Annotated in this window: 212 protein-coding genes, 1 tRNA gene and 5 pseudogenes (2 of these 218 only partly in view); 130 read left to right on the forward strand and 88 right to left on the reverse strand. The window is 73.1% G+C overall.

What is annotated here, in order from left to right:
- From ACN267_RS30175 to sodN, 3 genes are all read right to left on the reverse strand, one after another.
- A protein-coding gene (locus ACN267_RS30175; RefSeq protein WP_145921526.1) for an ATP-binding protein crosses the window boundary here: on the reverse strand, positions 1-269 show its 5' portion. 139 nt of this gene lie to the left of the window's left edge; 269 of the gene's 408 nt are visible here — the first part of the coding sequence; the start codon lies at positions 267-269; its stop codon lies beyond the left edge, outside the window.
- Complete coding sequence (locus ACN267_RS30180; protein ID WP_374759999.1) at positions 266-757, reverse strand: GNAT family N-acetyltransferase; 492 nt, start codon at positions 755-757, stop codon at positions 266-268. The genes ACN267_RS30175 and ACN267_RS30180 overlap by 4 nt, the downstream gene beginning before the upstream one ends.
- Before the next feature lie 65 nt (positions 758-822).
- Positions 823-1227, reverse strand: a complete 405-nt coding sequence (gene sodN / locus ACN267_RS30185; protein WP_088645999.1) for a superoxide dismutase, Ni — start codon at positions 1225-1227, stop codon at positions 823-825.
- Between the two features lie 84 nt (positions 1228-1311).
- Here sodN and ACN267_RS30190 point away from each other — a divergent pair, with 84 nt between their 5' ends.
- The 3 genes from ACN267_RS30190 (at position 1312) to ACN267_RS30200 (ending at position 4015) form a co-directional block, all read left to right on the forward strand.
- The gene (locus tag ACN267_RS30190) at positions 1312-1662 is read left to right on the forward strand and encodes a S24/S26 family peptidase (protein WP_372445956.1); all 351 of its coding nucleotides are present in this window, start codon (positions 1312-1314) and stop codon (positions 1660-1662) included.
- A gap of 147 nt (positions 1663-1809) precedes the next feature.
- Positions 1810-2988 carry an NAD(P)-dependent malic enzyme gene (locus ACN267_RS30195; RefSeq protein ID WP_421490174.1) on the forward strand — a complete coding sequence of 393 codons (1179 nt, stop codon included), beginning with the start codon at positions 1810-1812 and terminating at the stop codon, positions 2986-2988.
- A gap of 64 nt (positions 2989-3052) precedes the next feature.
- On the forward strand, positions 3053-4015 hold the full coding sequence (locus ACN267_RS30200; protein ID WP_204957930.1) for a zinc-binding dehydrogenase: 963 nt from the start codon (positions 3053-3055) through the stop codon (positions 4013-4015).
- 8 nt (positions 4016-4023) lie between these two features.
- Here ACN267_RS30200 and ACN267_RS30205 read toward each other — a convergent pair whose 3' ends face one another.
- From ACN267_RS30205 to pta, 4 genes are all read right to left on the reverse strand, one after another.
- On the reverse strand, positions 4024-5001 hold the full coding sequence (locus ACN267_RS30205; RefSeq protein ID WP_421490175.1) for an alpha/beta hydrolase family protein: 978 nt from the start codon (positions 4999-5001) through the stop codon (positions 4024-4026).
- A 39-nt stretch (positions 5002-5040) separates the two neighbouring features.
- Positions 5041-5943: an alpha/beta hydrolase family protein gene (locus ACN267_RS30210; protein WP_421490176.1), complete on the reverse strand. Its 903-nt coding sequence runs from the start codon at positions 5941-5943 to the stop codon at positions 5041-5043.
- Positions 5944-6031: 88 nt separating this feature from the next.
- Positions 6032-7153, reverse strand: coding sequence for an acetate/propionate family kinase (locus tag ACN267_RS30215; protein WP_421490177.1), 1122 nt, complete (start codon positions 7151-7153; stop codon positions 6032-6034).
- The gene (gene pta / locus ACN267_RS30220; RefSeq protein WP_204957934.1) at positions 7150-9225 is read right to left on the reverse strand and encodes a phosphate acetyltransferase; all 2076 of its coding nucleotides are present in this window, start codon (positions 9223-9225) and stop codon (positions 7150-7152) included. The genes ACN267_RS30215 and pta overlap by 4 nt, the downstream gene beginning before the upstream one ends.
- 249 nt (positions 9226-9474) lie before the next feature.
- On the opposite strand from pta, the gene ACN267_RS30225 reads away from it, so the two are divergent.
- A complete protein-coding gene (locus tag ACN267_RS30225) occupies positions 9475-10080 on the forward strand; it encodes a hypothetical protein (RefSeq protein ID WP_421490178.1) in 606 nt (201 codons plus the stop codon).
- Complete coding sequence (locus ACN267_RS30230) at positions 10073-12283, forward strand: bifunctional polysaccharide deacetylase/glycosyltransferase family 2 protein (RefSeq protein WP_204957936.1); 2211 nt, start codon at positions 10073-10075, stop codon at positions 12281-12283. Before ACN267_RS30225 ends, ACN267_RS30230 begins: the two co-directional genes overlap by 8 nt.
- Positions 12284-12334: 51 nt before the next feature.
- On the opposite strand, the gene ACN267_RS30235 is transcribed toward ACN267_RS30230, so the two are convergent.
- From ACN267_RS30235 to ACN267_RS30255, 5 genes are all read right to left on the reverse strand, one after another.
- Entirely contained in the window at positions 12335-12514 is a 180-nt protein-coding gene (locus ACN267_RS30235) for a DUF6104 family protein (RefSeq protein ID WP_088645992.1), read from the reverse strand.
- Positions 12515-12592: 78 nt separating this feature from the next.
- A complete protein-coding gene (locus ACN267_RS30240; protein ID WP_421490179.1) occupies positions 12593-16396 on the reverse strand; it encodes a multifunctional oxoglutarate decarboxylase/oxoglutarate dehydrogenase thiamine pyrophosphate-binding subunit/dihydrolipoyllysine-residue succinyltransferase subunit in 3804 nt (1267 codons plus the stop codon).
- 300 nt (positions 16397-16696) lie between these two features.
- Complete coding sequence (locus tag ACN267_RS30245) at positions 16697-17521, reverse strand: ABC transporter permease (protein WP_281894258.1); 825 nt, start codon at positions 17519-17521, stop codon at positions 16697-16699.
- Positions 17518-18450: an ABC transporter ATP-binding protein gene (locus ACN267_RS30250; protein WP_204957939.1), complete on the reverse strand. Its 933-nt coding sequence runs from the start codon at positions 18448-18450 to the stop codon at positions 17518-17520. The genes ACN267_RS30245 and ACN267_RS30250 overlap by 4 nt, the downstream gene beginning before the upstream one ends.
- 150 nt (positions 18451-18600) lie before the next feature.
- A complete protein-coding gene (locus tag ACN267_RS30255; RefSeq protein ID WP_421490180.1) occupies positions 18601-19266 on the reverse strand; it encodes a hypothetical protein in 666 nt (221 codons plus the stop codon).
- Positions 19267-19465: 199 nt separating this feature from the next.
- Here ACN267_RS30255 and ACN267_RS30260 point away from each other — a divergent pair, with 199 nt between their 5' ends.
- The 9 genes and pseudogenes from ACN267_RS30260 (at position 19466) to ACN267_RS30300 (ending at position 28305) form a co-directional block, all read left to right on the forward strand.
- Entirely contained in the window at positions 19466-20245 is a 780-nt protein-coding gene (locus ACN267_RS30260) for a GNAT family N-acetyltransferase (protein WP_281894265.1), read from the forward strand.
- Positions 20242-21195, forward strand: a complete 954-nt coding sequence (locus tag ACN267_RS30265; RefSeq protein ID WP_421490181.1) for a lysophospholipid acyltransferase family protein — start codon at positions 20242-20244, stop codon at positions 21193-21195. Before ACN267_RS30260 ends, ACN267_RS30265 begins: the two co-directional genes overlap by 4 nt.
- Before the next feature lie 306 nt (positions 21196-21501).
- Positions 21502-22332: a DUF4097 family beta strand repeat-containing protein gene (locus tag ACN267_RS30270; RefSeq protein WP_204957943.1), complete on the forward strand. Its 831-nt coding sequence runs from the start codon at positions 21502-21504 to the stop codon at positions 22330-22332.
- The gene (locus ACN267_RS30275) at positions 22329-22946 is read left to right on the forward strand and encodes a PadR family transcriptional regulator (protein ID WP_204957944.1); all 618 of its coding nucleotides are present in this window, start codon (positions 22329-22331) and stop codon (positions 22944-22946) included. The genes ACN267_RS30270 and ACN267_RS30275 overlap by 4 nt, the downstream gene beginning before the upstream one ends.
- A gap of 109 nt (positions 22947-23055) precedes the next feature.
- Entirely contained in the window at positions 23056-23757 is a 702-nt protein-coding gene (locus ACN267_RS30280) for a response regulator transcription factor (protein WP_204957945.1), read from the forward strand.
- Positions 23754-23919, forward strand: a pseudogene (locus tag ACN267_RS30285) (two-component sensor histidine kinase); the annotation flags it as partial. The gene ACN267_RS30280 and the pseudogene ACN267_RS30285, both read left to right, overlap by 4 nt.
- A gap of 137 nt (positions 23920-24056) precedes the next feature.
- Positions 24057-25307 (forward strand): annotated as a pseudogene (locus ACN267_RS30290) (sensor histidine kinase); the annotation flags it as partial.
- An 84-nt stretch (positions 25308-25391) separates the two neighbouring features.
- Positions 25392-27005: a S1C family serine protease gene (locus ACN267_RS30295; protein ID WP_281894277.1), complete on the forward strand. Its 1614-nt coding sequence runs from the start codon at positions 25392-25394 to the stop codon at positions 27003-27005.
- A gap of 190 nt (positions 27006-27195) precedes the next feature.
- Positions 27196-28305 carry a glycosyltransferase family 4 protein gene (locus ACN267_RS30300; RefSeq protein ID WP_372445961.1) on the forward strand — a complete coding sequence of 370 codons (1110 nt, stop codon included), beginning with the start codon at positions 27196-27198 and terminating at the stop codon, positions 28303-28305.
- 28 nt (positions 28306-28333) lie between these two features.
- Here the strand turns inward: ACN267_RS30300 and ACN267_RS30305 are convergent, their stop codons facing one another.
- Positions 28334-30016 carry a serine/threonine-protein kinase gene (locus ACN267_RS30305; RefSeq protein WP_281894280.1) on the reverse strand — a complete coding sequence of 561 codons (1683 nt, stop codon included), beginning with the start codon at positions 30014-30016 and terminating at the stop codon, positions 28334-28336.
- A 194-nt stretch (positions 30017-30210) separates the two neighbouring features.
- On the opposite strand from ACN267_RS30305, the gene ACN267_RS30310 reads away from it, so the two are divergent.
- From ACN267_RS30310 to ACN267_RS30330, 5 genes are all read left to right on the forward strand, one after another.
- Positions 30211-31041 (forward strand): patatin-like phospholipase family protein, encoded by an 831-nt coding sequence (locus ACN267_RS30310; protein WP_088645980.1) that lies wholly within the window; start codon positions 30211-30213, stop codon positions 31039-31041.
- The gene (locus tag ACN267_RS30315; RefSeq protein WP_204957949.1) at positions 31041-32060 is read left to right on the forward strand and encodes a 1-acyl-sn-glycerol-3-phosphate acyltransferase; all 1020 of its coding nucleotides are present in this window, start codon (positions 31041-31043) and stop codon (positions 32058-32060) included. Before ACN267_RS30310 ends, ACN267_RS30315 begins: the two co-directional genes overlap by 1 nt.
- Before the next feature lie 52 nt (positions 32061-32112).
- The gene (gene cutA, locus ACN267_RS30320; protein ID WP_204957950.1) at positions 32113-32433 is read left to right on the forward strand and encodes a divalent-cation tolerance protein CutA; all 321 of its coding nucleotides are present in this window, start codon (positions 32113-32115) and stop codon (positions 32431-32433) included.
- Between the two features lie 48 nt (positions 32434-32481).
- A complete protein-coding gene (locus tag ACN267_RS30325; protein WP_421490182.1) occupies positions 32482-36471 on the forward strand; it encodes an SCO7613 C-terminal domain-containing membrane protein in 3990 nt (1329 codons plus the stop codon).
- Positions 36472-36585: 114 nt separating this feature from the next.
- Positions 36586-37737: an FHA domain-containing protein gene (locus ACN267_RS30330; RefSeq protein WP_204957952.1), complete on the forward strand. Its 1152-nt coding sequence runs from the start codon at positions 36586-36588 to the stop codon at positions 37735-37737.
- A gap of 94 nt (positions 37738-37831) precedes the next feature.
- Here ACN267_RS30330 and rocD read toward each other — a convergent pair whose 3' ends face one another.
- From rocD to ACN267_RS30345, 3 genes are all read right to left on the reverse strand, one after another.
- Positions 37832-39046 carry an ornithine--oxo-acid transaminase gene (gene rocD / locus ACN267_RS30335; RefSeq protein WP_421490183.1) on the reverse strand — a complete coding sequence of 405 codons (1215 nt, stop codon included), beginning with the start codon at positions 39044-39046 and terminating at the stop codon, positions 37832-37834.
- Positions 39043-39858 carry a dimethylargininase gene (gene ddaH / locus ACN267_RS30340; protein ID WP_204958212.1) on the reverse strand — a complete coding sequence of 272 codons (816 nt, stop codon included), beginning with the start codon at positions 39856-39858 and terminating at the stop codon, positions 39043-39045. Before ddaH ends, rocD begins: the two co-directional genes overlap by 4 nt.
- Positions 39859-40212: 354 nt before the next feature.
- Positions 40213-41043, reverse strand: a complete 831-nt coding sequence (locus tag ACN267_RS30345) for a thrombospondin (RefSeq protein WP_421490184.1) — start codon at positions 41041-41043, stop codon at positions 40213-40215.
- A 219-nt stretch (positions 41044-41262) separates the two neighbouring features.
- On the opposite strand from ACN267_RS30345, the gene ACN267_RS30350 reads away from it, so the two are divergent.
- Positions 41263-42069: an Fpg/Nei family DNA glycosylase gene (locus ACN267_RS30350; protein WP_421490185.1), complete on the forward strand. Its 807-nt coding sequence runs from the start codon at positions 41263-41265 to the stop codon at positions 42067-42069.
- A 76-nt stretch (positions 42070-42145) separates the two neighbouring features.
- Here the strand turns inward: ACN267_RS30350 and ACN267_RS30355 are convergent, their stop codons facing one another.
- The 4 genes from ACN267_RS30355 to ACN267_RS30370 form a co-directional block, all read right to left on the reverse strand.
- A complete protein-coding gene (locus ACN267_RS30355) occupies positions 42146-43012 on the reverse strand; it encodes an aminoglycoside phosphotransferase family protein (protein ID WP_421490186.1) in 867 nt (288 codons plus the stop codon).
- A 129-nt stretch (positions 43013-43141) separates the two neighbouring features.
- Complete coding sequence (locus ACN267_RS30360; protein ID WP_281894618.1) at positions 43142-44089, reverse strand: hypothetical protein; 948 nt, start codon at positions 44087-44089, stop codon at positions 43142-43144.
- Positions 44090-44298: 209 nt separating this feature from the next.
- Entirely contained in the window at positions 44299-45669 is a 1371-nt protein-coding gene (locus ACN267_RS30365) for an FAD-dependent oxidoreductase (protein ID WP_281894621.1), read from the reverse strand.
- A gap of 129 nt (positions 45670-45798) precedes the next feature.
- The gene (locus ACN267_RS30370) at positions 45799-46938 is read right to left on the reverse strand and encodes a carboxylate-amine ligase (protein WP_281894624.1); all 1140 of its coding nucleotides are present in this window, start codon (positions 46936-46938) and stop codon (positions 45799-45801) included.
- A gap of 203 nt (positions 46939-47141) precedes the next feature.
- Between ACN267_RS30370 and lysX the strand changes: the two genes are divergently transcribed.
- The 7 genes from lysX (at position 47142) to ACN267_RS30405 (ending at position 56495) form a co-directional block, all read left to right on the forward strand.
- The gene (lysX, locus tag ACN267_RS30375) at positions 47142-50504 is read left to right on the forward strand and encodes a bifunctional lysylphosphatidylglycerol synthetase/lysine--tRNA ligase LysX (protein ID WP_421490187.1); all 3363 of its coding nucleotides are present in this window, start codon (positions 47142-47144) and stop codon (positions 50502-50504) included.
- Positions 50501-51202 (forward strand): DUF998 domain-containing protein, encoded by a 702-nt coding sequence (locus ACN267_RS30380; RefSeq protein ID WP_281894628.1) that lies wholly within the window; start codon positions 50501-50503, stop codon positions 51200-51202. The genes lysX and ACN267_RS30380 overlap by 4 nt, the downstream gene beginning before the upstream one ends.
- Positions 51199-52029 (forward strand): alpha/beta hydrolase, encoded by an 831-nt coding sequence (locus tag ACN267_RS30385; RefSeq protein WP_421490188.1) that lies wholly within the window; start codon positions 51199-51201, stop codon positions 52027-52029. Before ACN267_RS30380 ends, ACN267_RS30385 begins: the two co-directional genes overlap by 4 nt.
- A 10-nt stretch (positions 52030-52039) precedes the next feature.
- Positions 52040-52348 carry a DUF6412 domain-containing protein gene (locus ACN267_RS30390; protein ID WP_307821117.1) on the forward strand — a complete coding sequence of 103 codons (309 nt, stop codon included), beginning with the start codon at positions 52040-52042 and terminating at the stop codon, positions 52346-52348.
- Between the two features lie 127 nt (positions 52349-52475).
- On the forward strand, positions 52476-53207 hold the full coding sequence (locus ACN267_RS30395) for a YidC/Oxa1 family membrane protein insertase (RefSeq protein ID WP_421490189.1): 732 nt from the start codon (positions 52476-52478) through the stop codon (positions 53205-53207).
- 76 nt (positions 53208-53283) lie between these two features.
- Positions 53284-54720: a carbohydrate-binding protein gene (locus ACN267_RS30400; protein WP_421490190.1), complete on the forward strand. Its 1437-nt coding sequence runs from the start codon at positions 53284-53286 to the stop codon at positions 54718-54720.
- 212 nt (positions 54721-54932) lie between these two features.
- Positions 54933-56495, forward strand: coding sequence for a cellulose binding domain-containing protein (locus ACN267_RS30405; RefSeq protein ID WP_421490191.1), 1563 nt, complete (start codon positions 54933-54935; stop codon positions 56493-56495).
- Positions 56496-56563: 68 nt separating this feature from the next.
- Here ACN267_RS30405 and ACN267_RS30410 read toward each other — a convergent pair whose 3' ends face one another.
- Both ACN267_RS30410 and ACN267_RS30415 read right to left on the reverse strand, forming a co-directional pair.
- Positions 56564-57235: a DedA family protein gene (locus tag ACN267_RS30410; protein WP_281894639.1), complete on the reverse strand. Its 672-nt coding sequence runs from the start codon at positions 57233-57235 to the stop codon at positions 56564-56566.
- Between the two features lie 158 nt (positions 57236-57393).
- Positions 57394-58008 carry a DUF1349 domain-containing protein gene (locus ACN267_RS30415; protein WP_421490192.1) on the reverse strand — a complete coding sequence of 205 codons (615 nt, stop codon included), beginning with the start codon at positions 58006-58008 and terminating at the stop codon, positions 57394-57396.
- An 82-nt stretch (positions 58009-58090) separates the two neighbouring features.
- On the opposite strand from ACN267_RS30415, the gene ACN267_RS30420 reads away from it, so the two are divergent.
- Positions 58091-59743, forward strand: a complete 1653-nt coding sequence (locus ACN267_RS30420) for an alpha-amylase family protein (RefSeq protein WP_204957973.1) — start codon at positions 58091-58093, stop codon at positions 59741-59743.
- Between the two features lie 92 nt (positions 59744-59835).
- Positions 59836-60594 carry a 3-oxoacyl-ACP reductase FabG gene (gene fabG / locus ACN267_RS30425; RefSeq protein WP_421490193.1) on the forward strand — a complete coding sequence of 253 codons (759 nt, stop codon included), beginning with the start codon at positions 59836-59838 and terminating at the stop codon, positions 60592-60594.
- On the opposite strand, the pseudogene ACN267_RS30430 reads toward fabG, so the two are convergent.
- Both ACN267_RS30430 and ACN267_RS30435 read right to left on the reverse strand, forming a co-directional pair.
- A pseudogene (locus ACN267_RS30430) lies at positions 60567-61060 on the reverse strand (hypothetical protein). The gene fabG and the pseudogene ACN267_RS30430 overlap by 28 nt on opposite strands.
- Entirely contained in the window at positions 61053-61457 is a 405-nt protein-coding gene (locus ACN267_RS30435) for a hypothetical protein (protein ID WP_204957976.1), read from the reverse strand. The pseudogene ACN267_RS30430 and the gene ACN267_RS30435 overlap by 8 nt, the downstream one beginning before the upstream one ends.
- A gap of 249 nt (positions 61458-61706) precedes the next feature.
- On the opposite strand from ACN267_RS30435, the gene ACN267_RS30440 reads away from it, so the two are divergent.
- Both ACN267_RS30440 and erm read left to right on the forward strand, forming a co-directional pair.
- Complete coding sequence (locus ACN267_RS30440; protein WP_421490526.1) at positions 61707-62612, forward strand: Gfo/Idh/MocA family protein; 906 nt, start codon at positions 61707-61709, stop codon at positions 62610-62612.
- A 546-nt stretch (positions 62613-63158) separates the two neighbouring features.
- Entirely contained in the window at positions 63159-63989 is an 831-nt protein-coding gene (gene erm, locus ACN267_RS30445; RefSeq protein WP_204957977.1) for an ErmE/ErmH/ErmO/ErmR family 23S rRNA (adenine(2058)-N(6))-methyltransferase, read from the forward strand.
- A 32-nt stretch (positions 63990-64021) separates the two neighbouring features.
- Here the strand turns inward: erm and ACN267_RS30450 are convergent, their stop codons facing one another.
- A complete protein-coding gene (locus ACN267_RS30450; RefSeq protein ID WP_204958215.1) occupies positions 64022-64213 on the reverse strand; it encodes a DUF2795 domain-containing protein in 192 nt (63 codons plus the stop codon).
- Positions 64214-64303: 90 nt separating this feature from the next.
- Here ACN267_RS30450 and ACN267_RS30455 point away from each other — a divergent pair, with 90 nt between their 5' ends.
- Entirely contained in the window at positions 64304-65560 is a 1257-nt protein-coding gene (locus ACN267_RS30455; RefSeq protein WP_204957978.1) for an erythromycin esterase family protein, read from the forward strand.
- A 92-nt stretch (positions 65561-65652) separates the two neighbouring features.
- Here ACN267_RS30455 and ACN267_RS30460 read toward each other — a convergent pair whose 3' ends face one another.
- From ACN267_RS30460 to ACN267_RS30470, 3 genes are all read right to left on the reverse strand, one after another.
- Complete coding sequence (locus ACN267_RS30460) at positions 65653-67845, reverse strand: MMPL family transporter (RefSeq protein WP_204957979.1); 2193 nt, start codon at positions 67843-67845, stop codon at positions 65653-65655.
- A 13-nt stretch (positions 67846-67858) separates the two neighbouring features.
- A complete protein-coding gene (locus tag ACN267_RS30465; protein WP_204957980.1) occupies positions 67859-68446 on the reverse strand; it encodes a TetR/AcrR family transcriptional regulator in 588 nt (195 codons plus the stop codon).
- Positions 68447-68531: 85 nt separating this feature from the next.
- On the reverse strand, positions 68532-68864 hold the full coding sequence (locus ACN267_RS30470) for a winged helix-turn-helix transcriptional regulator (RefSeq protein ID WP_239485203.1): 333 nt from the start codon (positions 68862-68864) through the stop codon (positions 68532-68534).
- 200 nt (positions 68865-69064) lie between these two features.
- Between ACN267_RS30470 and ligD the strand changes: the two genes are divergently transcribed.
- Complete coding sequence (ligD, locus tag ACN267_RS30475) at positions 69065-70024, forward strand: non-homologous end-joining DNA ligase (protein WP_421490194.1); 960 nt, start codon at positions 69065-69067, stop codon at positions 70022-70024.
- Positions 70025-70232: 208 nt separating this feature from the next.
- Here the strand turns inward: ligD and ACN267_RS30480 are convergent.
- The 4 genes from ACN267_RS30480 to ACN267_RS30495 all read right to left on the reverse strand — a co-directional run bounded on the left by ACN267_RS30480 (position 70233) and on the right by ACN267_RS30495 (position 72791).
- Positions 70233-70307 (reverse strand) — tRNA-Arg (locus tag ACN267_RS30480).
- Positions 70308-70416: 109 nt separating this feature from the next.
- On the reverse strand, positions 70417-71112 hold the full coding sequence (locus tag ACN267_RS30485) for a winged helix-turn-helix domain-containing protein (protein ID WP_204957983.1): 696 nt from the start codon (positions 71110-71112) through the stop codon (positions 70417-70419).
- Positions 71113-71296: 184 nt separating this feature from the next.
- Positions 71297-71962 carry a DUF305 domain-containing protein gene (locus tag ACN267_RS30490; protein ID WP_204957984.1) on the reverse strand — a complete coding sequence of 222 codons (666 nt, stop codon included), beginning with the start codon at positions 71960-71962 and terminating at the stop codon, positions 71297-71299.
- Positions 71963-71972: 10 nt separating this feature from the next.
- The gene (locus tag ACN267_RS30495) at positions 71973-72791 is read right to left on the reverse strand and encodes a DUF3105 domain-containing protein (RefSeq protein WP_204957985.1); all 819 of its coding nucleotides are present in this window, start codon (positions 72789-72791) and stop codon (positions 71973-71975) included.
- Between the two features lie 98 nt (positions 72792-72889).
- Between ACN267_RS30495 and argS the strand changes: the two genes are divergently transcribed.
- From argS to ACN267_RS30530, 7 genes are all read left to right on the forward strand, one after another.
- Entirely contained in the window at positions 72890-74554 is a 1665-nt protein-coding gene (argS, locus tag ACN267_RS30500) for an arginine--tRNA ligase (protein ID WP_421490195.1), read from the forward strand.
- A gap of 5 nt (positions 74555-74559) precedes the next feature.
- A complete protein-coding gene (gene lysA / locus ACN267_RS30505) occupies positions 74560-75945 on the forward strand; it encodes a diaminopimelate decarboxylase (RefSeq protein WP_421490196.1) in 1386 nt (461 codons plus the stop codon).
- Between the two features lie 8 nt (positions 75946-75953).
- Positions 75954-77267, forward strand: a complete 1314-nt coding sequence (locus ACN267_RS30510; RefSeq protein ID WP_204958216.1) for a homoserine dehydrogenase — start codon at positions 75954-75956, stop codon at positions 77265-77267.
- A 114-nt stretch (positions 77268-77381) separates the two neighbouring features.
- The gene (thrC, locus tag ACN267_RS30515) at positions 77382-78431 is read left to right on the forward strand and encodes a threonine synthase (RefSeq protein WP_204957988.1); all 1050 of its coding nucleotides are present in this window, start codon (positions 77382-77384) and stop codon (positions 78429-78431) included.
- 136 nt (positions 78432-78567) lie between these two features.
- Positions 78568-81840: an efflux RND transporter permease subunit gene (locus tag ACN267_RS30520; RefSeq protein ID WP_421490197.1), complete on the forward strand. Its 3273-nt coding sequence runs from the start codon at positions 78568-78570 to the stop codon at positions 81838-81840.
- Between the two features lie 204 nt (positions 81841-82044).
- Positions 82045-82890, forward strand: coding sequence for a polysaccharide deacetylase family protein (locus tag ACN267_RS30525; protein WP_281902880.1), 846 nt, complete (start codon positions 82045-82047; stop codon positions 82888-82890).
- A gap of 11 nt (positions 82891-82901) precedes the next feature.
- Positions 82902-84146, forward strand: coding sequence for an MFS transporter (locus ACN267_RS30530; protein WP_421490198.1), 1245 nt, complete (start codon positions 82902-82904; stop codon positions 84144-84146).
- Between the two features lie 51 nt (positions 84147-84197).
- On the opposite strand, the gene ACN267_RS30535 is transcribed toward ACN267_RS30530, so the two are convergent.
- Positions 84198-84737 carry a hypothetical protein gene (locus ACN267_RS30535; protein ID WP_421490199.1) on the reverse strand — a complete coding sequence of 180 codons (540 nt, stop codon included), beginning with the start codon at positions 84735-84737 and terminating at the stop codon, positions 84198-84200.
- A gap of 108 nt (positions 84738-84845) precedes the next feature.
- On the opposite strand from ACN267_RS30535, the gene thrB reads away from it, so the two are divergent.
- The 4 genes from thrB (at position 84846) to prfA (ending at position 90134) form a co-directional block, all read left to right on the forward strand.
- On the forward strand, positions 84846-85790 hold the full coding sequence (gene thrB / locus ACN267_RS30540; RefSeq protein WP_421490200.1) for a homoserine kinase: 945 nt from the start codon (positions 84846-84848) through the stop codon (positions 85788-85790).
- A gap of 294 nt (positions 85791-86084) precedes the next feature.
- The gene (gene rho, locus ACN267_RS30545) at positions 86085-88196 is read left to right on the forward strand and encodes a transcription termination factor Rho (protein WP_421490201.1); all 2112 of its coding nucleotides are present in this window, start codon (positions 86085-86087) and stop codon (positions 88194-88196) included.
- A gap of 504 nt (positions 88197-88700) precedes the next feature.
- Positions 88701-88925: a 50S ribosomal protein L31 gene (rpmE, locus tag ACN267_RS30550; protein ID WP_088642795.1), complete on the forward strand. Its 225-nt coding sequence runs from the start codon at positions 88701-88703 to the stop codon at positions 88923-88925.
- Positions 88926-89045: 120 nt separating this feature from the next.
- Positions 89046-90134 carry a peptide chain release factor 1 gene (prfA, locus tag ACN267_RS30555; protein ID WP_421490202.1) on the forward strand — a complete coding sequence of 363 codons (1089 nt, stop codon included), beginning with the start codon at positions 89046-89048 and terminating at the stop codon, positions 90132-90134.
- A gap of 86 nt (positions 90135-90220) precedes the next feature.
- Here the strand turns inward: prfA and ACN267_RS30560 are convergent, their stop codons facing one another.
- Positions 90221-91771 (reverse strand): GGDEF domain-containing protein, encoded by a 1551-nt coding sequence (locus ACN267_RS30560; RefSeq protein WP_204957995.1) that lies wholly within the window; start codon positions 91769-91771, stop codon positions 90221-90223.
- A gap of 75 nt (positions 91772-91846) precedes the next feature.
- Between ACN267_RS30560 and prmC the strand changes: the two genes are divergently transcribed.
- From prmC to ACN267_RS30580, 4 genes are all read left to right on the forward strand, one after another.
- Positions 91847-92794 (forward strand): peptide chain release factor N(5)-glutamine methyltransferase, encoded by a 948-nt coding sequence (gene prmC / locus ACN267_RS30565; protein WP_281894679.1) that lies wholly within the window; start codon positions 91847-91849, stop codon positions 92792-92794.
- Positions 92794-93441 (forward strand): L-threonylcarbamoyladenylate synthase, encoded by a 648-nt coding sequence (locus tag ACN267_RS30570; RefSeq protein ID WP_204958218.1) that lies wholly within the window; start codon positions 92794-92796, stop codon positions 93439-93441. The genes prmC and ACN267_RS30570 overlap by 1 nt, the downstream gene beginning before the upstream one ends.
- The gene (locus ACN267_RS30575) at positions 93442-94053 is read left to right on the forward strand and encodes a phosphotyrosine protein phosphatase (protein WP_281894683.1); all 612 of its coding nucleotides are present in this window, start codon (positions 93442-93444) and stop codon (positions 94051-94053) included.
- A gap of 189 nt (positions 94054-94242) precedes the next feature.
- Positions 94243-96360 carry a transglycosylase domain-containing protein gene (locus ACN267_RS30580; protein ID WP_421490203.1) on the forward strand — a complete coding sequence of 706 codons (2118 nt, stop codon included), beginning with the start codon at positions 94243-94245 and terminating at the stop codon, positions 96358-96360.
- 183 nt (positions 96361-96543) lie between these two features.
- On the opposite strand, the gene ACN267_RS30585 is transcribed toward ACN267_RS30580, so the two are convergent.
- Positions 96544-98001, reverse strand: a complete 1458-nt coding sequence (locus ACN267_RS30585; RefSeq protein WP_421490204.1) for an SDR family oxidoreductase — start codon at positions 97999-98001, stop codon at positions 96544-96546.
- Between the two features lie 123 nt (positions 98002-98124).
- On the opposite strand from ACN267_RS30585, the gene ACN267_RS30590 reads away from it, so the two are divergent.
- The 12 genes from ACN267_RS30590 to ACN267_RS30645 all read left to right on the forward strand — a co-directional run bounded on the left by ACN267_RS30590 (position 98125) and on the right by ACN267_RS30645 (position 107961).
- Positions 98125-98547 carry a hypothetical protein gene (locus ACN267_RS30590; RefSeq protein WP_421490205.1) on the forward strand — a complete coding sequence of 141 codons (423 nt, stop codon included), beginning with the start codon at positions 98125-98127 and terminating at the stop codon, positions 98545-98547.
- Between the two features lie 182 nt (positions 98548-98729).
- Entirely contained in the window at positions 98730-98966 is a 237-nt protein-coding gene (locus tag ACN267_RS30595; RefSeq protein ID WP_204926928.1) for an AtpZ/AtpI family protein, read from the forward strand.
- A gap of 11 nt (positions 98967-98977) precedes the next feature.
- Positions 98978-99775 carry a F0F1 ATP synthase subunit A gene (atpB, locus tag ACN267_RS30600; protein WP_204958001.1) on the forward strand — a complete coding sequence of 266 codons (798 nt, stop codon included), beginning with the start codon at positions 98978-98980 and terminating at the stop codon, positions 99773-99775.
- A 132-nt stretch (positions 99776-99907) separates the two neighbouring features.
- Entirely contained in the window at positions 99908-100141 is a 234-nt protein-coding gene (locus ACN267_RS30605) for an ATP synthase subunit C (RefSeq protein ID WP_067312849.1), read from the forward strand.
- A 29-nt stretch (positions 100142-100170) separates the two neighbouring features.
- The gene (locus tag ACN267_RS30610) at positions 100171-100710 is read left to right on the forward strand and encodes a F0F1 ATP synthase subunit B (RefSeq protein WP_088642785.1); all 540 of its coding nucleotides are present in this window, start codon (positions 100171-100173) and stop codon (positions 100708-100710) included.
- Positions 100710-101531 (forward strand): F0F1 ATP synthase subunit delta, encoded by an 822-nt coding sequence (locus tag ACN267_RS30615; protein ID WP_204958002.1) that lies wholly within the window; start codon positions 100710-100712, stop codon positions 101529-101531. Before ACN267_RS30610 ends, ACN267_RS30615 begins: the two co-directional genes overlap by 1 nt.
- Before the next feature lie 88 nt (positions 101532-101619).
- Positions 101620-103263 (forward strand): F0F1 ATP synthase subunit alpha, encoded by a 1644-nt coding sequence (atpA, locus tag ACN267_RS30620; protein ID WP_204958003.1) that lies wholly within the window; start codon positions 101620-101622, stop codon positions 103261-103263.
- Between the two features lie 9 nt (positions 103264-103272).
- The gene (locus ACN267_RS30625; RefSeq protein ID WP_088642782.1) at positions 103273-104202 is read left to right on the forward strand and encodes a F0F1 ATP synthase subunit gamma; all 930 of its coding nucleotides are present in this window, start codon (positions 103273-103275) and stop codon (positions 104200-104202) included.
- Entirely contained in the window at positions 104202-105659 is a 1458-nt protein-coding gene (gene atpD / locus ACN267_RS30630; protein ID WP_204958005.1) for a F0F1 ATP synthase subunit beta, read from the forward strand. The genes ACN267_RS30625 and atpD overlap by 1 nt, the downstream gene beginning before the upstream one ends.
- A 237-nt stretch (positions 105660-105896) precedes the next feature.
- Positions 105897-107078 (forward strand): LCP family protein, encoded by a 1182-nt coding sequence (locus tag ACN267_RS30635; protein WP_204958219.1) that lies wholly within the window; start codon positions 105897-105899, stop codon positions 107076-107078.
- Positions 107079-107214: 136 nt separating this feature from the next.
- Positions 107215-107493, forward strand: coding sequence for a F0F1 ATP synthase subunit epsilon (locus ACN267_RS30640; protein WP_067312863.1), 279 nt, complete (start codon positions 107215-107217; stop codon positions 107491-107493).
- A gap of 12 nt (positions 107494-107505) precedes the next feature.
- Positions 107506-107961, forward strand: coding sequence for a DUF2550 domain-containing protein (locus ACN267_RS30645; RefSeq protein WP_088642779.1), 456 nt, complete (start codon positions 107506-107508; stop codon positions 107959-107961).
- A 37-nt stretch (positions 107962-107998) separates the two neighbouring features.
- On the opposite strand, the gene ACN267_RS30650 is transcribed toward ACN267_RS30645, so the two are convergent.
- The gene (locus ACN267_RS30650) at positions 107999-108424 is read right to left on the reverse strand and encodes a VOC family protein (protein WP_421490206.1); all 426 of its coding nucleotides are present in this window, start codon (positions 108422-108424) and stop codon (positions 107999-108001) included.
- Positions 108400-108972, reverse strand: a complete 573-nt coding sequence (locus ACN267_RS30655; protein WP_421490207.1) for a cob(I)yrinic acid a,c-diamide adenosyltransferase — start codon at positions 108970-108972, stop codon at positions 108400-108402. Before ACN267_RS30655 ends, ACN267_RS30650 begins: the two co-directional genes overlap by 25 nt.
- Here ACN267_RS30655 and murA point away from each other — a divergent pair.
- Both murA and ACN267_RS30665 read left to right on the forward strand, forming a co-directional pair.
- A complete protein-coding gene (gene murA / locus ACN267_RS30660; RefSeq protein ID WP_421490208.1) occupies positions 108971-110410 on the forward strand; it encodes a UDP-N-acetylglucosamine 1-carboxyvinyltransferase in 1440 nt (479 codons plus the stop codon). The two genes, ACN267_RS30655 and murA, sit on opposite strands and share 2 nt — an antisense overlap.
- Before the next feature lie 108 nt (positions 110411-110518).
- Positions 110519-111367, forward strand: coding sequence for a 3-hydroxyacyl-CoA dehydrogenase family protein (locus ACN267_RS30665; RefSeq protein WP_204958009.1), 849 nt, complete (start codon positions 110519-110521; stop codon positions 111365-111367).
- An 83-nt stretch (positions 111368-111450) separates the two neighbouring features.
- On the opposite strand, the gene ACN267_RS30670 is transcribed toward ACN267_RS30665, so the two are convergent.
- From ACN267_RS30670 to ACN267_RS30680, 3 genes are all read right to left on the reverse strand, one after another.
- Positions 111451-112293: an ABC transporter permease gene (locus ACN267_RS30670; RefSeq protein WP_204958010.1), complete on the reverse strand. Its 843-nt coding sequence runs from the start codon at positions 112291-112293 to the stop codon at positions 111451-111453.
- Complete coding sequence (locus tag ACN267_RS30675; RefSeq protein ID WP_421490209.1) at positions 112293-113195, reverse strand: ABC transporter ATP-binding protein; 903 nt, start codon at positions 113193-113195, stop codon at positions 112293-112295. The genes ACN267_RS30670 and ACN267_RS30675 overlap by 1 nt, the downstream gene beginning before the upstream one ends.
- 417 nt (positions 113196-113612) lie before the next feature.
- On the reverse strand, positions 113613-113909 hold the full coding sequence (locus tag ACN267_RS30680) for a DUF1540 domain-containing protein (protein ID WP_204958012.1): 297 nt from the start codon (positions 113907-113909) through the stop codon (positions 113613-113615).
- Positions 113910-114656: 747 nt separating this feature from the next.
- On the opposite strand from ACN267_RS30680, the gene ACN267_RS30685 reads away from it, so the two are divergent.
- A complete protein-coding gene (locus ACN267_RS30685) occupies positions 114657-115247 on the forward strand; it encodes a hypothetical protein (protein ID WP_421490210.1) in 591 nt (196 codons plus the stop codon).
- A 67-nt stretch (positions 115248-115314) separates the two neighbouring features.
- On the opposite strand, the gene ACN267_RS30690 is transcribed toward ACN267_RS30685, so the two are convergent.
- A complete protein-coding gene (locus tag ACN267_RS30690; protein WP_204958220.1) occupies positions 115315-115932 on the reverse strand; it encodes a DUF4126 domain-containing protein in 618 nt (205 codons plus the stop codon).
- 71 nt (positions 115933-116003) lie between these two features.
- Between ACN267_RS30690 and nucS the strand changes: the two genes are divergently transcribed.
- Positions 116004-116663, forward strand: coding sequence for an endonuclease NucS (gene nucS, locus ACN267_RS30695; protein ID WP_204958014.1), 660 nt, complete (start codon positions 116004-116006; stop codon positions 116661-116663).
- A 34-nt stretch (positions 116664-116697) separates the two neighbouring features.
- On the opposite strand, the gene ACN267_RS30700 is transcribed toward nucS, so the two are convergent.
- Positions 116698-118197, reverse strand: coding sequence for an aldehyde dehydrogenase family protein (locus tag ACN267_RS30700; RefSeq protein ID WP_204958015.1), 1500 nt, complete (start codon positions 118195-118197; stop codon positions 116698-116700).
- A gap of 192 nt (positions 118198-118389) precedes the next feature.
- Between ACN267_RS30700 and ACN267_RS30705 the strand changes: the two genes are divergently transcribed.
- From ACN267_RS30705 to ACN267_RS30720, 4 genes are all read left to right on the forward strand, one after another.
- Positions 118390-118857 carry an FHA domain-containing protein gene (locus tag ACN267_RS30705; RefSeq protein WP_204958016.1) on the forward strand — a complete coding sequence of 156 codons (468 nt, stop codon included), beginning with the start codon at positions 118390-118392 and terminating at the stop codon, positions 118855-118857.
- A gap of 98 nt (positions 118858-118955) precedes the next feature.
- Positions 118956-120710: a 3-hydroxyacyl-CoA dehydrogenase family protein gene (locus tag ACN267_RS30710; protein ID WP_204958017.1), complete on the forward strand. Its 1755-nt coding sequence runs from the start codon at positions 118956-118958 to the stop codon at positions 120708-120710.
- 58 nt (positions 120711-120768) lie between these two features.
- Positions 120769-121095 (forward strand): hypothetical protein, encoded by a 327-nt coding sequence (locus ACN267_RS30715; RefSeq protein WP_281894711.1) that lies wholly within the window; start codon positions 120769-120771, stop codon positions 121093-121095.
- Between the two features lie 154 nt (positions 121096-121249).
- Positions 121250-122050, forward strand: coding sequence for an alpha/beta hydrolase (locus ACN267_RS30720; protein WP_421490211.1), 801 nt, complete (start codon positions 121250-121252; stop codon positions 122048-122050).
- Between the two features lie 16 nt (positions 122051-122066).
- Here the strand turns inward: ACN267_RS30720 and ACN267_RS30725 are convergent, their stop codons facing one another.
- The 4 genes from ACN267_RS30725 to mce form a co-directional block, all read right to left on the reverse strand.
- A complete protein-coding gene (locus tag ACN267_RS30725) occupies positions 122067-123155 on the reverse strand; it encodes an AI-2E family transporter (RefSeq protein ID WP_204958222.1) in 1089 nt (362 codons plus the stop codon).
- 389 nt (positions 123156-123544) lie between these two features.
- Positions 123545-125752 (reverse strand): hypothetical protein, encoded by a 2208-nt coding sequence (locus ACN267_RS30730; RefSeq protein WP_421490212.1) that lies wholly within the window; start codon positions 125750-125752, stop codon positions 123545-123547.
- Between the two features lie 177 nt (positions 125753-125929).
- Positions 125930-127195 (reverse strand): DivIVA domain-containing protein, encoded by a 1266-nt coding sequence (locus ACN267_RS30735; RefSeq protein WP_088642764.1) that lies wholly within the window; start codon positions 127193-127195, stop codon positions 125930-125932.
- Positions 127196-127575: 380 nt separating this feature from the next.
- A complete protein-coding gene (gene mce, locus ACN267_RS30740) occupies positions 127576-128052 on the reverse strand; it encodes a methylmalonyl-CoA epimerase (protein WP_204958020.1) in 477 nt (158 codons plus the stop codon).
- Positions 128053-128115: 63 nt separating this feature from the next.
- On the opposite strand from mce, the gene ACN267_RS30745 reads away from it, so the two are divergent.
- The 3 genes from ACN267_RS30745 (at position 128116) to ACN267_RS30755 (ending at position 130841) form a co-directional block, all read left to right on the forward strand.
- Positions 128116-129309 (forward strand): acetyl-CoA C-acetyltransferase, encoded by a 1194-nt coding sequence (locus ACN267_RS30745; protein ID WP_421490213.1) that lies wholly within the window; start codon positions 128116-128118, stop codon positions 129307-129309.
- Between the two features lie 173 nt (positions 129310-129482).
- Positions 129483-130418: a methylmalonyl Co-A mutase-associated GTPase MeaB gene (gene meaB, locus ACN267_RS30750; protein WP_239485213.1), complete on the forward strand. Its 936-nt coding sequence runs from the start codon at positions 129483-129485 to the stop codon at positions 130416-130418.
- 165 nt (positions 130419-130583) lie between these two features.
- Positions 130584-130841 carry a hypothetical protein gene (locus ACN267_RS30755; protein ID WP_204958023.1) on the forward strand — a complete coding sequence of 86 codons (258 nt, stop codon included), beginning with the start codon at positions 130584-130586 and terminating at the stop codon, positions 130839-130841.
- A gap of 60 nt (positions 130842-130901) precedes the next feature.
- Here ACN267_RS30755 and ACN267_RS30760 read toward each other — a convergent pair whose 3' ends face one another.
- Together ACN267_RS30760 and ACN267_RS30765 are read right to left on the reverse strand one after the other, a co-directional pair.
- The gene (locus ACN267_RS30760) at positions 130902-131486 is read right to left on the reverse strand and encodes a TetR/AcrR family transcriptional regulator (RefSeq protein ID WP_421490214.1); all 585 of its coding nucleotides are present in this window, start codon (positions 131484-131486) and stop codon (positions 130902-130904) included.
- A 37-nt stretch (positions 131487-131523) separates the two neighbouring features.
- Positions 131524-131766 (reverse strand): hypothetical protein, encoded by a 243-nt coding sequence (locus ACN267_RS30765; protein WP_421490215.1) that lies wholly within the window; start codon positions 131764-131766, stop codon positions 131524-131526.
- Positions 131767-131969: 203 nt separating this feature from the next.
- Between ACN267_RS30765 and ACN267_RS30770 the strand changes: the two genes are divergently transcribed.
- From ACN267_RS30770 to ACN267_RS30780, 3 genes and pseudogenes are all read left to right on the forward strand, one after another.
- Positions 131970-133658: an acyl-CoA mutase large subunit family protein gene (locus ACN267_RS30770; RefSeq protein WP_421490216.1), complete on the forward strand. Its 1689-nt coding sequence runs from the start codon at positions 131970-131972 to the stop codon at positions 133656-133658.
- 232 nt (positions 133659-133890) lie between these two features.
- A complete protein-coding gene (locus tag ACN267_RS30775; protein ID WP_204958026.1) occupies positions 133891-134814 on the forward strand; it encodes a tetratricopeptide repeat protein in 924 nt (307 codons plus the stop codon).
- A 65-nt stretch (positions 134815-134879) separates the two neighbouring features.
- A pseudogene (locus tag ACN267_RS30780) lies at positions 134880-135815 on the forward strand (arginase family protein); the annotation flags it as partial.
- 239 nt (positions 135816-136054) lie between these two features.
- Here the strand turns inward: ACN267_RS30780 and ACN267_RS30785 are convergent.
- A complete protein-coding gene (locus ACN267_RS30785; protein WP_421490217.1) occupies positions 136055-138016 on the reverse strand; it encodes a penicillin-binding transpeptidase domain-containing protein in 1962 nt (653 codons plus the stop codon).
- 363 nt (positions 138017-138379) lie between these two features.
- Between ACN267_RS30785 and ACN267_RS30790 the strand changes: the two genes are divergently transcribed.
- Complete coding sequence (locus ACN267_RS30790; RefSeq protein WP_421490218.1) at positions 138380-143446, forward strand: NAD-glutamate dehydrogenase; 5067 nt, start codon at positions 138380-138382, stop codon at positions 143444-143446.
- A gap of 73 nt (positions 143447-143519) precedes the next feature.
- On the opposite strand, the gene ACN267_RS30795 is transcribed toward ACN267_RS30790, so the two are convergent.
- Together ACN267_RS30795 and ACN267_RS30800 are read right to left on the reverse strand one after the other, a co-directional pair.
- Positions 143520-144257 carry a class F sortase gene (locus ACN267_RS30795; RefSeq protein ID WP_421490219.1) on the reverse strand — a complete coding sequence of 246 codons (738 nt, stop codon included), beginning with the start codon at positions 144255-144257 and terminating at the stop codon, positions 143520-143522.
- Positions 144244-145290 carry a hypothetical protein gene (locus ACN267_RS30800; RefSeq protein ID WP_421490220.1) on the reverse strand — a complete coding sequence of 349 codons (1047 nt, stop codon included), beginning with the start codon at positions 145288-145290 and terminating at the stop codon, positions 144244-144246. Before ACN267_RS30800 ends, ACN267_RS30795 begins: the two co-directional genes overlap by 14 nt.
- A gap of 547 nt (positions 145291-145837) precedes the next feature.
- Between ACN267_RS30800 and ACN267_RS30805 the strand changes: the two genes are divergently transcribed.
- Positions 145838-147640, forward strand: coding sequence for a glycoside hydrolase family 6 protein (locus ACN267_RS30805; RefSeq protein WP_421490221.1), 1803 nt, complete (start codon positions 145838-145840; stop codon positions 147638-147640).
- Between the two features lie 120 nt (positions 147641-147760).
- On the opposite strand, the gene ACN267_RS30810 is transcribed toward ACN267_RS30805, so the two are convergent.
- From ACN267_RS30810 to ACN267_RS30830, 5 genes are all read right to left on the reverse strand, one after another.
- Complete coding sequence (locus ACN267_RS30810) at positions 147761-148135, reverse strand: hypothetical protein (protein ID WP_421490222.1); 375 nt, start codon at positions 148133-148135, stop codon at positions 147761-147763.
- Positions 148136-148206: 71 nt separating this feature from the next.
- A complete protein-coding gene (locus ACN267_RS30815; RefSeq protein ID WP_145921429.1) occupies positions 148207-148512 on the reverse strand; it encodes a hypothetical protein in 306 nt (101 codons plus the stop codon).
- Between the two features lie 31 nt (positions 148513-148543).
- Positions 148544-150202 carry a sodium:solute symporter family protein gene (locus ACN267_RS30820; protein WP_421490223.1) on the reverse strand — a complete coding sequence of 553 codons (1659 nt, stop codon included), beginning with the start codon at positions 150200-150202 and terminating at the stop codon, positions 148544-148546.
- Between the two features lie 199 nt (positions 150203-150401).
- Entirely contained in the window at positions 150402-151310 is a 909-nt protein-coding gene (locus ACN267_RS30825; RefSeq protein ID WP_204958035.1) for a hypothetical protein, read from the reverse strand.
- A gap of 12 nt (positions 151311-151322) precedes the next feature.
- Positions 151323-151916, reverse strand: a complete 594-nt coding sequence (locus tag ACN267_RS30830) for a hypothetical protein (protein ID WP_204958036.1) — start codon at positions 151914-151916, stop codon at positions 151323-151325.
- Between the two features lie 410 nt (positions 151917-152326).
- Here ACN267_RS30830 and ACN267_RS30835 point away from each other — a divergent pair, with 410 nt between their 5' ends.
- From ACN267_RS30835 to ACN267_RS30865, 7 genes are all read left to right on the forward strand, one after another.
- On the forward strand, positions 152327-154669 hold the full coding sequence (locus ACN267_RS30835) for a nitrate- and nitrite sensing domain-containing protein (RefSeq protein WP_421490224.1): 2343 nt from the start codon (positions 152327-152329) through the stop codon (positions 154667-154669).
- Positions 154669-155088 carry a roadblock/LC7 domain-containing protein gene (locus ACN267_RS30840; protein WP_145921424.1) on the forward strand — a complete coding sequence of 140 codons (420 nt, stop codon included), beginning with the start codon at positions 154669-154671 and terminating at the stop codon, positions 155086-155088. The genes ACN267_RS30835 and ACN267_RS30840 overlap by 1 nt, the downstream gene beginning before the upstream one ends.
- Positions 155078-155467, forward strand: a complete 390-nt coding sequence (locus tag ACN267_RS30845; protein WP_145921423.1) for a DUF742 domain-containing protein — start codon at positions 155078-155080, stop codon at positions 155465-155467. The genes ACN267_RS30840 and ACN267_RS30845 overlap by 11 nt, the downstream gene beginning before the upstream one ends.
- Positions 155448-156050 (forward strand): GTP-binding protein, encoded by a 603-nt coding sequence (locus tag ACN267_RS30850; RefSeq protein WP_204958038.1) that lies wholly within the window; start codon positions 155448-155450, stop codon positions 156048-156050. Before ACN267_RS30845 ends, ACN267_RS30850 begins: the two co-directional genes overlap by 20 nt.
- A gap of 110 nt (positions 156051-156160) precedes the next feature.
- Entirely contained in the window at positions 156161-157192 is a 1032-nt protein-coding gene (locus ACN267_RS30855; RefSeq protein ID WP_204958039.1) for a lactonase family protein, read from the forward strand.
- Between the two features lie 165 nt (positions 157193-157357).
- Positions 157358-159100 (forward strand): VWA domain-containing protein, encoded by a 1743-nt coding sequence (locus tag ACN267_RS30860; protein WP_204958040.1) that lies wholly within the window; start codon positions 157358-157360, stop codon positions 159098-159100.
- 219 nt (positions 159101-159319) lie between these two features.
- Positions 159320-160807 carry a sugar transferase gene (locus ACN267_RS30865; protein WP_204958041.1) on the forward strand — a complete coding sequence of 496 codons (1488 nt, stop codon included), beginning with the start codon at positions 159320-159322 and terminating at the stop codon, positions 160805-160807.
- 39 nt (positions 160808-160846) lie between these two features.
- Here the strand turns inward: ACN267_RS30865 and ACN267_RS30870 are convergent, their stop codons facing one another.
- Positions 160847-161980: a PP2C family protein-serine/threonine phosphatase gene (locus ACN267_RS30870; RefSeq protein ID WP_281894762.1), complete on the reverse strand. Its 1134-nt coding sequence runs from the start codon at positions 161978-161980 to the stop codon at positions 160847-160849.
- A gap of 94 nt (positions 161981-162074) precedes the next feature.
- Between ACN267_RS30870 and ACN267_RS30875 the strand changes: the two genes are divergently transcribed.
- A complete protein-coding gene (locus ACN267_RS30875) occupies positions 162075-162584 on the forward strand; it encodes a MarR family winged helix-turn-helix transcriptional regulator (RefSeq protein ID WP_204958223.1) in 510 nt (169 codons plus the stop codon).
- A gap of 11 nt (positions 162585-162595) precedes the next feature.
- Here the strand turns inward: ACN267_RS30875 and ACN267_RS30880 are convergent, their stop codons facing one another.
- The 3 genes from ACN267_RS30880 to ACN267_RS30890 all read right to left on the reverse strand — a co-directional run bounded on the left by ACN267_RS30880 (position 162596) and on the right by ACN267_RS30890 (position 166703).
- Positions 162596-163639 (reverse strand): cobalamin B12-binding domain-containing protein, encoded by a 1044-nt coding sequence (locus ACN267_RS30880; protein WP_421490225.1) that lies wholly within the window; start codon positions 163637-163639, stop codon positions 162596-162598.
- Positions 163636-165312, reverse strand: a complete 1677-nt coding sequence (locus ACN267_RS30885; protein WP_421490226.1) for a SpoIIE family protein phosphatase — start codon at positions 165310-165312, stop codon at positions 163636-163638. Before ACN267_RS30885 ends, ACN267_RS30880 begins: the two co-directional genes overlap by 4 nt.
- A 128-nt stretch (positions 165313-165440) precedes the next feature.
- Positions 165441-166703 (reverse strand): ROK family protein, encoded by a 1263-nt coding sequence (locus ACN267_RS30890; RefSeq protein WP_421490227.1) that lies wholly within the window; start codon positions 166701-166703, stop codon positions 165441-165443.
- Positions 166704-166776: 73 nt separating this feature from the next.
- Here ACN267_RS30890 and xylA point away from each other — a divergent pair, with 73 nt between their 5' ends.
- From xylA to ACN267_RS30905, 3 genes are all read left to right on the forward strand, one after another.
- Positions 166777-167964: a xylose isomerase gene (gene xylA, locus ACN267_RS30895; protein WP_421490228.1), complete on the forward strand. Its 1188-nt coding sequence runs from the start codon at positions 166777-166779 to the stop codon at positions 167962-167964.
- Positions 167965-167975: 11 nt separating this feature from the next.
- Positions 167976-169457: a xylulokinase gene (gene xylB / locus ACN267_RS30900; protein WP_421490229.1), complete on the forward strand. Its 1482-nt coding sequence runs from the start codon at positions 167976-167978 to the stop codon at positions 169455-169457.
- A 136-nt stretch (positions 169458-169593) separates the two neighbouring features.
- Positions 169594-171006 carry an MFS transporter gene (locus ACN267_RS30905; RefSeq protein ID WP_204958047.1) on the forward strand — a complete coding sequence of 471 codons (1413 nt, stop codon included), beginning with the start codon at positions 169594-169596 and terminating at the stop codon, positions 171004-171006.
- 694 nt (positions 171007-171700) lie between these two features.
- Here the strand turns inward: ACN267_RS30905 and ACN267_RS30910 are convergent.
- The 5 genes from ACN267_RS30910 to ACN267_RS30930 all read right to left on the reverse strand — a co-directional run bounded on the left by ACN267_RS30910 (position 171701) and on the right by ACN267_RS30930 (position 178019).
- Complete coding sequence (locus tag ACN267_RS30910) at positions 171701-173374, reverse strand: alpha-amylase family glycosyl hydrolase (RefSeq protein ID WP_421490527.1); 1674 nt, start codon at positions 173372-173374, stop codon at positions 171701-171703.
- A 47-nt stretch (positions 173375-173421) separates the two neighbouring features.
- The gene (locus ACN267_RS30915; protein WP_204958049.1) at positions 173422-174516 is read right to left on the reverse strand and encodes a LacI family DNA-binding transcriptional regulator; all 1095 of its coding nucleotides are present in this window, start codon (positions 174514-174516) and stop codon (positions 173422-173424) included.
- 69 nt (positions 174517-174585) lie between these two features.
- On the reverse strand, positions 174586-175551 hold the full coding sequence (locus ACN267_RS30920) for a carbohydrate ABC transporter permease (RefSeq protein ID WP_204958050.1): 966 nt from the start codon (positions 175549-175551) through the stop codon (positions 174586-174588).
- Position 175552: 1 nt separating this feature from the next.
- Positions 175553-176602 carry a carbohydrate ABC transporter permease gene (locus tag ACN267_RS30925; RefSeq protein ID WP_204958051.1) on the reverse strand — a complete coding sequence of 350 codons (1050 nt, stop codon included), beginning with the start codon at positions 176600-176602 and terminating at the stop codon, positions 175553-175555.
- 76 nt (positions 176603-176678) lie between these two features.
- A complete protein-coding gene (locus ACN267_RS30930) occupies positions 176679-178019 on the reverse strand; it encodes an ABC transporter substrate-binding protein (protein WP_421490230.1) in 1341 nt (446 codons plus the stop codon).
- A gap of 276 nt (positions 178020-178295) precedes the next feature.
- Here ACN267_RS30930 and ACN267_RS30935 point away from each other — a divergent pair, with 276 nt between their 5' ends.
- Positions 178296-179066, forward strand: coding sequence for a M23 family metallopeptidase (locus tag ACN267_RS30935; RefSeq protein WP_204958053.1), 771 nt, complete (start codon positions 178296-178298; stop codon positions 179064-179066).
- Positions 179067-179102: 36 nt separating this feature from the next.
- Here the strand turns inward: ACN267_RS30935 and ACN267_RS30940 are convergent, their stop codons facing one another.
- The 5 genes from ACN267_RS30940 to ACN267_RS30960 all read right to left on the reverse strand — a co-directional run bounded on the left by ACN267_RS30940 (position 179103) and on the right by ACN267_RS30960 (position 181534).
- A complete protein-coding gene (locus tag ACN267_RS30940; protein WP_421490231.1) occupies positions 179103-179597 on the reverse strand; it encodes a TspO/MBR family protein in 495 nt (164 codons plus the stop codon).
- Positions 179598-179743: 146 nt separating this feature from the next.
- Positions 179744-179887, reverse strand: a complete 144-nt coding sequence (locus ACN267_RS30945; RefSeq protein ID WP_007464364.1) for a GPGG-motif small membrane protein — start codon at positions 179885-179887, stop codon at positions 179744-179746.
- A gap of 42 nt (positions 179888-179929) precedes the next feature.
- On the reverse strand, positions 179930-180655 hold the full coding sequence (locus ACN267_RS30950; RefSeq protein ID WP_204958055.1) for a metallophosphoesterase family protein: 726 nt from the start codon (positions 180653-180655) through the stop codon (positions 179930-179932).
- Between the two features lie 10 nt (positions 180656-180665).
- Positions 180666-180932, reverse strand: a complete 267-nt coding sequence (locus ACN267_RS30955) for a hypothetical protein (RefSeq protein WP_204958056.1) — start codon at positions 180930-180932, stop codon at positions 180666-180668.
- Positions 180929-181534, reverse strand: coding sequence for a nucleotidyltransferase (locus ACN267_RS30960; RefSeq protein WP_204958057.1), 606 nt, complete (start codon positions 181532-181534; stop codon positions 180929-180931). Before ACN267_RS30960 ends, ACN267_RS30955 begins: the two co-directional genes overlap by 4 nt.
- 157 nt (positions 181535-181691) lie before the next feature.
- On the opposite strand from ACN267_RS30960, the gene ACN267_RS30965 reads away from it, so the two are divergent.
- The 4 genes from ACN267_RS30965 to ACN267_RS30980 all read left to right on the forward strand — a co-directional run bounded on the left by ACN267_RS30965 (position 181692) and on the right by ACN267_RS30980 (position 185905).
- Positions 181692-182432, forward strand: coding sequence for a dTMP kinase (locus ACN267_RS30965; RefSeq protein ID WP_421490232.1), 741 nt, complete (start codon positions 181692-181694; stop codon positions 182430-182432).
- Between the two features lie 148 nt (positions 182433-182580).
- On the forward strand, positions 182581-183495 hold the full coding sequence (locus ACN267_RS30970; protein WP_421490233.1) for a MurR/RpiR family transcriptional regulator: 915 nt from the start codon (positions 182581-182583) through the stop codon (positions 183493-183495).
- Between the two features lie 71 nt (positions 183496-183566).
- Complete coding sequence (murQ, locus tag ACN267_RS30975) at positions 183567-184466, forward strand: N-acetylmuramic acid 6-phosphate etherase (protein WP_204958224.1); 900 nt, start codon at positions 183567-183569, stop codon at positions 184464-184466.
- 449 nt (positions 184467-184915) lie between these two features.
- Positions 184916-185905: a sigma-70 family RNA polymerase sigma factor gene (locus ACN267_RS30980; RefSeq protein ID WP_204958060.1), complete on the forward strand. Its 990-nt coding sequence runs from the start codon at positions 184916-184918 to the stop codon at positions 185903-185905.
- A gap of 71 nt (positions 185906-185976) precedes the next feature.
- On the opposite strand, the gene ACN267_RS30985 is transcribed toward ACN267_RS30980, so the two are convergent.
- Complete coding sequence (locus ACN267_RS30985; RefSeq protein ID WP_204958061.1) at positions 185977-186960, reverse strand: C40 family peptidase; 984 nt, start codon at positions 186958-186960, stop codon at positions 185977-185979.
- A gap of 480 nt (positions 186961-187440) precedes the next feature.
- Between ACN267_RS30985 and ACN267_RS30990 the strand changes: the two genes are divergently transcribed.
- The gene (locus tag ACN267_RS30990) at positions 187441-187956 is read left to right on the forward strand and encodes a DUF6232 family protein (protein ID WP_281894806.1); all 516 of its coding nucleotides are present in this window, start codon (positions 187441-187443) and stop codon (positions 187954-187956) included.
- Between the two features lie 96 nt (positions 187957-188052).
- Here ACN267_RS30990 and ACN267_RS30995 read toward each other — a convergent pair whose 3' ends face one another.
- A complete protein-coding gene (locus ACN267_RS30995) occupies positions 188053-188382 on the reverse strand; it encodes a DUF3817 domain-containing protein (RefSeq protein WP_281894808.1) in 330 nt (109 codons plus the stop codon).
- Positions 188383-188406: 24 nt separating this feature from the next.
- Positions 188407-188826, reverse strand: coding sequence for a hypothetical protein (locus ACN267_RS31000; RefSeq protein WP_204958064.1), 420 nt, complete (start codon positions 188824-188826; stop codon positions 188407-188409).
- 139 nt (positions 188827-188965) lie between these two features.
- On the opposite strand from ACN267_RS31000, the gene ACN267_RS31005 reads away from it, so the two are divergent.
- The 3 genes from ACN267_RS31005 to ACN267_RS31015 all read left to right on the forward strand — a co-directional run bounded on the left by ACN267_RS31005 (position 188966) and on the right by ACN267_RS31015 (position 190204).
- Positions 188966-189283, forward strand: a complete 318-nt coding sequence (locus ACN267_RS31005) for a DUF6158 family protein (protein ID WP_204958065.1) — start codon at positions 188966-188968, stop codon at positions 189281-189283.
- Complete coding sequence (locus ACN267_RS31010; RefSeq protein WP_204958066.1) at positions 189283-189600, forward strand: hypothetical protein; 318 nt, start codon at positions 189283-189285, stop codon at positions 189598-189600. Before ACN267_RS31005 ends, ACN267_RS31010 begins: the two co-directional genes overlap by 1 nt.
- Positions 189601-189661: 61 nt before the next feature.
- Positions 189662-190204, forward strand: coding sequence for a DUF1360 domain-containing protein (locus tag ACN267_RS31015; RefSeq protein ID WP_204958067.1), 543 nt, complete (start codon positions 189662-189664; stop codon positions 190202-190204).
- A gap of 67 nt (positions 190205-190271) precedes the next feature.
- On the opposite strand, the gene ACN267_RS31020 is transcribed toward ACN267_RS31015, so the two are convergent.
- From ACN267_RS31020 to ACN267_RS31030, 3 genes are read right to left on the reverse strand one after another with little or no spacing between them, the layout of a single operon-like run.
- Positions 190272-190481, reverse strand: a complete 210-nt coding sequence (locus tag ACN267_RS31020; protein ID WP_204958068.1) for a hypothetical protein — start codon at positions 190479-190481, stop codon at positions 190272-190274.
- 28 nt (positions 190482-190509) lie between these two features.
- On the reverse strand, positions 190510-190752 hold the full coding sequence (locus ACN267_RS31025) for a hypothetical protein (RefSeq protein WP_281894815.1): 243 nt from the start codon (positions 190750-190752) through the stop codon (positions 190510-190512).
- Between the two features lie 37 nt (positions 190753-190789).
- Positions 190790-191893, reverse strand: a complete 1104-nt coding sequence (locus ACN267_RS31030) for a 3-deoxy-7-phosphoheptulonate synthase (protein ID WP_204958069.1) — start codon at positions 191891-191893, stop codon at positions 190790-190792.
- 314 nt (positions 191894-192207) lie between these two features.
- Here ACN267_RS31030 and ACN267_RS31035 point away from each other — a divergent pair, with 314 nt between their 5' ends.
- The 11 genes from ACN267_RS31035 (at position 192208) to ACN267_RS31085 (ending at position 202473) form a co-directional block, all read left to right on the forward strand.
- A complete protein-coding gene (locus ACN267_RS31035; RefSeq protein WP_281894818.1) occupies positions 192208-193362 on the forward strand; it encodes an alkaline phosphatase PhoX in 1155 nt (384 codons plus the stop codon).
- A gap of 68 nt (positions 193363-193430) precedes the next feature.
- Positions 193431-193646, forward strand: a complete 216-nt coding sequence (locus ACN267_RS31040) for a hypothetical protein (RefSeq protein WP_204958071.1) — start codon at positions 193431-193433, stop codon at positions 193644-193646.
- 78 nt (positions 193647-193724) lie between these two features.
- Entirely contained in the window at positions 193725-195017 is a 1293-nt protein-coding gene (locus tag ACN267_RS31045) for a M16 family metallopeptidase (RefSeq protein ID WP_421490234.1), read from the forward strand.
- Positions 195014-196360 carry a M16 family metallopeptidase gene (locus ACN267_RS31050; protein ID WP_204958073.1) on the forward strand — a complete coding sequence of 449 codons (1347 nt, stop codon included), beginning with the start codon at positions 195014-195016 and terminating at the stop codon, positions 196358-196360. Before ACN267_RS31045 ends, ACN267_RS31050 begins: the two co-directional genes overlap by 4 nt.
- Positions 196361-196609: 249 nt before the next feature.
- Complete coding sequence (locus ACN267_RS31055) at positions 196610-197635, forward strand: aspartate-semialdehyde dehydrogenase (RefSeq protein WP_421490235.1); 1026 nt, start codon at positions 196610-196612, stop codon at positions 197633-197635.
- A gap of 64 nt (positions 197636-197699) precedes the next feature.
- Positions 197700-198116, forward strand: a complete 417-nt coding sequence (locus tag ACN267_RS31060; protein WP_204958075.1) for a CBS domain-containing protein — start codon at positions 197700-197702, stop codon at positions 198114-198116.
- 181 nt (positions 198117-198297) lie between these two features.
- On the forward strand, positions 198298-198669 hold the full coding sequence (locus ACN267_RS31065) for an SCP2 sterol-binding domain-containing protein (RefSeq protein ID WP_204958076.1): 372 nt from the start codon (positions 198298-198300) through the stop codon (positions 198667-198669).
- Complete coding sequence (locus ACN267_RS31070; protein ID WP_281894830.1) at positions 198669-200729, forward strand: glycogen debranching N-terminal domain-containing protein; 2061 nt, start codon at positions 198669-198671, stop codon at positions 200727-200729. Before ACN267_RS31065 ends, ACN267_RS31070 begins: the two co-directional genes overlap by 1 nt.
- 22 nt (positions 200730-200751) lie before the next feature.
- Positions 200752-201501, forward strand: coding sequence for a lysophospholipid acyltransferase family protein (locus ACN267_RS31075; RefSeq protein ID WP_204958078.1), 750 nt, complete (start codon positions 200752-200754; stop codon positions 201499-201501).
- A 481-nt stretch (positions 201502-201982) separates the two neighbouring features.
- Positions 201983-202135 carry a hypothetical protein gene (locus tag ACN267_RS31080; RefSeq protein WP_421490236.1) on the forward strand — a complete coding sequence of 51 codons (153 nt, stop codon included), beginning with the start codon at positions 201983-201985 and terminating at the stop codon, positions 202133-202135.
- A gap of 14 nt (positions 202136-202149) precedes the next feature.
- Positions 202150-202473 (forward strand): hypothetical protein, encoded by a 324-nt coding sequence (locus ACN267_RS31085; protein ID WP_421490237.1) that lies wholly within the window; start codon positions 202150-202152, stop codon positions 202471-202473.
- 395 nt (positions 202474-202868) lie between these two features.
- Here ACN267_RS31085 and ACN267_RS31090 read toward each other — a convergent pair whose 3' ends face one another.
- From ACN267_RS31090 to ACN267_RS31125, 8 genes are all read right to left on the reverse strand, one after another.
- Positions 202869-203594: a hypothetical protein gene (locus tag ACN267_RS31090; RefSeq protein ID WP_204958080.1), complete on the reverse strand. Its 726-nt coding sequence runs from the start codon at positions 203592-203594 to the stop codon at positions 202869-202871.
- 76 nt (positions 203595-203670) lie between these two features.
- Entirely contained in the window at positions 203671-204387 is a 717-nt protein-coding gene (locus ACN267_RS31095) for a response regulator (protein ID WP_281894835.1), read from the reverse strand.
- Complete coding sequence (locus tag ACN267_RS31100; RefSeq protein ID WP_421490238.1) at positions 204357-205625, reverse strand: hypothetical protein; 1269 nt, start codon at positions 205623-205625, stop codon at positions 204357-204359. Before ACN267_RS31100 ends, ACN267_RS31095 begins: the two co-directional genes overlap by 31 nt.
- A complete protein-coding gene (locus tag ACN267_RS31105; protein ID WP_421490239.1) occupies positions 205615-206808 on the reverse strand; it encodes a sensor histidine kinase in 1194 nt (397 codons plus the stop codon). Before ACN267_RS31105 ends, ACN267_RS31100 begins: the two co-directional genes overlap by 11 nt.
- Before the next feature lie 155 nt (positions 206809-206963).
- Complete coding sequence (locus tag ACN267_RS31110; protein ID WP_421490240.1) at positions 206964-207812, reverse strand: alpha/beta fold hydrolase; 849 nt, start codon at positions 207810-207812, stop codon at positions 206964-206966.
- Positions 207809-208348: a DUF4240 domain-containing protein gene (locus ACN267_RS31115; protein ID WP_204958084.1), complete on the reverse strand. Its 540-nt coding sequence runs from the start codon at positions 208346-208348 to the stop codon at positions 207809-207811. Before ACN267_RS31115 ends, ACN267_RS31110 begins: the two co-directional genes overlap by 4 nt.
- Before the next feature lie 102 nt (positions 208349-208450).
- The gene (locus ACN267_RS31120) at positions 208451-208648 is read right to left on the reverse strand and encodes a DUF397 domain-containing protein (RefSeq protein WP_421490241.1); all 198 of its coding nucleotides are present in this window, start codon (positions 208646-208648) and stop codon (positions 208451-208453) included.
- Positions 208645-209529, reverse strand: a complete 885-nt coding sequence (locus ACN267_RS31125; RefSeq protein WP_421490242.1) for a helix-turn-helix domain-containing protein — start codon at positions 209527-209529, stop codon at positions 208645-208647. The genes ACN267_RS31120 and ACN267_RS31125 overlap by 4 nt, the downstream gene beginning before the upstream one ends.
- A 298-nt stretch (positions 209530-209827) precedes the next feature.
- Between ACN267_RS31125 and ACN267_RS31130 the strand changes: the two genes are divergently transcribed.
- Both ACN267_RS31130 and ACN267_RS31135 read left to right on the forward strand, forming a co-directional pair.
- Positions 209828-210004 (forward strand): hypothetical protein, encoded by a 177-nt coding sequence (locus tag ACN267_RS31130; RefSeq protein ID WP_204958087.1) that lies wholly within the window; start codon positions 209828-209830, stop codon positions 210002-210004.
- Positions 210005-210012: 8 nt separating this feature from the next.
- A pseudogene (locus ACN267_RS31135) lies at positions 210013-210255 on the forward strand (hypothetical protein); the annotation flags it as partial.
- 183 nt (positions 210256-210438) lie between these two features.
- Here ACN267_RS31135 and ACN267_RS31140 read toward each other — a convergent pair.
- Positions 210439-211392, reverse strand: a complete 954-nt coding sequence (locus ACN267_RS31140) for a ketopantoate reductase family protein (protein WP_421490243.1) — start codon at positions 211390-211392, stop codon at positions 210439-210441.
- 78 nt (positions 211393-211470) lie between these two features.
- On the opposite strand from ACN267_RS31140, the gene ACN267_RS31145 reads away from it, so the two are divergent.
- Positions 211471-212040, forward strand: a complete 570-nt coding sequence (locus ACN267_RS31145; protein ID WP_281894851.1) for a TetR/AcrR family transcriptional regulator — start codon at positions 211471-211473, stop codon at positions 212038-212040.
- A gap of 103 nt (positions 212041-212143) precedes the next feature.
- On the opposite strand, the gene ACN267_RS31150 is transcribed toward ACN267_RS31145, so the two are convergent.
- Together ACN267_RS31150 and ACN267_RS31155 are read right to left on the reverse strand one after the other, a co-directional pair.
- A complete protein-coding gene (locus tag ACN267_RS31150; protein ID WP_204958089.1) occupies positions 212144-213565 on the reverse strand; it encodes a hypothetical protein in 1422 nt (473 codons plus the stop codon).
- Between the two features lie 150 nt (positions 213566-213715).
- Positions 213716-215434, reverse strand: coding sequence for an ArnT family glycosyltransferase (locus ACN267_RS31155; protein WP_421490244.1), 1719 nt, complete (start codon positions 215432-215434; stop codon positions 213716-213718).
- 318 nt (positions 215435-215752) lie between these two features.
- On the opposite strand from ACN267_RS31155, the gene ACN267_RS31160 reads away from it, so the two are divergent.
- Entirely contained in the window at positions 215753-217126 is a 1374-nt protein-coding gene (locus tag ACN267_RS31160; RefSeq protein ID WP_421490245.1) for a tyrosine-type recombinase/integrase, read from the forward strand.
- Here the strand turns inward: ACN267_RS31160 and ACN267_RS31165 are convergent.
- A complete protein-coding gene (locus ACN267_RS31165) occupies positions 217123-217503 on the reverse strand; it encodes a helix-turn-helix domain-containing protein (RefSeq protein ID WP_421490246.1) in 381 nt (126 codons plus the stop codon). The genes ACN267_RS31160 and ACN267_RS31165 overlap by 4 nt on opposite strands.
- A 171-nt stretch (positions 217504-217674) precedes the next feature.
- Here ACN267_RS31165 and ACN267_RS31170 point away from each other — a divergent pair, with 171 nt between their 5' ends.
- The 19 genes from ACN267_RS31170 to ACN267_RS31260 all read left to right on the forward strand — a co-directional run.
- Positions 217675-217875, forward strand: a complete 201-nt coding sequence (locus ACN267_RS31170) for a helix-turn-helix domain-containing protein (protein WP_421490247.1) — start codon at positions 217675-217677, stop codon at positions 217873-217875.
- A complete protein-coding gene (locus ACN267_RS31175) occupies positions 217872-218144 on the forward strand; it encodes a hypothetical protein (RefSeq protein WP_421490248.1) in 273 nt (90 codons plus the stop codon). Before ACN267_RS31170 ends, ACN267_RS31175 begins: the two co-directional genes overlap by 4 nt.
- Before the next feature lie 74 nt (positions 218145-218218).
- Complete coding sequence (locus ACN267_RS31180; RefSeq protein ID WP_421490249.1) at positions 218219-218980, forward strand: hypothetical protein; 762 nt, start codon at positions 218219-218221, stop codon at positions 218978-218980.
- Entirely contained in the window at positions 218977-219369 is a 393-nt protein-coding gene (locus ACN267_RS31185) for a hypothetical protein (RefSeq protein ID WP_421490250.1), read from the forward strand. The genes ACN267_RS31180 and ACN267_RS31185 overlap by 4 nt, the downstream gene beginning before the upstream one ends.
- Positions 219369-219725, forward strand: a complete 357-nt coding sequence (locus tag ACN267_RS31190) for a DUF4326 domain-containing protein (RefSeq protein WP_421490251.1) — start codon at positions 219369-219371, stop codon at positions 219723-219725. Before ACN267_RS31185 ends, ACN267_RS31190 begins: the two co-directional genes overlap by 1 nt.
- Entirely contained in the window at positions 219725-220054 is a 330-nt protein-coding gene (locus ACN267_RS31195) for a hypothetical protein (protein WP_421490252.1), read from the forward strand. Before ACN267_RS31190 ends, ACN267_RS31195 begins: the two co-directional genes overlap by 1 nt.
- Positions 220051-220782, forward strand: a complete 732-nt coding sequence (locus ACN267_RS31200; protein WP_421490253.1) for a hypothetical protein — start codon at positions 220051-220053, stop codon at positions 220780-220782. Before ACN267_RS31195 ends, ACN267_RS31200 begins: the two co-directional genes overlap by 4 nt.
- On the forward strand, positions 220779-221150 hold the full coding sequence (locus ACN267_RS31205; protein ID WP_421490254.1) for a hypothetical protein: 372 nt from the start codon (positions 220779-220781) through the stop codon (positions 221148-221150). Before ACN267_RS31200 ends, ACN267_RS31205 begins: the two co-directional genes overlap by 4 nt.
- Positions 221147-221425 (forward strand): hypothetical protein, encoded by a 279-nt coding sequence (locus tag ACN267_RS31210; protein ID WP_421490255.1) that lies wholly within the window; start codon positions 221147-221149, stop codon positions 221423-221425. The genes ACN267_RS31205 and ACN267_RS31210 overlap by 4 nt, the downstream gene beginning before the upstream one ends.
- The gene (locus tag ACN267_RS31215) at positions 221422-222390 is read left to right on the forward strand and encodes a YqaJ viral recombinase family protein (RefSeq protein WP_421490256.1); all 969 of its coding nucleotides are present in this window, start codon (positions 221422-221424) and stop codon (positions 222388-222390) included. The genes ACN267_RS31210 and ACN267_RS31215 overlap by 4 nt, the downstream gene beginning before the upstream one ends.
- Positions 222387-223190 carry a recombinase RecT gene (locus tag ACN267_RS31220; RefSeq protein ID WP_421490257.1) on the forward strand — a complete coding sequence of 268 codons (804 nt, stop codon included), beginning with the start codon at positions 222387-222389 and terminating at the stop codon, positions 223188-223190. Before ACN267_RS31215 ends, ACN267_RS31220 begins: the two co-directional genes overlap by 4 nt.
- A gap of 3 nt (positions 223191-223193) precedes the next feature.
- Positions 223194-224093 (forward strand): hypothetical protein, encoded by a 900-nt coding sequence (locus ACN267_RS31225; RefSeq protein ID WP_421490258.1) that lies wholly within the window; start codon positions 223194-223196, stop codon positions 224091-224093.
- Between the two features lie 101 nt (positions 224094-224194).
- Complete coding sequence (locus tag ACN267_RS31230) at positions 224195-224551, forward strand: hypothetical protein (RefSeq protein ID WP_421490259.1); 357 nt, start codon at positions 224195-224197, stop codon at positions 224549-224551.
- Positions 224548-225870, forward strand: coding sequence for an AAA family ATPase (locus ACN267_RS31235; RefSeq protein WP_421490260.1), 1323 nt, complete (start codon positions 224548-224550; stop codon positions 225868-225870). Before ACN267_RS31230 ends, ACN267_RS31235 begins: the two co-directional genes overlap by 4 nt.
- A 339-nt stretch (positions 225871-226209) precedes the next feature.
- Positions 226210-226803 carry a hypothetical protein gene (locus tag ACN267_RS31240; RefSeq protein WP_421490261.1) on the forward strand — a complete coding sequence of 198 codons (594 nt, stop codon included), beginning with the start codon at positions 226210-226212 and terminating at the stop codon, positions 226801-226803.
- Between the two features lie 11 nt (positions 226804-226814).
- Complete coding sequence (locus tag ACN267_RS31245; RefSeq protein WP_421490262.1) at positions 226815-227198, forward strand: hypothetical protein; 384 nt, start codon at positions 226815-226817, stop codon at positions 227196-227198.
- 8 nt (positions 227199-227206) lie between these two features.
- Positions 227207-228043, forward strand: a complete 837-nt coding sequence (locus tag ACN267_RS31250) for a DNA adenine methylase (protein WP_421490263.1) — start codon at positions 227207-227209, stop codon at positions 228041-228043.
- A gap of 10 nt (positions 228044-228053) precedes the next feature.
- Positions 228054-229358: a hypothetical protein gene (locus ACN267_RS31255; RefSeq protein WP_421490264.1), complete on the forward strand. Its 1305-nt coding sequence runs from the start codon at positions 228054-228056 to the stop codon at positions 229356-229358.
- Between the two features lie 3 nt (positions 229359-229361).
- On the forward strand, positions 229362-229398 hold the 5' end (the start) of the coding sequence (locus tag ACN267_RS31260) for a hypothetical protein (protein ID WP_421490265.1). 308 nt of this gene lie beyond the right edge of the window; only the first 37 of its 345 coding nucleotides appear in the window; its start codon is at positions 229362-229364; the stop codon falls past the right edge of the window.

Genomic DNA, 229398 nt, shown 5'->3' on the forward strand with positions numbered 1-229398 from the left:
GTCGGCACCGTCACCTCGACGGTCAGCGCGTCCTCGGTGACCGAGAACCGGCACTCCAACTCGGCGTCGCGGGTGGCGATGGCGAGCAGCATCGCGCACGCCTCGTCGACCGCGATGCGAAGGTCCTCGATCTCGTCGAGCGCGAACTGGAGACGGGCCGCGAGCCCCGCCGTCGCGGTGCGCAGCACGCCCAGGTAGCCGCCGTCGGCGGGCACGGTGAGGTGCACGACGTCGTCGTCGGTCGCTGGCTGGCCGGTCAGTTGAGTCACGCCTCATCCCCCCGGTCCGGGACTCTACCCGGCCCGGCGGACACCCGCGTGGCCGACGTCACCCCTTCGGCGGCGAGACCGTGCAGGGCCGCCCCGTCGAGCCGGTAGGGCACCCACTCGGTCATCGGCTCGGCCCCGATCGAGGCGTAGAACCGGGCGGCCGGATTCCAGTCGAGCATCCACCACTCCAGCCGCCGGTAGCCGCGTTCCACGCAGATCCCGGCGAGGGTGGCGAGCAGCGCCCGGCCGGTGCCGGTGCCCCGGTACGCGGGGCGGACGTACAGGTCCTCCAGGTAGATGCCGTGCACACCGGCCCAGGTGGAGAAGTTGAGGAACCACAGCGCGAAGCCGACCGGCTGGTCGTCGTCGTCCACCGCGACGTGCCCGAACAGCGCCGGGGCCGGCCCGAACAGGGCGGTGTCGAGCTGTGCCGGGGTCAGCCCGCACCGATCGGCGGCCTGCTCGTAGTCGGCCAACTCGTGCACCATGGCGACGACGGCCGGCACGTCTGCGGGACGCGCCGGCCGGATCGTCGGTGCCGTGACGGGCAGGCTCACGCCTGCTTGGTCTCCCAGAAGATCTTGGAGATCTCGTCGATCTTCTGGAGCAGCTCGTCGGCCTTGGCCGGGTCGGTCGCCCCCTTGGCGCCGGCCGCACCGGCCGCCTTGGTGGCCTCGTTGAACAGCTGGTGCAGGTGCGGGTACTTCTCGAAGTGCGGCGGCTTGAAGTAGTCGGTCCAGAGCACCCACAGGTGGTGCTTGACCAGGTCGGCGCGCTGCTCCTTGATCAGGATCGCCCGGGTGCGGAACTCGGGGTCCGTGTTCGCCTGGTACTTCTCGCAGATCATTTTGACCGACTCGGCCTCGATCCGGGCCTGCGCCGGGTCGTACACGCCGCACGGCAGGTCACAGTGTGCGCTGGCGGTCACACGTGGCGAAAGGATGCGGGGAAGTCGCATCAGGTTCCTCCATGGGATGTTTGCGATGATCCGAGCCGACATTACTCCTGAGGACGTCCCCGGCAGGGGCGGAGGGGAAACCTTGTGACGGTCGGCGGCTCCGGTCCCATCCTTTGGTCGGGTGCCCCGTTCACCGCCGTCGGCGTGGCCGGGCCCTCGATGTCACCCACCCTGCGCCACGGCGACGCGCTGCTGGTCCGCCGGGGCGGCCGGCCGGTCCGCCCCGGCGACGTGGTGGTGGCGGTGTTCCGCAGCCGACCGGACCTGTTGGTGGTCAAGCGCGCCGTGCGCCCGCAGGACGGCGGGTGGTGGCTGCACGGCGACAACGCGCTGGTCACCGACGACTCCCGGACGTACGGGGTGGCCGACGTGCTGGGCCGGGTGGTGTTCCGCTACTGGCCCCGCCCCGGTCGGCTGGCCGCCGCACCGATATGACCCTCCTCACAACCCGGTACCGGTGGCCTGACTATGCTCGGGGGGTGCCCGGGTGACCCCCGTACCGCGTACCGCGTGTCGCCGCTCCGCCTCACCTCGCGCCCTCGCGCCGGCCGCTCCGTCTGCTCGACAGATCCTGGAGTCACCATGTCTGCGTCCACCGTGGATCCCGCTGATCCCGTCTTCCGACTGCACCTCGGCGGCAAGCTCGCCGTCGCCCCGACCGTCCCGCTGACCAGCCGCGAGGACCTCTCGCTGGCGTACACCCCGGGGGTGGCCCGGGTGTGCGAGGCGATCGCCGCCGACCCCGCCCTGGTCGACGACTACACCTGGGTGTCGCACACCGTCGCCGTCGTCACCGACGGCTCCGCCGTGCTCGGCCTCGGCAACATCGGCCCGCGCGCGGCGCTGCCCGTGATGGAGGGCAAGGCGGTGCTGTTCAAGCAGTTCGCCGGCGTCGACGCGGTGCCGGTCTGTCTGGACACCCAGGACGTCGACGAGATCGTGGCGACGGTCCGGGCCCTCGCCCCCTCGTTCGGCGGGATCAACCTGGAGGACATCAGCGCCCCGCGCTGCTTCGAGGTGGAACGGCGACTCGACGAGGCGCTGCCCATCCCGGTCTTCCACGACGACCAGCACGGCACCGCGATCGTGGTGCTGGCCGCGTTGCGCAACGCGGCCAGCCTGCTGCACCGCAAGCTCGGCGACCTGCGGGTGACGGTCAGCGGGGCCGGCGCGGCCGGGGTCGCGGTCACCCACATGCTCGTCGCCGGGGGAGTCGACCCCGGACAGGTGGTGGTCTGCGACTCGAAGGGCATCATCGGCCGGCACCGCACCGACCTGACCGGCACCAAGGCGCACCTCGCGGAGACCACCAACGCGCAGGGGCGGCGCGGTGACGTCACCGAGGCGTTGCGCGGCGCGGACGTGCTGATCGGCGTCTCCGGCGGGCGGATCCCCGAGGCGGCGGTCGCCGGGATGGCCCCGGGCGGCATCGTCTTCGCGCTGGCCAACCCCACCCCCGAGGTGGACCCGGAGGTCGCCGCCCGGCACGTGGCGGTGGTGGCCACCGGGCGCAGCGACTACCCCAACCAGATCAACAACGTGCTCGCCTTCCCCGGGGTGTTCCGGGGCGCGCTGGACGCCCGGGCCACCCGGATCACCGACGGGATGAAGGTGGCCGCCGCCGACGCGATCGCCGGGGTGGTCGCCGGGTCGCTCAGCCCGGACGCCATCGTGCCGTCCCCGCTCGACCCCCGGGTCGCCCCGGCGGTGGCCGAGGCGGTGGCCCAGGCGGCCCGGCACGACGGCGTCGCCCGCGCCTGAGCGGGTGGGAAGGGTCCGGGTCGGCCGGCCCGGACCCTTCTTGAACGATCGTTCCGCTGTTACGGTGCGGATCATGCGTGCCGCCTATGCCTCCCGGTTCGACGCCGACAATCCGCTCGCCGCGCTCGCCGTCGGCGATCGTCCCGAGCCCGCCCACCTCGACGACGACTGGGTGACGGTGCAGGTGCGGGCCAGCTCGCTCAACCACCACGACCTGTGGTCGCTGCGCGGGGTGGGGCTCGCCGACGGGCAACTGCCGATGATTCTCGGCTGCGACGCGGCCGGCACCGACCCGGACGGCAACGAGGTGGTCATCTACCCGGTGCTGCCCACCCCCGGCGACCCGCGCGGCGTCTCCATCCTCTCCGAGCACTACCAGGGCACCCTGGCCGAGCGGGTGGCCGTACCCCGGATGAACCTGCTGCCGCTGCCGACCGGCCTGTCGGCGACCGACGCGGCCTGCCTGCCGACCGCCTGGCTCACCGCCTGGCGGATGCTCACCACCCGGGGCCGGATCGCCGACGGCGAGGCGGTGCTGGTGCAGGGGGCCGGCGGCGGGGTCGCCACCGCCGCCGTCGCGCTCGGCCTGGCACTGGGCAAGCGGGTGTACGCCACCAGCCGCGACGCCGCCAAGCGGGACCGCATCGCCGCGCTGGGGGCGACCGCGCTGGAACCCGGTGCCCGGCTGCCGGAGCGGGTCGACGTGGTGATCGAGACGGTGGGCGCGGCCACCTTCGACCACTCGTTGAAGTCGGCCGCCCCGATGGCCCGGATCGTGGTCGCCGGCGCGACCTCGGGTCACCTGCCGCCGGTCAACCTGCGCCGGGTCTTCGCCATGCAGCTGGAGATCCTCGGCACCTCGATGGGCACCCCGGACGAGCTGACCGAGCTGCTCGCGTTCTGCGCCGAGCACGAGGTGCGCCCGGTGGTGGACAGCGTGGTCCCGTTCAGCCGGGTGGCCGACGCCTTCGCCCGGCTGCACTCCGGCGAGGTCTTCGGCAAGGTCGTGGTCGACCACACCGCCTGACCCGTGGCTCAGAGGCGGTCGTCGAGGGTGGCGACGTCGCCCCGGGTGGCCGAGGCGGGCAGCCGGTCCCGGGCCGCCGCGTCGCCGTAGAGCGTCCAGCGGAGGAACTCGATGGTGGTGTCGGAGACCACCCCCAGGGCGGTGTCGTCACCGAGCAGGACCCGGCCGTGGTCGCCCCGGGTCAGGCTGAGCATCGCCTTGGGCCACGGCACCGCGTCGTAGACGGCCTTGCCGGCGGCGTAGTCGACCACCTCGTCGGCCCGGCCGTGCACGAAGAGCTGCGGGGCGGCGGTCCCCGCGAAGGCGGTGCCCACGCCCAGCCCCGTCCCGGCGAGGACCACCCCGGCGCGCAGCCGCTCGTCCCGGCCGGTGGTGAACAGGCCGATGGTGGTCACCCCGCCGGCCGAGTGCCCGGCCGCGGCCACCCGGTCGGTGGCCAGCCGGCCGCGCAGCGGATCACCCGCCTTCGCGTCCAGCGCCAGCACCTTGTCCAGCACGTACGACACGTCGGCGGGCTGGTTGAGCACGTCCAGGACGCTGCCGTCGGTGCCCTTGCCGGTGTGCGGGAACATCGGCGCGGCCACCACGAAACCGGCCGCCGCCCAGCGGGTGGTCAGCGCCCGGTAGTCGGTGGGGCGCCCGTCGAGGCCGTGGCTGAACGCCACCACCGGGAAGCGTCCGGCCGCCACGGTGGCGTCGCGCTGCGCCGCCCCACCGGAGCTGCCCCGGGCCGGGTACCACAGGGTCACCGGCAGCGGGCGGTCGCCGCCCCGGTTCAGCGCGAGCTGCCGTACGCCTACCGCGAACGCCTGCGTCGGCGCGGTCCCGGCGGGCACGCGCGGTGCCGGCGTGGCGGCCCCCGGCGTGCTCGCCTGCGGCGTCGGTGCCGGGGCGGCGGGGCGCTCGGGCGCAGCCGCCGAGCAGCCGACGAGGCCGGCGGTGAGCAGGGCGACGGTCAGCAGGGCCGGGACACGACGACGGAACATGAGAACGATTGTGCCCGCCCGTCGCGGTGGCCCGGGCGGCTACGGCCCGGCGGCGGCCAACCGGTCGTCGAGGGTGGTGACCCCGGGGCGGGTGGCGTCGGCACGCAGCCGGCGGCCGGCCTCCCGGTCGTCGTAGAGGGTCCAGCGGAGGAAGTCGGTGACGGTGGCGAACACCTGGTCGAAGCCCGGCCGGCCCGGGGTGAGGTATTCGCCGTGCCCCTGGCCGAGCACGCTGAGGAACGCCTTCGGACCGGACGCCCGCCGGTAGCCGGCCCGGCCGACGGTCAGCGGCACCACCGGGTCGGCGGTGCCGTGCACGAACAGCAGCGGGGCGGCCGGTCCGGCGAACGCGCCGGCCAACCCGCCTCCGGCGATGATCACGCCGGAGCGCAGCCGGGCCGGGTGCCCGGAGGTGAACATGCCGGCGGTGGTGAAGCCGCCCGCCGAGTGCCCGGTCGCCGCGAACCGGCCGACGTCCAGGTGCCCGGCGAGCGGGTCACCGGCGCGGGCGTCCAGGCGGACCAGGTGCCTGATCACCCGCCAGCCGTCGGCGGGCTGGTTGCGGACGTCGGCGCGGCTGAACCGGGCCGCCCGCCGGTTGGTGTGCGGGTAGGTCGGCGCGGCCACCACGAAACCGGCGGCGGCCCACCGGACGGCCAGCGCGGCGTGCAGCTCGGGAAGGCTGAACAGGCCGTGGCTGTGCAGCACCACCGGGAACCGGCCCGGGGCGACCCGGCCCCGCTCGGCCGGGTACCAGATCGTCACCGGCAGCGGGCGCGGCCCGGTCGGGTCGACGGTGAGCGTGCGCACCGCGACCGGCAGGGCCTGCGCCGGGGCGGGCCGGGCCGGCGTCGGTGGCGGTGCGTCGGTGGCGGCGGTGGCCGGGGCACAACCGGCGAGCAGCGCGGCCAGCACCACGGCGCACAGCCACCTCACCCCCATGAGTGCACGGTAGGTGGTCGGCGGCCCGGTCCGACCCGGCCGTCCGGACGACGCCGGCCGCCACCCCGGTCGGTGCGCCCTCCACCGCTCAGCGGGCGTCGGCCAGCACGGCCCGGGTCTGCCTGGCGATCTCCCGTTCCTCGTCGGTGCCGATCACGCAGACGCTGACCGCCGCACCGGCCGGGGAGATCACCCGGTCACCGGTGCCGGCGTTGCGCTCCGGGTCGACGGTGATGCCGAGCCGGTCCAGCCCGGCCAGGGCGGCGGCCCGCACCTCGGGGGAGTGCTCGCCCACCCCGGCGGTGAAGGTGATCGCATCCGCCCCGCCGAGCAGCGCGTGGTACGCCCCGACGTAGCCGGTGATCCGCCGGCAGTAGACGTCGAAGGCGAGCACAGCGGCGGGATCCCCGGCGGCCCGGCGGGACTGCACCTCCCGCATGTCGTTGGCCCCGGTCAGCCCGAGCAGGCCGCTGCGGTGGTTGAGCAGGTCGTCGATCTCGTCGACGCCCATCCCACCCTCGCGGCGCAGGTGGAAGATGACGGTCGGGTCGAGGTCGCCGCTGCGGGTGCCCATCACCAGCCCCTCCAGCGGCGACATCCCCATCGAGGTGGCGACGCTGCGTCCGCCGTCCACCGCGCAGGCGCTCGCCCCGTTGCCCAGGTGCAGGCTGATCGTGCGCAGCCGGTCGTACGGCCGGTCGAGCAGCTCGGCGGTGCGCCGCGACACGTACGCGTGCGAGGTGCCGTGGAAGCCGTACCGGCGGATGTCGTGCCGGCGGGCGGTGTCCAGGTCGATGGCGTACGTGGCGGCGGACTCGGGCAGGGTGTGGTGGAAGGCGGTGTCGAAGACCGCCACCTGGGCGACGTCCGGCAGCAGTTCCCGGGTGACCGCGATGCCGGCCAGGTTGGCCGGGTTGTGCAGCGGTGCCAGCGGCACCAGCTCCCCGATCGCGGCGACGACCGCGTCGTCGATCCGCACCGGTGCGCTGAACCGTCGGCCGCCGTGCACCACCCGGTGCCCCACCGCCGTCAGCCCGGTCAGGTCGAGCCGGCCGAGGACGTCCCGGACGGCGGTGGCGTGGTCGGGCGGACCGCCACCCGGCTCGCCGACCCGCTCCACGGTGCCGGAGTCGACGCTCGACTCCCCGGCGTAGAGCCGGTACTTCACCGACGACGACCCGCAGTTGAGCACCAGCACCCGGTCGGTCACGACCCCTCCTCCGACGATCCGGCCGCCTGGATGGCGGTGATCGCCACCGTGTTGACGATGTCGGCGACCTTCGCACCCCGGGACAGGTCGTTGACCGGTCGGCGCAGGCCCTGCATCACCGGGCCGACGGCCACCGCCCCCGCCGACCGCTGCACCGCCTTGTACGTGTTGTTGCCGGTGTTGAGGTCCGGGAAGATGAACACGGTGGCCCGGCCGGCGACCGTGCTGCTCGGCAGCTTCGTCGCCGCGACCTGCGGGTCGATCGCCGCGTCGTACTGGATCGGCCCCTCGACCAGCAGGTCGGGCCGGCGCTCGCGGACCAGCCTGGTGGCGGCGGCGACCTTCTCCACGTCGGCGCCCGCGCCGGAGTCCCCGGTCGAGTAGGACAGCATCGCCACCCGGGGTTCGATGCCGAACCGGGCCGCCGTGTCGGCCGAGGAGATGGCGATGTCGGCGAGCTGGGCGGCGTCCGGGTCGGGGTTGACCGCGCAGTCGCCGTAGACCAGCACCCGGTCGGCGAGCAGCATGAAGAACACGCTCGACGCCACCGAGACGCCCGGCACGGTACGGATGATCTCGAAGGCGGGGCGGATGGTGGCGGCCGTGGTGTGGGTGGCCCCGGAGACCATCCCGTCGGCGTGTCCGGTGGCCACCATCATGGTGCCGAAGTAGTTGGGTTGGGCCACGATGTCGTGCGCCAGCTCGACGGTGACGCCCCGGTGGGCGCGCAGCTTCGCGTACCGGGTGGCGAACTCGTCCCGCCAGGCGCTGCCGGCCGGGTCGACCACCTCCGCGCCGCCCAGGTCGATGCCCAGCTCGCGGGTGCGGCGGGCCACCTCGTCGGGGCGGCCGAGCAGGGTCAGTTCGGCCACCCCCCGGCGGAGCAGGATCTCGGTGGCCCGCAGGATGCGCTCGTCGGTGCCCTCGGGCAGCACCAGCCGGCGGCGGTCGGCGCGGGCCCGGTCGATCAGGTCGTACTCGAACATCAGCGGGGTGACCCGCTCGGAGCGGCTGACCCGCAGCCGGCGGGCCAGGTCGACGGTGTCGACGTGGCCCTCGAACGCGCCGAGCGCGGCCTCCACCTTGCGCGGGTTGGCCGGGCCGGGCCGGCCCTCGATGTGGCTGGACGCCTCGACCGTGTCGTAGCTGTCGCTGGTCACCGAGAGCACGGCGAAGCCGGTGTTGAGCCGTTCGACCAGGCGCATCGCCCGGGGGTCGGGCTGTTCGCCGAGGGTGAGCACCACCCCGGCGAGCGAGACCTGCCCGGCGACGTGCGCGGTGGCCGCCGCGACCAGCAGGTCGGCCCGGTCACCCGGGGTGATCACCAGGGCCCCCTCGGTGAGGTGGTCGAGCAGGGTCGGCACGTGCGCCGCGCCGACCACGTAGTCGAGCACGTCCCGGCCGAGGGCGGCGTCGTCGCCGGCCAGCAGGGTGGCGTCGAGCGCCGCCGCCACCTCGGCCACCGTCGGCGCGGACACGCTCGGCACCTCCGGGATGGCGTACGCGGGGACCGGCAGCTCGGGCAGGGTCAGCGCCCCGGTCACCCGGTTGGCGATCACCGCCAGCACCGTCGCGCCCAGGTCGGCCAGATCGTGGTACGCCCCCCGCGCGGCCGCCGTGACCGCCTCCGGCTGCTGCCCGAAGCCGTCCACCACGGGCACCACCACGCTGCCGAACTCGGTGGCCAACCGGGCGTTGAACGCCAGTTCGCGGGGCCCGGCGGTGTCCCCGCCGTCGGCGAAGTCGCTGCCCACCACGATCACCGCCGGGCAGCGCCGTTCCACCGCCCGGTAGCGCTCGACGATCCGGGAGATCAGCTCCTCGCGCCGGCCGTCGGCGACCAGGGCCGCGGCCTCGGCGTACGTCGCGCCGGTCAGGTCGGCCCCGGGCAGGTCGATCCGGTAGCGGTCGTGCAGCAGGGCGAGGATCGGGTCGGGGCCGGCGTCGGAGACCAGCGGCCGGAACACGCCGATCCGTTCGACCTGCCGGGAGAGGAGTTCCGCGAGGCCGAGGGCGATGGTCGACTTACCCCCGCCGGACCCCACGCTGGTCAGGTAGACGCTGCGGGCCACGGCACCACCCTAGGAGATCACGTCGCGTCCCGCCCGGGACCTTCGCCCTGAACCGTCGCCGGCAGGTGCCCGCCGGTGCGACCCGAGTCTCATTCGTGGGACGAGCTGGAAGCTGAGTGATCCTCGTGCCTAAACTCGCATCCCATGACTGGCGACCGCCTGAGCAGGAGAAATGCGCCTCCCGAGGGATCGAAGACCGTGGGCGCGCTCGGTGTTCGGTCGGCTGCCGATCCACATTGTATCGATGGCGTGACGGTAGTCGATGGGCCGACCGTGGTGCTCGACCGCACCGCCGGCCCGACCGACGACCCCACCGCGTTGATCGCCGCCGTGCCCCCGCCCGTCCCCGTCTTCGTCGACCCCAGCGGCCGACGCCACTCCCGGCTGCGCTGGCTCGCGTACGCCCTGGGGGCGGTGGTCCTGATCTACTCCGGGCTGGTCGGGGTCAGCTTCGCCGGCGGCATCGCCCCGCACTCGGTGCTCCCCTTCGTCGACGAGGTCGCGCAGCCCGAGCGGTCCGCACCGCCGACCCGGACGGCCACCACCATCCCGGCCGCCCCCACCCCGACCACGGGCGTCGTGGCACCGACCGTCGCCCCCCGGTCACCCCGGGGGAGCGGGCCGGCCGTCGCCCCGGTCACCCCGTCCGCCACCGGCGGCAGCGCCAGCACTTCGCCGTCGCCGAGCGCCAGCCGGTCGCCGAGCCGCAGCCCGGCCACCGCCACGGCGTCGCCCCGGCCGACCCGGTCGACGCCGCCGGCCACGACGCCGAACCCGCCGACGCCCACCGACGAGCCGCCCGTCCTGCCCGATCCGCTCCCCGGCGACGCCGAGGGCGTCCGCGTCGATGGTTGAGCCGGCCGGCCCGACCACCCGCCGGCGTGTCCCCGGGCCGACCCGTCGCCGCGCACCCGGCCCGACCCGGCGGCGTCGGCCGGTGCCGCAGCCGAGCGGAATCCTGCTGGGCACGGTGCTCGCGCTGCTGGCCGGTGTGCTGCTGGTCGGCGCGTACGCCAACGCCTCCTTCGCCCCGGACCGCCGGGACAGCGTCGCCGGGCAGCGGGAGGTGCCCACCTCGGTGGTGACCGGCGGACCGATCATCAGCGCCAGCAGCGAGCTGGTCCGCTCCTACCGGCTGCCACCGCGCACCATCGCGCTGACCTTCGACGACGGCCCGGACCCGGTCTGGACCCGCGAGGTGCTCAAGGTCCTGGACGCCCACCAGGTCAAGGGCACGTTCTTCGTGCTCGGCTCGCAGGTCGCCCGGCACCCCGAGGTGGCCCGCGAGCTGACCGCCGGTGGACACCAGCTCGGCGTGCACACCTTCACCCACCCCGACCTCGCCGAGCTGCCGTCGTGGCGGCAACGCCTGGAGTACGCCCAGACCCAGCTCGCCGTGGCCGGTGCCACCGGGATGCGGACCTCGCTGGTGCGCTTCCCGTACTCGTCGCACCCGGGCGCGATCGACAACCGGGACTGGCCGGTGGTCACCGCCGCCGGTGACCTGGGCTACCTGACCTTCCTCAACGACACCGACAGCCAGGACTGGTCGCTGCCCGGAGTGGACCGGATCGTCGAGAACGCCGCCCCCGACGGGGACACCGGTGCGGTCACCCTCTGGCACGACGCCGGCGGTGACCGGTCACAGACCGTCGCGGCCCTTGACCGGTTCATCCCGATGATGAAGGAACGGGGGTACCGGTTCGTCACCGCGACCGAGGGCCTGAACCTCGCCTTCGCCGCCGCCGGGGTCGACCACCGGATGGACGCCGACACCCCCGCCGGCACCGGGGAACGGTGGCGCGGCCGGATGCTGATCTGGGCGGTCCAGGGCGCCGACAGCACGCTCACCGTGTTCGGTGTGCTCTTCGTCGTCGTCGGCGTGCTCACCGTGGGTCGTACCCTGGTGTTGTTCGTGCTGGCCGGGCGGCACGCCCGACGGCGGCGGGCCAGGGACTGGAGTTGGGGCCCGCCGGTCACCGACCCGGTCTCGGTGATCGTCCCGGCGTACAACGAGAAGGAGGGGATCGCCGCGGCGGTCCGCTCGCTGGCCGGCGGCGACCATCCCGGCGGGATCGAGGTGATCGTCGTCGACGACGGCTCCACCGACGGCACCGCCGACATCGTCGACGCGCTCGGCCTGCCCAACGTGCGGGTGGTGCGCAAACCCAACGGCGGCAAGCCCAGCGCCCTGAACACCGGCCTGGCGCTGGCCCGGCACGACCTGATCGTGATGGTCGACGGGGACACCGTCTTCGAGCCCGACGCCGTCCGCCGGCTGGTGCAGCCCTTCGCCGACCCGCGGGTCGGCGCGGTGGCCGGCAACGTCAAGGTCGGCAACCGGCGCAGCCTGATCGCCAAGTGGCAGCACATCGAGTACGTCATCGGGTTCAACCTCGACCGGCGGCTCTACGAGACGCTGCGCTGCATGTCCACCGTGCCGGGCGCGATCGGCGGGTTCCGGCGGGAGGCGCTGCGCTACGCCGGGGGGATGACCGACGACACCCTGGCCGAGGACACCGACATCACCATCGCCCTGGGCCGGGCCGGCTGGAAGGTGGTCTACGAGGAGACCGCCCGCGCCTGGACGGAGGCCCCGGCGACCATGGGACAGCTCTGGAAACAGCGCTACCGGTGGAGCTACGGCACCATGCAGGCGATGTGGAAGCACCGGCGCTCGGTGCTCGACCGGGGCGCGTCCGGCCGGTTCACCAGGCGCTGCCTGTTCTTCCTCAGCCTCTTCGGGGTGCTGCTGCCGCTGCTCGCACCGGTGATCGACCTGCTGGCCCTGTACGGCCTGTTCTTCCTCGACCGCCGGGCCACGGCGGTCGCCTGGCTGGTCATGCTCGGCGTACAGACCCTCACCGCCGTGGTGGCGTTCCGGCTGGACCGGGAGAAGCTCGGCGTGCTGTGGGTGCTGCCCCTGCAACAGTTCGTCTACCGGCAGTTGATGTACCTGGTGATGGTGCAGGCGGTGGTCACCGCGTTGACCGGCGGCCGACTGGGCTGGCAGAAGCTGCGGCGTACCGGCCTGGAACCGGCGGTGCGCAACCGCTGACCGCCCCCGGGGTGCGGGACGGCCGTGCGGGTACGCGTCCACCGCCCCCGATCAGTCCTCGTCGAGGTCGTCGAGGCGGGCCAGCCAGGTGGCGAACCGCTCGACGGGCGTCTCGAACTCGGGGTTGAGGTCGACGAAGTCGCGCAGCCGCTCGCCCAGCCACTCCAGGGTGACCTGCTCGTCGCCGCGCCGCTGTACCAGTTCCTCGATGCCACGATCGGTGAAGTACACCGGGTTCCTCGTTCCTTGCTGACGGGCCCGGCCCGCCCCCTGACAGGGGGCGGGCCGGATGGGTCGTGACGGGTCGGGTCAGGGGCGGGGAAGGGCCGCGTCGATCAGCGCGGTCTGCTCCACCTCGTGCATCTTGGCCGAGCCGACCGCCGGTGCGGCGGCGGCGGGGCGGGAGATGCGGCGCAGCCGGACGTCGGCCAGGTGCTCCAGCAGGTTGAGCGCGACGAAGCTCCACGCCCCCTGGTTGGCCGGCTCCTCCTGCACCCAGGCGAAGTCCTCCGCGTTCGGGTACGCCGCCAGCGCGTCCCGGATCTCCTGCACCGGCAGCGGGTAGAGCTGCTCGATCCGGACGATCGCGGTGTCGGTGACGCCGCGTTCCTGCCGGGCGGAGAAGAGGTCGTAGTAGACCTTGCCCGAGCAGAGCAGCACCCGCTTGACCTGCTCCGGGGCCGGTGCGGCGGTGTCGGCCAGCACCGGGGCGAAGGTGCCGGTGGTGAAGTCCTCCACCGGGCTGACGCAGAGCTTGTGCCGCAGCAGCGACTTCGGCGTGAACACCACCAGCGGCTTGCGCTTGGGCGACAGGGCCTGGCGGCGCAGCAGGTGGAAGTAGTTCGCCGGGGTGGTCGGGATGGCCACCCGCATGTTGTCCTCGGCGCACATCTGCAGGAACCGCTCCGGGCGGCCGGAGGTGTGGTCCGGGCCCTGCCCCTCGTGCCCGTGCGGCAGCAGCAGGGTGACCGCGGAACGCTGGCCCCACTTCACCTCGCCGGAGGAGATGAACTCGTCGATCACCGACTGGGCGCCGTTGACGAAGTCGCCGAACTGGGCCTCCCAGGCGACCAGCGCGTTGACGTTCTCCACCGAGTAGCCGTACTCGAAGCCCATCGCGGCGTACTCGCTCAGCAGCGAGTCGTGCACGAAGAACCGGGACCGCTCGCCGTCGGCGGTGAGCGACTTGAGCGGCAGGTGGTCCTCGCCGGTCTTGGCGTCGACGATCGAGGCGTGCCGCTGGACGAAGGTGCCCCGGCGGGAGTCCTGGCCGGCGAGCCGGACGGTGATCCCGTCGTGCAGCAGCGCACCGAACGCGATGATCTCGCCGTACCCCCAGTCGATGTTGCCCTCGACGGACATCTTGGCCCGCCGGTCGAGCAACTGCTGGATCCGCTTGTGCGGGGTGAAGCCCTCGGGCAGGTTGACGTGCGCCTCGCCGATGGCCTTGATCACGGCGGCGTCCGTGGCGGTCTGCACCTGCGGCTCCGGCTCCTCCGCGCGGCTGGGCCGGCCGGCCTGGCGCGGGGTGGTGGCGGCGTCCCGGGTGGCCTTGAAGACCCGCTCCAGCTGCGCCTGGTAGTCGCGCAGCAGCTCCTCGGCGTCCTCGACGGTGATGTCGCCCCGGCCGATCAGCTCCTCGGTGTAGAGCTTGCGGACCGACCGCTTCGAGTCGATGATCTTGTACATCTGGGGGTTGGACATCGACGGGTCGTCGCCCTCGTTGTGCCCGCGCCGCCGGTAGCAGACCATGTCGATCACGACGTCCTTGTTGAACGCCTGCCGGTACTCGAAGGCCAGCCGGGCCACCCGGACCACGGTCTCCGGGTCGTCGCCGTTGACGTGGAAGATCGGTGCCTGGATCATCCGGGCCACGTCGGTGCTGTAGAGGCTGGAACGGCTGTACTCCGGGGCGGTGGTGAACCCGACCTGGTTGTTGACCACCACGTGCACGGTGCCGCCGGTGCGGTAACCGCGCAGCTGGGACAGGTTGAGCGTCTCGGCGACGACCCCCTGGCCGGCGAACGCGGCGTCACCGTGCACCGCCAGCGGCAGCACGGTGTAACCCTCCAGCTTGAGGTCGATCCGGTCCTGCTTGGCCCGGACGATGCCCTCCAGCACCGGGTCCACCGCCTCCAGGTGCGACGGGTTGGCCACCACCGACACCTTGACCGAGTGGTCGCCGTCCGGGGTGGTGAACTTGCCGTTCTGGCCCAGGTGGTACTTCACGTCGCCGGAGCCCTGGGTGGACCGCGGGTCGAGGTGCCCCTCGAACTCCGAGAAGATCTTCTCGTACGGCTTGCCGACGATGTTGGCCAGCACGTTGAGCCGGCCCCGGTGCGCCATGCCGATGACGACCTCGTCCAGCCCGTCCTCGGCGGACGCCTCCAGCACCTCGCCGAGCAGCGGGATCAGCGACTCGCCGCCCTCCAGCGAGAACCGCTTCTGGCCGACGTACTTGGTCTGCAGGAAGGTCTCGAACGCCTCGGCGGCGTTGAGCCGGTTGAGCACGTGCTTCTGCTCGTCGGCGGCCGGCTTCTCGTAGCGGCGCTCGATCCGCTCCTGGATCCAGCGGCGCTCCTCCGGGTCCTGGATGTGCATGTACTCGATGCCGAGCCGACGGCAGTACGAGTCACGCAGCACGCCGAGGATCTCGCGCAGCTTCATCCGCTGCTTGCCGGCGAAGCCGTTGACCGGGAAGGTGCGGTCGAGGTCCCACAGGGTCAGCCCGTGCTGGAGGACGTCCAGGTCGGGGTGCTTGCGGATGGTGAACTCCAGCGGGTCGGTGTCGGCCATCAGGTGGCCCCGGACCCGGTAGGCGTGGATCAGCTCGTGCACCCGCGCGGTCTTGTTGATCTGGCCTTCGGAGTCGACGGCCACGTCCCGCACCCAGCGCACCGGCTCGTACGGGATGCGCAGCGAGGTGAAGATCTCGTCGTAGAAGCCGCGCTCACCGAGCATCAGCTCGTGCATCACCTTGAGGAACTCGCCGGACTGCGCGCCCTGGATGATCCGGTGGTCGTACGTGCTGGTCAGCGTGATGATCTTGCTGACCGCCAGTTCGGCCAGGGTGGCCTCGCTCATCCCCTGGTACGGCGCGGGGTACTCCATCGCGCCGACCCCGATGATCGCGCTCTGCCCCTGCATCAGCCGGGGGATCGAGTGCACCGTGCCGATGCCGCCGGGGTTGGTCAGCGAGATCGTCGTGCCGGAGTGGTCCTCCATGGTCAGCTCGTTGCGGCGGGCCCGCCGGACCACGTCCTCGTACGCCTGCCAGAACTGCCTGAAGTCCATCTGCTCGCAGCCCTTGATGGACGGCACCACCAGGTTGCGGGTGCCGTCGGGCTTGGTCAGGTCGATGGCGATGCCCAGGTTGACGTGCTCCGGGCGGACCATCGCCGGCTTGCCGTCGACCTCGGCGTACGAGTTGTTCAGCTCCGGGTGCTCGACCACGGCCCGGACCAGCGCGTACCCGATCAGGTGGGTGAAGCTGACCTTGCCGCCGCGCCCCCGGGCGAGGTGGTTGTTGATCACGATGCGGTTGTCGACCAGCAGCTTGGCCGGGACCGCGCGCACGCTGGTGGCGGTCGGCACGGACAGCGAGGCGTCCATGTTCTGCACGATCCGGGCGGCGACCCCGCGCAGCGGCGTGGTGCCGGCGGCGCTGGCCGTCGGCGCCTTCGTCGCGGCGGCCTTCTCGGCGGCCGCCGGCTTCGTGGCGGACCTGGTGGCGGGCTTCGCGGTGGCCGGCTTCGCCGCGGTGGCCGACTTGGCGCTGGTCGCCGGCTTCGCGGTGGTCGCCGACCTGGTGACGGTGGCCGGCTTCGTGGCGGGCGGCTCGGCGTCGGTCGTCGTCGCCTTCGCGGTGGACCCGGTCGCGGCGGGGGCGGCCGGCTCCTGCTGCCCGGCCCGGTCCGGCGTCGCGGCCCTGCCGTCAGCCGGGCGCGGGGTCGCCGTGCCGGGCGTGGGTCGGTAGTCGGCGAAGAAGTCGTGCCAGGCCGAGTCGACGCTCGACGGGTCGGCGAGGTAGCGCTGGTACATCTCCTCGACGATCCACTCGTTCGGGCCGAAACCCGCCAGTGGGTTCTCCTGCGAAGTCTGCTGGGTCGACACGGCCGGTAATCGCCTCTTTCACGCGGGTTTGTGTGTCACGCGGTGTCCGCCGTCGTCCGTACGTACGCGTGGACGGGAGACGGCTCCCAGGCTACGCCGTGCAAATACGATAGGCATTTCCACCTCCAAGGGGTGGGCGGTTTCACAGAAGATGTCGAAAGTCAATCAGCTCTTCGTGTTCCGCCGACTCCGTACCGGAGCGGGTGCCGGCGGAGCGTCGCCCCGGCCGGACCGCCCGGGAACGACGCCGGCCCGGCGCGACGGGTCGTCGCGCCGGGCCGGGCCGGAGAACCGGTCGGGTCAGGAGATGTCCCGTCGCCGCATGGTGAGCGTGCCGATCGCGCCGGCCACCACCGCGTAGCCGATGAGGACCACCGCACCCGCCCAGCGCGGCGGGTTGCCCGGGATCTCGGTACCGCTGACCATCAGCGACGACGCCAGCGAGGGCACCAGCACCTGGAGGTCGTTGATCCAGTCACCCCAGCGGGCGGCCAGGATGTTGATCGCGATGGCCGCGCCGACCGCCCCGCCCAGGTAGAGCAGGATGCCGGTGACCGTGGCGCCGATCTGGCTGCGGATCAGCACCCCGATCCCGACGCCGAGCACCGACCAGAGCAGGTACGCCAGGCCGTTGAGCGCGGTGGCCCGCCAGACCGCGCCGTTGCCGAGCTGCGAGCCCAGGTCGACGCTGTTCATCACCAGTGCCCCGAAGGCCAGGTTGAACACGGTGGTGACCAGCCAGAACAGCACGGCCAGCACGGCTGCAGCGGCCAGCTTGGCCAGCATCACCGCCGTGCGGTGCGGCACGGTGAGGAAGGTCGTGGTGACCGTCTGGTGGAAGAACTCGCTGGTCACCACGATGATGCCGAGCAGCATCACGATCATCAGACCGAAGAACTGGCCGTTGGTGTAGACGTTGGCGGCCAGGCTGTCCACCGACTGCACGGCCTGGATCTGGTCGGCCTGGTCGGCCGGCACGTCGCCGAAGTTGTTGTTGGCCAGCGCGTCGGTCTGCAACCAGTTGATCAGGGCGGTGAGCGCCCACAGCGGCACCGTGATCAGCCCGAAGATCCACCAGGTGCTGGTGGTACGGATCTTCAACAGCTCGGATCGGACCAGGTTCATCGGATGCCCGCCTTCCCGGCCGTCAGCTCCAGGAACACCCGTTCCAGGTCGGGTCGTTCCGGGGTCAGTTCGTGCAGCTCGACCTTGGCGGCCAGCGCGACCCGCCCGATCACCGGCGCGTCCACCCCGCTGACCAGCAGGACGCCGTGCTCGTCGGTCTCCACCGTCGCCGACTGCTCACGCAGCGCCACGGTCAGCTCCTCGGCCTGCGGGGTGCGCACCCGTACCCGGCCGCCCTGCGCCATCGAGCCGAGCACCTGCTCCACCGGCCCCTGCCGGATCAGCTTGCCCGCCGCGATGATCACCACGTCGTCGGCGAGGAGTTGCATCTCGGACAGCAGGTGGCTGGAGACCAGCACGGTACGCCCCTCGTGGGCCAGCCCCTTGAGGAAGCCACGCATCCAGCGGATGCCCTCCGGGTCCAGACCGTTGGCCGGCTCGTCGAGGATCAGCACCTGGGGGTTGCCGAGCATCGCGGCGGCGATGCCGAGCCGCTGCTTCATGCCCAGCGAGTAGCCCTTGAACTTGCGCTTCGCCGCCGGGGTGAGCCCGACCAGGGCCAGCGCCTCGTCGGCCCGGCTGCGGGGCAGGCCGGCCGCCGCACAGATCACCCGCAGATGGTTGATGCCGGTGCGGCCCTTGTGCGCGCTTGACGCCTCCAGCACCGCGCCCACGTGCCGCAGCGGGTCGGTCAGGTCGGCGTACCGCCGGCCGCCGATGGTCGCCGTGCCACCGCTCGGGGTGACCAGGTTCAGCAGCATCCGCAGGGTGGTCGTCTTGCCTGCCCCGTTCGGGCCGAGGAAGCCGGTCACCCGACCGGACTCGACCGAGAAGGACAGGTTGTCGACGGCCCGTACGTTCTTGTACTGCTTGGTCAAACCGGACACGACGATCTGGCCGGTGCTGGGGCTCCACTGCCCGTCGGACATCGTTCTCCTCCCGTGCGGCGGCGCGCGGGGCACCGCGATCTGCGACGCCGTTGCGGAATGCGCCGCTGCCAGCCTTGCTGGTCAGGTCAAGCTACGCCATCAGTCCCGGTCGGTAGGTCATGCTCCGACTCAGGCAGGAGCGGGTCGTCCTCAGGGACGAGGCTCGGCAGGCAGCGCGACCCAGGTGGCGTGGGCCCGGGCCAGCAGCCCACCGACGCCGTCGTAGAGGCTGGTACGCACCACCGCCAGGCGTCCCTCGACGGTGTCCACCGCCCCGGTGACCACGTACTCCCCGCCCGGCTCGGGCAGCGCGTCCAGCGTGACGGCGAGCCGGCCCAGCACGTACGGCCGGCCCGGGGCGATCACCGCCCAGCCCCCGGGACAGTCCAGCGCCGCCCACACCGTCGGCGCGGTCACCCGCGCGGGCGTCCGCCACGGCGCGGCGGTCCGGCCGTCGGGCAGCCGCCCGGGGTGGATCCGCAGGCCGTCCGGGTGGTCCGGGCCGCAGACGTAGCAGCCGGGAAAGGGGTGGTCCACCAGCCCCGGGTAGCCCGCCGAGGCGGCCCGTGCGGTCGCCGGATCCACCGGGGGCACCGGGGCGGGCGGGGTGCCGGCCGGGCGTACCTCGGCGACCAGCCGGCCGTCGGGGTCGAGCACGTCGCCGTCGGCGAGGGTGAGCGGGGTGTCCAGCGGCGGCGGACGACGCAACGTCACCTCGACCGGACCGTCCACGCCGTACGCCCCGGCGAAGATCCCCGCGCTCCAGCCGCCGTTGCCCGTGCCGGCCGGCCCCTGGTACCGCGCTTCGATGATCATCGCCCCTCCGCCGGTCGTCGGCCCGGACCGACCACCGGGCGCCCGCAGGCAGCCTCGCACGCGCCGGCCATGCCACCAACCGCCCCGCCGGCCCCGTAGGCCACCCCGGTCACACCGGGCCCGGTCCCGCCGGCAGGCGTTCACCGGATCGACACCCGTCCCCGGGAGCCCGGCAACCCGGGGCACCTACACAGGTCCCATGGCTGTTCTGCATGCCGCTGGCGCACCCCTGACGACCAGTGGATACACCCTGCTGATCGCCGACGACCCGACCCAGGTCGCGGCCGCGCAACGCCTGCGCCACGAGGTGTTCGCCACCGAACTCGGCGCGACCCTGCGCCCGGGTGCCGCCGGGCTGGACACCGACGACCTCGACGTGCACTGCGACCACCTGATCGTCCGCGAGGAGCGCACCGGCGCGGTGGTCGGCACCTACCGGCTGCTGCCCCCCGGACGCACCGACCGCCGGTACGCCGCCGGCGAGTTCGACCTGACCCCGCTCGACCCGCTGCGCGACCTGCTGGTCGAGACCGGTCGTTCCTGCGTGCACCCGGAGCACCGCACCGGCGCGGTGCTCAACCTGATGTGGGCGGGACTGACCCGCTACCTGCACCTGCGCGGGGTGAACTGGCTGGGCGGCTGCGCCTCGGTGCCGGTCGGCGACGGGGGTCGCGCCGTCGCCGAGACATGGGCGCTGGGCCGGGCGGGGCACCTCGCACCCCCGCTGATGCGGGTCCGCCCGCTGCGGCCGTGGTTCGCCGAGCCGGGCGCGGTGGCACCGGAGTCGGCCACCGGGGACCCCGCCGGGCGGGCGCTGATCCCTCCGCTGGTCCGCGGCTACCTGCGGCTCGGCGCGTGGATCGCCGGGGAACCGGCGTACGACCCGGACTTCCGCTGTGCCGACTTCTACCTGCTGTTCTCGTTGGACCGGATGAACCCGCGCTACCGCCGGCACTTCCTGGGCGGGCAGGCCCGGTGAGCGCCGAGTTGTGGCGACCGACCGCCGGCTGCGGGCCGGACTGCCTGCCGGGGGAGGGGCGGGCCGGGGCGTCGCCGGTGCGGCAGGTGGCCCGGCTGCTGGGCGTACTCGGGATGCTGCTGGCCGGGGCCGGCATGGCCGTACTGCTGCCGGTGCTGCCGGCGGCGCGGCGGGCGGCGGTGCTGCGGGCCTGGGCCCGGCGGACCGCCGGGGTGCTCGGGGTACGGCTGGTGGTGCGTGGGCGGCTGCCCCGACGACGGGCGCTGCTGGTCGCCAACCATGTCTCCTGGCTGGACGTGCTCGCGGTGCTGGCGGTCGCGCCGGCCCGGCTGCTGGCCAAGCGGGAGGTGCGGAACTGGCCGGTGCTGGGGCTGCTGGCGCGCGCCGGTGGCGCGGTCTTCGTCGACCGGTCGCGGCCCCGGGACCTGCCGGGCACGGTGGCCCGGCTCGCGGCCACCCTGCGCGCCGGTCACCCGGTCGCGGTCTTTCCCGAGGGTACGACCTGGTGCGGCGTCGTCCCGCCGGCCGACTGTCGGCCCCGGCGGGGCTTCCGGCCGGCGGTCTTCCAGGCGGCGGTCGACGCCGGCGCCCCCGTCGTGCCGGTGCGGATCAGTTACCGCTCTGCTGCCACCGGGGCGACGACGACCACCGCCGCCTTCCTCGGCGACGAGACGCTGTGGCGCTCGGTACGCCGGGTGCTGGCCGCCCGCGACCTGGTCGTCGATGTCGCGGTGACCGCCGCCCTGCACCCGGTCCCCGGCGCGGACCGCCGGGTGCTGGCCCGTGCCGCCGAGTCGGCAGTGCACCTGCTGCCGCCCCGCCCGGTCGTCAGCCGTCCCACCCTGGCTGCCGTCGGCCCGGTGGCTGTGCCCGGCCCGGTGGCTGTGCCCGGCCCGGTGGCCGTGCCCGGCCCGGTGGCCGCCGGGGCGGGGCTCGGCCTGGCCGCCTGAGGGACCGCCGGAGGCGGCCCTTCCCACTCCGTTACGCGAGGTGACCCCGACGGATCTACTTACCGAGGGAGGAAGGTATGACGCTGTGGCATAAATATGACGGACAGGAATACCCGTCGCCGGAGTGAAGCTCTCCCGCCGACTCCGGATCAGGCTGCCCGCAGAAACACGCAAGGGACCACCCGGCAGCGTGTCGGGAGGTCCCTTCGGCGGGTCGCGACAGTCTTGTTCTATCGCGATGTATCGCGTTATGCTTCCTCCGTGCAGTGGCGCGGCCGTCGGCCGTGGCCCCCGGAGGGAGACGTCATGGCCAGCTGGAAGCTCGACAGACCACAACGGATCGCCGTCGAGGGCCCGGTCACCCGGCTCGACGTACGTCTGATCACCGGGCGGCTCAACGTGGTCGGCACCGACGGCCCGGCCCGGGTCGACGTCACCCGGGTCAGCAGCCGGCCGGTCATCGTCGAGCACCGCGACGGCGTCCTGCGGATCGGGCACGAGCGGCCACCCCGCCGGCCCGGGTTCCTCTGGTGGCTCGGTCAGCTCGGCCGCCGGTTCCGGGCCGAGGTCTCCATCGCCGTCCCCACCGGGACCCTGGCCGACCTGCACCTGGTCGACGGCACGCTGGTCGCCTCCGGGCTGTCCCACGACACCACGGTGGACGTCACCTCCGGGCAGATCACCCTGATGGGCCTGGCCGGGCGCACCGACGCGCGGATCGTCTCCGGCCCGGTCGAGGCGCTCGGCGTCACCGGCGACCTCCTGCTGAACACGGTCTCCGGCGAGGTGACCCTCGCCGACAGCGCGGCCGGCCGGGTGCACGCCACCACCGTCTCCGGAGCGATCACCTGCGACCTGGACAATCCCCGGCACAGCGACATCCGGCTCACCACCATCTCCGGGCCGATCACCGTACGGGTCCGCGAGGACAGCGACCTCGCCGTCCACCTGCACACCACCTCGGGCCGGATCACCAGCGGTTTCCCCCAGGTCAGTGGCGGGGTCGGCGTCGGACCGGTCAAGGACAGCCACGGAGTGCTCGGCGCGGGCGCGGGTAAGCTCTGGGTGTCCGCGACCTCCGGCAGCATCGCGCTGCTCGCCCGGCCGGTGGACGCCGACCAGGAGGAGCTGCCGTGACCGCCGTGTTCAGTCACGGGCGGCTGCGGCTCTACCTGCTCCGGCTACTCGACGACGGCCCCAAGCACGGCTACGAGCTGATCCGGCTGCTGGAGGAGCGCTTCCTCGGCCTGTACGCCCCCAGCGCCGGCACCATCTACCCCCGGCTGCAACGGCTGGAGGCCGACGGGCTGGTCACCCACACCGCCGCCGGTGGCCGCAAGGTCTACGAGATCACCGAGGGGGGCCGGGCCGAGCTGCGGCAGCGTGCCGACGAGCTGACCGCCCTGGAATCCGACATCTCGGCCTCGGTGCAGGATCTCTCCGCGCTGGCCGGGGAGATCCAGACCGAGGTACGCGGCTCGGTGCGTGACCTCAAACGGGAGCTGCGCGAGGCCACCCGGCAGACCCGGCAGACCCGCTGGGACCGTCCGGCCGCCTCCGGCCCGCCCGGCCCGGCGACCCCCACCACCGGCGGCCCGCCCCTGCTGGCCGAGTTCGACAAGCGGCTGGCCGAGTTCACCGTCGAGGTCGGGGCCCTGGTCCGGGCCGGCCGGCTCAGCGACACCCAGCTGCGCACGGCGATCCGGGTGCTCGACGGCGCGTTGGACGGGTTGCGTCGGCTGCTGCGGTGACGGCCACCGCCGGGCACCGACCGCCACCCCGGCCGGCGTGGACGGCTTCACAGGTTTTTTGCAGGAACCGTCCAGCGCCGGCGCAGCGACGTCACGGATGATGGCCAGCATGGCCGCTACCCAGACCGAGGCGCGACTGCTCGTCGTCGAGGACGACCCCAACATCCTCGAACTGCTCTCCGCCAGCCTCCGCTTCGCGGGGTTCGACGTGGCGACCGCCACCAGTGGCAGCGCGGCCCTGAACGCGGCCAAGGACCACCGTCCCGACCTGGTGGTGCTCGACGTGATGCTGCCCGACCTGGACGGCTTCGAGGTCATCCGGATGCTCCGCGAGGGCGGCACGCGTACCCCGGTGGTGTTCCTGACCGCCCGGGACGCCACCGACGACAAGATCCGTGGGCTCACCCTGGGCGGCGACGACTACGTCACCAAGCCGTTCAGCCTGGAGGAGCTGACCGCCCGGATCCGGGCGGTGCTGCGGCGTACGGCCACCGGCGAGCACGCCCCCTCCCGGCTCACCTTCGCCGACCTGGAGCTGGACGAGGAGACCCACGAGGTGCACCGGGCCGGCCAGCGGGTGCAGCTCTCGCCGACCGAGTTCAAGCTGCTGCGGTACCTGATGCTCAACGCCAACCGGGTGCTGTCCAAGGCGCAGATCCTCGACCACGTGTGGAACTACGACTTCCGGGGCGACGACAACATCGTCGAGTCCTACATCTCCTACCTGCGCCGCAAGGTCGACAACACCCAGCCCCGTCTGATCCACACCCTGCGCGGCGTGGGCTACGTCCTGCGCAAGCCGGCGGCGTGAGCCCGCTCGACGAGGCGAAGGGACGGATCCGGAGCGTTCCGCTACGGGTCAAGCTGGTCGCGGCGGTACTCACCCTGGTCGCCGTCGCCCTCGTGGTGATCAGCTCGCTCACCACGTACTTCCTGCGGGAGTACCTGATCGGGCAGGTCGACGGCGAGTTGCAGTCGGCCAGCGTCCAGGTCGGCCGGGCGCTGCCGGACCTGGAGAGCGGACGGGTCAAGGCCGCGCTGCCCACCGACTACGTCGTCGCGCTCGCCGACGAGGACACCTCCCGGTTCATCGGGTACGACCCGGCGCTCGAACCGGACGACCTTCCTCCGGTCCCGGCTGACCTACCCGGTTTCCGGGCCGACGAGGGCGAACCGTTCACGGTCCGGTCCCAGGACGGCCGGGAACGGTGGCGGATGCTCTACCGGGAACTCTCCGACGGCCGGGTGCTCGCCGTCGGGCAGCACCTCACCGACGTCGACCTGGCCGTCAAGCGGTTGATCTGGATAGACATGCTGGTCGGCGGGGCGGTGCTGATCCTGCTCGCCTCGATCGGCGCGGCCATCGTGCGGACCAGCCTGAAACCGCTGGTGGAGATCGAACGGACGGCCGCCGCGATCGCCGGTGGTGACCTGACCCGCCGGGTGCCCGACCCCGAGGAGGGGCAGGAGTGCGCCACCTCCGAGCTGGGCCGGCTCTCCCGGGCGTTGAACGCGATGCTGGCCCAGATCGAGGCCGCCTTCACCGCCCGCGCCGCCTCGGAGATGGCGGCCCGTACGGCCGAGGCCGGCGCCCGGGACGCGGCGCACGCCGCGCTGGCGTCCGAGGCCCGCGCCCGGCGGTCGGAGGAGCGGATGCGGCAGTTCGTCGCGGACGCCTCGCACGAACTGCGTACCCCGCTGACCACCATCCGGGGCTTCGCCGAGCTGTACCGGCAGGGCGCGGCCCGCGCCCCCGAGCAGACCGCCGACCTGCTGCGCCGCATCGAGGACGAGGCGGCCCGGATGGGGCTGCTGGTGGAGGATCTGCTGCTGCTCGCCCGGCTGGACCGGGAACGCCCGCTGTCGCTGGCCCCGGTGGAGCTGCCGGTGCTCGCCTCCGAGGCGGTCGAGGCGGCCCGGGTGGTCGCCCCCGAACGGCACATCGAGCTGGAGATCACCCCGAACTCGGGCCCGCTGGTGGTGTACGCCGACGACGCCCGCCTGCGTCAGGTGATCGGCAACCTGATGACCAACGCGTTGACGCACACCCCGCCGGAGGCGTCGGTGACCCTGCGGTTGTGTTCCGAGGACGGGAACACGGCAGTGGTGGAAGTGGTGGACACCGGGCCGGGACTCGCCCCGGAGCAGGCCGAACGGGTCTTCGAGCGGTTCTACCGCGCCGACGCGGCCCGGACCCGCCGGGCCAGCGGGATCACCAGCACCGGACTGGGCCTGGCCATCGTCGCGGCACTGGTCACCGCCCACCAGGGCACCGTCGAGGTGGACGAGACCCCGGGCGGCGGGGCCACCTTCCGGGTCCGGCTGCCCCTGCTGCCCGTGGTCGACGGCGACCCGGAGTAACCCTCACCGACCCCGTGGTGACTTTCAGAAAACTTCCAGGCGGGTTCCAGGTGGGTGACAGTGCGACGGGGAAAACTAGGGGGCATGACCGAGTTCGAGACCGACCCGCAGCGTCGGCCGGCTTCCTCCGACGCCGAGCCGTCGCACCCCTCCGCCGAGCCGTCCCGCGCCACGCGCGGCGAGTCCGACACCCCCAACACCCCCGGTCAGGCCGCCGGCACCGCGGGGGAGCCGGCCGGCACGGCCAACCCCGGACCGGCGTACGCGCCGCCCGCGTCGCCGTACGCGCCGCCCGCCGCCGGGTATCCGCAGTCCTCCCCGTACCCGTCCGGTGGCGGCGACCAGGCGTACCGGCCCGGCTATTCCGGGTCCTCCGGCTACCCGGGCCACGCCCCGGCGGGGCAGTACCCGTCGGCCGGCTACCAGCCCGGCCAGCAGCAGTCCGGGTGGGCCGGTGGCTACCCCGGCCAGCACCGTCCCGGCCAGCCGGGTGCGGCCACCCCGTCGGCCGGCTACCCCGGTCAGCCAGGTGTCGGCTACGGTCAGCCCGGCGCGGGCCAGCCGTCCGCCGGCTACCCGGGGCAGGGCGGTCCGCAGCACCCCGGCCAGCCGACCCCGTGGACGCCCACCCCGGCGCCCCAGGCCGGCAAGGTGGCCAAGTTCGTCGGAGCCGGGGTGGCGGTCTTCGCGCTGATGCTCGGCTCCGGCGTGGCCGGTGGCGCGCTCGCCCTGGCGGTCGACGGCGACCGGGGCGGCATCACCCGCAACTACTCGGCCGCGCCGGTGATCAACAGCGCCGACCTGCCGAAGATCGCGGCGTCGGTGCAGGACAGCGTGGTCTCGATCATCACCGACAATGGTGAGGGGTCGGGTGTGATCCTCAGCGCCGACGGCTTCGTGCTGACCAACAACCACGTGGTCGCGTCCGCCTCCGGCAAGACCGTCCGGGTGGTTTTCGCCAACGGCAAGTCCGCCCCCGCCGAGATCCGCGGCACCGACCCGAAGACCGACCTCGCGGTGGTCCAGACCAGCGGCCTGGACAACCTCAAGGCGGCGAAGTTCGGCGACAGCGACGCCATGCAGGTGGGCGACCAGGTGCTCGCCCTGGGCAGCCCGCTCGGCCTGCAGGGTTCGGTGACCGCCGGCATCCTCAGCGCCCGCGACCGCACCATCCAGGCCGGCAGCGGCGACGGCCCGCAGCAGTCGCCGCAGGGCGGCGCCAGCTCGATCTCCGGCCTGCTCCAGACCGACGCCCCGATCAACCCGGGTAACTCCGGCGGCGCGCTGGTCAACACCCGGGGCGAGGTGATCGGCATCAACACCGCCATCGCCACCGCCGGGCAGGGCAGCACCGGCAACATCGGGGTCGGCTTCGCCATCCCGAGCAACAAGGCCAAGGACGTCGCCGAGAAGCTCCAGCGCGGCGAGAAGATCAGCCACCCGTCCCTGGGGGTCAGCGTCAACGCGGCCGAGGACGGCGGGGCGCTGGTGGCCGCCGTCACCGGGGGCAGCGCCGCCGAGAAGGCCGGCATCCAGCGCGGCGACGTGATCACCAAGTTCGGCGACACGGTGATCAACGACTCCAACGATCTGGTCGGTGCGGTGCAGGCCGGCAAGGTCGGCGACCGGGTCCAGGTGACCTACAAGCGAAATGGTGCCGAGGCGACTGCAACCGTGACGCTCGCCGAGACGTCGTAACCAGATACCTGCCTCCTCCGGGCGGCGGGCGGCGGAGCCAAGGGGGTTGGCTCCACCGCCCGCCGCCGCACGCGCCCCGGACGGGCCCCACCCGGCCGGGGCGCGTTTGCGTGTCCGGCCAGGGGGAAATCGCCGCCGATCCCGCCGGACACGCCTGCCGGACCGGGACAACGGGGGAGGATTCGTGGCAGTGACCCACCGTCCGTCGGAACGTCCGCCGTCCGGGCCGCCACTGCGGGTCGCGATGCTCGTGCCACCCTGGCTGTCGGTGCCCCCACCGGGGTACGGCGGGCTGGAGCAGGTGGTGCACGGGCTGGTGGACGCGCTGGTCGGGCACGGCCACCGGGTGACCCTCTTCGGGGCCGGCCGGCAGCACGGCACCACCGCCGACTTCGTCTCCACGATCGACGAGTTGCAGTACGACCGGCTGGGTGAGTCGTTGCCGGAGCTGGCCCACCTGGCCCGGATCAACAGGCTGGTCTCCGCCGCCGACTTCGACGTCATCCACGACCACACCACGATCGGGCCGCTGGTGGCCGGCCGCCGCGCGGTGCCCACCGTGGCCACCGTGCACGGCAACCCGGTCGGCGAGTACGGGGCGGTGCTCGGCGACACCGACCACGGGGTGGGCCTGGTGGCCATCTCGCACGCCCAACGGCGGGCCAACCCCACCCTGCCCTGGGTGGGTACGGTGCACAACGCGCTGGACAGCCGGGACGTGCCGGTCAAGCGGGCGCCCGGCCGGGGTCCGGTGCTCTGGCTGGCCCGGTTCAGCCCGGACAAGGGCCCCGACACGGCGATCCGGGCCTGCCGGGCGGCCGGCCTCCCGCTCACCCTGGCCGGCAAGTGCAACGAGCCCGCCGAACGCCGGTACTTCGCCGAGGTGGTCCAGCCGATGCTCGGCCACGACGTCGACGTGGTGATGAACGCCGACCGGGAGGCGACGCTGCGGCTGCTGGTCGACGCCCGCTGCCTGATCATGCCGATCCAGTGGGAGGAGCCGTTCGGCATGGTGATGGTGGAGGCCATGGCGACCGGCACGCCGGTGGTGGCGCTGCGCCGGGGCGCGGTGCCCGAGGTGGTGGTGGACGGGGTGACCGGGCTGGTCCGCGACCACGCCCGGGAGTTGCCGGCGGCCCTGCGCGAGGTGGTCCGGCTCGACCCGGCGGCCTGCACCGCGCACGTGGCCGAGCACTTCTCCACCGGGCGGATGGCCCTCGGCTACGAGGCGGTCTACCGGTCCGTCGCGTTCGGCACCGCCCCGACCGTGCGCCGGCCCGTCGGGCTGCGTACCCGCTGACGGGCGCGCGACCCGACGGCGCGCAGGCTCAGACGGTGGTCGCGGCCAGGTCCCGCACGGCGGCGTCGAGCTGCCGGCCGTACGCCTGGGTGATGCCCCCCTCGTCGACGCGGCGGGTGACCTTCTCGCGGAGCGCGGTCACCTGCGCCGGCACGTCGGAGCTGCCCGCGGCGGCCGACCGGGTCAGGTTCGCCAGCACATTGCGCAGGTCCAGACCGACGTCCTCGCGGACCTCGCCGGTGCGGACCCCGTCGTCGATCAGCCGGCGCAGCCGGTCGGCGGCCTCGGTCAAGCCGCCGCCGCCCTGGCCCCCGTCCGGGGTGGTGGCCGGCGGACGCGACGGTGCGGGTGCGGTGGTGGCCCGTCGGGGCGCCGGTGGCGGGGTGGGGTCCGCCGCCGGTTGGGTACGCGACGGTGTCGGTTCGCCCGCCGGGGTCTCGGTCCGCCCGGCCACCGGCGGGGAGTGGGTGCCGGGTTCCAGCAGCGGGGCGAGCAGAAGGACCGCCGCCGCGGTCAGCACCACCAGCACCCCCACCGCCACCAGCGGGCGGCGCGACGGCGGCAGCAGCTCCGGTTCGGCGGCCGCGTCACCCGGACCGCCCGGGCCCGCGTGCCGGGCGTCCGGGGTACCGGTGCCCGTCGTCGCCCCGGCCCCGGCCGCACCACCGACCGCGGCCCGGCCGGCCGGCGCGCTGCCGTCACCGGGGCCCGCCGATCCGGCACCGCCCGCCGCTGCCGCACCGATGCCTGTTGCCGCGCCGGCGGCGGCCAGGCCGGTCCCGGCGACCGGCGCGGTGGGCCGGTCGCCCGGGGCGTCGGCCCCGGCGACGGCGGGCAGGGTGACCGTCGGGGAGAGCATCGTGGCGGCCTGCGGATCACCCGGCAGCAACTGGTCGCGCAGGGCGGTGGCGACCTGGTGCGCGGTCGGCCGTTCCTGCGGATCCCGGGCCAGGCAGCGCAGACAGACATCGACCACCACCGGGGGCAGCCCCGGTACGCCGTCCAGCACCGGCGGCCGCTCGTCGGCGATCGCCGCGGCGAGCTGCTCCCAGGTCTCCGCCAGGTACGGCGGCTGCCCGGTCAGCGTCTCGTAGAGCAGCACGCCGAGGGAGTAGACGTCGGTCGACGGCTGGGCCGGCGCACCGTCCAACCGTTCCGGCGCGACGTACGCCGGGGTGCCGAAGGTGCCGCCGTCCTCGTCGTCGTCGGGGGTGCCGACCTGGGTGGCGATGCCGAAGTCGAGCACCTTCGCGCCGACCCGGGTCATCATCACGTTCGCCGGGGTGATGTCCCGGTGCACGATGCCGAGCCGGTGCGCCGCCGCCAGCGCCTCGGCCACCTGGGCACCGATCTCGACCGCCTCCGGCCAGGGCAACGGCCCCTCGCTCAGCCGGTGCTCCAACTCCTCGCCGGTGAGCAGCTCCATCACCACGAACGAGGTGATCTCGCCGTCCGGGGCGAGCGCCTCGCCGTAGTCGTGCACCGCGGTCACGTGCGGGTGGACCAGCTGGGCGGCCGAGCGTGCCTCCTCGCGCACCATGTCCCGGAACCGGGCGTCGGCGGCCAGCGACGGCGCGAGCACCTTGACCGCGACGACCCGGTCGAGCACCTCGTCGCGGGCCCGCCAGATCACCGACATCCCGCCGGCCCCGATCCTGTCGAGGAGCCGGTACCTGCGGGCCAGCAACCTACCGGCGTTCAGGGCTGCCATCAGTGTTCGCACCTGCCTGGGGTTCGGGGTGGTGTCAGGTTGCGGGAATGTGTCCCCCCTGTCAACGGTTGTCCAGTTGCCCGATGACCCTCCGCAGTGGTGTGTTCGCCCACCGCCACCGGTGCCGGGGCACGTGCGGCGGTGACCAGCGGCTGCGCCACGGTCACGGGCGGTGGCGTGCCAGGATGAACGGCATGAGTGGCGGTCCGGTGGCGTTCGTGCTCGGCGGCGGGGGAGTGCTCGGCGCGGTCGAGGTGGGGATGCTGCGTGCCCTGTTCCGGGCCCGGATCCGCCCCGACGTCGTGCTCGGCACCTCGATCGGCGCGGTCAACGGCGCGCTGGTCGCCGCCGACCCGTCCGAGGCGGTCACCGACCGGTTGGTCCGGCTCTGGGCCTCCCCGGAGGCGAGCGAGGTCTACGGCGACTCGGTCGCCCGGCAACTACGCCGGTTCGCCGCCCGTACCCACCTGCACTCGCCCCGGCCGCTGCGCAAGCTGCTGGAGGGGGAGTTGGGCGCGGACACCACCTTCGCCGACCTGAAGGTGCCGTTCCGCTGCTGCGCGGCCAACATCGAGCGGGCCGCCGAACACTGGTTCCACACCGGACCCCTGGTGTCGGCGGTGCTCGCCTCCGCCTCCGTGCCGGGGCTGCTGCCGCCGGCGCAGATCGACGGCCAGCACTACATAGACGGCGGGATCGTCAACTCGATCCCGATCGGCGAGGCGGTCGCCGTCGGCGCGACGCAGATCTTCGTCCTCCAGGTGGGGCGGATCGAACGGGAGCTGACGCCGCCCCGCCGGCCGTGGGAGATCGCCCAGGTCGCGTTCGAGATCGCCCGCCGGCACCGGTTCGCCCGGGAGATGGCCGCCCTGCCCGAGGGGGTACGGGTGCACGTGCTGCCGACCGGCGGGCTGGAACCGCGCGACGACAGCCCGTGGGCGTACCGGGACATGGCGGCGGTGGGGCGGCGGATCAGCCGCGCCTACACCGCCTCCCGGCACTATCTGGCGAGCCTGGACCGCTGATGCCGCTGCCCCCTCGGTGGGTACGCCGGCTGCTGTTCGCGCCCGGGGTGATCCTGCTCGCGGTCACGGTGCTGACCACGGTGCCGGTCTGGGCGCTGCTCGCGCTGGCCGCGTCGCCGTTCGTGCCGGGTCGGCTGCGTCCGCTGCGGCTGCTCTGGATCGGCTGCGTCTACCTGGTCTGGGACGCCGCCGCGCTGGTCGCCCTCTTCGTGCTCTGGCTGGCCTGCGGGTTCGGCAGGTGGAAGCGCACGCCTGCCTTCCAGCGGGCGCACTACGTGCTCGCCGGCTGGTTCCTGCGGGTGCTGTTCTGGCAGGCCCGGTGGACGCTGCGGCTGAGCATCGACGTGGTCGGCACCGACCCGGACACCGCCCTGCCGGGCCGGCCGGAACTGGTGCTCTGCCGGCACGCCGGCCCGGGTGACTCGTTCATCCTGATCCACTCCCTGGTCAACTGGTTCCAGCGGGAGCCCCGGATCGTGCTCAAGGAGGCGCTCCAGTGGGATCCGGCGATCGACGTGCTGCTCAACCGCCTGCCCAACCGGTTCATTGCCGCCGATGACGGAAAGGGGTCGGCGGTCCGGCAGATCGGTCACCTGGCCACCGGACTGGACGACGACGACGCCTTCGTGATCTTCCCGGAGGGCGGCAACTTCACCCCCGGCCGGCGGCTGCGGGCCATCGCCAAGCTGCGCGCGCTCGGTCTGGAACGGATGGCGGTCCGCGCCGAGCGGATGCAGCACGTGCTCGCCCCGCAGCCAGGCGGGGTGCTCGCCGCCCTGGACGCCGCCCCGGAGGCCGGCGTGATCTTCGTGGCGCACACCGGTCTGGACCGGATGCTGACCGTCGCCGACGTGTGGCGCGAACTGCCGATGGACAAACGAATCGTGATGCGGTTCTGGTCCGTGCCGCCAGAGGACGTCCCGACCGGCCGGCAGGAGCGGATCGACTGGCTGTTCGACTGGTGGGACCGGATCGACAGGTGGATCGCCGACAACCGGGACGGCGTGACGGCGGGGTGAACGCACCGTGACGGTCGACAGGTTCACCGCCATTCCCGCGTAGGGTGCGCAGGTGGACCAGATCTGCGTGGTGACGACGGTGGTGGACTCGCGCTCCGCCGCGGACCTGATGGCGGCCGCCGCGGTGGCCGGGCGACTGGCCGCCTGCGCCCAGGTCGGCGGTCAGGTCGACAGCACGTACTGGTGGCGGGCCGGGGTGGAGACCAGCACCGAATGGTCGGTGCAGTTCAAGACCGCCCCCGACCGGGCCGTGGCGCTGGTCGCCCAGATCCGGGCCAGCCATCCGTACGAGGTGCCCGAGATCCTGGTCACCCAGGCCCAGTGCGGCGACCCGGCGTACGCCGCCTGGGTGAACGAGAACACCCGTACCTAGGTACGGGCACTCTGGCCTCCGGTTGCGGCCCACCGGCAGGATGGCCGGGTGCAGAACACCGGTTACCCCTGCCCCCGCTGCGGAGCACCCGCCGAGCTGACCCGTGGGTGCGCCGGCTGCGGGCTCGGGCCGTACCCGCCCGCCGCCGAGGTGGTCCGGTTGGACCGGGAGATCGCCGCCCTCGGCCGGGAGGTCGAGCAGGCCCGGCAGGCGTACCAGGGGCTCGGCTCCCGGCTGCTCGCGACGCAGCGTCGACGGGCGGAGTTGGCGGCCCGTATCCGACGGGAGATCCCCGCGCCGGTCCCGGTCGGCGCGGCGGTCCACCCACCCGCGCCGGCCGCGCCTCCCGCCGCGCCGGCCGCCCGTCCCGCCGTGCCGGCCGCCCGTCCCGCCGTGCCGGCCGCCCGTCCCGCCGCGCCGGCCGGTCCGGTCGCGCCGCCGGTGCGCCCGGGGACGCCGGTACCCCCTGGCGCGTTCGCCGGTCCGGTGCCGCCGGCCGGGCCGGACGTTCCGGTTCGCCCGGAGACGTCCACCAGGACCATCCAGTGGCTGCTGTTCGTCCTTGGTGGCCTGCTGCTCGGCACCGCGGCGGTGGTCTTCACCGCCGTCGCCTGGGCCACCGTGGGGGTGGCCGGCCGGGCGCTGATCCTGGCCGCGTTCACCGCGCTCGCCCTGGCGGTGCCGCTGGTGGCGAAGTGGCGTGGCCTGCGCGGCACCGCCGAGACGTTCGCCGCCGTCGGTCTGCTGTTGGTGATCCTCGACGGGTACGCCGCCTGGTCGGTGAACCTGCTCGGCAGCGCCGACTGGCCGGGCACCCGCTACGCCGCCCTGGTCGCCGGCGTCAGCGCCGGGATCGCCGCCGGGTACGCCCTGCTCAGCCGGCTCACCGTGCCGTGGTTCGCGGCGCTGCTCGTGGTCCAGCCGGTGCTGCCGCTCACGGTGGCGCAGTCCCGTCCGGGGGCGACCGGCTGGACGCTGACCTTTCTCGGGGTGGCGCTGCTCGACCTCGCGGTGGTGGTCGTGCTGCGCCGCCGCTCCCCGGCCCCGGCCGGGCCTGATCCCGCCGCTGCGGTTCCGGCCGCAGCGGCGTCACCCGCAGCGGCCGTGGCCGTCGCGGGTCCGGGGGGAGGGGTGGTGGTGCCCGCCGGGGGGTCGGGCACCACCACCGCCCCGGCGGACGGGGGTCCGGCGGCCGGCGGGGGGCCGGTCGCCGGGCCGTCCGGTGCCGTGTTCGCCGGACTGCTGCTCGGCTGGCTCGGCTTCGGTGCCACGTCGACCGTCGCCGCGAGCTGCGCCCTGGTGCCGTTGGCGCTGGGCCGTGCCGCCGGTCTGCCGCTGCTCGCCGGCCTGCCGTTGCTCCTCGTCGGCCTGGTCCTGGCCGGTGCGGCCCGGGTCGCCGCAGCAGCGGTGTTCCGGCAGATCACCGTCGGGCTGCTGGTGCCGCTGCTGGCCGTCGCGGTGCTGCGGCCGGTCGCGGAACTGCGGGCCGGGTTCCTGCTGCTCGCCGTCGGCCTGGTGGCCGCCGCCCTGGCCGGTGCCGTCCGGCTGCTGCCGCTTCGGCACCGTACCGGCCCCCGGGTCGGCGCACTCTTGGTCGCGGGCGGCGCGGCCCAGGTCGTCGTGCTGGCCACCGGTGCCGTGGCGGCGCTCGCGGTGGACCGGTCACTGCCCGCCTGGCAGGGCGCCGCCGCCGGGCCCGATCTCGCCTGGGGCTGGCAGTTGCCGCTCGTCGTCCTGCTCACCGCCGGTGCCGTCCTCCTGCTGCTGCCGAGGGCGGCCCGCCCGGTGACCGTACTGCTGGCGGTGGTGGTCACGGCTGCGGCACTGCCGGCGGTGACGGTCACCCCGTGGCCGGCCACCCTCGCCGTCGACCTGGTCGTCGGGGCGGCGCTGCTGCCGGTCGCGGTGCTGCGCGGCCGGCGCGCCCCGACCGTGCTGGTCGGCGCGGCGGGGGCCGCGGTGCTGCTCGGGCACGGCCTGCTGGTGGCCTCGGCCGCCCCGGTCGGGATGCTGGTGGCGCTCGGGGTGGTGCTGGTCGCCGGGCTGGCGGTGGCGCTGCCCGGCCGCCCGGCGAGCGACGTCGCGGGCCGGGTCGCCGGGATCGCGCTGACGGTCGCGCTGCTCACCGTGCCGGCCGGCGCTTCGGTCGCGCTGCGGGCCGCCGGGGCACCACCCTGGTGGCAACTGCGGGCCGGATTCGCCGCCGCCGTGCTGCTGCTGGTCCCGCTGCTCGCCCTGCGTCGCCGCCGCCCCGACCTCGACGGGTACGCCGGCACCGCGCTCGCCCTGGCGCTCGCCGCCGTGGTCGCGCCGACCGTCGTACCCGGTGGGGAGCCGCTCGCGCTCTATGCGGCGCTCGCGGTCGTCGCGCTGGTGCCGGCCGACCGGCGGACCGCGTTGGTCACTCCCGGCCGGATGGTCGGTGCGGTGCTGGCCGGCCTGGCGCTGGTCGCCGCCGCGCCGGTGACCCTGGCCGCGCTCGTCGCCCCCTACGGCGGGCCGGTGCGGCCCTGGTCGGGAGTGCCGACCGGGGACGGTCCGCTCGGTGCCCCCACGGTCGGGGCGGCGCTGCTGGTCCTGGCCGGTACGGCCGCGCTGGTCGTCCGCCGGCACACCGGTGATCGGTCCGGGGCGGCCGTCGCCGCGCTGCCGTTCGGGGCGGCGGCGCTGCCCGTGCTGCTGATCGGCGTGGCCGCCCCCTGGCCGGCGGTGCCGGCGGCGGTGCTGCTCGTCGGGGTGGCCGCCCTGCTCACCGCCACGCTCACCGGCCCGACCCGGCCCACCGCCCCGGGCGCGGCCGCCCCTGGCATGGCGGCCCCGGGCGGGGGCGCTTCGGGCGTGGCCGCCCCGGGCATGGCCGTGCCGGGTGTGGCCGCCCCGGGCGTGGCCGTGCCGGGCGTGGCCGCCCCGGGCGTGGCCGTGCCGGGCGTGGCCGCCCCGGGCGTGGCCGCCCCGGGCGTGGCCGTTTCGGGCGGGGGCGTTTCGGACGGGGGCGTTCCCCACGGGGCCGCCCCGGCAGTTCCCGGGGCCGCACCGACACCGGCCCACCGGGGTGGCCGGGCGCTCCTGGTGCCGGTGACCACCCCGATCGGTCTGCTGTGGACGGTCGCCGGCCTGGTCGGGCTGCTCGCCACCCGGGCCGGCACGCTGGCCGGGCTCGCCCTGCTGGTGGTCGCGGCGGCGGTGGTCGGCGCGATCGGCAGGCGGGCCGAGATACGGCTGCTGGGCTTCCTGACCGCCGTCGCGGCGGCCACCGGGTTCGCGCTCACCGCGCCGCTGGCCGCCGACCTGCCGCTGCGTACCGCCGGCTTCCCGGTGCTCGGGGTGGCGGTGGCGGTGCTCCTCGGCGCACCCGCGCTGGCCCGGCGCGGCTCGTTCACCGTACGGGCGCTGGAGGTTGCCGCGCAGGCGGTGGCCGTGCTCGCCCTGCTGCTCACCGTCGGCGCGATCCGGTACGCGGCGGTGATCTGCGTACTCTGGGGGGCCGCCGCCGCACTGCGGGTGCTGTACCCGGGCCAGTCGGCCGGCCGGCGGTGGGCGTTCGGGGCGGTGGCCGGCGGCAGTGAACTGCTCGGGGCGTGGCTGCTGCTGATCAGCGGCGAGGTGGTGCTGCTGGAGGCGTACACCCTGCCGGCGGCCGGGTTGACCCTGGTGGCCGGCCTGCTCGCGCTGCGTACCCGACCCGGGTTGACCAGCTGGCTCGCCCTCGGCCCCGGGCTCGCCGCGGCTCTGCTGCCCAGCCTGGTGTCGGTGCTGGTGGCCGCCGACCCGCAGCCGTGGCGACGGCTGCTGCTGGGCGGTGCCGCCCTGGCCGTGGTGCTGGTCGGCGCGGTCCGCCGCTGGCAGGCGCCGGTGGTGCTCGGCGGGGGTGCCCTCGTCCTGCTCGCGCTGCACGAACTGGTCCGGGGCTGGGACCTGCTGCCCCGCTGGATCTACCTGGCCGTCGGCGGGCTGGCGTTGATCACCCTCGCCGCCACCTACGAGCGGCGTCGGCGCGACGTGGCCCGGCTGCGCGCGGCGGTGGGCCGGATGGGCTGACCCGGGCACCGGTAGGGTCGTGCCAGGGCAGCGCCTGTTCACCCCGGCGGGCAGGTGCCGACCGGGCCCGGTGGTGGCGGCCCGGCCGATCGACGACATCCTCCGGAGCGCGCGATGAGATTCGAGATCAGCAAGGTGCTGGACGCCATCGAGGGGCGGGTCTGCACCGATCCGTCCCTGGCCCGAGCCGTACTCGACCTGGCCGAGGTGATCCGCTACCAGGATCTCGACGGTGGCCGCCCGGCCAGCCTGCTGCGGCTCGGCATGGTGATCGACGCGCTCTCCCGCGAGCTGGCCGAGGACAGTGTCCCGGTCTACGCGATCGTGCACCGGGCGCTGCTCTCCGACGCCGACCTCACCTCGAACGAACGGATGGTGGTCCGCCGCTGGGCCGACGACGGCCTGGTCGAGGTGCTCGACAACCCGGGTGACCGGATGCTGGAGGTGGCCGACCTGCTCGGTCTGCCGGTGGTCAGCCGGGTCCGCTTCGACGGCCTGCGCGGCCGGTTCCCGTGGCTGGTGGAACAGCCGGGGCGGGTCGTCGCCCCGGTGCCCGGCGCGGGCGGCCCGGCGTTCGTCGCACACGTCGGCGGCGGGCACACCCCGGTCGAGGGCGACCGGTCCCCGGTCGGCGGGCAACTGCTGGCCCGTAGGTGGCGCTGCCCGGAGCCGGGCTGCGCGCTGTTCGGCGGCGGTGGGGGCGGTGGGGCGTTCGCCGACCTGGCCCGGGTGGACCGCGCCCCGGCCGGTCAGCCGCCGCCGGCCCTGCGCCACGGCGTGCCGACCTGCCCCCGGCACGGTGCCCGGCTCTCCGACGCCGGGCCGCGCCCGCGCAGCGAGGTGCTGGCGATCCGGATCGGTGGCCTGATCCGCCGCCGTTTCGTCCTCACCGAGGACGAGCCGGTGACGGTCGGCCGGGCCCCCGAGGAGACCGGGGGCGTGATGCTCGGGCAGTGGCTCAACGACGAGGCGCGGCGCTGGATCAGCCGGGCGCACGTCCGGTTCGAGCTGCGCGTCGGCGAGGTCATCGTCACCGACGTCAGCACCAACGGCTCCGGCATCCGGCCGAACGGCTCGATGACCGAGGCCGACCGCGTCCCGCTGGCCCCGAAGCAGTCCCGGGTGCTCGGCGGCGCGGACATGGTGGAGCTGTACCCGGGGGTGCAGGTGGGCCGGGCCCGGGAACTGCCCACCGGTGCGGCGTTCACCCCGACGTCGGTGATGGCCGAGGCACCCACCATGGCGATGCGGCTGCCGCGCAACTGAGCGGTGGTCGCCCGGACCGGCCGGTCACCGGCTCACCGCGACCGGCGGCCGGCACGGCGGGCGTCGACCCCGACGCCCGCCGTCCCCACGAGGCTCAGCCGGCCAGCACCGCCGCGACCTGTGCCACCGCGTGGTCGATCTCGTCGGAGGTGATCACCAGCGGCGGGGCCAGCCGGATGGTCGAACCGTGGGTGTCCTTGGCCAGCACGCCCCGCTCCATCAGCCGCTCGCACGCCTGCCGCCCGGTCATCAGCGCCGGGTCGATGTCGACACCCGCCCACAGCCCGCGCACCCGTACCGCCACCAGCCCGCTGCCGAGCAGACCCTTCAGCCCGGCGCGCAGCCGCTCGCCCAGCTCGGCGGAGCGGTGCTGGAACTCGCCGGTGGCCAGCAGCCGGACCACCTCGGTGGCGACCGCGCAGGCGAGCGGGTTGCCGCCGAAGGTCGAGCCGTGCTGGCCCGGCCGGAGCACCCCGAGCACGTCGGCGTCCGCGGCGACCGCGGAGACCGGCACGATGCCGCCGCCGAGCGCCTTGCCCAGCAGGTACATGTCCGGTACGACGCCCTCGTGGTCGCAGGCGAAGGTGCGCCCGGTCCGGCCCAGGCCGGACTGGATCTCGTCGGCGATGAACAGCACGTTCCGGTCGGTGCAGACCCGGCGTACGCCAGGCAGGTAGCCCTCCGGCGGCAGGACCACGCCCTGCTCGCCCTGGATCGGCTCCAGCAGCACGGCGACGGTGTTCTCGTCGATCGCCGCCTCCAGCGCCGCCAGGTCGCCGTAGGGCACCACGGTGAACCCGGGCGTGTACGGCCCGAAGTCGGCGCGGGCGTCGTCGTCGGTGGAGAAGCTGACGATGGTGGTCGTCCGGCCGTGGAAGTTCCCGTCGGCGACGATGATGTTCGCCTGCCCGGGGGTGACCTTCTTGACCTGGTAGCCCCACTTGCGGGCCACCTTGATGCCGGTCTCCACCGCCTCCGCACCGGTGTTCATCGGCAGCACCAGGTCCTTGCCGCAGAGCGCGGCCAACTCCCGGCAGAAGTCGGCGAACTGGTCGTGGATGAACGCCCGGCTGGTGAGGGTGAGCCGGTCGAGCTGCTCGTGGGCGGCCCGGACCAGGGTCGGGTGCCGGTGGCCGAAGTTCAGCGCCGAATAGCCGGCCAGGCAGTCCAGGTAGCGGCGACCGTCCACGTCGGTGAGCCAGGCGCCCTCGGCCGACGAGATCACCACCGGCAGCGGGTGGTAGTTGTGCGCGGTGTACCGCTCCGCGTCCCGCACGGCGGACGGGGTCCGCAGCATGTCCTCGATCACTGGCTCGCCTTTCCCTGACGGAGTCGCAACGTGCAGCACTTCGGTCCGCCGCCGGCCTTGCGCAGCTCGGACAGGTCGACACCGATGGTCTGGTAGCCCCGGTCGCGCAGCTGCGCGGCCAGCCCGGTGGCCTGTGCGGGGAGCACCACGTGCCGGCCGTCGCCGACCGCGTTGAGGCCGAGCACCTCCGCGTCGGCCATGGTGGCGTGGACCGCGTCCGGGAAGAGTCGGCGCAGCACCGCCCGGCTGCCGGGGGAGAACGCCTCCGGCAGGTACGCCACGGTCCGCTCGTCGAGGACGGTCAGCGCGGTGTCCAGGTGGTAGAAGCGCGGGTCGACCAGTTGCAGGGTGACCACGGGGTAGCCGAAGACCTCCTGCAACTGGGCGTGCGAGGGGTGCGCGGTGCGGAACCCGGTGCCGGCGAGCAGGTGGTCGCCGACCAGCAGCACGTCGCCCTCGCCCTCGTTGACGTGCTTCGGGTCGTACACCTCGAAGCCGGCGGCCTCGAACCAGGCCCGGTAGGCGGGGGCCTCGTCGGCGCGCTGCGGGTCGCGGAACTGCACGGCCATCGCCCGGTCGCCGATGACCGTGCCACCGTTGGCGGCGAAGACCATGTCCGGCAGGCCGGGGACCGGGTCGATCAGCTCGACGGTGTGGCCGAGGTCGAGGTAGGTGCGGCGCAGCTGCTCCCACTGCCGGACCGCCAGGGCGGTGTCGACCGGCGCGGTCGGATCCATCCACGGGTTGATGGCGTAGTCGACGGCGAAGTACGTCGGCCGGCACATCAGGAAGCGCTGGCTGGTGGCGTCCATCGTCATTGTCCTGCTCCCGGGGTCGGGCGCGCCCGGCCTCCGTGGCCCACGGGCTGGCGCCGTGGCTCAACGGTATGCGGCCCGGCCGTACGACAACCACCGCCGAACCGTGCGTCCGGCGGTGGTTCGTTGCGTTTGACCCGACCGCGACGGCGATCCGTTGCGTGAGGGCGAACCGCGAAGGGGCCGCCACCCCGGCGGGAGGTGACGGCCCCTGTGCGCATCGGTGGCGGCGAACCGCTGCCCCCGAACGAGTGGGTGCCCGGCTGGTGAACCACCAGACTGGTCGGGCGGTGCCGGCGAGCCGGCTGGTCCAACATCGCCGGCGAACCGCCGGCGAGATCAAATGTGCCCTCAGAACCGGTCCACAAACTGTGAGTCAAGCCACTCCCGGAACCGGGCCACCCAGTCGCCGTCGGTGGTCGGCCAGTCGAACTGGCCGGTGAAGGCGAGCACGCCCAGCACCACCGCGGTCAGGCCGACCAGCACGCCGAGCAACGCGTCAGTGGTGCCGGCCACGTGCCGACGCCGGGTCGCGACCAGGCCCAGCACCGCGAAGACCGCGCCGAGCGCGCCGAGGGCGATGCCGTACCCGGCCAGGGTGCCGGTGAGCACGAACGCCGCACCCACCACCGAGACGATCAGGCCGAGGGTGGCGAGCAGGCTGGTCCTCGGCTTCGGTCCGGCCACCACCGGCGGCTCCGGGCGGGCCCCGTCGGTGGTCACCCGGTCCCGGTCGGCGGGGCGGGTGTCGGCGGGCGGGGTCGGCGCGACGGGCGTCCGGTCCCGGTCGACCGGCCGGTCCGGCACCGGACGCGGCGCGGGGTCGGGGACCCGCATCGGGTCGGTCGGCGTGCGCGGCTCGTCGTCGACGGTCGTCGACCGGGCGGCGGCGGCGCTGCGGGTGCCGTCGACGGCGCTGCGGGCGGTCGCTGCCCGCGCCAGCGCGGCGCGCTCCGCCGCCCGCTGCTCCGCGTCGCCGTCGGTGGCAGCCCGGCCCTCGGCGGTGCGCCGCGGCAGGTCGGCATCGCGCTGGCCGTCGGCGGTCGGCGACCCGCTGCGGTACGTCGTCCGGTCGCCGTCCCGGTCCGTCACCACCGGCTGGCCGTCGCGCGCGTCGACCACCCCGTCGCCGTTGCTGTCCTGCGCCGTACGACGCCGCAGGAGCGAAGGAACGTTCACCACCACACCTCCTTGTCGATGCGTGCAGCCTCGGAAGGGTCGGTGGCCGCCACGCGGGAACGACCGGTATGTACCCCGTGCGTCGATCGACCACACGCCGACCGTCGGGGGGTGCGTGCTTGGCGGGGGCGGTGTGAGCCCGGTGGTCGGCTGGCCGGAGAGCTCGACCGCCCATCCGGCCCGAGCTCGGCGCTCCACGACGCCTGACTACCCTTGGTACCCGTGCCAGAGGGACACACCATCCACCGCCTCGCGACCCGGCACGCCGAGTTGTTCGCCGGCGACAAGGTCACCGCCAGCAGCCCACAGGGCCGCTTCACCGAGGGCGCCGCGCTGATCTCCGGCAGCGTCCTGGACGGCACCGAGGCGTACGGCAAGCACCTGCTGCACCACTACGCCGACGAGCGCACCCTGCACGTCCACCTGGGCCTGTACGGCAGGTTCACCGACGGGGACGGCGAGCCGCCCGTACCGGTGGGGCAGGTCCGGTTGCGGCTGGCCAGCGACCGGCACTGGCTGGAGCTGCGCGGACCCACCGCCTGTGACCTGCTCACCCCGCCCGAGGTGGCGGCGCTGCGCGACCGGCTCGGCCCGGACCCGCTGCGCGCCGACGCCGACCCCGACCGCGCGTACGCCCGGATCGGGCGCAGCCCGACCCCGCTGGCCGCGCTGCTGCTCGACCAGTCGGTGGTGGCCGGCACCGGGCTGATCTTCGTGACCGAGGCGCTGTTCCGGGCCGGCCTGCGGCCGACGCTGCCCGGCCGGCAGCTCACCCCGGCCGGCTGGACGGCGCTCTGGGCCGACCTGGTGGCGCTGATGACCAGGGCGGTGGGCAGCGGCCGGATCGACACCGTCCGCGACGCCCACCTGCCCGAGGCGATGGGCCGCCCCGCCCGGGTCGACCGGCACGGCGGCGAGGTGTACGTCTACCGCCGCGCCGGCGCGCCCTGCCACGTCTGCGGCGGCCCGGTCAGCCGGGGCGAGCTGGCCGGCCGCAACCTCTACTGGTGCCCCACCTGCCAACGCTGAGCGTGGGTGGGCCCTGCCCACCGGCCGGTACCGCCACCTGCCGCACTTGCCCGCCCGGCCGTGCCGGCGGGGGCACCTACGCGCCGTCGACCAGCCAGCGGGCCACCTCGACCTGGTTGGGGAAGACCGTGTCGCCGTCCAGGCTCCAGGCCAGGCAGTGCGCGACCGTCCAGCCGGCCACCCGGTCCCGGTCCAGGCCGAGCGCACCGGTGACCCGATCCAGCCGACGCCGTACCGCCGCCGGGGAGTGTCCCAGCTCGACGCCGCGCACGATCGGCACCACCGCGAACTCCCGCTCACCCAGCAGCGGCTTCGGGTCGATCACCAGCCACGGTTCGCGGGTGGCCCGCAGCACGTTGCCGGCGTGCAGGTCCTGATTGACCAGCACCTGCTCGCCCTGGGTGTCGACCAGCCGGTCGAGCTGGTCGAGCGCCGCGTCGACCAGCCGCCGTCCGTACGGCCGGCCGGCCCGTTCCCACTGCTCGGGCAGCCGGTGCCGCCAGCCCGTCGCCTCCTCGGCGAGCGGGATGAACGGCCCGGCCGGCCGCCGCCACAGCCGGGGCAGCAGGCCGGCCACCACGTCCACCGCCTCGTCGGCGGGCACCTCGTGCAGGGGTGAACCGGGCCGGCACCGCTCCACCAGCAGCGCCCGCCGCTGCGGGTCGTGGGCGAGCAGCCGGACCGCCGCCTCGCCGTCCCAGTGCGCCAACGCGTCGGCCTCGTGCCGGCTGTCCGGGGCCGGATACTGCAACTTCAGCACCGCCGGGGTGCCGTCGGGCAGGTCGGCGGGCATCGCCAGCGAGGCGAACGCGTACGGGAAGGGCGGCCCGAGCCGCAGCGACCACTGCCGCGCGCACTCGTCCCGCCACCGGGGCAGGGTGGCCAGCCACTCCCGCCCCTCCGGCGTCTGCCGCACCCACGACAACCCGGCCGGAATCTCCACCGCCCCATTGTGGCGACCGTGGAGAGTTGTTGCTGCCCTGGCGACAACAACTCTCCACACAGAACGCGACGACCGGATGCGCCGGGGCCGCGTACCGCCGGGCGGCAAGGCAGGGGGCGGCGGGGCTGGTCAGGGGTGCCAGCCGGCGGCGGTGAGGGCGGCGCGGAGCTGGGCCGCCACCTCGTCGGGGCGGTGGCGGACGTCGAACGCGGTGAACCGCAGGATCCGGTCCCCGGAGATCCACACCCCGTTCTGCCGGCGCAGGTCCGCCGCCCACTGCCGGACGTCCATGTGGTGTGCCCCGTCGACCTCGACGTGCAGCCCCCACCGCCGCCAGTAGGCGTCCAGGTAGCGGGTCCGCCCGTCGGCGTCGAGTCGCCGTTCCTGCAACTCGGGCCGGGGCAGCCCGTACCGGCGACAGAGCCGGACCAGGTCGATCTCGGACAGCGCCTCCGCGCCGCCGGCCAGGTCGGCGACGGTGTGCCGGATCAGAGTCGACCGGCGCAGGCGGGGCAGCCGACGGGACACCGCGTCGAGTTCCCCGGGGGTGACCCGGCGCTGCTGGCAGCCGGCCGCCAGCACCGCCTGGGCGTCGTCGTCGCTGCGCATCCACTGAGCCGCGTCGATCAGCGAGCGGGCCATCGTGGTGCGGTCCGGCCGCCCCCGTTGCCGGTCCTCGTCGCCCAGGTGCCGGGTCCGTCGTACCCGCACCGCCGGCATGCCGAGCGGCAGCCGGCGCAGCAGGTCGGGGGCCTGCCGTTGGTACGGGATCAGCACGTCCACCGCCTCGTGCCGCCAGCGTCCGCGCAGGCCCCCCGCCTGGGCCGCCGCGAGACCGGCCAGGACGGCGTCGGCACCGGCGGCCAGCACCGCCACCCAGCGTGCCTGGTCGACGGTCACCGGGCCGCCGCCGGCCCGCAGGATGCCCCGGCACACCCGCTCCCACCGGCCGGTGGCCAGCAGGTGGCGGACCCGGGAAGGGGTGAGTTCGGCGGTGGCCTGCGCCCAGCTCACCACCCCGGCCTGCGTGAAGAGCAGCCAGTCGAGGGCGGCATCGTCGTCGCCGGGCATCCGCATCCGACGAGCAGACCATGCTTTGTGGAGAGTTGTTGTCGCCCCAGCGACAACAACTCTCCACAAAGGGACGCGTGCCGACGCACCGTCACGCGATGGTGCGGCGTGCGGCGCGCGGTGGAGCGGTACGGCGCGCCTTGCGCGGCGGTGCGGCGCAGAGCGGGGCGGGGTGGCGCGGGTGGTCGGTGGGGGTGGGCGGTAGGCGGTGCGGGTCAGCGGCCGAGGGCGTCGACGGCCTTGCGGGCGGCGATCAGCACCGGGTCCCACACCGGCGCGTACGGCGGGGCGTAGCCGAGGTCGAGGGCGGTCATCTCGTCCACCGTCATCTCGTTCCACAGCGCCACGGCCAGCGCGTCGATCCGTTTCGCCGCCTCGGAACGGCCGACGATCTGCGCGCCGAGCAGCCGACCGGTGGGCCGTTCGGCGATCAGCTTGACCGTCATCGACTGGGCCCCCGGGTAGTAGCCGGCCCGGTTGGTCGACTCGGCGATCACCGAGACGAACTCGAACCCGGCCGCCGTGGCGTCCCGCTCCCGCAGCCCGGTACGCCCCACCTCCAGGTCGCACACCTTCGTCACGGCGGTGCCGATCACCCCGGGGAAGGTGGCGTACCCGCCGCCGATGTTGATCCCGGCGACCCGGCCCTGCTTGTTGGCGTGGGTGCCGAGCGGGATGTGCACCGACATGCCGGTGACCCGGTGCAGGGTCTCCACGCAGTCGCCGGCCGCCCAGACGCCGGGCACCCCGGCCACCCGCATCCGCCGGTCCACCCGTACCCCGCCGGACGCGCCCAGCGGGAGGCCGGCGGCGGCGGCGAGCGCGGTGTTGGGGCGTACGCCCAGGCCGAGGACCACGACGTCGGCCGGCACCGGGCCGGCGGAGGTGACCACCGCGGACACCCGCCCGTCGCGCTGCTCGACCCCGCTGACCGTGACACCGGTACGGATCTCGACGCCCAGCCCGCGCATCGCCTCGGCGACCAGGCCGGCCATGTCCTCGTCGACGGTGGCCATCGGCTGCTCGGCCCGTTCGACCAGGGTGACGGCGAGCCCGCGTTGGATCAGCGCCTCGGCCATCTCCACCCCGATGTAGCCGCCGCCGACCACCACCGCCCGGGTCGGCGTCGGGTCGGCGTCCAGCCATTCCCGCAGCGCCGCCGCGTCGTCCAGGGTCTGGATGCCGAAGATGCCGTCGACGTCGTCGCCCGCCCAGTCGGGCTGGTTGGGCACCGAGCCGGTGGCGTACATCAGGGTGTCGAAGCGTTCGCGGACCTCGCCGCCGTCGTCGAGCCGGCGGGCGGTGACCTCGCGGCGGTCGAGGTCGATGCCGGTGACCTCGGTGCGCAGCCGTACGTCGATGGCGAAGTCGTCCCGGAAGGTGGCCGGGTCGCGGGCGATCAACGCGTCCCGCTCCTGCACCAGCCCACTGATCCAGTACGGGATGCCGCACGCCGAGTACGACGTGAAGTGTCCCCGCTCGAACGCCACGATCTCCAGGTCGTCGACGCCCCGGCGGCGACGGGCCTGGGACGCCGCCGCCATCCCGGCGGCGTCCCCACCGACCACGATCAGCCGCTCCGTCACGACGCCCAGTCTTCCACGCGCCGGCCGCCCCCGGGCCGGCCAGCGGCAGGCCGGGCGGCGGCGGCCCGGCGGGTGGCGGCCCGGCGGGTGGCCCGCCGGCCGTCGACCGGCCGGCCGGCGTCGGGCCGGTCAGCCACGGGTCTGCCGGGCGACCTCGGCGACCACGTCCTCCAGCCGGCCCGAGCGGGCGAACACGGCCCGCTGCCGGGCCGCCCCGGTGCCGTGCCGGCGCAGCGTGGCCAGCAGTTCGGTCACCTCGGCCAGGTCGTCGTGCGCCGCAAGCGCCGGGCGGACCCGTTCGACCAGCCGGTCGACCAGCTCCCACGCCGGGCGCAGTTCGCCGTTGGCCAGGTCGACGCCGTCGCCCTCCAACCCGTCGTGGGCGGCCCGCCAGTGCGCGGCGACCAGCAGGTGGTGGTCGGTGTTCACCGGTGGGCGGCCCGCCGCCACGTCGTCCATGGCGGTGGCGACCAGCGCCCGCACCAGCCCCGCCACCAGCACCGCGTCGTCCACCGACGGGCAGACGTCACCGATGCGGACCTCCACCGTCGGGTACTTCGCCGACAGCCGGGCGTACCAGTAGAGCATCCCCTCGTCGAGCATCACCCCGCTGGCGATCAACTGCCTGATCAGCCGCTCGTAGTGCTCGTACGACTCCAGGTAGGGGGTGGGCGCGACCGACGGCCAGCGTTCCCACTCGACGGACCGCCAACTCGCGTAGCCGGTGTCGACCCCCTCGGAGAAGGGCGAGTTGGTGGTCATCGCGTGCAGCACCGGCAGCCACGGCCGGATGTGGTTGAGCACCTGCACGCCGGTGTCCGGGTCGGGCACGCCCACGTGCACGTGCATGCCGTTGTTGCCGGGGCCGGGCACCAGCAGCCGGAACCGGTCGATCATCCGGTCGAAGCGGGGCTTGTCCACCACCGGCGGCACCGGTCCCGCCACCGGCCCGGTGCCGATCGCCAGCACCCGGACGCCGGCCCGCTCGGCGGCGTCGGCCAGCGCGCCGCGCAGCACGCCCAGCGAGTGCCGGATCGAGCCCAGGTCCAACCCGGGCGGGCTGCCGATCTCGATCTGGCTGGTCTGGAACTCCCGCTCCACCTGCCCGCGCAGTTCGGCCGGCACCTGCTCCATGACCAGGTCGACGGCGGGCACCGCGGCACCGGTGTGCGGATCGACCAGGAGGAACTCCTCCTCCACGCCCACCGTGAGCCGGTCGGGCCCGGTCCGCTCCGGAGCCACCGCCCCGGCCGCCACCCCACTGGTCATCGCCATCACCGTCCGTCCCGTCCCGCCGCGGCGGGAGCGCCGCGGTGCTGTCCGCCCATTACCCGCGGTGTCCGGCGGAGAAAACGCGACACGGCGCGTCATCGCGCCGGATGCTTACCATGACCCGGTCCCGCCGACCGGTGCCGTGCCGCACCCCCGCCCCGACCTGGAGCGGGTCGGGGCGGGAGCGTGAGGGAGGCCAGGTGACCCCGACGACGACGCCCCGGGTGACGCCCCCGACCCCGGCGCGGCGGCCCGGCCGTCCGGCCCGGCCACCCGGGCGGGACTGGCGGCGGCAGGTGCCCCGGACGTTCGCGGCGCTGCTGTGGTTCATCGCCGCGATCTGCGCGCTGGCGGCGGTCAGCAGCGCGGCCAACGCCGAGTTCCAGCCGATCCGGACCACCATCGACACGCTGCTGGTGCCGGCCCCGGCCAACCTGGCGTACGCGGTGTTCCTCGGCACCCTCGCCGCGGCGGTGCTGCGCCACAAGCGGCTGGCGTACTGGGTGCTGGTCGTCTACTTCATCCTCAGCCTGGTCGTCGGCGTGCTGACCGGCCTGCTGCTGGTGACCGTCGGCGCGGACCAGCTCACCGACGACGCCGGCCGACGGCTGTTCAGCCTGGTCGAGACCGTCGGCGTCTGGGTGGGCATCGGCTTCGCCGCCGTCGCGCTGGCGCTGCTGCGGGCCGCCCGGCGGGAGTTCTACGCCCGGGTGCGCAGCGGCAGCACCCGACGCGCCCTCGGGGTGTTCTTCGGCCTCGCCACGGCGGCCGTCGGGCTGGGCTACCTGCTGCTCACCGCCGTGCCCGGCAGCCTGCACAGCTGGCTGGACCGGGTCGGGTACGCCATCGAGAAGGTCTTCGGCGGCGCGATCACCCTGGACGTCACCCGGCAGGGTCAGGCCCCCGGCTGGGTCAACCTGCTGCTCGGCGGGATGGGCGCGGTCGCCTTCCTGGCCGGCCTGTTCACCCTGCTGCGCTCCCAGCGCGCCGCCGCCGTGCTGCACCCCGACGAGGAGCAGCGGATCCGGGGACTGCTGGCCCGCTACGGCGACCAGGACTCGCTCGGCTACTTCGCCACCCGGCGGGACAAGGCGGCGATCTTCTCGGCCAGCGGGAAGGCGGCGCTGACCTACCGGGTGGTCAACGGGGTGAGCCTGGCCAGCGGCGACCCGGTCGGCGACCCGGAGGCGTGGGGCCCGGCCATCACCGCCTGGCTGGACCAGGCCCGGGAGTACGCCTGGACCCCGGCGGTGATGGGGGCCAGCGAGGCCGGCGCGCGCGCCTACCACCGGCACGGGCTGAAGGTGCTGCAACTGGGTGACGAGGCGATCCTGCTGGCCCGGGAGTTCGACCTGGGCGGGCGGGACATGCGCCCGGTCCGGCAGGCGGTGCACCGGGTCGAGCGGGCCGGTTACACCGCCGGGGTACGCCGGCACGCCGACATCCCGCCGGACGAACTGGCCGCCCTCGCCGCGCTGGCCACCCGCTGGCGGGACACCGAACACGAACGCGGCTTCTCGATGGCGCTGGGCCGGCTCGGCGACCCGGCCGACGGCGACTGCGTGCTGGTCGAGGCCCGCGACGACACCGGCCGGGTACGGGCGCTGCTGTCGCTGAGCCCGTGGGGTGGCAACGGGCTGTCGCTGGACCTGATGCGTCGGGACCGCACCGCCGAGAACGGGGTCACCGAGTTCATGGTGGCCTCGCTGCTCGGCACGGCCCCCCGGCTGGGCGTCGAACGGGTGTCGTTGAACTTCGCCGTGTTCCGGTCGGTGTTCGAACAGGGCGCCCGGATCGGCGCCGGCCCGGTGATCCGGCTGTGGCGGCGTACGCTGCTGTTCTTCTCCCGCTGGTGGCAGTTGGAGTCGCTGTACCTGTCCAACGCCAAGTACCAGCCGCACTGGACGCCCCGCTACCTGTGCTTCGGCGAGCGGCGGGAGTTGGCCCGGGTCGGGTTGGCCGCCGCCGTCGCGGAGGGCTTCGTCGCGTTGCCCGGCGGCCGGCCGTCCCCGCTGCACGGGGCACCTCCGGCCGGTGGCGGGGTGGGGTTCGTGCCACCGGACGCGGCCACCGTGCACGCGGTCAGCCCGGAGCCGGCGCACGGGCAGCAGCCCGAGCAGGTGCGGGTCCGGCGGGCGAAGCTGGACCGGCTGCGGGCGCAGGGCGTCGATCCGTACCCGGTGGGGTGGCCGCGTACCGACGGGTGCGCGGCGGTGCGGGCCCGGCACGCCGGGCTGGCCCCGGACACCGGTACCGGGGAGACCGTCGCGGTGGCCGGGCGGGTGCTGCTGGTCCGCGACCACGGCCGGATCTGCTTCGTCACCGTCCGCGACGGCAGCGGCGACCTGCAACTGGTGCTGGAGAAGGAGCTGGACCGGTGGCGGGCGACCGTCGACATCGGCGACCACGTCGGCGCGACCGGCGAGGTGTACGCCACCCGGCGCGGCGAGGTGTCGGTCCGGGTGGCCGACTGGCGGCTCACCGCCAAGTGCCTGCGCCCGCTGCCCGACAAGCACCACGGCCTGGCCGACCCGGAGGCGCGGGTCCGCCGCCGCTACCTGGACCTGGCGACCAGCCCGCAGGCCCGGGACCTGCTGCGCGCCCGCAGCGCCACCCTGACCAGTCTGCGGCGGACCCTGGTGGAGCGGGACTTCCTGGAGGTGGAGACGCCGATCCTGCAACGGGTGCACGGGGGCGCCAACGCCCGCCCGTTCGTCACCCACAGCAACGCCTACGACCTGCGGTTGACCCTGCGGATCGCCCCCGAGCTGTATCTCAAGCGGCTCGCCGTGGGCGGCGTCGAGCGGGTGTACGAGCTGGGCCGGGTGTTCCGCAACGAGGGCGTCGACTTCAGCCACAACCCGGAGTTCACCGTGCTGGAGGCGTACCAGGCGTACGCCGACTACCACGACATGCGGGAGCTGGCCCGGGAGCTGATCGTCGCGGCGGCGGTGGCGGTGCACGGTGCTCCGCTGGCCCGTCGACCGGGCACCGGTGAGCTGGTCGACATCGGCGGGCCGTGGCCGGTGCGTACGGTGCACGAGGCGGTCTCCGAGGCGCTGGGCGAGGAGGTGACCGTCGACACCGACGCCGCCACCCTGCGCCGTCGCGCCGACGCGGCCCGGGTGCCGTACGACCCGGGGTGGCAGCGCGCCGAGCTGCTGCTGGAGCTGTACGAGCGGCTGGTCGAGGCGCGTACCGACGTGCCCACGTTCTACCTGGACTTCCCCACCGAGGTCTCCCCGTTGACCCGCCAGCACCGGGCCGATCCCCGGCTGGCCGAACGGTGGGACCTGGTGGCGTTCGGGATGGAGCTGGGCACCGCGTACTCGGAGCTGGTCGACCCGACCGAGCAGCGGCGGCGGTTGACCGCCCAGTCGCTCAAGGCGGCGGGCGGTGACCCGGAGGCGATGGAGCTGGACGAGGACTTCCTCACCGCGCTGGAGTACGCGATGCCGCCGACCGGTGGCCTGGGGTTGGGGGTCGACCGGTTGGTGATGCTGCTGACCGGCAGGTCCATCCGGGAGACGCTGCCGTTCCCGATGGTCCGCGAGTCGTCGTGACCCGCCCGCACCGTGATCCGGACCCGGCGGCCCGTGGGGGCGGCGGAAAACGGGCCGCCCGGACCGGGGCGGCGGTGGCGTTGGTGGCGGCGGCGGTCTGTTACGCCTCCTGGCTGCTCGCCCCGGTGCTCAACCCGGGGCTGCGGCCGGTGCGGAGTTACCTCAGCGAGCTGGCCGCCCGTGACCAGCCGTACCACCTGGTCTTCCAGCTCGGCGACGTGACGACCGGGCTCTGCGCGACGGCGGCCGGGTTGCTGCTGGCCCGGGTGGCCCGGGAGGTGCCCCGGCCGGCCTGGTGGGGGTTGCTGGTGTTCGGTGTGGCCACCGCCGTCGACGGCGGGTGGACCTCGATGGACTGTGCCCCCTCGATCGATGACCGCTGCGCCCGGCTGGAGGAGCTGGGCGAGCTGTCCTGGCGGCACCAGGCGCACACGGTCACCTCCTCGGTGGCGGTGGCCGGCGCACTGCTCAGCGCGGTGGCGGTCCTCGCCGTGCTGCGCGGTCCGGCCCGCCGCCGGGCGGGGCTTTCGGTGGCGGTGGTGCTGGCGGTCGGCACGGTCGGCACGCTGGTCGCCACCCTGCACCCCGAGTGGGGGCTGGGCCTGTGGCAGCGGGTCCAGCTCGCCGGCCTGTCCGGCTGGCTGCTGCTCACCGCCGCCGTCGCCCGGTGGGGCCCGGGCCCGGAGCGTCAGCGGTGACCGGCCCGCCCACCCCCGACCCGGGGTCGCGGGCCGGCGGGCCGGGGGTGCTGCTCTGCCCGGGGCTGGGGGAGGGGGCGGCGACCTGGGACCGGCTGGTCCCGCCGCTGACCGCCGCCGGCTACCTGGTGCGCCGGCTGGACCGGCCGGACGACGCCCGGGTGCCCACCCTCACCGCCGAACTGGCCCGCCTCGACGCGGCGGTGACCGGGCTGGACCGGCCGGTGCTGGTGGCGCACTCGGCGGCGGCGTTGCCCGCCGAGGCGTACGCCAGGCGGTATCCGGGGCGGCTCGCCGGGCTGGTGCTGGTGGACCCGAGCCTGGTGGACCCGGCCGGGGCGGCCCGGTGGCGGTGGTGGTCGGCGTGGACGGCCGGCACGGTGGCGGCCGGGGCGTCGGTGTTGGCCGGGGCGCTCGACCGGTCCGGTCTGGCCCGCCGGTACGGCCCGGGTGCCTGGCGTCGGGCGGTGCGCCGGATGAGCGTCCGCCCGCCCGACCCGGCCGCTGCGGCGGCGTACGGCCGCGGATCGGTGCTGGTCGGGGCGTTGGTGCAGGTGATGGCGCACCCGGCGGTGGCGGCGGAGCTGATGGCGTTGCGGGCGGTGACGGCGGCGCCGACGCTGCCGGTGCGGGTGTTGACCGCGCTCGGCGACGTGCCCACCCCGGCCGGTCGGACGGCGTGGCGGGCCGGACACGCGGCGCTGGCGGCGAGCTTCCCCGCCGGCCGGCAGGAGGTGTTCCGGGACGCCCGGCACCTGCTGCACGTGGACCGGCCGCAGACGGTGGTCGAGGCCGTCGCGGCGGTCCGACGTGACAGCGGGTCCTAGGCTGGCGGGCGTGTCGGGGCTGCGGGTGGTGACGGGTCTGTGGGCGTACGCGCTCGTCGGGCTGACCCTGCTCGCGGATCGGCCGGGTGACCTGCTGGCGGGTGCGGCGGTGGTGGCCGCGTTGCTGCTCGTCACCCTGCTGACCACCCGTTCCCGGCCGGCCTCCGGCCCCGGCACGGGGCGGCGGGCGGCCGGGTTACGCGACCGGGCCCGGCGTCGACGCGTACCCCGGCAGGTCGATCCGGACGCGGCGGGCCGACCCCGCCCCCGGGCACCCGGGGGTTCCCTCCCGGTCGGGTGGTCACCGGTCGCGGGCTGATCCCGCGCGCCGCAGGCCCCGACCGGTTCCGTCGTCATCCGTCCCACGGTGGACCGCCCCGACCGCCCTGACCGGCGGCCGGTCGCCGTCCCGTGCGGACCTCCGGAATCGGACCGAGGGGTTCCCCATGCTCGCCTTCTCACCTGTGCACGACGCGGCTGCCGCCGCGGGTTCCGCCGTCGGCTGGCTCGCCGGGCTGCTGACGCCGCTGGCCGGCGGGGCCGCCACCGCCGCCGCCATCGTTGTTTTCACCATCGCCGTCAGGCTGTTGATCTCACCGCTCACCGTCGCCCAGGTCCGTGCGGAGCGGCGTCGCGCGGCGCTCGCCCCGCAGCTGCGCCAGCTCCGGCAGCGGTACGCGGGCGATCCGGCGACGTTGCAGGCGGAGATGTTCGCGCTCTACCGCGCGGCCGGGGCGTCGCCGGTGGCGGGGTGCCTGCCGGCGCTGCTCCAGGCACCGTTCTTCCTGGTCATGTACCGGCTGTTCGGCACCGGGGACGGTGCGGTCGGGCTGCTCGACGCGCGGCTGGCCGGGGTGCCGCTGGGCTGGCACCTGGGCGACGGGCTGACCCCGTCGGTGCTGCTGGTCTTCGGGGTGCTGCTGGCGGCCCTGGCCGGTCTGGCCACGGTGCTGTCCCGGCGGGCGGCGGCGTCGGCCGCCGTCCCGGCCGACCAGCCGGGGGCGGCGCTGCTGGCCCGGGTGCTGCCGCTGCTGCCGTACGGCACGGTGCTGCTGGCGCTGGTGGTGCCGTTGGCGGCGGTGCTCTACCTGGTCACCACGACCGCGTGGACGGTGGCCGAGCACGTGCTGCTGCGTCGACCGCAACCCGTGCCGGTCGAAGCCATCGACGAGCGTTGACAACTGGTGGGGCGGGAGCGTAGAAAACCGCTCAGAGAGCGCTCTCTTGCTCCCGTCCCCCCAGAGAGGCATTCCGATGAACGCTGTCCCGGCGGCTCCGGTCGCCCCCACCGCCCCGCGCCGGCCCCGCCGCCGGCTCGCCCTGGCGGTCACGCTCGCCGCTGCCACCGCGCTGACCGGCGTCTCGGTCGCCGCCCAGGCCGCCGTCCCGACGCCGCCGTCGGGGTGGAGCCTGATGTGGAGCGACGACTTCACCGGCGCGGCCGGCACCCTGCCGTCCTCGGCCAACTGGATCGTCGACACCGGCACCAGCTACCCGGGTGGCCCGGCCAACTGGGGCACCGGCGAGATCCAGACGTACACCGGCAGCACCGCCAACCTGGCCCACGACGGGTCCGGCAACCTGCGGATCACCCCGCTGCGCGACTCCGGTGGCCGGTGGACCTCGGCCCGGATCGAGACGGTCCGCACCGACTTCAAGCCCCCGTCGGGCGGGGTGCTGGCGATCGAGGGGCGGATCCAGATGCCCAACGTCACCGGCGCCCAGGCGGCCGGCTACTGGCCGGCGTTCTGGGCACTCGGCGCGCCCTACCGGGGCAACTACCAGAACTGGCCGGGCATCGGCGAGATCGACGTGATGGAGAACGTCAACGGGCTCAACCAGGTCTGGGGCGCGCTGCACTGCGGGGTCGCCCCCGGCGGCCCGTGCAACGAGTTCAGCGGGCTGGGCGCGACCCGGGTCTGCCCCGGCAGCGCCTGCCAGGCCGCCTTCCACACCTACCGCACCGAGTGGGACACCTCGGTCAGCCCGCAGCAACTGCGCTGGTACGTCGACGGCCAGCTGTTCCACACCGTCACCCAGACCCAGGTCGGGGCCACCTACTGGGCGCAGATGACCGGCCACGGCGGTTACTTCCTGCTGCTCAACGTGGCGATGGGCGGCTCCTTCCCGGACGGGGTGGCCGGTGCCGTCACGCCGACCGGCTCGACCGTCTCCGGCCGGCCGATGCTGGTCGACTACGTGGCGGTCTACCGCCGGGGCGGTGGCTCCACCCCGACGCCGACCCCCACCACGCCGGCCCCGACCACGCCGCCGCCGTCGGGCACCGTGGACGCCTACTCGACGATCCAGGCCGAGGGGTTCTCCGGGCAGAACGGGGTGGCCGTCGAGACCTGTGCCGAGGGCGGGCAGAACATCGCCGCGCTGCGCAACGGTGACTGGGCCCGCTACGACAACGTGGACTTCGGCAGCAGCGGCCCGCGCGACTTCCTGGCCCGGGTGGCCTCCGGCGCGGCGGGCGGGGTGAGCGGCCTGGTCGAGGTGCGGGTGGACAGCCCGACCGCCACCCCGATCGGCAGCTTCGCCGTGGCCAACACCGGCGGCTGGCAGAGCTGGCGGTCGGTGCCGGGCAACGTGTCGGCGGTGACCGGGCGGCACACCGTCTACCTCACCTTCAGCAGTGGTCAGTCGGCCGACTTCGTCAACGTCAACTGGTTCACCTTCCGCCGCTGAGCGGTCCGCGCGGGGGTCCGTGCCGGTGTGGCGCGGGCCCCGCGTCGGTGAGCTCTGGACATTAACAGTTAAGAGTCCTAATAATAGGCGCGGACGTGGACGACGGTGGATGTCGTCCCGGCGGTCCCACCCCCGGACCGCGTCCACCGGCCCGCGTACCGGACCGGTCACCCCCCTTGACGCCCCCACCCCCGGTCCACTGGAGGCCACCCGTGAGACTCCGCTCCCCCCGCGCGGCCACCCTTGCCGTCGCACTCGCCGCCGCCCTGGTCACCGGCACGCTCGTGGCCCCGCCGGCCGCGTCCGCCGCCACCGCCGCCTTCGTCCGCACCGCCAGCTGGGGCAGCGGATACGAGGCCAAGTTCACCGTCACCAACGACACCTCGACCGCGATCAGCTCGTGGACCGTCGTGTTCGACCTGCCCTCGGGCAGCACCGTCGGCTCGTTCTGGGACGCCCGGCTGAGCAGCTCCGGCCAGCGCGTCACCGCCCTCAACCAGAGCTGGAACGGCAGCCTCGCGCCGGGTGCCAGCACCACCTTCGGCTTCGTCGTCGCCGGCACCGGCGACCCGACCAACTGCACGGTCAACGGCGCGTCCTGCACCGGCGGCGGCCCCGGCAACCCGACCGGCCCGGCCACCCCGGGCGGACTACGGGTCACCGGCACGACCGCGTCGTCGGCCACGCTGGCCTGGAACGCCGTCTCCGGCACGGTCACCGGCTACCGGATCTACGAGGGCGGCACGGTGAAGGCCACCGTCGCCGGCACCTCGACCACCGTCTCCGGGCTGGCCGCCTGCTCCACCCACAGCTGGACCGTCACCGCGTACAACGCGGCCGGCGAGTCGGCGAAGTCGGCAGCGGTGTCGGCCACCACCACCGGCTGCACCGGCGGTAACGGCACTATGGCCGCCGCCCCCTACCTCTACCCGGGCTGGGGTGACCCGCCCGCGCCGGCGACGGTGATGGGGGCGACCGGGGTGAAGTGGTTCACCATCGCGTTCGTGCTCTCCGGCGGTGGCTGCACCCCGGCCTGGGACGGCTCCGGGCCGCTCACCGGGGGCGCGCACGCCAACACCATCGCCGCGATCCGGGCGGCCGGCGGCGACGTCATCCCGTCGTTCGGCGGCTGGAGCGGCAACAAGCTCGGCCCGAACTGCGCGTCCGCCAGCGCCCTCGCCGGGGCGTACCAGCAGGTGATCAACGCGTACGGCCTGAAGGCGATCGACATCGACATCGAGAACAGCGACGAGTTCGAGAACGAGGTGGTGCAGGACCGCATCCTCGGCGCGCTGAAGATCGTCAAGCAGAACAATCCGGGGATCAAGACGATCATCACCTTCGGCACCTCGACCACCGGGCCGTCGTACTACGGCACCCGGCTGATCAACCAGGCCGCCGCGCTCGGCGCGAACATCGACACGTTCACGATCATGCCGTTCGACTTCGGTGGCGGGGCGAACATGTACCAGAACAGCGTCAACGCCGCCGAAGGGCTGAAGGCCACCCTGAAGTCGGCGTTCGGCTGGTCCGACGCCACCGCGTACGCCCACATGGGCATCAGCGGTATGAACGGCCTGTCCGACCAGCGGGAGCTGACCTCGCCGGCCACCTGGACGCAGCTGCGGGACTGGGCCAAGGCCCGGGGGCTGTCCCGGTTCACCTTCTGGTCGGTCAACCGGGACCGGGCCTGCCCGGACGGGGGAGTGGTCGCCAACTGCTCCGGCATCAGCCAGGGCACCTGGGAGTTCACCTCGATCACCGCGAGGTTCTGAGCACCGCCCGGTGGGGCCGGCCGCTCCGGCGGCCCCACCGGGCGAACCGGGCCGGCGCGGTGACCCGGTCAGCGGTCGGTGCTCACCGACTGCCTGTCGTTGCGGTCGCGCCGGGCGCGGATCTTCTTGCCGGCCCAGCTCACGACCATGACGGCGAAGACCGCGAAGATGGCGTAGTTGAACCAGTCGCTGTACTTCTCCACGTCCTGCCAGCGCGAGCCCAACGTGTAGCCGAGGCCGACGACCAGCGCGTTCCACACCCCGCTGCCCAGCGTGGTGAGCAGCACGAACTCGCCCATCGGCATCCGGTTCGCGCCGGCCGGGACGGAGACCAGGCTGCGCACCACCGGCACCAGCCGGCCGATCAGCACCGCCCACCGGCCGTGCCGCTCGAACCAGTGGTCGGCCTTCTCCAGGTCGTCCCGGTCGACCAGCGGGATACGGTCCAGCCAGTGCTTGAGCCGTTCCTCGCCGATCGCCGCGCCGAGCCAGTAGAGCACCAGCGCGCCGACCAGCGAACCGACGGTCGCGGCGAGGATGATCACCACCAGGCTGAACCGGCCCTCGGCGGCGAGGTAGCCGGCCATCGCCAGCACGATCTCGCTCGGGATCGGCGGGATGATGCTCTCCAGCGCCACCAGGAAGGCGACCCCGACCGCGCCGAGGGAGTCGATGACGCCCGCCACCCATCCGGTCAGCCCGGTGAACTGGTTCGGGTCGACGTTCTCGGCGAGAGCCATGGGCGTCCTTCCAGCAGGCCGGCGGGATCGGACAGTGGTACCCAGCCGACCGCCACTTACACCCTGCGGGTGAGTGAGCCCACCCCGTCCGCGCCCGGCCGGGCGCTGCGACCTGCGCCGTCGTGCCGACCGGGCGGCCCCGCCGGCTGAGCCGGGGCTCAGTCGCAGGGGTGCAGTTCCCGGTCCGCCGGCCCCTGCCGCCAGCCGGTGAACCGGACGGTCAGCCCGCCCCGGGTGGGCGCGCAGCAGAACGGCCCGGCCAACGCCACCGCGTCCGGGTCGAGCGGGGCGAGCCGGACCAGCCGCCACGGCCCGTCGGCGACCCGGGCCCGGACCGTCAGCGCGTCGCCGTCGCGGCTCGCCCGTACGGTCACCTCCCGGCCCTGCCAGTCCGGCACCGGGGCCACCGACCAGTCGGAGAACTCCCTGGTCACCACCGCGCCCACCTGCGGCAGGCCGTCGCTGACCTCCACCCCGGCCTTGATCCAGTTCCGCTCGTCCACCCGCACCAGCACGCCGGCCTGGTCGAACTGCTCCGTGTAGTCGAGCAGGAAGTCCACCTCGACCGCGCCACCGGCCGGCAGCGGGGCGAGCAGTGCCGGCCCGTCGTCGTGGACGAAGCCGTAGCCGGTGTGCCGCCACAGGTCGCTGTTGGCGGCCGGCTCCACCAGCAGCGCGCCGTCGTCGGTCCGGTCCACCCGTACCGGTGGGTGCAGCCACCGGCCCTCGTCCCAGTCGAGCGTGCGGGAGCCGTCCGTCGGATGCGCAGCCATGCCCGGACCGTACCCCCGCAGGGTCGGGGTCGGAACGGGGCTCGCGTTTGCGGCGGCGGCGCACCGGAGACATTAGGCCGGCATGGGTGACAGGTGGTATTCCGAGGCCGTCGTCTACTGCCTCGACGTCGACACGTACGCGGACTCCGACGGTGACGGGGTCGGTGACTTCCGGGGCCTGATCGGCCGGCTCGACTACCTGGCGCGGCTGGGGGTGACCTGCCTCTGGCTCAACCCGATCCATCCCTCGCCCAACCAGGACGACGGATACGACGCGACCGACTTCTACAACGTCGACCCGCGGCTGGGGACCCTCGGTGACTTCGCCGAGCTGCTGCACCAGGCGCAGAACCGGGGCATCCGGGTCATCATCGACCTGGTGGTCAACCACACCTCCGACCAGCACCCGTGGTTCCAGTCCGCCCGGTCCTCGCCCGACTCGCCGTACCGTGACTGGTACGTCTGGGCCGACCACGAGCCGGCGGACCGGCACCAGGGCATGGTGTTCCCTGGTGAGCAGCACGAGACGTGGAGCTACGACCGGACCGCCAAGGCGTGGTACTACCACCGCTTCTACAAGTTCCAGCCGGACCTGAACATCGAGAACCCCAAGGTCCGCGCCGAGATCAAGAAGATCACCTCGTTCTGGCTCCAGCTCGGCGTCTCCGGGTTCCGGATGGACGCGGTGCCGTTCATCATCGAGCGGACCGAGCCGGGGAACCCGGACGCGCCCAAGGACTTCGACTTCCTCACCGACCTGCGGCAGCACGTGCAGTGGCGGCGCGGCGACGCGGTGCTGCTGGCCGAGGCGAACGTCGAGCCGGACCAGCTCCCGGTCTACTTCGGCGACGGCAGCGGCTCGGGCAACCGCATCCACATGCTCTTCGACTTCATGCTCAACGGCCGGCTGATGCTCGCCCTCGCCCGGGAGGACCCGGAGACGATCATCGACGCGCTGCGCGACACCCCGAAGCTGCCCACCGGCGGCCAGTGGGCCACCTTCCTGCGCAACCACGACGAGATCGACCTGTCCCGGCTCACTTCCGACCAGCGCAACGACGTGCTGGCGAAGTTCGGCCCGGACGAGAACATGCAGCTCTACGGCCGGGGCATCAGGCGGCGGCTCGCCCCGATGCTCGGCAACGACAGGCGGCACATCGAGCTGGCGTACGCGCTCCAGTTCTCGTTGCGCGGCACGCCGGTGCTGCGCTACGGCGAGGAGATCGGGATGGGGGAGAACCTCGCGCTGGACGGGCGGGACGCGATCCGTACCCCGATGCAGTGGTCGTACAAGGAGAACGGCGGCTTCTCCACGGCGGACCCGGAGAAGCTGATCCGCCCGGTGATCGACCAGGGTGACTTCGGCTACCAGCAGGTCAACGTCACCGCCCAGCGGCGCGACTCGACGTCGCTGCTGGCCTGGTTCGAGCGGATGATCCGGACGCTGCGGGAGGCCCCGGAGATCGGCTCCGGCTCGACCACGCACATCGACGTGCCGATGCCGGCCGGGGTGCTCGCGCACCGCGCCGACGGCCCCACCGGCACCATGGTCTTCCTGCACAACCTCGGCACCGAGGACGTGGAGGTGGACCTGAGCAGCGTGGCCCCCGAGGCGGACCTGCCGATAGACGTCCTGACCGACCGGGGTTACGGCGACGTGGGCAAGCTGGACAGCCTGAAGCTGGGCGGGCACGGCTACCGCTGGATCCGGCTCTGCCGTTCCACCACCTACTGACCGGCAGGCCCGTCGGCGTCCCGGCCGGGACGCCGACGGGCGTCGGGGCGGGTAGGCTCCTCGGTCGAGCCAGAAGTTACCGGGAGGTAGTCATGTCGGAGGAGTCCCGCGTCGCCATCGTCACCGGAGCCGCGCGCGGCATCGGCGCGGCCACCGCCCGTCGGCTGGCCGCCGACGGCATGGCCGTGGCCGTGGTCGACATCGACCAGGCGGCGACCGGGCCGACCGTGGAGGCGATCACCGCCGCCGGTGGCCGGGCCCTCGGCGTCGGCGCGGACGTCGCCGACCGGGACCAGGTCGAGGCCGCCGTCGAGCGGGTCGCCACCGAACTGGGCGGGCCGACCGTGCTGGTCAACAACGCCGGGGTGTTGCGGGACAACCTGCTGTTCAAGATGACCGACGCCGACTGGGACACCGTGCTGGGGGTGCACCTGCGCGGCGCGTTCCTGTTCAGCCAGGCCGCCCAGCGGCACATGGTCGAGCAGAAGTACGGCCGGATCGTCAACCTCTCCAGCACCTCCGCGCTGGGCAACCGGGGCCAGGCCAACTACGCGGCAGCCAAGGCCGGCCTCCAGGGCTTCACCAAGACCCTCGCGATCGAGCTGGGGCCGTTCGGGGTGACGGTCAACGCGGTCGCCCCCGGCTTCATCGTCACCGACATGACCGCCGCCACCGCCGCCCGGATGAAGGTCGACTTCGACGACCTCCAGAAGCAAGCCGCCGCCGAGATCCCGGTCCGCCGTCCGGGCCGCCCGGAGGACGTCGCGCACACCATCTCGTTCCTGGTCAGCGAGGGCGCGTCGTTCGTCTCCGGCCAGGTCATCTACGTCGCGGGCGGCCCGAAGGACTGACCGGGGCCGGTGCGCCCGCGCCGGGAGCCGACGTCAGGCGTCCGCGTCAGGCGTCGGCGGCGTCGCGGGTGCGCCACAGCCAGAGCAGGCCCAGCACGGGCAGCACCAGCGGAATGTAGCCGTACCCGCTGCCGAAGCCGGACCAGACCGTCTCGTCGGGGAACAGTTCGGGGTCGACCAGGCTGAGCACCCCGACGCCGACCACCCCGACCAGCTCCACCGAGCAGCAGGCCAGCGCGACCCGGCGGCCGGCGTGCCCGGCACGGGCCAGCCCGACCGCCGCCACGATGTAGATCAGCGCGGCCACCGCCGAGAGCAGGTACGCCACCGGCGCCTCGTCGAACTTCGTGGCGATCTGGAGCCCCGCCCGGGAGGTGGCGGCGATGGCGAACAGGATGTAGACGGCGATCAGCAGCCGCCCCGGCCCCGCGTTGGTGGCGCGTCGCGCCGTCGGTGTGTCAGCCACCGACGACCTCCCAGGTCTGTTGCAGCCGGACCACGACCACCGGCAGGACCAGGCAGACGGCGCAGACGATCGCCGACCCCCACCTGGTCGGTTCCATCCGGGCCAGCACCCAGGCCAGCGGGGGCAGGCAGACCAGCGTCACCAGGTAGCCGAAGAACGCGCCCGGCTCGCCCGGCCGCTCACCCCCGGTGACGGCGACCAGGGCCAGCACGGTCAGCGCGAGCAGCGCCACCTCCAGCAGGCCCAGGCCGACGGACTGCACCAGGTCCGGCGGCCGGTGCCGGACCGCCGCCACCAGCGCCCACAGCGCGAGTACGAGCGACAGCCCGATCGTCACGGTGGCGAGCACCCCGTCCACCGGCGAACCGGCCGACGCCGCGCCGGTCATCGCCGCCATCCGATCGGTGTCTCGGTCACCGGCACAGCCTACTAACCGGCGTAGTAATCGCCGTCGTCCCGGTCCCCGTCCCGAATGCCCCGGTCCCGGTCCGGCGAACCGGTCCCACCGGAGTGGGCGGTGTAGCCGGCCGGTCGCCACGCGGACTCCGGCGCTCCCGGCCCGGTGCCGGCTGCGTGGCCCGGCCGGGGCGGCTAGCGTGGGTGACGGCCACGGTGTCGCGTGGCCCGACGAGACCGGGGGTACCTCGTGCTGCGGTTCGGCCTGTTCGGCACCGGTCACTGGGCGGCACAGACGCACGGCGCGGGGCTTGATGCGCATCCCCGCGCCGAGCTGGTGGGGGTCTGGGGACGCGACCCGGAGAAGGCCGCCGCGCTGGCCACCCGGCACGGCGTCCCGGCCTTCGACGACGTCGACGCGCTGCTCGACGCCTGCGACGCGGTGGCCGTGGCACTGCCCCCGGACGTGCAGGCCGGGATCGCCGTCCGGGCTGCCTCCGCCGGCCGGCACCTGCTGTTGGACAAGCCCCTGGCGCTGACCCTCACCGACGCCGACCGGTTGGTCGCAGCGGTGCGGGCCGCCGGGGTGGCCTCGGTGGTCTTCTTCACCCAGCGGTTCCACCCGAACGTCGACGGCTTCCTCACCGCCGCCGCCGCAGCCGGCGGCTGGCAACACGCCCGCGCCACCCTGTTCGCCTCGATCTACCAGCCCGGCAGCCCGTACGCCGGCTCCTCCTGGCGGCGGGAGCAGGGGGCGCTGTGGGACATCGGACCGCACGCGCTCTCGATCGTGGTGCCGGTGCTCGGCCGGGTCACCCGGGTCGCCGCGTTGGACGGCCCCGGTGGGATGGTGCACCTGCTGCTCACCCACGACGGCGGTGCGACGAGTGCGCTGTCGCTGACCCTGGATGCGCCGCCGGCTGCGCTGACCCGGGACGTCGTCCTCTACGGCGACGACGGTGTCGAGGCCGTACCGCCGGGCGACGGCAACGCGCTGACCGCATTCGGTACGGCCGTCGACCAACTGCTGGGGCAGGTCGACTCGGGTGACCGGGACCACCTGTGTGACGTCCGGTTCGGCCGGGAGGTGGTGGCGGTCCTGGCGGCTGCGGAGACCGCCCGCGCCGAGGCCCGTACGGTCGACCTCCAGCCCTGAGCCCCGCCCCTTGCCGCTCCCCGGTCAGGCCGGTCGGTGGTCAGGTGGGGCATCGGCCGGCGTGTCGGTGACGGGTTCGAGGTGACCATGGGTCACCGGTCGCCGACATCGGTGCTCGCTCGCCGACGGAACGGCTGGTCCCGACCGGCTCACCCCTCCAGATGTGCGGGCCACGCGAGGGCTGGCCGGATCGGCGGCCGGCGGGGTCGTGGTGGAAGGCCGGAAAACGCGTTGCGCACCGTGGGGTGTGCGCTAGCGTGGCCGCCATGTGTATGCACGCCCTGATCACCGTGGCCGTCACGTCGGCCGCGCGGGGCCCCCTCCTGGTGGCCCGCCCGCGAGTCCGGCGTCCGGCCCTGGCCGGCCGGGACGCCCACCGCGCCTGACCCGAAGCACCACCCGGCCTGCCACCGGCTGCGCTCTCTTCGCGTCGCGTCCCCGCCGATCTCTCCAGGGCCGTCCGAGTCCCGATCCACTCGGACAGGCCCGGCAGTGTGCTGTGCCTGTCCGTACCGTCGCCGAGCGGCGACAGACAGGACGAGCCCCGTGGCGCCCCGCCCCGACCGCACCACCGCACGCGACCGGTCCCGTCGCGTACTGTCGCAGAACTTCCTCGCCGACCCGGCCGCCGTGGCCCGGATGGTCCGGGCGGCCCGCACCGGCCCGGACGACCTGCTGCTGGAGGTGGGCGCCGGGCGTGGCCAGCTGACCCGGCCGCTGGCGCAGCGGTGTGGCCGGCTGATCGCCTACGAGGTCGACCCGGGCGTCGTCCCCGCCCTGGCGGCGGTGTGCGCGACGCTGCCGCACGTACAGCACCGGCAGGCCGACTTCCTGACCGCCGCGCCACCCGACGAGCCGTTCGCCGTCGTCGGCAACGTTCCCTGGTCGCTGACGGCGGCGGTGGTCCGCTGGTGTCTCGCCGCGCCCCGGTTGCGCGCGGCCACCCTGCTCACCCAGTGGGAGTACGCCCGCAAGCGGACCGGCGACCTCGGCCGGTGGAGCCGGCTGACCGTGCTGACCTGGCCGGAGTACCACTGGCGGCTGTCCGGCCGGGTGGCCCGGACCGCGTTCCGCCCGGTGCCCGGCGTCGACGGGGGCATCCTGCGGATCGAACGCCGGCCGGCGGCGTTGCTGGACCCGGCCGGACTGCCCGCGTACCGGAAGATGGTGGAGCTGGGGTTCGGCGGGGCGGGCGGGTCGCTCGCGGCCTCGCTGCGCGCGGCGCATCCGGGCCGGCGGGTCGACGGCGCGCTGCGGGCGGCGCGGCTCGACCCGGCGACCCCGGTCGGGTTGGTCTGGCCGGAGCAGTGGCTGGTGCTGTTCCGGTTGCTGCACGCCCCGACGGCACCGCGGCACGCCGGTGGTCGCCGGTGGTGACCGACCGGGGCGGGGGTGGGCCGGGCGGCGGCTCAGGCGAGGGTGCCGAGGGCCTCGTTCAGCTCGGCCGGGTCGTCGAACTGCCCGGCGGGCAGCGCCCGCAGCATCTGGAGCAGCTCGGTGCTGGCACCGTTCTCCTGACCCCAGCGGATGAGGTCCTCACGGGAGACCGGGTAGTCGAGCCCGGCCAGGTACTCCTGCAACTGCATCCCGGTGACGGTCATGCCGCCGGCTACCCGTTCCACCCGCCGACACACCGGCCGCCGCGCACCGGACGGCGGTTTGTCCGCCGACCCTGCCGGGTAGCCCCGCCCATGCTGGTACAGCGGCTCGGTACGCCGAGCGACTTCGACCCGCTGCTGGAGCGCGCCCGGAACGCCCGGGTGGTGATGATCGGCGAGGCGACGCACGGCAGTTACGACTACTACCGGTTGCGTGAACAGCTCACCCGACGCCTCATCGCCGAGCAGGGGTTCGACTTCGTGGCGGTGGAGGGGGACTGGCCGGACTGCGACCGGGTGCACCGGTCGGTGGTGGGCGCGCCCGGCGGCGCGCAGGACCCGCGTACCGCGCTGGGCCGGTTCACCCGCTGGCCGACCTGGATGTGGGCCAACGCCGAGGTGGACCGGTTCTGCCACTGGCTGCGGGCGTGGAACCTGGAGCGTCCGGAGCGGGACCGGACCGGTTTCCACGGGCTCGACGTCTACAGCCTGTGGGAGTCCATGCAGGCCATCTTCGACTACCTCGGCGAGGAGGACCCGAAGTCGATGGAGGCGGCGCAGGACGCGTACCGGTGCTTCGAGCCGTACGGGCGGCGGGTCGAGGAGTACGGCGCGGCCAGCCGGTTCGTCTCGGCGCGCTGCGAGGAGGAGGTGATCCGGCTGCTGTCGCGTACCCGGGCACACGTCGCCTCGGACGGCCCGGACGCGTTCGCGGCCTGGCAGAACGCGGAGGTGGTGGCCGGCGCGGAGCGGTACTACCGGGCGATGGTGCACGGCGGTCCGGATTCCTGGAACGTGCGTGACATCCACATGGCCGACACCCTGGACCGGCTGCTCACCCGGTACGGCCCGGGGTCACGGGGGATCGTCTGGGCGCACAACACCCACATCGGGGACGCCCGCGCCACCGACATGGCCGGCGACGGGATGGTCAACATCGGTCAGCTCGCCCGGGAACGCCTCGGCCGGGACGCGGTGACGCTGATCGGCTTCGGCGGCTACCGGGGCACCGTGGTCGCCGCTCCGCACTGGGGTTCACCGGCCGAGGTGATGACGGTGCCGCCGGCCCGGGAGGGCTCGGTGGAGTGGCGCCTGCACGGGTTGCTGCCGGAGCGGGCGGTGCTCGTCTTCGGTGGCCCCGACCAGCCCGACTGGGTCACCGGCACCGTCGAGCACCGGGCCATCGGGGTGGTCTACGACCCGACCTTCGAACGCTGGGGCAACTACGTGCCGACCCGGCTGGCCGACCGCTACGACGCCCTCATCTGGTGCGACCACACCACCGCCCTGCACCCCCTCCCCACCCACCCCACCGTAGGCGAACTGGAAACCTACCCCACCGGCCTCTGACCCCACTCCTGTGTGGATCATGGAGTTGTGGTGCCGGACGAAAGGGGCGAAAGCCCCCCGGTCGGGCACCACAACTCCATGATCGGCAGGGGTCAGGCGTTGACCGGGTGTTTGTCGAGGTGGGCGCGGAGGTTTTCGCCTTCGATGTCGACGTTGGGGAGGGACCGGTCGAGCCAGCGGGGGAGCCACCACGCCCGGTTGTTCAGCAGGGACATCACGGCGGGGACGATGGTCATCCGGACCACGAAGGCGTCGATGGCGACACCGACGGCGAGCGCGAAGCCCATCGACTTGATCACCGGGTCGTCGAGGAAGACGAAGCCGCCGAAGACCGAGATCATGATCAGCGCGGCGGCGGTGACCACCCGCGCCCCGTGCCCCATCCCGTTGATGGTGGCCTGCCGGGCCGTGTCGCCGTGCACGAAGTCCTCCCGCATCCGGGAGACCAGGAAGACCTCGTAGTCCATGGCCAGGCCGAACAGGATGCCGATCAGCAGGATCGGCAGGAAACTGATCAGCGGGGCCGGGCTGTCCAGGCCGACCAGACTGGCGAGGTGGCCCTGCTGGAACACCGCGACGGTGATGCCGAAGGTGGCGGCCACCGTGAGTAGGAAGCCCAGCGCGGCCTTCACCGGCACCAGGATCGACCGGAAGACCAGCATCAGCAGCAGGATCGACAGCCCCACCACGAGCAGCAGGTAGACCGGCATCGCGTCGGACAGCTTCTCGGACACGTCGATGCCGATCGCGGTCACGCCGGTCAGCAGCACCTCGGCGTTGCCGATCGAACCCACCCGGTCCCGGATGTCGTGGACCAACGTCTCGGTGGCCGCGTCGGTCGGCCCGCTCTTCGGGATCACCCCGATCAGCGCCGTGCGGCCTGACGGGTCGAGCTGCGGCGGGGCCACCGCCAGCACCCCTTCCGTACGCTGGACCAGCGCGGCGACCTGCGGCACGGCGGCTGCGGTGTCCTGTGGCGAGTCCGCGGTGACCACCACGACGAGGCGGCCGGTGAAGCCCGGACCGAAGCCCTCCCGGATCAGGTCGGCGCTGGTGCGGGCCGGGCTGCCCACCGGGGCGGTGCTGGCGTCCGGCAGGGCGATCCGCATGTCCTGGGCGGGCAGGGCGAGCAGCCCGAGACCGAGCAGGCCGACCAGGATCACCGGGATGCGCAGCCGGGTCACCCACTGCGCCCAGCGGAACCCGAAGCCGGAGCGGTCCTCGGCGGTCGGCACGGCGTCGACGGCCTCGGTGGCCCCGGCCGGCGGAGCGTTGCGCAGCTTGCGGGGCAGCACCCGGCGGCCGGCGAACCCGAGCAGCGCCGGGGCGAGGGTGATCGCCACCAGCACCGCCACGCTGACCGTGCCGGCGGCGGCGAGACCCATCACGGTGAGGAACGGGATGCCGACCACGGCGAGGCCGGCGAGCGCGATGACCACGGTGGCGCCGGCGAAGAGCACGGCGGAACCGGCGGTGCCGACGGCCCGGCCGACCGCCTCCTCCGGGGTGAGCCCTTCGAGCAGGTGCTGCCGGTGCCGTGAGGTGATGAACAGCGAGTAGTCGATGCCGACCGCCAGGCCGAGCATCAGGGCCAGGATGGGCGCGGTGCTGGTCAGCTCGACCACGCTGCTGAGCGCGAACAGGCCGGCCATGCCGACCCCGACGCCGATCAGCGCGTTCAGCATGGTCATCCCGGCCGCGACCAGCGAACCGAACGTGATGATCAGGACGATCGCGGCGACGAGCACACCCAGCGCCTCGGTCGAACCGACCTCCGGCTCGGAGTTGAGCACCTCACCGCCGGGGGCGATCTGCCACCCCTGCGCCTCGGCCTGCGCGCCGACCTTCTCGTACGCCGTCCGCTGGTCGTCGGTGACGTCGTCCGCGCCGGTGGCGAACTGCACCTGGATCAGCGCGTAGCGGCCGTCGGGGGTGATCGCCTGGGACTGGTACGGGTCGACCGCGCCGACCACGCCGGGCAGGGTGGCCGCCTCCTGGACGACCCCCTTCACCACGGCCTGCCCGTCGGGGGTGGTCAACTGGCCGTCGGCCGGTGCCTTCACCGCGATGGTGCCGGTGGCGCCGCTGGCTGCCGGGAACCGCTCGGCGAGCAGGTCCAACGCCTGCTGCGACTCGGTGCCGGGCATGGTGAAGTTACTGGCCGTCGGGCCCCTCAGGGTGGCGGCGGCGATGCCGAGGCCGACGAGTACGACGAGCCAGACGGCGATGACGAGTCGCCGGCGGCGCAACGATGCCCGGCCTAGCCGGTACAGCAGGGTCGCCATCAGATCCTTGTCCTCAATCCTGGTGTTGGTGGTCGAGAGGTGGCCGTGGTGGCGGCGGTGTGGGGGTGACGAGCACCCGCTGGGCGACGGCCAGCAGGGCGGGGCGCAGCTCCTCGTCGGGGATGTCGGCGAACGCGCCGCACCCCTCGGCGATGCCGGCGAGCAGCACCAGCGCGGCGACCCGCGCGTCCTGCCCGCCGTCGGGGCCGGTCATCGCCTCGATCAGTCGCTCGGAGATGCGCTGGATGTGGGCGAAGGCCGGTTGGGCGAGCAGTTCCGGGAACTCCCCGCGCAGCAGCGCGATCTCACCCCGGAACCGCACCGCGAGGTCGACGAAGCCCTCCGCCGCCACGCGTTGCGCCGCCGCGCCGGTCAGCGCCGAGATCCGCTCGTCCAGCTCGCAGAGGGCCGCGATGGGTCCCGCCATCAGCTCGGCGAGCAGGGCCTCCTTGCCGGCGAAGTGGTAGAGCACCGCCGCCTTGGAGCAGCCCACCTCGCGGGCGATGTCCTGCAACGAGGTGCCCTTGTAGCCGGTCACCGCGAACCGCCGGGCCGCTGCGGCGAGGATCTCGCCGTGCGTACGGGGGGTGCGTCGGATCATGCGTTCCAGCATGCCTGACCGATCGGTCAGACACTGACCGATCGGTCAGAGGAAGTCGGTGGCGTTCACCACAGGGCGGTGCCCCTCACCCCCGGCCGTGCCCCCGGTCGTACGCGGCCCGCGCCTCGCTGATCGCCGTACGGTGCCGCTGCGCCCAGGCGGTCAGCGCCAGCAACGGCTCGTACAGCTCCAACGCCATCGGGGTGGCCCGGTACTCCACCCTCGGCGGCACGCCCGGGTGCACCCGGCGGTGCAACAGGCCGTCCCGTTCCAGATTGCGCAGGGTCAGCGTGAGCATCCGGCGGCTGATCCCCTCGACCTGCCGGGTCAGCTCCGAGAAGCGGACCGGGCCGGGGGAGGCGGCCAGCAGGATGCCGATCGCCCACTTGCCGCCCACCCGGTCCAGCGCCTCCCGCAGGGTGCAGTCGCCGTCCCGCCCGCCGCCGTCGCACTCGTCGCCGTCCTGCTGCCCGCCGGTGTGGCCGTCGCTGTGTTCCCGGGACACGAGGGGTCTCCTTCCGCCGGTGCCATGGTCACAGACGGACACCCCGACGACGGGGCCGGCGGTCGACCCGTGTCGGGGTTGCGCCCGGCCGGCACGCCCGGGAGGGTGGGCGGATGGGTGGGGCGGAGGAGACACGGGACGGGGTCGGCCTGACCAATCTGGGCCAGCCGCTGCTCGCCGGGAGCGACCTGACCAAGCGGGACCTGGTCGACTACCTCGACGCCGTACGCGACCGCATCCTGCCCGGCCTGCGCGACCGGCCGCTGTCGGTGGTCCGGCTGCTGCGCGGGCAGGAGCCGTTCATGCAGAAGAACCTGCCGAAATACACCCCCGACTGGGTACGCCGCACCGCGATCTGGGCCGAGACCTCGCACCGCCAGGTGTCGTACGCGCTCTGCGACGACCGGCGCACCCTGCTCTGGTTCGCCAACCAGCGGGCCGTCGAATACCACCCGGCGCTGGTCACCGCGACCCGCCCCGAGCAGCCCACCCACCTCGTGCTCGATCTCGACCCGCCCGAGGGGGACGCCTTCCCGACGGTGGCCCGGGTCGCCGGGGCGGTCCGCCGGGCGCTGGCCGACGTCGGGCTGGCCGGCGCGGTGAAGACCAGCGGCGCCAAGGGACTGCACGTCTTCGTACCGGTGCACCCGGACACCACCGCCGAGGAGGTGGCTGCCGCGACCCGGGCGCTCGCCGTGCACACCGAACGTCTCGACCCGCAGTCGGCGACCACCGCGTTCATCCGGGAGGACCGGGGCGGCCGGGTCTTCGTCGACCCCACCCGGGCCGGCGGGGCGACGGTGGTCGCCGCGTACAGCCCCCGGATGCGCCCCGGGTTGCCGGTCTCCTTCCCGGTTGCCTGGGACGAGCTCGACCGGGTCACCCCGGCCGACTTCACCGTGCGGACCGTCCCGGCGATGCTCGGCGACCGCGACCCGTGGGCCGGTGCGATGCCCGCACCGCAGCGGCTCCCGGCCGGCCTGGTGGCCGAGGGGCGGACCATCCCGGTGCCCCGGGTGCAGGCCATGCACGAGGGTAAACGCCGCGCCCGGGCCCGCCGCGAAAACCCCTGACCGGCCGTCGCCCGCCCGGCCGGGTGGTGATCGACTCCTGTGGGCCGATGGAGCGGCATCATCGAGCCGGGACAGCGCCACGGGGGCGATACTGCGTGGATCGTCGCGGTGACCCGGAAGCCCGCCCGGGTCGTTGACGGCCGGACACACGACGAAGGCCGCTGATCGGGTTTCCCCTGCTCAGCGGCCTTATCGTGCTGGTCGTCCGTGGTGCCCCCGGCAGGATTCGAACCTGCGCCCCCGCCTCCGGAGGGCGGTGCTCTATCCCCTGAGCTACGGGGGCTCAGCGACCTGAGAAGAGTAGCAAACCCCCTTCCGGATCACCGAATCGCCACCCGGCACCCCCCGGTTCTCCCCGTTGACCTGGGCGACCGTGACGTCGGGCGGGCTGTTCAGGCGGCGGCCAGGGTGCGTCCGCAGCTCGGCAGCGGGTGCAGGACGATGCGCCGGGGCAGCCGGCGGGGCCACTCGTTGCGGGGCCAGGAGCCGTCCACGATCAGGTGCACCGGGTGCTGGTCGACGCCGCTGAGCCGGAGCACGAAGTCGCGGGGCAGCGGCGGGTCCACGCTCGGCGTGGTGACCATGAACCGGACCCGGCCCCGGGACGACACCGCCGAGATCACCTCGGCGGCGGGCATGGTGCCGCGCAGGCGTACCCGGCCGATCCAGTAGACCTCCGCGTCGTGTTCCTGGGCGGCCCGGGTGATGGCCGGGTACTCGCCGCGTACCCAGCGTTCGACCGCACCGACGCAGAGCCCGCAGGCCCGCTCGCGTGGTTCCCGGGGGCCCAGCCCCCAGGCCCGCAGGTACGCCCCGACGGTGCCGGCGTCCATGGTGAGGTCGAAGCGGCGTTGGATGAGCGCGGCGAGGCTCTGGCGCGTCCAGAGTTCCTCGTCCAGCCCGAACCCGTCGGGGTGGACGCCGCGCAGTACGTCGATCAGTTCGAGTTCCTGTTCCCGGCTGAGCGCTCCCGACTCGCCCTGCCGGTGTCCGCGACGGGCGGCTGCCACCGCTCCGTCACCGCCGATGGTGTGGCGTCGGCACCAACTGGTGACCGAGCGCCGCGCGTCTCTGAGTGCAACCCCCACGTCCTACGCAACGAGCACTAATCGCAACTGGTCACGATATGTGGGTAGAAAGCTCTCGTAGGGGCTCAAAGGTGCGCAGCACGCTAAAGATGCAAATCGCCCATAACCTGCCGTGGAGTCGGTGGATGCGCGGAGGCCCGCGTCCGCCGGGGCGGTACGCGGGCCTCCCAGGAGGTCGGGCGGGTCAGCCACCCAGGCGCTTCAGCGCGTTCTGCAGGTTGGTCAGGTCGGTCTGCTGGGTGTTCTTCATGATCTGGGCGACCTTGAGGACGTCGTCGTCGCTGCCGGCGTCCAGGATGCCCTGGATCATGTGGATGCCGCCGAGGTGATGCTTGATCATCATCTGGAGGAAGAGGACGTCCAGCTCGCGTCCCTGGGCGACGCGCAGCTTGGCCATCTCCTCAGGCGTCGCCATCCCCGGCATCAGACCGTTCTCGACCCTGGCCCCGTCGGGCATCCAGGCCATCCGGGGCTCGCTGCCGGTCGGGTCGAGCCCCCACGACCGCAACCAGGTCTGCATGGTGCCGATCTCGCCCTGCTGGCCGGTGGCGATGTCACCGCCGATCTGCCGCACCTCGGGGTCGGTGCCCCGGTCGAAGGCGATCAGCCCCATCTCGACCGCCTGGGCGTGGTGGGTGCTCATGTCCCGGGCGAAGCCGGCTTCCGCCGAGCTGTCGCCAGGCCGGGTCAACGTCGGGGTGAGCAGGCCGCCGGCGTACCCGAGCAGGAGGCCGACCACGATGGCGGCGGCCAGCACGAGCACGCCGTAACGGCCGGCGGGCCGCCGGTCACCTGCGGGGGTGACCGGGGGCTCGACGGGCGGCGTGTCGGTCGTCGCGGGAGCGGTCATCGCCACGTCCTCACTGGGTGGGCATCTCTTGCTGCTGCGGGACGTTGTCGCGCGGGGCGGTGCCGGTGGCCGTGATGCCCTGACCGCAGTTGGCGTTCGGGCCCTCGACCGAGGCGTTCACCCGCAGCGTCTTGATGAACTCGTCGATCCGGCTGTCGTCGGCGTTGTCGACCTTGAGCTGGTAGCCCCACGCCTGCAGCGAGATCGGCTTGTCCAGCCCCTCGAACGGGCTGAGCATGGCCTTCTCGACGCCCTGCACCTTGCCGCGCAGCTTGCTGACCTGGTCGGCCGGCAGGTCGGGACGGTAGGTGATCCACACCGTGCCGTGCTCCAGGCTGTGCACCGCGTGCTCGTTGGCGATCGGGGCGTCGTAGACGTCGCCCATGCAGTTCTGCCAGGCCGGGTTGTGTGGGCCGGCGACCGGGGGGAGCACGTCGTACTTGATCGCGCCCTGCTGGTGCTGGCCGCCCTGGACGAGCTTGGGGTCCTTCTCCCGGAAGTCGACGATGCCGTCGATCTCGGCGGCCCGCTGCTCCCACGACTTGGAACCCTGGAAGGCCGCGTACGCGCCGTAACCGATGATCGAGACAGCGAGCACGCCCACGGCGACGAACAGGGCGATCGGGCCCCAGGACCGGCCCTGGCTGACCTTCACCGGGGTGATCGGCTTGCGCGGGCCCTTGCCGCCCGAGGTCTGCCGGGGGGTGCCCGTGGACTTGGCGGCCCCGGGCTTGCTGGCGCCGGCGGCGGGCCGGCCCGCCGCCGGCTTCTTACCGGTGCTGACCACGGTCGGACGGCGCTGCGGGCCGCCCGGGGTGCTGATGCTCATCGTCCCTCGTCAGGTCGGTCGGTCAGGGGAACTGGCGGGCCGGGTGACGCTCAGGGTCGCCGCCGAGTGCCCGAGTCTACCCCCGATAACATGGTTCGGTGACTCCCGCAGAACTCGCCGAGGTCGTCCTCTCCGCAGCCCACGCCGTCTTCCGCGAGCGCGGGCTCGACCCCGCCGCGCTCCCGGCGCACACGGCGGTGGAGCGACCGCGTAACCCCGACCACGGCGACTACGCCTCGACGCTGGCCCTCCAGCTCAGCAAGAAGGTCGGCGTCCCGCCCCGGGAGCTGGCCGCCGCGCTGGCCGACCAGCTCGGTCGGGCGGCCGGGATCAAGTCGGTGGAGATCGCCGGCCCCGGCTTCCTCAACATCCGGCTCGACGCCGCCGCCGCCGGCCAGCTCGCCCGGGTGATCGTCGAGGCCGGCGAGGAGTACGGCCGCAGCGACCGGCTCGCCGGCCAGCGGATCAACCTGGAGTTCGTCTCGGCCAACCCGACCGGCCCGGTGCACATCGGCGGGGTCCGCTGGGCGGCCGTCGGCGACGCGCTCAGCCGGCTGCTGCGGGCCACCGGCGCCGACGTCGGCACCGAGTACTACTTCAACGACGCCGGGTCGCAGATCGACAGGTTCGCCAGGTCGCTGCTCTGCGCGGCGAAGGGCGAGCCGGCCCCCGAGGACGGCTACGGCGGGGCGTACATCGCCGAGATCGCCGAGCAGGTCCGGGCGATCCGGCCGGACGTGCTCGACCTGCCCGACGGCGAGGCCCAGGAGGTGTTCCGGGTCGAGGGCGTCACGCTGATGTTCGCCGAGATCAGGTCCTCGCTGCGCGGCTTCGGGGTGGAGTTCGACACCTACTTCAACGAGAAGGACCTGCACGACCGGGGTGAGCTGGACCTCGCCCTGGACCGGCTGCGCGCGCAGGGCCACCTGTACGAGGCCGACGGGGCGACCTGGCTGCGCACCATCGACTTCGGTGACGACAAGGACCGGGTGCTGCGCAAGTCCAACGGTGAGTGGACGTACTTCGCTGCCGACTGCGCCTACTACCTGGACAAGCGGGAGCGCGGCTTCGAGCGGGTCGTGATCATGCTGGGCGCGGATCACCACGGCTACATCGGGCGGATGAAGGCGATGTCCGCCTGCTTCGGCGACGACCCGGCGGTCAACCTGGAGATCCTCATCGGCCAGCTGGTCAACCTGGTCCGCGACGGCGTACCACTGCGGATGAGCAAGCGCGCGGGCACCGTGGTCACCCTGGAGGACCTGGTCGACGCGATCGGGGTGGACGCCTCCCGCTACGCGCTGGCCCGCTACTCCAGCGACTCCCCGATCGACATCGACGTCGAGTTGTGGACCCGGGCCACCCGCGACAACCCGGTCTACTACGTGCAGTACGTCGCGGCCCGCACGGCCAGCGTCGGCCGCAACGCCGCCGAGGTCGGCCTGAGCCGGGGCGCCGGGACCGGGTTCCATCCCGAGCTGCTCGACCACGACAAGGAGAACGAGCTGCTCAAGGCGCTCGCCGAGTTCCCCGCCGTGGTCGCCGCCGCCGCCGAGCTGCGCGAGCCGCACCGGGTGGCCCGCTACCTGGAGGACCTGGCCGGGGCGTACCACCGGTTTTACGACAACTGCCGGGTCCTGCCGCGCGGCGACGAGGAGGTCACCGACCTGCACCGGGCCCGGCTCTGGCTCAACGACGCCACCCGCACGGTGATCGCCAACGGGCTGCGCCTGCTCGGCGTCACCGCCCCGGAGAGGATGTAGCCCTGATGCGTGCCCACGAAGCCGGTGCCCTGCACGGCGACATCGGAGACCGGGGGCCGGGCTGGCTGCGTTCGCCGGCCGACGTCAACGCCCTGGTCCCGCAGCTGTGGCCGCGCCAGGTCGAGCGCGGCGCGGGCGGCGCGCTGACCGTCGCGGGCCTCGACGTCCGCGAACTGGCTGCCGGGTACGGCACCCCGGCGTACGTCCTCGACGAGGACGACCTGCGCTCGCGGGCCCGGGACTTCCGGGACGCCTTCCCCGACGTGGACGTCTACTACGCCGGCAAGGCGTTCCTCTGCCGGGCGGTGGTCCGGATGATCGCCGAGGAGGGCCTGCACCTGGACGTCTGCTCCGGCGGCGAGCTGGCCACCGCGCTGTCGGCCGGGATGCCCGCCGAGCGGATCGGCTTCCACGGCAACAACAAGTCCGTCGCCGAGCTGACCCGGGCGCTGGACGCCGGGGTGGGGCGGATCATCCTCGACTCGTTCACCGAGATCGACCGGCTCACCGCGCTGGCCCGGGAACGCGGGGTCCGCCCCGGCGTGCTGATCCGGGTCACCGTCGGGGTGGAGGCGCACACCCACGAGTTCATCGCCACCGCCCACGAGGACCAGAAGTTCGGGTTCTCGCTGGCCGGCGGGGCCGCCGCCGCGGCGGCCTTCCGGGTCATCGACGAGGGTGTGCTGGACCTGCGCGGGCTGCACTCGCACATCGGTTCGCAGATCTTCGACACCAGCGGCTTCGAGGTCTCCGCCCGCCGGGTGCTCGCCCTGCAGGCGCAGATCCGCGACGCCCGGGGGGTGGAGCTGCCCGAGCTGGACCTGGGCGGCGGCTTCGGCATCGCCTACACCACCCAGGACGACCCGTCGACGCCGGCGGAACTGGCCAAGCGGCTCCGCAAGATCGTCGACTCGGAGTGCGCGGCGGAGAACCTGGCCGTCCCGCACCTGTCGATCGAACCGGGCCGGGCCATCGTCGGCCCCGCCGTGTTCACCCTCTACACGGTCGGCACCGTCAAGGACGTCGACGGGCTGCGCACGTACGTCAGCGTGGACGGCGGGATGAGCGACAACATCCGGACCGCCCTCTACGACGCCTCGTACTCGGCGACGCTGGCCGGCCGGACCTCGACCGCCGAGCCACTGCTGGCCCGCGTGGTGGGAAAGCATTGTGAGTCCGGGGACATCGTGGTGAAGGATGAATTCCTGCCCGCCGACGTGCAGCCCGGAGATCTTGTCGCGGTCCCCGGCACGGGGGCGTACTGCCGGAGCATGGCCAGCAACTACAACCATGTGCCCCGCCCCCCGGTGGTAGCGGTGCGTGACGGCCGAGCCCGGCTGATCGTACGGCGGGAGACCGAAGAAGACCTGCTCGCTTTGGATGTGGGATGACGTCACCTGTGCGCTTGGCTCTGCTCGGCTGCGGAACGGTCGGTAGCGAGGTGGTCCGGCTGCTGCACGAGCAGGCCGCCGACCTGGCCGCCCGGATCGGTGCTCCGCTGGAGATCGCCGGTATCGCCGTGCGCCGCCTCGGCCGGGACCGGGGTGGCCTCCCCGTCGACCCGGCGCTGTTCACCACCGACCCGCTCGGCCTGATCAAACGCGACGACGTGGACGTCGTCGTCGAGGTGGTCGGCGGTATCGAGCCGGCGCGGAGCTGGCTGGTGGAGGCGCTGCGCGCCGGCAAGAGCGTGGTCACCGCCAACAAGGCGCTGCTCGCCGAGGACGGCGCGGCCCTGCACGACGCGGCGGCCGAGGGCGGGGCCGACCTCTACTACGAGGCCTCCGTCGCCGGGGCGATCCCGCTGCTGCGCCCGCTGCGCGAGTCGCTGCACGGCGACCGGATCAACCGGGTCACCGGCATCGTCAACGGCACCACCAACTTCATCCTCTCCGCGATGGACGCCACCGGTGCCGGCTTCGCCGAGGCGCTGGACGAGGCGACCGAGCTGGGGTATGCCGAGGCCGACCCGACCGCCGACGTGGAGGGCTTCGACGCCGCCGCGAAGGCCGCCATCCTGGCGTCGCTGGCCTTCCACACCCGGGTCACCGCCGCCGACGTGCACCGTGAGGGCATCACCGAGGTCACCGTCGCCGACATGGCCAGCGCCAAGGCGATGGGCTGCACTATCAAACTGCTCTGCATCGCCGCCCGGGGCACCGACGCCGCCGGCCGGGAGACGGTCAGCGTCCGGGTGCACCCCGCGATGATCCCGCTGACCCACCCGCTGGCCAGCGTCGGCGACGCGTTCAACGCGGTTTTCGTCGAGGCCGAGGCGGCCGGGCAGCTGATGTTCTACGGCCGGGGGGCCGGTGGTGCGCCGACGGCCAGCGCGGTCCTCGGCGACGTGGTCGCGGTGTCCCGTAACCGGCTCGCCGGCGCCCATGCGGCCAGCGAGTCCGCCTACGCCGACCTGGCGGTCCGGCCGATGGGCGAGGCGCTGACCCGTTACCACATCAGTCTCGACGTGGTCGACCGGCCGGGTGTGCTCCAGGCGGTGGCCGGGGTGTTCGCCAGGCACGACGTGTCCATCGCCACCGTCCGGCAGGGGCCGGCCGGTGGCGGTCCGGCCGGCCGTGGCGAGGACGCCGACCTGGTCATCGTCACCCACGTCGCCCCGGACGCCGCGCTCGCCGCGACGGTACGGGAGCTGCGCGGGCTGGACATCGTCCGGTCGGTGGCCAGCGTGCTGCGGGTCGAGGGCGGGGCGTGACCGGGCGTCTCGCCTGATGGTTATCGGTGGGTGTGCCGGGGCGCGATGGGCGAGGCTGGTCCAGGCTGGCAGGGGCTCCGGCGCGACCGGGGCGGCAGAGGCGAGGAGAGCGACATGTGGCGGGGCCTGATCGAGACGTACCGGGACCGGCTGCCGGTCACCGACGCCACGCCCGTGGTCACCCTGCACGAGGGGAACACCCCGCTGCTGCCCGCGCCGGCGCTCTCCGCCCGGCTCGGCGCGGACGTCTACCTCAAGGTCGAGGGGGCCAACCCGACCGGCTCGTTCAAGGACCGGGGGATGACCGTCGCCGTCTCCAAGGCGGTCGAGGCCGGCGACAAGGCGATCATCTGCGCCTCCACCGGCAACACCAGCGCCTCCGCCGCGGCGTACGCGGCCCGGGCCGGGATCACCTGCGCGGTGCTGGTGCCGCAGGGCAAGATCGCGCTGGGCAAGCTGGCCCAGGCGCTGGTGCACGGGGCCAAGCTGCTCCAGGTGCAGGGCAACTTCGACGACTGTCTGGCGCTGGCCTCGAAGCTCGCCCAGGACTTCCCGGTGGCCCTGGTCAACTCGGTCAACCCGGACCGGCTGCACGGCCAGAAGACGGCCGCCTTCGAGATCGTCGAGGCGCTCGGTGACGCCCCCGACATCCACTGCCTGCCGGTCGGCAACGCCGGCAACATCTCCGCCTACTGGATGGGCTACTCGGAGGACCTGCGCGCCGGCAACGCCACCCGCGCCCCGAAGATGTACGGCTTCCAGGCCGCCGGGGCGGCCCCGATCGTCAGCGGCCAGGTGGTGCCGGAGCCGTCGACCATCGCCACCGCCATCCGGATCGGCAACCCGGCGAGCTGGACCAAGGCGCTCGACGCCCGGGACACCTCGCAGGGGCTGATCGCCGCGGTGACCGACCGCGAGATCCTGGCCGCCTACCGGCTGCTCGCCCGGGAGGTGGGGGTCTTCGTCGAGTTGGGCAGCGCGGCCAGCGTGGCGGGGCTGCTCCAGCAGGGGGCCGAGGGCCGGGTGCCGGCCGGGTCGACGGTGGTGTGCACGGTCACCGGCCACGGCCTGAAGGACCCCGAGTGGGCGATCTCCACCGCCCCCGCCCCGATCACCATCGCCAACGACGCCCTGACCGCGGCCCGCTCCCTCGACCTGGCCTGATTCCCGCCCCGCGCCGGGCGACGGTGCCGTTCCCCGTCGACCAGGCCGTCGGGTGACCACCCCGTGACAGGTGGGGGAGACCGGGTCGGGCAGACTTTCCTCACGCTGTCCCCTCTCCCAGGAGTGAGCCACGCCGATGTCGCTGCTCGCCAGATCCAGCCTCGCCAACCGGGGGCTCGTCGCCCTGATCGCGGTGGTGACCGCGGCGTTCGGGGCGTTCGCCGTCCCCTCGCTCAAGCAGCAGTTGCTGCCCTCGCTGGAGTTCCCCGGCGCGTTCGTCGTCGCGGTCTACCCGGGCGCCTCGCCGGAGATCGTCGAGGCGCAGGTCGCCGAGCCGATCGAGAACAGTCTCCGGAGCATTCCCGGCCTGGAGAAGGTCACCTCCACCTCGCGGGAGGGGTCGGCGACGATCGCGGTGGAGTTCGTCTTCGGCACCGACATCGACGACGTGGCCAACAAGATGCAGACCGCGCTGAGCCGGGTCGACGCGCAACTGCCCGAGGAGGTCGACCCGCAGGTCATCACCGGCAGCACCGACGACCTGCCGGCCGTGGTGCTGGCGGCCACCGGCGGTGGCGACGAGCAGGCCCTCGCCGCCAAACTGCGCGACACGGTGGTGCCGGAGCTGGAGGGGATCGACGGGGTCCGCACGGTCGCCGTCACCGGCACCCGCGAGCAGGTCGTGACGATCGTGCCGGACCCGGCGAAGTTCGCCGCCGCCAAGCTGACCCCGACCGCGATCGCCACCGCGCTGAAGTCCAACGGCATCGCCGTCCCGGCCGGCGCGGTCGTCGACGGCACCACCGCGCTGCCGGTGCAGGTGGGCGCCCCGGTCACCACACTCGACCAGTTGCGAGGCATCGCGCTCACCCCGACCGCGCCGAAGGCCGCTCCGGTCCGGCTCGGTGACGTGGCGACCGTCGAGCAGCAGCTCGCCCCGGCCACCGCGATCACCCGTACCAACGGCAAGGAGAGCATCGGGGTCCAGATCACGGCTGCGCAGGACGGCAACGCCGTACGGATCTCGCACGACATCCGGGACCGGCTGGACGACCTGCGGTCCGCCTCCGGCGCCGAGCTGACCATCGTGTTCGACCAGGCCCCGTTCGTCGAGAAGTCGATCGAGAGCCTGACCACCGAGGGACTGCTCGGCCTGCTGATGGCGGTCGTGGTGATCCTGGTCTTCCTGCTGTCGGTCCGGTCCACCCTGGTCACCGCGGTCTCCATCCCGCTGTCGGTGGTGGTGGCGCTGCTCGCCCTGTGGATCGGCGACTACTCGCTCAACCTGCTCACCCTGGGTGCGCTCACCATCGCGGTCGGGCGGGTGGTGGACGACTCGATCGTGGTGTTGGAGAACATCAAACGCCACCTGGAGTACGGCGAACCCAAGCGGGACGCGATCGTCGCCGCCGTCCGCGAGGTGGCCGGGGCGGTGACCGCGTCGACGCTCACCACGGTCGCGGTGTTCGCGCCGATCGCCCTGGTGGGTGGCTTCGTCGGGCAGCTCTTCGCGCCGTTCGCGATCACCGTCACGGTGGCCCTGCTCGCTTCGCTGCTGGTGTCGCTGACGGTGATCCCGGTGCTGGCGTACTGGTTCCTCAAGCCGCCGCGGGACGGGGCGGACGAGGCGGTGCGCCGGGCCGCCGAGGCCAAGGAACTGCGCAGCCCGTTGCAGCGGGCGTACCTGCCGGCGATCGGGTTCGCCACCCGGACCCGCCGGACCCGGTGGATCACCGTGGCGGTGGGCATCCTGCTGCTGTTCGGCACGTTCGGGTTGGCCCAGAAGCTGGAGACCAACTTCCTCGACGACTCGGGCCAGGACACTCTGAACATCAGCCAGAAGCTGCCGGCCGGCTCCGGGCTGGCCGCGACCGACGCGGCGGCCCGCCTGGTCGAGGGGGTGCTGGCACGTACCGATGGGGTCGAGACCTACCAGGTGAGCGCGGGCGGCAACGACCAGCCGTGGTTGGGCGGCGGGGGCAACAACACCGCCCAGTGGTCGGTGGCGCTCGGTGGGGACACCGACGCCAAGGAGATGAAGGAGGTCCTGCGCCGGGAGTTCGACCGGCTCGGGTCCGGGGCCGGCGAGTTGAGCTTCGGCAACGGGCAGGGTGCCACGTCCGGCAGCCAGTTGGAGGTGGTCGTCCAGGCCGCCGACACCGACACCCTGAACCGGGCCGCCGACCAGGTCCGGGCGGCGATGGCGGGCACCCCCGGCGTCGAGGACGTCGCCACCAGCCTGGCCGACCGGGTGCCCCGGGTCGACGTGACGGTCGACCGGCTCGCCGCGGCCCGGGTGGGGCTCAGTGAGGCCGCGGTCGGGCAGTTGGTGTCGCAGGCGTACCGGGGCAGCGCGCTGGGCCGGGTGACCCTCGACGGCGGCCAGCAGGACGTGGTGCTGCGGACGACGGCGGCCCCGCCGCTGACCGAGGAGCAGTTGCGGGCGCTGCCGGTGGGCCCGGTGAAGCTCGACGACATCGCCGACGTCACCCGGGGCGAGGGGCCGCAGCAGATCACCCGGATCGACGGTGAGCGCAGCGTCTCGGTGACCGGCACGGCCACCGGCTCCAACCTCGGTGCGACGACGGCCGAGCTGAAGAAGCGGCTGGACGATCTGGACGTGCCGGGGGCGACGATCGCCGTGGGTGGCGCGAGCGCCCAGCAGGAGGACGCCTTCGGCGATCTGGGCCTGGCGGTGCTGGCGGCGATCGCGATCGTCTTCCTGATCATGGTGGCGACGTTCCGGAGCATCACCCAGGCGCTGATCCTGCTGATCTCCGTCCCGTTCGCGGCGACCGGCGCGATCGCCCTGCTGCTGGTCACCGGGACCCCGCTGGGTGTGCCGGCGCTGATCGGCGTGCTCATGCTGGTCGGCATCGTGGTGACCAACGCGATCGTGCTGCTGGATCTGATCAACCAGTACCGGGCGCAGGGGATGGGCATCACCGAGGCGGTGGTCGAGGGCGGCCGGCGTCGGCTGCGGCCGATCCTGATGACGGCGGTGGCGACGATCTTCGCGCTGCTGCCGATGGCCCTCGGGCTGACCGGCGAGGGCGGCTTCATCTCCCAGCCGCTCGCGGTGGTGGTGATCGGTGGGCTGCTCAGTTCGACCCTGCTCACCCTGGTCCTGGTGCCGACCCTCTACACGATGGTGGAACGCACCAAGGAGTCGCTGCGCGAGCGGCGGGCCGGCCGGCGGGGGCGGGCCTCCGACGAGGGCGGCCCCACCGGGACGCCCGCCGAGCCGGCCGCGGAGGTGCCGACGCCGGTGGGTGCCCCGGCGGCCGAGGCGTCGGGTGAACCGTCGGCCCGACCGACCCCGTCGGCGGCGCTGGTGGACGGCACCGACCAGTTCGAGGTGCTGCGGCTGCCGAAGAGCCGCCGGTCGCCGCTGCCACCTACCGAGTAGTCCGTCCCGGCCGCGTCGCACCGGCCACCCCCGACCCGCCGCGACCGGGTCGGGGGCGGAGCCGCCGTCGCGCCACGACGCGCCCCCGGTCCGGGGTCACCGGGCCGGGGGCGCGTCGCGTCGCACCCGGGACAGCAGACCTGCCACCGGGTACGGTCACCCCATGCTCCGCTACTGTCGGCCATCTCCGATCCACCCTGGGTGATGGTCGTCGACGGGGCGGAGCCGACCGGCCCGGGCGGCGGGCGGTGGGGCCGGCGACGGGTGCTCGGCGGCGGGGCGCTGCTGGCCGGAGGCGTCGCGCTGGGGGCCACCGGCATGTCCCGGGGGACCTGGCTGGCCGACCGGCACCTGCCGTTGTCCGGCGGCCCGGCCAGCGCCACCGTCGGCAACCGGCGGCAGGACGTCGGCTCGGGCGGGCTCCAGGTGGTGTGGCACGTCCCGACCACGCGACGGCTGGTTGCGCTGACCTTCGACGACGGCCCGCTGCCGCAGTGGACGCCGACCGTGCTGGACACTCTGGACACGCACGCGGTGCCGGCGACCTTCTTCCTGGTCGGGGAACGGGTGCGCCGGCACGCCGGGCTGATCCGGGGGCGGCTGGCCCGGCACGAGGTGGGCAACCACAGTTGGCGGCACCGGGACCTGGCGAGGCTGGCCGCCGCCGCCGTGCACGACGACCTGCGCCGCTCGCACGAGACCATCGCCGAGGTCACCGGCATGCCGCCCCGGCTGGTCCGGCCCCCGTACGGGCACCTGGGCGGCGGGGTGCTGCACGCCGCCGTACGCCTCGACTACCGGGTCGTGCTCTGGTCGTTGCAGATGGTGGAGGGGGAGTACCCGGACGACCCGGCGGGGCACGCCCGGCGGATCGTGTCCGACGTCGTGCCGGGCACCATCCTGCTCGCCCACGACGCGGGCCCGGAGAACCGTCAGGTGGCGCTGCGCGGACTGGCCGCGATGATCACCGGCCTACGGGCCCGGGGCTACACCTTCGTCACGGTCTCCGAGCTGCTGGCCCACCCGACCGGCTCCCGCACCGGGGGGTAGGGTCCGGGCACGTGTCCTCTCCGCTCTCCGTCCTCGCCCGCAACCGGGACTTCCGCAATCTCTTCCTCGCCGAGCTGGTGGTCTTCGGGGCCGACTGGTTCGTCATGGTGCCGCTGCTGGTGCTGCTGCCGGAACTGACCGGCAGCGGGGTGTGGGGCGCCCTGGTGCTGGCGCTGGACACCGGGGTGCTGGCGCTGCTGCTGCCGTACACCGGGACCATCGCCGACCGGTTCGACCGCCGGAAGGTCATGATGGCCGCGAACGGCGTGACGCTGCTCGGCGTGCTGCTGCTGCTCGGCGTCCGTGACGCCGGTACGGCCTGGCTGGCCATGGTGGCGATCACCGCGGTGGCGGTCGGCAAGGCGTTCTACTCGCCGGCCGCGCAGGCCGCCCTGCCCAACGTGCTCGATCCGGCCGACCTGGCCGTCGGCAACGCCGTCGCCGGCTCCGCCTGGGGGACGATGACGGTGGTCGGGGCGTCCCTCGGTGGCGTGCTGACCGCGGCCGTCGGGCCGTACGCCTGCTTCTGGGTGGGGGTGGTCGGCCTGGTGGCGGCGGCGGGCCTGGCGGCGCTGATCCGCCGGCCGTTGCAGGCACCCCGGGAGGCCGACCGGACGACCCCGCGCACCTGGACGGCCATCCGCGAGGCGCTGGGCCACATCCGGCACCGGCCCCGGGTGCTGGCGCTGGTCACGGTGAAGTCGGCGGTGGGGCTGGGCAACGGCGTGCTGACCGTCTTCCCCCTGCTGGCCGCCGTGTACGGGGCCGGGCCGGTCGGCACCGGCCTGCTCTTCGCGGCGCGTGGGGCGGGGGCACTGGTGGGCCCGATCCTGATGAGCCGGGTGCTGACCAACCGGGCCTGGCTGCTGTCCGGCCTGGCCCTGTCGATGTCGCTGTACGGCCTGGCCTACCTGGGCGCGGCGGTGGCGAGCTGGTTCCCGCTGGTGCTGCTGCTGGTCTTCGTGGCCCACTTCGGCGGCGGCAGCAACTGGGTGCTGTCGAACTTCGCCCTCCAGGGCGAGGTGCCCGACCGGCTGCGCGGCCGGGTGTTCGCCACCGACATGATGCTGGCGACCCTGGCGATCTCGGTCAGTCAGCTCGTGGTGGCCGGCGTGGTCGACCTGGTCGACGAGCGGGTGGTACTGGCCGGCTGCGGCCTGGTCACCGTCGTGTACGCGGTGGGCTGGCGGATCGCCACCCGCCGGCTCTCGCTCACCGACCCGGCCACCGGCGGTGACCCGCTGACCGCCCGCTGACCACGGCGGGCGGTGCGGCTCAGTCGGCGTAGCCGACCCGTGGTGGGGGGCTCAGTCGGCGCGGTCGACCGGGGGTGGCGCGGCCGGCGGTTGGTCGCTCCCGCCCCAGGCGTCCCGACCCGGGTGCTCCGTGGCGTGACCCGGGTGGTCCGTGGCCTGACCGGCGGCGTACCCGGGCGGCGGGCCACCCGGGTATCCGGTCGGGGTGCCACCGCCCGGGGGCGTCCAGGTGCCCCACGGCTGACCGGGCACGGGGGACGGGTACGCGGCCCGGCGGCCGACGAAGACGGCGGCGGCGACGAGACCCAGGCCGACCGGGTAGCCGATCCAGCCGACGACGCTGACGGCGAGGCTCCACGTCTGGTATTGGCGTATCCCGCCGGAGCGGATCAGCTCCGGCAGGGCCGCGACCCAGGCGGTGGTGAACAGCTCCAGCAGCAGCAGGACGACGGCCCCGGCGAGCAGGAACGACCGGGACCGGCCGGGCAACCGGCGGCCGGCGGTGACGCCGAGCACCAGAACGGTGAGCAGGGTCAGCAGGATGGGCAGGTGCCCCAGCACCTGGGTGAGCCGGTAACCGAGCATTGCCACGTCGCCTCCCGACCGGTCGATGGATCGGCGTCAGGTTAACCGAGTTGATCCAGTTCCACCCTCCGGGCGAGGCGGTGCGACGTCGGTCCCGGGCCCTAGCATGATCCCGTGCCGACGATTTTCACCTCCGGGCCGGTGCGGGTGCGGGTGCCCGCGACCAGCGCCAACCTGGGCCCCGGGTTCGACGCCCTCGGGCTCGCCCTCGCCCTGCACGACGACGTGGCCGCCGAGGTGACCCCGGCCGGCGTCCGGGTGGCGGTGACCGGCGAGGGCGCCGGCGACCTGCCGCCGGACGACCGGCACCTGGTGGTCGTCGCGATGCGGGCCGCCTTCGACCTGCTCGGCGCGCAGCCGCCGGGGCTGGCCCTGGAGTGCGTGAACCGGATTCCGCAGGCCCGGGGTCTGGGTTCCTCCTCGGCGGCGATCGTGGCCGGGGTGCTGCTGGCCCGGGGTCTGGTCAGCGACGGCGCGCAGCGGCTCGACGACGAGGCGGTGCTGCGGCTGGCAGCCGAGATCGAGGGCCATCCGGACAACGTCGCGCCGTGCCTGCTCGGCGGGTTCACCGTCGCCTGGACGGAGCCGACCGGCGGGCGGGCGGTGTCGCTGCCGGTTGCGGCCGGGATCTCGCCCACCGTCTTCGTGCCGGCCGAGCGGGGGTTGACGGCCACCGCGCGGGCGGCGTTGCCGGCGACGGTGCCGCACGGGGACGCGGCGCTGAACGCGGGCCGGTCGGCCCTGCTGGTGCACGCGTTGACCGCCGCGCCCGAGTTACTGCTGCCGGCCACCGTCGACCGGCTGCACCAGGACTACCGCGCGGCCGGGATGCCACAGACCGCCGCCCTGGTCAGCGAGTTGCGTGCGGCGGATGTGGCCGCCGTGGTCAGTGGGGCGGGCCCGACGGTGCTGGCGTTCACCGCGCCGCCCGACGGGTTCGACCCGGGAACAGAATGGGAAGTCTGGCGGTTGCCGGTAGAGGTGCGCGGAGCGACGCTCGCACGGGGTAGACTGGGACACGCCGAGCGGGACCCTGTTGCCGCAGGTCGGAAGAGTTGATTACGCTCTAGACTCAGCACAGCCGCGAAGCACGCGATCTCTCTGCGGGTCGGCGCACCCCGAAGCTCTCGGCGGTCAGCCCGTCACCCCTGCCAAGGCCCACGCCGCACCGCAGTTTCCGCAGGTCGCCGCAGACGGCGAGACCTGCTCACCGACGTTGGTGAGTTGGGAAACCGCCCGGCTGCTGTGCCACAGACTCCCGCGACGCGTCATGCGAGGCGGGTGCACCGAGGCCGCCCGGCCACCTTGCTTGTCGATCCCGGGCAGTCCCGGCCTATCGAGGGAAGGAATCCATTGAGCGACACCACCGACGTGACGTCGGATGTTTCCAACGTCGCTGGCGATGCCACCACCGCCGCCCCCACCCGCCGTCGGCGCAGCGGTACCGGTCTGTCGGCGATGCTGCTGCCGGAGCTGCAGAGCCTGGCCGCGTCGCTCGGCATCTCCGGGACTGCTCGCATGCGCAAGGGCGAGCTGATCAGCGCGATCTCCGAGCGGCAGCAGGGCGGCGCCGCGACCGGCACCCCTCGACCGCGGGCCGAGGTGGCGGCTGCGGCTGCCCCCGTCCGGGAGGAGGTGCACGCCGAGGTGACCCCGGAGCGTGCCACCGAGCCGGCGTCGGCCACCCCTGCCGTCACCACCGAGCCCGAGGGCCGGACCCGGACCCGGCGCAGCCGGGCCAGCACCGCCGAGGCGCGGCCGGCTGCCGAGGCACGGGTCGTCGAGACCCGTACCGAGGAGCCGCCGGTCGAGGCCGGTGAGCGTCCCGAGCGGGCCGAGGGCCGTACCGGCCGGGACCGTGGCGAGCGCACCGGAGCCGAGCGCACGGGTAACGAGCGGACCGGCGGTGACCGGGCCGAGCGGGCCGGTAACGACCGGGCCGAGCGGACGGACAACGACCGTACCGGCCGCAACGACCGGACCGAGCGCGCGGGCAACGACCGGGGCGAGCGGGCCGACCGGGCCGGTAACGACCGGGGCGAGCGGGCCGGTAACGACCGGGCCGAGCGTAACGACCGGGCCGAGCGCAGCGACCGGGGCGACCGCAACGATCGCAGCGACCGGGGTGAGCGGGCCGACCGGAACGACCGTGGTCAGCGCGACAACCGCGACAACCGCGACAACCGGGACGACTCCGACGACGACGAGAACGGCGGCCGGCGGGGCCGGCGCAGCCGGTTCCGGGACCGTCGTCGGGGCCGGGGTGACCGGGCCGAGGGCGGCAACGACACCGGCGGCGGTCGCGAGCCGCAGGTCGGCGAGGACGAGGTGCTGGTCCCGGTGGCGGGCATCATCGACGTACTCGACAACTACGCCTTCGTGCGGACCACCGGCTACCTGGCCGGCCCGAACGACGTCTACGTCTCCATGTCGCAGATCAAGAAGTACGGCCTGCGCCGGGGCGACGCGATCACCGGCGCGGTCCGGGCGGCCCGGGACAGCGGCAGCGGCGACCAGCGGCGGGACAAGTACAACCCGCTGGTCCGGCTGGACACCATCAACGGCATGGAGCCGGACGAGGCCCGCCGTCGTCCCGAGTTCTACAAGCTCACCCCGCTGTACCCGCAGGAGCGGTTGCGGCTGGAGACCGAGCCGCACATCCTGACCACCCGGGTGATCGACCTGGTGATGCCGTTGGGCAAGGGGCAGCGGGCGCTGATCGTGTCGCCGCCCAAGGCCGGCAAGACCATGGTGCTCCAGGCGATCGCGAACGCGATCACCCACAACAACCCGGAGTGCCACCTGATGGTGGTGCTGGTCGACGAGCGGCCCGAAGAGGTCACCGACATGCAGCGCTCGGTGAAGGGCGAGGTCATCGCGGCCACGTTCGACCGTCCGCCGCAGGATCACACCACCGTCGCCGAGCTGGCGATCGAGCGGGCCAAGCGCCTGGTCGAGCTGGGGCACGACGTGGTCGTGCTGCTCGACTCGGTGACCCGGCTCGGCCGGTCGTACAACCTGGCGGCGCCGGCCTCCGGCCGGATCATGTCCGGTGGTATCGACTCGACGGCGCTCTACCCGCCGAAGCGGTTCCTGGGTGCGGCCCGCAACATCGAGAACGGTGGCTCGCTGACCATCCTGGCCACTGCGCTGGTGGAGACCGGGTCGATGGCGGACACGGTCATCTTCGAGGAGTTCAAGGGCACCGGCAACGCCGAGTTGAAGCTCGACCGGAAGATCGCCGACAAGCGGACCTTCCCGGCCGTGGACGTCAGCGCCTCGGGCACGCGCAAGGAGGAGATCCTGCTCGCGCCGGAGGAGCTGGCCATCATCCACAAGCTCCGCAAGGTGCTGCACTCGCTGGACTCGCAGGCGGCGCTGGACCTGCTGCTCGACCGGCTCAAGCAGTCCCGCACCAACATCGAGTTCCTGATGCAGATCGCCAAGTCGACACCGGGGGAGTGACCCGCTCCGGGTGAGACCGCCACGAAGGGCACGGCCGCAGCGGCCGTGCCCTTCGTCGTACCCGGGAATTGCGTCGGTGGACTTTTCTTTCGCTGGGCCGGGCAGCTCTTGAAAATTCTGTGCGCGGCCGGGTTGACTGGGGGCGGGGGTTCCCGGCCGAGCGGGCCGGGCCCGGCCACCGACGGGCGGCGGAGGGGAACCTGGGGAGGCGTCCGTCGCCCGGTGGCCCGGCCGGGTGGGCTTCTGAACCTGGGGGAGGAGCCCACCCGGTCCGGTCCGCCCACCGGGCGAGGAATGCGGGGCCGCAGCGGCGGGAATGCGGGTGGCGGGACGGGCGTTACCACTGCCGGACCGATCGTGCGGCCCGCCCGTCGGGTCGGCTCACGCCCATGGCACACTGGTCAATCGGCCACCGGTTCCGGTTCACGCCCGAGTCCGTCGCGCACCAGGCGGCGGGGGATCAGCGGCGACCCGGCGACCACCTGACGAAAGGACCGAGGCGACATGAAGCCCAACATCCACCCGGAGTACACGACGACCGAGGTCAAGTGCTCCTGCGGCAACTCCTTCACGACCCGCAGCACCGCCAAGGGCGGCTCGATCAGCGTCGAGACCTGCAGCGCCTGCCACCCGTTCTACACCGGCAAGCAGCGCGTCCTCGACACCGCGGGCCGGGTCGCCAAGTTCCAGCAGAAGTACGCCAAGGTCCAGGCGAAGAAGGCCAAGTAGCTCCACCGACGACGCCCGTGTCCGGCCCCGTGCCGGACGCGGGCGTCGTCCGTTGCGCCCCCCTGTGACCGCCGTGTCCCGTTCCACCGTCGCCGGACCCGTCGAAGGAGCACCCCCCGCATGAGCAGCGAGCGCCTGGCCGCCCTCCTCGACGAGTACGCCGAGCTGGAGAAGCGGCTGGCCGACCCGGCCATCCACGCCGACCAGAACACCGCCCGCCGGGTCGGTCGCCGCTATGCCGAACTGGTCGGGCTGCACAAGGCCGCCGGTGAGCTGGAACAGGCCCGCGCCGACCTGGTCGCGGCCCGCGAACTGGCCGCCGAGGACCCGGCGTTCGGCGAGGAGGCCGACTCGCTCGCGGCGACCCTGCCGGCGCTGGAGGAACGGCTGGCCGAGCTGCTGATCCCCCGGGACCCGCACGATGCCAAGGACGTGATCATCGAGATCAAGGCCGGCGAGGGCGGCGAGGAGTCCGCGCTGTTCGCCGGTGACCTGCTGCGGATGTACACCCGCTACGCCGAGCGGCACGGCTGGATGACCGAGGTGATCGACGCACAGGACTCCGACCTCGGCGGGGTCAAGGACGTCTCGCTGGCGATCAAGACCAAGGGGGTCCCGGACGGCGGCAACGGCGTCTGGTCCCGGTTGAAGTGGGAAGGCGGGGTGCACCGGGTGCAGCGGGTCCCGGTCACCGAGTCGCAGGGCCGCATCCACACCAGCGCGGCCGGTGTCCTGGTGCTGCCCGAAGCCGAGGACGTCGACGTCACCATCGACCCGAACGAGCTGCGGATCGACGTGTTCCGTTCGTCGGGGCCGGGCGGCCAGTCGGTGAACACCACCGACTCGGCGGTGCGCATCACCCACCTGCCCACCGGCGTGGTGGTCTCCTGCCAGAACGAGAAGTCCCAGTTGCAGAACCGGGAACAGGCGATGCGCATCCTGCGGGCCCGGCTGCTGGCGGTGGCCCAGGAGCAGGCCGACGCCGCCGCCTCGGACGCCCGCAAGGCCCAGGTGCGCACCGTGGACCGCTCGGAGCGGATCCGCACCTACAACTTCCCGCAGAACCGGATCACCGACCACCGGATCGGCTACACGGCGTACAACCTCGACCTGGCGTTGGCCGGGGAACTGGACGGCGTCCTGGACGCCCTCGCCGAGGCGGACCGGGCCGCCCGGCTTGCCGGCGACACCGAGCTGACCCGCCGCTGACCCGCTCCGCGCCGGCCCGACGCGGCCCGCCACCGCGGGCCTGACGGCGTCGTGGCCGGCCGGCGGGGAAAACCCTGGGGTACGGGTCAGGAGGTGCGGGAGCGGGCCTTGGCGCGCAGCATCTCCCGGTCGGCGATCTCGAACGCGAGCCCGAGGGCGTCGCGCAGCGCGGTGCCGGTGCCGGTGCCGGCGACCTCGGCGAACCCGATGCTCACCCCGACCGGGGTGCCGGGCACCAGCGACTCCCAGTCCTCGGTGCGCACCGCCGCGTCGATCCGGCGGGCCACCTCGGCCGCCTCGGTCATGCCGGCACCGGAGAGCACCACCACGAACTCGTCGCCGCCGTAGCGGGCCACGAAGTCGCCGCGCCGCATCACCCGGTTGATCACCCCGGCGATGCGTTGCAGCACCAGGTCGCCGGAGTGGTGGCCGTGGTGGGTGTTGACCGCCTTGAAGCCGTCGAGGTCGCAGACGCCGATCACCACCCGCTCACCCCGGGACACCACCGAACCGATGTAGCGCTCCAGCCGCCGCCGGTTGGGCAGCCCGGTCAACGGGTCGGTGAGCGCCTCACCCTCGTAGCGGGCGGCCTCCCGGCGCATCTCCTCGTGGTCGATGCGGGCGGCGATGCCGTCGATGTAGACGTCGCGCAGCCGGTCGTTGCGCTGGGCGGCCAGCCGGAACGCCATCCGGTCGGCGCGGTGCGCGGCGGCGTGGTCACCGGCCCGGGAGAAGGCGATGCTGCGCAACCGGGACAACTCCGCCGCGCCGAGCGTCTCGGCCGACACCCGGGCCGAGTCCAGCCGGGTGATCGCCTCGATCGGGCGGCCGTCGGCGACCGCCAGGCAGACGTGGCCGAGCTGGCGCATGTCCCGGGCGCGGGCGCTGTCCCCGCCGTGGTCGAGCAGCCGGGCCGGCTCCGGTCCGACCGGGGTCGCGTCGCCGAGCGCCGCCCGGCGGACCGCCGCGTAGCCGTACGCGGCGAGGCTGCTCGGCCGCAGCCGGTCGGCCCGCCCGTCGTCGACGAACCGGGCCAGGTCGGCCGCGATGTCGCGGAGCACCCGCAGGCAGCCGTCGCTGTCGCCGTTGTGGTCGAGCGCGACGGCGTTGCGCAGCCGGATGCCGGGGGCGGCGAAGGTCTCCTCGGGGATGCCGGCGGCGGCGCCGTGCTGGCGGGCCCGCTCGATCGCGCCCAGCGCGTAGCCGTGGAAGCTGAGGTAGGAGTAGGCCATCGCCAGGTCGTGCCAGCCCCAGGCGGTGTCCCGGTCCCGGTCCTCCGCCGCGCCCAGCGCCCGCGCCGCCCGGACCAGGTGGGTGACGCAGCGGTCCAGCGCACCCTGGTGGTGCGCGGCGAGCGCGGCCAGCGCGTTGAGGTGCCCGTGCAGGTAGGGCTCGGGCAGGTCGCGCACCGCCCCGGAGGCCTCCTCGATGGCCCGGGTGAACTCGGCCGTCCGGCCCAGGTTGATCAACGCGCAGAGCCGCTGCACCAGCGCGTCCGCCCGGGTGTACGGGTCGGCGGTGGTGCGCAGCACCCGGTCGAGGACGCCGACTGCCTCGGCCGAGCGGCTCACCTCCTGGAGGTCGCGGGCATGCGTGAGGGCGTCAACCTGGTCATCGACCCGGTCGAGCCACCCCACCTGGCGAACCTCCCGTCGGTGTGCGCCCGGCCGCACCCACTCGTGGCGGGGCCGACGACGCCTCATGATTATGGCGTGACCTCACTCCCACGCCACCCGTCCGAAGGGACAGAACGCGAGCGCACCTCGGCCGTGGTGGCCCGCGCCGCCCGTACCCTCGCCGACGCCGGGGTGGCGTCGGCCCGGTCCGAGGCGGAGCAGCTCGCCGCGTACGTGCTGGAGGTGCCCCGGGGCCGGTTGGCCCTGGCCGACGGCTTCACGGCCGCCCAGCGGGCCCGCTACGACACGCTGGTGGCCCGGCGGGCCGACCGCGAGCCGTTGCAGCACCTGACCGGCCGGGCCGGCTTCCGGCACCTGGAGCTGGCGGTCGGGCCGGGGGTGTTCGTGCCCCGCCCGGAGACGGAGCTGCTGGCCGGCTGGGGCATCGACCGGGCGTCGACCCGGGACGCCCCGGTGGTGGTCGACCTGTGCAGCGGTTCCGGGGCGATCGCACTGGCGGTGGCCCAGGAGGTGCCGGCGGCCCGGGTGGTGGCGGTGGAACGGTCCCCGGCCGCGTTGGCCTGGCTGCGCCGCAACGCCGCCGAGCGGGCCGCCGCCGGGGACCGGCCGGTCGAGGTGGTGGCCGCCGACGTCACCGACCCGGAGCTGCTGGCCGATCTGGTCGGCGCGGTGGACGTGCTGCTGTGCAACCCGCCGTACGTGCCACGGTCGGTGCCGGTCCCGCCGGAGGTGGCCGGGCACGACCCCGACGAGGCGGTGTTCGGCGGGGCGGACGGACTGGTGGTGCTGCGGCCGGTGCTGCGCCGGGCGGCCGAGCTGCTGCGACCCGACGGCGAGCTGGGCGTCGAGCACGACGACACGCACGGCGGGGCGGTGCCGGCGCTGCTGACCGCCGACGGCCGGTACACGGCGGTGCGGGCGCACCGTGACCTGGCCGGGCGGCCCCGGTTCGCCACCGCGTCCCGCCGGTCGGACGGCCCGCACGCCGTCGGGGCGTCGGCGTGGCAGACTGGCTCCTCGTGATGCTCTACGACTGTCGGTCACCTGCCGACCGGGACCGCGGCATCGCCGCGGCGATCGAGGCGGTCAAGAACGGCGAGCTGGTCGTTCTCCCCACCGACACGGTCTACGGGATCGGCGCGGACGCGTTCACCCCGTACGCGGTCAAGGCCCTCTCCGACGCCCGGGGCGGCAGCCAGGCGGCGCCGCCGGTGCTGATCGGCTCCCGGCACACCCTCGACGGCCTGGTCTTCTCGCTGCCCCGCGCGGCCCGTGACCTGGTCGAGGCGTTCTGGCCGGGTGCGCTGACCATCGTGGTGGAGCACTCGCCGAGCCTCGCCTGGGACCTGGGCGGCGACGCCGACGGAACGGTGGCGGTCCGGATGCCGCTGCACCCGGTGGCGCTGGAGGTGCTGCGGGAGACCGGCCCGATGGCGGTGGCCGCGGCCAACAAGGTGGGCCAGCCGCCGTCGTTGACCGCCGAGGCGGCCCGCGACCAGCTCAGCTACTCGGTGCGGGTCTACCTGGAGGCCGGGGCGTGCCCCGACCCGGTGCCGAGCACCATCGTCGACCTGACCGGGGAGACGCCCCGGCTGCTGCGGGCCGGCGCGATCACCCTCGACCAGCTCCGCGACGTCGCGCCGGACCTCCTCGACGAGCGGGGAGCCTGAGTGCCGCCGTTCACCGTCCTGCACGTCTGCATGGGCAACATCTGCCGGTCCCCGATGGCCGAACGGCTGCTGGTGCTCGCCGTCCGTGAGCGGCTGGAGCGGCTCGGCGTCGACCCGGCCGGGGCGGACGCGCTGCTGCACAGCCACAGCGCCGGCACCGGCGGATGGCACGCGGGGGAGGAGATGAACCCGCCGGCCGCCCGGCAGGTGCTGGGTCGCGGCGGTGACGTCGAGGGGTTCGCCGCCCGCAAGCTGCGCTCCGACCTGATCGACGCCGCCGACCTGGTCCTCACCGCCACCGCCGACCAGCAGGAGTACGTGGTGGCGCTACGCCCGGACGCGGCGTCGCGCACCTTCGTGCTGGGCGAGTTCGGCCGGCTGCTCGGCGCGCTGGACACCGCCGCCCTGCCGCCCGCCGGCACCACCCCGGACGCCGTGCACGCCCGGGGGGTGGCCCTGGTGGCGGCGGTCGACGCGGCCCGGCAGGGGGCGGCGGCGCTGCACTCCGACGACCTGGACGATCCGTGGGGCCGGGGCGACCAGTGCTTCAGCCGGGTGGCCGACGAGATCGAAGAGACGGTGCACCCGCTCACCTCGGCCCTGCTGCCGTGACCGCCGCCGGCCGGCCGGGGACCCCGCCAGGCTGGCCGGCGACCCCGTCCGGGTGACCGGCGCGGCGTGTCCCGTTCCGCGCGCCGTGTCCGTCCCGCGAACTTACTCCGGTTTCGGGGAAAGATGAGAGTTCGGGTGGTTTTGCGGGTCATGCTGAACGGGTCCTGACGGCTCCTGCGGGGAGTACTGATGATCCGGGCCCTCCACAAGGCGTTCACCGTGCTGCTCGCCGGCGTCCTCGCCGGCCTGGTGCTGGCCGCGGCGGCCCTGCCGCTCGCCCTGGTGTTCGGCCTCGGCTTCGGCGGTATCGCCTCGTCCTACGCCGAACTGCCCAACACCCTGCGCACCCCACCCACCGCCCAGCGGTCCACCCTCTACGCCGCCGACGGCGTCACCCTGATCACGTCCTTCTACACCGAGGACCGGGTGGACGTGCCGCTGGCCAAGGTCGCCCCGGTGATGCGCCAGGCCATCGTGGCCGCCGAGGACGCCCGGTTCTACCAGCACCGGGGTGTCGACGTGCGGGGCGTGGTCCGGGCGTTCACCGTCAACCAGCGCGACGGCCAGGCCCGGCAGGGCGCCTCCACGCTGACCATGCAGTACGTCCGTAACGTGCTCAGCAACGACCCCCGGCTGACCAAGGAACAGCGCCAGAAGGCCACCGAGATCAGCACCGCCCGCAAGCTCCAGGAGATGCGGTACGCCCTGGCGCTGGAACGCGAGCTGACCAAGGACGAGATCCTCACCCGCTACCTGAACATCGCCTACTTCGGTGCCGGGGCGTACGGGATCGCCGCCGCCACCAAGCGCTACTTCTCCACCACCCCGGCCCGGCTGACCCTGGCCCAGGCGTCGCTGCTGGCCGGGCTGGTCCGCTCCCCGGACACCGACGACCCGATCAACGGCGACGCCGACGCGGCGCTGACCCGGCGCTCGTACGTGCTGGACCGGATGGTGGCGCTGGGCCAGACCGGGCCGGTCGACGCGGCGCAGGCCCGCGAGGAGCCGCTGACGCTACGGCCCAGCCGGACGCCGAACGACTGCACCGCCGTGCCCGAGCAGCGCAACGACTGGGGCTTCTTCTGCGACTGGTTCACCCAGTGGTGGAGCGACCAGCCCGCCTTCGGCGCGACCGCCGCCGAACGGCAGGACACCCTGCGCCGGGGCGGCTTCCGGATCGTCTCCTCGCTCGACCCGGCGGTGCAGCGGGCCGCCGTACGCCAGGTGACAGGCATCTACGACGTGGACGACCCCCGGGCGGCACCGGCGGCGGTGGTCCAGCCCGGCACCGGGCGGGTGCTGGCCCTGGCGGTGAACCGCCACTACAGCGTCGCCCCCAACCCGGCCGGGCAGCGGAACTACCCGAACACGGTCAACCAGCTCGTCGCCGGTGGCAACGGTATCGAGGGCTACCAGGCGGGCTCGACGTTCAAGCTGTTCACCCTGCTGGCCGCCCTGGAGTCCGGGCTGCCGCTGGAGACCTCCTTCGTCGCGCCGAGCCGGATCGTGACCCGGTTCCCGACCGACGACCCCCGGTCGAGCTGCGGCGGCCGGTGGTGCCCGGTGAACGCCACCCCCGAGTGGATGGACGGCTACCGCACCATGTGGACCGCCTTCGGCCGGTCGGTGAACACCTACTTCGCCTGGCTCACCGAGAAGGTGGGCGCGGAGCGGGTGGTCGAGATGGCCGAGCGGCTGGGCATCCGGTTCCGCGCCCCCGACGACGCCGAACTGGCCCGGTCCGGGGCGCGCGACTGGGGGGCGTTCACCCTCGGCGTCTCCTCCACCACCCCGCTCGACCTGGCCAACGCGTACGCCACGGTGGCCGCCGAGGGGACCTGGTGCGCGCCGTCGCCTGTCGTGTCGATCACCGACAGCGCCGGCAATGAGGTGGCCGCCGGTCAGCCCGACTGCCGGCAGGTGATCGACACCGAGGTGGCCCGGGCCGCCGCCGACGCAGCCCGCTGCCCGGTCGGTGACCAGTCGATGTACCGCCGGTGCGACGGCGGCACGGCCGAGCAGCTCCGCCCGGGGCTGGGTCGTCCGGTGGCCGGTAAGACCGGCAGTTCGGAACGGAACGAGACCGAGTCGGTGGTGGCGTTCACCCCGCAGCTCGCGGTGGCCCAGATCGCCGCCAACCCCGACGATCCGCGCGACGCCGTCGGGGCCGCCGTCCAGTCCCGGATGGTCGACGCGGTGGGCCGCATCCTCGCCGCCGCCCTGGCCGACACCCCCGTCCGGGACTTCGTCCCGCCCAACGAGTCCATCACCTACCGCCTAACCCCCACCCCCCGCACCGGCAACTAACCCCCCACCCCCACCCTCCTGCCCCCCGCCCCCTGCCCCTCACCCCTCCCGCCCCGTCGATCATGGAGTTGTGGTGGTCGCAGAACGGGTCAAAGTGCTCTGATCCGTCCACCACAACTCCATGATCGACAGGAGCCTGGGGTGGGGGTGGGGGCGGGGGTGGGGGTCAGGGGTGGGTGGGGGTTAGGGGGTGGGGGTGTGTCGGGCGATGTTGCGGGCCATGCCGCCGAAGATGATCGTGTGGAAGGGGGCCACCGAGAGCCAGTAGAGGTGGCCGGGCAGGCCCCGGGGGAGGAAGACGGCGCGTTGCACGTACCGGCTGTGGCCGTCGCCGGCCGGCTCGGCGCGCAGCTCCAGCCAGGCCCGGCCGGGCAGCCGCATCTCGGCGCGTAGCCGCAGCAGCTCGCCGGGGACGATCTCCTCCACCCGCCAGAAGTCCAGCGCCTCGCCGACCTGGAGGTGGTGCGGATCGCGCCGGCCCCGGCGCAGCCCCACCCCGCCGACCAGCCGGTCCAGCCAGCCGCGCACCGACCAGGCGAGCGGGAACGAGTACCAGCCGTGCTCGCCGCCGACGCCCTCGATGACCCGCCAGAGCGCGGCTTGCGGGGCGGCCACCTCCTGCTCCCGGACGTCGGTGTACGCGGTCCCACCGGACCAGTCCGGGTCCGACGGCAGCGGCTCGGCCGGGGCGTCCGGGCCGCTCGCGTTCGACCAGCGGGTCTCCACCTGGGCGTCGCGCACCTTGCTCAGGGCCAGCGCCACGGCGTCGTCGAAGCCGGTCAGCCCGCCCGGCGGGTCGGGTAGCCACCTGGCGATGTCGTGCTCGTGCGCGACCGCCTCGTGGATCAGGCTCTCCACCAGCGGGCGGGCGATGGCGTTCGGCACCGGGGTGATCAGCCCCACCCAGTGCGAGGACAGCGCCGGGGTCAGCGGGCGGACCGGCACGATGATCCGGCGGCGCAGCCCGGCTACCTGCGCGTAGCGCTGCATCATCTCCCGGAAGGTGAGCACGTCCGGGCCGGCGATGTCGAAGGCCCGGTCCACCTCCGGCGGCAGGTCGGCGCAACCGACCAGGTAGCGCAGCACGTCCCGGACGGCGATCGGCTGGATCCGGTTGCGGACCCAGCGGGGGGTGATCATGGCCGGCAGCCGCTCGGTGAGGTAGCGCAGCATCTCGAACGAGGCCGACCCGGAACCGATGATCACGGCGGCCCGCAGCACCACCGTGGGCACCTCGCCGGCGAGCAGGATCCGGGCCACCTCGGCCCGGGACCGCAGGTGCGGCGAGGCCGTGCCGCCGGCCGCCGGCTCCGGCCCACCGAGGTAGACGATCCGGCGTACGCCGGCTGCGGCGGCGGCCCGGGCGAAGTTCGTGGCGGCCTCCCGGTCGGCCGCCTCGAAGCCGGCCTGCCCGAGGGAGTGCACCAGGTAGTACGCGACGTCGACGTCGGCGAAGGCGGCCGGGAGCGTCTCCGGCCGGCGCAGGTCCCCCTCGACGATCTCGGCCTGCGCGGCCCAGGGCACGTCGCGCAGCCGACCCGCCTTGCGGGCCAGGCAGCGCACCTGGTGGCCCTCGGCCAGCAGGCGGGGCGCGAGCCGTCCGCCGATGTATCCGGTCGCGCCGGTGACGAGGCATCTCACGGACACCAGTGTGCGGCTCCGTACACTCTTTCGCTGTGGAGAACGTGAAGCGCACCTGGTGGGGGCCGGACCCGGGGCGGCCCGTCGGGGCCGTGCCGCTCGGCGACGGCCCGGCGGACCCGCGTGGCTGAGCCCGGGGCGCGTGGGCCGGCGGTGGCCGACGACCAGGGGTGGCGGCTGCGCCACCTGCCGGTGCTGCTGGCCGCCTCGGCGGTGCTGGGGGTGGTCGCCGCGCTGGTCGGTGCGGTGACCGGCGGTGGTGTGGCGGCCCTCGGCGCGGCGGCCGGGGTGGCGGTGACGGTGGTCAGCTACAGCCTGACCACGGTGGTGCTGGCCCGGGCCGACGCGGTCAACCCGCAGCTGGTGCTGCCCCTCGGGCTGGGCCTCTACATCGCCAAGTTCACCCTGCTGGGGGTGGTGATGGTGGCGGTGGCGTCGATCGGCTGGGGTGGGCTGGTTCCACTCTGTGTCGGCATCGCCGCCGGCGTGGTGGTCTGGACCGGAGTGCACATCTGGTGGCTGACCAGGGTGTATTCCCGTCGATAGGTGTGCGGACCGTCCCACATGGTGGGCGGGCGGGCGACTGTCCGCGTGCGGTCGTTCTCTCACTGGCGGAAGGGGAGTAGCGTGCCCCCAGACGATGGAGCCCGCCAGACGCCCACACAACGACGGTTGTGCGGGGGGTGAGGCACAGCCTCGTCTCTCCGGCTGATATCGTTCGCCCCGTCATGGCTGATGACCAAACCCCCCAACCCACCGGCGGTCCGGGCGACGTTCCGACCGGCGCCGGTCAGGGTTGGACCGCGCTCTCGTACCTCATCGGGGGCATGCTCGTCTGGGGTTTCATCGGCTGGCTGGTCGACCAGTGGCTCGACTCCGGCGGCATCGCCACCGGGATCGGTGTCGTGCTCGGCATGGCCGGGGGGATCATCCTGGTCGTCCGCCGGCTCGGCACGCCTACATAGGAAGGGACGCGGTGTTCGGACAGGCGAACGTCCTGGCAGCGGGCCAGGCGGCATTCCCACCCAGCGTGGAGGACTTCTACCTGCCCAGCATCCTGCCCTGGGGTGCGCACGACTCGTACTGGTTCACCAAGATCACGGCGATGGTCTGGGTCGCCGTCGGCATCCTGATCATCTTCTTCCTGGCGACCTACCGGAAGCCGCAGCTGGTCCCGACCAAGAAGCAGTGGCTCGCCGAGTCGATCTACGGCTTCGTGCGGAACAACATCGCGGTCGACATGATCGGGCACCGGGGGGTGCGGTTCGCGCCGTACTTCACCACGCTGTTCTGCTTCGTGTTGCTGACCAACTTCTTCGCGATCGTGCCGCTGTTCCAGATCTCGCCGAACTCGCACATCGCCTTCCCGGCGATCCTCGCCGTGATCAGCTACCTGATGTTCAACTACGTCGGCATCCGGCACCACGGCTTCGTGAAGTACTTCAAGAACTCCCTGATCCCGCCGGCACCCTGGTACATCCTGCCGCTGCTGATCCCGATCGAGTTCTTCTCGACCTTCCTCGTGCGGCCGTTCTCGCTGGCCGTACGTCTCTTCGCCAACATGTTCGCCGGGCACATGCTGCTGCTGGTCTTCACCCTCGGCGGCTTCGCGATGCTCAGCGCCAACGCCTGGCTCGCGCCGGTCTCGGTGCTGTCCTGGGTGATGACCATCGCGCTCACCTTCCTCGAATTCCTGGTCATCTGCCTGCAGGCCTACGTCTTCACCGTCCTCACCGCAAGCTACGTGCAGGGCGCGCTCGCCGACGAGCACTGATCCAACCGGGCGGGGGCTCGAAAGCGAGCACTGGTCCACGGGCGGGGCTCGCTCGCGAGCACCGGTCCACCGCATCAACCCGTTGTCGTCCCGCGTGAGAGTCACGCGAGATACCCAGGAGGAACCACACCCATGGACGCTAGCGTTCTCGCCGAGGTCACCGGCAGCACCGCCGCCATCGGCTACGGCCTCGCCGCCATCGGCCCGGGCATCGGCGTCGGCCTGGTCTTCGCCGCCTACATCCAGTCGACGGCCCGCCAGCCGGAGTCGTCCCGGATGACCCTGCCGTACGTCTGGATCGGCTTCGCCGTCATCGAGGCGCTCGCGCTGCTGGGCATCGCCTTCGGCTTCATCTGGGCCGGCTGACCCGGCCCCTGCAGACCGGGAGGTCATCCATGTACTTCCTCGCCGCTGAGGGTGGTGAGTCGACGCACAACCCGATCATTCCGCTCTGGCAGGAGATCGTGGTCGGCAGCGTCGCCTTCGCCGTGCTCTGCTTCGTGCTGATGAAGTTCGTCTTCCCCCGCATGGAGCAGACGTTCCAGGCCCGGGTCGACGCGATCGAGGGCGGGATCAAGCGCGCCGAGGCCGCCCAGGCCGAGGCCAACCAGCTCCTCGAGCAGTACCGCGCGCAGCTCGCCGAGGCGCGTACCGACGCCGCCAAGATCCGGGACGACGCCCGGGCCGACGCGGAGGGCATCCGGCAGGACATCCTCGGCAAGGCGCGGGAGGAGTCCGACCGGATCATCGCGGCCGGCAAGGAGCAGCTCGCCGCCGAGCGGGCCACCATCGTGCGTGAGCTGCGGGCCGAGGTCGGCACCATCGCGGTGGACCTGGCCAGCAAGATCGTCGGTGAGTCGCTGGCCGACGAGGCACGTCGCAAGGGCACCGTCGACCGGTTCCTGAGCAACCTCGAGAGCACGGGGGCCCGCTGATGCAGGCCGCCAGCCGGGAGTCGTACGCGGTCGCGGCCGAGCGCCTCGACGCGTACGTCCGCGGGGCGGAGCCGTCGGCGGTGGCGACCACCGCCGACGACGTCCTCTCCGTCGCCGCCCTGTTGCGGGGCGAGCCGCGGCTGCGCCGGGCGCTGTCCGACCCGGCCCGCAGCGGCGAGGACCGTGCGGCGCTGCTCACCGGCATCCTGACCGGCAAGATCGGCGCGGACGCGCTCGACCTGCTGTCCGGGCTGGTCGCCGGTCGCTGGTCGACGCCGTCGGAGCTGCTCGACGGCACCGAGCGGCTCGGGGTGGAGGCGCTGCTGGCCAGTGCCGACGCCGCGGGCGACCTCGGTGAGGTCGAGGACGAGCTGTTCCGCTTCGGCCAGGTGGTCGCCGGCCAGTCCGCGCTCTCCGCGGCGCTGGCCGACCCGATCGCCCCGGCCGGGCAGCGGGCCGCACTGGCCCGGGAACTGCTCGCCGGCAAGGCCCGGCCGGTCACCGTCCGCCTCGTCGAGGTGGCCCTCGGCGGGTTCGGGGGACGCTCCTTCACCGGGGCGCTCACCCGGCTGGTCGAGCTGGCCGCCGACCGGCGGGACCGTCAGGTCGCGTACGTGACCGTGGCGGCTCCGTTGAGTGAGTCCGACGAGCGACGGCTCGGTGCCCGCCTCTCCGCGATGTACGGTCGAGAGGTTTCCGTCAAGCAGACGGTCGACCCGGAGGTGCTCGGTGGGGTGAGCGTGCGGGTCGGTTCCGACCTGTACGACGGCACCGTCCTGCGCCGCCTCAACGAGACCCGCAACGCGCTCGTGCAGCGCTGACCAGCGGCCTCGCCGCCCCTTTGATCGACGCCATTCGGACCGGTCGGTACTAGGTATCCCGGGCCCCTGATACTTAAGGAAGCAGAGGATGGCCGAGCTGACCATCTCGACGGAGGAGATCCGCGGCGCCCTGGAGCGCTACGTCTCCTCCTACTCGACCGACGTCTCCCGCGAGGAGGTCGGCACCGTCGCCGACACCGGTGACGGCATCGCCCACGTCGAGGGCCTGCCCTCGACCATGACCAACGAACTCCTGGAGTTCGAGGACGGCACGCTCGGCGTGGCGTTGAACCTCGACGTGCGGGAGATCGGTGTCGTCGTTCTCGGTGACTCCGCCAAGCTGGAGGAGGGGCAGCGCGTCAAGCGCACCGGCCGGGTGCTCTCCGTACCGGTCGGCGACGCCTTCCTCGGCCGCGTGGTCAACGCGCTCGGCCAGCCGATCGACGGCCTCGGCGACATCGCCGACGAGGGCTTCCGCGAGCTGGAGCTCCAGGCCCCCAACGTGATGTCCCGGCAGTCGGTCGACGAGCCGCTGCAGACCGGCATCAAGGCGATCGACGCGATGACCCCGATCGGTCGGGGCCAGCGGCAGCTGATCATCGGCGACCGGAAGACCGGCAAGACCACCGTCGCGCTGGACACCATCCTCAACCAGCGGGACAACTGGCGCTCCGGCGACCCGAAGAAGCAGGTCCGCTGCATCTACGTCGCCATCGGCCAGAAGGCCTCCACGATCGCCTCGATCAAGGGCATCCTGGAGGACGCGGGCGCGCTGGAGTACACCACCATCGTGGCCTCCCCGGCGTCCGACCCGGCCGGCTTCAAGTACCTCGCCCCCTACACCGGCTCGTCCATCGGGCAGCACTGGATGTACGGCGGCAAGCACGTCCTGATCGTCTTCGACGACCTGAGCAAGCAGGCCGAGGCGTACCGGGCCGTGTCGCTGCTGCTGCGTCGCCCGCCGGGCCGTGAGGCGTACCCGGGTGACGTCTTCTACCTGCACTCCCGCCTGCTGGAGCGCTGCGCGAAGCTCTCCGACGAGCTGGGCGGCGGCTCGATGACCGGCCTGCCGATCATCGAGACGAAGGCCAACGACATCTCGGCCTTCATCCCGACCAACGTCATCTCCATCACCGACGGTCAGATCTTCCTGGAGTCCGACCTGTTCAACCAGGGCGTCCGGCCGGCCATCAACGTCGGCACCTCGGTCTCCCGGGTCGGTGGCGCCGCGCAGATGAAGCCGATGAAGAAGGTCTCCGGCTCGCTGCGGCTCAACCTGGCCCAGTTCCGTGAGCTGGAGGCGTTCGCCGCCTTCGCCTCCGACCTGGACAAGGCCTCGCAGGCCCAGCTGAACCGGGGTTCCCGGCTGGTCGAGCTGCTCAAGCAGCCGAACTACTCGCCGTACCCGGTGCAGGAGCAGGTCGTCTCGGTCTGGGCCGGCGTCGAGGGCAAGCTGGACGACGTCCCGGTCGGCGAGATCCGTCGCTTCGAGTCCGAGTTCCTCCAGTACCTGCGGCACAAGCACGAGGGTGTGCTGGCCTCGATCGCGGACGGCACGTGGGGCGACGACATCTCCGCCTCGCTCGACTCGGCCATCGGCGAGTTCAAGCAGGTCTTCCTCGGCAAGGCCGACGAGCGCCGGGTCAACGACGCGCCGGCCAAGCCGCTGGAGGGCGAGTCGGACCGGGAGACGGTCACCCGCTACGCCGGCGGCGACGCCGAGAAGGAGTAGGGCTGACTCATGGCGGCCCAGGTACGCGTTCTTCGCCAGCGAATCCGTTCGGCGAAGGGGATGAAGAAGATCACCAAGGCGATGGAGCTCGTCGCGACGAGCCGCATCGCCAAGGCCCAGGCCCGGGTGACGGCGTCGCTGCCGTACGCCCAGGCGATCACCGGCGTGCTCACCGCGCTGGCCTCGAACGCCCGGATCGACCACCCGCTGCTCACCCCGCGCGAGCGGGTGCGGCGGGCGGGCGTCCTGCTGGTCACCTCCGACCGGGGCCTGGCCGGCGGGTACAGCTCCAACGCGATCAGGACCGCCGAGTCGCTGATCGCCCGGCTCACCGCCGACGGCAAGGAGCCGGTGCTCTACGTCATCGGACGCAAGGGCCTGACGTTCTACCGGTTCCGCAACCGGCAGATCGCGGCGAACTGGACCGGCTTCTCGGAGCAGCCCACCTTCGCCGACGCCCGTGAGGTCGGCGAGACGCTGATCGCGGCGTTCACCGCCGGTGCCGACGACACCGACGGCGACGCCGGGCCGGACGGCGTGCTCGGCATCGACGAGTTGCACATCGTCTACACCGAGTTCCACAGCCTGATGACGCAGAACCCGGTCACCAAGATCATCGGGCCGATGCAGGTCGAGGACCGGCCGCGCTCCGAGGGGCTGCTGCCGGCGTACGAGTTCGAGCCGGAGGCGGAGTCGCTGCTCGACGCGCTGTTGCCGAAGTACATCAACACGCGGATCTACGCGGCGTTGCTGGAGTCGGCGGCGAGCGAGTCGGCGGCCCGGCGGCGGGCGATGAAGAGCGCCACCGACAACGCCGAAGAGATGATCGAGAAGTACACGCGTGAGATGAACTCGGCCCGCCAGGCCGGGATCACCCAGGAGATCAGTGAGATCGTCGGCGGCGCGAACGCGCTGGCCGCGTCGGGAAGTGAAGTGTGATGACTGTATCCGCAGTTGCCGGGGGACCGGCAGAGACCAGTACGGCCACCGGTCGCGTGGTTCGGGTCATCGGCCCGGTCGTCGACGCCGAGTTCCCGCGCGACGCCATGCCGACCCTGTTCAACGCGCTCAACGTCGAGGTGAACCTCTCCGGCGGTGCGAAGACGCTGACCCTGGAGGTCGCCCAGCACCTGGGTGACAACCTGATCCGCGCCATCTCGATGCAGCCGACCGACGGTCTGGTCCGCGGCGCCGAGGTGGTCGACACCGGCTCGCCGATCACCGTCCCGGTGGGCGACGCGGTCAAGGGCCACGTCTTCAACGCCATCGGCGAGTGCCTCAACCTCACCGAGGGCGAGACGCTCGACGCGGACGACAGGTGGGGCATCCACCGCAAGGCCCCGGCCTTCGCGGACCTGGAGCCGAAGACCGAGATGCTGGAGACCGGCATCAAGGTCATCGACCTGCTCGCCCCGTACGTCAAGGGCGGCAAGATCGGCCTGTTCGGCGGCGCGGGCGTGGGCAAGACGGTGCTCATCCAGGAGATGATCACCCGGGTGGCCCGGAACTTCGGTGGTACGTCGGTCTTCGCCGGCGTGGGTGAGCGCACCCGTGAGGGCAACGACCTCATCGCCGAGATGACCGAGTCCGGCGTCATCGACAAGACCGCGCTGGTCTACGGCCAGATGGACGAGCCGCCGGGCACCCGGCTGCGGGTGGCGCTGTCGGCGCTGACCATGGCCGAGTACTTCCGGGACGTCAAGAAGCAGGAGGTGCTGCTCTTCATCGACAACATCTTCCGCTTCACCCAGGCCGGTTCCGAGGTCTCCACCCTGCTCGGCCGGATGCCGAGCGCGGTGGGTTACCAGCCGACCCTGGCCGACGAGATGGGCGAGCTCCAGGAGCGGATCACCTCCGTCCGGGGCCAGGCCATCACCTCGCTCCAGGCGATCTACGTGCCCGCCGACGACTACACCGACCCGGCGCCGGCGACCACCTTCGCCCACCTGGACGCGACCACCAACCTGGAGCGGTCGATCTCCGACAAGGGCATCTACCCGGCCGTGGACCCGCTGGCGTCCTCGTCCCGGATCCTCGCCCCGGAGTTCGTCGGCGAGGCGCACTTCGCGGTGGCCACCGAGGTCAAGCGCATCCTCCAGCGCTACAAGGACCTCCAGGACATCATCGCCATCCTCGGTATCGAGGAGCTCTCGGAAGAGGACAAGCTCACCGTCGGCCGGGCCCGCCGGATCGAGCGCTTCCTCTCCCAGAACACCTACGCCGCCGAGCAGTTCACCGGCGTGCCGGGTTCGACGGTCCCGATCGAGGAGACCATCGACGCGTTCCGGAAGATCAGCGAGGGCGAGTACGACCACTTCCCCGAGCAGGCCTTCTTCATGTGCGGCGGTCTGGAGGACCTGGAGCGCAAGGCGAAGGAGCTGATGTCGGAGGGCTGAGTCTCCCGACAGTTGTTCGCCGAAGGCCACCCCGGTCGACCGGGGTGGCCTTCGGCCGTTCCTGCTGGTGGGGGCCGGTGTCTGGTTGCCGGGCGAGCGTCCGTTCGCCGGGCGCGGTACCGTTTCGAGAACGACTCTCGGGTTCGGGTGTCGATGTGTGCAACTTTTGGGCCCGGTCCGCCCGTCTCCTCTTCATGGGCGTGACGAATCCTCGTGACGAGTCCCTGTGCGCGACGAATGGAGCTGCTGGTGGGTAAGGCCGGCAAGAGCGGCGGGGACGGTAAGGCCGGTAAGGCCGGCGGGAGCGGCAGACGGTCGATCTGGTCCGGGGTGCCCCGCTGGGCGCGCGTATGCACCGTCTTCGGGGTCGTGCTGCTGATGCTCAGCGGCGCGGTCCTGGTGGGCTACGAGACGCTGCTGTCGCGCTACGAGGGTTCGGTGGGCAAGGCCGACCTCTTCGGCGACAAGGCAGCCGGGGCGCAGGAACGCAAGAGCAACGTCAAGGGTCCGCTGAACATCCTGCTGGTGGGCATCGATCCGCGGGACGCCAAGACCCCGCCGCTGGCCGACTCGATCATGGTGCTGCACGTGCCGGAGTCGTTGGATCGGGCGTACATTTTCTCGATTCCGCGTGATCTCTACGTCGACATCCCCAAGTTCGACAAGGCCGGCTACCGGGGCGGCTCCGGCAAGATCAACGGAGCGATGTCACACGGCAGCATCGTCGAGGGCAAGAACCCCAGCGCGGCACAGGGCTTCGAACTGCTCGCCAAGACCGTGCAGAAGGCGACCGGGATCACCCGGTTCGACGCCGGGGCGATCATCAACTTCACCGGTTTCCAGAAGATCGTCGACGCGATGGGCGGCGTCGACATGTACATCGAGCGGGACGTCAAGTCCGAGCACCGCGAGCCGAACGGCAAGCACCGCAAGGGCAACCCGTACGGCGAGGGGTACATCGGGCCGCAGGCGGTCTACAAGAAGGGCAACCAGCACCTCAGCGGCTGGCAGGCGCTGGACTACGTCCGGCAGCGCTACCCCCGCAACGGCGTCCCGGACGCCGACTACGGCCGGCAGCGGCACCAGCAGCAGTTCATCAAGGCGATGATCAGCCAGGCGTTCAGCGCCGACGTGGTGACCAACCCGATCAAGCTGGACCGGGTGATCCGGGCCGCCGGCCAGTCGCTGACCTTCAACGGCCGGGGCAACAGCGTGGTCGACTTCGCCATCGCACTCAAGGGCCTCCGCTCGGAGAACGTCGAGCTGATCAAGCTGCCCGGGGAGGGCATCGGCACCGGCAACGCCTACCGGGGGGAGCGGCTGCTGCCCGCCGCCGACGACTTCTTCGCCGCCCTCAAGAACGAGCAGTTGGACGCCTTCCTGCTGGAGCATCCGGAGTTCCGCAACAAGGTCAAGTGATCCCTGCGGGATGTCGACACCCCCCTCCGGCCAGCCGACACGCCGGAGGGTGGTGCAGGTCTCGGCACCCGCGTTGGGTCGGCGACGGCGATCCGACTAGACTTTCGGCAATCCGTCGCCGCAGCAAGGAGACAGCGTGGCACAGCAGCTTCACGTCGACCTCGTAGCCGTCGAGGAGAAGGTCTGGTCCGGCGAGGCCGAGATGGTCGTCGCCCGCACGACCGAAGGCGAGCTGGGTGTGCTGCCGGGGCACGCGCCGCTGCTCGGCCAGCTCGCCGAGCCCAGCCAGGTCCGGATCAAGCAGGCCGGCGGCCAGCAGGTCGCCTACGACATCACCGGCGGGTTCCTGTCGGTCGGCGCGGAGAGCGTCACAGTGCTCGCCGAGAGCGCCACCCCGGCCACTCCGGCCCGCTGAGCCCACCCGCCGATGGAGATCGTCGAAGGGATCGGAATCGGCATCGCGGTGATCCTCGCCGCGCTCCTGATCCTCTTCGTCCGGCGGGCCCTGGTCACCCGTAGCGGCGGCATCATCCGGCTGAGCGTGCGGGTCACCACCGTCCTGGACGGCCGGGGCTGGTCACCGGGCTTCGCGCGGTTCGTCGGCGACCAGCTTCGCTGGTACCGGATGTTCAGCTTCGCCCTGCGGCCCAAGCGGGTGCTCTCCCGCAAGGAGCTGGTGGTGGAGCGACGGCGGCTGCCCGAGGGCCAGGAACGGCTCTCCATGCCATCCGACTGGGTGATCCTCCGCTGTACCAGTCAACACGCGCCGGTCGAGATCGCCATGGCCCGATCCACGGTGACCGGTTTCTCCTCCTGGCTAGAGGCCGCCCCGCCCGGGGCGGCCTCGCCGCGTATGGCCTCCCAGGACTGGCCCGCCGCCTGACCCGGCCTGGCCCGCCTACCCACCCGGCCGCTGGCGGTCACGGTGCGGCGACGGCGGCCACCAGTTCGACCTCGTAGCCCTGCCGGTCGGTGAGGTAGGCGGCGTAGCTGTCCGGGCCGCCGGCGTGCGGGTGCCGGTCGGCGAACAGCAGCGTCCAGCCGTGGGCCGCGGCGTCGGCCACCAGCCGGTCCACCGCGTGCGGCGGACCGGCGTGGAAGGCCAGGTGGTTGAGGCCCGGGGCGCGCCGGTCGTGGGTCCGCCCGGTCAGCGCCGGGGACTCCTCGACGACCAGGTACGTCGGGCCGTGCCGCCAGGAACAGCCGGCCGGCCAGTCCTGGTACGGCGTCCAGCCCAGCTCACCGAGCAGCCAACCCCAGCTCCGCTTCGCGGCGGCCAGGTCGGGTACCCAGACCTCGACGTGGTGCAGCCCGCCCGTGCTCAGCGCCTGCCGCCGGGCACCCATAGCACATCGCCGCCCGGATTGGCCGTTCTTGACAGGATGAACAGCAGGTCGGAGAGGCGGTTGAGATACTTTGCCGGAAGGGAGCTGGTGCGATCCGGATCGTGGGCGACCAGGGCCCAGGCCGCCCGTTCGGCGCGCCGGGCGATCGTCCGTGCCACGTGCAGCAGCGCCGCGCCAGCGGTGCCGCCGGGGAGGATGAAGGAGTCGAGCTTGCCCAGTCGCCCGTTGTACTCGTCGCACCAGCCTTCGAGGCGTTCGACGTACTCCTCGGTGACCCGCAGCGGCGGGTACGCCGGGTTCGGCTCGACGGGGGTGGCCAGGTCGGCGCCCACGTCGAACATGTCGTTCTGGATCGACTCCAGCACGGCCCGCAGCTCGTCGTCGAGCTGCCCCAGGGCGAGCGCCACGCCGAGCGCGGCGTTGCACTCGTCGACGTCCGCGTACGCGGCGATCCGCGGATCGGTCTTCGGCACCTGCTCGTTGTTGCTCAGCCTGGTCGTGCCGGCATCGCCGGCCTTGGTGTAGATGCGCGTGAGGTGGACGGCCATGACGCACAGCCTACGGATACCGGACCTGACGATCCCGGCACGGCCCGCCCCGGCCGGTTGGCCGGTGGAGGTGGGACCGGGTGACGCCGGTGACCCGGCGGTCGACGACGTCGACGTCATCCGGGTCGGCGGTGACGCCCGGCTGACCGGCACGGTGCACGTCGTCGGGGCCAAGAACTCGGCGTTGAAGCTGATGGCGGCGGCGCTGCTGGCACCGGGGCGTACGGTGATCACGAACGTGCCCCGGATCACCGACATCGCCATCATGGGCGAGGTGCTGCGCCGGCTCGGCTGCGCGGTGCACTTCGCGGCGGACGACCCGGTGGACCCGATGGTCGGGTACGGCGGGCAGGCCCGGTCCCGCTCGGTCGTCATCGACGTGCCCGAGCAGCCCGGCGCGGACGCCGACTACGACCTGGTGCGTCGGCTGCGGGCGTCGATCTGCGTGCTCGGCCCGCTGCTGGCCCGCCGGGGGTACGTGCGGGTGGCCCATCCGGGCGGGGACGCGATCGGCTCCCGGGGCCTGGACATGCACATCGCCGGGCTGGCCCGGATGGGCGCGGAGGTCTCCGGTGAGCACGGCTTCGTCATCGCCGCCGCCCCGGACGGGCTGCGAGGGGCCGAGATCGTGCTGGACTTCCCCAGCGTGGGCGCCACCGAGAACCTGGTGATGGCGGCGGTGCTGGCCCGGGGTGTGACGACGATCGACAACGCGGCCCGGGAACCGGAGATCGTCGACCTCTGCACGATGCTCAACCGGATGGGTGCCCGGATCTCCGGCTGCGGCAGCTCGACGCTGCGCATCGCCGGGGTGCCCGCGCTGCGCCCGGTGCGGCACGCCACGGTGGGGGACCGGATCGTCGCCGGGACGTGGGCGTTCGGCGCGGCGATGACCCGGGGGGACGTGACGGTCACCGGGATCGACCCGGCCTACCTGGAGGTCGCGCTGGACAAGCTGGTGTCGGCCGGCGCGCTGGTGGAGACCCGGGGAGACGCCTTCCGGGTCCGCGCCGACGACCGCCCCGCCGCCGTGGACGTGGTGACCCTGCCCTACCCGGGGTTCGCCACCGACCTGTTGCCGATGGCGATCGGCCTGGCGGCGGTGAGCGAGGGGGCGTCCCTGATCACCGAGAACATCTTCGACGGCCGGTTCATGTTCGCCAACGAGATGGTGCGGCTCGGTGCCGACATCAAGACCGACGGGCACCACGCCGTGGTCCGGGGCCGCGACCGGCTCTCCGGTGCGCCGGTCCGGGCCACCGACATCCGGGCCGGTGCCGGGCTGATCATCGCCGGGCTCTGCGCGGACGGGGTCACCGAGGTGTCCCACGTGCACCACGTGGACCGGGGCTACCCGGACTTCGTGGCCGACCTGCGTGCGCTCGGGGTGGAGGTGGAGCGGGGTACCGTTCCGGAGGCCCCCGAGCTGACCATCTGACCCGCCCGCCGCTCCCGTCGCCGGTCCGACCGTCCGGGGCTTAGCGGTCGTTCAGGCTCGCCGACTAGGGTGCTGGCAGACACTCAATCGCAGGCGAGGGAGAAGCAGATGGCGGGTCGACTCGCGGTCGTCGGGGCCGGGCTGATGGGTTCCGGCATCGCCCAGGTGGCGGCGCAGGCGGGCTGGCAGGTGACCCTGCGGGACATCGACGACGCGGCCACGAAGCGCGGTGTGGACGGCATCCGGAAGTCGCTGACGAAGTTCGCCGAGAAGGGGAAGATCGACCCGTCCGAGGTCGAGGCCACGCTGGGCCGGATCACCCCGACCACCGAGCTGGAGGCGGCGGCCGACGCGGACATCGTGGTCGAGGCGGTCTTCGAGAAGATCGAGATCAAGCACGAGGTGTTCCGCGCGCTGGACAAGATCTGCAAGGCGGACGCGGTGCTGGCGACCAACACGTCGGCCATCCCGGTGACCCAGATCGCCACCGCCACGCAGCGCCCGGAGTCGGTCGTCGGCACCCACTTCTTCTCCCCGGTGCCGATGATGAAGCTGTGCGAACTGGTGCGCGGCTACAAGACCAGCGACGCGACCCTGGCCACCGCCCGGTCGTTCGCCGAGGAGATCGGCAAGACGGTGGTGGTGGTCAACCGGGACATCGCCGGTTTCGTCACCACCCGGCTGATCTGCGCGCTGGCCATGGAGGCGGTCAAGCTGGTCGAGTCCGGGGTGATGTCGGCCGAGGACCTGGACACCGCCTGCAAGCTGGGCTTCGGTCACGCCATGGGCCCGCTGGCCACGGTCGACCTGACCGGCGTGGACGTCCTGCTGAACGCCACGAGGAACATCTACACCGACACCGCCGACGAGAAGTTCTTCCCGCCGGAGCTGCTCCAGCGGATGGCCACCGCCGGCGACCTGGGCCGCAAGACCGGCCAGGGCTTCTACCCGTACTGAGCCCGGCCGACGTCGCCGGTGCTGCGGTGTCCCACCGGCGGACACCGCAGCACCGGCGCAACGTCTCGCTCGCGCCCGGCGGGTCAGCCGTCGCGCTTGGTGGTCCAGCGGAAGGTGGTCAGGCAGAGCACCAGGCCGATCACGCACCACAAGGCGAGGACCAGGGCGACCCGGCCCAGCTCGAAGGAGCCGCCGGGTTCCTGCGCGCCGAAGCTCTCCGGCAGGAAGACCGCGCGCAGGCCCTGGCACATCCACTTGAGCGGGAAGAACGCCGCCACCTGCTGCATCCAGGTGGGCAGGTCGGTGAAGACGAAGAACACCCCGGAGATGAACTGGAGCACCAGGGAGACCGGGGTGACCACGGCGGAGCCGCTGCGTGCGGTGCGGGCCAGCGACGAGATGGCGATCCCGCACAGGGTGCAGGCGGTCACCCCGAGCACGGCGACCCAGCCGAAGGTGAACCACTTGGCGGCGGTGGCCGGCAGGTCGAGGTCGAACAGCGCCACGGCGACCGCCAGCAGCAGCGCGGTCTCGGCGATGCCGATCGCCACCACCATGATCACTTTGCCGGCGAACCAGACCCACTTCGGCATCGGGGTGCCCCGGTAGCGCTTGAGCACGCCCCGGTCCCGCTCGATCGGGATCCAGATGCCGAGATTCTGGAAGCTCACCGTCATCAGCCCGGTCGCGATCATGCCGGTGATGAAGTACTGGGTGAACTTCACCCCGCCGCCGATCGTCCCGTCGAAGATCGACGCGAAGATCAGGATCATGATGATCGGGAAGCCCATCGTGAACACGACGGACTCCCGGCTGCGCAGGAACTGGGTGATCTCCAGCCGGCCCTGGCGCAGGGCGAGCGCCCCCGGCCCGACCCGCCGGCGGCCGGTGGTGGACGGGGGCGCCGGCTTCGTAGTGGTGGTCATCAGTGTCCGATCATGCTCAGGTAGACGTCTTCCAGGGTCGGCCGGGTCACCGTCAGACCGGGCACCTCACCGCCGAAGCGCGCGGCCAGCTCCGCCACCAGCGCGGTCGGCGTCGCACTCTGCGCCGTCTCCAACGTCCCGTCAGGCGTACGCCAGGAGACCGTCGCCAGCGCGTCCTGACGGTTGCCCAGCAGGTCCGGTGGGGCCACCTCGATCACCCGACCGGCGGCGATCACCCCGACCCGGTCGGCGAGCGACTCCGCCTCGTCCAGGTAGTGGGTGGTGAGCACGATGGTGGTGCCGGCGGCGGCCAGGTGGCGGATCAGCTCCCAGAACTCGCGCCGCGCCTCCGGGTCGAAGCCGGTGGTGGGCTCGTCGAGGAAGAGCAGCTCGGGGCGGCCGATGATGCCCAGCGCCACGTCGAGGCGGCGCTTCTGCCCGCCGGAGAGGGTGTGCGTACGGGCGTTGGCCTTGGCGCCCAACCCGACCCGTTCGACGACCCTGTCCGGGTCGTCCGCCTCGGGATAGAACCCGGAGAAGTGCCGCACCACCTCGGCGACGGTCAGCTCGTCGAACTCACCGGTGCCCTGGAGCACGATGCCGACCCGGGACCGCCAGTGGGCCGCCTGCCCCCGGGCGGTACGCGGTGCGCCGGCCCGTTGGCCGCGCGGGCGGGAGCCGAGGACGAGACCGGGGTCGGTGCCGAGCACACTCACCTCACCGGCGTCGCGCTGCCGGTAGCCCTCCAGGATCTCCACCGTGGTCGTCTTGCCCGCGCCGTTCGGGCCGAGCAGGGCGAACACCTCGCCCCGGCGGACGTCAAGGTCCACCCCCGCCACCGCGACGTTGTCGCCGTACGCCTTGCGCAGTCCCCGTACGGAGATCGCGAGCTCGTCTTCCATGCCGTCCAGTGTGCGACCAGGCCGTGCGGCGCGGCGGCCCGGGGTATGCCGGTCTCGGCCGGGTCGCGTCGCGGCGGCCCGGTCGTCCCCCGACCAGGGCCTGTGAGGTGTTGCACAACCGGGGACGTCCGGCGGTGCCGGGGATGTTCGGAGGTGCCTGGGAGGTTCGCTGCCAGGGGTTGTTCGGCGGTGCCGGGCACGGGGGCCAGGACCGGGCCAGGTCCGCTGGGCCAGGGCTGGGGCTGAGCCGGGCTGGGCCTGGTCCGTGCTGGGCCTGGTCGGGGCTGGGGCTGGGGCTGGGCCGGTCCGGGCTGGGCCTGGTCGGGGCTGGGGCTGGGTCCGGGCTGGCCTGGGCCGGGCTGGGGTCGGGCGGCGAGGCCGGGGCGTGTGGCCCCGGCCCCCGTGGTGGTCGGTCGGTCAGCGGCTCTGATAGGTCATGCAGTCGGCCAGGTCGTTGTCGGGGCCGACGGTGATCGCCGGGGCGCGGCACTCCAGCTCGGCGTTGTGCCGGCAGTCGGCCCGGCTGCACGCGCCCACCTGGGCGATGAGCCGGTCGAGACCGCCCCGTACCGGCAGCTCCACGAAGGTGTGGCAGTGCGCGTGGTCGGTGCTGCCGATGGTGATGGCGAACGCGTGGCAGTCGTTGGTGTGGTTGTAGGCGCAGGACGAGGCCGCGCACTCCTGAACCCGGGGCATTTCCAGCGCTGCGGTCATGACAACCTCGCTTTCGGTAGATATGCCACAAATGATAGGCATTGCTCCGGTGGGCGCGGGCCGTTCCTCCACCGATCCACCCACCGAAACCGCCCCCACCCCCGCCCCGCCCCTCCTTCCCTGCCCGCCCCCACCCGCTTCGACTCGGTGATCAAGAGAATTGCGGGCAGGGAGAGCGCTCTCAGTGACGCAAACCTCTTGATCGCGCCGCGAAGCTCTTGATCGCGCCGCGAAGCTCTTGATCGCGCCGCGAAGCTCTTGATCACCGGCGCGGGCCGGGTGGGCCGGTACGCATCAGGTCGGCCGGACGGGTCGGCTGGACGCCGGCTGGGCCCGACATGGCTGGTGCGTCGAGTGGGCGCGTAGGCGTCTCTTCTGCCGGACATATCCCGTTTGGTGTGGGCGAATCGTCACCGGTGTCCGATACGGGGTCGCCGGGATGGGGCGTCCCGTGACCGGCGGCACCCCGACGGCGGAATCCCGGCCGGCCCGTGGTCGTTACACCCTCCGTACGACCGTAGGAGCGCCCCGCCCGGCCGGACCGGAGGTGGGCAGTGCCCCGGAATGATGCGGGGCCCCCGGTCGTTACATCGGGTTCCGGCGTGAGCGGCAGGGCCCGCCGGAGACCTACCGACTTTCCCTCATGAGCGCCTCGTCGTGGTGCTTACGCCCCCACCGCCGGCTCCGCCGGTGGCCCCGGTCCCCCGACCGGTCGGGTGGCGTCGACCCCTCGAAGGAGCATCCCCCATGAACACCACCATGCTGCGTAAGAGTGTTCTCGGTATCGCCGGTCTGGCCGTCGCCGGTGGTCTGGCCGCCGGCCCGCTCAACCACGACACCCCCACCATCGACACCCGCCCCGTCGCCGCCGTCCAAACCGACAAGCCCGCCGTCGACACCGCCAAGCTGATCCCGCACGGTGTGCAGGGCGACCAGTCCCGCATCGACCTCAACGACGAGCAGACCGGCAACGCCAAGGCGATCATCGCGGCGACGAAGAAGGCCGGCATGGACGAGCGTGCCGCGGTGGTGTCGATCGCCACCGCCCTGCAGGAGTCGAAGCTGGAGAACCTCGGCCACCTCGGCGACCGCAACGACCACGACTCCCAGGGCCTGTTCCAACAGCGCCCGTCGAGTGGCTGGGGCACGGTGGAGCAGATCACCGACCCCGAATACGCCACCCTGGCCTTCCTCAAGGGCCTCAAGCAGGTCGACGGCTGGCAGGACATGCCCCTGACCAAGGCCGCCCAGACGGTGCAGGTGTCGGCGTACCCGGACCACTACGCCCAGTGGGAACAGCAGGCCGCCGACCTCGTCGCCGAGCACTGGAACAGCTGACCCTGCGTACGACACGATGGCCGGCACCCAGCACGGGGTGCCGGCCATCGGCGTACGTGGCGGGGGGTCAGACCCGGTAACCGGCGGCGCGGGCCGCCTCGCGTTCCTGGCGACGGCCCCGGCGTCGGCGCAGGAACCAGACCACGAACGCCACCATGCCCAGTAGGAACGCCAGCACCAGCACCGGCAGGATGATCGCCACCAGGGACATCAGCACGCTCGTGGCGTCCTCGGCGGTGCTGGCGACCGGTGCGCCGAAGCCTGCGGTGGTCGCGTTGACCACCGGCCGGGCCGCCGCCTTGAACAGGTGCACCCCGAGCGCGATGGCGACCCCGGCGGCCACCGGCACCCACTGGTGGGACGAGAAGAACCCGCCCGGGTCGCTGACCGTCACCGTCTCCGAGCCCGACCCCGCGCCGAACGCGAGCCCGCCGGCGGTGGGGCGGACCACCGTCTGCACGACGTCGTTGACGTGGTCGACCACGGGCACCTTGTCGGCGACGACCTCGACCGCGAGCAGCGCTGCGAGGATCGCCAACACCCAGCCGTTGCTGAGCCACTGCCAGCCGCTCGGCAGGTCGATCAGGCTCGTGTAGCGGGCGAGTAGACCCATGGTGAGCAGGGGGATGTAGGCGTTGAGACCCGCCGAGGCGGCGAGCCCGGTACCGGTGAGGACTTCGAACACCATCTCAGCATCGCACCGGCACGCCAGTGCCGCGCGACGGTGACCGGCCGGTCCTCGGCTACCCTCGTCGGGTGCGTCTGGTGATTGCGAAGTGCTCGGTGGACTACGTCGGACGGCTCTCGGCGCACCTGCCGCTGGCCACCCGCCTGCTCATGGTCAAGGCGGACGGGTCGGTGTCGATCCACGCCGACGACCGCGCGTACAAGCCGTTGAACTGGATGAGCCCGCCCTGCCGGCTGGAGGAGGCCCCCGGCGTGTGGCGGGTGGTCAACAAGGCCGGCGAGGAACTGCGGATCACCCTGGAGGAGGTCTTCCAGGACACCTCATACGAGCTGGGCGTCGACCCGGGGCTGCGCAAGGACGGCGTCGAGGCGCACCTGCAGGAGTTGCTGGCCGCCAACCCGGAGACGCTGGGGGAGGGCTTCACCCTGGTCCGGCGGGAGTACATGACCGCGATCGGCCCGGTCGACCTGCTCTGCCGGGACGCCAACGCCGGCGCGGTCGCCGTCGAGGTGAAGCGACGCGGTGAGATCGACGGCGTCGAGCAGCTCACCCGCTACCTCGAACTGATGAACCGCGATCCGCTGCTCGCCCCGGTGAGCGGTGTCTTCGCCGCCCAGGAGATCAAGCCGCAGGCCCGGGTCCTCGCCACCGACCGGGGCATCCGCTGCGTGGTGGTCGACTACGACCGGCTGCGCGGCATCGTGCGCGACGAACTGACCCTGTTCTGACCATCCGCCCGGCGGGCCGCGCCTACGGGCGGGGTCAGCGGCGGCCGTACAGGGCCTTGGTGACCTTGACGATCCGGGCCACGTCGGCCGGGGTCCGCTCGAAGGTCATCGCGGGCAGCAGCGAACGGGCCCGTCGCCTGGTGACCGACTTGGCCCGGCCGAACTCGCGCAGCCCGTCCTCACCGTGGATCCGGCCGAAGCCCGAGTCGCCCACCCCGCCGAACGGCAGCGTGGACATGCCGGCGAAGGTGAGCGCCGAGTTGACCGACGCCATCCCCGAGCGCAGCCGCCGGGCGATCGCCACCGCGTCGCGCCTACCGAACACCGACCCCCCCAGGCCGTACGGCAGGGCGTTGGCGCGGCGTACGGCCTCGTCGGCGTCGGCGACCCGGGTGATGGTCACGGTCGGGCCGAAGGTCTCCTCGCGGATCGCCGACGCGGAGTCGGGGACGTCGACCAGCACGGTCGGGTGCACGTACGGCGGCTGGACGGCGGCGGGACCACCCACCACGGCCCGCCCCCCGGCGGCGATGGCCTCGTCGATGTGCCGGCGGATCACGTCGAGCTGGCCCGGCATGGTGATCGGGCCGAGGTCGGCGGAGTCCGCGCCGACGGTCAGCCGTTCGGCGCGGGCGACCACCTTGCCGACGAACTCGTCGTAGACCGGTGCCACCGCGTAGACCCGTTCGATGCCGATGCAGGTCTGGCCGGCGTTGGTGAGCGCGCCCCAGACGCACGCCTCCGCGGCGGCGTCCAGGTCGGCGTCGGCGTCCACGATCATCGCGTCCTTGCCGCCGGCCTCCAGCAGCACCGGGGTCAGCGACTCGGCGCAGGCGGCCATGACCCGGCGGGCGGTGGCCGTGGAGCCGGTGAACGCCACCTTGTCGACGCCCGAGCGGCACAGCGCCGCGCCGACGTCGCCGAGGCCGTGCACCGCGGTGAAGACCGGTTGCTCCGGCACCACCTCGGCGAACGCGTCGACCAGCCACTGGCCGACGACCGGGGTGTACTCGCTGGGCTTGAGGACCACCGCGTTGCCGGCGGCCAGCGCGTAGGCGGCGGATCCGACCGGGGTGAAGACCGGGTAGTTCCACGGGCCGATCACCCCGACCACGCCGTGCGGCTGGTATTCGAGGTGGCCGGAGAACTCGGCGAGGATCAGCCGGGAGCGGACCCGGCGGGGCCCCAGCACCCGGCGGGCGTTGCGGGCCGCCCAGTCGATGTGCTCGATGGCGGTGAGTACCTCGACGACGGCGTCCCCGACGGGCTTGCCGCCCTCGACGTGGATCAGCTCGGCCAACTCCTCGACCCGCCGGGCGAGCAGGGCCCGCCAGTGCAGCAACCGGGCCCGGCGACCGGTGAAGCCGAGCCCGGCCCACCACTGCCCGGCCGTGCGGGCGCGGGCGACCGCGTGGCCGACCTCCTCGGCGGTGGCGACCGGCACGCTGCCGGCCTCGTCGCCGGTGGCCGGGCTCGTCGAGACCAGCCGACCGGCGGAGATGACCGGGACCCCCGGGACCTGCACAGCCGTCATGGCGGCAGTCTAGCCCCGGAGGCTACCCGCTGGTAGTTGTGAACACCGCTCAGCTATCGCTCCGTCGCCGCCTGTTCGGTGGACACCGGATGGCCGGCAGGGGTCGCGGAGATGGCCGGGCGGGTGGTGAGCTGGTTACGCGGAGCTGGCAGGCTGACCGCGGGGCGACGGTGGGTGGGGAGCTGACTGTCCATGCAGGATCATCCGGAACTGATGCCACTGCTGACGGTGGCCGCTGGCCCGATGCGCGGGGCCAGCTTCCGCGTCCGGCCCCAGCCGCAGGTGATCGGCCGGGCGCCGACCGCCGACATCGCGGTTGCCGACGCGCACCTGAGCCGGCGACACGCCGAGGTGCGGCTGACCGACGACGGGGTGATCCTGGTCGACCTGGGATCGACGAACGGCACCTGGCTCAACGACCGGCGGATCGCCGACGCCGAGCCGCTCACCGACGGCGACGTGATCCGGCTCGGCCGTACCGAACTGCGCTACTTCGACCCCGGACTGGCCACCACCGACCCGGTCGGCCTGCGCTTCGCCGGAGGGTCCGTCGGTCGTCGGGACCACCGGCCCACCCTGCCCCTGCCGTCGCGCGCCCCGGGCCCCGCCGACGCCCTGCCGGCCGCCCCGGTCCCCGCACCCAGCGGCGTCGACGCCTGAGGCGGATCCGGGACCGACCTCCCCCGCGCCGGTCCCGGCGGATAACCTTAGCGTTCGTTCATGCCGGCAGCGGCGGAATCAACCAGGGGAGGCCGGTCGTGGCGCGGGAGTTCACCAGGGTGGGCGTGGTGGGTCTGGGCACCATGGGTGCCGGCATCGTCGAGGTGTTCGCCCGCAACGGCGTCGACGTCGTCGCGGTGGAGATCTCCCCGGACGCCCTGGCCCGGGGCCGGGCCACCCTCGCCCGGTCGACCGACCGGGCGGTGGCGCGGGGCAAGCTGGCCGCTGCCGACCGGGACGCCCTGCACGCCCGGGTCGACTTCCAGGTCGGGCTGGACGCGCTGCACGCGGTGGACCTGGTTGTCGAGGCGGTCCCCGAGCGCCTCGACCTCAAGCGGCGGATCTTCACCGAGCTGGACCGGATCTGCCGGCCCGACGCCATCCTCGCCACCAACACCTCCTCGCTGAGCGTCACCGACATCGCCGTCGCCACCGGCCGCCCCCACCAGGTCGTCGGCCTGCACTTCTTCAACCCGGCACCGGTGATGAAGCTGGTCGAGGTCGTCCGTACGGTGGTCACCGCCGCCGACGTGGTCGACGACGCCGAGGCGCTCTGTGCCCGGCTCGGCAAGGTCGGCGTGACGATCGGCGACCGGGCCGGGTTCATCGCCAACGCCCTGCTGTTCGGCTACCTCAACCAGGCGGTGGGCCTGTTCGAGGCCCGCTACGTCACCCGTGAGGACCTCGACGCGGCGATGACCCTCGGCTGCGGCCTGCCGATGGGCCCGCTCGCCCTGCTGGACCTGATCGGCCTCGACACCGCGTACGAGATCCTGAACACCATGTACCGGCACGGCGGGCGCAACCGCCGGCACGCCCCGACGCCGCTGATCCGGCAGATGGTCACCGCGGGGCTGCTCGGCCGCAAGACCGGACACGGCTTCTACACCTACGACAAGCCGGGCTCGGCGAAGGTCGTACCCGACGCGTCGACCCCGACCGCCGCCGCCGCGCCGGCCAGCACGGCCGTGACCAGGGTCGGTGTCGTCGGCTCGGGGACCACGGCGGCCGATCTCGCCGCGGTGTTCGCCGCCGCCGGCCACCAGGTGGTCGCCGTGGGCGCGGATGGGCCCGCCGGGACCGCCGAAGCGGTCCGGGCCGGGCTCGACGAGGGCGTCACCCGGGACGATCCCGACCCGGCCGGCCGGGACGCCGCGCTGGCCCGGATCACCTGGGCGGACGCGCTGGAGCAACTCACCGACGTCGACCTGGTGGTCGAGGCGACGGCGGGAGATCTGGACACCACCCGGACGCTTTTCGCCCGCCTCGACGAGGTCTGCAAGCCGGGCGTGCTGCTCGCCACCACCACCTCCACGCTGCCGGTGATCGAGCTGGCGATGGCCACCCGCCGTCCCGCCGACGTGCTCGGCCTGCACTTCTGCGCCCCGGTGCGGGCCCGCACGCTGGTCGAGGTGGTGACCACCGTGCGGACCTCGCCGGAGGCCACTGCCACCGCCCGCGCGGTCTGCGCCGCCCTCGGCCGGACCACGCTGGTCTGCGGCGACCGGGCCGGCTTCGTGGTCGACGCGCTGCTCTTCCCGTACCTCAACGACGCGGTGCGGATGCTGGAGGCCGGGTACGCCACCGCCGACGGCATCGACCACGCGATGACCCTCGGCTGCGGCTACCCGACGGGCCCCTTCGCGCTGCTCGACGCGATCGGCCTCGACGTGACGCTGGCCGTGCAGCGGGCGCTGTACCGGGAATCGCGCGAACCGGGCCTGGCCCCCGCGCCGCTGCTGGAGCACCTGGTCACCGCCGGCCGGGGGTTCCGCGAGCACACCGGACGCTGAATCCGGGGCGATCGACCTCACCCCGCCGGGACGCCGGGCTGACCGTAACCTTGGCACGGTGAGCCCCCGTCGCAACCGTCCCCGCCGTGAGGACACCGGTCCGTTGGACGCCGAACGGGCCCGGCACGGCGTGGAGTCCGTGCAGCAGTGGCGCGACGGCGAGTGGCAGGTACGCGGAATCAGCGGCGGGGCGTCCGTCAAGACGTACCGCTGCCCCGGGTGTGACCAGGAGATCCGACCCGGGGTGGCGCACCTGGTGGCCTGGCCGGCCGACGGCGCGGGCGACCTCACCGACCGGCGGCACTGGCACAACGGCTGCTGGCGGGCCCGGGACCGGCGGGGACCGAACCTGCTGCGCGGCCGGGGCGCTCCCCGTTACGGCTGACCGGTCCGCGCGCGGAGTTCCTGGTGATCCGGGTCCCTGGCGATCCGGGTCCCTGGTGGTCGGGGTCCCTGGCGGTCGGCTGGTCGGGCGATCCGGGTCACCCCGGTTGCGCCCCGGGCGCGCGTCCGCGCCGACGTCGCGGCAGACTGGGGCGGTGAGCACACCGATCCGCGCGTCGTCGATCCTGCCCGGCCACCGGGAGGACATCGAGCTGCACACCGCCGACGGCCTGCGCCTCGTCGGCGAGCTGGCCCGTCCGGCCGACCGGGACCCGGTGGGCACCCTGGTCTGTCTGCACCCGCTGCCCACCCACGGCGGGATGATGGACAGCCACGTCTTCCGCAAGGCGGCCTGGCGGCTGCCCGCCCTGGCCGACCTGGCGGTGCTCCGGTTCAACACCCGGGGCACCAGCAGCGTCCGGGGCACCAGCGAGGGGGCCTTCGACAACGCGGTGGGCGAGCGCTTCGACGTCGCTGCCGCGATCGAGTACGCCGAGTTCCACGAGCTGCCGAACATCTGGCTGGTGGGCTGGTCGTTCGGCACCGACCTGACCCTCAAGTACGGCTGCGACCCGGCGGTGGCCGGGGCGATCCTGCTCTCCCCGCCGTTGCGTTTCTCGAATCCTGGGGACCTGGCCGTCTGGGCGGAGTCGGGCCGGCCGCTGACCGCGCTGGTGCCCGAGTTCGACGACTACCTGCGCCCCGACGAGGCCCGGCAACGCTTCGCGGCGGTGCCGCAGGCCGAGGTCGTCGGCGTGCCCGGGGCCAAGCACCTGTGGGTGGGCGACGCCGAACGGGTGCTCGACGAGATCGTCAGGCTGGTGAACCCGGCAGTGCCACTGCCGCTGCCGACCAGCTGGGACGGCCCGATGGAGACCGGCGACGTCAGCGCGTACGCCGACCGGACGGTGGCCGCCTTCGCCGACACCCCCGTGCCGGGGCCCGCCGCCGACTGAGCCCCTTCCGGTCGGCTCAGCGGCGGTCCTGGCGGGGGAGCACCACCTCGCGCAGGATGAGCTGGAGGGCGGCGACGACCGGGATGGCGATCAGCGCGCCGACCACCCCCATCAGCGCCACCCCGAGCAGGGCGGCGAGCAGCGCGGCCACCTCGTTGACCTCCACTGACCGCCGCATGATCTTCGGATAGATGAGGTAGTTCTCCACCTGCTGGTAGAGCACGAAGAAGACCGCGCAGGCGATGCCGATCGGCAGCGCGGTGGCGAAGCCGACCAGGCTGACGACCACCGCGCCGAGGGTGGCCCCGATCTGCGGGATCAGGTCGGTCACCGCCACCACCACGGCCAGCGCGAACGGGTAGGGCAGCCCGACGACCAGGGCGAAGACGAAGCTGGTCGCGCCGGCCAGCACCGCGATGCTCAGCGCTCCCACCATGTACGCGCCGACCTTGGTGAGGATCTCGTCGCCGATCAGGCTGACCCGCTGCCGACGTGACCTCGGCACCAACGCGTACCCGAGGTCGCGCAGCCGGTCGAAGTAGGCGAGGAAGTAGATCGTCAACACCAGCACGGTGAGCACCCGGAAGATGGTTCCGAAGATCAACTGTGCGCCGCCGAGGACCCCGCCGAGCGCCCGGCCCACGGTGTCCGCGTTCGCCAGCGCCTGCACGCGCTGCATCACGTCGTAGCGGACCACCAGGTCGTTGACGGTGCGGTTGCGGCGCAGCTCCTCGACGTAGCTGGGGAGCTGGTCGATGAACTGCCCGGTCTGGGTCACCACCGGCGGCACCAGCGCCACCAGCCCGGCGACGATCAGCAGCACCAGGGTCAGCGCCACCACCGTCACCGCCAGCCCGTGCGGCAACCCCCAGCGGCGCAGCCGCACCACCGCCGGGTTGAGCCCCACCGCCAGGAAGAGCGCGATCACCACCAGGACCAGGATGCCGCCGGCATTGCGGATCCCCAGGAACACGGTGTACGCCAGCAGCACGCCGAGGGCCCCGGTGAAACCGACCAGGAAACTGCTGCGGCGCAGTGGCCGCCCGGGTCGACCGAACCGCCCCGAGCCGGTGGCGACCGACCCGGCGGAGCCGTCCCCCGGCACGTCGTGGGCAGGTACGTCCGGCACCGTGGTGGGGGCGTCGGTGGCCCGGCCGATCGATGCGGCGGGCTCTCCGCGCGTGGCGGGCTCTGCCCCGGTGGTGCGCTCTCCGGTCGTGCCGGGCGGCGGCTCGGAGCGGGCCGTCACCGGTTCCGCCCCGGTCCGGGCCGTCGGTACGCCCGCAGGGGCGCTGTCCCGGGTCGCGTCGTCGCGGGCCGGGCCGTGCTGTGCCACCGAACCTCCCCAGTTCCGCCCTCGGCATGGCAGACCGGAGCGGATCAGCCGACCCACCCGGCGACCACCTACCGTACGGGCTCCTGCCCGCAGGGTAGTGGGGTGGGTGCCCCGCCGGCCACCCGGGGCACCCCGCCGGGGTCAATCGGAGCCGGTGGTCACTCGGACTCGACGGTCACCGTGCTCGGCTTGGCGCTGCGCTCATCGGTGGTCGGCTTGCTGGGCCGCTTGCCGTTCTCGCCGGTACTGGTGATCTTCGTCGGAGTGGCGTCCCGGCCGGCGGTGCCGGGAACCGCGGCGACCGTCGGCTCGCCGTCCACCCCGGCGCTGGCCGTTCCGCCGTCCACCGTGGTCACCGGCTCGGCCTTCGGCTTCGCGGCACCGTCCGTACCGCCGGTCGGCTTCGTACCGTTGGTGGCGGGACCGCCGGCCGGCCTGGTGACGGCCACGACCGAGCCCGCACCGGCGACGGCCGGTTCCTTCCCGGCGTCGCTGCCGGCGGGGGCCTTACCGCCGCCGGCCGGTGCGGAGCCCACCGGCTGCGGTGCCGGGGTGTCGGCGGTGCGCGTCGGCTTCGGCTTCCCGCCGTTGCCGAGCGGACCCGTCCCCGGCCGGTCGCCGTCCGGGGACGGCAGCACCGCGTCGACGCCCACCGGCGTCGCGGCGCCCGCCCGCAGGGCGGTGACGTCCCGCTGCAACTCGTCGTGCTCCTGCCGCGCCTGCCAGGTGTCCTGACGCAGGTCGGCGAGCTGCTGCTGGGCCTGGGCGATCTCCAACATCACCCGGGCGAGCTGCTGCCGGCCGGCCGCCGCCTCCTGCTGGGTGGCGGCGAGGTGCTGCTGGGTGGTGGCGAGGTGCTGCTGGGTGGTGGCCGCGTACTCGTCGAACTGCCGACGGGAGGCGGCGACGTGCTCGTCGGCCTGGCGACGCTTCTCGGCGGTCTCCCGCTCGACCCGGTCGATCAGCTCGGTGGTCTCCTGCTCCACCCGCCGCCGCAACTCGGCGGTCTCCTGCTCGGCGGTGCGGCGTAGCGTCGCCGCGTCCGCCTCGGCGGCCCGGCGGATCTCGGCCGCCCCCTGCTCGATCTCGTCCCGCCGGGCGGCCCACTCCCGCTCCAGCTCGGCCTGCCGGGTGCCGTGCTGCTGTTCCAGCTCGTCGTGCCGGGCCTGGTGCTTGCGGTCCAGCTCGTCGCGGCGCTTGGCGAACTCCTGCTCGGCGGCGGCCCGGCGCTGGGCCAGCTCCCGGTCGGCGGCCTCCCGCCGGCCGTTGACCTCCTGCTCCACCCCCGCGCGCCAGGCCCCCAGCTCCTGCTGCGTCTGGGCGCGGGACTGCTGCACGTACGCCTCGGTTTCGGTGCGCATCCGCTGCACGTACGCCTCGGCCTCGGCCCGGCTGCGCTGGGCCGACTCGGTCGCCTCGGTGGTCAGCCGCTGCGCCTCCTGCCGGGCGCGTTCCCGGGTTGCCTTGGCCGCGCCGTCGGCGTCGTCGGTGACCTGCTTGGCCTGCTGGAGCGCCTTGGCGTGGGTGGCACGGCTGGTCTCCGTCGCCGAATCGACGAGCCGCCGGGCCTCCTGCTGCGCCTTGAGATGCACCTCCTTGGCGGCCTCGCGCAGGTCGGTGGCCTCCTTCTGGGCCTTGGCCAGCGCCGCCTTCGCCATCTCGCGGAGCTTGGTGGCCTCCTGCTGGGCCCGGGCGTGGATCTCCTTGGCGGTGTCACGGAGCTGGGTGGCCTCCTGCTGGGCCCGGTTCAGGGCCTCCTGGGCGGCGGTCCGCAACCGGTTGGACTCGTCCTCGGCGGTGGCGCGCAGCAGGGTCGCCTCGTCCTTGGCGGTGCTGCGCAGCCGGGCGGCCTCCTGCTTGGCGGTACGCACGGCGGCGTCCGCCTCGGCCTTGCGGGCCGTGGTGTGCCGTTCCTCCTCGGCTCGCCGGGCGGCGAGCGCGATCTCGAAGTCCTTGAGCGCCCGGGCAGCCTGCTCACGGGCCTCGTCGATGATGTGCTCGGCGGCGGCCCGACGGGCCTCGATCTCCTCGTTGGCGGCGACCAGGATCGCGTCAGCCTGCTCCTCGGCGAGAGCGAGGATCTGCTCGACCCGGGGGCCGAGGTGCTTGAAGGACGCCCGGTCCACCACCCCGACCTGCTTGCGCACCTGGGCGAGATCCCGCTGCAGGTGCTCGACCTGACCGGCCAACTTGTGGATCTGGGTGTACGCCTGTTCCCGCTCACCCGTCAGCGTGGCGATCTCGTGCTCCGCACGAGCGACGTACCGGTCGACCTGTCGTTTGTCGTATCCCCGCAGAGCGGACTCGAAGCTGGGCTCCGTGGTCACATCCCCGCCGAGAGCGAACAGTTCCTCGCCGTGCGACATGCCCCCATCCTCACACGCATCCGGCCCTCCGGGGGCGATACGGACGCCGCTGTGGGGAGCTGTTTCAGTGCTGTCCCGCGACAGGGTGTCACAGGGCGGGAACGGGCGCGGCGCGGGGGTGCACCGGTCATCCGGTGTCCCTCCGCGCCGCGACTCATGCCCCGTCGATGCGTTCGGTCAGCTGGCGGTCTCCGCGGTCGCCCGGGACTCGGCGTCGGCCTTCGCCGGCTCCGCCTTGGCCGGCGCGGCGGCCTGCTGCTGGGCCGGCACACCAGGCACGATCCCGGCCAGGCCGGAGAGCATCTGGCCGAGCTGCGAGGTGACCGCGTCCTTCTGGCGGGTGAGGTCCTCCACCTCGCGGCGGGCCGCCTGGGTGGTCAGGTCGGCCTCGGTGCGCGCCTCGGTGAGCAGCCGCTTCGCCTCGGCCTTGGCCTCGTTGAGGGTCTTCTCGGCCAACGCCTTGGCCTTGTCGACGGTGTCGTTGGCGGTGCGCTCGGACTCGACCCGGCGGGCCTCGGCGCGCTGCTCGATCTCCTTGGCCCGCTCCTGGGCGGCCCGCGCCCGCTGCTCGGCCTCGCCGACCAGCTTCTGGGTCTGCGCCACCTGGGCGGCGTGCCGCTCCGACTCCTCGCGCTCGGCCTTCTCCCGCCGCTCGGCGAGCTGCAGCTCCAGCGCCTGGAGGTCCTTGTCCCGCTTGTCGCGGGCGTCGGTGAGCAGCTTGGTCGCCTCGGCGCGCTTCTCCTCGGCCTCCCGCGCGGCCTTCGCCCGCTGCTGGGTGATCTCCCGCTCGGCGGTGGCACGCAGGGTGGCGACCTCCCGCTCGACGGTGGACTTCAGCTCGGCCACCTCGTGCGCGGTGACCGTACGCAGCTGCTTGGTCTCCCGGTCGGCGTCGGCGCGCAGCGTGTCGGCCTCCCGACGGGCCTGCACCCGGGCCTCGGCGGCCTCCCGCTCGGCGGCGGTGCGGACGGTGCCGGCCTCCCGCTCGGCGGTGGCCTTCATCGCGGCGGCCTCGGCGCGCGCCTTGTCGGTGATCTCCCGCGCCTCCAGCCGGGCAGCGGAGAGGATCCCTTCCGACTCGCGCTTGGCCTCGTTGCGGTGGTCGTTGGCCTGTTCCTCGGCCAGCCGGAGGATCTGCTCGACCCGGGTGCCGAGACCCGACAGGGTCGGCCGGCTGTTCTCCTCGAGCTGCTTGTTGGTGTCGGTGAGCTTCTGCTCAAGCGCGGCCTGCCGCTGCTCGGCCTGGCGGAGCCGACGCTGGGCGTCGTTCATCCGCTGCTCGGCCTCGGCGCGGGCCTGCTCCGACTGGGTCAGCGCGGCTGTCATCCGGCCGAGGAAGTCATCGACCTGGTGGGTGTTGTAGCCGCGCAGGCCCACCGTGAAGTCGGGCTGCGAGTTCGCGTTATCGAAGAACGCGAGAGGGGAGGACTGCTGCTGGGGCATTGGGACATACTTGCAGACCCCCCGGGGTCGTTCGCAAGAGCGGTGCCGAGCTTTCGTGTCCTCTTTACATGGTCCACCGGGTCGTACCGGCGGCCGGCACCAAACGGCGATCTTGGCTGGTCCGGGCGGCCCCGCCGCCGCTACCGCCCGCTATCCCGGCAGCGCCCGACCTTTTCCCCGCCAACCCCGCAATGGCACCCCCGCACAATGCCCCCACCACCCCACGAAAAGCCACCCCCACCCCGGACCGCCCCACCCCGGACCGCCCCACCCCGGACCGCTCTGCCCCGGTGATCAAGAGGTTTGCGTCAGGTCTGGAGATCAAGATGGCGCAAACCTCTTGATCAACACGGAGGGGCGGGGCGGGGGAGGGGGAAACCTCAGTGGGGGGTGTCGGCGGGTTGGACGAGTTCGATGAGGACGCCGCCGGCGGCCTTGGGGTGGACGAAGTTGACCCGGGAGTTGGCGGTGCCGCGCTTCGGGGTGTCGTAGAGCAGCCGTACGCCACGGTCGCGCAGCGTCGCGCAGGCGGCGTCGATGTCGGCGACGGTGTAGGCGAGCTGTTGCAGTCCGGGGCCGTTACGGTCGAGGAACTTGGCGATGGTCGACTCCGGCGACAACGGGGCGAGCAGCTGCACGCAGCCGCCCTCGGCGGTCGGGCCGACCGCCATCATCGCCTCGCGTACGCCCTGCTCGGTGTTGGTCTCCTCGTGAATGCAGCGCATCCCGAAGGTGCGCTGATAGAAGTCGATCGCGGCGTCCAGGTCGGCCACCGCGACCCCGACGTGATCGATACGGCGCAGCCCGATGTCTGTGACGCAGTCGGCAGCGGGCTCGACGGGGGAGTTCTCAGCCATGCCGCTAGTCTGGCCGAACAGCCGTTAAGGCGTACAGCTCGGTACCCCCCTCGGAGGCAGACAGTGGCATCGGTCATCGTCAGCGGCGCGCGGACCCCGATGGGCCGGCTGCTGGGCAACCTGAAGGACCTCCCCGCGACGAAGCTCGGCGGCATCGCGATCAAGGCGGCGCTGGAGCGCGCCGGGGTCGCCCCGGACCAGGTGCAGTACGTGATCATGGGGCAGGTGCTCCAGGCCGGCACCGGGCAGATCCCGGCCCGGCAGGCGGCGGTGGAGGCCGGCATCCCGATGTCGGTGCCGGCGCTGAGCATCAACAAGGTGTGCCTCTCCGGCCTGGACGCGATCGCCCTGGCCGACCAGCTCATCCGGGCCGGCGAGTTCGACATCGTGGTGGCCGGTGGCATGGAGTCGATGACCAACGCCCCGCACCTGCTGCTCGGCCAGCGCGCCGGCTACAAGTACGGCGACGTGACGGTCAAGGACCACATGGCCCACGACGGGCTCAGCGACGCCTGGGACTGCTGCTCGATGGGCGAGTCCACCGAGCGGCTCGGCGTACGGCACGGCATCACCCGCGAGGAGCAGGACGCGTTCGCGGCGACCAGCCACCAGCGGGCCGCCGCCGCCCAGAAGAACGGCCACTTCGCCGACGAGATCACCCCGGTGGTCATCCCGCAGCGCAAGGGCGACCCGCTGGTGATCAGCGAGGACGAGGGCATCCGGCCGGACACCACCGCCGAGTCGCTGGCCAAGCTGCGTCCCGCGTTCACCAAGGACGGCACGATCACCGCCGGCACCTCGTCGCCGATCTCGGACGGCGCGGCGGCCGTGGTGGTGATGAGCAAGGCCAAGGCGAACGAGCTGGGCCTGGCCTGGCTGGCCGAGGTCGGCGCGCACGGCAACGTGGCGGGCCCGGACAACTCCCTGCACTCGCAGCCGTCCAACGCCATCCAGCACGCCCTGAAGAAGGGCGGCCTGAGCATCGACGACCTCGACCTCATCGAGATCAACGAGGCGTTCGCCCAGGTCGGCATCCAGTCCGCGCGGGACCTCGGGGTCGGTGCCGACAAGATCAACGCCAACGGCGGCGCCATCGCGCTCGGCCACCCGATCGGCATGTCCGGTGCCCGGCTGGTGCTCACCCTCGCGTTGGAGCTGAAGCGGCGCGGCGGCGGAACCGGCGCGGCGGCGCTCTGCGGCGGCGGAGGTCAGGGCGACGCCCTGATCATCCACGTGCCGACCGACGTCCAGGACTGACCGCCGGCCGGGTTGGCGAGCCCCGCGGTCGTGAGCGAAGGTGGCGCGGTGGCGAGCGCGAGGAGTGAGCGGGGTTTGCGAGCCCCGCGGTCGTGAGCGAAGGTGGCCCAGTGACTGTCGAGAACGCCCCCGCCCCGACCGCTGTCCCGGTTCGTCGCAGTCGGGACGTACCGATGCTGGTGAGCCGGGCGCGCGAGGGTGACGCCCGGGCGGTGGCCCGGCTGATCACCCTGGTCGAGTCCGGCGACGAGGTGCTGCCGCAGGTGGCGGCGGCGCTCGCGCCGTACGCCGGGCAGGCCCAGGTGGTCGGGTTGACCGGCTCTCCGGGGGTGGGCAAGTCGACCACCACCAACGAGCTGGTACGGGCGTTGCGGGCGGGCGGGCACCGGGTCGGGGTGCTGGCCATCGACCCGTCCAGCCCGTTCACCGGCGGGGCGATCCTCGGCGACCGGGTCCGGATGCAGGATCACGCCACCGACCCGGGGGTCTACATCAGGTCGATGTCCAGCCGGGGCCATCTCGGCGGGCTGTCGGCGGCGACCCCGCAGGCGGTCCGGGTGCTGGAGGGCGCCGGCTGCGACGTGGTGCTGGTGGAGACCGTCGGCGTCGGCCAGGCCGAGGTGGAGGTGGCGTCGCTCGCCGACACCACGCTGGTGCTGCTCGCCCCCGGCATGGGTGACGCGATCCAGGCGGTCAAGGCCGGCATCCTGGAGATCGCCGACGTCTTCGTGGTCAACAAGGCGGACCGGGACGGCGCGGACAACACCGTCCGCGACATCCAGGGCATGATCGCGCTGGGCGAGCGCGGGCCGGGGCAGTGGCGTCCGCAGGTGGTCCGGTCGGTCGCCGCACGCGGCGAGGGGATCGACGACATCGCCGCCGCGATCGACAAGCACCGGGCCTGGCTGGAGCAGCACGATGAGTTGCGCCGCCGCCGGGAGAAGCGGGCCGCCGCCGAGATCGAGGCGATCGCGCTGGGCACCCTGCGCGCCCGGATCGGTTCCCTGCGCGACGGTACGGAGCTGCCGACGCTCGCCGCGAAGGTGGCCGAGGGGGCGCTGGACCCGTACGCGGCGGCGGACGAGCTGTTGGCCCAGATCAGCTCCTGACCGGGCCTGCGAGCCGGACACCACCTGCCCCTTTCGGGCGGCGTATTGCTGCTCTTGAATGCCGTGATGTACGCGTGTATACAGGAACTGCGAAACTGATCTCGGGCCCGGGCGCATTCTGCCGGCCGGGGCGCGGTCTCCGAACCGAGGAAGGGAAGGAATACCGTGACCAGGATCGGAACAATAGCCACCCGGCTCGGCGTCTCCGGCGCGCTCGTCGTCGGCGCGGTGTCGCTGACGTTGGCGACGACGACGGCCGCCGCGAGCGCAGGCTCGGTGAGCGGCGGTTGGTTCACCAACAGCACCTCCTGTTACCAGGCCGGCAGCAATGCGGTCGAGCTGCCGAATTCGCGGTACCACGACTACGCCTGCAACTATTCCGCCAGCCACAACCCGCACTGGCACCTGGTTCTCTACACCTGATCGGCACCGCGCCCGCGCGCAATGGGGACGGCCATTCTGCTGGCCGCCGGTGGTGTGTGGTCAGCCGGTCGGTTGCCGCAGGTACGGCTCCAGCAGCCCGCGCGCGAGCGAACGGGCCTTGGCCTCCCCGACACCGCTTTCGATCATGTGGGAGGCGGTGTAGACGATCGCCTGGATGAGTTCGGCGGTGCCGGCCGGGTCGGGTGCGCCGTGTTCGGCGAGGGCCTCGACGAGCGGAGCGCGTAGCTGTTCGTGGAGCCGACGGCTGGGTTCGGCGAGCGCTTCCGGGGAGGCGATCGCCGACAGTCCGCGAAAGACCGGGTGCTCGCCCTTGGCGACCAGGCGGAGGTTGGCCGCCACGTAGGCGAGGACCCGGTCGCCGGGGGTGGCGGCCCGGCGCATCCGCTGCGTCACGTACGTCGACCAGCGGGGGAGCAGGTCCACGATGACCGCGTCGAGCAGGTCGGTACGGGATTTGAAGTACTGGTAGACGCTCGGCCGCGCCAGGCCTGTCCGCGCGGCGACCGCGGCCAGGCTCGGCGCTTGCGACCCACCCTCGGCGAGGATCGACCGGGCGGCGTCCAGGATCGCCGCGCGTTGCCGGGCACGGTGCTCGGCGACGGTGGCTGCCTGGGTCTTCGGCACCGGCGGATCCTTCGGTCAGGCTGGCGTGAGCTTCCCGTCAATCATCTCGTAACCGTGTCGCAGTCCTGCGGACGTCCTGGTCGTGGGTGACCATGACGGTCGCGACACGGCGCTCCCGGGCCTCCCGGGCGAGCAGTTCGACGACCTCGTGGCTGCGTACCCGGTCCAGCGCGGCGGTGGGCTCGTCGACCAGCAGCCGGGGGTTGGTGACCAGGGCGCCGGCGATGCCCACCCGTTGGCGTTCGCCACCCGTCCTGCCCTCGCCTGCCCCGGTGATCAAGAGGTTTGCGTCAGTTGATCAAGAGGTTTACGTCAGATTTTGGTCGGATCATGACGCAAACCTCTTGATCACCGAGACGCAGCGTGTGTCGGGGCGAGGTGCAGCGTGGGGTGGGGTGGGGGCGGGTGGGTTCCCTTAGTGATCGTTCAGGTTTTCGTTCTACACTCGGGGTTCGGTCGAGGACTCGAGGAGGAGCCCCGCGGATGGACGCTGACGAGATCGCCGCCGGACGGGCACGCTGGCAGGCCCGGTACGACGCCGCGCGCAAGCGGGACGCGGACTTCACCACCCTGTCCGGCGTCACCGTGCAACCGGTGTACGGGCCCCCCGAGGGCACCGCGTACCCCGGGTTCGAGCGGATCGGCTGGCCGGGCGAGTTCCCGTACACCAGGGGGTTGCATCCGACCGGCTACCGGGGTCGGGCCTGGACGATCCGGCAGTTCGCCGGGTTCGGCAACGCCCGGCAGACCAACGAGCGGTACAAGATGATCCTCGGCGCGGGCGGCGGTGGGCTCTCCGTCGCGTTCGACATGCCGACCCTGATGGGGCGCGACTCCGACGACCCGCAGGCGCTCGGCGAGGTCGGCCACTGCGGGGTGGCGGTGGACTCCGCCGCCGACATGGAGGTGCTCTTCGACGGCATCGACCTGGCCGGCGTCACCACCTCGATGACCATCTCCGGCCCGGCGGTGCCGGTGTTCTGCATGTACCTGGTCGCCGCCGAGCGGCAGGGCGTCGACCTGTCCAAGCTGGACGGCACGTTGCAGACCGACATCTTCAAGGAGTACATCGCGCAGAAGGAGTGGCTGTTCGACCCCGAGCCGCACCTGCGCCTGATCGGCGACCTGATGGAGTACTGCGCCGCCGAGATCCCCCGCTACAAGCCGCTGTCGGTCTCCGGCTACCACATCCGCGAGGCCGGCTCGACCGCCGCGCAGGAGCTGGCGTACACCCTGGCCGACGGGTTCGGTTACGTCGAGCTGGGGCTCTCGCGTGGGCTGGACGTCAACGTCTTCGCCCCCGGGCTCAGCTTCTTCTTCGACGCGCACCTGGACTTCTTCGAGGAGATCGCCAAGTTCCGGGCCGCCCGCCGGATCTGGGCCCGCTGGCTGCGCGACGTCTACGGCGCGACCAGCGAGAAGGCCCTCTGGCTGCGGTTCCACACCCAGACCGCCGGGGTGTCGCTGACCGCGCAACAGCCGGTCAACAACGTGGTACGCACCGCCGTGGAGGCCCTCGCGGCCGTGCTCGGCGGCACCAACTCGCTGCACACCAACGCCCTGGACGAGACCCTCGCCCTGCCCACCGACGAATCCGCCGAGATCGCCCTGCGCACCCAGCAGGTGCTGATGGAGGAGATCGGGGTGACCAACGTGGCCGACCCGCTCGGCGGCTCCTGGTACGTCGAGGCGCTCACCGACGCCATCGAGGCCGAGGCGGAGGAGATCTTCGCCCGGATCCGGCAGCTCGGCGGCGACGGCCCGCACCGGATCGGCCCGATGACCTCCGGCATCCTGCGCGGCATCGAGGACGGCTGGTTCACCGGCCACATCGCCGAGTCGGCCTTCACCTACCAGCAGGCCCTGGAGAAGGGCGACAAGAAGATCGTCGGGGTCAACTGTCACACCGGCACGGTCGCCAAGGAGCTGGAGATCCTGCGCATCTCGCACGAGGTGGAGCTGGAGCAGCGCCGGGTGCTCGCCGAGCGCAAGGCCGCCCGGGACGACGCCGCGGTGACGGCGGCGGTGACCCGCATGGTCGAGGTCAGCCGCACCGGCGGCAACATGATCCCGCCCATGCTCGACGCCGTCCGCGCCGAAGCCACCCTGGGCGAAATCTGCGACGCCCTACGCGCCGAATGGGGCACCTACCGCGAACCCCCCCGCTTCTAACCCCCCCCGCCCCACCCACCCCCCAACCCCCACCCCGGTCGATCATGGAGTTGTGGTGATGGCAGAGCCCCACAAATGGGGCGCTACGCCCACCACAACTCCATGATCGACCGGGTGGAGGGCGGGCGCGGGGGCGCGGGGGTGGCGGGGGGCGGAACGGGAGGTGAGAGTGGCAACTGTGGGCGTTGTGGCTGAGCCGGGGACGGTGGGGATCGTGCGAGACTAGGTAACCATGAGCGACCCACGGATCACCTCGTCGATCTTCACCCGCGGCGCGGTCGACCTCAGCGCGCTGCGCGGCACCGCCCCGGCCAGTTCCCGTCCCGCCACACCGAGCCAGACCGGTGCACCCACCGGCGCACCGGGCGGTCCCGCCACAGGTGGCGGTGCCGCCGTGCTCGACGTGACCGAGGCGAACATCCAGTCCGGGGTGCTCGAACGGTCCATGACCACACCCGTGGTGGTCTTCTTCGGCGCGGCCGGCTACCCGGACAGCGACCAGTTCGCCCCGGTGCTGGAGCGGTTGGCCGCCGAGGGCGCCGGCCAGTGGGTCCTGGCCCGGGTCGACGTCCAGGAGAATCCCCGGATCGCGCAGATGTTCCAGATCCAGGCGATCCCCACCGTCTACGCGGTGGTCGGCGGCCGGCCGATCGACGCCTTCCCCGGCGTGATCCCCGAGCCACAGCTGCGCCAGTGGCTCGCCGCCGTGCTCAAGGCCGGTGGCGTCACCGTCGCCGAACCGGAGGACCCGCGCCTCGACGAGGCCGACGACGCGTTGATGAGCGGCGACCTCGACGCCGCCGAGCAGGCGTACCGCAAGATCCTCGCCGAGTCCCCGGCGGACGCCGCCGCCGAGGCCGGCCTGGCCCAGGTCGGGGTGGCCCGGCGGGTCGCCGGTGCCGACCCGCAGACCGCCCTCGCCGCCGCGCAGGCCAACCCCGACGACGTCGAGGCCCAGCTCCTCGCCGCCGACATCGAGGTGCTCAGCGGCATGGCCGAGCAGGCGTACGAACGGCTGGTCGGGCTGGTCCGGCGGACCGCCGGCGACGACCGGGACCGGGCCCGGCAACACCTGGTCTCGCTGTTCAGCATCGCCGGCCCGGACGACCCCGCCGTGGCCTCCGCCCGTCGCGCCCTGGCCAGCGCCCTGTTCTGATCCCCTGACATCCCGCGCGGGCCGGCCACCCGGCCGGCCCGCCGACCCATCGAGGACGGGAGCCTGTGATGCGCCGAATCGCCGTCCTCGACGCGCCGACCAACCTGGGTCTGCGCCCACCCACCTCCACCTCCGTCCCCGGCTGCGGCAAGGCCCCCGGGGCGCTGAGGGACCACGGCCTGCTCGCCCGGCTCGGGGCCCGCGATGCCGGCTGCCTCACCGCTCCCCGGTACGACCCGGGCGACTGGCGGCCCGGCGACGGGGTCTGCCACGCCCGGGAGATCTCCGGCTACTCGACGGCGCTGGCCGACCGGATCGGCGCGATCATCGACCGGGGCGAGTTCCCGCTGGTCCTCGGCGGGGACTGTTCGGTGCTGCTCGGCTCGGCGTTGGCGATGCACCGGCTCGGCGAGGCGGTCGGCGGGCGGATCGGGCTGGTCTTCGTCGACGGCCACTCCGACTTCCGGCACCCCGGCAACGCCTCCTACGTCGGCGCGGCGGCCGGCGAGGACCTCGCCCTGGTGACCGGGCGCGGGCAGGCCGACCTGGCCGCGATCGAGGGGCGTCGACCGTACTTCCGGGACATCGACGTGGTGGTGCTCGGCATCCGGGCGCAGGACGAGTACCGGCTCGACCTCCAGGCCGCCGGGATCATCACCCGGCCGGTGCCGGCCCTGCGCGCCGAGGGGGCCGCCCGCAGCGCCCAGTGGGCGCACGAGCAGCTGGCCGACTGCGCCGGCTACTGGGTGCACATCGACGTGGACGTGCTCGACCCGGCGGTGATGCCGGCCGTGGACGCCCCCGACCCGGGCGGGATCGCCTTCGCCGAGCTGGAGATCCTGCTCGCCGGGCTGGTGGACACCCCGCACTGCCTGGGCGTCGAGCTGACCGTCTTCGACCCGGACTACGACCCGGATGGCGCGTACGCCGCCGAGATCGTCAACACGGTCGTCGCCGGGCTGGCCCCGGTCGTCGCCCCGGACGCCGTCGCGCCCCGGCTGCTGCCACCCCAGCCGCACCATGCCGGGCCCGACCCGGTCGACGCACCGGGCCGCGCCGAGGAACCGGTCGCCTGACCGTGCCCCGGCCCGCCTGACCCCGCAACGGGGCCGATGTGGCGTGGTCCCGCGACCGGGATACCGCAACGTCGCCCCCCGTCGAGCGCGAGACCGGGCGCAAGGGCCGAACGCCGAGACCGGAGACCGGACGCCGAGACCGGAGGGCGGGTGCGGGAGGGGCGTCAGCGGAGGGCGCGGAGGAAGCGTTCGGCGATCGGGACGGCGCTGGCCGTACTCGATCCGCCCTGCTCGACGAAGACGGCGAACGCGACGTCGCCACGCCATCCGACGAACCAGGCATGGGTGTGCGCCGGGTCGTCGTCGTACTCGGCGGTGCCGGTCTTGCCGTACACCTGGCCACCCGGCACGTCGGCCAACGCCTTGGCGGTCCCGGCGGTGACCACCTCGCGCATCATCGTCTTCAGTGCCGCCACCGACTCGGCCCGCAGCGGCGGACCGGCCGCGGCGGGCGCGGCAGGGGCCGGGTCGAGCACCAGTTTCGGCTGCTCGAAGCGGCCCCGGGCGACGGCGGCGGTCACTCCCGCCATGGCCAGCGGGCTGACCACGGTGGTGCCCTGGCCGATCGCGGCGGCAGCCTGCTCGGTCGGCCCGCCGCCGGTGGAGACCTTGCCGGTGAAGACGTCCGCGCCGAGGTCCCACGAGCCCTCCAACCCGAGGGTACGACCGGTGGCGGCCAGCCCGTCCGGGCCGAGTTGCGGGGCCAGCGCGACGAACGCGGTGTTGCAGGACTTCGCGAAGTCGGTGCGGAACGGCACCTTGCCCAGTACGAAGTCGTCGGAGTTCTTGAACGCGCGGCCGTCCACCACGCTGGTCCTGGGACAGTCGACGATGGTCTGCGGGGTGACCGCCCCCTTGTCCAGCAGGGCCAGGGCGCTGACCGTCTTGAACGTGGAGCCCGGCGGCACCTGGGCGGTGAAGGCCAGGTTCTCCCCAGCCGACCCGGGGCCGTTGGCGGCGGCGAGCACCGCGCCGTCGCTGACCCGCACCGCCACCAGGGCCGAGCGTCGCTTCTCGCCCCGCAACGCACCGTCGGCGGCGTTCTGGGTGGCCACGTCGAGGCTGGTGCGGACCGGCTGGCCGGGGCCCGGCTCGTGCCGGAACGCCTCGGTGACGACGGTGCTGCCACCCTCGGGGGTGGGCCGGCGGATCTCCACGGTGGTGCCGGGGGTGCCGCGCAGCCGCTCGTCGTAGCGGCCCTGGAGACCGCCGTGGCCGACCAGGTCGCCCTTGGTGTACCGGTCGGGGTGGGCGGCGAGGTCGTCGGCCTGTGCCGGGTCGACCGTGCCGAGCAGGGCGCGGGCGAACTCCCTGGTCGGCGCCAGGTCGAGCTTCTCGGCCCGGAACTTCGTCCCCGGCAGGTCGTAGATCCGGGAACGGATCTGCCGGTAGGCCTCGTCCCGCAACGTCACCACCTCGACGAACGCGTCCGGATCGGCGTCGCGGAGCCGCTGCGGCAGGTCGGCCAGGTCGACCGGGGGGCTGATCGGCGGCCGGACCGCCCGGAATGCCGCGTCGAGCCGCCCCACCAGCGCCGCGACGTCCGGGATCTCGCCGGGTTGCAGTCCGATCCGGACCACCGGCCGGGGCGTCACGATCGGCTGTCCCGCGCCGTCGAGCAGCCCGGCCCGGGGCGCGGCGGTCCGCCGCAGCGTCAACCGGTCGCCCCTGGTCAGTTGCTCGTGCAGCACCTGCGGTTCCCAGATCACCTGCCACCGGTCGTCGCCGGCGTTCTGCCGCAACCGGACCGGCCGCTGGTAGGCCCAGTCCGCCCCGCCCGGCAGCGTCCACCGGATGTCGACCGTGGTGGTGGCGAGGTTCTTGGTGACCTCTGCCTCCCCGACGCGCCGCAGGGCGGGTGGGGTGGCGGCGAGGTCGCCGGAGAGGGCCTTGAGTTCCTCGACGACGGTGCCGGCGGGCACTCTCGTCCCGGTCGGGTCGACGAAGCCCACCTTGTCCAGATTGCCGGAGCGCCAGCCGGTGAGGAACGCGTCCACGCTGCCCGCCAGCGCGTCGTCGGTGGAGCAGCCGACGAGGGCGCCGGCCGCCAGCACGGTGGCGGCCAGGGCCGCGAGCCCCCGTCGCAGGGGCGTGCCGGGGTGGCGGTAGGGGTACGACAGGGGCATGGAGCTGCACCTTCCGGACGGCGGGCTGCCCTGCACGCTAGTACGCCGTCGCCGCCCGTACCGCCCCGCGCGGTCGTCGGGGCCGCCCGGCCAGGCCGTACGCGGGCGTGGACCGGCCGCCGTGACCACAGCGGGTCGGCCCCGGCGGGCGGCCCGAAGTGGTGGACCCACAGGTGTGATGAACATCCCGAGGCGGGGTACTCGGCACCCGGCCGATCGGGCATCTGCCACGGATGCCAGGCCAGAGTCTCGAACCGGGACGTCCCACCCCTGGTCCACCGACCGAGGCACGAAGCGGCAGGGCCTATGGTGGGGCGGCAGAGTGACCCACAACGCGGTGGGTCGTCGAGGGGAGTGGCACCGATGGACCGGCGTCCGGCGATCAAACCGGTACCCGACCTCCGGCAGAGCGACACCGGCCGGGACGACAGCTTCGATTCGGCGACCGACGGGGACAGCCCGCCGATCGACGGGGACGGCTACGGCCGACTCGACACCGGCGTGACCGGGATGACCGGTTCGAGCATCGACACCCTCTACGACCTGGGCCTTCCGGTGGAGGCGCTCGGCGAGGACGTGGAGGACGCCGAACTCGACGAGCCGGTGCCCAACGCGGAACGCCTGGTGGCCCAGGCGGTGGCGCTGGCCGGTGACGACCACGACGCGGCGACCCTGGTGGGCCGGTTCTGGCGGTTCGCGCCGGACGAGGAGCTGATCGGGTTCACCGCCGAGGAGATGCTCGACGCCGCGCGCGCCCACCGGGACCTCGCCCAGCAGCGGGTGCCGGGCGAGCTGAAGCTGCGTATCCTGCCCCCCGACGCCGACCAGCACCACACCGTCGTCGAGATCGTCACCGACGACATGCCGTTCCTGGTCGACTCGGTGACCGCCCTGCTCAACGCCCACCACCTCGACGTACACCTGCTGGTGCACCCGCTGGTGGTGGTCCGGCGGGAGCCGCTGGGCCGGCTGACCGAGGTCTCCGCCGACGTGGAGCCGGACGACGCGATCGCCGGCGACCTGGTGGAGAGCTGGATGCGGATCGAGATCGATCCGGTCCGCGACGCGGACCAGCGCGACCAGTTGCGCCGCGAGTTGCAGCGGGTGCTCACCGACGTGCGGGAAGCCGTCGAGGACTGGCCGAAGATGCGCCAGCGGGCCCTGGCGCTCGCCGACGAACTGGCCTCGGCCCGGACGGCGGACGACCGCCCGCCGGTGCCGGAGAAGGACATCACCGACTCGGTGGAGCTGCTGCGCTGGCTGGCCCACGACCACTTCACCTTCCTCGGTTACCGGGAGTACCGGCTGGTCGACTCCGGTGGGCAGGGCGGCCCGGCGTTGGAGGCGGTGCTCGGCACCGGGCTGGGCATCCTGCGGTCGGACTCGCCCGAGGCGCGGGCGCTGTCGTCGATGACGCCGGAGGCGCACGAGAAGGTGATGGAGAAGCGGCTGCTGATCATCACCAAGGCCAACTCGCGGGCCACCGTGCACCGCTCGGCCTACCTGGACTACATCGGCTTCAAGATCTTCGACTCTTCCGGTGCGGTGGTCGGCGAACGGCGGTTCCTCGGCCTGTTCTCCACCGCGGCGTACCGGACCAGCGTGCGGGAGCTGCCGGTGGTCCGCCGCAAGGTGGCCGAGGTGCTGGACCGCTCCGGGTTGAGCCAGCGCAGCCACTCCGGCAAGGACCTGCTCCAGATCCTGGAGACCTACCCGCGCGACGAGCTGTTCCAGATCAAGACCGACGACCTGTACCACGCGGTGGTCGGCGTGCTGCGGATGGCCGGCCGCCGGCAGCTGCGGGTGTTCCTGCGCCGCGACGCGTACGGGCGGTTCATCTCCTGCCTGATCTACCTGCCCCGGGACCGGTTCACCACCCAGAACCGGCTGCGCATGCAGGACATCCTGCTGCGGGAGCTGAACGGGGTCGGGGTGGACTACACCACCCGGGTCACCGAGTCGATGCTGGCCCGGGTGCACTTCATCGTCCGGACCGACCCGAACAACCCGCCCGGTGACATCGACGCCGACCTGCTCGCCGAGGAGCTGGCCGACGCCACCCGGCTCTGGGACGACGACTACCGGCTGGTGCTCGAACGCAAGCTCGGCGACGAGCAGTCCAAGCGTCTGTTCACCAGGTACGCCGACGCGTTCCCGGAGGGCTACAAGGACACCCACACGCCGTACGAGGCGATGAAGGACCTGGCCAAGCTGGAGCTGCTGGAGGAGCCCGGCCAGCTGGAGATGCACCTGTTCCGCAAGCAGTGGGCGTCCCGGGCCGGGCAGCCGGCCGACGAGGCGATGGACGTCCGGTTCAAGGTCTACCGGTACGGCGAGCCGATGATGCTCTCCGCCGTGCTGCCGGTGCTGCACTCGCTGGGCGTCCGGGTGGTCGACGAGCACCCGTACGAGGTGGACCGGATCGACGGCCGGGTCTTCCTGTACGACTTCGGGCTGCGCCTGCCCGAGGGGCACCAGGAGCTGGCCGAGGTGCGCCCGCACGTGGAGAACGCCTTCGCCGCCGCCTGGCGGGGCGAGGCCGAGGTGGACGGTTTCAACGAGCTGGTCCTGCGCGGTGGCCTGACCTGGCGGCAGGTGGTGGTGCTGCGGGCGTACGCGAAGTACCTGCGGCAGACCGGGGCGGTCTTCTCGCAGGAGTACATGGAGCAGACCTTCATCGCCTACCCGCGGATCGCGGCGCTGCTGGTGGAACTGTTCGAGGTGCGGTTCGCGCCGGACGGGCGCGAGGCGGAGCAGCGCCGGGAACGCAGCGCCGAGCTGGTCGACGCGATCGGCGTCGCCCTGGACGACGTGGCCAGCCTCGACCAGGACCGCATCCTGCGCGCCTACCTGACGCTGATCCAGGCCACCCTGCGGACCAGCTTCTACCAGAAGCGCGCCGACGGGCGGCCCAAGCCGTACGTGGCGTTCAAGCTGGACCCGCAGGCCATCCCGGACCTGCCGGCGCCCCGGCCCAAGTTCGAGATCTTCGTGTACTCGCCCCGGTTCGAGGGTGTGCACCTGCGCTACGGGCCGGTGGCCCGGGGCGGGCTGCGCTGGTCCGACCGGCGGGAGGACTTCCGGACCGAGGTGCTCGGCCTGGTCAAGGCGCAGATGGTGAAGAACGCGGTGATCGTGCCGGTCGGCGCCAAGGGCGGCTTCGTGCTCAAGCAGAAGCCGGGGGACCGGGACGAGGCCGTCGCCTGCTACCAGGAGTTCGTCGGCGCGATGCTCGACGTCACCGACAACATCGTCTCCGGTGACATCGTGCCGCCGACCGACGTGGTGCGGCACGACCCCGACGACCCGTACCTGGTGGTGGCGGCGGACAAGGGCACCGCCACGTTCTCCGACATCGCCAACCAGATCTCGGCGGCGCACGGCTTCTGGCTGGGCGACGCGTTCGCCTCCGGCGGCTCCGCCGGCTACGACCACAAGAAGATGGGCATCACCGCCCGGGGCGCCTGGGAGTCGGTCAAGCGGCACTTCCGCGAGCTGGGCCACGACACCCAGACGGCCGACTTCACCGTGGTCGGCGTCGGCGACATGTCGGGCGACGTGTTCGGCAACGGGATGCTGCTCTCCGAGCACATCCGGCTGGTGGCCGCGTTCGACCACCGGCACATCTTCCTCGACCCGGACCCGGACGCCGCGACGTCGTTCCAGGAGCGCAAGCGCCTGTTCGACCTCCCCCGGTCGTCGTGGGAGGACTACGACCCGAAGCTGATCTCCGAAGGCGGCGGGATCTTCCCGCGCGGTGCCAAGTCGATCCCGATCACCCCGCAGGTGCGGGCGGCCATCGGCCTGGACGACGACGTCACCCAGCTCAGCCCGGCGGAGCTGATGAAGGCGATCCTCACCGCACCGGTGGACCTGTTCTGGAACGGCGGCATCGGCACCTACGTGAAGGCGTCCAGCCAGACCAACACCGAGGTGGGCGACAAGTCCAACGACGCGATCCGGGTGGACGGCAAGAACCTGCGCTGCCGGGTCGTCGGCGAGGGCGGCAACCTGGGCTGCACCCAGCTCGGCCGGATCGAGTACGCGTCCACCGGCGGCCGGATCTACACCGACTTCATCGACAACGCGGCCGGGGTGGACTGCTCCGACCACGAGGTGAACATCAAGATCCTGCTGAACACGGCGGTCGCCGACGGCGCGCTGGACGTGCCCGCCCGCGACGAACTGCTCGCCCAGATGACCGACGAGGTCGCCGAACTGGTGCTGCGGGACAACTACGACCAGGCACGGGCGATCAACAACTCGCAGGCCCAGGCCGCCTCGCTGTTGCCGGTGCACCGCCGGATGATCAGCGAACTGGAGCGGGCCGGCCAGCTCGACCGGGCGCTGGAGGCGTTGCCCCCGGACGAGGAACTGGCGGTACGCACCGAGTCCGGGCTGACCGCGCCGGAGTTCGCGGTGCTGCTCGCGTACGTCAAGATCGTGCTGGAGCGGGAGATCCTGGCCGAGGGGCTCGCGGACGAGGAGTGGACGACCGACGTCCTGGTCAACTACTTCCCGACGCCGATGCGCGAGCGGTTCGCCGACCGGATGGCCCAGCACCGGCTACGCCGGGACATCGTCACCACGGTCCTGGTCAACGAGGCGATCAACCGGGGCGGCATCTCGTTCGTGTTCCGGGTCGTCGAGGAGACGGCGGCGTCGGCGGCCGACGTGATCCGGGCGTACGTGGTGGTCCGGGAGGTCTTCGGGCTGCGCGAGCTGTGGGACGCGGTCGAGGCGCTGGACAACCAGGTCCCGCCGGAGTTGCAGACCAGCGTCTACCTGGACACCCGCCGGCTGCTCGACCGGGCCGTCCGGTGGCTGGTGACCAACCGGCGCTCGCCGATCGACGTGCCCGCCGAGATCGAGCGGCTCCGCGACGGGGTGGCCCGGTTGCTGCCCGACCTCCAGGACCGGTTCCACGGCAGCGAGCGGGAGTCGTTGCAGGCGCACGTCGACGCGATGACCGCCCGGGGGCTGCCGGCCGAGCTGGCCGGGCGGGCGACCCGGCTGATGTACAGCTTCGGTCTGCTGGACGTGGTGGAGACGGCGCGGACCAGTGGCCGCGACGTCGGCGAGGTGGCCTCGGTCTACTTCGTGCTCTCCGACCGGTTCCGGGTGGACTCGCTGCTGTCGAAGATCTCCCTGCTGCCGCGCGAGGACCGCTGGCAGACGCTGGCCCGGATGGCGCTGCGCTACGACCTGTACGCCGCGCTGGCCGCGCTCACCGGGGAGGTGCTCGACTCCACCCCGGGTGACCTGCCGCCGCAGGAGCGGGTGCTCCAGTGGGAGCAGTCGAACGCCACCTCGATCCACCGGGCGCACCGGGCGATGGGGGAGTTCGACGAGTCGCGGGCGGACCTGGCCTCGCTGTCGGTGCTGCTACGGCAGATCCGTACCCTGGTGCGGACGTCCGCCGCCGCCTGACCGTACGCCGATCGCGCCCGTGCCGGGACCCCCGGCACGGGCGCGATCGTGTGGTGGCCGGTCGCGGGCCGGCTCAGGACGTCAGCGTGGCGAAGACGATCACGTTGTCCTGGTAGCTGCCGGCGGCCTGGTCGAACTGGCCGCCGCAGGTCACCACCCGCAGCCCGGGACGGTCGTTCGGGCCGTACACCAGGTCGGTGGGGAACTGCGTCTTCGGGTACGACCGCACCTCGTCGACGGTGAACGTGGCGGTGCTGCCGTCGGCCCGCGCCACCGCGACGGTGTCGCCGGGCAGGAGCGAGCCGAGCTGGAAGAAGACCGCCGGCCCGAGTTGCGCCGAGTCGACGTGCCCGACGATCACCGCGTTGCCGGTCTCGCCGGGGCTGACCCCCGGCTCGTACCAGCCGGCCTGCTGGGCCTGGTCCAGCGGGGGCACCTGGACCGTGCCGTCCGGGTTGGTGCCCAGCGGCATGATCCCCGCGTTGACCCCGATCCTGGGAATCAGGATCGTGGTGGGGGCGGAGCGGGGCAGCGGGGCGGGGCCCGGCGGCACGCTCGCGTCGGCGGGGACCTGCGCGTCCGGGTCGTCGACCGGCCCGGTGTCCCCGGCCGGGGCGTCCGTCGGGGTGGTGTGCGGCGCGGCCTGGGCCGCCGGCTGCGGCGGACGGGGCGGGGGCGTGGTCCGGATCGACGCGCCGATCAGGCCGGAGCCGGCCATGGCGAGGAGGACGACGACGGCCGCGCCGGCGGCGCGCCACGGTCTCCCGTGACGGCCGCCGGCCCGTGTCGCCGTCGGGTCAGCCGAGCTCATCGGCCCGACGCCGACGCATCAGCACGATGCCGCCGAGAGCGGCCGCGCCGATCATGCCGGCCCCGCCGGCGACCATGCCCCGGTCGGCGCCGGTGGTGGTCATCCCACCGTCACCGCCGTCGACGTGACCCTTCGGCAGGACGACCAGTTCGCCCTCGCCGCACGAGCCGTTCAGCTCGTACCGGCCCGGACGGGCGTCCCAGGAGACCTTGGCCTCGCCGTAGTAGACGAAGTCCCGCTTGTGCTCCCAGCCGCCCTCGTCCTTGCCGTAGCCGTACTCGTCCTCCTGGCCGTAGCCCTCGTGGCCCTGCCAGTCGCCCTCGTCGGACTCCTCGTCCCAGCCGTGCTCGCCGGACTCCTCGCCGGGCTTGCCGTGTTCCTCGCCCTTGCCTTCGCCGGGCTTGCCGTGCTCGTCGGGCTTGCCTTCGTCGGGCTTGCCTTCGTCGGGCTTGCCTTCGCCGGGCTTGCCGTGTTCCTCGCCCTTGCCCTCGTCGGGCTTGCCGTGCTCGTCGCCCTTGCCCTCGTCGGGCTTGCCGCCGTGGTCCGGGCCCTGGTCGGCGGCCATGAAGCCACCGCCCTGGCCGCCCGCCGGGGGCTGACCGCCGTCCGCCGGAGGCTGGCCGCCCTCGGCCGGAGGCTGCGGCTTGGGGCCGTTGTCGTCGGGGCCCTTGCCCTCGTCGGGCTTGCCGTGGCCTTCGCCCTTGCCCTCTTCGGGCTTGCCGTGGTCCTCGCCCCGGCCCTCGTCGTCCTTCCAGCCGCCGTGTTCCTCGCCGCGGCCGTCGGCGGGCCTGAGTTTGACCTTGCCGGTGACCTTGGACCAGACGAAGGCGTGTTCCTGCGCCTCCGGGCAGATCTCGATGAGCTTGACCTCTTCGCCGGGCTTGACGACGTGCGGCTTGGCGAAGACCTTGCCGTCCCGGCTCTCGCCGTCGTGGTGACCGTCCGCGAACGCGATCCCCGGCGTGAACACCAGAAGGGACGCGCCACCGAGAGCGGCACCCGCGACAACCTTCCCGAGCATCTTGTTAGCCATGACCTGCGTCACTCCATCCCCTGTTGTCCTGAGCCCGACGACAGTCGAGCTATGACCGACGTTAGACGGTTTCACGACTTATTCGGGGAAAGATTCGTGTTTTCGGCTTTACCGATGATGCGACCCATAAGAACCCTGGGCCGCTTGTGTCGGGATTACCCCCCGGCTGCGCGGTCGGGGCGCTCGCGGCCGGCCTGGGCGGAGATAGGCTCGTAGCGGCCCGGATGCCGATCCGGGCGTTGCGGCCAGGTTGCCGCGAAGTATCGAGCCATTGCCATGGAAGCGCTCCCATGCAAGAATCGCTGCACGCGGTTCGGGGAGCCACACCGCGCACGGCAGGGGTCGAGGGCAACCGGTGCACCGGACGACGTCGCCGCCGACCGGTCCATGCGGGCCGGTGAAGCTCACCACCACCACGCCCGTCCCCCGGGTCGGGCACCCCCCCGAGATGTCCCGTTGGCGCCGGGGTCGTCCGTACCCCAGGACGCTCACGCGCCACTTGCCGGTCCCCTCGTGGTGCCGGTCTCGCCCAAGGAGTGCAAAAGGCATGAATCTGTGGAGAAGTCTGTCCGCCCGACGCCGGGCGTTCGCCCTCACCGGGGCGAGCGTGCTGGTCGCGGGCGGGCTGGTGACCATCCCGGTCACCGCGGCGCAGGCCGCCACCCAGTGCAGCATCGACTACACCACCAACGACTGGTCCGGTGGCTTCACCGCCAACGTCACCATCCGCAACGTGGGTGACCCGATCAGCAACTGGACCCTCGGCTTCACCTTCCCCAACAGCAGCCAGCGGGTGACCCAGGGCTGGTCGGCCAAGTGGTCGCAGAGCGGCCAGAACGTGACCGCCACCAACGAGTCCTACAACGGCTCGCTGGGTCGCGGCGGCAGCACCACCCTCGGGTTCAACGGCTCGTGGAGCGGCAGCAACCCCAAGCCGACCTCGTTCACCCTGAACGGGGTCGTCTGCGGTGGCGTCACGCCCACCACCCCGCCGCCGACCACCACCCCGCCGCCCACCACGCCTCCGCCGACCACCCCGCCGCCCACCACCCCGCCGCCCACGACGCCTCCGCCCACCACGCCCCCGCCGGGGCAGAAGGTGGACAACCCCTACGCCGGGGTCAAGGGCTACGTGAACCCGGAGTGGAAGGCCAAGGCGGACGCCGAGGCCGGTGGCAGCCGGGTCTCCAACAACCCGACCGCCGTCTGGCTGGACCGGATCGCCGCGATCAACGGCACGCCGGACAGCAGCTCCAACGGCGCGATGGGCGTCAAGGACCACCTGGACGCCGCCCTCGCCCAGGGTGCCGGCTACATCCAGTTCGTGATCTACAACCTGCCCGGCCGGGACTGCTCGGCGCTCGCCTCCAACGGTGAGCTGGCCGCCGACGAACTGCCGCGCTACAAGGCGGAGTACATCGACCCGATCGCCGCGATCCAGAGCCAGGCCAAGTACGCCAGCCTGCGGATCATCAACATCATCGAGATCGACTCGCTGCCGAACCTGGTCACCAACACCTCCGGCAACGCCGGTGGCACGGTGCAGTGTGACGTGGTGAAGGCCAACGGCGCGTACGTCAACGGCGTCGGCTACGCCCTGGCCAAGCTGGGCCCGATCGGCAACGTCTACAACTACATCGACGCCGGTCACCACGGCTGGCTGGGTTGGGACACCAACTTCGGCCCGACCGCCGACATCCTGAAGACCGCCGCGGTCGCCTCCGGCAGCACCGTGAACAACGTGCACGGCTTCATCACCAACACGGCGAACTACTCCGCCCTGAAGGAGCCGTACGTCAAGATCACCGACTCGGTGAACGGCCAGACCGTCCGCCAGTCCAAGTGGATCGACTGGAACTACTACGTCGACGAGCTGTCGTTCGCCCAGGCGTTCCGCACCAAGCTGATCTCGGTCGGCTTCAACAGCAACATCGGCATGCTGATCGACACCTCCCGTAACGGTTGGGGCGGCACCGCCCGGCCCACCGGCCCGGGCGCGACGACCAGCGTCGACACCTACGTCAACGGTGGCCGTGTCGACCGTCGGTTCCACGCCGGCAACTGGTGCAACCAGGCCGGTGCGGGTCTCGGCGAGCGGCCGAAGGCCAACCCCGAGCCGGGCATCGACGCCTACGTCTGGGTGAAGCCCCCGGGTGAGTCCGACGGCTCCAGCTCCCTCATCCCGAACAACGAGGGCAAGGGCTTCGACCGGATGTGCGACCCGACCTACACCGGTAACGCCCGCAACGGCAACAGCATGAGCGGCGCGCTGCCCAACGCTCCGATCTCCGGCGCCTGGTTCTCCGCGCAGTTCCAGGAGCTCATGAAGAACGCCTACCCGGCGCTCTGACGAACCAGCCCGCCGCGGCTGGAGTGAGGCACTGACGCGGCGGGCGCACCCGGGCCCCCGGTCCGACCGAGAGGTCGGGCCGGGGGCCCACCCGTGTGTCGGGCCGCTGTCGCGCCGGCCTCAGGGGACGGTACGTTCCACCGCGGCCCGACCCATCTCGGCCAGGTCACGCCGGGCCCGCTCCAGGTTCTCCGGGGTCAGGTCCTGCCCGCGCGCCATGACCAGGTCCTCCGGTTCCCAGGGCTGCTCCGCCCCGGTGCGGATGTTGTCCCCACCGGCCCCGGTGCCGGTTCCGGTGGCCCCGGTGCCGGCGGCGTACGGGTCACCGATCAGCTCCTCGGTCGCACCACCGGACTGGTCACCCGGCGCGACGAAAGCCGGATCGGCCGGACCGGCGCCGCCCCGGGAGAACCGCGGCACGGTGGAATCGTCGTCCACCGCGGCGGCCACCTCGGGGCGCTCCTCCAACGGTCGGTTCGGGTCACGGTCGGTCATGGTGCCGCCCTCCTGTCCCAGACGCTTCCCGCGCCCGGGTACCCCGTCCGGGCGACCCCATGCCGGGCGGATCAGACCTCCCGGGCCTCCTCGGCGCTGGGCGGCACCACCGGGCGCAGCCACTGCCAGGCCAGCATGAACAGCCCGAAGGCCAGCATCGCCAGCCCGGCCCACAGGTTGATCCGGACGCCCTGCGCCTTGTCGATCTCGGCAGCCGAGTCGAAGAGACCGACCAGACCGACGATCACCCCGTACACCACGAAGAGACCACCGATGACCCGGCGGATGTCGAACAGCCGGGCGGCGGCGGACCGCTTGCGTTCGTTCTCGGTCTCGGCGACCTGCGGGTCGTTCGCGCGTTCGCTGTGCTGGTCCACGCCTGCGCCTCCCTCTCGTGACGGACCGGGCTCAGAAGACCGGGATGTAGAAGAGCACGGCCAGCACCAGCGCGATCGCGCCCAGCAGCACCGGCGACCGCCACCAGACCTGGTCCCCGGCGAGCACGTCGCCCTTCAGGTCGATCCCACCCATCCCGTAGACCAGACCCTGCAACTCCTCGGCCCGCTTGGGACGGGTCAGCGGGGTGACCACCGCGGCGACCACGGCGACCGTGACGAAGGCGATGCCCGCGCCCCAGAAGCTCTCCTCCAGGTCGGAGTTGAAGTCCACCACGCCGGCCTTGTAGAGCAGGTAGGTCGCCAGCGCGGCCAGGGTGCCCGCCAGCAGCGACCAGAAACCGGCCAGCGCGCTCATCCGCTTCCAGAACATGCCGATGATGAAGGTGGCGAACAGTGGGGCGTTGAACAGGGAGAACAGCGCCTGGATGTAGTTCATGATGTTGCTGAACCCGGCGGCGATGAACGCGGTGCCGATGCCCACCACCACCCCGCCCACGGTGGCGATCCGCCCGATCCGGATGTAGTACTCGTCGGAGCGTTCCCTGCGGACGTACGCCTGCCAGATGTCGTAGGTGAAGACGGTGTTGAAGCCGCTGACGTTGGCCGCCATGCCGGCCATGAACGAGGCGACCAGGCCGGTGACCGCGATCCCGAGCACCCCGTTGGGCAGCAGGTCGCGCATCAGCAGCGGAATCGCGTTGTTGTAGACCAGGTCACCGGACTCGGCCCCCAGTCCCTTGACGGTGACCAGCGCGATCAGACCGGGGATCACGGTCACCACCGGGATGACCAGCTTCGGGTACGCGGCGATGATCGGCGTACGCCGGGCGGCGCTCATGTTCTTGGCCGACAGGGCCCGCTGCACCTCGGCGAAGTTGGTGGTCCAGTAGCCGAAGGAGAGCACGAACCCGAGCCCGAACACGATGCCCAGCCAGTGCGCGCCGAGCGGGTTGGCGGTGCTGCCGGTGCCCTCCCAGGCGTGCAGCCCGGCCTCGCCGAGCTTGGAGTCGCGCACCGAGTCCATCAGGCCGGACCAGCCGCCGACCTTCACCAGGCCGATGACGGTGATCGGCACCAGCCCGGCGATGATGACGAAGAACTGGAGCACCTCGTTGTAGATCGCGCCGGAGAGCCCGCCGACGGTGATGTAGGCCAGCACGATCGCCGCCCCGACGACGATCGCCAGCCAGAGCGGCCAGCCGAGCAGCGCCTGCATGATCAGCGCCAGCGCGTACAGGTTGACCCCGGCGATCAGCACCTGGGCGACCGCGAAGCTGATCGCGTTCAACAGGTGGGTCGGGCGGTTGAACCGCAGCCGCAGGTACTCCGGGACGCTGCGCACCCGGGAGCCGTAGTAGAACGGCATCATCACGATGCCCAGGAAGATCATCGCCGGTACGGCGCCGATCCAGTAGTAGTGGACGGTCATGATGCCGTACTGCGCGCCGTTGGCGGCCATCCCGATGATCTCCAGGGCGCCCAGGTTGGCCGAGACGAAGGCCAGGCCGGTCACCCAGGCGGGCAGCGAACGCCCGGAGAGGAAGAAGTCGACGCTGGTACGGATCGCCCGGCGGGCGGCGAAGCCGACCCCGAGCACGGTGACGAAGTAGAGCGCGAGGATCCCGTAATCCAGCACGTTCATGTTCAGTCTGAGCCCGGCACCGTCCATCGTCCGCCACCCTTCCGATGCGCCGTCGACGCTCGCCGGGCGCGCTATTACCCCTCGTGCGGGTTTTCATGCCAGAGGTCCGGGTCGGATCGGTGGGCGAACCGTCGACGCCCCGACCGGGAGTGGCCCGGCCGGGGCGTCGACGCAGGTGGGTGGTGGGTGGTCCGGTCCGGAGCCGGCGGGCCGTCCGCGCGGCGGTTCAGCGGCCCAGCACGCGGTCCAGGAAGTCGCGGTACCGCCGGACGGCCACCCGGAGCTGCTCGGTGTCGGCCTCGTCGGCACCCTGCCAGCCGCCCAGCTTCTCCTTCTGCGCGGCGAGCGCCTCGGCGAGGGCCGTGATCGCCTCCTCGACGAGGGACTGCGCCTCGCCGGCCGCGCCCCGGGGGTCGTCGACGAACCGGAGCTGCACGTCACGCCAACGGTCCCGGAAGCCCTGCGCGGCGTCCGCCTCGAACAGCGTCGCCGCGTCGCTGGGCACGTTCGCGCCCGTCGACCTGTCGGCGTCCGCCCCGGCGGTCCCGGTCGAGTGGTGGTCCCGGTCGTGGATCCGGTCCGCCGCGGTCGGGTCGGCCCGCTCGTCGTCGAACGGTTCGGTCCGCCCAGGCGCACCGTCACCGGGCACGGCGAGGTCCTCGTCCCGGGCGTCCCGCTCGTCCTGCGGCCGGCCACCGGCCAGCGCCGACGCGGCCACCGCGTCGCCCACGCTGGTCGCCCCGAAGGTGGTGGGCGGCGGCGCGGGCTCGTGGAACTCCGGCCGCCGGTCCCCGTCCGGGTCGGTGCCGGCCGGCGTCTCCCGGTCGGTCGCCAGGTCGGCGTCGTCACGGGAGCGCGGGCGGCCGAGGGGCAAGCCGTCGTCGTCCCGCGGGCCGTAGTAGCCGTCGTGGTTGTCGAAGCCGTCCCGGTCGTCGAAACCGTCGCCGTCGATGCCGTCGTCGTCGTGGTCGATGGCGTCCCGGTCGTCGACGCCGTCGCGGTCCCGGTCGTCGCGGGCCGTGGCGTGCCGGCCGACGGGGACGGTGTCGGCCGCGTCCGGTGGCGGCACCGCCACCGGGGTGGACCGGACGACCTCGGGGTGTTCGGTGGGCAACTGCTGCTCGTCCTGGCGCATGGCGGTGTCTCCTCAGCGGGTGGTGGCGTCCTGCGGGCTGTCCGGGTGCTGCTGCTGCGGGAGGCGCTGCCCGACCGGCTCCTCGCCGAGCAGGTCGGCGACGAGGGCGCGGTAGTGGACGACGGCCTGCCGGAGATCCTCGGTGCCGGCCTCGCCACGCTCGTTGCGCAGCCGGATCTCGTGCGCCTCCCGGTAGTGGGTCAGGGTGCGGGCGTGCTCCACGGACAGGTGCGCGGCCTGCTCGGCGAACTCCCCGGTCGGGTAGCCCCGGTCGGCGATCAGGCGGCTGACCAGTTCGTCGGCGTCCCCGACGGCCTCGGCCGGCGCGTCGACGAAGCGGACCTGGAGTTCCTCCCAGGCGGCGGCGTACCGGGCCCGCTCGGTCGGGCCGAGCGGGGTGAGCGTCAGCTCCGCGTGGCGGCGCTCCCGCTCGCGCAGTTCCCGCTCGGCGGCGCTGCGGCTGTCCTGCTCCGCGACCACCCGGTCGTACTCCGGGCCGAACCGGGACCGCAGGGCGCGTCGGCGGTTGGCCACCACGGCCACGGCGACCAGCGCCGCCACCACCAGTACGGCGAGAACCAGTAGGACTATCTGCGTGGGCGACATGGCTCCTCCTTCGCCCTGCGGTATTCCCTCCCCGCACTGATCACCAATCCCGATCCGGCGAATTTCCTCCGCCCACGCCGATCCCGACCGGGACGAAGGGGCCACGACGTGCGTCCGGGGCCGATCAGGTGGAAATCCGGTCACATTTTTCCATCGGTCCGCAGGCCGGCCCGGGGTCGGTGCGGGCCCCCGCCAATGCCTGATCAACCCGGGTGCGGCCAGGTCAGGTGCCGGCCGGCCGGGGCGGGGCGGGGCAGCGACGCAGCGGTGACGCCGGGAGACGCACGGTAGTGCTGAGCGTCAGGATTACGTATCCTGCCCGAGGTGCCGTGCCGGTGCCCGGCATCGATGCCGGAACCGCCCGGTCGGTGCCGGCGACACCGCCGACACTCCCGCCCGGGCGAGGACTCATGGACACCCGCGACTGGCCGATCCGCGCCAAGCTGACCGCCCTGGTCGTCACCCCGGTGGCCGCCCTCCTGGCGCTGTGGATCTTCGCCACCACGTTGACCTTCGGGCCGGCGCTCGACCTGCTCGCCGCCCGGACCCTGCTTGCGGACTTCGGCCGCCCCGGCGAGCGGGTGGTGGCCGAGCTGCAACGGGAGCGGCGGGCCTCGGTGATCCAACTGGCCGGCACCGGCACCCTGCCCGCCCTCGCCGACCAGCGGCGACGCACCGACGAGGCGATCGTCGAGCTGCGTCGGATGATGGCCGGCGACGCACTGCGGGACGCCGCCGGTGACCTGCTCAACGCCCGGCTCGACGCGCTCGGCGCCGCCCTGGAGGCGTTGCCGGCCGGTCGGGGGTTCATCGACCGCCGGCAGGTCGACCGGGCCGGTGCCATCGGCCTGTACAGCGGCATGATCTCCTCGGCCTTCCAGGCGTTCGCCGCGACGGCGGCGCTGCCCGACGCCGAGTTGAACCGGCAGGCACTCGCCCTGACCGCGGTCGGCCGCTCCCGCGAACTGCTCGGCCAGACCGACGCGATGCTCGCCGGGGCGTTCGTCGCCGGCCGGTTCACCGAGGGCGAGCACCTGCGGTTGGTGCAGACCATCGCCAACGAACGGTTCCTCGCCGAGTCGGCGGTGGCCGACCTGCCGGCCGCCGACCGGGCCGCCTACCAGCGGCTGGTGGAGGGGGAGGCGTTCGTCCGGCTCCGCACCATGCAGGAGCAGCTGCTCAGCGCCGGGCCGTCCGGCCTCCCGCCGATCGACCCGGCGGCCTGGCAGGCCAGCCAGGCGGCCGTCCAGCAGGAGCTGCGTGACTTCGAACTCAGCCAGGCCGACGGGCTGGCCGAACGGTCCGTGCCGGTCGCCGTCACGATCCTGCTGCGCCTCGGCGTCGCCGGGGTGCTGGGCCTCGTCGCGATCGGGGTGTCGCTACTGGTCGCCATCCGGGTCGGTCGGACGCTGGCCCGCCGGTTGTCCGCCGTGCGCAACGCCGCGCTGGAGCTGGCCGGGCACCGGCTGCCCGACGTGGTGGCCCGGCTGCGCCGGGGCGAACAGGTCGACGTCGCCCGGGAGGCCCCGCCGCTGTCCTATGGCGCGGACGAGATCGGTGACGTCGGCCGGGCGTTCACCGAGGTGAGCCGGGTGGCGGTGCGGTCGGCGATCGACGAGGTGACGCTGCGGCGGGGGCTGAACGAGGTCTTCCTCAACCTCGCCCGGCGCAGTCAGGGTCTGGTGCACCGGCAGCTCGCCGTGCTCGACCGGATGGAACGTCGCGCCGAGGACCCGGACGAGCTGGCCGAGCTGTTCCGCGTCGACCACCTGGCGACCCGGCTGCGCCGGCACGCCGAGGACCTGGTCATCCTGGCGGGGGCGGCACCGGGCCGGGGCTGGCGGCAGCCGGTCGCCCTGCTGGACGTGCTGCGCGGCGCGATCTCCGAGGTCGAGGCGTACGACCGGGTGGACATCGGCCGGGTCGAGCCGGCCGGGCTGCTCGGCCGGGCCGTCGCCGACGTCATCCACCTGCTCGCCGAGCTGATCGAGAACGCGACCGCCTTCTCCCCGCCCGAGCGTCGGGTCGAGGTGACCGGGGCGCCGGTCGTCGACGGCTACCTCGTCGAGATCACCGACCACGGGCTCGGGATGACGCCGCAGGCGGTGGAGGACGCCAACCGCCGACTGGCCACCCCGCCCGAGTTCGACCCGGCCGACAGCGCCCGGCTCGGCCTGTTCGTGGTCTCGCGGCTGGCCGCCCGGCACGGCGTCCAGGTCACCCTGCGGACCGGGACGCCGGTCGGGCTCACCGCACTGGTGCGCCTGCCGGCCGACCTGATCACCGAGGAGCCGCCGATCGCCCCGCCGACCCGGGACCGTCCGGCCGCGTCGGTGACCCGGCTGACCACCCTGCCCCGACCGCGGACCACCCGGACCACCCGGGAGCGACCGGACCAGACGGTGCTGCCGTTCGCCCCGGCCCGTACCTCGTCGGTGGAGGCCGCCGTCGATGGCGACGGCCTGCCCCGCCGGGTCCGCCGCCGGGGCCCGGTGGCCCGTCCGCCGCGCCCGCCGGCCGGCCCCGACCCGACCACCACCCGCTCCCCCGAGGAGGTACGGCGGCAGATGTCGGCCCTACAGGCCGGCACCACCCGGGGACGGCTGGACAGCAGCGGCGTCCACCCGGTCCCGCCGGCCCGGCCCACCCCGACCGCGGGCGGCGACCCGGGGCGGTCCGACGCCGGGGCATCCCCGTCGTCGGCCGGCCCGGTGCCGACGCCCGATCCGACCGCGACTGAGAGGGACGCCTAGTGGTGCACACGACACGGCAGAACGCCGATCTCGGCTGGTTGCTCGACGAACTGGTGGAGCGGGTGCCGGCGGCCCAGCAGGCCGTGGTCCTCTCCGCCGACGGTCTGCTGCTCGGTGCCTCCGCCGGGCTGGACCGGGCCGACGCCGAACACCTCTGCGCGCTGGCCTCGGGCTTCTCCAGCCTGGCCAAGGGGGCCAGCCGGCAGTTGGCCGCCGGTGGCGTCCGGCAGACGGTGGTGGAGATGGAGGAGGCGTACCTCTTCGTGACCGCTGCCGGGCAGGGCGCCTGCCTGGCGGTGGCCTGCGCGGCGGACGCCGACATCGGCCTGGTGGCCTACGAGATGGCGATGCTGGTCGTCCGGGTCGGCGAGAACCTGACCGCCCCGGCGCGGGCGGCGGGGCTCGCCGATGCGGGCTGAGCAGCCGGGTCACCAGCACGAGTGGCTGGACGGCGCGGCCGGCCCGGTGGTACGCCCGTACACCCTCACCGGTGGCCGGGTGCGGCCCGCCGTCGGCGGCTTCGACCTGGTGGCGTTCGTGCTGGCCGCGGCGGGCGTCGACCCGTACGGCCAGCCGGGGCTGCAACCCGAGCACCGTCGGCTGGTGGAGTGCGCCAGGCAGCCGGTGGCGGTGGTGGATCTCGCCGCCGACCTGGATCTCGCCCTCGGGGTGGTCCAGGTCCTCCTCGGTGACCTGCTCGCCCGTGGGCTGGTCACCGTGCACGAACCGCCGGCCGCCGCCGGCCTTCCCGACGACGACATTCTCAAGGCGGTGGTCAGTGGACTACGTGCGCTCTGATCGCGACTCATCAGCGGACCGGCTGCCGCTGGCTCTCAAGATCCTCATTGCCGGTGGCTTCGGCGCCGGCAAGACGACGCTGGTGAGCGCGCTCAGTGAGGTCCGGCCGTTGCAGACCGAGGAGGTGCTGACCGACGCCGGGATCGGCACCGACGACCTGTCCGGGGTGGAGGGCAAGTCGACCACCACGGTGGCGATGGACTTCGGCCGGATCACCATCACCGACGATCTCCAGGTCTACCTGTTCGGCACCCCCGGGCAGGACCGGTTCTGGTTCCTCTGGGACGAGTTGGCCTTCGGCGCGCTCGGCGCGGTGGTGCTGGCCGACACCCGCCGGCTGGCCGACTGCTTCCCGTCGATCGACTACTTCGAGCAGCGCGGCATCCCGTTCGTGGTGGGGGTCAACTGTTTCGAGGACACCCGCCGGTTCGGCGTGGACGCGGTGCGGCAGGCGTTGGACATCGAGCCGGAGGTGCCGGTGATGCTCTGCGACGCCCGGGACCGGCAGTCCGGCAAACTGGTGCTGATCTCGCTGGTCGAGCACGTGGCCCGGCAGCGCGGCGAACCGGTCCCGGTGGGCTGACCGGCCCCGCGCCGCTGCCGGGTGAGGAAAACCCGGGAAACCAGGGATGCCGGCGGGTGATTGCGGGAAGCCTGGGAAGCGACGACGGGATTCGGCGGAGGGGTGGTCCGGTGACGGGGACGATCGTCCACATCGGCGGTTACACGGCGGACACGGGTGGGCGCGGCGAGGGCATCGTCGCCGCCCGGCGGGACCCCGAGTCGGGGGAGTTGACCCCGCTCGGCACGGTCGCGGTGACCCCGGCGCCGTCCTTCCTCGTGCGGCATCCGTCCCGGCCGGTGCTCTACGCGGTCAACGAGCTGCCCGAGGGGCAGGTGAGCGCGTTCGCGGTCGATCCCGACGGCGGGCTGACCCCGCTGGGGGTCCGGTCGACGGGCGGTGCCGAGCCGGCCCACCTGGCGGTCGCCCCGGACGGCGGGCACCTCTTCGTGGCCAACTACGGCGGGGGCAGCGTCGCCGTGCTCCCGCTGGACGGGCAGGGGGTGCCCGGGGACCGTACCGACCTGGTGGTCCACCAGGGGCACGGCCCGGACCCGCAGCGGCAGGAGCGGGCGCACTGCCACATGGTGTCGCCCGATCCCGGCGTCGGCCCGCTGCTCGCCGTCGACCTGGGCACCGACTCGGTCTACCGGTACGACCTGGACGCCGCCACCGGCCGGCTGACCCCGCGCGCCCCCCGGGTGCACACGGTGGCGGGCACCGGTCCCCGGCACCTGGCCCGGCACCCCGACGGGCGGCGCTGCTGGCTCGCCGGTGAGCTGGACGCGACGGTGACCGCCTACCAGCTGACCGCCGACGGGGCGCTGCACCAGCTCGGCCGGGTGGACGCCAGTGGGCGGGCGGGTCACGTCCAGCCGTCGGAGATCACGGTCGGCCCGGACGGCCGGTTCCTCTACCTGGGCAACCGGGGGGTCGGCACGGTGGCGGTCTTCGCCCTCGACGGGGAACTGCCCCGGCTGGTCGACGAGGTCGACACCGGCGGGGAGTGGCCCCGGCACTTCGCGTTCGCCGGTCGGCACCTGTACGTCGCCGACGAGCGGGCCGACATGATCCGGGTGTTTTGGGTCGACCCCGAGTCGGGCGTGCCGTCGCCGGTGGGTGAGCCGGTGGCCACCGGGAGTCCGACCTGCGTACTGCCCTGACACACGTCCGTCCGGGGTGGATCGGTGCCACGTCACGAGACGATTTAGTTACTCAGGGTACCGAAATAGTGATCAACTGTTTCTCCTGCGTAACTTTCGTCCGAACGGTCATGGCAGAAAGCGAACGAGATACGCAAGATGGTCAGCGTGTCTGGCCGCCATCGCATGCGTTCAAGTATCCGTGGAGCGGGCGCCGCCCTGGCGGCGACCGCGCTCGTCGTCGTGGTCGGCGGCTCCTGGGTCGGTTACCAGCAGTTGGCCGGACCGTCCTGCTCAGGGGAGATCCAGCTCGCCGTGGCCGCCGCGCCCGAGGTCGCGCCGGCCGTCGAGGCGGCGGCGGCCCAGTGGACGACGGACGGGGCGGCGGTCGGTGGCACCTGCATCAAGGTGAACGTCACCGCCTCCGAACCGGTGGAGGTGGCCGCCGCGGTGGCCAGCAAGCACGGGGCCAGCCTCGCCGGGGTGGGGCAGGCCAGCGGCACCGCGGTCACGCCCGACGTGTGGATTCCGGACTCGTCGACCTGGCTGCTGCGCCTCAAGAGCGGCGGCGCCACCGCGTTCGCCCCCGGCAACGGCGCGTCGATCGCCCGCAGCCCCGTCGTGGTGGCCATGCCGCAGCCGGTGGCCAGCACCAAGTTCGGCTGGCCGGAGAAGAAGCTCACCTGGAACGACATGCTGCGCGCCGTACGCGGGGACAAGCCGCTACGGGCCGGCATCGTCGAGCCGACTCAGGACGCCGCCGGGCTCTCCGGCCTGCTCTCCCTGACCGCCGCGGCCAGCGGCGGGGGCGGCGACGCCCAGCAGGCGACCACGGCCGCGCTGCGGGCGCTGGCCACCGGCCGCTCGGCGCTGCGGCAGGACCTGCTGGCCCGGTTCCCGCGTTCCAACGACCCGACCTCCATCGCCAGCGCGCTCGGTGCCGCCGCGCTGTCGGAGGAGGACGTCATCGCCTACAACAACACCAAGCCGCCGATCCCGCTGGCCGCGCTCTACCTGGAGCCGTCGCCGATGCCGCTGGATTACCCGTACGCGGTGCTTCCCGGCATCGACCAGGCCAAGGCGTCGGCCGCGAAGGTGCTCTTCGAACTGCTCACCACGCAGAGCTTCAAGAACCGGCTGGCCGTGCAGTCGCTGCGGGCCCCGGACGGCAACTGGGGCGACGGTTTCAAGGCGCCGCAGGGTGCGCCGAGCCCGGCCGGCGGCGGTACGGCCGTACCCCCGTCCGGGGGGACCGCCGCCGGTGGCCTGGATCCGGTGGCCATAGACCGTGCGGTCTCCGGTTGGTCGATCGCCACCCAGTCCGGGCGGATGCTCTGCGTCATCGACGTCTCCGGCTCGATGAAGGCCGCCGTCCCGTCGGCCAACAACGCCAGCCGGGAGCAGGTGACCGTGGCGGCGGCCAGCCGGGGCCTGAACCTCTTCGACGACTCCTGGTCGATCGGGCTGTGGACGTTCTCCACCGAACTGGTCGGCTCGCGGGACTGGCGGGAGATCGAGCCGATCAGCCCGCTGTCCGGCAACCGGGGAAAGCTGGAGCAGGGGCTCGCCGGTATCCGCCCGTCCAGCGGCGACACCGGTCTGTACGACACCATGCTGGCGGCGTACAAGACGGTCCAGGACGGTTGGGAACCCGGCCGGGTCAATTCGGTGGTGCTGTTCACCGACGGTAAGAACGAGGACAAGAACGGCATCTCGCAGAGCGCGCTGATCAGCCGGCTCAAGCAGCTCAACGACCCGGAGCGTCCGGTGCAGGTGGTCATCATCGGCATCGGTAGCGAGGTCTCCAAGACCGAACTCCAGTCGATCACCAACGTCACCGGTGGCGGCGCCTTCGTCACCGAGGACCCGTCCAAGATCGGTGACATCTTCCTGAAGGCCATCGCGCTGCGCCCGAACGCACCGCGCTGATCCCTCGCACAGTGCACATGGGTCACTGCATCCGGTGAGAATTGGTGCCATGGTGGGATTTCCCCACTCCGGCGGCGAAAGAAAACTGACAGTAATGCGTCCGAAGCAATAGGTGAGCATCATTGTGGGGCAGGATGTCGGGAGCGCTCCGGCCGGCGGACCCCTCCAGAGGTGAGCATTCAGGCTCGGAGCCGACAAGTGTGATGTGGGGGAGGTTGGGTGACCTCGGCGACACTGTCCACGCCCGTCCGTACCCCGCCGTCGGCGCCCGGTCGCCGATCGGCGGGTACTCGTTCCCAGGCCAACCAGCGAAGCTACGTCCGCACCCTGGTGGTGCTGGACACCGCCGTTCTGTCGCTGGCGGTCCTCGCCGGCTACGCCACCCGCTTCGGCGATGCCGTGCCGCGCGGCTCGGAGATCCCGTACGTGGTGGTGGCACCGGCCCTGGTGCTGGTCTGGTTGGTTTCACTCAAGGCGCTGCGCTGCTACGACGACCGGGTGCTCGGCTACGGCGCGGACGAGTACCGGCGGGTCAGCGGGGCGAGCCTGCGCCTGGCCGGTGGGGTCGCGATCGCCGGTTACATCTTCGACGTCGGGGTCTCCCGGGGCTTCCTCGGCATCTCCTTCGCCGTCGGCACGATCGGGCTGGTGGCCACCCGGTTCGCCGCCCGTAAGGCACTGCACCGGGCCCGCTGCCGGGGCGACGGCTGGTCCCGGCGGGTCCTCGTCGTCGGGGACACCGCGCACGTGCTGGAACTGGTGCACACCCTGCGCCGGGAGCCGTACGCCGGCTACCACGTGGTCGGCGCGTGCATCCCCGACGCGCTGCTCGCCCCGGTGCCGCAGCGGCTCAGCGACGTACCGGTGGTGGGTTCCCTGCGCGGCATCCCGGAGGCCGCCGCCGCGATCGGCGCGGACACCGTCGCGGTCACCGCGTCCGGCGAGCTGACCGCGACCCGGCTGCGTCGGCTGGGCTGGCAGCTGGAGGGCACCGGGATCGACCTGGTCGTCGCCCCCGCCCTCACCGACGTCGCCGGCCCCCGCATCCACACCCGGCCGGTGGCCGGCCTGCCACTGATCCACGTCGAGGCACCGGAGTTCCGGGGGGCCCGCAAGCTGGTCAAGGAGTTCGTCGACCGGTCCGCCGCCGCGGTGGCGCTGGCGCTGCTGCTGCCCCTGGTGGCGCTGATCGCGCTGGCCGTCAAGCTGGACAGCCGGGGTCCGGTGCTGTTCCGGCAGACCCGGGTCGGGCAGGGCGGCCGGGAGTTCGGGGTGCTGAAGTTCCGCACCATGGTGGTCAACGCCGACGCGCTGCTGGCCGAGCTGGTCGCCCGCAACGAGACCAACGGGCTGATGTTCAAGATGCGCGACGACCCGCGGGTCACCCGGATCGGGCGGCTGCTGCGCAAGTGGTCCCTCGACGAACTGCCCCAGCTGGTCAACGTGCTGCTCGGCCAGATGAGCCTGGTCGGCCCCCGCCCGCCGTTGCCGTCCGAGGTGGCCCGCTACGACGGTGACGTGGCCCGCCGCCTGCTGGTCAAGCCGGGCATGACCGGACTCTGGCAGGTCAGCGGCCGGTCCGACCTCAGCTGGGAGGACGGCATCCGGCTGGACCTCTACTACGTGGAGAACTGGTCGCTCGCCGCCGATCTGACCATCCTGTGGAAGACCTTCGGCGCGGTGCTGCGCGGGCGCGGCGCCTACTGACCGCCGGGCCCGGCGTCGCACGCGCCGGGCCCGCCGGTCTCACTCCTGCGGACCGGTCCAGTCCAGGCAGACCACCACCGCGTCGTCCACCAGGTCACCGGCGACGAAGGCGCGTAGGTCACCGATGAGCGAGCGGACCGCGTCCAGCGGCGTCATCGGGCCGGTACGCCGCAGGAACCGGTCCAGCGCCGTCTCGCCGTACCGGACGTGCTGCCCGGTCGCGTCGATCACGCCGTCGCTGAGCACGAACAGCCGGTCGCCCCGGCGCAGCTCGAAGCTCTGGTGCTGGTAGTCGGTGCCCTCGAACATGCCCAGCGGGAACTGCTTGTCGAGCGCCTGTTCGCTGACCTCACCGTCGCGCAGCAGCACCAGCCGGGGCGACCCGGCGTCCACCGCCGTCAGCACCCCGGTGGCCAGGTCCAGCTCCATCACCAGGGCGGACAGGTGCTGCTCGCCCCGGTGCAGGGCGTAGACCGCCTGGTCGGCGAGGGCGACCTGGTCGGCGAGGGCCAGCCCGCCCCGGCGCGCGTTGCGCAACGCGTGGGTGGCCAGCGCGGTGAGCATCGAGGCGGCCACCCCCTCACCGGTGCCGTTGATGGCCGACAGCCACAGCCGGGTGCCGTCGTCGGACCAGTCGAAACTGTCCCCGCGCACCGCGTACGCCGGTTCGAGCTGGCCGGCGAGGCGGAACGAGGGCCGGTCCCGGCTGCGCCCCGGCAGCAGTTCCCACTGCATCTCGGCGGCGAGGGTGAGCCGCCGGGCCCGGCGCGAGGCCCGGTAGACGTCGGTGCCGGCGGTGACCGCGGCCAACTCGTGCCCCAGGGCGGTGGCGATGCGGGTCAGCTCCTCGACCGCCGTCCGGTCGTCGGGCACCGGGGTCAGCCGCAGCACCCCGCGCCGCTCACCCCGCATGCCGACGGGGAACCAGCCGGCCCCGTCGGCGAGCACCGGCTGCTGGTGGTCGTAGCAGCGCCAGGCCGGGTGGCCGGGCCCGGTCAGCGGGTCGCCGCCACCCAGCGGCAGCAGCACCGACAGCCGGTAGTCGACCTGGAACAGCGCCACGTCGGTGATCCGGTAGGACCGCCCCAACTCGTCGGCGAGCCGTTCCAGCAGCAGGTCCGCGGGTGACTCGGTCAGCACCCGTCGGGCCCGGCATTCGGGTCCGCTGCTCATGCACGCCTCCTGACAGCGCAGATCCCCTGGTACGGGGGGTAGTCTCGGGCCCACCATGGCCGAAGAAAGTGGTCCTGACGGACCAGACGTGAGTATGGCCGCCGAGCTGGACGCCGCGACAGGGGCCCTGCTCTCCGTGTGGGAGGCGGCCCGGGAAAGTACCACCAGCCGGCTGTCCAGCGCGCAGTTACGTGCCGTCATGGTGGTCGAACGGCACGACGGGATCAACCTGCGCCGGCTCGCCACCCTGCTCAACATGCTGCTCTCCTCGGCGAGCCGGCTCTGTGACCGGCTGGTCGCCGCCGGCATGCTGGAGCGGGAGCCGGGCCGGTCGGACCGGCGGGAGATCGCCCTGCACCTGACCCCGGAGGCGAGCCGGCTCCTGGCCGAGCTGCGCCGGGACCGCCGGCAGCGGCTCGACGCCGTGTTGGCCGGGATGAGCGGCGAGGGCCGGGGGGCGCTGCTGCGCGGCCTGGTGGAGTTCGACCGGGTGGCGCGGGCCCGGGAGGGGGAGGGCGGACCGGTGGTCGAGTTACCGTCCGCACCGCCCCCACCGATCCGCGCCCGGCCGGGCAACGGCGCCCCGGCGGCCCGTTCGGCCTGATCCGCAGGCGGTCACCGGGGCATGGTCAGCAGGGTCCGGGCCTGACGCAGGTAGTCCCCGGCGTGCCGGTGCTCGGTCAGCGCGGCGGCGCACACCCGGAGCATGGTGTCCAGCAGCGGGACGCCGTCCCGGGCGTCGGGCACCTCCGTCTGCCAGCGGACGAACTCGACAAGCAGCCCCGGGTCGCCGATCCGGATCGCCGCGGCCAGCGCGTCGACCAGCTGGGCGACCGCGCCGGCGACCTCCTCGACCCGGTCGGGCTCCGGGGCCACCTCGCGGAGCACGAGCTGCACCAGGTCACGGCGGCGACGCAGCACCGCGACGTACTCGTCGGTGCCGGCCACCGGGACGGGACCGGTGGTCGGCGTCGGGCTCAGCGGGCCGGCCAGCAGCCGGGCCGCGTCCCGGGCGGTCGCCCCCCAGGCGGCGGCACCGACGGCGGCGGCCCAGCGGCCGTCCGGGCCGAAACCCGGGCCACCGGCCACCACCGGCACCCCGGCCGCCCGGCACGCCTCGATCATGCGCCCCGCCCGGATCAATCGGCTCGGCTGCACGCAGCTGAGCAGCACCGCGTCCGGGCCGGTCTGGTGCAGGTAGGAGACCAGGTGCCGGACCGGCACGCTCGCGCCGAGGAAGGTGACCCGCCAACCGGCGGCCCGGACCACCTCGACGACGATCCGGGCGGCCAGCGCGTGCCACTCGCCCTCGACGCAGGCCATCACCACGTGTCCGCGGGCCCCCGTCGGGCCGCTGCGGGCGGCGACCGCCTCGACCACCCGCTCGCTGACGTGGGTGGCCGCGTGCTCCTGGGCGACGCTCCACCGGCCGGTCAGCCAGCGCAGCCCCACCTCGCGCTGGGTCGCGGCGACCAGGTCCACCAGGACGTCGGCCACCGACGAGCCGGCGTCCAGCAGGCCGGTCGCGATCGCGGTGGCGGCGGGCAGGTCGGCCCGGTCCAGACAGTCGAGGTACGCCGCGACGACCTCCGGCCCCACCACTGCCGGCCCGGCCGGCGGGCCCGGGTCCGTGGCGGCCGGCCCGTCCGGTCGGCTCACGCCGGGTCCGCCGCGCGGACGGCCAGCATCGCTATGTCGTCGTGGCTCTCCCCGTCCAGCCACTCGTCGACGAGTTGGAGCAGCCAGTCGACCACGGCGGCGGGCGGCAGGCCGGCCACCGTGGCGAGCGCCTGCCGCAGCCGTTGCTCGCCGAACATCTCGACGGCCGCCGCGCCGCCGCGCGCCTCGGTCACCCCGTCGGTGTACGCCAGCAGCAGCTCACCCGGGGCGAGGCGTACCTCCACCTCGACGAACGTGGCCGAGGCGAACGCGCCGATCGGCATCCCGCCCACCCGGGCCTCGACGATGCTGCCGTCGGCGCGTACCACCAGCGGGGACGGGTGCCCGCCGCCGGCGATGCGGACCCGCAGCCCGCCGTCGGCCCCCGGTTCGGTGCTGCCCAGCAGCAGGGTGGTGAACTGGCTGCGCCGGGCGGCGTCGGGGGAGTCGAACAACGCCCGGTTGAGCAGGGCGACGAGTTCCCGGGGACGCTGCTCGACCAGCCGCAGGGTCTGCAGCGACTGGCGTACCCGGCCGGTGAGCACGGCCGCGCCGACCCCCTTGCCGCAGACGTCGCCGAGGGCGAACAGGGCCCCGGTGGCGGTGGGGAAGACCTCGTAGAAGTCGCCGCCGATGCGCAGGCTGTCCCCGGCGGAGCGGTAACCGCCGGCGAGGGTGACGCCGGGCACCGGGGGCAGTTCCGGCGGGAGGAGGCTGTGCTGGAGCACCCGCGCCAGGTGGGCCTGCTCGCCGTAGAGTTCGGCGGCGGCGACCGCGGACCCGGCCCGGGCGGCGAACTCCCGGGCCAGCTCGATGTCGCGCTGGTCGAAGCCGGGCCGGCCGACCCGGCGGACCAGGACCAGCGCGCCGGCCGGCCCGCCGGCGCTGGGCATCGGGCTGATCAGCACGGTGCCGGGGCGGCCGAACTCCGGCGGCAGCACGGCGTCCAGGTCGGCCAGTTCGGCGTCGAGCCAGGGGCTGGGGTCGGTGGTCGCGCCGCTGAGCGCCTCGACGAGCCCGGGGACCGCGCCGGTCAGCTCCGGGTCGGCGACCCCACCGACCGGGCCGGGGTCGCCGTCGGCGTAGCGCAGCCAGTGCGGGACGTCCTCGCCGGGCTGCGGGGGCCGGTGCACGACCAGCGCCGCGTCGGCCAGGTAGGGCACCGGCAGGGTGACGGTGCTGCGCAGGGTCTGCTCGCGGTGCAACGAGAGCCCGAGCCGGCTGCCGGCCCGGGCCAGGAACGCGGTGCGGGACCGCTCGGCGAGCAACGCGTCGGTGCGGGCGTGTTCGTCGGTGACGTCGCGCACGTACCAGGCGCAGCCCCCGCCGGCCAGCGGGCGGCAGACCCCGTACAGCCGGCGTCCCCGGTGCTCGGCGTCGAACGTCGCGGCGTCGCCGGTGACCGCGTGGGCCAGCGCCGGCACGGTGCCCGAGGTCAGGTCGGTGCCAGGGGTCAGCTCGGGCAGGAGTTGCCCGGCCATCGCGTTGACCAGGGTGACCCGCCCGGCCCGGTCGGTGGTGACCACCGCCTCGGCGAGCCCGTCGAGCAGTTCCCGGGCGAGCTGCGGGTCGGCCGGCAGCGGGCCGTCCGGCGACGGGTGGGCCGGCGCGCGGGACACCTGTCCGCCCCCGCTCACCGGGCCGGCGTGCCCGTCCCGGTGGGTCTTCGTCACCGCCGGTCGCCGGGCGCGTCGGTCTGTCGACCTCTGCGCATGCTGGGAGTGCTCTCCTCGGTAGGGGATCGTTGCCTGAGGGAAAGCGTACCGAGGTGGGCCGACGATCGGCCAGCGAGGAAGCCGGGTCAGCCCGGGCGGGAGAGCCAGCCGGACGGTCGGGCGATGATCCGCCGGACCACCGCACCGGCCCCGCCGACGGCGGCGGACTCGGCCCCGAGCGCCGCCGGGCGGACCGTCACCGGGGACCACCCGCTGGTGAGCACCCGGGCGTCGAGTTCGGCCAGCACCGGCGGGCACAGCCACGGCGCGAGGGTCGCGTATCCACCGCCGAGCACCACGGTGTCCAGGTCGAGCAGGTTCACCACCCCGGAGACGGCCACCCCGAGCGCGGTGCCGGCGGCGTACAGCGCGTCGAGCGCGGCCGGGTCGCCGGAGTCGGCCAGGTCGGCCAGCCGGCGGGCGGCGGTGTCGGCCGGCAGGTCCACCCCGGCCAGCCCGGCCGCGACCAGCACGGCCTCCTGCCCGGCGTACGTCTCCAGGCAGCCGCGCGCCCCGCAGCGGCAGGTGGGGCCACCCGGATCGACGGGTACGTGACCCAGCTCGCCGCTCCAGCCCCGGGAACCCCGGAACAGCGCCCCGTCGAGCACGATCCCGGCACCGATGCCGATCTCGCCGGAGACGTGCAGGAAGCTCTGCGGGCCGCCGGGACGGGCGTGCAGTTCGCCGAGCGCGGCGAGGTTCGCCTCGTTCTCCACCACCAGTGGCGGCACCCCGTCGACCGGGTCGGTGAGGTCGGGGTGGCCGGCGAGCAGGGCCGGCACGTCGACGTCCCGCCAGCCCAGGTTGGGGGCGAGCCGGACCAGGCCACGCGCGTCGACCAGCCCCGGCACGGCCAGGGCCGCCCCGGCCAGGCCGAGGCCGGCGGCGTCGGCGGCGGCGCGGGCCCGCCGGGCCAGGGCGACCAGGTCGGTGAGCGCGTCGGCGGGGGAGAGCGGGCGCAGGTCGATCCGGCGTACCTCGTGGTGCCGGACCGCGCCGGTGAGGTCGACCACGCAGGCGGCGAGGTAGTCGACGTTGACCTCCAGGCCGAGCCCGGCCGGGCCGGTGTCGCCGAGCAGCAGCCCCCGGGCGGGCCGGCCGGCGCCGGTCCGGGGCGCGGGGTCGGCCTCGGTGACCAGCCGGCCGGCGATCAGGTCGTCGACGACCGCCGACACGGTGGCGCGGGTCAGGCCGGTGTCGGCGGCGATCTCGGCCCGCGACGGCGGCCGGGCGGTGTCGGCGATCCGCCGCAGCACCACGGCGAGGTTGAGTTCGCGCAGGCTTCCCTGGCGGACCGCGCCCGCGGTCCGGGTCTCGGTCACCCCTTGACAGTGCCACAGCACGGCCATTTAATTCAACCACTGAACAAATTGCGGGTCATCCACCCACCGCCACCATCATCATCCTCACCGGAGGTCTGCCATGGCACCCCGTCCCACTCCCGCCGACAAGTTCTCCTTCGGGCTCTGGACGGTGGGCTGGCAGGCCCGTGACCCGTTCGGTGACGCCACCCGCCCGGAGCTGGACGCCGTCGAGGCGGTGCACCGGCTCGCCGAGCTGGGCGCGTACGGCATCACGTTCCACGACGACGACCTGATCCCGTTCGGTGCCGACAACACCGCCCGGGAGGCCCAGCTCGCCCGGTTCCGCAAGGCCCTCGACGAGACCGGCCTGGTCGTGCCGATGGTCACCACCAACCTGTTCACCCACCCGGTGTTCAAGGACGGCGGCTTCACCAGCAACGACCGCGACGTGCGCCGCTACGCGCTGCGCAAGGTGCTGCGCAACGTCGACCTCGCCGCCGAGCTGGGTGCCAAGACCTTCGTCATGTGGGGCGGCCGGGAGGGCTCCGAGTACGACGTGGCCAAGGACATCCGGGCCGCGCTGGACCGCTACCGCGAGGCCGTCGACGTGCTCTGCCAGTACGTCGTGGACCAGGGCTACGACCTGCGGTTCGCCATCGAGCCCAAGCCGAACGAGCCGCGCGGCGACATCCTGCTCCCCACCGTCGGGCACGCGCTGGCGTTCATCTCCGAGCTGGAGCGGCCCGAGATGGTCGGCCTGAACCCGGAGGTCGGGCACGAGCAGATGGCCGGCCTCAACTACGCCCACGGCATCGCCCAGGCGCTCTGGCAGGGCAAGCTGTTCCACCTCGACCTCAACGGCCAGCGCGGCATCAAGTACGACCAGGACCTGGTCTTCGGCCACGGCGACCTGATGAATGCGTTCGCCCTGGTCGACCTGCTGGAGAACGGCGGCCCCAACGGCGGCCCGGCGTACGACGGCCCGCGGCACTTCGACTACAAGCCCTCCCGCACCGAGGACATCTCCGGGGTGTGGGCGTCGGCCGAGGCCAACATGGCGACCTACCTGCTGCTCAAGGAGCGGGCGGCGGCGTTCCGGGCCGACCCGGAGGTGGTCGAGGCGCTCGCCGCCAGCAAGGTCGGCGAGCTGGGCAGCCCGACGCTGGGCGACGGTGAGGGCTACGCCGGGTTGCTCGCCGACCGGTCCGCGTTCGAGGAGTTCGACGTGGACGCGACGGCCGCGAAGGGCTTCGGCTTCGTTCGGCTCAACCAGCTCGCCGTCGAGCACCTGCTCGGCGCGCGCTGAGGCGGCCCGGCATGCCGCTCGTCGCCGGGGTGGACTCGTCCACCCAGTCCTGCAAGGTGGTGATCCGGGACGCGGAGACCGGCGCGCTGGTCCGGGAGGGCCGCGCGCCGCACCCGGACGGCACCGAGGTCGACCCACGGGCCTGGTGGGATGCCCTGCTGGCCGCCGTCGAGGCGGCCGGCGGGCTGGCCGACGTGGCGGCCGTGTCGGTCGCCGGTCAGCAGCACGGCATGGTCTGCCTCGACGAGGCGGGCGAGGTCGTCCGGCCGGCGCTGCTGTGGAACGACACCCGGTCCGCCGACGCGGCCCGGGACCTGATCGCCGAGGCCGGCGGCGGGGAAACCGGCCGCCGGTTCTGGGCCGACGCGGTGGGGCTGGTCCCGGTGGCCAGCTTCACCGCCACCAAGCTGCGCTGGCTGGCCCGGCACGAGCCGGAGCACGCCGCCCGGGTCGCCGCCGTCTGCCTGCCGCACGACTGGCTGACCTGGCGGTTGGCGGGTGCTCCCGACCTGGCGGCGCTGCGCACCGACCGGGGTGACGCCAGCGGCACCGGCTACTGGTCGCCGGTGACCGGGCAGTACCGCCCCGACCTGCTGGAGAAGGCGTTCGGTCGGGTCGTCGAGGTGCCCACGGTGCTCGGTCCGGCCGAGCGGGCCGGCGTACTCGACCCGGTCGTGCTGGCGGGCGGCCAGGCGGTTCCGGGCGGGGACGTCGTGCCCGGCACCGGGGAGATCCTGCTCGGCCCCGGCACCGGGGACAATGCCGCCGCCGCGTTGGGCGTCGGCGCCGGTCCGGGCGACGTGGTCGTGTCGATCGGCACCTCGGGCACGGTCTTCGCGGTGGCGGACACGCCGGCCGCCGACGCCGGTGGCGCGGTGGCCGGGTTCGCCGACGCGACCGGCCGGTTCCTGCCGCTGGTCTGCACGCTCAACGCGGCCCGGGTGCTCGACTCGGCGGCGACGCTGCTCGGCGTCGACCTCGACACGCTGTCCGAGCTGGCGTTGAGCGCCCCGCCCGGGGCCGACGGCCTGGTCATGGTGCCCTACCTGGAGGGGGAGCGGACCCCGGACCGCCCCACCGCCACCGGCTCGGTGCACGGCCTCACCCTGCGTACCGCCACCCCGGCGCACCTGGCCCGGGCGGCGGTGGAGGGGATGCTCTGCGCGCTGGCCGACGGCCTCGACGCGCTGGTCGCCCAGGGCGCGACGGTCGAGCGGGTGATCCTGGTCGGCGGCGGGGCCCGCTCGGCGGCGGTCCGCCGGATCGCGCCGCAGGTCTTCGGTCGTCCCGTGGTGGTGCCCCCGCCGGGGGAGTACGTCGCCGACGGTGCGGCCCGCCAGGCCGCCTGGGTCGCCCTGGGCGGCGCGACGCCGCCCACCTGGGCACCGAAGGACACCGAGGAGTACGCGGCGGAGCCCGTCCCCGCCATCCGTGAGCGGTACGCGCAGGCCCGCGACCACACCCTGGACCGGGTGGCCGTGCCCGGGGAGTGACCCACCTGACCGGCGACGTCGGCCGGTGACCGGCGCACGGGGGCCGGTCACCGGCCGACGCCCGGTTCCGCCCCGGCGGGACGGTCCGGCGGGGGTGCCCGTCGGGCCGGGAGGCGTACCTGGTTGGCTGCCGGACATGACCGGCAGCAGGATGCCCCGGCGCGGGAACGCGGCGCACCGCCTCTACAGCGTCGTGGTGTTCGTGGTGCTCGCCTCGCTGGACAACGTGGCGATCGGCCTGGTGCCCCCGCTGTACGGGCCGATCTCCGGGGCGCTGGGCGTGCCACAGCGGATGCTCGGCCTGGTCACGGCGGTGAGCTTCCTGATCAGCGCGGTCGCGGCGGTGGCCTGGGCGTACGTCGGCGACCGGACCAACCGCAAGCCGCTGCTGATGGTCGGCACGCTGGTCTGGGCCGCCGGCACCGGTGGCAGCGCGTTCGCCACCGGCTTCCCGACGTTCCTCGCCGCGCAACTGGTGGCCGCGGTCGGGTTGGGCGCGGTCGGCTCGGTCGGGTATTCCGTGGTGACCGACCTGATCTCCCCGCGCCGCCGGGGCCTGGTGATGAGCTTCTGGGGGCTGTCCCAGGGGGTCGGCACCCTGGCCGGCACGCTCACCGGCGGGCTGCTCGGCGCGGCCGACTGGCGACGCCCGTTCCTGCTGCTCACCGTGGTCGGCCTGGCGGCCACGGTGGCCTACCTGCTGACCTACGACATCCGGCGCGGGCAGAGCGAACCGGAACTGGCCGGGGCGATCGAGGCCGGCGTCGGGTACGACTACCGGATCACCCGCTCCGACCTGCCGCGCATCCTGGGGCGGCGGACCAACAGGTGGCTGATCCTGCAGGGCCTCACCGCGCAGGCGGCGTTCGGTTCGCTGGTGTGGCTGCCGGTGCTGTTCGCCGAGCGGGCGCAGGGGCAGGGCTACTCGACGGCGACGGCGGTCGTGGTGGGCAGCGTCTTCGCCACCCTGTTCCAGCTCGGCGGGGTGTTCTCCATCGTCGGCGGGCTGGCCGGGGACGCGCTGCAACGGCGTACCCCCCGGGGACGGGCGCTGGTGGCGGCGGTCGGCATCCTCGCGGCGCTGCCGTTCTACCTGGTGTTGTTCTTCGTGCCGATCCGGATCGACGTGCCCGACGGCGGCGGCACCGGCGCGGTGGTGGGTGCGGTGCTGGCCAGCGTGGTGACCGAGCCGACGGTCGGGCTGAGCCTGCTCACCGCCGTCGTCGCGTTGGCGTTGACCTCGGCGAACTCGCCGAACTGGTTCGCCCTGATCGCCGACGTCAACCCGCCGGAGCACCGGGGCACCGTCTACAGCCTGGGCAACCTGGTCAACGGGGTCGGCCGGGCCGCCGGCAACGGGCTGGTCGGCGCGGCCTTCCACGCGCTGCGGGCGGCGTTCCCGCCGCCGCTGAACTACGCCGTCGGACTGGCCGCGTTCCAGCTCTTCTTCATCCCCACCGGGCTGATGTACTGGCTGGCCTCCCGCACGTCGCCCGGCGACATCGCCGCCGTGGGTGACCTGCTGCACGACCGCGCCGACCGCCAGTGAGCTGTTGGCCCAGGCCCCGCCTCGGGCTGGTTCGGTGCACAACCCCGTGCGCCGCCCCGTCCGGCGTGACGGGATCGCCCGGCGTGACGGGATCGCCTGGTGCCACGGGATCGCCCGGCGCTACGAGATCGCCCATCGCCTGTCGGGATGGGGATACCTCAGTCGGGTCCTTTCGAGCTGATGACAACAACGAATCACCGCCGGGGCAGGATCCCGCACGGCTGAACGGCCCCGGGGGATACGGGTCGCCGGCCGCGCCGGGTCGGGCGGGCGCCATTCGTGGGCCGCGCCATTCGTGGGGCGCGCGCGCCACTCGTGGGGCGGGCCATTCGTGGGCGCGCGCCATTCGTGGGCGCGCGCCATTCGTGGGGGCGGGCTATTCGTGAGGCGCGCCACTCGTGGGGGCGGGCCCCGCCAGCTTCGGCGACTTCCACCTCTGAATCGTTGACGGCATCAGCTCTAAAGGATGCGAACAGCACTACCAAGGTGCCGTCCGCCTCCGGGACCGGCCGCCAGCCCCGGCACCCTTCCCCGGCACCCTTCCCCGGCATCCGCGCCGTGGCACTGCGCGCTGGGCCACCCCCACCGGCCCGGGCCACCCCAACCGGCCCGGTCCGCACTCCGGGCCCGGTCCGCGCCCCGGGCCCGGACCGGCTGGGCACCGGGGCCGGGGCCGGGGGGCGGTGGGGTGGGGTCAGGAGTGACGGACCCAGACGGTCACGTCGGTGGGGACCCGACCGTCGGCGTCCAGCGGCGCGCTGCTGTGCAGCAGCTCCCCGGCCGGCGGCGGCACGGCCGCCGTACCGAAGTTGGTCAGCACGGTCAGCCCGCCGTTGCGGAAACTGAGCACCTCGTCGCCGGAGGAGAGCCACTCCAGCGTCCCCCGGCCCAGGGCGTACTCGCGACGCAGCCGCAACGCGGTCCGGTACGTCTCGTACGTCGAGCCGGACACCCCCTGCTGCCGGTCCAGGGCGTACTCGGCCCACAGCGGTGGCTGCGGTAGCCAGCTGGCGTCGGTCGGGCCGAAGCCGTAGGAGGGGGCGTCGGCCTCCCACGGGATCGGCACCCGGCAGCCGTCCCGACCACGCTGGGTGTGGCCGCTGCGCTCCCAGGTCGGGTCCTGGCGGGACTCGTCGGGCAGCGTGGTGTGCTCCGGCAGCCCCAGTTCCTCGCCCTGGTAGAGGTAGGCGGAGCCGGGCAGGGCCAGCATCAGCAGGGTGGCCGCCTTGGCCCGGCGCAGGCCCAGCGCGGCGTCCGGCTGGGGGTCGCCGATGCCGATGCCGTTGGGCCGGCCGCCCTTGGCGGACAGCCCCATCCGGGAGGCGTGCCGGATCACGTCGTGGTTGGACAACACCCAGGTGGTGGGGGCGCCGACGGCGTCGGTGGCCTCCAACGAGCGGGTGATCACCGCGTACTGGGCGGGGGCCGTCCAGGCCGCGAGCAGGTACTCGAAGTTGAACGCCTGGTGCATCTCGTCGGGGCGGACGTAGCGGGCGATCCGTTCGGCCGGCTCGACCCACGCCTCGGCGACGAGGATTCGGTCGCCGTCGTAGGAGTCGAGCACCTGCCGCCACTGCCGGTAGACCTCGTGCACGCCGTCCTGGTCCCACATCGGCGGGCGCGGCTTGTCGGCCTCGTTGCCGGAGAGGATCTCCTGCGGCTCCTCCCAGTTGGCCAGGTCGGCCTGCTTGATCAGGCCGTGCGCCACGTCCACCCGGAAGCCGTCGACGCCCCGGTCCAGCCAGAACCGGAGCACGTCGACGAACTCGGCGCGGATCTCCGGGTTGTCCCAGTTGAGGTCCGGCTGGGCGGTGTCGAACAGGTGCAGGTACCACTGGCCGGGCCGGCCGTCGGGCTCGACGAGCCGGGTCCAGGCGGGGCCGCCGAAGACGCTCTGCCAGTCGTTGGGCGGCTCTGCACCGTCCGGGCCGAGACCGTCGCGGAAGATGTACCGGGCCCGCTCGGGGCTGCCGGGGGCGGCGGCGACGGCGGCCCGGAACCACCGGTGCGCCGACGAGGTGTGGTTGGGGACCAGGTCGACGATGACCTTCAGTCCCTTCGCGCGGGCCTCGGCGATCAACCTGTCGGCGTCGGCCAGGCTGCCGAACAGGGGGTCGACGTCGCGGTAGTCGGCGACGTCGTAGCCCGCGTCGGCCTGCGGCGACGGGTAGAACGGCGACAGCCAGACGGCGTCGACACCCAACTCGGCCAGGTGCCCGAGCCGGGCGGTGATGCCGGGCAGGTCGCCGATGCCGTCACCGTCGGAGTCGGCGAAGGAACGCGGATAGATCTGGTAGATGACGGCCTCGGTCCACCATCCGGGTGCCACGCCCACGGACTGTTCCTGCTGCCTCGCGTCGGTGTTCAGAGCCTTCTCCCTGTGTCGAGCCGGTCGGGCCGTGCGGTCGAATCCGTTCAGTTTGCCCGGGGCGGGCCGGTCGATTCCCGTACCACCAGGCGAGTGGGCAGGATCACCGGCGGGCGTGGCGTGGGCCCGTGCACACGGGTCGCGCGCGGTGCGGGCACCCGGTCGGCGTCCGGCTCGGCGACGACACCGCCCAATTCGGCGGCGGCGGCGCCCAGCGGGTCGAGCAGCATCCGGGCGGCGAGCCGGCCCTGCTCGGCGGCGGGCTGGGCGATGGTGGTCAACCCGAGCACGGCGGACAGGTCGTGGTCGTCCACGCCGATCACGCTGACGTCCTGCGGGACCCGCAGCCCGGCGTCGCGCAGCGCGGTCATCGCGCCCATCGCGATCTCGTCGCAGGCGGCGAAGATCGCCGTCGGTGGTTCGCCCCGGGCCAGCAGCTCGACGGTGGCCTGGTTGCCGCCGTCGATGGTGAACTGCGACTCCATGTCCAGCCGGGGGTCGGGGCGCAGCCCGGCGCGGCGCAGCGCCTCCTGGTAGCCCCGGCGACGGTCGGTGTGGGTGGTGAAGGCCAACTCGTCGTCGGGGTCGCCGGAGATGTGGGCGATCCGCCGGTGGCCCAGGTCGAGCAGGTGCCGGGTGGCGGTCCGGGCCGCGGCCACGTCGTCGATCCGCACGCAGGGCCAGCCGGGGACGGTGCTGCCGGAGCTGATCGTGATGCCGGGCAGGTCCAGCTCGGCCAGGGCGGTCAGGTCGGCCGGGCGCAGCGGGGTGGCGACCAGCATGATCGCGTCCACCCGCTTGTGCAGGTTGGCGGTGCGCAGCACCCGTTGCCGCACCTGCTCGCGCCCGCCGAGGTTGTAGAGCAGCAGGTCGTAGCCGGCGTGGTGGAGGAACTCCTCGACCGCCTCGACGACGGTGCCGAAGAACCACCTGGTGATCCGGGGCACCACCACGGCGACCGTGCCGGTCCGGCCACCGGCCAGCCGGGAGGCACTCGGCGAGACCGCGTACTGGAGCTGTTCGGCGGCGGCGAGCACCCGGCGGCGGGTCGCGGCCGACACCGTCGGCAGGCCGCGCAACGCCCGGGAGACCGTGGCCGTGGAGACCCCGGCCAGCCGGGCCACGTCGTCGATCCTCGTCACGCTGTCGTTCCCCCGCTCCGCGCCGGCCCCCGTCGCCGCCCGGCAGCACCGGGCGGCGACGGACGGCCGTCAACCCTTGACGCTCCCGGCGAGCAGGCCGCGCACGAAGAAGCGCTGCAGGGACAGGAACACGACCAGCGGTACGACGATCGAGACGAACGCGCCGGCGGTGAGCCGCTGCCACTCGTTGCCCCGGGTGCCGGCCATCTCGGCCAGGCGCACGGTGAGCGGGGCGGTCTCGTTGCCGCCACCGGCGAAGATCAGCGCGACCAGCAGGTCGTTCCAGACCCAGAGGAACTGGAAGATGCCGAACGCCGCCAGCGCCGGGGTGATCAGTGGCAGCACGATGGTGCGGAAGATCTTGGGGTGGGTGGCCCCGTCGACCCGCGCCGCCTCCATCAGGTCCCGGGGGAGCTGCGAGATGAAGTTGTGCAGCAGGAACACCGCGAAGGGCAGGGCGAAGCAGGTGTGCGCGAACCACACCTGGGCGAACTTCTGCTCGTCCACCAGGTCCCAGGCCGGCAGCAGCTGGATGCCGGCCACGGTGACCCCGGTGGAGAAGAACTTCAGCAGCGGCACCAGGGCCATCTGCAACGGCACGATCTGCATCGCGAAGATCGCGATGTAGAGCCAGTCCCGTCCCCGGAAGTTGATCCAGGCCAACGCGTACGCGGCGAGCGAGGCGAACGCCATCGGGAAGAGCACCGACGGGATGGTGATGGCCAGCGAGTTGATGAAGTAGCTGGCCAGCTGCCCCGACGACGAGGAGGAGCCGAACAGGACGTCCTGGTAGTTCTCCAGGGTGAACTGCGGGTCGGTGAAGAAGGTCCACCACCCGGTGGACTTGATCTCGGCCTCGGGCCGGAACGAGGAGACGAACAGGCCGAACGTCGGGATCGTCCAGAGCAGCGCGATGACGATCGAGACCAGGGTGGCCGTACGGGTGTTGAGCCGGCTACGGACCCGGCCGGCGGTGCTCGTCGGCTTCCCGGTGGCCTGGGCCCCGGCTCCGACGGTGGGCGTGGCGGTGGTCATCTCAGCCCTCCCGCTGTTGACGCAGGTTGCGGATCTGGTAGATCACGATCGGGATCACCAGGATGAAGAGGAAGACCGCCAGGGCGGAGCCCTGCCCGTTCTCGCCGTACCGGAACGCCTGGTTGTACATCTCGTTGGCGATCACGCTGGTGTCGTAGTTGCCGTTGGTGGCGGTCCGGACGATGTCGAAGACCTTCAGCGTGGCGATCGACAGGGTCACCACGACCACGATCAGCGCGGGTCGGATGCTCGGCATGGTGATCTGCCAGAACATCTGCCACGGGCTGACCCCGTCGAGGCGGGCCGCCTCGACGATGTCCGCCGGGATCGCCTTGATCGCGGCGGAGAGCACGACCATGGCGAAACCGGCCTGGATCCACACCATGATCACGATGAGCAGGAAGGTGTTCAGCGGTGAGTCGAGCAGCCACTGCCGGGGTTCGCCGCCGAGGCTGACCACGATCTGGTTGAGCAGGCCGATCTGGTCCTGCTCCTCGCTGCGGTAGGCGTAGACGAACTTCCAGATGATGCTGGCCCCCACGAACGAGATCGCCATCGGCAGGAAGATCAGTGACTTGGCGATGGACTCGAACCGGGCCTTGTCCACCATCACGGCGTAGAGCAGGCCGAACGTGGTGGCCACCAGCGGCACCAGGAGCACCCAGATCAGGGTGTTGAGCAGCACCCGGACGATCGAGTCGTCGGAGAACATCCAGCCGTAGTTGCGCAGCCCCACCCAGTTGTCGCTGCCGGCGTCCATGAAGGAGAGCAGCACGGTGCGCAGCGCCGGCACCACCAGCCCGACGGAGAGCAGCAGCACCGTCGGCAGCAGGAAGAAGAGCGCGAACAGGCCCTCCCTCGGCTTGCGTCGGCGGGGCAGGGGACCGCCACCGGTCGCGGCGGCGACCAGTTGCGCCTCCCGACGGCGGGCGAACCAGGCCGGCACCACGTCGAGGAGCAGGAGCAGACCGCCCACCACCGCGACGAAAGCGATCAGCCCGTACATCAGCATGAGGAACTTCGGCTGTTCCTCAGCGAAGTCGAACTCCATCGACCCTCCCTCTCAAGGGTTCGTATCCGACGGGTGGCCCGGTCCGCACCGTGCGGACCGGGCCACCCGTCTCAGATCACTTCCAGCTGTTCTCGATGCCGTTCAGCACCGTGGTGGTGTCCTTGCCGTTGATCCACTCGACCATGCCCTTCCAGAAGGTGCCGTTGCCGACCGCGGCCGGCATCAGGTCGGAGCCGTCGAAGCGGAAGACGGTCTTCGGGTCCTGGAGGATGCCCACGGAGAGCTTGTCCACCGGGTTCGGGACGTTGGCCAGGTCGAGCTTCTTGTTCGCCGACACCCAGTCGCCGATCTTGGCGCGGCTGTTGGCGTACTCGCCGGAGGCGAGGTAGGTCTGCACCGCCTGGACCTCGGGACGGTCGGTGAAGGCCGCGACGAACTCGCCGCCACCCAGCACCGGCTTGCCCTTGGCCGGGTCGATCGACGGGAAGTAGAACGCGAACACGTCGCCGTCCTCGGCCACCTTGGTGCCCTCGGGCCACTGGTTGGCGTAGAAGGACGCCTGCCGGTGCAGGGCGCACTTGCCGGTGGTGATCGGCACGCCGGCCTCCTGGAAGGAGGTGGTGGCGATGCTCTTCACGCCGCCGAAGCCGCCGTTGACGTACTTGTCGTTCTTGAGGATGGTGCCGGCCCGGTTGAGCGCGTCGGCGACCTGCGGGCTGTTGAACGGGATGCCGTGGGTGGTCCACTGGTCGTAGACCTCGGGGCCGGCCGTACGCAGCAGCACGTCCTCGATCCAGTCGGTGGCCGGCCAGCCGGTGGCGTCACCGGACTCGATGCCGGCGCACCACGGCTTGGTGCCGCTGGCCGCGATCGTGTCGGAGAGCTTGATCAGCTCGTCCCAGCTGGTGGGGACGGCCCAGCCCTTCTCCTTGAAGGTCTTCGGCGAGTACCAGACGAACGACTTGACGTTCGAGCCCAGCGGGGCGCCGTAGAACTGGCCGTTGATGGTGGTGTACTTCAGCCAGTCGGGGGAGAAGTTCGCCTCGGCCTCGGTCTTGGTGGCGGCGGAGACGGGCTTGAGGTTGCCGCCGTCGACGAACCGCTTGACCAGACCAGGCTGCGGGATGAAGGCCAGGTCGGGCGCGTTGCCGCCCTGCACCCGGACGGGGAGCTGGGCCTCGAACTCGCCGGAGCCCTCGTGGTCGATCTCGATGCCGGTGCAGTCCTCGAACTGCTTCCAGGACTGGGCCAGCCGGTCGGCCTCGATGTCCCGGATCGACGAGTAGATCGTGACCTTCTTGCCGTCGTTGTCACCGTACTTCTCGTATGCGGCGCATTCGGCCGAACCCGCGTTGCTGCTCTTCTTGTCGTCGCCGGTGCCACAGGCGGCGGCGCCGAGCGCCAGCCCCAGCACGCCGGCGATCGCGAGAGCCTGGCGTGATCTGGCAAACGCCATGCCGTTCTCCTTCCTTGCCGGCGCGCCCACAGGTGGGGGAACCCGACGCCGGTCCGATGAGTCGTCCCCACATGTAAGCGCTTGCATCCCGATCGGTCCACCCCCTGGCGGACACGGCCCGGTAACAATCCCGAAACCCGCTCACCGCGGGTGGGTGCGCTCCCACCTGTGGTCACCGAGTAGGGGTGGACAGGGGTCGGTGCGGCTTCCCATCGATGGCGATATCTGCCACTCTCGGGGCAAGGTATTGAAGGATCTCGACATCGGAGGTGTGCGATGCGCAGACGGTGGAGCCTGCTGGCGGCAGCCCTGCTGGTCACCGGGAGCCTGGTCCCGGCCGGCCCGGCCTGGGCCGCGCCCACGTTCAAGGTGCCCTTCCCCTGCAACCAGTCCTGGTCCGGCCAGACCCGGTCGGACCACAGCCCGGCCAACGCGATCGACTTCAACCGCACCGACGATCTCGGCGACCCGGTGGTCGCCAGCGCCCCGGGCACCGTCGACCGGGTCACCGACCTCGGCGGCACGAGCTACGGCAAGTACGTCCGGATCGACCACGGCGGCGGCTACACGACCTACTACGCCCACCTCAACGGCTTCAACGTCTCGGTCGGGCAGCAGGTCGGCTACGGCAAGGTGATCGGCTGGGTCGGCAGCACCGGCGGCTCCACCGGCCCGCACCTGCACTACGAGCAGCGCCTCAACGGCGACGACATCAAGGTCAAGTTCAACGGCACGCTCGCGTTGTACTGGGGCACCAAGACGTACACCAGCGGCAACGGCTGCTCCAGTGGCACCGGGTCGGGCACGGTCGACACCGCAGGCACCCCGCTGACCGTGCGCTCCGGGCCGGGCACCGGCTACGCGTCGGTCGGCACGGTCGCCGACGGCACCAAGGTCACCATCGGCTGCCAGACCAGCGGCACCACGGTCACCGGCACCTACGGCACCAGCGCGATCTGGGACCGGATCGGCTCCGGCCGGTTCATCGCCGACGCCTACGTCTACACCGGCCACGACGGCTACATCCCCGGCGTGCCCCGCTGCTGAGCCCGCGGGCACCGGGCCGCCGGGCCCGGTGCCCGGTCAGCCGTTGAGCTGCCAGATCGCGAAGTTCAGCGCGGCGGCGAAGGTGACCCAGGCCCAGTAGGGCAGCAGCAGGGCCGCCGCCGGCCGGGAGATCCGCCGGAAGGCGGCCACCGTCACCGCGATCGCCAGCCACATCAGCACGATCTCGGCGAAGGCCAGCCCGTAGCGCCCCGCGCCGAAGAACAGCGGCGTCCAGACCGCGTTGAGCACCAGCTGGACCGTCCACGCCCACAGCGCCGGGCCGAAGCCGACCCGCCGCCAGACCAGCCAGCCGGCGACCGCGATCAGCGCGTACAGCACGGTCCAGACCGGGCCGAACAGCCATCCCGGCGGGGCCCAGTCCGGCTGCTGGAGCGAGGCGTACTCGTCGCGGGTGCCGGACACCCCCAACCCGCCGATCGCGGCGGCGACGGCGACGGCCGCGCCGAAGCCGAGCAGCGCCCACCAGGTCCGCGCCGAGCCGGTCCGCCGGTCGCTCCGGGTTATCTCCATGGTCGAGATATTTCCCGGGTACGCCGTCCCAAAACCGCCCTGGCCGCACAGCAGAACGCCGGGGTCGTCGGTGCCGGATGCTCCTGTCTGGGAGGACGGAGCGTCCGGGGGCGACGACCCCGGCGGGTCAGGTGCGGGTACCGGCGTCAATTGAAGATGCTGACACCACCCGGGCCGACCAGGAGGCCGACCACGATGAGGACGATGCCCCACAGGATCTGCCGGCGGAACAGCGCGAGGATGCCGGCGACCACGAGTACGACTGCGAGAATCCAGAGAATCAGCTCCATGGCTGCTGAATACCCGGCGTTCCGATCGCGAAAACCTGGTTCTCAGTCGATCTGATCACCACCCAGGTGGAAGACGCTGTACGCCTGTTTGATCACCGGATGGGCGACGTTGCGCACGCGTACCCCGCCGGGGGTGACACCGCGTTCGCTGCCGGCGTGCGCGTGCCCGTGCAGGGCGAGCGCGGTGGGTGCCGAGTCGATCGCCTGACCGAGCTGGTACGACCCGAGGAACGGATAGATCTCCAGCGGCTCACCGGCCAGCGTGTCCGGCACCGGGGCGTAGTGGGTCAGGGCCACGAGCAGGTCGCAGTCCAACCCGCGCAGCGCCGCGCCCAACGCCGCCGCGCTCTCGTTGCTGGTCCGGACGAACGACTTCATCTCCGGCTCGCCGAAGTCGCTGGCGCACCGCCCGGCGAACCCGCCACCGAAGCCCTTGACCCCGGCCACCCCGAGCCGGCCGCCGGGGCACTCCAGCACCGTGCCGGTCCCCTCCAGCACGGTGATCCCGGCATCCTCCAGCACCTTGACCACCTGCGGCACCTGGTCGCACTGGTGGTCGTGGTTGCCCAGCACGGTGACCACCGGCACCCCGAGCCGGCCGAACTCCTCGGCGACGCAGCGCGCCTCGGCCTCGGTGCCGTGCCGGGTCAGGTCGCCGGCGAGCAGCAGCACGTCGGCGCAGTCGGGCAGCTCCTCCAGGGCCGGGCGGAACCGGCCCAGCACGTCGGCGTCCAGGTGTACGTCGCCGACGGCGGCGATCCGGATCATCGGGTCCTCCTCACGGCAGCTCCTCGACCTGCACCGGCGCCTGGGCGCGGATCACCCCGATGTCGCTGGTGATCGCCTCGTCCGGGAACCGTTCGGCCACCCGGCGCAGGATCTCCGCCCGGCGCTGCGGGCTCTCCACCTCACCGGTGAGGACCAGGCCGGTTTCCCGGTGGACCACGGTGATGCCCTGCTCGGCGACGTCCGGGTCCTCGGTCAGCAGCCGTTGGATCTCCGCCTCGACGTAGGCGTCCGGCGGGCCGGCGCTGTGCTCGGTCACGGGGTCTCCCTTCCCTCGGGGATGCGGGCGTACGGCACCGGCGTGCCCCCGTACGGGACGACGTCGAGCCGGTCCAGCAGCATCAGGAACGCTTCGGCGTACGGCGAGTGCTGGGTCTCCCTGCGTACCCGCTCCCAGTCGATCTGTTCGCGCAGCGACCGGGCCAGCGGCAGGCCCCGGGCGAAGTCGCAGTAGTGCTGGGAGAAGCTGAGCAGCTTGTGCACCATCAGCCGGGTCGCCGACAGCACCGGCATGTGGATGGCGTCCACCGGGCGGACCACGGTGTCGGCGAGGGTCTCGTGGGTCACCGGGGTCTCCACCGGCCGGTGGATCAGGTCCACCATCCGTCCGTCGTCGTAGACCTTGACCAGCCAGTCCTCCGGCGGGCGCTCGGCGGTGAAGCCCTCGTCGGTCAGCGCCTCCAACGCCCGCTCGACATGCTCCTCGGGGAGCAGGAAGTCCACGTCGTGTTCGCTGGAGTGGCCGCCGTGGGCGTACACGGCGAAGCTGCCGCCGAGGGCGAAGGGGATCTCGTTCTGCTTGAGCACGGCGGCGACCCGCTTGAGGGTGTGCAGGAGGCTGACGTCCCCGCGCTCGGCCATCTGGTCTCTCCCGTCGTGGATGGTCGGTGGGAAATGACGTTGCGTACCCGGCCGTCCGTCCGTCCACACCTGCCCGGTGCGCCGGTCCCGGTCGTCACGCCCCATCCGGGCATCGACCGGACAAGGGGGGATGCGCCGGTCGGATATCCTGTGCAGGGTGGCCAGATCACGGCGCGCGACCGACGGTGGGACCCGACTGCGGCGCGTCGCGCTGATCGGCATCGACGGCTCGGGCAAGACCACCCAGGCGTACTGGCTCGCCGCCGCGCTCACCTCGGCCGGGCGGCCCGCCACCTACCACCGCAACGCGGGTGGCCGGCGCTGGCTGGGCCGGCTCGCCGCCCGGTTCGGCCGGGCCGACGCGCAGTTGCTGGTGGGCCGGGACGGGATGCTCGCGGTGGAGTCCGTGCTGCGCTGGCTGGCGATCGCCGCCGCGCTGCTCAGTTGCCTGGTGACCGGCCGCACCGCGGTGATGGACCGCTACTCCGCCTGCCAGTACGCCAGCATCCGGGCGCACGGTGGGCAGCGCTGGGAGCGGCTGGCCCGGGCCGGCTACCGGATCTTCCCCGCACCGCAGGTCACCTTCCTGCTCGCCGTCGACCCGGTCGAGGCGTACCGGCGGATCGAGCGGCGGGGGGAGGATCACGAGACGATGGGTTGGCTGACCGCTGCCGACGCGGCCTACCGGTCGCTGCCCGAGTACCCGGGTTTCGTGGTGGTGGACGCCGGCGGCGGGCCCGACGAGGTCTCCCGGCGGATCCGGGCGCACCTGGCGCGCTGGCTGCCGCCGGAGGAGGCCGGGCCGGTCGTCGATGATCCGCCGGACGGCACCGGGCCGTCCGCGCCGGAGGCGACCGGTGGGCCCCGGGAGCCGGTCGCCGCCCAGTCCCGCCCGTAGACGCAGGCGATTCCACCGGACCGGTGGAGGCACGTCAGGCTGCGCAAATGGCAGTCTGGGCCGGTACGCCCCCGGACCGGGGGATACTTCCTGTCGGATCCGCGCGGTCGTGGTTGACGCTCGGGGCTCATGAAAGTAAGTTTCATCCGTGGCGAAAAGTCCGAAGATTTCCGCGAGTTACGAGCCGGGTGGACTGATCGTCCACATCAGTGGCCTGCTCCCGTCGCTGTCCCCCGCCGAGCAGCGGGTCGCCCGACTGGTCGTCGCCGATCCGGCCGATGCCGCCCGACGGACCATCACCGACCTCGCCACCGCCGCCGAGACCTCCGAGGCCACCGTCATCCGGTTCTGCCGGTCCGTCGGCATGGACGGCTATCCGCAGTTGCGGATCCGGCTCGCGGCCGAGGCGGCCCGCCGGATCGAACCGCCGGACGCCCGGGTGGTCGGCGGGGACATTCCACCCGGCGCCGACCTGGCCCAGATCATCGCCACCATCTCCTTCAACGACGCGCGGGCCGTCGAGGACACCGCCGAGCAGCTCGACCCGACCGTCTGCGAGCAGGTCGTGGAGGCGATCGTCAGCGCCGGCCGGATCGAGGTCTACGGTGCCGGCGCGAGCGGCTTCGTCGCCTCGGACTTCCAGCAGAAGCTGCACCGCATCGGCCGGGTCGCGTTCTCCTTCCCCGACGTGCACACCGCGTTGACCTCCGCCGCCCTGCTCGGCAAGGGTGACGTGGCGATCGGCATCTCGCACAGCGGCACCACCTCCGACGTGATCGAGGTACTCGAACAGGCCCGCTCCCGGGGGGCGGTCACCGTCGCGCTGACCAACTTCCCCCGGTCGCCGATCACCGAACGGGCCGACTTCGTCCTCACCACCGCCGCCCGCGAGACGACGTACCGGTCCGGGGCGATGGCCAGCCGGATCGCCCAGCTCACCGTGGTGGACTGCCTCTTCGTCGGGGTGGCCGCCCGCAACCGGGCCCGGGCCCGGCGGGCGCTGGAGGTCACTGCCGAGGCGGTGCGAACACACCGGGTCGGCGGCAGTCGGAGGCGCTCGTGACCGCCGGCCGGGTCGGGCCGGACGACGTGGTGGGGCGGCGGGACGAGGAGGACGTGGTCGACCTGCGGCCGGTGGTCCGGGTCGGTGCCCCGACCGAACGGCGCAACCCGCACAGCGCCGACCTCGACCTGATGTCGACCCGGGACGTGCTCCGCGTGATCAACGATGCCGACCGGCGGGTGCCGGCGGCGGTGGCGGCCGTCCTGGACGAGATCGCGGTGACCGTCGACCTCGCGGTGACCGCGCTGCGCGGTGGGCGCCGGGTGCACTACTTCGGGGCCGGCACCTCCGGCCGGCTCGGGGTGATCGACGCCGCCGAGCTGGCCCCCACCTTCAACTCCCCGCGCGGCTGGTTCTGCGCCCACCTGGCCGGTGGGCCGGACGCGATGTGGCAGGCCGTGGAGGACGCCGAGGACGACCGGGCCGGCGGGGCCCGCGAGGCTGCCGGGTGCGTCACCGCCGGTGACCTGGTGGTGGGGTTGGCGGCCAGCGGACGCACCCCGTACGTCCTGGGCGCACTCGACGCGGCCCGGCAGCGGGGGGCCTCGACCGTGCTGCTCTGCGCCAATCCGGAGGTCCGGGCGGCGGCCGAGGTCGACGTGGTCATCGGGGTCGACACCGGCCCCGAGGTGGTGACCGGCTCGACCCGGATGAAGGCGGGCACCGCGCAGAAGCTGGTGCTGAACACCTTCTCCACGGCGGTGATGGTGCGACTGGGCCGGGTCTACTCCAACCTCATGATCGACATGGTGGCCACCAACGCCAAGCTGCGGGGCCGCATGATCTCCATCCTGATCGAGGCGACCGGCTGCTCCGAGGAGGTCTCCCGGCGGGCCCTGCACGAGGCCGACGGCGACCTGAAGACGGCACTCGTCTCGCTGCTGTCCGGGGCCGAGGTCGACGCGGCCCGCGCCGCGTTGGCCCGGACCGCGCACCAGGTCAGGGGCGCCATCGCCCTGCTCGCCTCCTGACCGGCGGGCGCGACACCGGGGGCCGGCCCGCGGGGTGACGCAGAACACCGTGCCGGGGGGACGTCGGCCACGCCACGGATTGTTGTCAGGGGCGTGGGGTAATCCAGGACCGCCCGGTGAACCGACCGGTCCACCGGCCCGTATCTGGCAGTGACTCCGGTCGCAGCCGGGCGGTGACGAGGGTCGCGGTTTACCGGGACGCCGCAGTGACGCGGGGTCCGGCGTACGGCCGCCGACAAGCGTGCCGACCAGCGGCGATCGTGCGGTCGCCGGGTGGCCCCGCAGGGCCGCTGACAGCAAACGTGGACCGGGCTTTCAGCTGGTACTCAGGCATTCGTGACACTTTCGACTCACGACATGGAATCCCCGACCCGTCTCGACTGTTGTGCAGGTGTCAGCACCGGCGGGCAGCAGGGGCGTTGCACGGGGGAGGGCTGATGGACGTGGGGATGGCAAGGAACCGGGCAACCGGCGCGAGCGAGGGGACCGTGGACACCGTGGACAAGAACATCGGCATGCGAACCGACGAGGTCGCCGAGGAGCGTGACCTGGTCGGCGTCTACCTTCACGAGATCTCCCGGACGCCACTGCTGGACGCCGCCAGGGAGGTCGATCTCTCCAAGGCGATCGAGGCCGGCCTCTACGCCGAGCACCTGCTCGGCGAGGACCGCGTCCCCGCCGGGGTCGACCGGGACGACCTGGAGCGGCTGGTCGTCGAGGGGGAGCGGGCGAAGGACCTCTTCATCCGGGCCAACCTGCGGCTGGTCGTGTCGATCGCCCGCCGGTACGTGCGCTCCGGGATGCCCATGCTGGACCTGATCCAGGAGGGCAACACCGGTCTGGTGCGCGCGGTCGAGAAGTTCGACTACGAGCGGGGCTACAAGTTCTCCACCTACGCCACCTGGTGGATCCGGCAGGCGATCAGCCGGGCCATCGCGCAGCAGGAACGCACCGTCCGGCTGCCCGTGCACCTGGTCGAGGACGTCAACCGGATGCGCAACGTGGCCCGGCAGCTCACCCGTGAGCTGGGTGGCGACCCGGAGCCGGAGCAGATCGCGGCCGCCCTCGGCGTCACCGTCGAGCGGGTCAACGAGCTGGTCCGCTGGTCGCAGGACACGGTGTCGCTGGACACCCCGGTCGGCGACGACGGCGACACCAACCTCGGTGACCTGGTGGCCGACAGCGACGCCCCGTCCCCGGAGGACATCGTCCTCACCGGGTTGGAGCGGCAGCGCATCGAGGGCCTGCTCAACCACCTCGACGACCGGTCCGCCGGCATCATGCGGGCCCGGTACGGCCTGGAGGACGGGCGGGAGCACTCGTTGACCGAGGTGGCGTCCCGGTTCTCGCTGTCGCGGGAGCGGATCCGCCAGCTGGAGATCCAGGCGCTCGGCCGGCTGCGTGAGCTGGCCCGTGCGGAGGGCCTCCAGGCGGCCTGAGCTGGTAGTAATGACGGCGAACGGCCGGCGTCCGATAGGGGGACGCCGGCCGTTCGCCGTTGTGGTTCCGGTCAGCGGACCCGGCCGTAGCCGGCGATGCTCATCATGTTCATCTTCCGCTTGAGCACATTGCGTCCGGCGCTCGGCGCGTCGATCACCTGACCGCTGCCGACGTAGAGCGCGACGTGCCCCAACCCCGAATAGAAGACCAGGTCGCCGGGGCGCAGCTCGCTACGGCTGACCCGGGAGGTGGCGTTCCACTGCATCGCCGCGTTGTGTGGCAGCCGCTTGCCGGCGGACCGCCAGGCGGCGAGCGTCAGACCTGAGCAGTCGTACCCGCCGGGCCCCTCGGCCCCCCAGACGTACGGCTTGCCGATCGCGCCGTAGGCGTACCGGACGGCGGCCCCGGCACCACCGGAGACGGCAGGCGTGTCGGAGGTGTCGGGTGGCGCGGCGCTCTTCGGCTTCTTCACCGGCGCCTCGGTGGCCCGGCCGTACGCCGCCCGCCGCATCTCGTAGAGCTCCGCCAGGTCCTGCTCGATCCGCTTCTTCGTCTTGGTGAGCGCCCGGGACTGGGCGGCCTGCTTGGCGAGCGTGGCGTCGAGCTTGGTCTTCTGGTCCAGCAGCGCGCGTTGGTCGGCGGTGTACCCGTCGATCTGCTGCTGCCGGTGCCGGGTGAGCTGGTCGAGGGTGCCCAACCGGTCGACCAGCGAGCCGCCGGCCGGGTCGAGGACCGCCTCGGCCGTGCGTAGCCCGCCGGTCTTGTACGCGGTGGCCGCGATCTGGCCCACCGCCGCCCGGCTCTGGGCGGCCTGGACCTCCAGCGGGCCGATCCTGGCGTGCAGGCCGGCCGCGCTGGCCTGGTTCGTCTTGATCTCCTCGTTGAGCTTGTTGTACGACTCGACGATCCGTTCCAACTCGGCGGAGGACCGCTCGATCCGGGCGGTGAGGTCGGCGACCGAGGGCTCGGCCCGGACCGGTGCCGACGGGGCGATCAACGCGGCCGACAGGCCGGCGACCGCCAGTGTGCGCAGCAGCATCCGTAAGGACGACAAGAGCGGAAGACTCCTCTCCCACCGGTCGTCGGGGGATGCTGAGCCCCCGGCGACACCGGCCCGGGCCCGTCCGGATGGACGGCCGTGTACCGAGCCGGCCCGATCAACCTAACCTGTGGCGGGAGTGACGCGCAGACAAAGCAGCGGCGAATGTTGGCCGAGCGCGTCGGCGGGTCGTTGTGGCAGGTGACGCCGTTGATGCGGGGTGGACGGCAGGCGACCGCGTTCTGCGCGGTAGGCGAGGAAGATCCGATTCGTCGTTCCAGGCGGATACCGGTGGGGATCGCGCGGGTAAAGCCGGATAAAACCGAATTGGTGGTCAGATGTCGGCGTCGGGTAGGTGGCGCTCGCCGGAACTGTCGGAAATCGGAGAGCGGGCCGGGCGGGGCGGGCACCAGAATGGAGCACCCGCCGGGAATCCCGCCGTACGCAGGTGGCCTGGCGTGGACGACCGGCTCCGTCGGCCCCCGGGAGGACGCCGTGCAGGCAGACCGCGCCAGCACCCGACCGCCACACTGGTCCCGACCGACCACCCTGCTCTACGCCCGACCCGGCATCGTGGTGACCACCGAACGGTTCACCGCCGGCCACAGCAGCTACGCCGTCGCCGACCTCACCCACCTGCGCACCGGCCGGGGGCCGCACGACCGGCTCGCCGCCCGGGTCGTCACCTGCGCCGCCGTCGGGGCGGGAACCGTCGGCGTTCTGCTCGGCTTCACCGGCGGGTTGGAACGGCTCACCGCCGGGGCGTACCTGGCGCTGGGCGTGGTGTGCCTACTGCCGGTGCTGCTGGTGCTGCTCGGCGACCGCTGGCGGCCACCGGCCCACGAGCTGTACGGCCACTGCCACGGCACCGAGCTGCTGCTGTTCAGCAGCGACGACCCGGAGCAGTTCGAGCAGGTGGTCGACGCCCTGCACCAGGCCCGCGAGCAGCACCGCTACCCCGACGCCGACGACCCGGCACCCACGGCCACCTACTGGCGACCGGCCCGCTGAGGCCGCAGCCCCCGCCGAGGCCGCAGCCCGCGTCGCCCCCGGGCCGACACGGGACACCCGGCCGGCCCGGCCCGGTCAGCGGCGGCCGGGGTCCGGTCAGCGGCCGACCGGCTCCGGCGTACGGGTCGGCGCGGCGGCACCCAGTTCGCGGGTCACCCTGCGCTCCGCGACGAACGACACGAACGGCACCGTGCCGGCGAGCATCACCAGCAGCATCCGCTTGAGCGGCCAGTCCACCCGCCGCCCCAGGTCGAAGGTGGCGGCCAGGTAGAGCAGGTAGAGCCAGCCGTGCGCGGTGCCGACGACGGCCACCACGATCGGCTCGTCGAACGCGTACTTCAGCGGCATGCCGATCAGCACCAGCACGGCCAGCGCCACGCCCACGATCCAGGCGATCACGCGGTACCGGGTAAGGGCTCCGCCCACCGTCGTCCGTCCTTCCGACCGGCCTCAGCCGGGATAGTCGCCGGGCCTCGCGCCCGGATTGGCGTTCAACCAGGTCAGATAGCGGTTGTACGCGGCCAGGTCGGCGTCGTCGGCGCCGTCGACCGGGGGCGTCGGCACCCGGGCGGCCCGCACCGGACGCCGTACCGCAGGGGTGCCCGGCCCGGGGGTGGCCGGCCCGGCCGGGGTCACCCCGTCCGGCGACGGCGTCGCGGCGGGGGCGCGCAGCGCGTGCCGGACCTCCCGCCACCAGACGAAGACCACGAAACCGGCGAAGATCGGCCACTCCACCGCGTACGCCCAGCTCAGCGTGTTACCGGAAGCGGCCCGGCTGATCTGCCACCAACCCAGCGCCAGGAATCCCGTGACCAGGACGACCAGGGCCACGTGGCGGGCGATCCACGCCGGGGTCCAGAGCCGCTTCATGCCGTCGAGGGTACCGGGAGTACCCGCGCTCTCCGACGCGACGTCGTAGTCGCCGCGCCGGGCGGCGCAGGCTGGTTTGGTGCCAGCACGGCTGGGCAACCGTCTAGACAGCCAGACCAGTCGAACCCGAGGGGGCGACATGACCGACTCAGTACACCGCTCCGACACCAGCGCCGAGCAGCGGATGCCGGAGTGGGACGGTGACCACGTCCACCGGGCCGCCACCGTGGTCACCGAAACCGACGGCGAACTGCTCGGGGTGGACCCGGCCGACCTCCCCGACGACGACCTGATCCGCGAGTTGCAGAGCCTGCACCGCACCCGGCTCGACACGCTGCGGCACGCCGCCGACTCGGCGCTCGCCAACCACCTGCGCCGCACCGCCGAGCTGGAGACCGAGTACCTGGCCCGGCACCCCGGCCGCGAGGTGGACCCGCACCGGCTGCGGGACGCCTGATGGGCACCCGCGCCGAACGTGGCATGTCCGCGCCGCCGGAGGTGGTGTTCAGCACCGCCACCGACCCCGAGCGGATCGACGCCTGGCTGCCCGGGGAGCTGCGGACCGACGGCCCGACCCCGAGCAGCCGCTCCGACGACGAACTGCACGCCCGCTGGGACGGCCCGGACGGCACGGCCGAGCTGCGGGTCGCCCCGGCCGACTCCGGCGGGGCCCGGGTCCGGCTGGACCTGCCCGCCGGCTCGGACGCCGGCCTCGCCGACGAATCGCTCGTCAACCTCGAACGTGAGGTCGCCGAGAACCTGACCGCGGGTTGACCCCACCCGCCCACCCCGACGCGCCGTACCCGACGGTGCGGCCCACGAACGAGGAGACCCGGTGACCGACGGTGGTGTGAAGCAGAAGGTGGCGCGGCTGCGCCAGGCGTACGCGCCGCACGAGCACCGGCCGCTGGACGGCTACCTCGCGGCGATGGGCACCTACGCCGGGGTGACCGCCACCATCGCGGCGCTGGTCAAGGCGACCGGCCGGCCGGTGCCCGAGCGGCCCTCCCCGGGTGACGTGGTGCTGCTCGCCGTCGCCACCCACAAGCTGAGCCGGCTGCTGTCCAAGGACGCGGTGACCAGCCCGCTGCGGGCCCCGTTCACCCGCTACGACCGCCCGATCGGCAGCGGCGAGGTGATGGAACAGGTCCGGGACCAGGGCAGCTCCACCCGACACGCGATCGGTGAGCTGCTCAGCTGCCCGTTCTGCCTGGCCGTCTGGGTGGCCACCGGGCTCACCGGCGGCCTGGTGCTGGCCCCCCGGCTGACCCGGCTGGTGGCGACCGCGCTGACCGCCGTCGCCGCGTCCGACTTCCTCCAGATGGGGTACGCGGTGGCGCAGCAGGCCGCCGAGGGTGGGCGGCACGACGAGCGGTGACCCGTACGCGGAAGGGGCCGGCGGATCGTGTCCGCCGGCCCCTTGTCCGTCATCCGTCGCCGCCCGCTCAGGTGGGGGTGGTGCCGTGGTCCTCGCCCGCCCAGCCGCGCGACGCCTCCGGCTCCCGCTCGTCGGCGTCCGCGCCCGTGATCACGTCGCGGTCGACCGCCGTCCGGTCGTGCTCGTTGGCGAAGTCCGGTTCGGGCAGGGTGTCCAGCCCCTCGGGGGGTTGGCCGAGGGCGGGCACCCGCTCGTGGCGTTCGTTCTGGTCGGACATCTCGATCTCCTCTCGCCGGCGTCGCCGGTCAGCCCGCCGACCCGCCCAGCAGGTCGGCCACCTCGTCGACCGCGTACTCCCCCTCGGGGAGGGCGGCGACCCGGGTGAGCAGCTCCGCCGGCAGGTCCGCGCCGACCGCCGAACGGTAGATGTCGGCCTGGCTGAGCCGTTCCTGGCCGTGGTAGATCTCGTCCAGCAGCTCGTCGAGCTGGCGGAGGTCCGGCCGGGCGGTCCCGGGCAGGTCGTCGGGCGTGGCGGCGTCGTCGGTCACCCCGCCCTGCTACCCGGGGCCGAAACGGTCAAACCCGTCAGGCCGGGGTGGGCAGGGTGGCCCGACGGGCCCGCACCGCGACGGCGAGCTGCTCCAGCACCTCGGCCGTGGTGTCCCAGCCGAGGCAGGCGTCGGTGACCGACCGGCCGTAGGTCAGCTCCCGGGTCGGGTCCAGGTCCTGACGGCCCTCCAGCAGGAAACTCTCCAGCATGATGCCGACGATGCCGCGCTGCCCGGCGGCGAGCTGGGCGGCCACGTCGGCGGCCACCTTCGGTTGGTTGCGGTGGTCCTTGCCGCTGTTGGCGTGGCTGGCGTCGACCACCAGCCGCTCCGGCAGCCCGGCCGCCCGCAGCAGCTCCAGCGCCCCGGCCACCGAGGCGGCGTCGTAGTTGGGCCGGCCCCCGCCGCCGCGCAGCACCAGGTGCCCGTCGGCGTTGCCCCGGGTGTGCATGATCGCCGGGGTGCCCGAGACGTCGATGCCGGGGAAGACGTGCGGCACCTCGGCGGCCCGGATCGCGTCCACGGCGGTGCCGATGCTGCCGTCCGGGCGGTTCTTCATCCCGATCGGCATGGACAGGCCGGAGGCGAGCTGCCGGTGCACCTGGCTCTCCACCGTCCGGGCCCCGATCGCGCCCCAGGCCACCGTGTCGGCGATGTACTGCGGGGTGATCGGGTCGAGGAACTCGCAGCCCACCGGGAGCCCCAGCCGGACCACGTCGCGCAGCAGCGCCCGAGCGGTGCGCAGGCCGGTGTTCACGTCGCCGGAGCCGTCCAGCGCCGGGTCGTTGATCAGGCCCTTCCAGCCGACCGTGGAACGCGGCTTCTCGAAGTAGACCCGCATCACCACCAGCAGGTCGTCGGCGTGCCGGTCGGCGGCCGCACGCAGCAGGTGGGCGTACTCCAGCGCCGCCGCCGGGTCGTGCACCGAGCACGGGCCGACCACCACCAGCAGGCGGTCGTCGGCGCGGTCGAGCACCCGGCCGACGTCGCGTCGACCGGCCAGCACGGCCGAGGCCAGCGGCGGGTCCAGGGGCAGCTCGTGCAGCAGCAGGGCGGGGGTGGTCAGCGGCACGACACGGTCGATCCGTTGGTCGATGACCGCGCCGTTGTCCGGGGTGGGCCCGTTGTCCGGGGTCGTCACGGTGGGAATCCTTCCGCCGACCGTGCCCGGGGCCGGTGCCCGGGTCGAGCCGGCTGCTTGTAAACAGAAGGGCAGGAAGCTCGAAGGCTCCTGCCCGGCCGGCTCGAAACGCGGTGACGTCAGCTCATGGTGAGGTCACCGGCTCCGCAGCCGGCTGCCTAAACCATGGATACGTACGCGTCACGCCGGCAAGCGTACCCGACCGGAGGGAAGGACTCATCCCGTCGTCGGCCGCTCCTCGCCTGACGTTCACCTCCGTCACTGCCACCGTCGGTAACTTCGGCGGCACCGCTCGCATCCCCCGGAGGTATCCGATGGACCGTCGTACCGTCCTGCGCGCCACCGTCGCCGGTGGGGCCGCCGCCTTCGCCGGCAGCCTCTGGTCCGGCGCGGCGTCGGCCGCACCGGCCCAACCGGGCACCGGCCCCTACGGGCCGCTCGGCACCGCCGACGGCAACGGCATCCAGCTCCCCGCCGGCTTCACCAGCCGGGTGGTCGCCCGTTCCCGGCAGACGGTGCCGGGCACCTCGTACACCTGGCACCCCGCGCCCGACGGCGGGGCCTGCTTCGCCGCCGGCACCGGCTGGATCTACGTCTCCAACTCGGAGATCACCCCCAACGGCGGCGCGTCGGCACTGCGGTTCGCCGCCGACGGCACGGTCACCTCGGCGTACCGCATCCTGTCCGGGACCAACCAGAACTGCGCCGGTGGCGCGATGCCGTGGGGGACCTGGCTGTCCTGCGAGGAGATCAGCCGGGGTTTCGTCCACGAGACCTACCCGCAGGGCGGCACCGCCGCGGTGCAGCGGCCGGCGCTGGGCCGGTTCAAGCACGAGGCGGCGGCGGCCGACCCGGTCCGCCAGGTGATCTACCTGACCGAGGACGAGACCGACGGCTGCTTCTACCGGTTCCGGCCCACCGTCTGGGGCGACCTCTCCACCGGCACCCTGGAGGTGCTGGTCGCCGGCACCGCCACCAGCGGCCCGGTGAGCTGGGCCCGGGTGCCCGACCCGGACGGCTCGCCGACGGCGACCCGCAACCAGGTCGCCGGGGCGAAGCGGTTCACCGGCGGCGAGGGCTGCTGGTACGCCGACGGCACCTGCTGGTTCACCACCAAGGGCGACAACCGGGTCTGGGCGTACGACGCGGTCGGCCAGCGCATCGACCTGGCGTACGACGACTCGCTGGTGACCGGCGGCGCCGCGCCGCTGACCGGGGTGGACAACATCACCGGCACCCGCTCCGGTGACCTCTACGTCGCCGAGGACGGCGGCAACATGGAGATCAACCTGATCACCCCGACCGGGGTGGTGACGCCGTTCCTGCGGATCACCGGGCAGTCCTCGTCGGAGATCACCGGCCCGGCGTTCTCCCCGGACGGCAGCCGGCTCTACTTCTCCTCCCAGCGCGGCACGGCCGGGATCTCCGCCGGGGGCATCACCTACGAGGTGCGCGGCCCGTTCCGCTGACCGGCGGGGGACCGGCATGGTGTCGCCCGGCGGCGTGGCGGGCGGGCCGACGGGGTAACAGGATGCGCATGACCCACGAGCAGAGCGATCAGGACCGGGTGGAGTCCCGGGCCCACCTGCTGCCCGAGGAGGCAGCGGTGGGCAGCGACGACCCGCAGGCCCAGGCCGAGGCGATCCTCGCCGAGTCGGACCTCCGTGCGGCCGACCAGGGGGCCGCCCCCGACACGGTGCTGGAACACCGCACCTCCGAAGAGACCGTCCCCCCGATCGAACCCCCCGACTGACCCGTCCCGACCGCTGACCCGCAGGCCCCGGTGGCGACACGTCGCCACCGGGGCGTGGAGATCGGATAGCGTCGGGTCATGCCCGACAGCGGTTACCCCTGGCCCATCGAGACGACCCGACTGGACAACGGCCTGCGCGTGGTGGTGAGCGAGGACCGCACCGCCCCGGCGGTCGCGGTCAACCTCTGGTACGACGTGGGCTCCCGGCACGAGCCGACGGGACAGACCGGCTTCGCCCACCTCTTCGAGCACCTGATGTTCGAGGGCTCGGTCAACGTCGCCAAGACCGAACACATGAAACTGATCCAGGGCGCCGGTGGCTCGCTCAACGCCACCACCAACCCGGACCGGACGAACTACTTCGAGACCGTCCCGGCCGAACACCTCGAACTGGCCCTGTGGCTGGAGGCCGACCGGATGGGCGGGCTGGTCCCCGCGCTCACCCAGGAGACGCTGGACAACCAGCGGGACGTGGTCAAGAACGAGCGGCGGCAACGCTACGAGAACGTCCCGTACGGCGACGCCTGGCTGCGGCTGCTCCCGCTGCTCTACCCGCCGGGGCACCCGTACCACCACGCGACGATCGGGTCGATGGCCGACCTGAACGCCGCCGACCTGGCCACCTTCCAGGCGTTCCACCAGACGTACTACGCGCCCGACAACGCCGTGCTGACCGTGGTCGGCGACGCCACCGCCGCCGAGGTGTTCACGCTGGCGCAGCGGTACTTCGGGGCGATCCCGGCCCGCGGCGACATCCCCGCCGCGCCGGACGGGCACACCGTCGCCGGCACCGGCCGACCCGCCGTCGAGACGGTCACCGCCGACGTGCCGGCCGCCCGGGTCTACGTCGCGCACCGCACCCACCCGTTCGGCAGCACCGGCTACGACGTGGCCACGGTGGCCGCCACCGTGCTCGGCAGCGGCCGGGGCAGCCGGCTCTACCAGCGGCTCGCCGACGGTGAACGGCTCGCCCAACCCGACCTGGTCGGAGCGTACGGGGTGGACCTGGCACACGCCCCGGCACCGGTGATCGCCACCGCCACCGCCCGTCCCGGGGTGAGCGCCGACCAACTCGCCGCCGGGGTCGCCGAGGTGGTCGACGAACTCGCCACCGTGCCGGTCACCGCCGCCGAGCTCGACCGGGCCAAGGCGCTGCTCAGCACCGCCTGGTGGCGGCAGATGTCCACCGTGGACGGCCGGGCCGACGCGCTCGGCCGGTACGCCACCCAGTTCGGCGACCCGGCGAGGACCGCCGACCGGCTGCCCGGCTGGCTGTCGGTGACCGCCGGACAGATCGCCGAACTGGCCGCCGACGTGCTCACCCCGGCCGACCGGGTGACCCTGACCTACCTGCCGGAGGAGACCCGATGACGCTGATCACCACCCGGCCGGGTCCGGGCACCGCCCGCCCGTACCGGTTCCCGACCGTGGTCCGGCGGGACGTCGCCGGTGGCCGGGTCGTCGCCGCGCACCTGCCCGGCCAGACCCTCGCCGTCGCGCTGCTGCTGCTCGACGCGGGCGCCGGCCGGGAACCGGTAGGCAAGGAGGGCCTCGGCGCGGTGCTGGCCAAGGCGCTGGAGGAGGGCACCGCGCAGCGGGACGCCACCGGGTTCGCACTCGCCGTCGAGGGCCTCGGCACCGAACTGGCCACCGGTCTGGACTGGGACAGCTTCCAGGTCAGCGTCCAGGTGCCGGTGGACCGGCTCCACGCGGCGGTGGAACTGCTCGCCGAGGCGGTACGCACACCCCGGCTCGACCCCGACGACGTCCGTCGGGTGCGCGACGACGAGGCGACCGCGCTGCGGATGGACTGGGCCAACCCCGGCCCGCGCGCCGACGCGGTGCTGCGCGCCGACCTGTTCGGCGCGGACAACCGGTGGGGCCGCCCGCTCTACGGCGACCCCGGCTCGGTGGCCGGGCTGGACGTGGAGGACGTCACCGTCTTCCACTCCGAGTGGTTCCTGCGCCCCGGCACCCTGATCGTCGCCGGGGACCTGGACCGCCTCGACCTGGACGCGCTGGGCGCGGCGGCGTTCGCCGGCACCGGCGGCGGCCCCGCCGAGCGGGGCGGCCCGATCGAGGTGCCGCTGCCCGCCGGCCGGCGGATCATCCTGGTGGACCGGCCCGGGTCGGTGCAGTCCACGCTGCGGCTGGGCCATCCCGCGCCGCACCGCGCCCACCCCGACCACGTGCCGATGACACTCGCCGGCACCGTGCTGGGCGGGGCGTTCACCTCCCGGCTCAACCACCTGATCCGTGAGGTACGCGGCTACACGTACGGCATCCGGGGCGACTTCGCCTCGTCCCGCCGGTTCGGCCGGTTCGCGGTCAGCTCCGGGGTGCAGACGGCGGTGACCGCGCCGGCCCTGGTCGAGGCGGTCGGTGAGATCAGCCGTACCCGGGCGGGCGGGGTGACCGAGGACGAGCTGGCGGTGGCCCGGTCCTGGCGGGCCGGGCAGCTGTCGGTCGAGTTGCAGAGCCCTCGGGCGATCGCCTCGGCGTTGACCACCCTGGTCGTGCACGACCTGCCCGACGACTACCACGCCCGGCTGCGGGAGGCGCTGCTCGCCGCCGACGTCGCGCAGGTCTCCGCAGCCGCCGCCACCCACCTGCACCCGGAGGCGCTGACCTTGGTCATCGAGGGCGACGCGGCGGCGATCCGGGACGAACTGGTCGCCTCCGGGCTCGGCGAGGTGACCGACCACGTCGGCTGACCGGCGTCGGCGCGACCGGGGCGGTGTGATTCCGGTCGCGCCGCCCCGGGAGCGCCGGGCCGGGCCTGCGGTGCGGATGCTGCGGCCGGACGGCCCGGCCACGGCCGATCTTCCAGGGCTGCGGGGCGTACCGTCGGGTGGTTTTGCGGCACGGCGACCGGCCCGGGCGGTGACCGGCCGGGCCGGCGGCGACCCGGGCGGTGGGAAAGGCTTCCCGGTCCGGGCCTGCGGCTGGGTAGCCTCGCGGGCATGAGGATCGGCATTGTGGGAGCCACCGGCCAGGTCGGTGGGGTCATGCGGCAGGTGTTGGCGGAACGCGAGTTCCCGGCGGATCAGGTGCGGTTGTTCGCCTCGGCCCGGTCGGCCGGGCGCACCGTGGCCTGGCGGGACGGCGAGGTCACCGTGGAGGACGCGGCCACGGCCGACTACTCCGGGCTGGACATCGTGCTGTTCTCCGCCGGCAAGGGCACCGCGAAGGAGTTGGCCCCCCGGGTCGCCGCGACCGGCGCGGTGGTGATCGACAACTCGTCGGCGTTCCGCACCGACCCGCAGGTGCCGCTGGTCGTCGCCGAGGTCAACCCGCAGGCGCTCGCCGACCGGCCGAAGGGCATCGTCGCCAACCCGAACTGCACCACGATGGCCGCGATGCCGGTGCTGCGCCCGCTGCACGACGAGGCCGGCCTGGTCAGCCTGGTCGTCGCCACCTACCAGGCGGTCTCCGGCGCGGGCCTGGCCGGGGTCGCCGAGCTGGACGAGCAGGTCCGCAAGGTCGTCGAGGGGGCCACCGCGCTGACCCACGACGGGTCGGCCGTCGAGTTCCCCGCGCCGCGCTCGTTCGCCAGGCCGATCGCCTTCAACGTGCTCCCGCTTGCCGGGTCGATCGTCGACGACGGCTCGTTCGAGACCGACGAGGAGCAGAAGCTGCGCCACGAGAGCCGCAAGATCCTGGAGATCCCCGAGCTGAAGGTCTCCGGCACCTGCGTCCGGGTGCCCGTGTTCACCGGCCACTCGTTGCAGATCAACGCCCGGTTCGCCAGGCCGATCACCCCGCAGCGGGCCCGGGAACTGCTCGACGGCGCTCCCGGGGTGGCGCTGTCGGACGTGCCGACGCCGTTGCAGGCGGCCGGTCAGGACCCGACCTACGTCGGCCGGCTGCGCGCCGACGAGACCGTCGAGCACGGCCTGGCGTTGTTCTGCTCCAACGACAACCTGCGCAAGGGCGCCGCGCTGAACGCCGTGCAACTCGCCGAGCTGGTCGCCGCCGAGCGGCGCTGAGCAGCGTGTTACCTGCTCGGGGGCGGCGGGTAGACCGCGGTGCCGACACCGAGAGGGGAGCACCATGACAACGGTCGGAGAGTTCATGACGACCCGGTTGGTGACGATGGACGGCAACGACACCCTCGCCGCCGCCGCGCAGGAGATGCGGGACAGTGCCATCGGCGACGTGGTGGTGACCAACGGTGATGACGTGGTGGGGATCGTGACGGACCGGGACATCACCGTCCGGGGCGTGGCCGAGGATCTCGACCCGAACCGCGCCCGGCTCAACGAGATCACCAGCCGGGACGTGATCACGGTCAGCCAGTACGACGACGCGGTCGCCGCCGCGGACCTGATGCGCACCTACGCCGTACGCCGGCTGCCGGTGATCGACGACGGTCGGCTGGTGGGTCTGGTGTCGATGGGGGACCTCGCGGTGGAACGGGAACCCCAGTCGGTGCTCGCCGACGTCAGCGCCGACGACCCCAACAACTGACGTCCGCCCTGTCCGACGCCGGCCTCCGGGACCTCCCGGGGGCCGGCGTCGGCGTGCGTGCCTGCCGGGTTCACCCGATCCGGGCGAGGTTGACCCCGGGCGGGGCGGGGACCCCGTGCGGGTACCGGCAGGTCGATGCCGGGCACCGGCAGGTCGAGGCGACGACGGGGGAGAGGGCCCGATGGTGGACGCGACCACGAGGTTCTTCGAGAGCCTGAACCGGCGGGATCACGAGCCGCTGCTGAACAAGGCGGCCGGGACAGTACGTTTCGACCTGCACGAGGGGGCGCAGACCACCCACTGGCTGCTGCGGGTGGACCGGGGCAGGCTCACGGTCAGCCAGGAGGACCGGGAGGCCGACACGGTCATCGGCACCACGCCGGCGCTGTTCGAGGAGATGGCCGCCGGGCGGGAGAACGGCCTGGCGGCGGTGCTGCGCGGCGACATGACGGTCACCGGTGACGCCCGGCTGGTGGTGCAGATCGAACGGATCTTCCCCGGGTCCCCGGACGCACAGGGGCCGCGCCGGCTCCACCATCGGGAGGTGCGGTGATGGCACAGGGCAACACGATCCGGATCCTGGACGGCAACACGTTCGTCGTCTCCGAGGAGACCGGTGACATCGAGGCCACGCCGACCGAACCGACCGGGCTGTTCTCCCTGGACATGCGGTTCCTGTCCCGTTGGGTGCTGACCATCAACGGGGAACGGCTCAACGCGCTGTCCTACGACGACCTCCAGTACTACGAGGCGCGGTTCTTCCTGGTGCCGGGGATGGCCACCCACTACGTCGACGCCAAGCTGTCGATCATCCGGGAGCGCGCGGTCGGCGGCAGCTTCCGCGAGAAGCTGACCATCCTCAACCACGACGAGAAGGCGGTCGACCTGGAGATCCGGATGGACGCCGGGGCCGACTTCGCCGACCTCTTCCAGGTCAAGGACGAGATCCTGAACAAGAAGGGCGAGCTGTACGCCGAGGTCGAGTCCGACCGGCTGCGGCTGGGCTACCGGCGGGGCAACTTCGTGCGGGAGACGGCCATCTCGTCGTCCCGGCCGGCGCGGTACGACCGCAACGGGTTCGCGTACTCGGTGCACCTGGAGCCCAACGAGCAGTGGAACGCCGAGATCGACGTGCAGACCTTCGCGGTCGGTCCCGGCGGGCGTGACCTGCGGCTCGGGGTGACGGCGCACGGCCACGAACGGCTCGCCCTCCAGCACGACCTGGAAGAGTGGATCGCCAAGGCCCCGAAGGTCAACAGCGAGCACGACCGGGTGGCCGCCACCTACCGGCGCAGCCTGATCGACCTGGCGGCGCTGCGGTTCGCGCCGCTGTCGCTGGGCGGCCAGACCCTGCCCGCCGCCGGCCTGCCCTGGTTCATGACGATGTTCGGCCGGGACAGCATCCTGACCTGCCTGCAGGTGTTGCCGTTCGCGCCGGAGTTGTCCAAGACCACGCTGCGCATCCTGGCCTCGCTTCAGGGCAGCCGGTTCGACGACTTCCGTGACGAGGACCCGGGCCGCATCCTGCACGAGATGCGCTACGGCGAGACGGCCGCGTTCGAGGAGCAGCCGCACTCGCCGTACTACGGCTCGGTGGACGCCACCCCGCTGTTCGTGGTGCTGCTCGACGAGTACGAACGGTGGAGCGGTGACGTCGCCCTGGTCAAGGAGCTGGAACGGGAGTGCCGGGCGGCGTTGAAGTGGATCGACGACTACGCCGACCTGGCCGGCAACGGCTACATCTGGTACGAGCGGCGCAACACCGAGACCGGGCTGGAGAACCAGTGCTGGAAGGACTCCTGGGATTCCATCTCGTACGCCGACGGCAGCCTGCCGCCGTTCCCCCGGGCCACCTGCGAGGTGCAGGGCTACGCGTACGACGCGAAGCTGCGGGCGGCCCGGATGGCCCGGGAGTTCTGGGGTGACCCGGCGTTCGCGGACCGGCTGGAGCAGGAGGCCGCGGCGTTGAAGGAACGCTTCAACCGGGACTGGTGGGTGGCTGACGGGGAGTTCTACGCGCTGGCCCTGGACCCGGACGGCCGGCAGTGCGACGTGCTCAGTTCCAACATCGGGCACCTGCTGTGGAGCGGGATCGTCGACCACGACCGGGCCGAGAAGATCGCCCAGCACATGGTCGGGCCCCGGTTGTTCACCGGTTGGGGCGTGCGCACCCTTGCCGAGGGGGAGGTGCGGTACAACCCGATCGGCTACCACAACGGCACGATCTGGCCGTTCGACAACTCGTTCATCGCCTGGGGGCTGCGGCGGTACGGCTTCGCCGAGGAGGCCGCCACCATCGCCAGCGGCATCCTCGACGCGGCGACGTACTTCGACGGGCGGCTGCCCGAGGCGTTCGGCGGCTACCCTCGGGAGCAGACCAAGTTCCCGGTCGAGTACCCGACGGCGTGCAGCCCGCAGGCCTGGTCGACGGGGGCGCCGCTGCTGCTGCTGCGCACCATGCTCGGGTTGGAGCCGCACGAGGGGCACCTGGCGGTGGAGCCGGTGCTGCCGGTCGGGATGGGACGGATCGAGGTGTTGGACATCCCGGGTCGCTGGGGGCGGGTGGACGCCTTCGCCCGGGGCCGCCTCGATCTGCACAAACTGGCCGACTGACGGTGCGGGGTAAAGTACGCGGATGCCGGAACTCGTGTACCCGCCCGTGATCGCCGCTGCCAAGACGCTGTTCCGGGTCCTCGACCTGCGCCTGACCGTCGACGGGAACCACCACGTCCCGCGTACCGGTGGGGCCGTGCTGGCCAGCAACCACGTCAGCTACCTCGACTTCATCTTCTGCGGGTACGGGGCACACGCGTCCCGGCGGCTGGTGCGGTTCATGGCTAAGCACGACGTGTTCGCGCACAAGGTGTCCGGCCCGCTGATGCGCGGCATGAAGCACATCCCGGTGAACCGGGCGGCGGGGGTCGGCTCGTACAACACGGCGGTGGACGCGCTGCGGCGCGGCGAGGTGGTGGGGGTCTTCCCCGAGGCGACGATCAGCCGTTCCTTCACCGTCAAGGAGCTGAAGAGCGGGGCGGCCCGGATGGCGCAGACGGCCGGGGTGCCGCTGGTGCCGGTGGCGCTGTGGGGGACGCAGCGGCTCTGGACCAAGGGCCGGCCGAAGACGCTGACCCGACGGCACACCCCGATCACCATCCTGCTGGGCGAGCCGATGGACCCGGGCGCGTACCCGGATGCCAACACGATGACGGCGGAGCTGAAGACCCGGCTGACCGCGCTCGTCGAGCGGGCCCAGCAGGAGTACCCCGACAAGCCGGCCGGCCCGGACGACTCCTGGTGGCAGCCGGCGCACCTGGGCGGCACCGCGCCCACCCCCCAGGAGGCTGCCGAACTGGACCGCCGCCCCCGCCGCTCGACCGCCTCCTGACCGTCACGTCCCCTTCCCCGCCCGGCCTCCCGCCGCCCGGCGTATTTCGGGCGGTCGTCCTGCCGTTCGGCCCTTCCCCGCCCCACTGCTCTTCCTTGCCCCTCTGTCCTTCGCTGTCGCTTGGCTTTTTCCTGGCTACGGTCCTGACCGTCCTTCCGGCCGCCGCTCGACAGGCCCGTTGCCCATCGTTGCCGTTGCCGTTGCCGTTGCCGTTGCCGTTGCCGTTGCGCGGCGGCGCGGCGGCGCGGCGGCGCGGCGGCGCGGCGGCGGGGGCGGAGAGGCGGCGGGGACGGAGATGTTGCGGATATTTCGGGCGTATGGGGTCGGAGGGATCGGCGGAGAGGATAGTGGGTTCGCGTCCTTTCGAGCTGATGACGTCAGCGACTCAGGCTTTTCCGGTCCGACCGACCCGATCGGCGTGACCGGCTGATCTCGACCCGCCGGATTGGTCAAGCCGGCTGACCGGTCTGACCCGCCCCGGTTGGTCAAGCCGGCCCGCCGATCCTGCTGGGCTGGTCAGGCCGGCCCGCCGATCCTGCTGGGCTGGTCAGGCCGGCCCGCCGATCCTGCTGGGCTGGTCAGGCCGGCCCGCTGGTCCGATCTGGTCGGGCTGGTCGACGGCTCGCTGGTCTGACTGTCCTGGCCCGGTTGGCTGATCCGGCCCGCTGGTCCGACCTGGCCGGGCTGGTCGATCGCGGCTGGCTGATCCGACCGGCCGGGCTGGTCGCCCTGGCTGGCTGGTCCGATTTGGCCGAGCTGGTCGACCCAGCTTGCAGGTCCGTGGCCGGGTTGGTCGACGCGGCTGACGGTCTGACCTGGTCGGGTTGGTCGGCGCGGCGGCTCGACATCTGTGGGGGATGCCGATATACGCCCACCACTGACAAGTTCGTGATGCAACCGCCATCCACCGTCCGTGACCTGAAGGGCAACCTTCGGCGATTCGTCAACGTCATCAGGTCGAAAGGACGCTGAGAGGTATACCTGCCGGACATCTCGTCCGCGCCGCCGGCGGGCTGACCACGACTCCGCGCCCCTGCCCTGCCTCGCGCCCCGAGACCCCTACCCTGCCTCGACCCGTGCCCGGCCGATCCGGTGCCGCCTCAGGCGGGAAGCGACGCCGGGCGGCGTCGGCGCGGGCGGCGTCCCGGTCGACGGTCAGCGGGAGCCCCCGCCCCAGCCCAGCCCCAGCCCCAGCCCAGCCCCCGCCAGAACAGCCCCGGCCCAGGTCGGGCCAGGCCAGGCCAGGTCGGGCCAGGCCAGGTCGGGCCAGGCCAGGTCGGGCCAGGCCAGGCCAGGTCGGGCCAGGTCGGGCCAGGCCAGGTGGGGCGGGGCGGGGCGGGGCGGGGTCAGGTGGGGCGGGGCCAGGGTCAGCTGCCGACCGCGTCCCGACCGGCGGGCGCGGGAGCGCGGTAGTAGTCGTCGCGGGAGAGGAACTCCACCGGCAGCGAACCCGGCAGGGTCACCCGCGCCTCACCGGTCAGCGGCGGGGCGGTCGCCCGACGGATGAGCACGTCCCGCTCCGGCGGTGCCAGCTCCACCAGCTCGGGATGGGTGACCCGGAAGCAGGCCACCGTGCGGCGGATCAGCCGGGCCAGCTCGGTCACCGGCCCGACCGCGCCGCCCAGCGCCAGGGCCGGCTGCTGGATCGTCCGCAGCGCGTCGCAGACGACCAGCAGTTCCGCCTCGGCGGTGCCCTGCGCGGTGGACCGGCCGGTGGTGCGCAGCTCCAACCGGGACGGCCACTGCCAGCGGACCTGCCCGCTGACCAGGCGCGGCAGCCGGACGTTGCGCCGGTGCCGGACCCCCGTCGCGTCGATCTTCCCGGCGACCAGGGCCAGGTCTCCGGTGAGGCAGACGTAGGCGAGTCGGCGGTCGGTGACGGTGATCGAGGCGGGGCCGGGCAGCACCCAGTGCCGTCGCGCCCCGGTCGGGCTGATCAGGCAGCCGGCCACCGACGTCGGGTACCGGCCGAGCACCCGCTCGCCGGGTTCCGGGACGAGTTCGTAACGCCTGTCGAGCACGGGAGCGGAATCGTCCTCCGGCGCATCGAACCGGTGCGGTGCGATGAAGAACGGGGACATGTTCTCGCGCATCGTCACGACCTCCCCCGCGCAGTGGTCTCCTGGCGTCCCAGCCTCGCCGAGGCGTGACGGGCTGTCATGACACCCGTTAGGGGGTCGGCCGGTCGTACGACGCCTGTGACCGGTAGATGCCGATCTCCTCCGGCCGGATGAGACCGTCCTCGATCGCCCGGGCCAGTAACGCCGCCTTCGTGGCGGCCGGCCTACCCGCCCGGGTGTACTTGATCCGGGCCCGGTCCACATATTGTTTGACGGTGTGCTCGCTGATCTGCATCCGGCGGGCCACCGACGCCTTCGACATCGACTGGAACCACAGCAGCAGCGCTTCCCGTTCCTTGTCCGACAGGGCCGGACGGTCCGGGCGTGGATCGCCCACCATCGCCCCGGCCAGGGCCGGCGGCACGTAGGGGCGGTCGCTGGCGGCGGCCAGCACCGTGGCCACGCAGTGTTCCCGCCCCTCGTGCTTGGCCAGGAACGCGGTCGCCCCGGCGTCGAGCGCGGCGAGCATGGTCGCCGGGTCGGTGTGCTCGGAGTAGACCACCACCCGCCGGCCGTCGGCGCTCAGCTCGGCCAGCTTGTCCAGCACCATCTTCCCGCGTAGCCGCAGATCCAGCAGGATCACGTCGGCCTCCGGGGCGGCCCGCAGCACCAGGTCCGGGTCGTCGCCGGTGGCGAGCACCCGCAGCCGGGGCTCGGTGGACAGCCAGGCCCGCACACCGTCGATCACCACCGGATGGTCGTCGACGATCGACACACCGACCGGGCGCTCCCCGCTCATGGCCTGCGCCATCGGGTCTGCGTCCACCTGATCTCCCCGTCCCCCTCATGTACGTGTTCCACCTGGTCGTCGTCGCCGGCCCGGGAGGTCGGCGGATCCGCCGCCCCCGGGCCCTGGCCGTCCGGGGTGACCAGACTGACCGCCACCTCGTCGGGGCCGGCCACCACGGTCAGCCGTGCCCAACCGGTGGCATCGGCCAGGGCGGCGGCCAGCGGATCGGCGAGCCGTCGACGGATCTCCACCGGCAGCGGCGGCGGGGTGCCGATGGCGATCAGCTCGATCGGCAACCCGTTGCGTTCGGCCAGGTCGGCGGCGGCCCGCAACTCGTGCAGCAGCGGGTCCGGCACGTCGTCGGACTCGGCGATCAGCCGCCGCAGCCGGGTCGCGGCGAGTACGCACCGCCGTTGCACGAACGGGTCGCCCGGGTCGGCGCGACCGTCGGCCAATTCCGCCAACACCTGCTCGGCGGCCCCGCCGACCAGCGCCAGCCGGGCCCGCCGGTCCGCCCAGGCCCGTTCAGCAGCGTCCCGTTCGGCGCGGACGGCGAGGGTCGCCGTGGCGGTGTCGGCGCGTTCCCGGGCGAGGGTGGCGATCACCGCCGCACCGGTGAAGACCGCCACCGGCAGCGACGAGGTGCCGTAGACGTACATCGCGAAGCGGGTCAGGTCGGCGGGGGCGGTCGCCCCGTCACCGACCAGCGCGGCGAGCGCGATCACCGCGTGCCCGGCCAACAGGACGATCATCCAGCGGATCGGGCGACCCCAGAGCACCACCACGAAGAACCAGGCCAGCCCCGTCCACGCCCAGTTCGCAGCGGCGAAGAGCTGCTCCCGGCCGGCCGCCGCGAAGACCGCCGCGTCGACCGTCAGCAGGGCCGCCGCCAGCGGCAGCGCCGGAGGCAGCAGGCCGTGCAGCAGCCGGTGTGCGGCGTACCCGCCGAGGGCGCAGGCGGCCAGCCAGCCCGCGGCGACCACCGTGGGGGTCGCCAGCGTCGACCAGGCGCCGAACACCGCCGGCAACCCGATCGCCAGGTGCCACACCAGGGCGATGGCCACCGCCGCGATCCGGGCCCCCCGGTCCGAGGCCCGGCCCACGTCCACCGCCGGGCCGTCGGCCGCCACCGGGTCCGCAGCCCGCTGCGCCGGCCGGGGTACGCGGGCCGACGCGGTCGCATCGAGACCGGTCGCATCGAGACCGGTCGCGCCGAGACCGGTCGCGCCGAGACCGGTCGCGCCGAGACCGGTCGCGTTGAGGTCAGTCGACATGCGGCCACTCCAGCCTGATCCGGGTGCCCATGCCAGGGGCGGAAGTCACCACCGCCCGGCCACCGACCTCGGCCATCCGGCCCCGGATCGACTCGCGTACCCCGTACCGGTGCAGGGGGATGGTGGCCGGGTCGAAACCGGGACCGTCGTCGACCACCTCGACCACGATGCCGCCGTGACTGCGGCCCAGCCGCAGGGTCACGGCGGCGTCCGGCGCGTGCCGGGCCACGTTGGCCAGCGCGGCGGCGGTGGCGTCGACCAGGGCGGCGGTCACCCCCGCCGGTGCCGCGCAGGGCGGCAACGTGGCCGTCACCCGCAACTGCGGGTGGGTGGCGAGCAGCGTGCGCAGGCCGGCGTCTACGTCGACCGGGCCGGTGTCGCCCGGTTCGCCCGCCGGGGTGGACCGGGCGTGCGCGAGGCCGACCAGGGTACGCAGGTCGGCGGCGGCCCGGTCGCGCAACGCCGCCGAGCCAGCCGGCAGGGCGCCCAGACCGACCATGGTGAGCGTGGACAGGACCGTGTCGTGCAGGTCCCGGTTCTGCCGCCGCTCGACCTCGCGGGCCGTGCGGGCCAGCACCACGTCCCGGCGCAGGCGCTGGAAGTCGGCGAAGGAGGTGTCGGCCCGGCCGATCCAGCGGCGCATCACCGCCGCCATCATCGCCGCGCAGGCCGTCTGCATGAGCAGGGTCGCCGCGTGCGCGCCGGCCTCGACGGTGTTGCCGGCGGCCGAGGTGCCGACGGCGTAGCCGGCGGTGACCAGCAGGCCCGCCGGCACCGACCAGCGGGCCGGTGCGGTGGCCTGCGCGTTGATCACGGTGGTGCTGGCCAGCACGGCGAGCCAGCTACCCTCGCCGGGCAGCACCTCCGGGGCGACCAGCAGCGGGGCCAGCAGGCTCGCCGCGACGGTGACCGTGACGTCCCCGGCGACGAGCCCCGGGCCGATGCCGACCCGCAGGGCCCGCGTCGCATACCACAGTGACCAGCAGGTGAGCGCGGCCACGGCGGCCAGCAGCAGCGGCACCCGCACCGGTGGGGTACGCACCGCGAGCGCGGTCACCGCACCGAACAGCCCGCAGGTCAGCCGCAGCAGTGCCGGCAGGGTGGTGAAGATGAGCTGGAGCGCGCCACCGGCCGGCCGCTCCAGTAACGACGGTGACGAGGTCGGAGCGGGTAGGGCCGACATCGGGGGGAGTGCGTCCTTCGGGCGGTGACCCGTCCGGGTCTGCTCGGCGGTGCATCGAAGCCGGAGAATAACATGAGCTGCCCTAACTGTTCACCTTTGGTGTGCGGCGTGTCGCGTTGCGTTCGGTGAACGTGTCGGGCAGCATCCGGCGTCGATCAGCGGCGGAGCCACTCCAGGGCGGCAGGTGCGCCGCCGAGCACCGACAGGTGCCCGTCGTCGTCGGTGATCCGCAGCTCGGCCGCCGGGCAGACCCCGGCCAACCAGCGGCTGTGGCTGGCGGGCACCACCCGGTCGCGCCCGCCGTGCAGCAGCAGCACCGGGACGGTCACCCGGGCCGGGTCGAAACCCCACGGGGTGACGTAGGCGAGGTCGTCGTCGACCAGGCCGTCCGGGCCGCCCCGCACCGCCGGACCCACCACCTCGTCGAGCCAGGCCCACGGCCCGGCCAGGGTGGCCAGGTCGGCCGGGGTGAACTCCGGGTCGTAGTCGGTGTCGGACGCCGCGTGCCGCTCCTTGACCGCCCGGCCCCGCGTGGCGGCCCGCAGCGACTCCTGCCCGGACGGCGTCATCCCGGCGAACCAGTCGAGCCCGGCCGCGTCGTAGGGGGCGAGGCCGGCGACGGCGACGACGGCGACCACCCGGTCGGGGTGCACCGCGCCGCTGGCCAGCGCGTGCGGTGCACCGCCGGAGTGGCCCACGGTGGCGTACCGGTCCAGGCCCAGCGCGTCGGCGAGCCGGGCGACGTCGGCGGCGGCCGAGGCAACGTCCCGGCCGGGGCGTCGGGTGGAACCGCCGTAGCCGGGGCGGTCGTAGGACACCCAGCGCAGGCCGAGCCGGTCGGCCGTGGCGAACAGCGGGGCCGGCGGGGCACCGATGTTGGGGGTGCCGTGGTGCCAGACCACCGGCAACCGGCCGGTGCCGTCGTCGCCGGTGTCGTAGACGTGCAGGGTGCCGCCGTCCGGCAGCGGCACGTCGCGCTCGCTCGGCACGGCCGGGCGGCTCACTGGCCGACCCAGCCCGCCGGGTTGCTGAACGACTCGCGGGAGATGCCGGAGCCGGTGCGGGGCCAGTCGCCGAACCGCTTGTCGTGCAGGTGGGCGAAGAAGTAGCAGATGCCCTGGAGGTGGGCGTCGGGCACCGCCCGGGTCGGGTCGGCCCGGACCGCGGCGTAGAACTCCCGACCCAGCGCCACCACGTGACCCCGGGCGTAGAGGAAACCGTCGTCGGAGCCGTCGACCACCGCGTGCACGTCGGCGCGGTCGATGTCGTACAGCTTGCGTTCGACGACCCGGTCGAGGGCGGTCAGCTCGGGGCTGGACAGGTCGGCGCAGAGCTGGCCCAACTGGTCGAGGAAGGCGTCCCGCCAGCCGTCGAACGCGTACGCGTCGTCGTCGGAGGCGGCCCGGTCGCGGGTGAGCAGCGCCCGGCGCAGCGCGGCCGGCTTAGGGCCGAGTCGCTCCCAGGCGGCCTCCACCAGGGCCCAGAACCGGGCTTCCTCCTCGGCCGTGGGCAGGCGGTTCGCGGTTTCCGTGTCGCTCATGGGCAGCACCGTAGCGGGACGCCCCGACGTTCTCCGGGCGACGCCGTGCCGCCGACGTGGGACGTCGGGGCCGCCCACCCGGGCGGGCGACCCCGACGGGGTTCAACGGGGCCGGCGGGGTACCGCGCGGACGAAGGTGGACCAGGCGGCCGGGGCGAACCGTAACGCCGGGCCGGACTGGTCCTTGCTGTCCCGTACGCCGATCGGGCCGGGCAGGTTGTCGGCCACCTCGACGCAGTTTCCGCCGCTCCCGCCGCTGCGGGTGCTCTTGCGCCAGACGGCCCCGGCCAGGTCAGTCATGCCCACTCCTCGATGATCGCAGTGATCAGCTTCTCGGTTGCCGCCTCGTCCGCCGCGAGCGTCTCCAGGTCGGCCCAGACGCGGTCGTAGGCGGCGACCTCCGCCGGCTTGTCCAGATAGAGCGCGCCGGTGATGTTCTCCAGGTAGACGGTAGTCGGCTCCGTCGATGCCCGCCCGAACGCCTGCGGGAAGTCCAACAGGACGAAGGTGCCCGTCTCGCTGGCCAGCGGCGGGCCGGCGGTGAACGGCAGGACGCGCAGGCTCACGTTGGGCAGGGTGGCCAGGTCGCGCAGGTGCCGCAGCTGCCCGGCCATCGCCCGCCGGTCGGGCAGGGTGCGCCGCAGCACCGCCTCGCTCAGCACCACCCTGAGGGTGGGCGCGCTGGGCAGCCGGCGGGTCAGCACGTGCTGGCGCTGCATGCGGACCTCGACGAGCTTCTCGCGCTCCGCCGGGCTCATGGTGGGATTCTTGCGGAGAAACAATTCCGCCGCGTACTCGCGGGTCTGGAGCAGGCCCGGGATCAGTTCCGCATCGTATTGACGCAACGTCGACGCCGACGATTCCAGGCCGACGTAGAGCGAGAACCAGGACGGGACCACGTCGCCGTAGGAATGCCACCAGCCCTTGGCGCGGGTCTCCCGGGCGAGCCCGGTGACGATGGACGTCATCTCCTCGGGCACCCGGTACATCGCGCACATGGCGCGGGCGTCCACCACCCGCACCGGCACCAGGCCCTTCTCGATGCGCCACACCTTCTGCCGGGAGCAGTCCAGCCCCTCGGCCGCGCGGTCCAGCGAGACGGAGGCGTCCTCGCGGAGCTGGGTGAGCAGCCGGCCGAGCTGTCGCCGGGGGACGGTGGAACCGCTTGTTTCCTCCGTCATGCAACATCACCGCACCCCTGGTGCAACGACAATTGTTTCCCCTGTGCCATTTCTGTCCTCCGTCCCTCGTGCGTCAATTCGACCCGAGATTAGGGGGGAGGGGAGTTGTTGCGCAAGGTGTCGGTCGTGTCGCAGGGTGTGAATCGCCGGACGGTGATCCGGGGCGTCAGAAATGGCGTCGACAATAGCCCGCTGTCCCGCTCGTAGCGAATAGCGCGCGGGCGGGGCGGCGCTATTTCCGGAAAGGACATCCGATGTGGGTCAGCGACGAGCGCGACGCCCGGCCCGGGGTGGCGTCGTGACCGCCCGCCGCGAGGTGCCGCTGCTGGTCCGGCTGGCCTGGGACTGCCTGGACCAGCACCGACACCGGCGGTGCGTGAGGTGCGCCGAGGCCGGGTTCTGCCCGGTGGCGGAGGCCGCCCGGCACCGGATCAGGCAGTGGCGCAGGTTCCGGCACGTCTGGGGGTGGCGGTGAACGCGCCGCTGCCGAAGGCGGGTGACCTGGTGGACGTGGGCCGGGCGGCCAGTGTGCAGTTCGTCAGACCGATCAGGTGCCGGGTGATCCGGGTGCTCGACTGGATCACCTACGACGGGTGGTGCTGGCTCGACGTCTACCAGCTCGACGCGAGGGGAGACGCGGTGGCCCGGCGCTCGATCTTCGTACGGCCGGCGGGGTTGGTGATGGTGCGGCCCGCGCCGGTGCCGCGCACGCCGAGTCGGGCGGGGGTGACGCCGAACATGCGGCAGGGGCCCCGGCCGGCGGGGATGCCGCCGGCGGACGGTGAGCGGGGTGCGGCAGGTGCGTCGCGCGAGCGCCGGTCGACGGGTGGTGGACGGAGTGCGGCCGGTGCGTCGGCCGGGCGTCGGCCGCCGGGTGGCCGGGGTGCGGCCGGTGGCGGGTGACGGGAGTCAGGGGGTCGTGGTGGCGGCGAAGTAGGGCTCGGCGGCCTCCAGCCGGGGCACCCGCACGCCCAGCCGGCGGGCCTCGGCCAGGGTGTCGCGGCAGACCGCGCGCAGCTCCTCGGGGTTGGCGTGCGCTGCCGTCACCCGGCGCATCGGCGGGAAGCGGTTGAGCAGCAGGGACATCGCCGGTGCCGCCAGCCAGACGGGTGCGGTGAAGGGGAACAGCTCGGCGCGGTGCCGCCGCAGGTCGACGCCGCGCGCCTCGACCAGCGGCAGCAGCTCGCGGGTGGCGAGGATCGCCTCGCGGAGGTCACCGGTGGTCAGGGCGGACAGGGTGCCCCGCCGCAGGCTCTGGGTGTGCAGGCCGGCGTTCTGGGCGAAGTGGACCGACAGCCAGCCACGGAAGTCGGCGTTCTCCCGGACCCGGAACCCGGCCGCCCGGAACACCTGGCGCACGGCCCGCTCGCGCTCGGTCGGCGGCCGGTCGAGCGTGCCGAGGAAGACCACGGGCAGCAGGGACGCGCGCAGCACGCCGTCGTCGCCGAAACCGCCGCCGGCCCCGGGGAAGCCCCAGGCGACCTGGTCGGCGGGCAGGTGCGCGGTCGCGGTCAGCGGCTCCACCCACAGGTTGTTGAAGACGAGGACCGTGGCCGCGCCCGCCCGGGGCCCGAGGAAGGCCGCCGCCTCGGCGAAGTTGTAGTGCTGCACGCTCAGCACGATCAGGTCGAAGTCGTGGTCGGGCTCCAGCGTCTCGCGGTAGCGCACCGGCCACGTCTCGGCGACCCGCCGGCCCCAGGGTCGCCGCCGCGCGTCGAGCAGGTCGAGGTCGATCGCCTCCCCGTACGCCGCCGCCCGCCCCGGGCGGACGTAGAACTCCACGTGGTGCCCGGCCCGTTCCAGGGCCCACCCGTACGTCGCGCTGATCACGCCACGACCGAACATCAGGATCTTCACAAGCACCTCGGGAGCTATAATCGGAGACCATCTCCACTTCCAAAATATGGAGACAGTCTCCACTTGTCAACGCGAGGCCCCCACATGACCGACGCCAAGCCGCTGCGCGCCGACGCCCGCCGCAACCGCGACGCCCTGATCGCCAAGGCCCGCGAACTGTTCGCCGAGGGCCGCTACGACCTGCGCTTCGACGACTTCGCCACGCTGGCCGGCGTCGGCACCGGCACGCTCTACCGGCACTTCCCCACCCGGGAAGCCCTGGCCGAGGCGGTCTACCGGGAAGAACTCGACGCGATGTGCGAACGGGCCCGCGAGGCGCAGGCCACCCTGCCCGCCGACGAAGCGCTGGAGTCCTTCCTGCGGGGTGTGGTGGCGCACCTGCACGCCCACGAGGGCCTCGCCCGCACCCTGTCCACGCTGATGGCTGCCCACTCGGGCACGCTCGCCGAGGGCGCCGAGGCCCTCGGCCGGGCCGTCACCGACCTGCTGGCCGCCGCCGTCCGGGCCGGGAAGATCCGCGACGACGTGGGGGCCGGCGCGGTCATGATGGCGATCCAGGGCATCTGCGCGGCGTACGGCCACCCGGCCTACCGGCCCGACGCGGACGGGGTGATCACCCTCGTCCTCGACGGCCTGCGCCGACCGGCACGATGAGCGCGGCCCGCGCCCCCACCGCCGGTGGCGGGGGAACGCGGGCCGCACAGGAGGCCGGGGCGGGGTACGGGTGGCTCGTGGCCGCCCGTACCCCGCCGGTGGCTCAGGTGTCGTAGCGGCAGGTGCCGCCGGTGTTCGCCGTACAGTCGTTGAGCTGGAGGCTGTCCAGGTTGATGGCCTGGTTGCCGGTGGTGGACTGCGGCGGCACGTTCACGGTGATCCGCACGCTGGCCGCGTTCGCCGGGGCGGTGGCGGTCGTCCGGTACTCCAGCCAGTTGCTGGCGAGCGTGTCGGTCGCTCCGGTGCTGGTCGACAACAGGGTGCCGGCCGAGTTGTACCAGGCGAGCTGGAGTTGGGTGTTCACCGCCGTGCCGCTGCGCAACCGGGTGAACAGCTTGTACGTCCGGCCGGCGGTGACCGTCGCCCGGTTCGTCAGCGAGATCGACGACGTGTTGGACGGCCCGGTGTAGGTGTTGAGCTGGACCGACCGGCGACCGTCGAAGTAGGTGCAGGAGTTCGTCGAGATGCCGCAGGCGGGCGTCACCTGGTGCCAGCCGCCCGACGTGGTGAACGTCGACGTGCTGCTGCCCGGGGTGGCCGCCTCGACCGTCCGCTGCTCGGCGGTGAGCAGGTCGTTGTTCGCGCCCACGTCGCAGCAGACCGGGGCGGTCAGCATCGGGTGGTTCGCCACGTTCACCTTCGCCGTCGACGGGCTCGGGTCGATGTAGAAGCTGGCCGACAGCTCACTCGGGTCGTAGTAGCTGCGGAACCCCGGATCGGTGTTCCAGTTGTCCCACCAGCCGTACATGATGTCGGGGACGTAGGAGGCCCCCGTCTCGGCCATCCAGGCGTGCCCGGCACCGAGCACGTGCAGCAGCTCGTGCCCGGCGACCCCGGTGGTCCACGACTCGGTCACCGCCGAACAGTGCACGCCGCTGGAGTTGCCGCCGGTCGGGCACTGGTAGGCGTCGGAGTTCGACGCGAAGTCGGTGAAGACCAGGTAGATCCGGTTGCTGTCCTGGTATCCGGCGGAGATCAGGTCGCTGCGGACCGTGCTGGCGGGGGTGTTCGGGTTCGCCCCGGCGTCGATCTTCTCGGGCACGACCAGGGCGCGGGCGTAGCCGGCGTACGTGCTGGTGTCGTAGCCCGTACGGCAGCTGAAGTTGTAGTGCTGGTCGTAGTTGGTCGACTCGTCGAGCGCCCAGTCGATCCGGTCCACCACCTTGGCGATGTACTCGACGTTGGCCTCGTAGTTGTTGCCGACGCCGTCGTGCCACGCGTAGATCACCTGGACGGCGGGGGTCGCGCCGGTCGGTGCCGCCGGATTGGCGACGGTGGACTGGCAGCCGCGCTTGGGCACGGTGGGCATGCTCGGCTGCGCGTACGGTTGGGCCGGCTCGGTGCCGGGCCCCCAGGCCAGGGCGGGTGTCGGGGCGGAGAGCACCGCGAGGGCGGTGGCCAGGGTGGCGGCGGTGACGGCGGCGAGGGTACGCGGCCGTCGGGTCCGGAACGGGGACCGGGGCAAGGATGCTCCTCGATTGGTGGCGGGCACCGCCGGTTGACGGTGCGTGTCCATCCAAACGAGCTGCGTGACATACATCAATGTGGATGGATGGTGAACAAGGTCATTCCCAGGTCCTGGGTATGCGCTTGCCTGTCGATCGGTGACGTGCAGTCACCGATCGGTCACCACTGGTGCAGGGGGTCGCCGGGTGTGGCAGACATACACCTGGTAGCCGCCGACCTCGTAGCGGGAAACCACATCGACGCCGAGCGTGGGGGCGGACCGGGCGAAGGTGTCCGACATCGCGCTCGAAGCGGGAAGGACGTAGGCCACCCGGGCGGAAGCGCGGACCTGGTCCCGGTACGGCCGATAGCGATCGAGACCAGGCGACAGGTCATCGTCGAGGACGGCGCACCGCACCTGCTCCCGACTACGGTAGGCGAGCCGGTTGCACGTCCAGTACCCGGAATAGACGTGGCCGACTCCGGTCGTCCGCAGACTGTCCACAAGCTGCTGCTCATTGTCGGCCTGCCCGGCGTACCGGGACCGGTGGACGATCAGCTGCCCGGTGGCGATCGACAGGCCCGCGAAAAGCACACCGGCCAACGTGACACAACCGGCGGCCAGGAATGCGCGGCTGCGGCTCCGACCGGTCACCCGTCGCCGGATTCCGCCATCGTCGGCGGAGACGCTGGACCCGACCCTGCCGACCAGGGCGGTCGCACCCACCCACAGCGGCCAGAGAACAGCTGGCAGCGACACCATCCCGTAATGGAGATAGCGGGCGCTCTCCACGGGCGTCATCGCCGACGAGGAACTGGCGACATACGCGGCGAGGGTCATCGCGGCACCGGCGATGAGCGCCAGCCGGCTGGCATGCACGCGATATTCACCGTCGTCGGCGCGACGTAATGCGGCGACCGCGATGGCCGTTGCCGCGACCAGCAGGACAAGATAGGTCGGTCCCCACCACAGTTGCCAGGTGGCACAGCGGCTCGGCGCACACAACCCGGAACTGAGCGGTAGGCCGACGATGACCGCGCCGTGCAACCTGTCCGACCAGGCGGCCGGCTCGGTGGCGCCGCTCAGGGACAGCAACACCGAAAACGAGTTGGGACGGTCGAGACGAAGATTGAACACGATCAGCGGCGCTGCGCCGAGGAGAAACCCGCAGACCGCCAGGGCCACCCCACGGATCGTCATCCCTGCTCGCCCCACCCATGCCACGAGCAGGACGGCGGCGGCAACGTACGGCAGGGCGAGCCAGTGGGTCCAGACGATGTAGCCGGCCAGCAACCCCCATACGACGAGCGTCGTCCGCCGCTTCGCCGGCCGCAGGACCAGCAGTGCGGATGCCAGCATGAGACCGGCAACGGCGGTGGCTACGTCGGAATAGCCGCCCGCCCCGATGATCTGATCCTTGACCACCCGGTCGGACCCGAACGCCATGACTCCCGTGACGAATACCGCGAACCAGGAAGAATAAAGGGTACGCGTCAACCGGAAGACGAGGACGAGGAAGACGGCGTACAAGACGAGTGCCGGCAGCCGGAGGGCCCACCAGTGGGTGCCGAACACCTGCACCAACGGGGCCGCAAGATAGGAATAGAAGGTGCCCATGTAGTCCTGGCCGTAGAAGAAGGTCGGCCACTCCCGGCCCTCTCCGATGTGCAGAGCGGCCAGGCCGGCGGTACCCTCGTCGCTGTTGGCCGGTGGAACGTCCACAGCTATCAGAATCGCCCGGTAGAGGACGCCCGCAAGGCCGACGACTGCTGCCGCGCGGCACGCAAGTGACTTCGGCAGACCAAGCCCGGCAGTGGAGCCCGCTGCCGTCTCTCCCGCGTTTCCCACCCGCCCGTCGGGGCTGTTCCTTTCCACCAGCTTTGCCACGGCCCCCCTTTCCGGACGGCGTCCACATGCCCGTTGGGCGGCACCCGGGCGATTCTGCCACAGCGCACGACGGGTACGGATCGCTGCGGGGCAGCCGCACGGACGGCGTCACGCGAGCTGGTCAGAAGGGGAAAGTACCTGTGCGCCCGGCAGGATTCGAACCTGCGGCCTTGGGATTAGAAGTCGACTCGAAACCCTGCCCTGACCTGCGGCTCAGCCGATCTACCTCGGAAGCCGTGTGCGTTCAACACGAACGGTCACCGGCGTTTCCCTGCTCAGCCGTGGCCGTTGTCCCCATGGGGACACTACCCTCGGCGCGTGGCGAGCATCGAGCAGCATGGTCCGTCCTGGCGGGTGGTCTGGCGACACCAGGGCCAGAAGCAGCGGACGACCTGGTCCTCCCCGGAGCTGGCTGCCGACGCGAAGCAGATCGTCGAGGGCTACCGGGGCAACCGCACCGCCGAGCAGGTCTACATCGACATGGGGGTTCTCGCCCCCGAGCCCCCAGTCGCACCGACCACCCCGACGTACCGCGAATGGGCAGAGAAGTGGCTCGCCTCGAAGACCCGGATTACGCCGGGGATGCGAGCCCGGTACCGGCAGCAGTTCCGGGATCGGATCTTCCCCGCTTTCGGTGACGTACCGATCGGCGATATCACCTCGATCGCCGTGGGGACCTGGGTCAACGATATGCGCGCCGTCATGGGCTCTCCGAAAACCGTGACCCGCTACTACTCGGCCCTGTTCGCCCCGCTGAAGGCCGCCGCCGATCAGGGCATCATCCCCGTCAACCCGTGCCGGGGGAGTGACGTCAAGCGCGACCAGGTCGCCGACGACGACACCGGTGAGCACCGGGCGGTCTACCTCACGCCCGTGCAGTTCGAGCAGCTGCGTGAAGCCTTCCCCGAGGCGTGGCGCGTGCTGCTCGACGCCCTGGTGGAGACCGGCGTCCGGTGGGGCGAGGTCACCGCGCTGGCCAAGATGCATCTCGTCCCGCCGAAGAGGGGCGCGTCCGCCCGGGTGCGGGTGTGGCGGGCGTGGAAGCGCGGCGAGGGCGGGCAGCGATACCTCGGCACCACCAAGGGCCGCGCGAAGCGCTCCCTGCCGATCGGCAAGGACCTCTACGACGCCCTGCTGGCGCTCGTCGATGGGCAGTCGGACGACACCCTGATCTTCCGCCGCCCCGATGGCCGGGAGCTGGACTACTCCGACATGTACAACGACGTGTGGCGCCCGGCTCTGCGCCGGGCCCGCCGGTGCGAGACCCATCCGCCGGCGAACCGCGGCGAGCAGATGCCCGACGCGACCGGCCGCTGCCGGGACTACGGCGGCACCCGGGACAACGGCAAGCTGTGTGGTGCCCGTGTCCGGCCGGGCACCAACCGCTGTGTCAGCCACTACGGGCCAGCCCTCGATGCTGTGTCGACCTGCGGATGCCCCGACGTGCTCGTCATCGACCAGCCGGCCAGCTGGCACGACCTCCGGCACACCTGCGCCGCCTGGCTGTTCAGCGACCCGAGGATGACGCCGCTGATGATTTCGCGCCGGCTCGGGCACGCGACCCTGGCGACCACGTCGGACATCTACGGCGACCTGATGCCGGACCTGGAGGAGTCGGCCGTCGACGCGATCGCCGACGCCCGCAAGAGCGCGAAGAGCGGCCGGAAGAAGGGCGCGCGGAAGAAGGGTTAGCCCTTGTCCCGGTTGGTGTTGGCGAACAGGTCGTGCAGCGTGAGCATCGCCTCGCGCTGCTCATCGCTGTAGATCGGATCGTGGAGGATCGCCAGCCGGGCGTCGACCGCGACGGTGTCGATCGGCTGCGGGTCGTCCTCTGGCGGGACGATCCCGGCCAGCTCGTACGCCTCGCGGCGGGGGATGCCGAGTGCGTCGGCGAGCGCGGAGATCGTGGCGGCCTCGACGCGTGTGCGGATGCCGAGGTCCTTGATCGTGTTGCGTGACACCCCTGACTGGCGGTGCAGTTCGGAATCTGTCCAGTCGCGGGCTGCCTGTTCAGCCCGCATCCGTCGCCAAAAGGCGAACGCTGGACCACGTTTGGACCGCTCAGTCATGTAGCAGGTTGTAGCACGGAAGCACGTTCCGGACATAGCAGCGTCCCGCAAGTTGCCCCATGATGTGGCACCACGTGCCCGATGGTGTTGCGTGTTGCTTCGTGATGCTCAGTCGGCTAGCGTGATGAACGCACAAGGCGCAGCAACACTGAGCAGCATGGAGGGGTCGGAGTGGAAGAGCAGCACCTGACCGTCGATGAGGTCGCCGCGCTCCTCCGGGTGTCCCGCTGGAGTGTCGGCCGCTACATCAAGTCGGGCGCCCTCAGGGCCACGAAGGCGGACGGCCGGAACGGGGCCGTGCGGATTCCCTCCAGCAGCTACGAGGCGTTCATCGCCGACCACACCGTCACCGCGAAAGAGAGGACGCGATGACCCACGCCCTGCCCCAGCTCACCCCGCTTGCCGACGTCGCGCGGCTGCTGCGGATTCCGCCCCGGCGCATTGCCGACCGGGCTCGGGCCCGCCAGTTCGCGCACATCCGGATCGGCAAGGAGCGGTACGTCACCGCCGAGCAGCTCGCCGACCTGCTCAAGACGTACGAGGTCGCCCCGGTGGCGGTGAAGAGCGACCGCGAGAAGGCGCTCGACGAGACCCGCGAGCGGCTGGCCCGTTCCGGCACCCGCCGCCGGCCCGCCGCCTGACACGAACGAGCCCCCGGCCGCTGGCACGGCGCGAGGGCTCCACCAGGACATCAACCCATCAGCAAGGAGTCCCGATGCAGTCCCAGACCCTACCCGACCACCGCACGATCACCTTCGACCCGATGGCCGAAGTCGACCCGATCGCTGTCCCCGTCGACGAGACGGGCGACGCCCTCACCGAGCGGCTCCGCCAGGTGTTCCTCTCCGTCGGGCTCATCGACGCCGGGCACGTCTTCGAGGCGACGGTCGACCTGAAGGCCGGCACGGTGGCCGTGTCCGCCGACGGCGACGTCTTCGAGCGCGGCACCATCACCGGCCCCGGTGTCGGCCAGCCGACCGCCGACCCGCAGCCGACCGACCGCCTGCTCGCCGCGGTTCGCGCGGTCATCGACGCCGGGCACCTGGAGTACGACGGCACCGGCGTCGACGTCGACCGCGTCCAGGGCGAGGCGCACTCCCGGTTGGTCGCCGCGTACGCGGCGGTCACCGGGGGGACGGCCGACACCGCCCTGACCGTCCGCGACCGGCTCGCCGCCGAGCTCCACCGCATCGCCGACGACCTCGTCCGCCTGGACCTGCCGGTCGGGCGCAACAACGGACTTGGCGTCGGCGTGCTCGACAGCCGGGCCGACCTGGACCGGTGGGCCGCCTACCTGGGCAGCGCGGTCCAGGTCGACAACAACGGCATCCCGCACGTCGACCACCCCGTGCGCCTCGGGGACCAGTACGAGGAGCTGGCCGTCACGGCGCAGACCAACCGGGACCCGCGCGGCGAGCTGGAGCGGCTCCGGGCGCGGGTGGCCGAGCTGGAGGCGCAGCAGGGCGGCACCCGGTGACCGCCCCGGACCCGACCCCGCTGCCGGACCTGCCGCCGGTGCCGCCGCTGGGCCCGATCCCGGGCACGGAGGGTCGGCCCGGCCCGGACGTCGCCCCCGGCTGGCCGCTCACCGTGGCGGCGAGCACCCCTACCCCGGAGCCGTTCACCCTCGCCGACGACGGCGACCCGTTCCCGACCGCGACCGACCCGGCGTTGGACGGCTACACCCCGCCCACCCTGGCCGACCTCGGCCTCGACGCCGACCCGGTCGCCCTGGTGGTCAGCCTCCGCACGCAGGCCGCCGTCGCGCAGGCCCGCATCGCCGAGCTCATCGCCGGCATGACGGCCGAGCAGCGGGCGGACCTGGCCCAGTACGAGCCGGCCCGGCACCTGCGGGCGGTGGCGTGATGCGGCGAATCCAGCGCAAGCGCGCCGCCGGCTGGCGGATGCCCGACGGGGCGGTGTACGTCGGCCGCCCCACCGTCTACGGCAACCCGTTCCGCATCGGGCAGGACTTCTGCGGCCCCACCATTCGATGCCTCTTCACCCCCGCCGAGGTGGTCGCCGAGTTCCGCGCCTGGCTGGCCATGGACGAGCTGCACCCCCTCTTCTGGGACAAGGAACTGGTCGACGCCCACGCCAAGATCAAGGCCGCGCTCAAGCGGGGCGATCTGGTCGGCAAGGACTTGGCGTGCTGGTGCCGGCTCGACCAACCCTGCCACGCCGATGTCCTGCTGGAGATCGCAAACGGCGGCGGTGCCTGATGGCCCTGCTCGCCGCCGTTCTGGCCGTGCTCGTCGTGGTCTTGGCGATCGTGGCCGGCGCGTTCGCCCTGGTGGCCCGCGCGAACCGGCTGGCCGCTGACACCGCCGAGGCCCGCCGTGACGAGGCCGTCACCGCCGCCCACACTGCCCGCCACGCCGTGCGGGTGCTGCACGCCGAACTGACCACCGCCCGCCACGAGGCGGCCGTGCTGCGCCGGCAGCTCACCGCGCAGGCCCCCCTCACCCCCAACGCCCTGGACCCCTCGTGGTGGTCCACGGCCGCCGACATCCACGCCCTACCCACGACCGACCGGGAGATGCCCCGATGACCACCCTGGACCCGCGCACCATCGCCGCCGACCTGATGACCCACGCGGCGCGCGACCTCGACACCCTCGACGTCCTGACCCACATCGGCCAGGCGTACGACGTGCTCACCTACCCCGACAGCCTCCCCGCCGAGGTGCTCACCCTGGTCCGGTCGGCCGGCATCGACCTGCTCTGGCCCGACGGCACGAAGGACACCGAGCTGGATGCCCAGCGCGTCGAGGTGGACCGACTCCAGGCCGAGGTGGACCGGCTCCGCGAGCAGGTCTTCGCCCAGCAGCCCGTCATCGCCGCCGTCCAGGCGTGGGCCGAGCTGGTGGAAACCGACAGCAGCGCCCCCGAGCACGCCTCGGCGCTCGTCACCCTGCACCAGGCGGTGGAGCAGTACCGGGTGATGGACCTCGCCCTCACCAACGCCCGCGCCGAGGCGGCGACCCCGACGGAGCAGCAGTACCTGATCTGGTCCCACCACCACAAGGTGTGGTGGGGCGCGAACGGCAGCGGCTACCGCAGCAACCCCGCCGACGCCGGCCAGTACACCCTGGCCGATACCGAGAAGTGGCTGGGGCGGGGCTGCTACTGCTGCCAGGTCCCCGAGCTACCCATCCCCGCCGAGAAGGTGATCGGCAAGGGCGACCGCTCGGTCTGGGGCGTCATCACCGCCGCCACCCGCGCCGCCGTCAAGGCCGGCCAGGTGAACCGGCACTACGACCCGGCGGTGGCCCGGTGACCGCCGTCGACCCGAGCCCCGTCACCGCCTGGCCCACCCGCCCGACGCTGCGCACCCGCATCACCGCCTGGCTCACCGGCCAGCCAGCCCGGCCCGCCGGACGGCACCGCGCCGGCACCGTCCGCGAGGTCACCCCGGACCACAACCCGCTGCACCCCGCTGACCGGGTCGCCCTCGCCCCCACCCACTGGGCCGACCGGTGGCTGCCCGCGCCCGTCGACGAGCTGACCGGGCGCATGGACACCACCGCCGTCCGCGACCAGGCCGCCCCGCCGGAGTGGCCCGGACCGGCCGGCACCGGTCAGGTGCTCGCCGACCTGCGGGCCGCACTGACCAGCCCCAACGACCCGGGAGCGGTGCAGGCGTGACGACCCCGCTGCTCTCCACGGAGTGCACCCAGTGGCGGGCCGGCCAGCAGTGCCGGTCCACCACCGGGGTCCGCCCCTACCTCACCGGCGCCGCCTGCGGCACGTGCCGGCCGGTCGGGGAGCAGCCGCCGAACGCCCTCTGCCCGGTGTGCGGCGGCCTGCTCGACCCCGCCGCCCAGCTCGGCCACGACGGGACGACGGGCGTGTTCGACCGGCACCCCGGGTGCGAACCCGGCGGACAGCAACTGCGACTCATCCAGGGAGGACGACGGTGACCACCACCGAGCTGTACGAGCCGGAACTGGTCCTCACCCACGACCAGATCCGCAGCAACCGCGACCGCTGGCTCGCCGCCCGCGAAGCCGGCATCGGCGCGTCCGAGATCGCCGCCGTCCTCGGCCTCAGCCCCTACGACTCGCCGTTCTCCCTCTACTGGCGCAAGAAGCTCCACACCACCACCGAGATGAACGAGGCCATGGAGTGGGGCCTGCGCCACGAGGGCACCATCGCCGCGAAATTCCGCGAGCAGCACCCCGAGTTCATCGCCGTCCCCGGCGGCCTCTACCGGCACCCCGTGCACCGGTGGATGCTCGCCACCCCCGACCTGATCCTGGAGAACGCCCAGCCGGGCTGCGACGAGCTCGCCCAGATCAAGACCACCCGCTCGTGGGACGGCTGGGGCACCCCCGGCACCGACCAGATCCCCGCCTACTACGCCGCCCAGGTGCAGCAGGAGATGACCGTCTACGGGGCCCGCCGCTGCTGGCTGCCCGTCCTCGCTGGCGGCAACTCCTACCGCGAGTACGTCGTCGACTGGGACGCCACCGACGCACAGACGATCATCTTCGCCGGCATCGACTTCATGCAGCGGCTCGCCAACGACAACCCGCCCGACCTCGACGGGACCGCCGCCACGACCGCGACCCTCAAGCAACTGCACCCCACCGTCGTCGACGACGTCGTCACCATCCCGCAGCACCTGGCCGACCAGTACGCCACCCGCCGGGCACTCCTCGACGACGCCAAGACGGCGCTCGCCGAAGTCGAGAACCACATCCGGGGCCTACTCGGCGACGCCCGGACCGCGGTCTGCGGCGGCCGGAAGGTCGCCCAGCGGTCCGTCTACGACCAGACCCGCCTGGACACCCGGCGGCTCAAGGCCGACCACCCCGACCTCCACGCCGCATACGCGGTCACTTCCACCGTCAGCAAGCTCACCCCCTGCAAGGAGTCCCAGTGAGCACCGTCAGCAACGCCGTCGCCCAGCGCGAGCAGGGCCCCGCCGCCCTCGTCGAGCAGTACCGCGACGACCTCGCCATGGTCGCCCCTTCCCACGTCAACCCCGACAAGCTGTACCGCACCATGATCGGCCTGCTGCGCGGCAACGACCAGCTCGCCCGCGCCGCCGCCAGCAACCCCGGCAGCTTCATCGCCGCTGTTTTCGAGTGCGCCGAGTTGGGCCACCGACCCGGCGACACCTACCACTTCGTGCCATTCGGCAACAAGGTCACCGGCATCGAGGACTACAAGGGCGAGATCGAGCGCATGTACCGCGCCGGCGCCGTCGTCTCCGTCAAGGCGGAGATCGTCTACGAGAAGGACTCGTACGAGTTCGACGAGACCACCATGCAGATCCCGCAGCACAAGCGGGACCGGTTCGCCGGCAAGTCCTCCCGGGGCCGGATGGTCGGCGTGTACGCCTACGCCGTCATGCGCGGCGGCGCCCTGTCCCGCGTCGTCGAGATGGGCGAGGAGGAGGTCAACGAGCACAAGGCCGCAGCGCACGGCAGCCACAAGGACGACTCGCCGTGGAACAAGTGGCCCCGCTCCATGTGGTTGAAGACCGCCGTGCACGAGCTGGCGAAGTGGGTGCCGACCAGCAACGAGTACCTCACCGACCACGCCCGCGCCGCCGGTGAGGCTGCCCGCATCGCTGGCAAGCCCACCAGCGCCCCGCCCGCCCCGCAGCCGCCGGCCACCGCTCCCGTCCGCAGCGAAGTGCTGACCGGCGAGGTGCTCAACCCGGGCCGGCAGGGCTGACCGATGACCGCCCCGACCCTCACCCGCCCGGCCGGGTGTACCGCACCCACCACCGGCCTCGCCGGCTACAAGGTCCACCGCTGCCGGTGCGTCGGCTGCACCCAAGCCAGCACCGACTACCAGAACCGCCGCGCCCGCCTCCTCGCCTACGGCCAGTGGCAGCCCATGGTCGACGCCGAACCCATCCGCCAGCACGTCCGCAACCTCGGCACCGCCGGCATCGGATGGATGCGCGTCGCCGAACTCGCCGGAATCAGCCACGGCGCAGTCAGCCGCCTCCTCTACGGCAGCACCAACCGGCCCCCCTGCAAGAGGGTCCGCCGCGAAACCGCCGACGCCCTGCTCGCCGTCACCGCCAACCCCGACAACCTTGCTCCCGGGCAGACCGTCGACGCCACCGGCACCCGCCGCCGCACCCAAGCCCTGGCTGCCATCGGCTGGTCCGTGTCCGAACAGGCCAGGCGGATCGGACGCACCTGCCGCAACCACTGCCACGTCCTCACCATCCCCGCCGTGCAGCTCCGCACCGCCGAAGCGGTCAAAGCCCTGTACGACGAGCTGTCCACCACGCCGGCCCCGCCGGGCGTCAGCGCCACCCGCACCAAGCGGTGGGCGCAGCGCCACGGCTGGGTGCCTCCGCTGGCCTGGGACGACGACACCATCGACGACCCGGCGGCCAGCCCGGACCTCGGCGACGAACGCCCCGGCCTCATCGACCCGGTCGCCGTCGAGCGGGCCCTCGCCGGCGAGCGGGTGCGACTCACCGACGCCGAACGCGACGAAGCGTTCCGGATCGGCCTCGCCCGGGGGATGAGCGGCCACGCCATCTCCGTCGCGTTGCGGCTGAGCAGCGTCACCTACCGCCGCATCGTCGCCCGCATCACCGCAACCCAGGCCGCCTGATGACGGCCCGCCCTGACACCGGAACCGGCCGGGACACCCGCGCTCACGTCGCGGCAGGGCGCCACCCACACGACCAGGACACGCACAACCAGGGGGACCTGATGAGCCACAGCACCACCCCGACCGCCGGTGGCGTCCTCGCCGCCGCCGCGGCCCTGCAGGACCCCACCCGCGAGACGTACACCCGCGAGCAGGTCGCCTACCTGATGCGCCTCGCCTACGACTCCGGCCGCACCGCCACCCACCTCGCCGACGTCGCCCGCATCCACTGCGCCAGCGTCGACTCCGGGTGGACCCGCCAGACCTACGAGCAGCGGGTCGCCGAAGAGATGGCCGAGATGGACCACGTCGCCCGCGCCGTCGCCGCCCGCGAGGGCCGCACCTACCGGGTGCACCCCGGCGGCCCGGTGGATTGGGAGACCGGGCAGCCGGTCCGGCACCTCGAGGTCGCGGCGTGACCGACATCAGCCTGTGGGAGGGCATGGACGTGGAGGCACCGCCGGAGCCGAACCCGTTCGACCCGGACCGGCACCCGGAAGAGCACGCCGCCCACGACCGCCAGACCGCCGAGGCCCGCGCTGCCGTCCAGGCCGCGATGGAGCGCCAGCGCGCCGAGCGGCAGGCCGGCTACCTCGCCGAGGAGACCGCGCGGGAGCTGGTCCGTATCAAGGCCCGCCACGCCGCACAGGCGCTGTGGGAGCAGGAGCAGGCCGCCCTCGCCAAGGCCCAGGCCCGGGACGAGGCCCGCGTCCAGGACGGCGCGGTCTTCCTGCTCGACATCCCGCCGACACCGCCGGCCCTGTGGGGCAAGGGCGAGGACATTCTCTGGGCGCGCGGTGAGGCCCTGATGATCGCCGGCCCGCAGGGCGTGGGGAAAACCACCGTCGCCGGACAGCTCCTCCGGGCGACGGTGGGGCTTCCCGGTGACGTCCTCGGCTTCCCGGTGGAACCGTGCCAACGGCGCGTGCTGTACCTGGCCATGGACCGGCCGGAGCAGGCCCGCCGCAACCTGGCGCGCATGTTCGCCGACGCCGAGGACGAGATTGGTCGGGGCTACCTGGCGGAGATCCTCCGCTTCTGGTCCGGTCCGCCGCCGACGGACTTCGCCGCCGACCCGGCCGGCCTGCTGCGCCTGGCCGAGCAGCACGAAGCGGACGTGGTGTTCGTCGACAGCCTCAAGGACGCCGCGGTCGGCCTGTCGAAGGACGAGGTCGGTGCTGGCTACAACCGGGCCCGGCAACTCGCCCTCGCCGAGGGGGTGCAGCTCGTGGAGCTGCACCACACGGTGAAGAACGGGGCGGACGGCGGGAAGCCCAACAACATCAACGGCATCTACGGATCGACCTGGCTGACGTCCGGCGCCGGGTCGGTGGTGCTGCTGTGGGGCGAGCCCGGTGACCCGGTCGTCGACCTCGTGCACCTCAAGCAGCCCATGAACGAAGTGGGCCCGCTCAAGGTGCTGCACAACCGGGTGACCGGCCTGTCCGAGGTCTACCAGGACGAGGACACCGATGTGGTGGCGCTCGCCCGCCGGTGTGCTTCGACGGGCGTCTCGGTGCAGGAGGCCGCCGGCTGCATGTTCTCGGCGGAGAAGCCGACCCGGGCGCAGGTGGAGAAGGCCCGCCGGAAGCTGCGGGACCTGGTCCGCCAGGGCCTGCTGACCGAGCGGGCGGCGACGGATGGCCAGGGCGGCCGGGGTCACGGGGACCGGTGGTTCGCGGCGGCTCCGGCGTCGTGGACGGGCGATGAGGAGGCCCCCGATGACCGATACCAGTAGCGAAGTTCCGCGTACGGAGAGTGTCGAAGAAAGTCACGGAGAAAGTCACGCGTCGATGTCTGACCGAAAGTCACGGAGAAAGTCACGCGTCGATACCCCCGCTGCGTTTCCGCAGGTCACAAAGTCACGCGACGCGGAAGAGAAAGTCACGCCACCCCTCCCTCGGAAAGTCACGTTTTCCGCCCTCTCTTTAGGGAGGGCGGAACGTGACTCCGAGAGGGGGGAGATCAACAACAACCCCACCCCCGAACCCGCCGACGACGACCTCACCGCCCGGCGTCGCGCCGTCCTCGGCCGCCTCGCCCAGCAGAAGCCCGCCTACCGCCCCCGGGAGACCCCATGACCCCCCGCCGCCCCCGCGACATCGGCACCGCCGCCGAAACCGCCGTCGTCCGCTACCTCGTCGCCAACGGCTGGCCCACCGCCGAACGCCGCAGCCTCCGGGGTGCCGCTGACGCCGGAGACATCACCGGCACCCCGTCGGTGTGCTGGGAGATCAAGGGAGGCGACGCAGCCCGGCAGGCGTCCGACCTCACCATCAACCGCTGGATGGCCGAACTCGACGCCGAAACGTTCAACGCCCGCGCCCAGCACGGCGTCCTCGTCGTCCAACGCGCCGGAGTCGGCCCCGCCAATGCCGGCCGCTGGTGGGCGTGGATGACCGCCGCGCAACTCACCACCCTCGCCATCCAGGCGCCGGCCGACATCCGCGGCTGCACCGGGTGGCCCGTCCGGATGCTCCTCGCCGACGCCGTCAACCTGCTCCGCGCCGCCGGCTACGGCGACCCCGAGCCCGACGACCTGGACGCCGACACCTACCCGGGCGACTACGACCTGGACGCCTGCCAGCCGGGTGACCTGACCGCCGTCCCGTACCGGACCAGCCGCGCCGACACCACCACCGTCCACCTCCCCGACCACGACATCACCTGAGGAGCATCCCGATGCGACGACGCCTCACCATCACCCTCTGCGGCAGCACCCGCCGCGCCGCCCACGACCTCGTCCGCGTGCACCGCGCCCTGGCCCTCGCCGGGCACCTCGTCCACGCCCCCGTGCCCCACTTGCCCGGAGAGCCCACGCCCACCGACGAGCAGACCCGGCAGCTCGCCGACCGGCACCGCGCCGCCATCGACGCCAGCCACCTGGTGATCGCCGTCATCCCCGACGGCCAGCCCGGCCAGGCCACCCGCGCCGAGATGACCTACGCCGAGCGATACGCCCCCGCCGCCCGCTGGGTCACCGACGTCGACGCCCTCGTCGGCGACCCGGCCGCCTGGCTCGACGGAGCCGACATCCACCCCGCCCTCCAGCCCGCGACCGTCTGAGGAGCACCGTGAAGCCGCCCATCCCGTACTTCGGCGGGAAGATCACCACCGGCCCCACCATCGCCGCGCTCCTGCCCGACCACGACCACTACGTCGAGCCCTACGGTGGCAGTCTCGCCGTCCTCCTCGCCAAGGCCCCCAGCCGGCATGAGACCGTCAACGACCTCGACGGCGACCTCATGACGTTCTGGCGGGTCCTCCGCGACCAGCCCGACGACCTCGCCCGGGTGTGCGCCCTCACCCCGCACAGCCGCGCCGAGCACCATGCCGCCTACGAGCCGGCCGACACCGACCTGGAGCGGGCCCGCCGCGTCTGGGTGCAGCTCACCCAGGGGCGAGCCGGAATCCGCACCCGCACCGGCTGGCGGCACTTCGTCAACCCCGTCGGATCGCCCGCCGGCATGCCCCGCTACCTCTCCGGCTACGTCGGCCGGATCGGCCCCGCCGCCGAACGCCTCCGTGAGGTGTCCCTGGAATCCACGCCCGCCCTCGACCTGATCGCCAAGTTCGGCGCCTACCCCGAGGTGCTCCTCTACGTCGACCCGCCGTACCTGGGCACCACCCGCACCGGCGGCGGCTACGTGCACGAGATGAAGCGCGAAGTCGACCACCGCGACCTGGCCGACGCCCTCCACGCATGCAAGGCCGCCGTCGTCCTCTCCGGCTACGCCAGCGACCTCTACGACCGGGAGCTGTACGCCGGCTGGGACCGCCACACCATCGCCGCCAGCACCGGCCAGGGCGGCACCTGGGCCAATCGCACCGAGGTCCTGTGGTCCAACCGGCCCCTCGGCCACCAGCCCGCCCTGCTCGCCGCTGACGCCTTCGACATCCCGACCGCCTGATGGAGGCCCCATGCCCGACACCGACCGCATCCCGCTGCGCACCACCGAGCTGTCCACCGCCGGCCAACTCGCCCAGGTCACCCGGGACCGCGACCTGCTCCGCACCGAACTCGGCCAGGCCCGCGCCGAACTGACCGACGTCCTCCACGACCTCCAGGTCGCCGTCGGACCCAGCTACAGCGCGCCGTCGTCCGCCGCCGTGGAGGCCGTCCGGCAGATCAGCGAGGCCCGGACGGCGCTGGCCGATGCCCTCGATGAACTGAAGCACTCCCGCGACAGCGACAACTTCCGCGCCGGAGTCATCCGCGAGCACGCCGCCGAGCTGGGTGCCGCCGGTGAGGTCATCGCCGTCGTGCGCGACGCCCAGGAGCGCATCGACCGGGCCCTTGCCGGCTACGACACCCGGCCCGAGGTGGCCCTGAACGACGGCACGGCCGAGCGGGACGACTGTGAGCGCCTCGCCGATGCCCTGGAGCACGCCGAGAGCGTCCTCGTCGACAATCGCGACCGCATCTGGCGACCCGCCCCCGACGGCGTCACCTACCACCGGCACCCCTTCGGCCGCCGCACCCGCGACACCCTCGACCGCCAGTACGGGCCCACCCAGACCGCCATGCTCATCTGGCTCGACGGGCAGGACGACGAGGACGACGAGGTCGGCCGATGCGAACACGACGTCAGCCTCGACGAATGCCGCCAATGCCTCATCGACACCTACGGACCCGACGCGGGAGACAGCCAGCCGGCGGTGCCCGCGCCGTCCCCCGGTTCCGGCCCGGCCCGCGTGCAGGGTTCGCCGGATCGGGTCGCCCAGGCCACCGGATGGATCGCCGCCGCCGGCATCCCCGTCATCGACCGGGACGTCCGCGCCTGGCTCGACCGGCTCGGTGTGCCCGTGCCGGTGGGCATCTGGCCGCTGATGACCGAGATCCGCCGGGCGGTGATCGCCGCCGGTGACGCCGGGTACGCCGCCGCGCCGGAGCCGATCCGCCCCGCCGACTGGGAGCGGCGGGCGGTCGACGTGGTCCGCGAGGCACTGCAAGCCCCCCCGTTCGTCCACCCCGCAGTCCGCGCCGCCGCGATCGCCGTCCGCGCCATCATCGACGCCGGCCTCGCCGGCCCCGGCGGACGTTGCCCCGATTGCGGCTCCACCTACCCGCGCACCCTGCCCCCGGGCGAGGACGCCCGTTGCTGGACGTGCTCCACCGAGGACCAGACCGGCGGCCTGGACGAGCCGGACCCCGCCGACCTCGACGCCCACCGGCCCACCGTGACCGCGGTCCTCGACGGCATCCGCGCCACGCGGGAGGGCTGACCGGTGAACTGCACCTGCGGCCACACCCGCTTTAGCCACC

Source organism: Micromonospora sp. WMMD734, assembly GCF_049178975.1.
Classification (GTDB): Bacteria; Actinomycetota; Actinomycetes; order Mycobacteriales; family Micromonosporaceae; genus Micromonospora; species Micromonospora wenchangensis.

Excerpts from the sequence above, each read along its gene's own strand:
- ACN267_RS31180 (WP_421490249.1), top strand. The coding sequence starts at position 218,219 with ATGCAGTCCCAGACCCTACCCGACCACCGCACGATCACCTTCGACCCG.
- ACN267_RS30400 (WP_421490190.1), top strand. The coding sequence starts at position 53,284 with ATGAACGCTGTCCCGGCGGCTCCGGTCGCCCCCACCGCCCCGCGCCGG.
- ACN267_RS30245 (WP_281894258.1), bottom strand. The coding sequence starts at position 17,521 with ATGAACCTGGTCCGATCCGAGCTGTTGAAGATCCGTACCACCAGCACC.
- ACN267_RS30950 (WP_204958055.1), bottom strand. The coding sequence starts at position 180,655 with ATGATCCGGATCGCCGCCGTCGGCGACGTACACCTGGACGCCGACGTG.
- ACN267_RS30830 (WP_204958036.1), bottom strand. The coding sequence starts at position 151,916 with ATGTCGCCCACGCAGATAGTCCTACTGGTTCTCGCCGTACTGGTGGTG.
- meaB (WP_239485213.1), top strand. The coding sequence starts at position 129,483 with ATGCTGGTGAGCCGGGCGCGCGAGGGTGACGCCCGGGCGGTGGCCCGG.
- ACN267_RS31105 (WP_421490239.1), bottom strand. The coding sequence starts at position 206,808 with ATGTCGGCCCTACCCGCTCCGACCTCGTCACCGTCGTTACTGGAGCGG.
- ACN267_RS30645 (WP_088642779.1), top strand. The coding sequence starts at position 107,506 with ATGGAGATCGTCGAAGGGATCGGAATCGGCATCGCGGTGATCCTCGCC.
- ACN267_RS30230 (WP_204957936.1), top strand. The coding sequence starts at position 10,073 with ATGGTTGAGCCGGCCGGCCCGACCACCCGCCGGCGTGTCCCCGGGCCG.
- ACN267_RS31065 (WP_204958076.1), top strand. The coding sequence starts at position 198,298 with ATGGTGGACGCGACCACGAGGTTCTTCGAGAGCCTGAACCGGCGGGAT.
- rpmE (WP_088642795.1), top strand. The coding sequence starts at position 88,701 with ATGAAGCCCAACATCCACCCGGAGTACACGACGACCGAGGTCAAGTGC.
- ACN267_RS30525 (WP_281902880.1), top strand. The coding sequence starts at position 82,045 with ATGGTCGTCGACGGGGCGGAGCCGACCGGCCCGGGCGGCGGGCGGTGG.
- ACN267_RS30280 (WP_204957945.1), top strand. The coding sequence starts at position 23,056 with ATGGCCGCTACCCAGACCGAGGCGCGACTGCTCGTCGTCGAGGACGAC.
- lysA (WP_421490196.1), top strand. The coding sequence starts at position 74,560 with ATGCGTGCCCACGAAGCCGGTGCCCTGCACGGCGACATCGGAGACCGG.
- ACN267_RS30680 (WP_204958012.1), bottom strand. The coding sequence starts at position 113,909 with ATGACCGCAGCGCTGGAAATGCCCCGGGTTCAGGAGTGCGCGGCCTCG.
- ACN267_RS31165 (WP_421490246.1), bottom strand. The coding sequence starts at position 217,503 with ATGACTGAGCGGTCCAAACGTGGTCCAGCGTTCGCCTTTTGGCGACGG.
- ACN267_RS30960 (WP_204958057.1), bottom strand. The coding sequence starts at position 181,534 with ATGGCCGAGCGCGGGGACGTCAGCCTCCTGCACACCCTCAAGCGGGTC.
- ACN267_RS31195 (WP_421490252.1), top strand. The coding sequence starts at position 219,725 with ATGGCCCTGCTCGCCGCCGTTCTGGCCGTGCTCGTCGTGGTCTTGGCG.
- ACN267_RS30860 (WP_204958040.1), top strand. The coding sequence starts at position 157,358 with ATGCGTTCAAGTATCCGTGGAGCGGGCGCCGCCCTGGCGGCGACCGCG.
- ACN267_RS30785 (WP_421490217.1), bottom strand. The coding sequence starts at position 138,016 with ATGCCCCTGTCGTACCCCTACCGCCACCCCGGCACGCCCCTGCGACGG.
- ACN267_RS30305 (WP_281894280.1), bottom strand. The coding sequence starts at position 30,016 with ATGGCAGCCCTGAACGCCGGTAGGTTGCTGGCCCGCAGGTACCGGCTC.
- ACN267_RS31070 (WP_281894830.1), top strand. The coding sequence starts at position 198,669 with ATGGCACAGGGCAACACGATCCGGATCCTGGACGGCAACACGTTCGTC.
- ACN267_RS30270 (WP_204957943.1), top strand. The coding sequence starts at position 21,502 with ATGGCCAGCTGGAAGCTCGACAGACCACAACGGATCGCCGTCGAGGGC.
- ACN267_RS31005 (WP_204958065.1), top strand. The coding sequence starts at position 188,966 with ATGACCGACTCAGTACACCGCTCCGACACCAGCGCCGAGCAGCGGATG.
- ACN267_RS31200 (WP_421490253.1), top strand. The coding sequence starts at position 220,051 with ATGACCACCCTGGACCCGCGCACCATCGCCGCCGACCTGATGACCCAC.
- ACN267_RS30940 (WP_421490231.1), bottom strand. The coding sequence starts at position 179,597 with ATGGAGATAACCCGGAGCGACCGGCGGACCGGCTCGGCGCGGACCTGG.
- ACN267_RS30250 (WP_204957939.1), bottom strand. The coding sequence starts at position 18,450 with ATGTCCGACGGGCAGTGGAGCCCCAGCACCGGCCAGATCGTCGTGTCC.
- ACN267_RS30825 (WP_204958035.1), bottom strand. The coding sequence starts at position 151,310 with ATGCGCCAGGACGAGCAGCAGTTGCCCACCGAACACCCCGAGGTCGTC.
- ACN267_RS30450 (WP_204958215.1), bottom strand. The coding sequence starts at position 64,213 with ATGACCGTCACCGGGATGCAGTTGCAGGAGTACCTGGCCGGGCTCGAC.
- ACN267_RS31225 (WP_421490258.1), top strand. The coding sequence starts at position 223,194 with ATGACCGCCCCGACCCTCACCCGCCCGGCCGGGTGTACCGCACCCACC.
- ACN267_RS30495 (WP_204957985.1), bottom strand. The coding sequence starts at position 72,791 with ATGAGCATCAGCACCCCGGGCGGCCCGCAGCGCCGTCCGACCGTGGTC.
- ACN267_RS31010 (WP_204958066.1), top strand. The coding sequence starts at position 189,283 with ATGGGCACCCGCGCCGAACGTGGCATGTCCGCGCCGCCGGAGGTGGTG.
- ACN267_RS30580 (WP_421490203.1), top strand. The coding sequence starts at position 94,243 with ATGATCCGGGCCCTCCACAAGGCGTTCACCGTGCTGCTCGCCGGCGTC.
- ddaH (WP_204958212.1), bottom strand. The coding sequence starts at position 39,858 with ATGGACGCCACCAGCCAGCGCTTCCTGATGTGCCGGCCGACGTACTTC.
- ACN267_RS30675 (WP_421490209.1), bottom strand. The coding sequence starts at position 113,195 with ATGGAAGACGAGCTCGCGATCTCCGTACGGGGACTGCGCAAGGCGTAC.
- prfA (WP_421490202.1), top strand. The coding sequence starts at position 89,046 with ATGAGCAGCGAGCGCCTGGCCGCCCTCCTCGACGAGTACGCCGAGCTG.
- ACN267_RS31050 (WP_204958073.1), top strand. The coding sequence starts at position 195,014 with ATGACGCTGATCACCACCCGGCCGGGTCCGGGCACCGCCCGCCCGTAC.
- ACN267_RS30180 (WP_374759999.1), bottom strand. The coding sequence starts at position 757 with ATGGTGCACGAGTTGGCCGACTACGAGCAGGCCGCCGATCGGTGCGGG.
- ACN267_RS30905 (WP_204958047.1), top strand. The coding sequence starts at position 169,594 with ATGACCGGCAGCAGGATGCCCCGGCGCGGGAACGCGGCGCACCGCCTC.
- ACN267_RS31190 (WP_421490251.1), top strand. The coding sequence starts at position 219,369 with ATGCGGCGAATCCAGCGCAAGCGCGCCGCCGGCTGGCGGATGCCCGAC.
- mce (WP_204958020.1), bottom strand. The coding sequence starts at position 128,052 with ATGGCTGAGAACTCCCCCGTCGAGCCCGCTGCCGACTGCGTCACAGAC.
- ACN267_RS31060 (WP_204958075.1), top strand. The coding sequence starts at position 197,700 with ATGACAACGGTCGGAGAGTTCATGACGACCCGGTTGGTGACGATGGAC.
- ACN267_RS30210 (WP_421490176.1), bottom strand. The coding sequence starts at position 5,943 with ATGGGGGTGAGGTGGCTGTGCGCCGTGGTGCTGGCCGCGCTGCTCGCC.
- ACN267_RS30650 (WP_421490206.1), bottom strand. The coding sequence starts at position 108,424 with ATGGGTGCCCGGCGGCAGGCGCTGAGCACGGGCGGGCTGCACCACGTC.
- ACN267_RS30615 (WP_204958002.1), top strand. The coding sequence starts at position 100,710 with ATGCAGGCCGCCAGCCGGGAGTCGTACGCGGTCGCGGCCGAGCGCCTC.
- ACN267_RS30685 (WP_421490210.1), top strand. The coding sequence starts at position 114,657 with ATGAACACCACCATGCTGCGTAAGAGTGTTCTCGGTATCGCCGGTCTG.
- ACN267_RS31100 (WP_421490238.1), bottom strand. The coding sequence starts at position 205,625 with ATGTCGACTGACCTCAACGCGACCGGTCTCGGCGCGACCGGTCTCGGC.
- ACN267_RS30775 (WP_204958026.1), top strand. The coding sequence starts at position 133,891 with ATGAGCGACCCACGGATCACCTCGTCGATCTTCACCCGCGGCGCGGTC.
- ACN267_RS30980 (WP_204958060.1), top strand. The coding sequence starts at position 184,916 with ATGGCAAGGAACCGGGCAACCGGCGCGAGCGAGGGGACCGTGGACACC.
- ACN267_RS31125 (WP_421490242.1), bottom strand. The coding sequence starts at position 209,529 with ATGACGGAGGAAACAAGCGGTTCCACCGTCCCCCGGCGACAGCTCGGC.
- ACN267_RS30360 (WP_281894618.1), bottom strand. The coding sequence starts at position 44,089 with ATGCGGATGCCCGGCGACGACGATGCCGCCCTCGACTGGCTGCTCTTC.
- ACN267_RS30570 (WP_204958218.1), top strand. The coding sequence starts at position 92,794 with ATGCTCTACGACTGTCGGTCACCTGCCGACCGGGACCGCGGCATCGCC.
- ACN267_RS30870 (WP_281894762.1), bottom strand. The coding sequence starts at position 161,980 with ATGAGCAGCGGACCCGAATGCCGGGCCCGACGGGTGCTGACCGAGTCA.
- ACN267_RS30605 (WP_067312849.1), top strand. The coding sequence starts at position 99,908 with ATGGACGCTAGCGTTCTCGCCGAGGTCACCGGCAGCACCGCCGCCATC.
- ACN267_RS30790 (WP_421490218.1), top strand. The coding sequence starts at position 138,380 with ATGGACCGGCGTCCGGCGATCAAACCGGTACCCGACCTCCGGCAGAGC.
- ACN267_RS30735 (WP_088642764.1), bottom strand. The coding sequence starts at position 127,195 with ATGCCCCAGCAGCAGTCCTCCCCTCTCGCGTTCTTCGATAACGCGAAC.
- ligD (WP_421490194.1), top strand. The coding sequence starts at position 69,065 with ATGGGTGGGGCGGAGGAGACACGGGACGGGGTCGGCCTGACCAATCTG.
- ACN267_RS31055 (WP_421490235.1), top strand. The coding sequence starts at position 196,610 with ATGAGGATCGGCATTGTGGGAGCCACCGGCCAGGTCGGTGGGGTCATG.
- ACN267_RS30805 (WP_421490221.1), top strand. The coding sequence starts at position 145,838 with ATGAATCTGTGGAGAAGTCTGTCCGCCCGACGCCGGGCGTTCGCCCTC.
- ACN267_RS30845 (WP_145921423.1), top strand. The coding sequence starts at position 155,078 with ATGCGGGCTGAGCAGCCGGGTCACCAGCACGAGTGGCTGGACGGCGCG.
- ACN267_RS30205 (WP_421490175.1), bottom strand. The coding sequence starts at position 5,001 with ATGTTCCGTCGTCGTGTCCCGGCCCTGCTGACCGTCGCCCTGCTCACC.
- ACN267_RS30395 (WP_421490189.1), top strand. The coding sequence starts at position 52,476 with ATGCTCGCCTTCTCACCTGTGCACGACGCGGCTGCCGCCGCGGGTTCC.
- ACN267_RS31255 (WP_421490264.1), top strand. The coding sequence starts at position 228,054 with ATGCCCGACACCGACCGCATCCCGCTGCGCACCACCGAGCTGTCCACC.
- ACN267_RS31145 (WP_281894851.1), top strand. The coding sequence starts at position 211,471 with ATGACCGACGCCAAGCCGCTGCGCGCCGACGCCCGCCGCAACCGCGAC.
- ACN267_RS31040 (WP_204958071.1), top strand. The coding sequence starts at position 193,431 with ATGACCCACGAGCAGAGCGATCAGGACCGGGTGGAGTCCCGGGCCCAC.
- ACN267_RS30295 (WP_281894277.1), top strand. The coding sequence starts at position 25,392 with ATGACCGAGTTCGAGACCGACCCGCAGCGTCGGCCGGCTTCCTCCGAC.
- thrC (WP_204957988.1), top strand. The coding sequence starts at position 77,382 with ATGTGGCGGGGCCTGATCGAGACGTACCGGGACCGGCTGCCGGTCACC.
- ACN267_RS30820 (WP_421490223.1), bottom strand. The coding sequence starts at position 150,202 with ATGGACGGTGCCGGGCTCAGACTGAACATGAACGTGCTGGATTACGGG.
- ACN267_RS31240 (WP_421490261.1), top strand. The coding sequence starts at position 226,210 with ATGACCCCCCGCCGCCCCCGCGACATCGGCACCGCCGCCGAAACCGCC.
- ACN267_RS31120 (WP_421490241.1), bottom strand. The coding sequence starts at position 208,648 with ATGACTGACCTGGCCGGGGCCGTCTGGCGCAAGAGCACCCGCAGCGGC.
- ACN267_RS30655 (WP_421490207.1), bottom strand. The coding sequence starts at position 108,972 with ATGGCCGTCCACCTCACGCGCATCTACACCAAGGCCGGCGATGCCGGC.
- ACN267_RS30625 (WP_088642782.1), top strand. The coding sequence starts at position 103,273 with ATGGCGGCCCAGGTACGCGTTCTTCGCCAGCGAATCCGTTCGGCGAAG.
- ACN267_RS30935 (WP_204958053.1), top strand. The coding sequence starts at position 178,296 with ATGCGCAGACGGTGGAGCCTGCTGGCGGCAGCCCTGCTGGTCACCGGG.
- ACN267_RS30465 (WP_204957980.1), bottom strand. The coding sequence starts at position 68,446 with ATGATCCGACGCACCCCCCGTACGCACGGCGAGATCCTCGCCGCAGCG.
- ACN267_RS30595 (WP_204926928.1), top strand. The coding sequence starts at position 98,730 with ATGGCTGATGACCAAACCCCCCAACCCACCGGCGGTCCGGGCGACGTT.
- ACN267_RS30195 (WP_421490174.1), top strand. The coding sequence starts at position 1,810 with ATGTCTGCGTCCACCGTGGATCCCGCTGATCCCGTCTTCCGACTGCAC.
- ACN267_RS30370 (WP_281894624.1), bottom strand. The coding sequence starts at position 46,938 with ATGACCAGTGGGGTGGCGGCCGGGGCGGTGGCTCCGGAGCGGACCGGG.
- atpD (WP_204958005.1), top strand. The coding sequence starts at position 104,202 with ATGACTGTATCCGCAGTTGCCGGGGGACCGGCAGAGACCAGTACGGCC.
- ACN267_RS30455 (WP_204957978.1), top strand. The coding sequence starts at position 64,304 with ATGCTGGTACAGCGGCTCGGTACGCCGAGCGACTTCGACCCGCTGCTG.
- ACN267_RS30795 (WP_421490219.1), bottom strand. The coding sequence starts at position 144,257 with ATGAGCTCGGCTGACCCGACGGCGACACGGGCCGGCGGCCGTCACGGG.
- murA (WP_421490208.1), top strand. The coding sequence starts at position 108,971 with ATGACGCACAGCCTACGGATACCGGACCTGACGATCCCGGCACGGCCC.
- ACN267_RS31245 (WP_421490262.1), top strand. The coding sequence starts at position 226,815 with ATGCGACGACGCCTCACCATCACCCTCTGCGGCAGCACCCGCCGCGCC.
- xylB (WP_421490229.1), top strand. The coding sequence starts at position 167,976 with ATGCCGCTCGTCGCCGGGGTGGACTCGTCCACCCAGTCCTGCAAGGTG.
- ACN267_RS31000 (WP_204958064.1), bottom strand. The coding sequence starts at position 188,826 with ATGAAGCGGCTCTGGACCCCGGCGTGGATCGCCCGCCACGTGGCCCTG.
- ACN267_RS31230 (WP_421490259.1), top strand. The coding sequence starts at position 224,195 with ATGAGCCACAGCACCACCCCGACCGCCGGTGGCGTCCTCGCCGCCGCC.
- ACN267_RS30665 (WP_204958009.1), top strand. The coding sequence starts at position 110,519 with ATGGCGGGTCGACTCGCGGTCGTCGGGGCCGGGCTGATGGGTTCCGGC.
- ACN267_RS30410 (WP_281894639.1), bottom strand. The coding sequence starts at position 57,235 with ATGGCTCTCGCCGAGAACGTCGACCCGAACCAGTTCACCGGGCTGACC.
- ACN267_RS30800 (WP_421490220.1), bottom strand. The coding sequence starts at position 145,290 with ATGGCTAACAAGATGCTCGGGAAGGTTGTCGCGGGTGCCGCTCTCGGT.
- ACN267_RS31075 (WP_204958078.1), top strand. The coding sequence starts at position 200,752 with ATGCCGGAACTCGTGTACCCGCCCGTGATCGCCGCTGCCAAGACGCTG.
- ACN267_RS30945 (WP_007464364.1), bottom strand. The coding sequence starts at position 179,887 with ATGGAGCTGATTCTCTGGATTCTCGCAGTCGTACTCGTGGTCGCCGGC.
- ACN267_RS30670 (WP_204958010.1), bottom strand. The coding sequence starts at position 112,293 with ATGACCACCACTACGAAGCCGGCGCCCCCGTCCACCACCGGCCGCCGG.
- ACN267_RS30930 (WP_421490230.1), bottom strand. The coding sequence starts at position 178,019 with ATGGCGTTTGCCAGATCACGCCAGGCTCTCGCGATCGCCGGCGTGCTG.
- ACN267_RS31175 (WP_421490248.1), top strand. The coding sequence starts at position 217,872 with ATGACCCACGCCCTGCCCCAGCTCACCCCGCTTGCCGACGTCGCGCGG.
- ACN267_RS30415 (WP_421490192.1), bottom strand. The coding sequence starts at position 58,008 with ATGGCTGCGCATCCGACGGACGGCTCCCGCACGCTCGACTGGGACGAG.
- ACN267_RS30810 (WP_421490222.1), bottom strand. The coding sequence starts at position 148,135 with ATGACCGACCGTGACCCGAACCGACCGTTGGAGGAGCGCCCCGAGGTG.
- ACN267_RS30925 (WP_204958051.1), bottom strand. The coding sequence starts at position 176,602 with ATGGAGTTCGACTTCGCTGAGGAACAGCCGAAGTTCCTCATGCTGATG.
- xylA (WP_421490228.1), top strand. The coding sequence starts at position 166,777 with ATGGCACCCCGTCCCACTCCCGCCGACAAGTTCTCCTTCGGGCTCTGG.
- ACN267_RS31045 (WP_421490234.1), top strand. The coding sequence starts at position 193,725 with ATGCCCGACAGCGGTTACCCCTGGCCCATCGAGACGACCCGACTGGAC.
- ACN267_RS30635 (WP_204958219.1), top strand. The coding sequence starts at position 105,897 with ATGGAGCTGCTGGTGGGTAAGGCCGGCAAGAGCGGCGGGGACGGTAAG.
- sodN (WP_088645999.1), bottom strand. The coding sequence starts at position 1,227 with ATGCGACTTCCCCGCATCCTTTCGCCACGTGTGACCGCCAGCGCACAC.
- ACN267_RS30920 (WP_204958050.1), bottom strand. The coding sequence starts at position 175,551 with ATGACCACCGCCACGCCCACCGTCGGAGCCGGGGCCCAGGCCACCGGG.
- ACN267_RS31090 (WP_204958080.1), bottom strand. The coding sequence starts at position 203,594 with ATGCGCGAGAACATGTCCCCGTTCTTCATCGCACCGCACCGGTTCGAT.
- ACN267_RS30875 (WP_204958223.1), top strand. The coding sequence starts at position 162,075 with ATGGCCGCCGAGCTGGACGCCGCGACAGGGGCCCTGCTCTCCGTGTGG.
- ACN267_RS30260 (WP_281894265.1), top strand. The coding sequence starts at position 19,466 with ATGGCTGTTCTGCATGCCGCTGGCGCACCCCTGACGACCAGTGGATAC.
- ACN267_RS30420 (WP_204957973.1), top strand. The coding sequence starts at position 58,091 with ATGGGTGACAGGTGGTATTCCGAGGCCGTCGTCTACTGCCTCGACGTC.
- ACN267_RS31035 (WP_281894818.1), top strand. The coding sequence starts at position 192,208 with ATGGACCGTCGTACCGTCCTGCGCGCCACCGTCGCCGGTGGGGCCGCC.
- ACN267_RS30310 (WP_088645980.1), top strand. The coding sequence starts at position 30,211 with ATGAGTGGCGGTCCGGTGGCGTTCGTGCTCGGCGGCGGGGGAGTGCTC.
- ACN267_RS30730 (WP_421490212.1), bottom strand. The coding sequence starts at position 125,752 with ATGTCGCACGGCGAGGAACTGTTCGCTCTCGGCGGGGATGTGACCACG.
- ACN267_RS30435 (WP_204957976.1), bottom strand. The coding sequence starts at position 61,457 with ATGGCGGCGATGACCGGCGCGGCGTCGGCCGGTTCGCCGGTGGACGGG.
- atpA (WP_204958003.1), top strand. The coding sequence starts at position 101,620 with ATGGCCGAGCTGACCATCTCGACGGAGGAGATCCGCGGCGCCCTGGAG.
- ACN267_RS30460 (WP_204957979.1), bottom strand. The coding sequence starts at position 67,845 with ATGGCGACCCTGCTGTACCGGCTAGGCCGGGCATCGTTGCGCCGCCGG.
- ACN267_RS30705 (WP_204958016.1), top strand. The coding sequence starts at position 118,390 with ATGCAGGATCATCCGGAACTGATGCCACTGCTGACGGTGGCCGCTGGC.
- ACN267_RS30890 (WP_421490227.1), bottom strand. The coding sequence starts at position 166,703 with ATGGCCGTGCTGTGGCACTGTCAAGGGGTGACCGAGACCCGGACCGCG.
- ACN267_RS30610 (WP_088642785.1), top strand. The coding sequence starts at position 100,171 with ATGTACTTCCTCGCCGCTGAGGGTGGTGAGTCGACGCACAACCCGATC.
- ACN267_RS31020 (WP_204958068.1), bottom strand. The coding sequence starts at position 190,481 with ATGTCCGACCAGAACGAACGCCACGAGCGGGTGCCCGCCCTCGGCCAA.
- ACN267_RS30330 (WP_204957952.1), top strand. The coding sequence starts at position 36,586 with ATGAGATTCGAGATCAGCAAGGTGCTGGACGCCATCGAGGGGCGGGTC.
- ACN267_RS30835 (WP_421490224.1), top strand. The coding sequence starts at position 152,327 with ATGGACACCCGCGACTGGCCGATCCGCGCCAAGCTGACCGCCCTGGTC.
- ACN267_RS30520 (WP_421490197.1), top strand. The coding sequence starts at position 78,568 with ATGTCGCTGCTCGCCAGATCCAGCCTCGCCAACCGGGGGCTCGTCGCC.
- ACN267_RS30700 (WP_204958015.1), bottom strand. The coding sequence starts at position 118,197 with ATGACGGCTGTGCAGGTCCCGGGGGTCCCGGTCATCTCCGCCGGTCGG.
- ACN267_RS30770 (WP_421490216.1), top strand. The coding sequence starts at position 131,970 with ATGGACGCTGACGAGATCGCCGCCGGACGGGCACGCTGGCAGGCCCGG.
- ACN267_RS31115 (WP_204958084.1), bottom strand. The coding sequence starts at position 208,348 with ATGAGCGACACGGAAACCGCGAACCGCCTGCCCACGGCCGAGGAGGAA.
- ACN267_RS30255 (WP_421490180.1), bottom strand. The coding sequence starts at position 19,266 with ATGATCATCGAAGCGCGGTACCAGGGGCCGGCCGGCACGGGCAACGGC.
- ACN267_RS30315 (WP_204957949.1), top strand. The coding sequence starts at position 31,041 with ATGCCGCTGCCCCCTCGGTGGGTACGCCGGCTGCTGTTCGCGCCCGGG.
- ACN267_RS30490 (WP_204957984.1), bottom strand. The coding sequence starts at position 71,962 with ATGACCGCTCCCGCGACGACCGACACGCCGCCCGTCGAGCCCCCGGTC.
- fabG (WP_421490193.1), top strand. The coding sequence starts at position 59,836 with ATGTCGGAGGAGTCCCGCGTCGCCATCGTCACCGGAGCCGCGCGCGGC.